Here is a 219,543-nt window from a genome sequence, read left to right as displayed (position 1 = left end):
ACCGACCGTCTCGACGGCCTCGGCCACGTTCTCGGGGGTCAGCCCGCCGGCAAGCACGATTGGCACGTCCAGCGAGTCGACGAGGTCGCGCGTGCGCTCCCAGTCGTGTGTCTCGCCCGTGCCGCCGCCGCCGTCGGCGTCGACCGAATCGACGAGCAGGGCGTCTGCGTGATCGGCGTAGTCCTCGATATCCGGCGCGTCCGCCTCGACGACGGCGACGGTTTTCTGGGTGATTCGACTGTCGAGGGCCCCGAGTTCCGCCGGCGAGAGCCCGTCGTGGACCTGTATTGCGTCCGGTTCGATTCTGTCGACGCGCCTGACGGCTTCCTGAACCGTCGTCGGCATCGTCACCAGCACGCTCGTTACGAACGGCGGGACGCCGGCGACGAGCGCCTCGGCGGTGGCCTCGTCGACTTCGCGGGGCGTGTCAACCGGAACGCCGTGGATGACGCCGACCGCGTCAGCGCCGGCCGCGACGACAGCGTCGCGGTCCTTACCGCCCGTCACGCCACAGATTTTCTCGCGCGTCATGCCCCGATCAGGTCTTCGAGTTTATCGGCCGCCTCGCCCGACTCGATGGCCTGCCGGGCCTGTTCGACTCCTTCCTCGTGCGTGTCGGCGACGCCAGCGACGTAGATTGCCGCGCCGGCGTTGGCGAGGATGATGTCCCGCTTCGCGCCGGTGACCTCGCCGGAGACGATGCCGCGGAGGTCAGCCGCGTTCTCATCCGGCGTGCCCCCGGCAATCGCCTCAATATCGTGTGTCTCCAGCCCCATGTCCTCCGGTGTAATGGTGTACTCCGCGATCCGGTCGCCGGTGACCTCCGCGACGGCCGTCTCGCCGTGGATGGCGATCTCGTCGAGGCCATCGCCGTGGACGACCAGCGCCCGCTCGACGTCCAGTCGGGCCAGCGCCTCTGCCATCACGGGCACGAGGTCCGGGTCGTAGACGCCAAGCACCTGCGCGTCCGCGTCGGCGGGGTTCGTCAGCGGCCCGAGAATGTTGAAGACGGTCCGCATCCCGAGTTCCTGGCGCGGGCCGATGACGGCTTTCATCGCCGGGTGGAACACGGGCGCGAGCATGAAGCCGATACCCTCGCGCTCGATGGTGTCCTCGACCTCCGGCGGTTCGGCCTCGATGTCGACGCCGACCTCTTCGAGCACGTCGGCACTCCCCGACGAGGAAGAGACGGAGTAGTTGCCGTGCTTCGCAATCGGGACGCCAGCGCCGGCCGCGACGATGGCGCTCGTCGTCGAGACGTTGATCGTGTTGTAGTCGTCGCCGCCGGTCCCGCAGGTGTCGACCAGCCCCTCCCGCTCGGGCCGGATAGTTCGTGCGGCGTCGCGCATCCCTTCGGCGAAGCCGGCGATCTCGGCCTCGGTCTCTCCCTTCGCCCGCAGTGCCGTCAGCAGCGCACCGATCTGTGCCTCGGTCGCATCTTCGAAGACAGTCGTCGCAACGGCCCGAGCCTCGGCCTGTGTCAGGTCCTCGCCGTCTGTGACGCGTTCGATGTACTCTTTCATTGTATTCACCAATGGACTTTTTCGTGTTGTGATGTACAAATCCGTACATTGACTTAAGCCTATCGGGACCCCCACTCGCCGACGAATATATGTGGGCAATCAACAGACAACGTGGCGATACGGAATCCGAAACCTTCAATTACACCCACCGGAAACAATGTGGTGTACCTCGCAGTGAGGGTTCGTGGTCTAGGTCGGTTATGACACCTCCTTGACATGGAGGAGGCCGGCGGTTCAAATCCGCCCGAACCCACTATTTTTGTCGCGACCAATTCGGGAGCAACGAAATCGTTCGTGAGGGCGATTTGAACCCTGAATGACGAACGAACTGAGTCTTTCTCTGGTTCACAAGCCGCCCGAACCCACTTCTACTGTCGCTACCCGGCGAGCGTAGCGAGTCGGCAGCGACAGGCGGATTTGAACTAGACGAGTCGGTCGCTTCTCCCCTCAACTTCATGTTATTGCAGAGACATTTAATTACTAGGCACGTGAAATGTCGTTATGACGCTTACTGACCGTATTCCGCTGATGCAGCCAGAGTCGACTACTCGAAACGTTGTTGTCGGGATTGGGTATCTTTTGACGAGTTGGATATGGTTAATATTCCTGCCATTCATCACGGCACTATTCGTCTGGCGCAACATGTACGGGTGGGCCGACGCTCTTGATGGGCTTCCAGGCATAAGCAGCGGCGGTGGACTCATCGCTGGGGGCGTAGCGTTCGTATATGTATTCGTCATAGTCAGCATCGTAGGTGCAGTTGCCGGAGGTGGCGGTGGGAATGAAGGCGGCGACACTCAGACTGTGACTGACGGCGGCGCAGCCACCACGCCAACACCAAACAACGATACTCCTGATCAGACGCGGGCACAGACAGCTACGCTAGATTCAACACAGACTGCAGTGTCAGAGACTACACCGACCGTAACACCAACGCTAACGTCTACACCAACAGCGACACTGACTCCGGAGCCGACACCAGTAGGCGTTAACCCTGATGCACGAACTCACCTCCCATCAATTACGACGGTTGACAATTATTACGATGAGGGCCGGACACCACTATCAGGTACCGGTCAATCCGTCACAGAACCTTTCGAATTCGAAGGGGGGCTGATGGTCTTGGATTATGAGCACAGTGGTGATTCGAACTTTCAGGTTGAAATTTATGATAGTGATGGTGAACGAGTGGATATCCCGGTCAATAAAATTGGCAGTGTAGATGGAACCACAGCTGTGGCGCTACCTGCAGGCGAGTATTCACTGGATGTCAATGCCGATGATGATTGGGAGATCGTGATCGCACAGCCGCTTGCTCCCGAGGAGGATATTCATGCACCTCCTGCAGCCTCGAATGGAAGTGAACCAACAGTAGTCGGTCCGATTCGGCTCGAGGGTTCCATTGTTGTAACCGCGAGTCACGATGGAGAGTCCAACTTCCAGGTCTTCTTTTATAATGAAGATGCAAACTCGGATTTTGAACGTACAACGGTGTTCAATGAAATCGGCACGATTGAGGACGCCCAAACACGTGAATCTCACACTGGTGTGGCCTGGGTTGTTGTCGAAGCGGATGGGGATTGGGAGTTGGAATTCGAAGAGTAGCTATTATCGGGACTATAGTAACGCATTTATCAGACACTTATTCGCGTTAGGGGGTGGATAGTCATACTGGAAGCGGACGTTCGTTCAACCCCCCGTTGGGATCTATGACTTCGCCAGTGTTCAAGCAACTGTACGAATCTGCGCTTTCTGACGCTCTCCATGAGGACGCTCTCCTTCTCGATATCGGGGCCAAAGACGGAAAGATCGCCTCCGAACTCGCCGATAGCATCGGCTGTCGGGCGCTCGCCCTCGATATCGACTTCGATGGCGAAGCGGCGACGCTTCCCTGTGACGCCGTACAGGCGGACGGGACGGCGATGCCGTTCCCTGACGGCAGTGTCGACGCGATAATCTCCAATATGGTGTTCGAGCACGTCCCTGACGAGGAGCGACTCATTGCCGAGACGGCTCGTGTCCTCGCTGACGACGGGATATTCGTCGCTATCTGTCCGAACCGTGCCTGGCCGGGCGACGGCCACGGCTATCCGGTCGGGATGCCCTGGTTGCCCGATGCAATCGGAAACCGAGTCGCAAAGCCATACGACAGACAGTACGACCGAGACGAGGAGTGGTATCAGGCGGCTTACCACCCCGTGTGGTCGATAACCGTCCGGAAAGAGCTAGCAACGTATTTCGACAGCGTCGAGTTCCGGTCGGCGAAACTACTCGACGCTGACCTCGACCGTTCGGACACGAAACAGCGCTTGCTCGATACGTTCGCCGAGCCGCTGGAACTGGCTTTTTCATCGCGCGTGGGAACACGACTCGTCGAGATGGTGTTTCCGACGCCGGTGTACGTTTCGACACGGCCGAAGTGAGGATATCGGTCTCGATTACGTCCAGTAGTTTCTTGCCCCAACCGCGTTAGAGTCATCTATATGAGAGATCAGGTCCAGTCGGCGGACGCGTTCGAACAGTTCGTGTTGCTGGCGGTCGTAGAACTCGAAACGGCCGGTGAAACGCCGGCGCACTCCTATCACGTCACACAGACGGCGAAGGCGCATCTCGCGGATATCGACCGACAGCCCTTCGGCGGCGTCGAGCGCCAGGAGGTCATCTCGGCGCTGGGCCGACTCGCCGACAAGGAGCTGTTGGTCAACGAGAAGTCGGAGTCACCGACCGGGAAAGGACGGCCGGGGTACGAACTGGCCGGAGACCCTGGAGAAGTGCTCGAAGTGCTGTCGGAGACAGACGAGTTCGAACCGTACGTCGAAACGGTCCGATCTTCGTAACCGGTTTTCCTCGTTAGACGACGCTCACGCTGCCGCGCTCCTGGTCGAGCGCGGGCGGCTGGCCCGCTTCGAGACGTTCGAGGCGATCCATGATCGTGTGGACGACGTCGTCTTTCGTACAGGGGGCGACGTGGACGAGTTCGCTGCCGTCGTACTCAGCAAGCCCCATGACGGGCAACACCTTGGCGTCGTACGCCGACGCTGTCGCTTCTGAATCAACGGTCGTGTCCTGGTAGAACGATTCCAGCGAGACGTTGTTGGTCAGTGCCCACTGCTTGAATTCGGCGACGCGGTTCAGGATGTACGTGCCCTCCGCCGTTCGTGCGGCGGCCGACCGTGGTGCGATCTGTTTGCCCCAGACGACGACGTTGAACCCGTCAATACGGTCGTTCTCGTCGAGTGTTTCGAGACGATCAATGACCGCTTCCTGTCGCTCGTGTGCGCCGTCGGGCAGCATCGACCGGACGTAAAGCTCGATGTGAGGTGTCGGGACAGTATCACTCATAGCTATCAGACAGCACACCCGGCTGACACATATAGATACTGTGAGAGATGTCTGCATAGTACAGATGCATGTATCAGGGCTGAATCGGCATGATATCAGCACTTCCTATCGGCTGGTCTACCTCCAGTTGTAACGCTGAAACAGAAGCAGTTGGCAGCTGAAACCAGTGTCGGTTTGCTAACTATTCAGCGTTTGACTCGGACGAAAGACCGTGCAAGTTTTCGTGGATGCCGAGGATGAGCGCGGGAACCACGATCATGAAGATGTGCTCTTCGATTGGAATCCCGAGCAGGTCGACACCGGTCCGGAGTTTGATCGCGAAGACACCGACAGTGAGCGTGTACCAGTCCCAGACGTAGGCAATCGGATAGAGCACGACGATTGTCTTGGCGGCCATCCGGAGGGCGTTCGCGCGCCAGAGTAGGGCGAGGGCAACAGTCCCCCAGACCACCTCTGTGACCAGATAGGTGTAGGGGCCGAAGACACCGATGTCGGGCAGCATACACGGCCCTTGGACCCACGGGCCTAAAGCTTAGTTCGTCTCCCGGTTCCCGGGGACGAAACCAACCTTGATAACCCCACACGTCGAATCTACGGATTGTGAAGAACGATGGATATTGCTGATATCGCCACCAGAGAGTTTGTCGAGGTTGACGCCAACAAGCGCCTGGGGAAAGTCCGGTCTATCTTCGAACGCGAGAACCCGAAGGGCATCATCGTCACGGAAGACGGTGACTACGCTGGCGTTATCACGCAGAAACAGCTGGTCCAGTCCCATGTCGAGGACAACGCGAAGGCGGGGGCGATGACGCGCTCGGCGCCGAAAGTCGAGCGCACCGACGACGTGCGGGAAGTCGCACGCGTCCTGGTCGAGGGTGGAGTCAAGCTCGCACCGGTGTTCGAGGCGGGCGAGCTCTGGGGTATCGTCACCGAGGACGATATCCTGGACGCGGTTCTCGACAACCTCGACGCGCTGCGCGTCGAGGATATCTACACGCGGGATGTCATCACGGTCTCGGAAGACACCAACGTCGGGCAAGTCGTCAATCTCCTCCGGAAACACGGCATCTCCCGGCTGCCGGTGCTCGATGACGACGATAACCTGACCGGCATGGTCACGCGCCACGACATCGTCGACGTCGTCGTCCGGGACATGAACAAGGCGACGCGGGGCGACCGCTCCGGCGAGATCGAGCGCGTGCTCGACATGCCCGTCTACGACGTGATGAGCAGTCCGGTGGAGACGGCGAAACTCGGCGACTCCGTCGAGGATGCCGTCGCGCGGATGCTCGAAAACGACTTCGCCGGGCTCGTCGTTACGCCGGAAGACGAGGACACCCACGTCGCCGGCATCCTCACGAAAACCGACGTGCTCCGCGCGCTGACCTACACGGAGGAGGAACACATGGACGTCCAGATCACGAACATCAAGCTGCTGGACACCATCTCCCGCGCGGACATCCGCTCTGACATCGAGCAAGTCGCGGACAAGTACGGCGCGATGCAGGTCCAGCACGCCCACGTCCGGTTCCACGAGCACAAGGAGAAGCTCCGTGGCACGCCGCTCATCCAGTGTCAGATCCGCCTGCGGACCAACAAGGGCCAGGCGGCCGGCTCCGGCGAGGGCTACGGCGCCGAAACCGCGTTCAACGTCGCGCTCGATAAGCTCGAACGGAACGTCCTCGAACTGAAAGGCGTCCAGGCTGACGAGGAGTACCGCGGCCAGCTCCTCCGCAAACTCGGCGAACTGTAACTGGGGACTCGTTTTTTCTCTACCGCTCGGCGACCTGCACGAGCTGCTTGCCGATGTTCTCGCCCTCGAACAGCCCGAGGAACGCGTCGGGCGCGTTCTCGATGCCTTCGGTGACGGTTTCGCGGTAGGAGAGCTCGCCCGAGGCGACCCACTGGCCGAGTTGCTTCGTCGCTTCCTCGAATCGGGGCTCGAAGTCGGAGACGAGGAGTCCCTGGACGGTCGCGCGGGACTGGATGACCTGGGTCAGCTTGCGCGGTCCCGTCGGAACGTCCTCGCTGTTGTACATGGATATCTGGCCGCAGACGGCGACGCGTGCGTCGGTGTTGAGTCGCGTGAACACCGCGTCGGTAATCGGGCCGCCGACGTTGTCGAAGTAGGCGTCGACGCCGTCCGGGGCGGCCTCGTCCAGCGCGGCCTGGTAGTCGTCGGTCGTCTTGTAGTTGATGCCCGCGTCGAAACCGAGGTCGTCTTCGAGGAACGAGACCTTCTCGTCGGAGCCGGCGAAGCCGACAACGTGTGCGCCCTGGAGCTTGGCGAGCTGCCCCGCGACGGAACCGACGGCCCCCGCAGCGCCGGTGACGACGAAGGTGTCGCCGGCCGCGGGCTGTGCTACCTCTCGGGTGCCGAAATACGCTGTCAGGCCAGGCATGCCCAGGACACCGAGTGCCGTCGAAACCGGTGCGAGTTCGGGGTTGACCTCGGTCAGGGCCGGCCCGGGCGCGGTGGCGTACTCCGCCCACTCAAGCTCGCCGGTCACAACGTCGCCCTCGTCGAAGCGCGCGCCGTTGGACTCGACGACCTCACCCACGACCGCACCCCGGAGTGCGTCGCCCACGTCCCACGGGTCCGCATACGATTCGCCCGTCCGCATCCGGTCGCGCATGTACGGGTCGACAGAGAGATACAGCGTCTTGACGAGCACCTCGCCAGGCCCCGGTTCGGGGACCGCTTCCTCGGAAAGGTCGAACGTATCGTGGTCGGGGGTCCCTTCGGGGCGCTTCGCTAGCCTGTAAACGCGGTTTGTGGTCGACATCACTCCACATTCACTTGGGCCCCGAAAGGGGGCTTCGAAAGGAGAAACAAACACCGGTTTTATAATTTATCTAATAATTATACAGGGGTGTTGTGTGGCCAGCGGGATGCATCGCTGATCGGGAGCGTCGAATCACACGGCACACAGAAAACGCGGTCGAATCACAGCGTGCGAACGGCAACCGAGAGCGCCGGCGTTACTGGAAGCCGATGCGGCCGCCGGTGCCGGCCTGACGCTGTGGACTGGAGCCGCCTCTGAACTCCTCTTCCATCTGCTCGTAGTACTCGCGGATGTCGTCGGTGATGGTCGGGCGCACGCTGTCCATCGCCTGTCGGAAGTGGCGCATCTCGACTTCCTCCGCGTCGTCGTCCTCGCGGAGCGCCTCGATGGCGGCTTCCCGGGCGATGGATTCCAGATCAGAGCCGACGAACCCGTCGCTGACCTCAGCCAGTTCGCGCAGGCTCACGTCGGGCGACAGCGGCGTGTCGTCCGTGTGGATCTTCAGGATCTGCTCGCGGCCCTCGACATCGGGCTCGCCGATCATCACCAGGCGGTCGAACCGGCCCGAGCGGATCAGCGCCGGGTCGATCATGTCCGGTCGGTTGGTCGCGCCGATGACCATCACGTCCTCCATCTCTTCGAGCCCGTCGAGTTCGGTCAACAGTTGGTTGACGACCCGTTCGGAGACGTTCGACCCCATCTCGCCGCCCCGACCCGGTGCCAGCGAGTCGAGTTCGTCGAAGAAGATGATGGTCGGGGCGACCTGGCGGGCCTTCCGGAACGTCTGGCGGATGGCCTTCTCGCTCTCGCCGACCCACTTGCTGAGCAGTTGCGGGCCACGGACCGAGATGAAGTTCGCGTCGGTCTCGTTGGCGACGGCTTTCGCCATGAGCGTCTTCCCGGTACCGGGCGGGCCGTACAGCAACACGCCCGAGGGCGGCGTCACGCCCATGCGTTCGAACTTCTCCGGGGAGTTCATCGGCCACTCGACGGCCTCCTGGACCTGCTCTTTGGGGCCGCTGAGGCCGCCGACGTTGTCCCAGGACATCTTCGGGAGCTCGACCAGCACCTCCCGCATCGCCGATGGACTCACCTCGTTGAGCGCCCCTTTGAAGTCGTCCCGTTTGATGATCATCCGGTCGATGAGGCTCGGCGGGATGTCTTCCTCGTCGAGGTCAATCTCGGGGAGGTACCGGCGCAGCGCCTTCATCGCGGCCTCCTTCGTGAGGCTCTCGATGTCGGCCCCGACGAAGCCGTGCGTGTCAGTCGCCAGCTTCGCCAGGTTCACGTCGTCGGACAGCGGCATGCCGCGGGTGTGGATCTGGAGGATCTCCTCGCGGCCGACCTCGTCCGGGACGCCGATCTCGATCTCGCGGTCGAAGCGGCCCGGGCGACGCAGCGCCGGGTCCACGCTGTCGACGCGGTTCGTCGCGGCGATGACGATGACCTGGCCACGGGATTCGAGGCCGTCCATCATCGTCAGCAACTGGGCGACGACGCGGCGCTCGACCTCGCCGGTCACGTCCTCGCGCTTGGGTGCGATGGAGTCCAGTTCGTCGATGAAGATGATCGAGGGCGACTCCTCGCTGGCGTCCTCGAAGATCTCGCGTAACTGCTGTTCGGACTCCCCGTAGTATTTCGAGATGATCTCCGGACCGGCGATAGAGAAGAAGCTGGCGGAGGTCTCGTTGGCGACGGCCTTCGCGAGCAGCGTCTTCCCGGTGCCGGGCGGCCCGTGGAGCAACACCCCCTGTGGCGGCTCGATGCCGAGTTTCTTGAAGATCTGGGGGTGTTTCATCGGCAGTTCGACCATCTCTCGCACCCGCTGGATCTCGTTCTGGAGGCCGCCGATGTCCTCGTAGGTGATGCCGCCGCCGGTCTTCTCGAAGCCGGAGATGGGCTCCTCGCGGAGCTCTACCTCAGTATCTTCGGTGATGAGACAGACGCCCTCGGGCTCGGTCTCGACGGCGATGAGCGGGATGGCCTGTCCGGGCGAGCGCATGAACGGGTGGTTCGTCGAGGACATCACCGGGACGATGTCGCGCTCGACGACCGGCCGTTTCAGTATCTGCCGTTTGACCATGCCGGCGGCGTCGGAGCCGAACTGGACCGACGCCTCTTCGGGCGGCGCGAGGACTAGCTTGTCGGCCTTCTCGGCCTCGGCCTTCCGAATGGTGACGCGCTCGCCGATCCCCACGTCGGCGTTCTGGCGCGTGAAGCCGTCGATGCGGACCGTGTCGGTGTTCCAGTCCTGCCGGTCGGCCCGCCACACCTTGGCCGCGGTGGTATCGCTCCCTTCGATCTCGATGATGTCGCCGGGGGAGAGCTTGAGGTGCAACAACGTATCGGGGTCGAGTCTGGCGATACCGCGTCCCGAGTCGTTCGGGTACGCCTTCGCCACTTCCAATTGGACTTCGTTCATAGTAGAGCCTGCTTACAACGAACTCGGGTAGCCCCGGAGATATGCTTTATGCTACCGGCGGGCAAGACGCACGGCGACGGGTTTATATGTTACCTAATAACACACCGCACAGCAGGGGCTAATATCCCCCGGCCTGGGTAGTGGTGACACAGGCTGCCGCCATCGCCGCGTTTCATAAGGCTGGACGCGATAGCGCCGATATGGTATTTCTCGTTCCCTTCGACGGATCACCGCTCGCAGACGCCGCACTCGACCGTGCCGTTTCCTACGCCGCGGCACTCGACGAGGACGTCGTCGCCGTCGCGTTCATCCCGACCGGGACTGACTACGCCGAGCGACGCCGCCGCGTCGACCCCACCGATGACTTCGCCGCCGAGACCGCCGCCGACGACCTCCGGCGCAAGATCGAGGAGGCGACCGACGACTCCGAACTCCGCTACGACGACGTGAGCGCCCACTCCACCAGCGAACTGTCGACGACGATCAGACAGACCGCCCGCGACGTCGACGCAAGCGTCGTGTTCCTCGGCAGCGACGACACCGAGGACATCGTCGTCCCCATCGGCGAAGTCACCGACGGCGAGGACTACGACGTGCACATCGTCCGCCGGACCTGACCCGTCTGGCGGCGCGACGCGCGCGATGGAACCGTAGTATGAGGGCTTTTACTCGCGGGGCGCGACGCCCCCTGTATGCGAACACTCGCTTTCGACGGCCGGATGGGCGCTGCCGGCGACATGCTTCTGGGGGCGCTGCTGGCTGCCGGGGCCGACCGCGAAGCCCTGTCGCCGGTCGAGGATGCGCTCGCTATCGAGTACGCCGTCGCCGAGGTGGACCGATGCGGCATCGCCGCCACGCGCGTCGAGGTACTGCTGACCGACGCCGATGGCGACAGCGATAGCTCCCACGACGAGGGACACGGCCACGCTGCGGACGACCACTCACAATCCCATTCCCACGACGGTCACGAGCATAGCCACGACGGGCACGATCACACCCACGCTGAGGGCCACGGCCCGAGCCGCACGTACGCCGAGGTCGTCGAACTCGTCGAGGAGATGGACCTGCCGACGGCGGTCAGATCAGACGCACTGGCGATCTTCGAGATACTCGGCGAGGCCGAGGCGTCGGTCCACGGAACAGACCTCGACGGGACACACTTCCACGAGGTCGGTGCCGACGACGCCATCGCCGACATCGTCGGCGCCTGTCTCCTGCTCGATGACCTCGACGTAGACCGGGTCGTGACGACACCGGTGTCAACGGGGGGCGGCACCGTAGAGATGAGCCACGGCACCTATCCGGTCCCGACTCCCGCAGTGGTCGAGATCGCCGAGCGGGCTGACTGGTCACTGCAGGGCGGTCCCATCGACAGGGAACTCGTAACACCGACTGGCGCGGCGATTCTCGCCCACATCGCCGAGGGGACCGAGTCGCTGCCCCCGCTCGACGTCGACGCGTCGGGGTACGGCGCTGGCGGGTGGGATCTCGACGACCGCCCCAACGTCCTGCGGGCGCTGGTCGGCGAGGGCGCAGGGCAGCTCCGTCGCGACGAAATCACGGTGCTCGAAACGAACGTCGACGACGTCCCGCCCGAGGTGCTCGGTGACCTCCAGCGCTCGCTTTCAGAGGTCGGTGCTCGCGACGTGTCGATAGTGCCGACGACGATGAAGAAGTCCCGGCCCGGCCACATCGTCAAGGTCATCTGCAAGCCGGAAGACGCCGAGCGGGTCGCGCGCTGTCTCGCTGAAGCGACCGGGACGCTTGGCGTACGCGAGTCCGGGGCCGGCCACCGCTGGGTCGCTGACCGGGAGTACGAGACGGTTGCGCTCTCCGTCGACGGCGAGCAGTTCGAGGTGACGGTCAAGATCGCGAGCGACACCGACGGCACGGTGTTCGACGTGAGCGCGGAGTACGACGATGCCGCGGCCGTCTCGGATGCGACCGGGCTCCCCGTCCGCGAAGTGATGCAGCGGGCCGAGCGGATGGTTTCGCGTTAGCCACTCCCGTCGGCTGTTTCGTCTTCTGAATGGGCCACTTCCTCGACGGCTTCCCCCTCGCTCTCGTCGGTCGAACTGTCGCTGTCGTGTTCGGCCAGCGCCTCCTCGACGGTGAGTGCGCCAGTCGCGACCTTCCGGGCCAGTCCTTCGCTGATCGCCCGGTTCGTGTCGCTTTCCTCCCGGGAGCGGTCCTTGATCTTCTGGAGTTCGCCGGCCGTGGGCTCGATAGTCCGGCTCTCGATCTCCTCGCCGTCGAGGCGGGCGATGTTGACCGCGGCCAGCACGTCGCCCATCCCGCGCGCGCCGGAGCCGAGGTACGGCGTCGTCCCCGTCTCGTCGACCAGCTCCACCGGCACAGACTGGATGTCGTCGATGATGCGCGCGCCGACGAGCCGCGCACCGTCGCCGATACGAACGACCGGGTTGACAGCGTCTTCGACCTCCTCGCGGACGATTTCACCGGCTTCCGCCGCGGGCACCTGAAACGCTGCAACGACCATGTCGCCGTGGAGAATTGCGACACCCGGACGCTCGCCGGGGTCGATGCCGATGACGGTGCGACCGTCGCCACCGCGAAGCGTTGAGATGACGGATTCGACGGCCCGACGCGGCGTATCCGGGTCCGCCTGCACGACGTCCACGCCGTCGGGGATTTCGACCGACTCCCCAGCGGCGATGACCGCGACGTCCGTTCCGTCGGGCCACTCGTCGCCGGGCTCGATGGTCGTGAACTCTACGCCGCGGTCGCGGAGCTCGTTGACGACGCCGTGGTACACTTCGAAGTTCTCGGTGGCGACGACGATCACTAGCCAGCGCTTGGTCCGGTATCCACTTACCGTTGTGGCCTCTGGCCCCGGAGAGTTTTGTCCGAGCGTTGGCATTGTGGCGATATGCCGCCCTCCACCGCCGAGACCGACACGGAGCCATCGGGTGACCCGCTCTTCGCACTCGTCGTCGGTCTCTACGTCGCGTTGCTGGCGATAGCGCCGACTGTCTTCGCCGTCGCCCGTCTCGTCTCCGGGGACGCGGCCGTGCTGTACGGAACGGTGATAACGACGGTCACTGTCGGGACTGGGCTCGGCTGGTGGGCGACTGCGCGGTTCGGGAGCCTCTCCTACCGTCTCGGAGCGACGCGTGCGCGCTGGGTCCCCGGCCTCGTCGGTCTGGGGTATGCCGTCGCAGGCCTGCTCTCGCTCGACCGGGTCGGTGTTGTCGGCGTCCTCGCCATGTTCTCGGGGCTGGGCGCGATGGCCCTGGGGAGCGTGTCAGGTGTGATGGGCCGCACGCGATACACCGACGCCCGCCTCGCGGACAGCGAGCGTCACTGTGTGTTCACCGCCGGCTGGCCCAGTGCGGCACGGAACCGCCTCTTGGCCCTGGTACTGCCGCTTTGGGCGGTCGGTGTCGCCGGATTCGCCTCAGTGTACGTCGCACCGGAGCTCTGGCCGCTGACGTTCGCACAGATACTGTTCCCGGTAGGGATAGGTATCTTCATGCTGAGCGAGCCCAGAGAGTACGCCGTCACGGCCGAGGGACTCGAACAGCGACTCCCCGTCGCCAGACGCCTGCTCCCGTGGACGCGGTACACGGGCTACACCCGCACTGCGGACGCGCTGGTCGTCCACCGGTCGTGGTGGTTCGACAGTCGGTTCGCCCTTGAGGACCTGGACGACCCCGATGTAGTCGAGGCCGCACTCGCCCGTTATCTCTCGGCGGCGTAGGTGCCAGCGTTCTTATCCGAATACATCCAACCTATACCCGTGAGCGAGTACGTCCTTCGCACCGTCGGCGGTGATGGAAGTCGCCGCTGCGGGTGATGCGGCGCTGGACATCGACACCGAGGGCCTCTCGGCCGACCGCATGGAACGAAACGACGAACAGACTGTTTCTCAAATCCCGTCAGTCCGCTGCTTCGGAAACCGCCAACGACTGGCTTAGCACCGTCGCACTCGTATACAAGCGCTTCTCTGAACACTCCGTCATTTCACGATATCTATCTTCCGGCGGTCCATCGACATCGCGACGGCGATGATGACGACGAACCCGAGGACGATGTCCTGGACGAACGACTGGATACCGACCAGGTTCATCCCGTTGGCGAGGACACCGATGACGAGAACGCCCAGAAGAGTCCGGTGTGGACCGCCGACACCGCCGGTCAGTGCGGTCCCGCCCATAACTATGGCCGCGATGGACTGGAGCAGGAGTCCCGACCCCATCCCGGGCGCAGCGGAGGCGGTCCGTGCGGTCAAAAGCGCCCCCGCGATGCCACAGAGCATCCCCGAGACGAGGAAGGAGCCGATCTTGTAGCGGTCGACGTCCACGCCCGAAAGGTCGGCGACAGTCTCGTTCTCGCCGAGTGCATAACAGTACCGGCCAAACGGCGTCTTGAACGCGACGAAGACGAACAGGACGTAAAAGAGGAGGCCCCAAACGACGAGGTTCGGGACACCGGGGATGATGTAGCCCGTTGCGATCCATCTGACACCGGGATCGCGGTAGGGAATCGAGGTCCCACCGGTCATCAGCAGCGCGGTACCCGAGAGGATCGACAGCGACCCCAGCGTCACCAGAAACGAGGGTATCTTGAACTTCGCGAAGACGATGCCGTTGAGCGCCCCGAACACTGTACCGGCTAGGACGGCGGCTAACAAGCCGAGCAGTCCCAACTGGAAGTCGGAGATGAGAATCGCGGCGATGACGCCGGTAATCCCGACCATCGACTCGATCGACAGGTCGATGCTCTGCTGGAGGATCGGGAAGGTGCCAGCCAGCGAGACCAGCAAGAGGATGGTACTGTTCCGGAGAACGTTGTCGACGAGGTTCGAGAAGGTGAGGAACACCGGACTGGTGAGGCTGAACACGATCATCAACAGGGCCAACAGCGCGAAGGGCCCGAGGTCGATCACCCAGTCCTGAAGCGTCCGGTCAGCGGCGAATTCGTCGAACCGATCCCGCAACGCGGACTGTGACGTACCCTCTGACATTCAGATCATCTCCGTTATGAGCTCCGATTCGGTCGGCTTCCCGCCGGGGGGAGCATCGACGATGTCGACGAGTCGGCCCTTCTTCATCACGCCGATGCGGTTCGACATCCCGATCACCTCGGGGAGTTCGTCGCCGATGAACACGAGCGAGACGCCGTTCTCGACGAGGTCACGACACACCCGGTAGACCTCCTCTTTCGCGGCGACGTCGATCCCGCGAGTGACGTTGTCCAGGATCAGGATGTCCGCCTCGCGCATGAGCCACTTCCCGAGAACGACCTTCTGTTGGTTCCCGCCGCTCAACTGGTGAACGAGGGTGTCGATACCCGGGATACGGATGTCGAGTTCTTCGACGGCGTCTCGGGCCATCGCCACCTCCTTATCGTGGTCGATGAGGTTGAGCGCCGATCCGACTCCATAGAGGGTATCAGTGACGCGGTCGGTTCCGATGCTCGGCAGTGAGATGTTCATCGGCAGGGATTGGTAGAGCAACAGCCCCTCTGATTTCCGGTCTTTGGGGACGTAGCCCAGACCGGCCTCGACCATCTCGGACATCGACCCCGGTTCGATTTGTTCTCCTCGGACCTCGACAACCCCCGCGTCGGGCGGGTCGGCGCCACAGAGAACGCGACCGAGGGCGCTTTTGCCACAGCCCTCGACCCCGACCACGCCGAAAATCTCGCCCTCGCGCAGGGTAAAGGACAGGTCCGAGAGGTCGCCCTCGCGCTCGATTCCCTCGGCCCGCAGGACGGTCTCGGCGGCGTCGCCGATCCGGCGCTGACGGTCCGTCCGGTAGTACTCGTCGGCCGTCTCGCGGCCGACCATCGCCTGCTGGAGGGACGACTCTGTCGCCTCGTCGGCCGCCTCCTCGCTGACGAGCGCGCCGTCTTTGAGGACGTAGATCCGGTCGCTGACCTCCAGCACCTCGTCGAGTTCGTGCGAGACGAAGACGAACGACGCCTGGTCGCGGAGTTCGTCGATCCGCTCGAAGAGGAGATCGCGACTGTCTTCTTCGAGGCCAGCCGTGGGTTCGTCCAGCAGGATCACCGGGTTGTCGGTGTGAATGGATTCGCTGAAGGCCTTCGCCACTTCGAGCATCTGGCGCTGATTGAAACTGTAGGACTTGACCGGTTTCGAGACGTCGAAGCTCATGCCCAGGTCGTCGACAATCTGTTGGGCGTCCGCCCGCATGCTGTCGCTGTCAATGATTCCCCTGCGGGCGTAGTCCGGGATGCGGCCGAGATAGAGGTTCTCGTAGCCGGTGAGGTTGGGCACCACGTCCTGTTCCTGCTTGACGATAGCGATGCCGCGTCTGGCGGCGTCGCGGGGGCCACTGATTTCGGCTGACTCACCGTCGATGATGATCCGGCCCGCAGTCGGTTCGTGGATACCCGTCAGTAGTTTCAACAGCGTGCTCTTACCGGCGCCGTTCTCACCCACGAGACCGACAACTTCGCCCGTCTGGATATGCAGCGAGACGTCCGTGAGCGCGTCGACGTTGCGGAAGGACTTCGAGAGCCCTTCGACCTGGAGACGGGCTGTGGAATCGGTGACCGATCCGCCGGTCGCGGCCGTGTCGTCTGTGGCCGTGTTAGCTACCATCGTCAGCTACGCGTAGGGGTTCTGGCCGTTCTCGAAACGGTCACGGTAGTCCTGCTCGACACGGTCGAACAGTTCGGTGTCGTCGTAGACATTCGGGACCTCGTAGTTCGAGGGCTTGTTCTCCTCGGTCCAGAGCAACTGGCTGAAGTCCTCCTGCCGTATCGGGACCAGCAGGTTCTGTGGGTCCCAGTCTTCGCCGCTCTCCTCGTAGGACATCGCCTCCCAGTCGTAGGGCGACTGGCCGTCGCTGAATGCGATGTCGAGGTACTGGGAGGGCTCGGTGAAGGAGACGTCCAGGTCGCTGAACGTGTCCTGTGAGAGGGAGTCGTTGAGGATCATGACGCCCCCGCCGAACATCATGCGCTCGGGGGCTTCCGGGCGCCAGCCATGGAGCCAGTCGTACCCCTTGACGACGGCGTAGCCGCCCTGCCAGAACGGCTGGGCGGCGAACGTCCCGGCCATGTACGGCTCGCCGGAGTCGGCCGACCGGTCGCGGACGAGTTCGGTCGTCTCCCGGAACCCGTCGTACCCGACCACCGGCACGGCCATGTCGTTCTCTTCGAGGACCGAGATGGCACCCAGGGCGACGCCGTCGTTTTGCCCGTAGACGCCGTCGATGTCCTCGCCGTACTGGGAGATGAAGTCGGACATCGCCTGTCGACCCGTCGAACGGGTCCACTCGCTCGGAATCGGATCGCCCAGTCGCTCAATGTCCGGGTAGTCTTCCATCGCCCGTTCCACCCCCGCGTTGCGGTGTGAGCCGACGTGCCCTGGCACCCCGGTGATGTGGACGAAGTTCCCAGAGCCACCCATCGCCTCGAACAGCACGCGTGCGGTGGCGGCGCCGGTCCGGATGACTTCCGGAATCTGGTACTGCAGGAACTCGGGGCCGCTGTCCATCGGCGTCCACCAGTTCGCCATCGTCCAGTAGGACGTGAAGGGGACGCCCCCTTCGGCGGCCGTCTCTGCGACCGACCGGACGCCGGAGTTCTGGTAGGCAGTCCCGGTCAAGATGTCCGCGCCGGCCGAGATGGCCGACTGCAACTGCGATATCTGCTGGGACTCCTGTCCGCCGTGACCCTGGTAATCCACTGTCAGCCCCAGCGCCGCTGCCGCCTCCTCGGCGCCGGCGAGAAACGTCTGCCAGATGTCGTTTTCCAGGTTGTCGGGCGAGACGAACGCCTGGTCGATCTCCCCGTCGTAGGACCAGTCTGCCGCGGTCGCCGCGCCGCCGCCATCGCCTCCATCACCACCATCTCCCCCGCCGCCGTCACCTGCACAACCGGCAAGTCCTGCGGCACCAAGCGTGCCCAGTGCCTTCAGATACGTCCGCCGATCCGCGCTTCCGTCACCAGTCTCGTCGACTGTCATACATGTTAGTTTGTTGCAAATATAATAATACTTTGGTGGTCGCGTTGAGTGAGAGAACTGATCATTCGATTGCTGAGTGGCTATATCCAATCTCGGATGCCGCAGCGATGATATCACCCGAGATCCGAGAGCGAGCCACAGGCTCGTAACGGCCGAAATTGACGACGTGTCGCGCGCCGAATGGACGCTGGCCGAGCGATCACCGGACGACTGACAGCAGTGCCGCCAGGTGCCAGTGTTTTTATCCGAACCTGACCAACCCCTTGTCGTGAGCGAGTACGTCCCGACCGGGTGTGACGCGATCGACGACCTCCTGGGTGGTGGGCTGGAGCGCGGCGCGGTCACGCAGGTGTACGGCCCGCCGGCGGCCGGCAAGACCAACTTCGCGCTGTCGGCGGTGATGGAAGTCGCCGCCGCCGGCGACGCGGCGCTGTACATCGACACCGAAGGCCTCTCGGCCGACCGGATGGAGCAGGTCGCCAGCGGCCGCGCACGCGGGACCGCCCAGACGGTGGACGATCTCGCCGGCCGCCTCATCATCACGGAGGCGCTGGACTACGACGAACAGGCCGAAGCCGTCCAGGACGCCGCCGAGTTCGCCGCCGAGGTCGAACTCATCGTGCTGGACAGCGCGACCGGGTTCTATCGGCTCCGCCGGGACGACGAGGACGGCGGCGAGACGCTGCGGGACGTGGCCCGCCAGATAACCCATCTGCTCTCGCTGGCCCGCAAACACGACGTTGCCGTCCTGTACACGAACCAGGTGTTCACCGACCCCGACAGTGACCGCTCGACGGCGCTTGGCGGTCACACGCTCAACCACTGGTCGGGCGCAATCGTCCGCCTGGATCGCTTTCGCGGCGGCAACCGCCGCGCGACGCTGGAGAAACACCGCGCTAAACCCGCGGGTGAAACGGCCCAGTTCCGTATCACCGACTCGGGACTCGTGGGCGACGACACGCCCGAAACCGCGTAGTAAACCGGTCAATAACAATCGTTGCTGTCAGGCGCGCGCCGTCGCGGCGACGGCCGCGTCGCAAGCGCGAGGGACGAGTCGCACAGGCGAGCGGAGCGAGCCGAGCAACGCAGTCGGTTGGGGAGGCGTGTGGCTGTGGTTCTGTCGTTGTTGTCGGTAACAGAACGCATACCGCGCGAGCGGAGCGAGCGCGGTTTCACTGGAATCGAGGCCTACGGCCGAGATCCCGGCCTTTTTCATGAACGTTTTTCGAGGAGTGGTCGCCTTCGGCGACCCGACGATGAAAAAGGTTCAGTAGATGAGGTCGTCGTCGTTCTCGACCATGTACAGCGTCCGCGCGGCGATGTTGACGGCGTGATCACCGACGCGCTCGATGTCCCGAATCGTCAGCAGGAGCCGCGAGACGTCGGCCATCAGCTGCTCGATCTCTTCCTCGCTGGAGTCGGCGTCGATCTGGCGCTCGATGAGGTCGCGCACGACCGTCTCGGAGGCGGCCTCACAGCGTTCGTCCACCTCGTCGTCGATATCGGCGATCGTGTAGCACTGGTCAGCGTCCTCGTCGCCGTAGGCCGCCATCGCGCTCTCGACCATCTCGATCGTCACGTCGGCGACGTCCTGGATGTCGACCTCGGGATACACGTCGCGTTCGGCCTCCAGCGAGTACTCGCCCAGGTTCGTGGCGAGGTCGCCGATCCGTTCGAGGTCGGTGATGATCTTGAACGACGCGGCGATAAAGCGGAGGTCCGATGCGACCGGCTGTTGCAGCGCCAGCAGGTCGATACAGTCCTGTTCGAGGTCGAGATACAACTGATTGATCTCGTGGTCACCCTCGATGACCTCCCGGGCCATCTCCTCGTCTTTCTGTTCGAGCGCATCCAGGCCAAGCCTGAGCCGTTCGAGGACGATCTCCGACATATAGAGGACGTCCTCGCGGAGCGAGTTCAGTCCCTCCTGATATGAATCGCGTGGCATAGTCCGGAATGTGCTGGTGGTATGTATCAGCCTTTCCCTTCTCCCAATATCTCCCGATACCGACCCGCGTGGCGAAGCTGGCAGGCACGCTATTCAGGGATTGCCACACTCGACAGCGAACACGGCTACTGTGACACCGTTTCGGCATCGTTTCGGGGCTGAATTATCAGGGCTGTCGCGTCGCCGAGGGCCGTCCCGCCCTCGACGCGTTCGACGCGCAACAGGACGTCCTGTGGCGTGGCACAGCCACAGCTCACGAACTCGTCCCACTCCTCGCCGACGGACACCGGACCGCCGTGGGCGCGACGGAGGTACTGTTGGTAGGTGTCCCCGCGCAGTTCGTCGGCTATCCACTCGGTATCGACGCCGGACCACGGGTCCTCGTCGGCGGCGCTGGGAGCAAACGAGAGGACGATACGGTCCGCAACGGAAGCCATACACTAGCTGAGGCGGGAGCCAGTCTTAGTCCCTTGGGCGCAACGTTGCTGCCTTGCTATAGTTTGTCGTTGACCGCTTCCAGACAGGTAGCGTCGACGAACACCACGACGTGATCGCCGGGTTCGATGACGGTGTCACCACGGGGGATGACCAGTTCGCCGCCGCGGCTGATGGCCCCGATAACCACACCGGTTGGCAGTTCCTGTACCGACTCCTGAATCGGCCGCCCCGCCAGAACGCTGTCGGTTGACACCTCGATTTCCAGCACCTCGGCGCGGTCAGATTCGATGATGGCAACCTTCGTCGCGTCGTACTCGCGGGTGAACCGCGTAATCTCCTCGGCGGTCGTCTCACGGGGGTTGACGGCCACGTCGACGCCGACAGCCTCGAACAGGTCGACGTACTCGCCGGAGTTGACGACGGCGACGGTTCGCTCCGCACCGAGTCGCTTGGCCAGCAGCGTCACCAGGAGGTTCTTCTCGTCGCTGTCGAGCGTCGCAACCACCGCGTCGGCGTCTTCGACGTGTTCTCGTTCGAGAAATTCGCTGTCGGTCGCGTCGCTTTCCAGCACGGTGGTTCCCTGCAGGTCTTCCGCGAGCTCGCGCGCCCTGTCGTGGTCCTTTTCGATAAGCCGGGGTTTGATCCCTCGGTCTTGGAGCAGTCGCGCAGTGTGATAGCCGACATCGCTCCCGCCGACGACGAGGACGTTCTGGGTCGTTTTTGACTCCGGTGCGATTTCGGTCGCGAACAGGCGGACACTCTCTTGGCTGCCGATGACGACGATATCGTCGCCTGCCTTGATGATCGTCTCCCCGCGAGGAATGATGACCTCGTCGTCGCGCAGTACGGCAGCGAAGGTCAGGGATTCGTAGCGGTCGGCCTCCGCGACAGTCTGGTTCGTGATCGGACTGGATTCGCGTACCTCGAACTCACCCATCTGGACCTGCCCGCCGACGAACGTTTCCACGTCACGCGCGCCGGGAAGCCCGATGACGCGGGCGATGTTTTCCGCGGTGAGCAGGTTCGTCGCGACCATGTGATCCACACCGAAGGCACCCACGGATTTCTCCCACGTCCGGAGGAACTTCGCGCTCTTGACGCGGGAGATCGTGAACGGGTCAGCGGCCGTTATCGCGGTCCCGCAGGTGACGATGTTCGTTTCGTCATTGTCGGTACTGGCGATGAGTACGTCGGCTTTCTCGATACCGGCCTCCGAGAGCGTATCGAGTTCCGCGCCATCCCCTTCGACACCGAGCACATCGGCCTCGTACATCAGCGCCTCCACACGATCAGGATCGATATCGACGACGGCGACCTCGTGGCTTTCCGCGAGGCTCTTGGCGATGTTTGAGCCGACCTCGCCTGCGCCGACGATTACGATATACACGGCTGTGCCTCCGCCTGATACATGTGCATCTGGTTTCCACCGACGGGTCAAGTGTATTTTCATCCAGTCAGCAAACTGCAGATCCGTCACGTCGTGGCAGACACGCTTCCGAACCTACCGGTGAACAAGTACCGATGTGGCAGTCGAGATCCAGTCTTCGGGCCCTCAGGTCTCGTCCCGGAGCGGCACGTCTAACCAGGGGCAGAGCGGTGACCGACGATGGAACCGCTCGACTGCATCGAACGATTCTTTCGTCTCTTCGATCGCCTTTCGCATACTGGCGTAGTCGGTCATACCACTCCGTCTGTCGCCCCACCGTTTGATTATGTGCTTATTTACTGCCGCTGTCCGGACAGTAGACGCCTACTTCTATCGGCCGTTTATCAGTGGTCTCTCCCGACCGAGACAGCCCTCGACACTGACACAGCTTCTCACCCGTTTCTCGCCTGTGGACGGTCCAATACGGAACGAGCGCTTGGGGGGCTCTCGCCGTAGTAGCAGGTGACTACTGCTTTCGCTCTTTCATCGTGCTGTCTGTCGCTACTAAGGGGCGGTTAGTACCTAACCGGAGACGTAGATGTGGACGCGAATGCGAAGACGAGAAGGTGAACCGCAACGAGGCCGAAAAGTAGTCCCGTTCTGGCCGCCGGCGGACTCACGACAGCGACTGCACCGACCGCGACCGTCAGGACACTCACGACGGGTCCGGCTCGAATCGTCTCATTCGACCGGTCCTCGGTTGTGCTGGCCGCTTCGAACTGCTGTCTGATAGCGTCGAATCCGGGGCCCTGCTCGACCCGCTTGCGGTCGCGGTCGTACTCCACCAGCCCAACGGCGTCGAGCTTGGGGAGGTGTGTCTGACAGAGTGAGACGTACACGCTGTCGTAGATCTCGTCGCTATCGGTCTCCTCGTCGGCGACCGCACGTGCCACCTGTCTGCCAAGGGTACTGACAGACAGACCTGTCTCGTGTTCGGCGAGACAGTGCAGACACGCTCGTCGCCGCTCGTTGCCGAGTACCTCGAATATCGTCGCGTCATCGAGGCTGTCCTGTTCTCGGGGGACAGTCGTTTCCTCGGCATCGAGGACGGCGTCGAGTCCGACTGTCGGCCGCATGTGGTTCATCGCCCTCCGGAATTGCGGCTGTGTGCACGCATCTGTCCAGTGTGTAGCTTATCCTTGATTGACAGCGGCCCGCAGGCGGTCAGCGAGCGGCTGCGGGGCCGACTGCGAGAGCCGATGGCTCAGCGCCAGCACGAGAAACACCGCGCTCACGACGAACGCGAGTGCGACGCCCGACACTGCGATCCCGCTGAGCGCGAGTCCACCGACCCCGATCAGCGTGGCACACGCTGTTCCGAGATACCGCGTTGACCACTGCTCGTCGGCTGACGCGCGAGCGACTGTCCGGTCCTGGTCTGTGACGGATTCGGTTCCCGGAGGTGACTCCGCAGCCGTCGTCGTCGACAGGAGCGACGGTTCCTCGTCGAGATACCCGTTGAAGGAGTCCGCGAGCGCGGTCGCCTCGACGAGTCCGCGGTCCTGGTTGTAGTTGATGACGCCCGCGTCGTCCATTTTCGGGAGATGGGACTGGTACAGCGCGATGTAGACGCGCTGGCGCTGTTTCGAGCGGAGCGAGTCGACCGTCGTGTCGTGTTCCAGCGCCGCGATATGCTCGGCGATATCGCTCATATCCGCCGGCTCATCGCCGGGATACTCGTGGAGGTACTTGAGGACCAGGCGGCGGCGACGACACTGGAGCACGTGGAAGAGGTCGTCGCGGGTGAGCTCGTCATCCGATTCGGACTCCTCGGACGGCGACTCGTCAGTCGCGGATTCCTCTGCTTCAGTTGTCGTGGGTTCGGAAGCCGTTTCAGCTATCGACATGTTCGCTCCTTCCTTTTCCAGCAACCGACATATACCGGGCCGACTGTTCCGCCGGTTGCGACTGTTTCACCGATTTAACGGGTCGATAATGGCTGACTTACCAGATCAGTATATCGTAAAACGACGCTCAGCGAGCCTGATAACGTAATTCAAGGGATTTCCGACCCGAAAATCATGTTCCACCACTGTTTCACAGAGCATACTGAATTGTTTCATGCCTACGATTGGTACTCGTGTCTACAAAGATACATGTATGTGCGTGGGGAAGAACCCTTTCTCCGGGTTAATTCTACCGTCTGTCGGCGGTAGAGTGCTCAAGGACCGGGAATTATCGATTCGGTGTGACTACTGGCCAATGTTGTGACTGCAGCCACAATCTGCAGTGACAGTGGTGAACTGTCTCGTTCGACGGAACCTCCCCCGCCGCTGAACAGTGATGTCACTATCGATCCGGCGTCCCGAGCCGTGAGCTGACTTATCCGCCAGGCGTCGGCGGCTTGATATCGTCCGCGTGGGGCGAGTTCGCGGCTGCGGGCTTTGCCCGCTCCAGACAGATGAGGTTCTCCCTGCCGAGACGGATCTTCACGACCTCGTCGTCGTCGACCATCTTCGAAAGGAGGCGGCTGACCTTCGCTTTCGACCAGTCCGTCGCCTCGACGATGTCGGTCTGGTGCATGCGGCCGCTCTCGACTCGCAGCATCAGCTTCACCAGCCGTTCGTCGGGTGTGAACTCCCGGTCGGCCTGCTCGAAGGCCTCTGCCGCGGTATCCGCGTCGATTTCTGTACCGTCAGCTCCGGTCCCCTCGTCCGTGGCCTGGATTTCACGGTTGACCTCGATTATCCCCTGATCCAGTTCGAGGCGGCGATAGACGAGCAGTCTGACCGCCGCGGAGAGTTCCGTGACCCAGCCACGCCTGATCGCTACGAACGTCAGTCCGATCCCGATGAGGAACCCGAGAAGCGAACTCGTGACCCAGGCGGGCGTCATCGCACTGTTCGGGTTCGTTCCCCAGGCCACTTCCTGCCGATCAGTCAGGAAGTCACCGTCCGAATCAGCCGCGAGCGGGTCGGTTCCGAGTTCCGAGACTTCCCGCCCGTCGTTGAGGCCGTCACCGTCCGTATCGCTCACGGTCGGGGACGTTCCGTTGTCCAACTCCTCGCGGTCGCTGAGACCATCGCCGTCGGTGTCTGCGACCGTCGGTTCAGTTCCCGCTTCGAGTTCCCTTCCGTCAACCACGCCATCGCCGTCCGTGTCTGCGACCGTCGGATTCGTGTCCAGGGAGATTTCTCTCCCGTCAGCGACACCGTCGTCGTCAGTGTCTTCCTGTACCGGGTCTGTGCCGATTTTTAGCTCCCGACCGTCGACAGCGCCGTCATTGTCAGTGTCCGCGTCCGTCGGGTCTGTCTTGCCCGACACCTCCCGCTGATCGGACAGCCCGTCGCCGTCGGTATCAGCGACAGTCGGGTTCGTTCCGACGGCTATCTCGCGTTCGTCCGACAGTCCATCACCGTCCGTGTCGGCGGTAGTCGGGTCGGTTCCCTCCCTGATCTCGGCTCTGTCGGCGAGGCCGTCTTCGTCAGTGTCCGCAATCGTCGGGTCCGTCCCGTGCTGGTGGAGCTCCGCACCGTCCGACAGCCCGTCGCCATCGGTGTCAGCGTCAGTGAGATCTGTTCCCCGGGCTATCTCGTTGCTGTTGTTGAGCCCGTCATCGTCGACATCCCCGGCGCGCTGAATCGGCTGTAGAGACACCGACTGCCGATCCACCGTGGAGTCGGTGGTCGTGTCGTAAAGAGAGATAGAGAGATCGTCGAGCCCAGCGGATCCGGGGGTTGTGACGGTCGCGGTCCCGTTCGCGTCGACCGGTGTACACGTCGTTGAGCCGTTCGCGTGCGCACAGACCGAGAGATCGTTCTGTGGCGAGCTGACGGTCACCGCGAGTCGATACTCGCTGGCGCGCTCGCCGTCTATTCGCTCCCAGACGAACGCGGTGCCGTTCGGCCCGGTTCCGATAGCCTGTGTGGGTTCAACCGTCTGTATCACTGGATCCGTTTCGTTAGCCGTCGGCGCGTACTCAGTCTGCTGTCCCGCGTCCGTTGCGGCGGCAACACCTACGGAGACAGACGCAACTGTCAAGAGGAGAAGTAAAGCGCATATCCCGCTCACGATTCGGTGTCTCATACAATACGAGTGTCAGAGTAGGGCAATATCCTTTTTGGCACGTAACCTCCCTGTCACGTCGACCCACACTTGAAAACTCAATGACACGGGGTCCGCCCCTGCTGGTTACTCTTCGGAGACGCCGAGTTCCGAGCCGATGACCTGATCCATCCCGCGTCGAATCCGCTGTGACACCGCCGACGGAGAGATGTCGAGTTTGTCCGCCAGTTCTGCCTGCGAGATGCCACGGGGCACGTCGAAGTACCCCGCTCTGTGTGCCGTTTCGAGCGCGATCTGCTGGTCCGCAGTCAGCCCGCAGGCGCCGGCGTTGGCGTCGCCGGTGGTCCAGTACAGTCGGTCAAGCCTGAAGGTTATGTCCCGATCCGAACACGCGGACCGAAACTGCGACAGCGCCGACCGCGACCGGAACTGTGCGTTCACCAGCCACTGGCCCCCCGTGCCCTCCATGTCCAGTACCCGGCCGCCGGCGCGGACCAGTGACGGCGCGACCCGAACCGCGCTGTCTTCGACTTCGACCCGATACACGCGGTTCGTCTCAGTCCAGTCCAATACGACGGGGTTACCCACTGTGCTGTCCTTCCCCAGTTCTGTCTCGAACCGGCTCAGCGTCTCTCCCTCGGCCGCTACGACCAGCAAACTCGACACGTCGTCGGCTACCATCTGCTCCGGACAGACGGTCACGTCCGGGCAACTCTTCAATGCGTCCGTTAGCATAAGTTCCGGATGGCTCAGACACAGGTCGACGCCGAGGCTCTTCTCCCGTGTCACCCCGTCCGTCTCCGAGGGACCTGTTGGCCCGTAGCCAGCGCCATCGACTGGCTGGTCTGCCTCGGTCGTCGACCCCTGGTCGCCGGTGTTGCGCATATGGACTCCAGACGAATCGCGCACAAGGTCATTACTACTATACGGATAGTGCCCGCGAATCGAGAAGCTATACTGATAGCCATTCCTGAGATAGAATGGTTCTCCCGACTGCATTATGCGACAATATTTTCTACTGGCACGTTTAGTTGGCAATCTTTGGAAAGCCTCCGATAGGAGGAGGAAATAAATGTCTTCGAGGGCCCTCCTTTCGGAGTTGTAGGGTTTCGGTTGTCACCGAATTTTTCGACAGGCAAGACGACATAGCCGTCATCGTCAAGGACGGCCACATTAAGACGGCCGTCGTCGTCTCGATAATAGGGTTCGACCCGCACGCCGGTTGGGACGGATCGGAGATGAACTGGCGGCGGAAGCCACATCACATCGCTTCGACGACCATGACGTGGAAGTTGGACTCGCTGAGGTCGCCCGCACCGCCGCCGTGGACGATGCCCTCCCGGTGGGCGACCTGTAGCGTCTCGCGTCCCTCAGCAGTGAGCGAATAGATGGGCTGTGGGTGGTCAGTGTCCTGGACGACCAGCCGATCCGTAGTCAGTTTCGCGAGTTCCTCATCGTCAAGGTGGTGTGTACCGACTGCGGCCTGGTCGTGACTGAGGATGCGCTGGATCGGAGCCCAGGGGTGAAAGCCCGTGGTCCGGACGGTGACAAGAAAACTAGTGAGTGGGCAGTTGAGACAACGAACGACTTCCAAGTGGACAAGGGGCTGCATACGACGTTCTTCCTCGCAACCGACGGGAAGGGCAATTCGCTGAGTGCGGAGCGCATGGACAAGATGGAGCGATTGCGGCAGCGACACAGACGCTTCACGATGCAATCGGATCGACACAAGCGGATGAACGAGGGCTTTCGCGATGTCGGGATGCTCGGCGCCAACCTGGAACTCCCCGAGCACGTCACGACCGATGCGGCGCGGTACTTGGAGGCGGCGAAGGACGAGCGGCTACCGGGCAGACGGATGGCCTGGGAGTCACTGGCGGCCGGTGCAGTGCTGTTAGCCGGGCGTGCAAGCGGTGTAGAACGAACGCCGGCCAGATCGCCCAGTTCGCAAAGAGCAGTCGTGAGAGGGTGTGTGCGGCCGCACGGAAGATCCGGCTGCAGACATCCGTGGACGCGCGGGTGGTTCCTGACCGAGCAGTCGACCAGGTCGTGACGGCCCTCGACGAGGCTGGCATCGACGTGGAAACAGGGATCGAGCTGGTTCGAGTCGGCGAGCGGTTGCTTGACGTGGCCGATACGGTCCCCATCGGGGCGGGCACGGCGCGGATGACTGTCGCTGGGGCGGCCGTCTACGCGGCTGACCGGCTCACACCAGGAAAAGCGTACACCCAGGCCGACGTGGTCAGGGCGGTTAGTGAGACCGTGCCGACCTCGAAACACAGAATCAAGCGCTACTCCGGAGAGGTCTACGAGGCAGGCGAAACCCACCTCGGACCAACTGACGCAGTCGCTGGGTTGGTCGCGGACGACTAGCGGGCTCTCCCCCCCGCTGTTTGCAACCACAGCCCCGCAACCCCGTCTCCCCTCCCACCGCTCCGTGCTCGCGACGCTGCGCGCGCAGCCACGACCGAATTTGATTGGAACAGGAGGGGGATTTGAGAGGGAGTACGCCGAGCCAGATTGGCCCGATAGCACTTTCATTCGCTGTTTCAAATCTATTAGAAGGGGTTAATACAAATAGAATTTTATAGAAATATATGGCTGCTACAGACACAACACCCAATATCGACGAACTCCAGCACGATATTCACGGAGAACGCGTCGCCGATGAACACCAGTGTGACTACTATCACCTACCTCGGCGTGAACGCCGGGTTTGTCGGTGAACTCCCGGTCTGTCCACTATACTGTGGAAGGCGAGTACTCGCCGTTCCCGTTCACTGTTTCCGACTTCAGGGCAAGGTGATAGGTTGCCCCTCCAGAACCAGACTTGCGCCGATTCTGGATGAATTTGTGTGCGATGTTTCGCGCCGCGTTGTAGTCGCTGTGTAGCTCTTTACTGCACTTCTGGCACACGAACACGTCACCGTCACGGTTGTCCTCATGCGTGAAGCCACACCCTGTTTCGGAACACCGTTGACTGGTGTAGACTGGATGGACTGTCTCAACAGAAATCCCTCGTTGTTTTGCCTTGTACGTGACTTGGCGTTTCAACTCGTTAAACGCCCACTGCTGGAACTTTGAAGCATCAGAGATTCGTTCACGGATGTTCTCCAAGTCCTCGAAGACGATAGTCGTACAATCCTGAGAAACGGCTTCCGTGACTATTTCCTTCGACGATTGGTGCAAGAAGTCCTCTGACCAGTTAGCGAAGGTGTCACCGATAGACTGGATGGTGAGGTGTGCGCTTCGTGTTCCCTGTTGTTGGAGACGTGCGCGGCGGCGTTCGTATTCGCGGCGTTTGTGATTCAGCAGATCGGCGTTTCCGATGAACGCGCCTGTGCTGGTGACTGCAAGATACCCGTCCACGTTCCGGTCTACGCCAAGAACTGTTTGGTTCTTGGAGCTTACGCGATTCCCGCCCGCCGTGAACGGCGGGACTCCCTAGCTGAATTAGGTGGGGCCGTTGTCGGGATCAACGGACCAGTTCAGTACGAAGTGCTCCGACTGACAGACATGCAATCTATCGAGCAGTTACCGAACGTTCCATCCGGCTGGGTTCCCGATGCGCTTCGCTGTGCGGCGTGTGAGTGTGACGAACTAGAACCAACCACGGACGGTGTCGACGAAGTACTCATCGAGGTCCGACTCGCGGACTCCGCAGACGTACTCAGTATCGACGCGTCGTCAATAACGGTTGTCGATTTCTCATCCGGTGGGGAAGGATACTACCCGCCGCTGGTGAATATGCAACTTCTCATGCGGTTTCGCGATCTGGGACTGACGCGGTGGATGCGTATCCAGCAGCTGCTTGAACTTGATGATGGCACGGGCGACGTTGGAGAGGCCCTTCGAACCTGTGTAAAGCACTCGCTAGAGGTGCCGCCGAGTCTCTCGGAGTCTGGGCAGATTTGACTATTGACTGGGCTACAATCGGTTGCGGGCAATGAACGAGAGTTCAGACAGCGTGTCGTTAGTTCCCGCTGAGTGGGAGGGACACACCGTGGTAAAATGGATCAGCGAAGCGGACTTGGATGAGTATTCGGAGTGCAGTAACTGCTACTGGCCTGTATACCAATAGGTGAAGATGTTCTCACTGACTGACGACAACCCCGATGACGTGAACGGGGGAGAACGCATCCTGACGGGACTGTCGCCATGTGTTCTGTCTGCGATAGACCGTGACGCGTAGCCGTCTGGGTGGGCCTCTAAGCTCCACTATGGCGTGGCGGAGCCGGATCCGCCCCGGACGTTTGATGCTGGGTCAAGCGCCGGTTCGGAAGTCGTGGGCGGGTAGAGGAGACAGAGTTTGTTTCGTCTGTCTTGGCGGTCGCTCAGACAGTGCGAATCCCACACAGTTCTTTTGTACGGTCACTGTCACAATCGAGTAGTGTGAAAGAACGAACCCGGGAATGAGAGAGGGCGTTTCGTCTGTCTTCACACTGTTGTCTCACGGGTCGCGCTCTGCTTCGATCTCGGCTCTGATGTCAAGGACGATTTCGGGATCAAGATCGAGACCGTACTCGTAGTACCGGCCGCCGCTCTCGCCACGATTCCGATCGGTCCGGTGGAGGAACCCGAGCATATGGAGATCCGAGAGGTGGTTCTGAATACTCTTGAGCGTCGTAAGCGGGTCCACAGCGTGTGAGTCCGCGACGCGTTCGTATCGAGTCTTAATTGTCTTCGAACGGGCCAGCGTCTCCTGCTGCTGCTCGAGATACGCGAGCGTTTCGAGAAGGAGTTGTGCGTGCTGGGTCTGATCGCGGATCCGATTCCGCAACCGACCGCGTTGAACGAGTTCCTGTGCTTCAATGATGTGGGAATCGTCGACGCTATCAGCGTCCTGCTTTTTCGCTACCTCGCCACCGACCCTGAGGAGATCTATCGCTTGACGGGCATTTCCCCGGTCTTTCGCTGCGATCGCTGCTGCCCTCGCGACTGCCGAGTCATTACAGACGCCGTCGACAAACGCGCGATCGGCGCGGTCGGCGAGTATTGTCCGGAGTTCGCTGGCGTCGTAGGGGCTGAACGAGATCTCGGCTTCCATCAGGGTATCCTTGACCTTTGGCGAGAGGCCCTGTCGAAACCTGTAGTTGTTGCTGATCCCGATAACACCGATCTTCGAGTCCGTAATGTGACCGATGGAGCGGGCCCGCGGGAGTTCGTACAGGAGCGTGTCGGCATCCCCGAGGTGATCGATCTCATCGAACACGACAAGATGGGTCCCCCCTCGCCGGTCAAGTTGCGCGTACAGTTCCTCGAACGCATCGGCCGTACTGAGTCCACGTTTTGGGAAATCGCTCGAGGTTTCCGGGAGCAGTTCGTTGACGAGCGTTCGGACGACCGAGTAGACCGTCTTTCCGTTACAGTTCAGTTCATGGACGAACAGGTCGTCAGCATCGGGGCGCTCTGTGGCTTCATTTTGAAGCGCCTCCATCATGTATATCGTCACCGCAGTTTTGCCGAGTCCGGCCCTCCCGTACAACATGATGTTCTGTGGCGTCCGGCCGAAGAGGACGTCCTCAAGCGCGTGGCGATACTCGTCGATTTCCTCGTCTCGCTCAAGAATCTCATCAGGTTGGTAGTCTTCGGAGAGGACCTCCTTGGCGGCGAAGATAGAACGTTCGACATCGCTAAACGGCCCGGGCATGAGTCTATTCATAATGAGATGTCGCTTGGATATAAAATCTGCTTTTGTCTGTCTCGTTTGTCTTGGTCTATTACCTGCCATTAGTCTCCCCTCAGCCATCGAACTGCTGCCCATAGTCGGACGTCAAGAGACAAACGAAATCTACTCTCTGAAGGAAAGGCTGAGTGTCCGCCGTGGAATACCCAGCGTCACAGTCAAAGACAGACGAAACGTACTCTCTCCCATTCCGAAAGGGGTCCTCTACAGGCGGAGCAGGTCGATTACCTCAAGGTAATCCGAAGAACGGAATCCCTCTTGATGATTAGACACAGAGAGCATGTTGAAGCACGTGACTCCAAGACGATTTATGATGATCAGCACGCTATGACGGAGTCCACAGGAAACTGGCTGTGGACTTACTCCGAGAGCCATACCGGAAGAGTCTAGACAGACGAAACGTACTCTCTCCCACCTTGGATCAGATCGTATCATCAATGTCTTCGTCGATAGATTCAGATGTTCGGTGACCGCCTTTGACAGGGATACAGTTGTCCCCCCTCGGGACAAAAGAACTGACTCGGCGACCGCATCGATAACCGACTGAAGGGGCGCATAAATGTCGAGTTTGTGGAGAACTTGCACAGCAGTGGACTGGAGACGCTCTTGACGAGTTGTACCGACAGTTCGACCAGATCAGTGAGAGTCACATCGTCGTGTTCGATGAGATCGACCACCTGGAGGAGGCGAACACACTCCTGTACGAACTGCCTCGTGCACGAGCGAACGTTCACGTCTCGGACGCGAAGGTCGGGGTGATCGGAATCAGCAACGATTACACCTTTCGGCGGACGCTATCGCCGAAGGTCAAGGATACGTTGATGGAAACCGAGATTTCCTTCAGCCCGTACGATGCTGGGGAACTGCGGACGATCTTAGAGCACCGAGCGGAACGTGCCTTCGTGGACGAGGCATGTGACCCATCGGCGATCGCAAATGCGGCCGCGCTGGCCGCACAAGATATGGGGAATGCACAGCAGGCGCTCGATCTGCTCCGTGTCGGAGCGGAGCTAGCCGAACGGAACGGCGAGACTCCTGTCACGGACGATCATATTGAGGCCGCACGGGAGCAAGTACAGCGCGGTCGGCTGGAGAACAAGATCCGAGACCAGACCGAGCACGCACAGGATATCCTGGAGGCAATCGCGAACCTACAGACACAGAATGAGGTCCCCGCACGGTCAAAAGAGATCCAACAAACGTACGAACAAGTCGCCGACTCACACGCCGCCTCGCTGCTGTCTACCCTGAAGAGCATTCAGGATCACCTCTCAGACCTCCACATGCTTGGGTTTCTCCGACGCTACGAGCAGAACAAAGGACTGAGTGGCGGACAGTACTACGAGTATGAACTTGATCTTGACCCGGAAATCGTCTTGGAGACTCGGACAAACATCGCCAGACATAACGAGTGAAAGCACACGAAACGTACTCTCTATCTCATCGAACTGCTCCCAAGTGGATACAAGTCGAAAGGCACACGAAATCCACTCTCTTTCTGGGCGAGTTCATTGGAGTCGGCAGCATAGAGACTATTCCGACAGAGCATCGAAATATTCGTCCTTCGCGAGAAGGGCAGGATTCTCCCGCTGAATCAAAATAGCACAACGAAACACCAAACCACACCAAAAAATGCTTACAGCATGGCAGATAGACGGTCGTCGCCCCTCCTGACGACGAAGGGAACCTATTCGGCCTCGTTAATATCATCGATACACTGGTTGTCCTGCTCGTCATTTCGGTCATCGTAGCAGGCGCCACACTTATCTTCCAGCCAGGGCCGAACCCAAGTCACCAGATCTGACCGCATCCAATGTCACCCTCAACCTCGGACACAGCCGTCATATATCGTCTCAGCGACCTCTGAAGGCGACACGTACAGCCCATACATCAGCTCAGAATCACCATCACAGATGTCTATCCAACGCCACAGGACAAGCAGATGCGTGTCATCCTGCGTGCCACACTCCAGGTGACTCCCGACGGTGACAGCCTCATTTACGCGAATGCACCCCTCGCCTCGGTCTGTCACTGATGATTGCGACGAGTCGATACGAGGTGAGCGGCCAGATACGTGCTGTGGGTAGTGACAACAGCCTTACTCAAGAGGACACGACTGTGGTACTCAGAGACACCATGACCACCGCCGATGCTCAAGACGTCACTCCCGGTGATGAGATCCGAGTCGCTGGACGCACTGTCGAGACTATTGAAGACGTGGCTGCGTAGGCAACTGAAGACTTAACTCAGCAGACCGTCTTCGTCGAAGCCGAGCTCGACACCTATCGCCAGCAGTCCGACCGTCGGTTTGGCGACACGCAAGTCCGTCGCGGCTAAACGGTTACGCTCCCAGGCGAGGACTACACGTTCGATGGTCGCATCGAACAGGTCGGTAGCAGCCTTCAGCCAACGACTACCGACGTTCTCCTTGAGACAACCATTGATGCTGAAACAGCCGATCGTCTCGCCGCCGGCGACGTCACTACCGTTGCCGGCTACGAGGCAGCCCAAGTGAAAACTGTCACCACGTACGCGACACAGAACCCCGATCGCAAACGTGCACCCGTCGGTCTCTCGCTGGTAACCCTGGAAAACGGTGGCCGTCAGCAGTTCGGCAGCGCTACTGTCCAGCCGTGGGAACAATATCACCACCTTGACTGACAGCTACGAACTCTGGGGCAGCATCGAACGCGTCAGAACACTCGAACCGTGCGGGGTGATCACCAACCGGACCGTGACCTTGCGAATAGACCAACCGGGTTGTTGGGACCGCTATTCTCGCTCGTTTCGGGAGCGGAAGGTAACAACAGCATAGCCAGTTAGCAGCGCAAACGACGGACCGAGTGGGGCTCTGAATCGCCAGCCAGTACTAACGAGCGTAATAGCCACGACACCGGTTACGACAACGATCGGAGTAAGCAAGAGGATAAGCACATGTACGTCGCCCAGCTGCCAGCCACGGACCGTGCCGATTCCACTCCCGATCAAAAGGGGTCCAAGAACGACGATATTCACGATATTCCAGAATGGACTCACGAACGCGTCAATAAGAGGGATGAAAAACACCAGAGTGCGCAGGATCATCATGATAACGACGTGGTCGAGATTCGCAAGTACGAAGCCAATAAGTCCATCAGCGGGACGAGCCGTGTAGTTGTATTCAGCTAAGAAAAACTCAGTTTGGCCCTTAAATAGAATCCAGCCACCTCGGAATCCCTGCTCAACCTGCGTTAATTTAGTGGGGGCACTTGAAGTACCGAGTACCACAATCGGCAGAAGAACGACACCGGCGACGGCGATCCAACGGGGAATCAGGCCGATCCGGTATTTATTTCCTCGCGGAAACAGGTCGAAAAGTAACCATCCGAACACGATTGGCATGCCGAACGGGCGAGTTATCACCAGCCATCCGAGGCTTCCTATCGCGAGCGCTCTTGTCGCTCCCGATGGGTCCTCCCAGTGGCGGGTGATCGCCCACAGGCAGAGGACGAAAACAAAAATGAACATCGTCTCAGATAGTAAGAACACCGTGTACCGGACGACATCGAAGAGGAGCGCAAATGATAGTCCCGCTATCAGTCCGGCCATCGGATTCACGAGGCGTCGACCGATAAAGTAAATAAGGGCCGCTGTGCCTGCTGACAACACAATTTGGACGAGGACCCAGGCGAGCCCAGAGCCGCCAGTTACTCTCTGAACGATGCAGAATGGAATCGTGAATCCGAGGTACTGAAGCCCCTTGATCGCGGATAGAGAGCCGATCGGATCAGTAACGAGTAGTTCACAACTCCGCTTAAATGCAGGCGTATCCGTAGCTACACGAACGCCATCCCAGATTTGCAGTGCTCGTATGAAATAGAGGAGCCGAAAGACGAGCGCAATCGAAAATATCAAAACGGCTGCATACAGTCGGTTTTCCTTGATTTGATCGATCCCACGCTTGATTCGCAAATGCATCGTACAAGTTGGTTTTGACGGAATCATAAGTATGTCACGTAATTCAAGAGAACAGACCCCTCATATTTGATTCAGACTACAAAGTGAGCCTCCCAACACTCGCTTGACGACGCGGAACGTGTACTTTTGCTCACGTTCCAGTTGTACCACACTCTCAGAACTACCTGTCGAGTGTCACGCCACCAGCAGGGTGGTCTTTCCGGACAGATTCATACCATTCGATAGTGCGACTGAGACCATCTTCGAAATCAGTCGACGCTTCCCAACCAAAGTATTCCGCGGCACGACGTGTATTTAATTTGCGCCGAGGTTGTCCATCCGGTTTCGATGTATCCCACTCGACGTCAGCGTCGAACTCTGTGAGGCTGGCAATCGTCTCAACCAGATCCCGGATACTGATCTCCATTCCGCTGCCGAGATTGACTGGGTCACTTTGATTATATTCCTCGGTAGCGTCGAGGATGCCACGCGCGGCATCCTTTACGTAGAGAAATTCCCGAGTCGGTTCACCAGTACCCCATGCAGTTATCGAGTCGTCGCCTCGGTCGCGTGCCTCCAGACACTTGCGGATAATAGCTGGGATGACGTGGGCAGAATCTAGGTCGAAATCATCGCGTGGCCCGTACAGATTCACTGGCATCAGGTAGATGCTGTTGAAGTCGTACTGCTTTCGGTAGGCCTTTGATTGTGTGAGCAGCGCTTTCTTCGCGATACCGTAGGGCGCGTTCGTCTCTTCCGGGTAGCCATCGAAGAGGTCGTCCTCTTTGAACGGGACCTCGGTGTGGTTGGGGTACGAACAGATCGTCCCCAGAATAGTGAATTTCTCGACACCGAACTGGCGAGCCAGCTCGATAAGCTCGATACCCATCACGGCGTTATCGTAGAAGTATCGGCCTGGGTTCTTTCGGTTCGCACCAATGCCCCCGACAGTCGCCGCCAGATGGATGACGGTATCAGCGCCAGATTCGACGAACGCCTGCCGAATGGCGGCCCGCTCGCGGAGGTCGTACTCGCTGCTCCGGGGAACGAACACCTCGACATCGTCGGAGCGAGAGCGCAACTCTTCGACCAGATGACTCCCGAGAAAGCCGCTTCCGCCGGTTACCATCACCGTCCGTCCGTCCCAGAATTCGTGACTCATCGCCAATCCACCCGCCCGTACCACGCCGGTTTGTTGTTCGCATACCAGTCAATGGTCTCGCGGATGCCTTCACGCCAGGATACCTGCGGTTCCCAGCCCGTCTCTTCGTTCAGCTTCTCGTACCCGACTAACAGCTCTTCTACGTCGCTATCGCCGGGGCGATACCGGTCATCGTCCTGCACGATATCTGGACGCTCCCAGTAGCCGTGTTCGGCGCCCACGTCGAGGATGGTTTCTGTCCACTCCTGCATCGAGATGTTCTCGCCGTAGCCGTAGACGTACTGCTCACCTGGGTTGCCACCAAGTGCGACGTGAAGGTGGCCACGAACACCGTCACTCACGTAACACATGTCCCGCTTTGGCTGGAGATTTCCAAGTTCGACGATGTCGCGTTCGAGTGCCTGCGTGATGATGGTGCCTGTGATGTAGCGGGGGTTCTGCCTGGGGCCGTAGTTGTTGAACATCCGCGTTGTGACCGTCGGGAGGCCGTACGCATCGTTGTAGTTCATCGTCAGGAAGTCGGCAGCGAGCTTGGTGGTGGCGTAGATACTCGTTGGGTTAACCGGCGAGCGCTCGCTGAGGAGGACGCGACCGTCGTCTTCGTAGTCGTGTTTCTCGACCATCTCCTCTTTCACGTTGCCGTACTCCTCGCTTGTCCCCGCAGTGTCGAACTTCGCGATGTCGAGATCCAAGTCCACGATAGTCTGGAGGAGATTGAGGGTCCCCGTGACGTTCGTATCGACGGTCTCGTAGGGCCGGTCCCAGGACTCGCCGACGTGGGCCTGTGCTGCAAGATGGAAGATCAGCGTTTCGCTGTGGTCGGTAAACGTAGACAGAGCCTGCCGTACAGAGTGGGCATCACGGAGATCACCCCGATGGACCGTTATCGAATCGCGTAAGTGCCGTATATTGTTCAACTCACCGCTTGAGGTTGCGCGAGCGAATACGTGGACGTTTGCCCCGAGATCAACGAGTTTGTCAGCAAGATGTGAGCCAACGAAACCGTCAGCCCCCGTGACGAAGACAGGGCGCTCGGCGAGTCTCGGTTCAAGATTCATACCAGTATCCTTGTCTTGGTAGGCTTAGGATTTTTCTTTCTGTTTTTAATATGGCCGCGGAAAGACGGTGGTGGTTAGTTTAGCACTGACGACCGCACAGAGCCAGAAAGCCCCGGCTAGCTGAACTCGGGGGCCTCGCAACGGTCCTCACTGCGTTGCGGTCCTTGCGTCGTCCGCCATCGTTCAGCTAGCCGCCCCTTTCAATCCCACCCATAGTCGGTTGGGAAAGCTATGCTGGATTGGATTGAAAGGGGCCGCGTTCTCAGCGAACCCCGGCGTCCGCGGCTCTGTCGCGGGCTTGGAAGAGCTGTACTCTCTCGGTGAAGCAAGCACGCGAAGCGCGCACAGCGAGCCGCGGAGGCTTTCTGGCTGTTCATTACTTCTATCCACTAACTAAACACTGCCGCAAAGACAGCTCTGACCGCGAGTACTCAGGGCCAGTTCGAAGAGCTGTCACACTAAACACTCGACATAAATTCCATTCTCGTCCACATCGAAGCACCCTCTCTGTTGTTGAACTGGGTACGTGGACAACCCACCGCGACCGAACTGGAGAAATATCTTCCAGTGGAATGTCAGGCGGACGACTCATCGCTAGTGAGTGCAGATTTGGTAGTGAACGAAGGACAGGAGGGGGGAGCCGTCAGCTATACAGTCAGCAGCTTGCTGAAGGTATTTTACGGTGTGAGCCGAAATGAAAGGACACTCGTGATCTTTCATTTGGGTGAAACTCAATTAACGGATCGGACGTCAAGCCCAGAACGTCTGGGTATCTCGTGAGTAGAGAGCAGATGCGGCGACGAGGACAAAGACGAACAGAAACATCAGACGAGGTACGCGAGCGTGGGCACCACCGATACCAGCTGCGAGCATACCGACCAGCCAGCCAGCGCCAGCGATGGGTACAGTCAGAGAATGGTCCGTGATACGAACGACAAACGCACGGACAACTAGTAAATAGAATCCGATCGCGAGTACGAATCCGATTGCTCCGAGATCGACTAGCAATTGTGAGTACAACACGTCGAGATAGCCGACCCGGGGGTTTTCCGGCGAGGCAAACCAACCGTAGCCGAATATCGGTTGCTGGATCCACAGATCAATCGCCTCTTGTGTGAGGCGGAATCGGCTCTCTAGCCCGCCAAAGAACACCGGGTTGAGCATGAGCTCGCCGTTAATGAGATTAACCGGTAAGTATCGATAAAGAAGCCAAGGTCTCGTCGCTAACAGGAGGGTGAAGACAATCGAGACGGCCCCAATTATTCCAGGGACGAACACACGGATGGGTAATTGCCTCCGTAGTAACAGAAGACCTATGCTGCCACCGACCACCAATGTGATCATGCCTGACCGCGAGCCTGCGGTAAGGACACCGATCAGACACAGCAACCCGGCGAGAGAACTGATCCAGGCACGGCGAGGGCGGTCCTGAAGCCAAAGGGCGCCGTTTAACAGACCGAGTAATGCGGTGAGAGACAGAAAGACAGCCATGGTGTTTGGATTCCGCCAGAGTACCGTCGATTGTGTGAACGTGGACGTAGCAGTGAGGTTCTGTACTGTGGCAATAACAGCGATCAGGGCCCCGCCACCGAGAAGTAATTTAAGTGCCTGGTCCCAGTTGATATCCGCGGCGAAAGACTGTGTGAGAACGAGGAACACGGAAATTTCGATCCACTTCAGGGCCCAGAGAACATTAATCAGAACGGACACGGGTTCGCGGACGGAAGCGATAGCAACCGTGAGTAGAATCCAGAAGCCGAGCAGACAGAACCCTGCAGTGACCTTCGGGACCGTCAACTTGACTCGCCAATCGTTGGCCCAGATTCGCTGACAGACAAACAATCCCCCAATAGCCAACACGACAAAGTCTGAGGCGTTTATTGAAGCGTACTTGGAGCCAACACCCGGAAGCGGGAGTTGAAGCGAAAAGAGTACGCTGACCAGAAACAGCATAAACAACAGATTCGCCCAGCGAGTGCCACTCATTAGCGTATGTACCGGAGTGCTTCTGGCCGACCGTTGAGAACGTGATAGGCCCCTTGAACACCCATCGCGATAGCGGCCAAGAGCCTATCCGGGAGAGCCCGTTCAACCAGAGAAAGGTCATACCTAGATTGTAATTCCCGTATCTCCGCCTTACGTTCCGGTGGTGGGTCTCCCGTCGTCTTTGCGGCCTCGTGTAGGCGTCTCGCGCCGATGAACGCCTGGACCTGGACCATCTCAAGGTTCGCATTTAGCAGTTGCCAGAGAAAATCCGTGTCCATCACGTAATCAAGACTCTCGTCGACACCGCCTAGCGAACGCACAGTGTCTCGCCTGATCGCCATGCTGTGATTGCCGGTGAACTGATAGTAGTGTTTGTGGACGAACCGGGAGGGTGGCGTGCTGTACTTCCGGCCGATCTCGTTACCGTCCGCGTCGACAAAGAGGTAGTCGCCGTATACGACGTCGGCACGCTGTCGATGTTCGATAGCTTCGGCCAAAGTTTCGATGGCGCCGGGTAACAGGTAATCGTCGGAGTTCACCCAGCAGATCCACTCCCCGGACGCCATTTCGATGCCCTTGTTGATAGCATCGGATTGGCCGTCGTCCAGTTCGGATACCCACCGGAGGTTATACTGATCCTCGTAGGCCTCCAGAAGGTCAACCGTCCCATCGGTCGAACCACCGTCGACAACGACGTGTTCGATCTCGGCTCCCGACTGAGTCTTTACGGACTGAAGATTGTCCTCAAGGAATTCCGCCTGCTCGAAGGAGGGCGTCACCACGCTCACCGAGACCTCGGGCATAGGCGGGCATTGGTCGATAGAATATAAATACCGTTTGGTACGCTATCGGATACCGGCGGTCGCTAGGCGTTGCCTTCGAAATAGGGGGACAGACGGCACTGCGAGAGCACTCGATCGTGCTCAGGGCCCGTGTTGATTCGCACGGGGAGACTCCTCTGACTCGAGTGGATCCCGGGCGACAGCCGCGTAAACGAAGTTTCGGACCCGATTGGGTACGAACCGCAGTGAGACACGACTGAGAATATTGAACAGGAACACTGGGGCCGAAATGAATCCGCGCTCGTAAAACTCCACCTGCCGGCGGACCTCGGCGCGGGCATACTCGATACCGCCGCGGCGGTCAGCCAGTTCCTCACCCGCCCGGACCAGTACGAGCGTCTTGGATACATTCGCGAACCGTGCGCCGTCACACAACAGACGCACCCACAGGTCGTAGTCCTCAATCCGCGAGACCGGCCGATAGTTGCCTGCAGCGAGGATAGCCGACCGGCGGAATATGACGGTCCCGTGGTTCATCGGGTTCCGAAACCGAGCCATCCGCTCGATATCGTCATGGCTCTGCGGGACTTTCCGTCGCCGTATTGGTTCGTTGGGATTGTCGTTGAACTCGTCGATGTATCCGCCGAGGACATCGATTTCGGGATGGGTTTCGAGATATTGGCACTGGGTCTCGAAGCGTGTCTCGACATTGATATCGTCGGCGTCGAGCCGAGCAACCAGTGGGGTGGTACACTCTCGAACACCGACCCGGAGTGCGTTTCCAAGCCCTTTATTTTTCGGAATCGCGTGCCTGCGGAGCCGGTCCGGATACTGACGTTGCCACTTTGCGAGTGTCCGCTCGAGGGATTGCGTTAGCGGTCCATCCTCGACGACGAGAAGTTCGTCGGGCTTGCGAGTTTGATGAAAACAACTCTCGATGGCCGTATCTAGATGCGCTGGCTCATCTCCCTGATAGGTAGGCAACAGGACGGTGAACGGCGTCGACACATTCGTACCTCTCGATTTCGATAATTAAGAGTATCGCTGTACACTCCAACTTCCTCTTCACGAGCTAAACAGGTTGGGAATGTCCCCGCGGTCGTGTTTAGTTTGGAGCATTGTGCCAGCGAGCGAAACTCTGTAACCAATTTTCGGCTGTTTCCGGTTTGACGTGACTGAAGCAGTTCGAAAACGACGAGGTTCGGCGCTTCAGTTCTCGAAAAATCCGTTCGATGGCGTTCCGATTTCCGTGGCGACGCATCTGAAATCGGAGGCCAACTCGTTGCAGTGCAGTTTGGAGGTGTTGAGCACCATCGACAAGAAACTCGGAGGTTTCGACATCGTGTTTTTGCCGCAGTTCGCGCAGGAAAATTTCCGTGAGAGCGGTCGTGGTCGTTGAAAACAACCGGACGTGAAGCAGTTCGTTAGTTTGGGGATCAGCGGCGGCGTACAGCCAGAATTGCTGGTCGTTGATCCGAATCACGGTTTCGTCGAGCGCGATCTGATTCGGAGCTTTTCCCGACTCGGGCTGTAGATCGGCTTTCTGCACCCAATCGTGGATGGCTTTTCGACTGCGTTGGACACCCAAACAATCGAGTAATTCGACGGTATTCGACAGCGACAACCCTGCAACGTGCGATTGAATACCCAACGCCATCGCCTGCTCGGGTGTCCGCTCACGCTCCACAAAATCCAAATCAATCCAGTCTCTATTCCCGCTGAGGCGGCTGATTTCTGGCATAGGCACCAAGAAATCCGTCCGCCTCACTTTTCACGCTTAACTAAACACGACCGTCCCCGCACTACAACAGGTGATGGAAGCCGTTTTTGTGGTCCGCGGCACAACTCCGTGCAGATGGCTTCCGTTCAAGTCCTGTTTCATCGGTCGCATCTCAATCCCCGGATAGAGCTGTTTTCGGAGGCGCTGACCGCTGAGGGGCATGACGTGGCGGCACTGTGCTGGGATAGGGGCGGTAGTTCCAACGCCGCCGGTGAGACGGTTCCCGTGACTCGAATCTCAGGACCGAGCGTCGGCGTGTCGATGCTCAATACACTGTTTCTCCCGCTGGTCTATCTCAGATTTCTCCGCGCGCTTCGACGCGAGGAGACCGACCTATTTCTCTGTGCGCACGTTTCGTTGCTTCCATTCGCCGTCTTTCTCGGCGCTATCTCCAAGACTGCTGTCGTCTACGACGTCGTCGACCCACGCGTCGAGGACTATGCGGAACGGGACTCGCCGCTTGCCCCGCTGTTTTCGTGGAGCGTCAAGACCCTCGAACGTGCATGTCTCCATGCCGTCCAGGGTATTACTGTCATCGATACTGCCGATGACGTTGTGAAGACACGATACGAAGGGTTCACTCAGAACATATCGGTCATCTATAACCTCCCCAATCTGAAGCCCCGACCCGATCGTGATGACACACACGAGACAGTAGTCTATGTTGGGGTCCTCGACGACCGAAAGGGTGTGACGGCCCTCCTTGAGGCGTTTGCGCTCTCCCACCGGGATCGCCCGGAGACGCAACTCTTGTTTGTCGGCGATTCGGTCGACGACACTGCAAACCGATTGCGGACTCGGGCCGAGGAACTCGGCGTTCGCGACGCCGTCGAGTTCGCTGGTCGGGTAGACTATGCGGAGGTCCACGGTATTCTCAGTCAGGGTGACATAGCTGCCGCACCCTATCAGCCGGTCCCGATGAATCGAATTGTTCGGTGGAATGCTCGCAAGATCCCCGATTATATGAACGCTGCACTCCCCGTTGTCATGCCCGATTTTGGTGGCTTCCCGGAAATCGCCACGGCGACAGAGTGTGGCGTTACTGTCGACACGACCGACATCGAGGCGCTCGGAGACACGATCGGTGACCTCCTCGACAATCCCGATAAGGCCCGTACACTCGGTTCGAACGGCCGCCGCGCCGTCGAAGAACGGTACAACTGGGAGACCGAACAATCGAAGGTCGTCGACGTTGTTGAGACAGCGCTTGCCGAAGGAGTACCGGGAGAACGCCATGATGGATGAGGCTGGTGAGATCGCTGAGGAGGTTCGCGTCCTAAACACGAACTTTTCTTCGTTCAGAGTGGCTCAACTGCTACCGTCGACTCATCAAGACAAAACAAGCGACTAAGATCAGGCTATATAGCAATGATTTGGAAGGTACAGAGTATGGAGATAATCACATCAACGGCCAGACGTTGCCTTCATAACACTCGAATATTACGATATGTTTATGGGAAAAGTTCGAATGGGCCCACCAAGAGAACTAATGAGAAATTTGAGTGAAGAATTCAATATTGACTACTTTATTGAAACAGGAACATTCTATGGAAGCACGGCCAGCTGGGCAAGTAATGAATTTAAGAATATTAAAACAATAGAATTGAGTGACAAACTCTACAATGATGCACTGAGCGAATACGGACATGTGCAAAATATTGAGTTTATAAAAGGAAAGTCACAAGAAGAGCTGGGAAATATAATACAAAAATTGGATTCTCCTGCCATATTTTGGTTGGATGCACACTATTCTGGTGAGGGAACCGCTGGCAAAGATTACGAGTGTCCTCTGTTAAAGGAACTAGAAGCAATTGGCAAATCTAGTGTGGAAAATTATATATTTATTGATGATGCTCGGTTATTTTGCTCACCGCCTCCCAGACCCCATTCCGCTGAAGATTGGCCTACCATCTCCGATATAATATTGAAAATGAAGAGTGAATTGAATGATGATTACTATATTACTATTACTGAAGATGTGATTGTAGCGGTACCCCCCTCTGCTAAAAATATAGTAAGAAACTATGCTCAAGATGTTGCTACTAAAAGATGGAACGAATCGAACATTGAGAAAGGGACGAGGTTGATAATTCAAGATCTATTTGATTATTTAAATACAGAAAGTAACAGACAAGCTCTAAAAAAAGTAGGACTATATTCTGTAGCCCGTAAAATATACAACAGATTTTCTACAGGGTAACTGAGATCGCTCAATTTGCCTGATATCCGGAATGGTTTGACGAGATATACCGTATGTAGAAATATCTCTTGCATATGGGTAATGGCTAACAAGATAACACAGACGGTGTGACAGAACCAATTCCCTCAAGCACGGACCTAACTCTGCGTATCTCCCAACCCTGTTAATTCGATGGATTTTCTATATCACTCATGGGTAAGCAATTGTTTGTGGCGTCATAGGACGGTTTCAAGAATAGGTTTGAGTGTTTTCTCACTGGATTTTCGGCGGGCACGTTGTCGAAGATGAAACGCTCTAGAGTAGGGTATGAGTCGGCCTTTGGAGACGCCTCATTGTTTCGCGAGCCCCTGTTACGCCAACTAACCTATCGGAGCAGGTCCGCGGCGCCACGTTCCAAGACGAACGTCTTGAGTGGAATCGTGCTTCCTGGATCGGCCCATTCGCGTCGCCCTTGCCCGCTGCGACTTTCAGCTATTGATACGATCTGTCGAGAATCATCTACCTAAGATAGTTCTTTATGTTCATATAGACGTAGGTCGGACCACTGAGTTGTCCTCCTCTTCGGACGAATCCGATTGAAGGGACAGAATACCCTTCATTAATTGATTGTCACTTTTGAACTAATATTAGACCGCTTCAGAAGGGCATATCGTCTTCCATGGAAAGTGTCATCCTTTGTCGTCCCTCGTCACGAGCGTAACACTTCTAGGTTAACGTCGTTGCTGTTGGTTTTGACGTATGCAGATATCGTTCGATGAACTTGTTCAGGAGTCGTACCACTTCTGAAACCCGGAGTCGATTCAAATCGCACTCTGTCAGCATTTGCGGGTCAACAGCAGGCATGATCCCGGTGTGTTTTTCAACCAACATAATTTAGATTAATGACTTATATAATCCGATCAGCTCTTGATTCAGGACTTTCATTGAATAGTTTTCTTCGACATATCTTCTACCATTTTTCGCCAGTTTAATCGCAAGATCCGGTGAGTCAATAATCGCTGACAGATGATCTGACATAGAGTCTATATCTCTCTTGGGGCCTAGTAAAGCGGACCTGTTCTCATCTACTGCTTCTGGTATCCCCCCAACATCTGTAGCAACGATAGGTAATTCCATCGCTTGTGCCTCTAACAGTACCATTCCGAACCCTTCGGCACGACTTGGATGAAAGAAAATATCGGCATTTTCCATCTCTTTGATTACTCCTTCATGCCTCCGTGGACCACATAGAGTCACAGTATCTGTGATATTCAGACGTTCTATTTCTTCCTCCAGTTGGTTTTCCAATTTGCCACCACCTACAATTCGATACTCAATTCGAATGTCTTTATAATCTGATAGTATTCTATTGACCGCTTCTAATCCATCAAAGTGTCCTTTTTCTTCAGTTAATCTACCTACTGATAATATTGTGATATTCTCTGGGTTATCGCTAATATTTTGATTCGCTGGAGTGAATTTTTGAGTGTCAATCCCGTGATAGTGTATTTTTACTTTTTCCCTATTCGCCCCCAACCTAATCAAGTCATTTCTGACGGATTTTGAATTTGCTAAAAGTAGATCTGATTGTTGAAACAAACTCTGGTAAACATCATTGTCAACGTTCTTTGCATGGCGCACTCCTACACCGTGAAATGAAGCTACTAGTGGGGAAGTTATCACTCCACTTTGCTTTAGATCAGCACAGTATTCACTAATTGAACCAAAGTGGCTGTGTATAATATCTGAGTCTCTTTCTAGAAATGGTTTTGAACGTGATAATAATCGAACACCATTCTTGGGTGACTTCCACTCGTTTTGAATGAGTGATTTCAATCTTATCGGATAATGGTGGGTAACAATAGCGGCTTGTATTGCCGCATTGTAGATCTCTCCAATTGGTCGGGAAGGAATATTGTGGTAATATATATCGTCTTTTAAACTATACTCTTGGATGATTGATTGTTCCTTATTTTCTCCACCAGGGTGATCTGCGATAATTGATACTTCATGTCCTGAATCTATGACACCTCTAATTTGATTCAGTATAAAGGTCTCTGTCAATTTCGGAAAATTCCTGACAACAAATTCTACCTTCATGGTGTTCAGTTCATGATCTCAGATTGGTTACTGACAATGTAGCCTTGATTAGTCATATAATATCAGATAAAATGCTGTGCAATTTCATAAGTATTGGTCTCTTTTCCCAAACTGTAGCCCTTTTTTCAAAATATTTCTTAGAATACTCAATGTCTGGCATGACATGATTATGGCTCTGCAGTGGGAACTCAATCTCATACCTGTCTATCTCTGAAAACGGGGATGATTCGTCTGTAGTGTGAGTTCCTTCTCGATTAAAACCAATATTGCTCACTAAATTTCTTGCAGGAACGATGTGGTATGATGATTGAATAGCTCCCAAGAATCCCCACTGATAATGCCACGTCTCAATCTCGCCTTTATATGTCATTTCATATAACCGCTTTGCTTGAGAAGATATACGCTCATCAACATAGTAATTATTAAGTTCATCGCGAATTTCCCTGTGCTTCCAAAGACTCATCTGAGGATCGTATTTTTCCCACATATCTTTCCATGTTGCCCAACCCCAACTGCTTCCAATAGTGGAAAAATGATAATCCTGGACATCATTCTTCCATGATTCCAAATAGTTGGTTCCCACAATGTCTAATACTCTTTCATCACCTCTATACTCAGATAGCAATGCCTGGCAAAAATAGAAAAATGATTCAGAGGGAACAATATCATCCTCTAAAATAATTGCCTCTTCTTCCCGGCTAAATACAGTATTTAAACCAGATATCAGTCTTTTTTGTAGTCCCAAGTTCTTATCTGCATAATCTCTCCTGACTTCCGCAGGCCAATCGATCCCTTCTGTAATTTCCCTTGTTTCGATACATTTCCGTATATCTTTTTCATCGCTGGTTACCGGTCCATCTGCAATAATGTACAGTTTCGATGGTTCTACATCCTTTATTTTCTCAAATGTCTCTTTTGTCTCATTTGGACGATTATATATGAACAGTACAACTGGTGTTTTAATAGCGTCCGGTTTATTTAATGTACTCGTATAATTCATAGCTGTTCCAAACTGCATTAATATTTTAACAAATTTATCAATCTATACTATTGTTTTGGTATCCTTTGATATAGTCTTAATTCATTATTTAAGCCTCAATGTTATACACTTTCTCCTTCTTATAGGAATTAGCAGACTAAATCATATTCTAAGGATATGTAGAGAATATCATGACGAAGGTAGTAAGTTGGATAGAGTCAATGAGGGGCATTTGCGTCAGCAAAGGCGTACGGAGACAGATGCAAAGGCCGTCCCTCATGAGCGATCTGGCATATCGAAAGGGAAATCACCGTCCGGGATTGAGAAGTTCCTCAATTTCCCGAATAACCAGTGTATGATTGGCTCACCACCGTCACCAAGCTCAATTTCACCGGGCGCGGCGACCTCCTCCACCCGGTCCACCGCCATGTCTCATCAAGGATCAGTGGACAGAGATGGCGACGCTAGTGACGCTGCCGACGGAGACGGGCAAACAGAGCATTATGGGCGACCAGAACACGCAAGTAATCTAATTAAGACTACTACACTAACCCTATACGCTTGTTGTATGGAAATATCTTTAATGTGAGGTATGTCTGAATACATAAAAATCGGACCAAGAAGTATTTTCTGGATCTGCGGGATCATAAGGATACTTATTATCAATAACCTCGTCAAGCTTCCAGTCAGTAGCATTGTTTTTTACCCAATCAGTGAATTTTCTATGTTTAACATGTTTGTCATCGACATACTCCTTAGTAGTATTTGATGAATAAATCATCACGTATTTTTTAGAACTGGAAAATAAATCCTCCATGTATTTTTCATATATATCGTCCTCCGTCAAATGATATATAACATCTAATGAAAGAGCTAAATCAGATTGAAATATTCCGTGATTGTCGACAAAGGATTCAGAATCATATAGAAAGAAACTTTTCGATTTGTCACTTCCAAATCTGTTTATACATAATTGGATTGCAGTTGGTGATACATCTAGTCCGATATAGGAGGGGTATTCAATCATAGACAATTGATTTCCGTCCCCACAACCGAACTCAATTACTTGTGTAATTTCGTGTTGGTTTATGAAATCCTCAATAATATTTGACTTGAATTTAGCTAGTCTATTATATGAACCAGCACCAGAGCTTTCACCTTCTTTATATCTATTCTCCCAGTACTGGCGAGAGCCCGGATATTTTTGATGATATGCTTTTGAGATATATTGGTGTGCAATATCTGTTGTGACGATCTTTTTCGCTATGGTTTTTATCGGGTTCATTATTCTGTCTTGATAACGATCTCATTAGGTTGTTTCCTTTTTATCTGCTCTATTGAATCTACGGAAGGGGGTAGGAATCACTATGGTGGGTTTTGTTCAAGATTGTAAATGTTGGCAGTGAGCAATAGTTCATGAAACCCGCGGTACTATGTGCTTGGCTTGACATCGGATCTATATAGGTATTTGAGAGCCGAAAACGTATCTCAACCATCCAGTGTTGCCAGTAAACTCACTGTCCAACAGTGAGTTGTGGGCATAATCATACCGAATGAACACACGTGTCTGATATGTGGACGGACTCTGCTCGGATGCATCCCGGAAATATTAGTCGTCCCCGCCCTAGTTACCAGCGAGATTCTCGCTCTTGACAGTATCTCGAAGCCCTATCCGACGTTCACCTATGTGTCATAGAACTAGTGTGCCGATACGCGAAAATCAAGAACAGGGCCCGACTCAATGTCAAAAAGGCCCATCGTTTTCAGCAACTGCATGTGTCGATCAGACCGCTTTACGTAATAAATGCGGCCTCATCGTTGCAGGATGTGGTATCTAACTCACCGTGTTCAGCCGGATCACAGGTCGCTGGAGTGCGGCCATGCACTTGGTGCTAAATGCGGGTGAGAACACTTTCGAACGGCTGCCGCAGCATTGATGGTGTCAAGAATCCGGTGCAGGCCAATTGTAAGACAGCACGAACGCAATCTATCCCATATCTAATCAACGATCTCCTCCCGACTCGCGTCCATGTGAATGCGAAGAAAAAGCAACCTGAAATGCTTCCAGCCAACTAATCCATTGTTAGTTGGGTTGCTAACTAACCCCGTGACCTTGCAGGACAGGTTTTTGAGCCAGGATTTATATTATTTAACGAGCCGAAAGAAGAGCCAGTTACGTTCCTTACTTGTACTTCGCTTTAACTATTGTAACGATGTTATTCTGCTACTGGCTTTGAATGCAATAGAATAGTCTTTTTAATGATTTTCACACAAGGGAACGATCAATAGTATGTATAGGTACTGAAATTATTTTCAATTTATCAGTAGTGTACGATCCCTTGTAAATTGGAATCTGATAACAGTTATAACAACTTATATAATCTGTTCCCTTCTAATCATCATAATGACTGAGCGCATACTTGTCACTGGCGGGGCTGGTTTAGTCGGATCTGCTTGTTGTCGAAACTTGGCATCGAACGGGTACGAAGTAATCAGCGTCGATAACTATGGACGTGGTGATATCTTTGGAGATGAAGGCGACACGGAACAAAACGTCGAGGCTCACTTAGATCATGATCTAATCAGGCATCAAGAACTGGACATCCGCGACGAGGAACTCGAGTCTATCGTTGCGAACGTCGATGGCGTCGTTCACACGGCCGCCCAACCTTCACATCCGAAGTCGATCGATGTTCCGATTACCGACTTCGAGATCAACGTCAAACCGACGCTTCGTATCCTTGAAACACTCCGAACGGAGAACGACGACGCTCCGATGGTCTTCACTTCGACGAATAAGGTCTATGGAGAGGTTCCGAACTACTTTTCTTACGAGAAAGAAGGCGATCGATTCGAGCCTGTCGACGAGTCCCTTCGCTCTGGTTTCGACGAATCGCTTCGCATCGACCAGAACATGCACACCCCGTTCGGTGTCTCGAAGACAGCCGCTGACCTTTACGTTCAGGAGTACGGCCGGCTCTACGATCTGAAGGTTGCCAGTTTCCGGATGGGCTGTATCACTGGTGGGGCCGCGCGTGCCGTCGAACTTCACAACTGGGAGCCCTATTTCGTGAAGCTCGCTCTAACAGGTGAGCAACTAACCGTCTACGGATATGAGGGTTATCAGGTCCGAGATGTCATCCACGCCGAGGACCTCGCTGACCTGTTCCGTCGGTATTTAGCGAACCCCCGGTCCGGTGAAGTATACAACGTCGGTGGCGGTCGTGAAAATTCCATTTCGCTTCGCGAATCATTCGATCTTATTGAGGCCGTGACCGGGAAGGAACTCGATTACGTTCACGGCGAGCAACGAAAAGCCGACCATCAGTGGTGGATCTCCGACCTCTCTAAGGTCAGATCCCATTATCCCGACTGGGAACTAACCTACGGATTACGAGACATCTTCCAAGAAATTTCGGAGTCGTTGAAGCGAGAACTGTCAGTCTGAACGTTGAGATGCCGATCTCGTTTTTCTAACTAATGACTAAACACGTAATCTTCACGCATGGTGGTGGACGGTTAGGTAACCAACTCCTCAACTATGCGAACTTGCTCGCATTCGAACTCGAGCATCCAGAATTCGAGGTACTAGATCTCGCAATCCGTCCGTATGCAGAGTTGTATGGATCTCCGGTAGAACCCCTCTCTGACATCGCTGAGAACAGTCCCGATGGACTGTGGCGTCCCCTCATGAGATATGGGTGGGGTGGAGGAATAACCGAACGGATCCTTCACCACCGTCCGTTCGATGGACTCCGATATCAAACAATACATCGGTTGGCTGATTCGCGCAATGACGCACAAAGCATAATCGGAGGAAGCACTCACGCCCCGTTTGCGGTCGCGGGTGAGACATTCGATCATGTTGATCTTGCGGCCCCGAAAATAGTCAGTAAGCTCAACTCGAAACGTGTTTCTGTACTAGCTGGCTGGGGAATTCGCAGTTGGTCGCTCGTCGAAAAATATCGGGACCAAATCCGGACACATCTTCAACCATCTCGGAAATATCTCGATATCGCGTGTAGGTACATCGAATCGCACCGGTCATCGTATGACCTTGTTGTAGGGGTACTCATTCGACAGGACGACTACAGGACGTGGAAAGATGGCGATTACTTCTTCACATCAACAGAATATAAGACAATGATCGAAGAATTTGAGAACTCATATCCTGCGGATAATATTTGTTATGTACTAGCTTCTGACGAATCTCAAGATCCATCTGTCTTTCACGAGGATTCATATCACTTCGCAACTGGAGAGGCTGTCGGGCCAGGTCATTATCTCGAAAATTTTGCTGAACTATCGCGCTGTGATATCGTTCTAACTCCACCAAGCACGTTCAGCACTTTCGCTGCATTCCTCGGTGATTGTTCTCTGGTCCCATTATACCAGTCCGTTCTTGAGGATGGATTTGAACAGTTGGATCGGCCGTTACTAGACTCTCTATCTCATAAACATATGAGCCAGTCGATAAAATAAGGGAAAGATTGGCAGATATGATCTAGATCTGGTCTATTAAATCGGTTGTGTTTAGTTTGAAGAGACGAGTAAATCAAGAGTTGGCAGAAGAGATGTGATATACTTTTATTTAACCCTCTGGTGATATGGGTATGGCTCCTATTCGCCCGCTGTTGCTTACTGCCCGTGACTCAGGAGGTGCAGGCAATGCGACGCGGCGAATTCACGAGGGACTGCGAGCAATCGATGTCCCATCTCGGATGCTTGTCCGTCGGAAGTCAACCGATGACTCGACGATACTTGGGCCCGATAGCAAAGTTGGGACAGTTCTTTCCCACATCCGGCCCATACTCGACAGGCTTCCCCTCGCACCGTATGATGCGGCCAGCGAATTCTCAATTGACTGGCTCCCCGACCGAATCGACCGTCGCGTTAACCAGCTCAACCCGGATCTTGTCCATCTGAACTGGGTCGCTGGCGGCTATATGAGTGCCGCAGCTGCCGATGATTTCAACCGTCCAATAGTCTGGCGGCTGCCGGATATGTGGCCGCTCACAGGGGGGTGTCATTATGCTGATGAGTGTACGCGATATCATGATAACTGTGGGAACTGTCCGAAACTAGATAGTAGCCATAGTATAGATCCCTCATGGGCTACCCTCCGACGCAAACGGCAAGCAGTCAAACGTGCCGATGTCACCGTCGTGGCTACAAGTTCGTGGCTGGCTTCGTGTGCCAAGGAGAGCTCGGTGTTTCGGGATTGCAATATCGAAATCATACCCAATGGACTTGACACGAGTACATTTCGGCCTGTGAACCCGACGGTAGGCCGCGAACTTTTCGGACTCCCGAACGACGTACCGCTCGTATTGTTCGGGTCAGTTGGACCACTCAGTAATTCGCGGAAGGGGTTTGACCTCCTACGGGACGCACTTGACCAGTTCGGTCCCATCGACGGGCCGGAGCCGGAACTGGTTGTCTTCGGGACGAGTGAACCGGAGTCCTCCCCGGATTTCGGACGGCCGACGCACTACACAGGATATCTTAGGGACGAAGAAAGCCTGGCAGCACTGTACGCCGCGGCCGATGTGATGGTGGTCCCCTCACAATACGAGGGATTCGGCCAAACCGTTAGTGAGGCGATGGCGTGTGGTACCCCTGTCGTCGCATTCAATGCAACGGGCCCGTCAGATACGGTCATTGATCGGGAGACGGGCTATTTGGCCGACCCGTACGACCCAGAGGATCTCGCCAACGGTATTGAGTGGATACTCGCCGATGAGGAACGGCTGCAACGACTAGGCGAGCAGGCTCGTGACCGGGCGGTCGCCGAGTACCACTTTACCGACGTGGCGAGACAGTATCGGGACCTCTATGAATCAATGGTTTGAGCTGCTGGATCTCATTCAACGATCCTCGGCTATTGTTTACTCCTCTGTGGCTAATACACGCCTTCTGAGCTTCCACTAGTATTGAGGAACTGGAATAAGAGCATTTGCACGCCGAACTGTTCCAGACCTTGGGTAGGACTTTTGTCCTGTATCGTAGTTACACCTGTGGACGCCGAGAGATAGTCCTTCGACCAGCTCTAGCAAACGGCGGTTATGTACCGTAATAGGCTGTCAGCAATGTCGACGGCTTCGTCGGCCGCTATCACCCCGGTCGCCTTCAGTCTCCACCGTTAACGACGTGTACGAAAACTGCACCCGACTCTTCGAGCGCTGAGAGAAGTGTTTCTTTTAGGAATCCTGACTTTTCGTAGGTAATATTACTTCTTTGATAAGCGGGGTGACATTAGCCCTTATTCGGAGGACTCTTTCGCTCAGCTACCCGTCAACTTAGAAGTACTATATTAGCGTGTTATGAAAGAATACCCCCTATTAGTGAATCATGGTTACACGATGAGTGGTGGACGGCAATCCAACCAGAAGATACTAACGTCGAAATTGTGTTCCACTGGACAGATGGGTATGAAATCTGAGTCTACCGAGCGTTTGGTGTTCGCCACTGCTGCAGACAAGTTTGTGGGTTCACACCTGACTGAACGCCTCGTCGAGATCGGTTCGAAGGTCCAGGTGTTTGTCCTGACGACGTTGGGTGGAAAACCTTGAAGCAGGACAGTCTTCAGCACCGCCGACTTGATGAATTAGGCGCCAGGAAACTGTTTGGCTGGGGGGCAGCAACTGAACTGGAAGGGGTTCTGCAATGGACTACCGAGTGGTTCGCGGAGGTTCGGACCAATTAGGGCAGCTGTTGATGTCACCAACTATCATTCGAAAAGAGGAAGAGACTCTGCCTGAAAGAGTGAGTGGCAACGATACTGTACGACTCCCGCCGTCAGAAATTCTTAGCAGAGATCTATGAGAGAGAAATTAACACGTCGAGAACGGTTCACAGCGGTACTGCGAGCAGTGAAGTATCGACCTAAGTTAGCGGCTACTGCTATCACACTGAGTGTTTTTTCAGCCGCCTTTGAGGGCGTTGGGCTCGGATTTATATTACCGATTATCGAACTTGCGAGAGGTGATATCGACCCCGAAGCAACAAGCGGGGTTTTGGGTATCTTCGCGGAGATCTATCGCACTATCGGACTCCCGTTTACGCTGGGATACCTTGTTGTGGGAGTCGCCGCGATACTATGCATTCGGTACCTTCTAAGTTTCCTCGTCGGGTGGTTACGTGGATCAATCCGGGCACACTATACGGCGTATCTCCAAGAACAGGCCTTCACTCGCGCAACGACTGCCGATACCTCGTATTTCGACCAGGAGGGATCTGACGACATACTGAACGCCATCGTCACACAGGCGGAGTACGCGGGCCAAAGTTTGAACGTATTGATAAGGATCATCCAGGAAGCGCTGCTCTCGTTGATGTACTTTTCAATTGCTCTGTATGTCGCCCCACAGCTAACCCTTGTGACCACAGTACTGTTCGGAGCGATTAGCTACATCTTTAACAACGTTCTCGAATCCGGCTACAATCTTGGCGGAAAAGTCGCGGACGCCAACGAACGAATCCAACAGGCTGCACAGGCTGGAACGCAGGGTATCCGCGACGTGAAACTGTTTAGGCTCCGCTCTGAGTTACTTGATTCGTTCACGGAGGCGGTTAATCAATTTCGTACGTCCGCAGTCAAGTCAGACCGTAACGCTGCCGCGATCCAGAATTTCTATCAACTCCTGACCGCCATCGCGATATTCGCCCTCATCTATGTGGGACTGACGTACTCCTCTTTATCTCTGAGCTCTCTTGGAGTGTTCCTCTTCGCACTCTTCAGGCTCGGCCCGCGAGTGAGTACACTCAATCACCTTTTCTATAAGCTCGATACTAGATTACCTCATCTCGTTCGCACACAGGAGTTCATCGACGACCTCGAACAGAACCAAGAAATCCAAGTAGGAGACTCACCGGTTCCAGACCGTATCCAATCCATTCGTTTTGACGACATCACATTCACCTACAGTAATGGGGGCGAGAAAGTACTCAAAGGAGTGAATTGTAGGGTCGAACAGGGAGAGTTCGTCGCCTTCGTCGGCCCGTCAGGTGCGGGGAAATCGACAATTGTCTCGTTGCTCGCTCGTCTTTACACCCCGGATTCGGGACAAATTGTGGCGAACGAGACCGACATTTCCCAGTTCGAGGTCGACGAGTGGCGGTCGAAAGTAGCCGTAGTTCGGCAGGACCCGTACATCTTCAACGAATCCCTCCGAAGGAACTTGACGATCGGGAATCGAGATGCTTCACAGTTCGAAATCGACCGCGCTTGTGAAATTGCCCAAGTAGTGGAATTCTTTGACTCGCTCCCGAACGGATACGACACCCAACTCGGTGACGACGGCGTCCGACTCTCGGGAGGACAACGACAACGAGTGGCACTGGCCCGAGCCTTACTCGTGGATGCAGACGTGCTCGTGCTCGACGAAGCGACGAGTGACCTCGACATCGGAATCGAGCGGAAAGTTCAGGAAGCGATCGAGTCGATGGATCGGGACTACGCGTTGCTCACTGTCGCACACAGGCTATCGACTGTCCTCAACGCGGACCGGATCTACAGTATGGACGACGGCCAGATCACGGAAGTGGGACAGCACGAGGAACTTATCGACGCCGACGGGACGTACGCGAAACTCTACTCGTCACAGCGAGAAAGCTTCTAGAATAGGAAACCGCAAGCCCAGCGAGTTGGCTCAGTCTCACCGACGTGAGGAAGTAATACAGGATGTACTGGAACATGCTGAAGAAGAGTGCGGTGTATTGCCCGTACTCGAAAACGAGCGGAACCGAAGCAATTAATCCCGCGAAGACAGTGTGAGTAAACTACGATGCCACGGGTACTCGTCACCGGCGGAGCCGGATTTCTGGGCTCACATCTCTGTGAATCTCTTCTCGAAGACGGCTACGAAGTCATCGCCATGGACAACCAGATTAGCGGGCAGACAGAAAACCTCGAGTCGATTTTCTACCACGACAACTTTACGTACTATGAACATGATGTAACCAACTTCATCCATTCGACGGGAGATCTGGACTGGGTTCTGCATCTTGCCAGCCTCGCTTCGCCCGTGTTCTATCAGGAGAACCCCATAAAGACGCTGAAGGTCGGAGCGCTCGGAACACACAAGACGCTCGGGCTGGCGAAAGAGAAGAACGCGAAGTATCTCTTTACTTCGACGAGCGAAGTGTACGGCGATCCAGAGGTCAATCCACAGCCCGAGAGCTATCGCGGGAACGTCGACCCATTCGGCCCACGGTCGTGCTACGACGAATCTAAGCGGTACGGCGAGGCGCTAGTCAGAGCGTACCGGGATAAACACGACATCGACGTCCGAATTGCGAGACTGTTCAACACCTACGGACCTCGAATGCGTCTTGACGACGGTCGCGTGATACCGACCTTCATGAGACAAGCCCTTCAGGGCGAACCACTGACAGTTCATGGGGAGGGTGAACAGACCCGGAGTTTCTGTTACGTCAGCGATCTCATTGACGGACTGCGAGAGCTCATGAAGGCAGAAATCCAGTCGCCCGTCAATCTCGGTAACCCCGACGAGTGGTCGATCAAAGAACTCGCAGAACTCATCATTGACGTCACCGATAGTTCGAGCGAAATCGTGTACGAAGAGCGACCGAAACAAGATCCACAGGTTCGGAAGCCAGATATGACAAAGGCGAAGAGCCATTTTGACTGGGAACCAACAGTTTCGCTTCGAGAGGGTATAGAGCAACTACCGGAGTATTTCCGAGCGCAAATTAAGAAACAGTACTAAACTACGCTCTTGTGAAGCACGTTGTTGATTTTCAGAGGGCGACGTCGGAAGCATGTTTGAGCGCTTCGTCACCTGGTTTTCTGTAGAGTTCTCGGCGGAGCTGAAAGGCTCTGAGATAGGGTGTTAGCTTGTCTTTTGACACTCCTTGGTGGGGCGAGAGCCATCGTCGCGTCAGCGACGCGTGGCTCTCACAAGTGTTGACGTGGATGTCGCTGTCAGCGTATTCTCCGTCGCCGTGGACGACGTATTTGCGGGTGAATGCGTCATCTTCTTCGAGCGGATCGTACGCTCGAAATCCGTCAGTGTAGACGGTGAGCGACTCCTGCTGGCGGTCAGCCAGCAGGAGTCGCACGGTCGATTCGTCAGCGGATTTCGCTGGCACGACGTATCGTTGACCGCTGCCACGATCAACGAGTGTGAACACCGGTGGTTTGTCCTCAACGTAGCTTCCACGACCACGCTTCGAGAGACCACACGAGCGCGACTCCTGGTCGCGCTCGCGGCCTTTCAGTCCCGCAGTTACGTAGACCTCGTCGATTTCGACCGGGCCAACAAGATCGATGGCTGGCGCGTCGAGCGTTCTGGCGAACTGCTCGACGCGCCGCCGGAGCGACCGATAGGAGACGTCGATTTCAGCGTCTAGCTGGCGGATACTCGTGTTGAATCGGAGTAACGTGTAGAACGCGAACAAGAGCTTGTCAAGGCCGATCTTCGCGTGCGCGAAGATCGTGCGTGTCAGAAAAGTCGGCTGAGGCAGGGAACTTATCCTTGAGGCCCTCATACTCAGATTTGGGCAGCGTGCCCCGTAATCGGACGATGTCTTCATCATCATCTATGCCCGTCCGTTTACTGGCGGTCTGAAATAAGCGTGCGGGGACTTCTCCGATCGGGGCCGAGAAGTAGCATACCGCAAGCGGTATTAGATGGTAGTAAACATAACGCGTATGAGATTCGGTAATAATGGTATATCTCGCCGATGGGTTCGTTTGTGCCTGCTTATTTACACTATTCTTGTTTTAACTGCGGCCACAACTCTATTGGATTGGGGAGCGTCGCAAAATACCGACACGGCGATTCGGATTTGGCTACTCCAATCTCCATGGGAGTACTTCATCTACAACATCTCCGTCATAGAACTCGCACCCGCGTTCTGGCACTTCCTCGCCAAGATCGCTCTTGCACTCTCACCAGCTGGCCCCATCGTGACACTGCGGGCGTTCAACGTCCTCTTGTTCGCCTCGCTAGTCCCACTGGGATATGTCGCAGGTCGTGAAGTGGACGGAGAGGCGGCCGGACTCATCGTTGCAGGTATTATGCCGGTTAATCTGACGTTGTTTCACTATGTGCTCCGGACAGACCATTACCTGCTGTACGCTGTTCTGGCGCTCGCCTACACGGTTGCTGTAATTTCGTTATCGAAGAGCCTCACGCCGCGGAAAGGGATAGCATATGCGGTTGTCGCGGCGTGTTTTGGATTCACCCACTATTACGCGATGGCCTACATTGGTGGTTCTGCAATAGCACTCCTGATCGTTTGGTCGATTGATACAGGTCCGGAAACAGTAGTAGCTGATACCAAGGCGGATATCAAACAGTTGGTGGGTCAACATACGATCCCTCGAAACAGCCAGTCGGTCATTTCGATTACGTTGCTTCATCTCCCGCTTGTGCTGGTGTATGCAGCCTGGACGCCGGCACTCCTGGCACAATACCGAGATTACGCTGGGCGCGGATCAAGTGCCCGCCCGGATATCTTCGACCTGGTCTGGCGATTTGCCCGGAATGCAGTTCAGATTGTTCCTGGCACCGAGTTCACGAACATCGTCGTATACGGCGCTGCGATTTTGCTCGTTCCTCTCTGCATCATCGGAGTGGTGAAACGGGCAGACTCCCGGCTTTGGGTCGTGATTATAGCGTGTATCATCACCTCCTTGGTCCTGATACCGATGCGGAAGATTGTGACACGCCACTTGATCTGGCTAATCCCAATCATACATCTCGCGATCGGCGTGGCCATTACATACTATGCATCCCAGGCTTTGGCGGCAATTCGCTCGACGGAGTGGTCTCGGTCCGTCGCCATTGGAATGGTGCTTCTCGTGATAACTGTCCCATTCGGCGCAACGACCGTCACAGCTGACTCACCCAGTCTGGGAACGGATCTAAACACTAGCACCGAGATAGTCACACAGACCATCGAAGCGGAAGAGAACGCAACTATCCTGTCAGTGACACCGTGGGGTGAATTTATCCTCAGCGCATACGGCGTCGAACAACCAATTCACGGGCTCCCGGTTGATGCGGTTGGGGAACCATATATTGCGAGACAGACTCGCGGTAATTACGATCCAGAAAACCACCCCGAAGACAGGGAACGGCTTCATCAACTGGTTGCTGACAACGACGTTGTCATCGTTTACGTCAGTCACGCGTTTGGGAACGGGCGAATGGAGCCGCTCGGCTCCGATCTTGAAGCGCTTGGTTTCAACGAATCCAAGCGTTTTCGATCCGGTGGCAACGGCGTGATCGTCTATCGTCAGTAGGCCGGACCTCCAAGCTCGCTCCTTATTATCTCACGGGATATATGCGAATGGCGTTAGCAGTCCTCGGTAATTCTCCTGAATTTCGTAACTGTCTCTCCTCGTAGAAATCTTCCAACAAAGAGTGAAATTCGCAAAAACACGAGGGGTTTGATTTGACCAGCTGAAACGGGAGCCACGAGCTACAAAAATTTACGGAAACCCGCAAGATTACCGAGGACTGTTATAGATATCCTAGGTGCTCTAATTGTTCGGTTACCACGTCTTTATCCACCTCATTCGAGTTGATCGGTTGGCTTCTTGTTACGTTCTTGCGTGTTTCATACTCCAATTCAACCCAGGGTACTTCCCGGACCTCAGGGGAATAGCCGCCGTGACCGTAGTCGGGTGAAAAATGTGTGCTTGGGTCACCAAGGGCTTCGCCGTGATCCGCCGAAATTGCCGTTTTCCCCTCCAGTAACTCCCCTAATTGGAGTGCGTATTGTAAAACCAGTCTGAGATTCTCTTCATAGACCTGTTTAACATCATCAGAAGAGAGATATCCATATGATGCCGCATACATAAGGTCAGGATATTCTTTGTCCGGATTGCTTGGGCTATCTTCTAAACAAATGAATCCGATATTTTCCTCTTCCATCAATTTCTGCCTGAGTTTTTCTGCCGTTTCTCCAAAGTACGGCCCGTGGGGTTGCATAAAATGGACAACAATTCGTTTGTCATCAAAATCACCAATATGGCTTTTGGCAATGTTATAAACGTTCTCAGGATGATATTTCGTGTGGTCGTTGTATGCCCCCATTTCCCATGTTCCATCGTAGGTTTTGATTACACGGTGGAAGACGCCGTTATTCAGTGTTATGTCCGTGTAGGGATTTGACGAAATATATACCGTGTCGTAGAGCTCCTTCCCGTTCATCGCTTTGCGCATAAAATTCGCGGAATTGCCAGCCACGGATGTTATTTTTTCAATATTTCCGTCATAAAAACGTTCTAAATAGTCGAATCGACAGGCGTCAAGGATTATGAGGTTATCCCAGTCTTTGTCGATAATATCAACCTCTTCATCCTCATATCGGTTAGAATATAATGCTGCCTCCGCCTTTCTGTTGAGCAGTTTACCGAGGTCGTTCCGAATTTCCTCTAAAGCAGGCCGAATATACGTCGGATTTCGTAAAATCCTGACAAAATTATCAAGATTATATCGTCCAGTCATGCTGAGTACCAACTTGAGCACAGCAATAAATCCAACGGGTGATTATCAACTTAGTATATTTTGCATTTAAGTGGGGAATACAGTTCTAATGCGTTCCCGTTGTAAGTAGCAGTTGTGAAAATACTAAGCGGCGTTGGCCGCTGCCGGCTCGAGCTCGAAATATTCGGATATGAGACGGAACACACCAATCTTAGAAGTAGATAAGTCACCGTGTACAATCTAGTCCCAATCTGTCCTGAATCCTAGCAGCGACTCGCTGCACCCGATAATCTGTTCCAACGGCATATCCCGTAAGCATGGCGAGCATCGGCCCAATCGGCGCCCGGTACCGCCAAGAGAGACTGACAAACGTGACAGCGACGATGCCAACCACGACGACAACAGGCACTGCAAACAGCGCGGCCACCTCAGGGTCAGACCTGACCGCTTTGACAGTGCCATAGAGGGCGCCCAGCGTGAGTGGACCCAGAACGACCACGTTGAGAGTCGTCCAGAACGGACTGAATCCAGCGCCGCCGATTAGTGGGACAAAAAGCACCACTGTTCGTAACAGGCCCATGAGAACGATATGATCGATATTGAACACAATGAACTCCAAGAGGGAATCGCTCGATCGGGCAGTGTAGACGTATTCGGTCAGGAAGAAATCAGACTTCCCTTTGTACATTATCCATCCCTCTCGCCAGCCACGTTCTATCTGGACGAGCTTTTCCGGAGCACTCGAGAACAACAGCATCACAATCGGAAGTATGACCACGGCGGCGATCGCGCCCCATCGAGGAACGAACCCGGTCCGAAAGTCGCTGTCGCGTGGTAGCGTCTCGAGAAGGAACCACCCACCGACGATAGGGGCACCGAATGGTCTTGTAGTCACAACCAGCGCGAAGCTCGCAAACACGAGAAGTCGTGCACGGTTTGTCGGTCTCGAGCGGAACCGTGCCAGTGCCCAAATAGCGAACACGAGCGCGAACGTAAACATCGTTTCAGAGAGCAAGAACACACTGAAACGGAGGGTGTCGAAAAGAACGGCAAACGCGAGGCCAGCGACGAGTCCAGCGATTCGGTTGACCAGCCGGGTTGTGGTGTAGTAGACCAACACAGCGGTTAGCGCTGATAGGACAATCTGAACCAGAACCCACCCCAGCCCTCCCGCAAACCGGTCGACAGTGCAAAATGGGATAGTGAAGCTGAGATATTGCAATCCTTTCGTCTGTGTGAAAATCGCTGTCGGGTCGCTCCAGAGTACGGTACAACTCTGACGGAACGTTTGGGTATCCGGGGGTGTTCTGATCCCGTAGGACCCCTGCATGATTCTAGCAAAGTAGCCAAAACGGAGAAGTAACGCTGTGAGAAAGACAGCGGGTGGATACACCTCCGGTCTATCTATAACCTTGGTGATCGACGAAGGGACGATGTCGGACACGGTATAGTCACCTCATAAGATCATAACGACATTATAGTATCTTTCTATTACCGCTGATGAGAGACACATTGTTGGTGAGCTAGAGACCGGTTCGGACGTTTTCTTTGAGAGCTTCTCAATCAGGTTTACGTAATATTCGACGGCAAAACCGGAAAGTTCTGAAAGACGGCATGAGTTAGTCTTCTGCAGTCACGTAAATCTCATCTATTTCGACCGGGCCAACAAGGTTGATAGCTGGCATGTCTAACGCTCTGACGACCTGCTCAACGCACCACTGAAGCGACCAGTACGAAACGTTGAGTTCAGTGTCCAACTGGTGAATACTCGGATTGAACCGAACTATCACAGAGACGCGAATGGAAACTTGTCACTGTTGATTTACTCGTCACTTTGGAACGAGATTCTGTGTGTAGCTACGGGTGGACAAGAGTATTCAGATATTGAAGCGTCGAACCGGCCTGGAAAGGCCGAATTAGGAACTGAGTACCGTTCTATGCTTGTTCGACAGTTTACCCGAACATCTGGCGCATCATCGGATGCATCTCCATGAGCTGCTCTTCGGCGATCTCCTCGTACAGCTTGTACGTAATGGAGACCGTCAGCAGCAGCCCGGTACCGGAGACGCCCCCAATAGTGCCCAGCATGTTGGCCATCACTGCGAGCAGGCCCACAAGCGCGCCACCAATAACGGTCACTTGCGGAATGTACCGTTCAAGGACTTTCTCGATGACGCCGACGTTCTGGCGGAAGCCGGGGATCTGCATCCCGGAGTTGTGGATCTGCTTGGCGGTCGCTTCCGGACCCATGTCGGTGGTCTCGACCCAGAAGACGGCGAAGATGCCGCCGCCGACGATCATGATGAACAGGTCGATCCCGACGCGGGTCAGGATCTGCCAGACCGGCTGGGCCGTCCCTTCGAGCCACCACATCCAGTCGCCACGGCTCTGGATGGGGGCGAGGAAGTAGAACAGGCCGCCGGTGGGCTGGCCGTTCGAGTAGGTCCCGAGGAACGCCGGCATCGACGCCAGCTGGGCGTCGAGAATGCGGCCCAGGAACTGGATGTTCGCCTGCAGCGCCCGGACGAGGATCATCGGCAGGACGCTCGCGTAGATGAGCTTGACCGGGAACCGGCCGCGGGCTCCTTTCACGCGGGCGTTCGACAGCGGGATCTCGACGCGGACCGACTCGGCGTAGACGACCACCGAGAAGATGAGGATCGTCGTGAACAGCCCCAGTAGTTCGCCCTGGAGCAACACGGTCTGGAGGCCATCAGCCGCCAGCACTGGCCCGGTGCCGCGCTGGCCGGTGATGAAGAGGTACCAGGTGTAGATAATTCCCTCACTGTTGCCGATAAACGGCGTCGTCAGGATACCGCCCACCAGTCGCTGGCTCACGCCGGCAACAATGAACAGGCCGATACCGGAGCCGACGCCCCACTTGGAGATGACCTCGTCCATGAACAGGATGAGGACACCGCCGACGAACATCTGGCCGAAGATGAGCCACTGGACACCGGCCGTCCCGATACCCAGTGAGTTCGCGACCGCCGTGTCAGCCGGGAGGAAGCCGCCGGCAAACACCATCGGAAGCCCGGTCAGACAGATCATCACGAGCACCAGCAGCTTCTGGAGCCCCTGATAGAGGATCTGGTCCCGCGGGTCGTCTTGGGTGTTCAGTCCGAGCAGATCCGCCCCACCGAGGAGCTGTAACACGATGGACGCTGTGACGATCGGACCGATACCCAGCTGCATGATGCTCCCCTGGCCCGAGGCCAGAATCGAGGAGAAGCGTCCGAACACCTGTTGGCTGGCGTCGATGTCCAGCCCGAACAGCTTCACGTTCGTCAGGAAGAAATACAGCAAGAGCACGCCTCCTGTCCAGGTGAGCTTGCGCTTGAACGGGACGTGTCCTTCTGGCCGCTGGACTGCGGGCATCCGGACAAGCAGTGGTTCGGCGGTGTCCTTCCAGCTCATCGTTCGTTATTCCTCGTCCGCGTCCGCGTTGTCGTCTGTCTCGGCCTCGGCCTGGCGCTCCTGGCCGAGGTCGGTCAGTTCGACGCTCCCGCCTGCGGCTTCGACCTTCTCGCGAGCGCCCTCGGAGAAGTCGTCGGCGATGAGCGTGAGTTCGTGGCGAACCTGGCCGGCACCGAGGACCTTCACGTAGTCGGCGTCGTCGGCGTCCTCGACGATGTCGCGGACGTCGACGCGGAAGCCACCGTCTTCGACTTCGGCGACATCGTCGGCGGCCAGCAGGGTGATGTCCTCGTCGATTTCGCGGACATCGATAGTCGCGGCCTCTTCCTGCACCTTCTGCGGGCGCTTGAAGCCGCTCTTGCCGAGCGGTTCGTAGTTGTGGAACTCGTGTTTGTCACGGCCTGCGGCACCGCGACCACCGCGGTGGCCGGCACCACGTCGGTTCTTGTGCGAGCCGCCGCCGTGCGTGCGCGAGCCGCGCTGTCGTTTCTTTTTACTCGTCATTATCGCATCGCCTCCAGGAGGTCGTCGATTCCCTCGGTGTCGTGTTTCCCGAGCTGCCCGCCCTCCTTGACGGGGTGTTTGACGCCGTCGTGGCCGCCGCGTGGCGGGTGGAGACGGAGCGTCGGGGACAGCCCCTGCTCGCGCAGCGTCGTCTCCTCGGAGAGGAGCGCGAAGGCGAGCCCGGAGATGTCGTCGTAGTCCGTGTTCTCGTCGACCCACTCGTCGTCCACGTCGGCGTCACCTTCGAGCGGCTCGGCGCGCGTCGCCAGGATCGTTTCGAGCGTCTCCTGGCTCGGCTCGCCGAAGGCGACGAAGTCGTTGACCTTCGTCACCATACCGCGGTAGGCGTCCGTCTCGGGGACGAGCGTGCAGTGGTTCACGTGGTGGATGTTGAGCATCTCCAGCGTGTCCTGGATGTCGGTGTGCATGTTCACTTCGCCACGGAGCTGGACGAGCGCGTGCATCACTCGATCACCTCTCGTTTCTCGAAGGTCCGTTCGGGGACCCGCGCCTCGGCCGTGTTCTGCAGGGCGTTGAACGTCGCCTTCGCGAAGTTGACCGTGGTGCGCGTGTTCCCGCTACTGCGTGTCCAGATGTCCTCGATACCGGCGAGTTCGAGCACCTTGCGGACGGTCTCTCCGCCCGCCAGACCCAGCCCGCGCGGGGCCGGCTGGAGCTCGACCTCGACGCTCCCGGCCTTACCCTTAGTGCGCAGCGCGACCGTGTGCGGACGGCCACAGCCACACTCCCAGGACCCGCAGCCGCGGGAGACGTCGATGATGTTCAGCTTCGCGATGTCGATTGCTTTCTGGATGGCACCGCCGACCTGGTCGTCACGCCCCTCGGCGTAGCCGATGAGGCCGTCTCGGTTGCCAACGGCGACCACGCAGCGGAACTTCACGCGGCGGCCGGAGTCTGTCATCCGCTGGACCATGTTGATGTCCAGCACTTCGTCTTCCAGGTCGGGAACGAGCTGGTCGACGACTTCCGATTCTTTCAGCGGGAGCCCGGAATTCAGCGCCTCCTGCATGGAGTCGATTTCGCCCTCGACGACCTGCTTGCCGAGGCGTGTCCGTGGCTCCCATCCGTTGTTAGCACTCATAGTTCGATGTCACCGTCCAGTAGGGTCTCGCGGAGCTCGTCGAAGTGCTCCGGGAGGTCTGCAGCGTCGAAGTCGCCGCTGTACAGCGGCTCGTCGAGCTGCTCGTCGTACTCGGCGATGTGGGCACCGCGCGTGCGCTGCCAGTCGGCGAGTACGTCGTCGTTGTGCGGAATGTCCAGGCCGGCGTCGATTGCGCCTTCCTGTATTGCGAATACTTTACTACCTGGTGTCGGGCTGTTGAGTCCGATGTCGAGCACTGCTTCCTCGATGCCCGCTTCCTTCGCGCGAAGCCCGGCGAGCAGACCGGTGAGGTACGCCGAGGGCATGTTGCCCGTCGGAGCCTCCCAGCCGTACTCGGCGAGGTCGCTCGAATGAGCGGACGCGAGGGTGTCGTCGCCGTTGGGGCCAAGCGTCACCAGCTGCGCCCTGACGTGTTTATTGCTCTTTCGAGCAACGAGACGTGGCTTGCCGGATTTCAACAGGCGCAACCGCTGATGGTAATCGGTTCTGGCCTCGCGGCGTCGCCGCATCGGTACTTTGTATCGTGGTCCTGTCGCCATTATGCGTCACCGTGATTTGCGTCGATATACCGTTCGAGATCGGCAACGCTGTCGAACTCGCCACCGCCGGCCTTGTCGTACAGGTCGCGGTACTGCGAACTCGAAAGCGTTCCCTCGTCACGCAGTTCGCGCAGCTTCGTCCGCTGTGCGCGGATGCGTGACTCCCAGTCCTCCTTGGAGTTCTGCCGTGCGCCCGCCTTGCCCTTCCGGGAACCGGCTCCCTTCTGGTGGCCGTACGCACGCTTCTTCTGGCGCTCCCGGGCGCGTCCACGGGAATTGCCTTTCTTGTCTTTCGCCTGAATGGCGCCCTCATCGACCAGTTCGCGAACGTCCTCGCGGGTGATCGCGTCGGCGATGTCGCCCTGTCGCTCGGGGTTGAACCAGACGCGGTTCTTCCCGACGTCGAGGACGTCAGCCGCGAGTCGCTTCTGTGCGGAGAGATCAGTCATCACTCACTCACCTCGACTTCGACGTAGGTGGGGTTGAGCACGCGGATGCCCGCGTCCTCGGCTTCCTCTTCGATTCGCTCGCGCTTGCGAGCGCCGACCTTCGAGGCGATACGGACTGCTTCCGTGTCCCCGTCGACGCCTTCGAGGTCGTCCACGTTGTGCACGCGGACCTCCTCGAAGCCGGAGGGGTGCTTGCCTCGCACCGCTGTCGGCGAGCGGAAGCCCGCCTCGACCGTGTCGCCCTTGCCCTTGATGCCGCGGCGCTGCTTCGAGAGCTGGCCGCGGGGCTTGCGCCACGAGGTCGAGACGCGCTTTTTCTTGTGGTGGTCCTGGCGGTTGAACTGCGGCTTGCCGACCCGGTGTCGCTGGGTCAACAGTCGCGCCTCCTCGTCGGAGAGGTCCGGCGTCTTCTCGGAGAGCCCGCGGGCCTGGAGTTCCGTCTCCACGTCCTCGGCAGGCTCTTCTGCGCCGTCTTCCTCCTCGACTTCGGCCTCGGTCTCGGACTCGACTTCGAGTCCACCGACGTCGGCCTTGATGCGGGCCGCCAGCGCGTTCCCGATACCGCTGACATCGGCGAGTGCGGACTGGTCAGCGCCACGGACGGCGTCGACGTCCTCGAAGCCGGCCTCGCGGAGCGATTCCGCCTTGGACGGGCCGACACCGCTGATGTCAGTCAGTTCGGTGTACTCGTCTTCAGCTTCGTCTTCTTCAGCCTCGTCTTCTTCGGCTTCCTCGGCCACCTGGTCGGGGTCCTCGGCGGGCTCGCCAGCCGACGGGGTTTCCGACTCGATGTCCTCGTCCGGGGTCTCGTCCTGGGGAAGCGCCTCTTCGTCGGCGTTTGCGTCAGTGCTTCTGTTGTCGGGGTTGTCCGCCATCAGGCGTCACCTCGGTTCGGTTTGCGGGTGATGTACACCCCGTCCTGGAACACGCGCACGTCCTTGTCGTTGATGCGCGTGAGCTGTTCGATGTCCGCGGCGGTCTGGCCGACGGCCTCGATGTCGGGGCCGCTGATGGTCAGCTCCTCGCCGTCGATCTCGACGTCCGTGTCGCCGTGGATCGTCGTGCGGCGGGGGGCCTTCTCGCCCAGGAAGTTCTCGATGACGACTTCGTCACCCTCGACGTTGACCTGCATCGGGAAGTGGGAGTAGAAGACTTCCATCCCGTACTCCCAGCCCTCGGTCACGCCGTGGAACATGTTCTCGATGTGGCTCTGGAAGGTACCGATCGTCGACATCGTCTTGGCGTTGTCCTCATCGGATTCGATGACGACCGTGTCGCCGTCGACGGACACGTCGATGTCAGGGTACCAGAGCCGACGTGTGACGCTGCCGTTGTCCCCCTCGACAGTGATGTCGAGATGGTCCTGCTCGGCGTCTACGTCCTCCGGAATCTCCAGTTCTACTCGTGGCATTGTTAGTATACGTACGCGATGACTTGGCCACCGACGCCCTGCTCACGAGCCTCGTAGTGGCTCATGATGCCGTGGCTGGTCGTGACGACGAGGGTCCCGTAGTCACGGGCCGGGAGGAACCGCTTCTCCCACTTCTCGAACTCGTCTGCGCCCGCGGAGTAGCGGGGCTTGACCGGGCCACACTCGTTGATGGCTCCTTTCAGTTCGACTTCGAACTCGCCGGCTTTGCCGTCGTCGACGAAACTGAATCCGTCGATGTACCCGCGGTCGTAGAAGACCTCGAGGACGCTGCCGATCTCGTTCGAAGCGGGCGATACTGTCTGCTCTAAGTGCCCGACGCTTTCGGCGTTGTTAAGCGCCGACAGTGCGTTGGCAAATGGGTCGTTCCCTGTCATTGTTAGCTGTACTTCTTGAAGCCCATGCCCCGCGAGATCTCGCGGAAGCACTGGCGGCACAGCCAGATGTCGTACTTGCCGACGAGTCCCTGTTCGCGACCGCAGCGCTGACAGGACTCGAGCTGGCCAGTCCGCTCACTGGATGCCGTCTCGGAATCGGGCTCTTCTGTGGTTTCACTTTCGCTCATTCGCTCACCTCCACGTCGTAGGTCGACTCGATGAAGGCGACCGCGTCCGCCGGGTTGAGTCGATGCTTCGTCGGAATCGAGCGCGACGCCTTGTCGCGCTTTGCGACGCGGTAGCCGGGGCGGACGAGGTTGACCGTCACGTCCAGCCCGTAGATTCCGATGCTCGGGTCGTACTCCTGGCTCGGGAACTCGGTGTGTTCCTCGACGCCGAAGCTGAAGTTGCCGGTGTCGTCGAACTGACTCGTCGCCAGTTCGGCCAGCGGCAGCGCAGTGTCGAGGAACTCCTCGGCCATCTCGTCGCGAAGGGTGACCTTCGCACCGATGGGGTCGCCCTCGCGGATGTCGAACTCGCCGACGGTCCGCTTGGCCTTCGTTCGCACCGGCGTCTGCCCGGTGATCTCCCCGAGAATGTCCTCCGCGTTAGCGAGGTCGCGGCCACCGTGGCCGATACCCATGTGGACGACGACCTTCTCGACGCGCGGTTCGCGCATCTCGTGGAAGTCGCCGCCGGACTCACTCTCGGAGCTCATTCGTCATCACCCGTGAAGTTCTCGTCGATGACGACGACGTACTCTTCGACCGTCTCGAAGCCTTCACCGTCGTCTTGCGAGACGATCACGTTGTTCTGGGCCGAGCCCGGCGTCACCTGAATCTCCTCGATCTCGCCGACTTCGCCCGCGTGGGCGCCGTCGACGGCGGTGACGAGCGCGCCCTCTTCGTACTCGAAGTGGGCGACGATTTCGCCGTCCTCGTTGCCGACGACGATGGAGTCGCCAGCGTCGTAGGTCTGGTCGTCCTCGACGATGAGCGTCTCGCCGTCGTGGAGACCAAGCTGGACGTCGCCACCGGAGACGTGGGTCTTGGTGACGATCTTCCCGAGCTTGGACTCGGCCGCGTCCGGGTCGATTGCGGTCAGTGCCAGCCGACCGCCTTCGCCGGGGAACACGCGGTAGTACTCCTCGCGCTCGGTGAAGGCCAGGATGTCGAACATCCCGACGGGGCGCTCCTCGTCGGAGACGGCCTTCCCGTTGATGAGGACGTTGTCCTCGTTGAGGGCGTAGCGGGCTTCTTTGCGGTTGTCGGCGTAGCCGAGCACGTCCCGAAGGACGATGAGCAGGGGAACCCCGTCCTCACCGTGCGGGCCGGCACCGGCTTTCACCGTAAACGTCGCGGTCTTGCGCTCTACGGGCCAACTGTTTGGCACCGAGAGTCGCTTCTGGTGGTTACTCATGCGGAATCATCCTCCGATTCGAGACGGGCCTCGCGCTTCTCGTCTTCGAGGTCCAGGTCCGTCACGCGGACGTTCGAGGTATCCAGCGGTCGCGGGACTTCCTCGCCGTCCGTCTTCTCGAGCGTGACGTCTTCGACGTGGATGACGGCCTTGTCGAGATTGACTTCGAGGACTTCGCCTTCCTCGCCGGCGTAGTCGCCACGGAGCACCTCGACGGTGTCACCAGCGTTGACGCGGACGTTGCGCTGGCCGTACTCCTCGCGGAGGTCGGCGCTAAGCGTCGCCCGGACCTGCTTGTGCCGCTCGTGAAGCGGGGCACGTCGTTGACTCTTGCGTTGTTTGTCTGGTTGCTTGCTCATGGTTCTATACGATCATCGTCGCTGCTGATGCCACACTTCCGAATCGCTGTGCGACTTCCCGTGCGATGGGACCTTTCAGCTCGGTCCCGCGCGGGTCCTCGTTCTCGTCGACAATGACGGCCGCGTTGTCTTCGAACTTGACGCGGGTGCCGTCGGGTCGACGGATCGGCTTTCGCTGGCGGACGACGACGGCTTCGAGCACCTGGCGACGCATTTCGGGCGTCCCCTTGGTGACCGAGACCGTGATCTTGTCGCCCAGCCCAGCCTTGGGGTGGCGGTTCTTCGTTCCCGAGTAGCCGTGGACGGAAATGACCTTGAGTTCGCGCGCTCCCGTGTTGTCCGCACACGTGATGAGCGAGCCCTTCTCCAGGCCTTGCGTGACGTCAGCACCGAGTGCTTCCATCAGGCATCACCGTCCTGTTCGTCGGCGACCACGCCGACGACGACGTGGCTTTTCGTTTTCGAGAGCGGTCGACACTCTGCTATCGTGACCGTGTCACCGACCGCGAGGTCGAGACAGTCGGGTGCGTGAGCCGGAACGCGGCTCCGCCGCTTCATGAAGCGGTCGTATTTCGGCACCTTCACGTCGTACTCGCGCTCGACGACAACGGTCTTCTCCATGTCAGTGGAGGCTACCTCGCCGTTCAGTGTCTGTCCGCGCACGGAGAGCTCTCCGTGGAACGGGCAGTTCTGATCGGCACAGGTTTCCTCCGGTTCCTGTACGTTCAGTCCTAGCGCCATAGTGAATCTCCTGTGTTCTCTGTGCGACGAGCGGGACGCGCGACGAGTCGGTCGCCGTCGACCCGGACTCGCTGTCCGTCGATGGCGAACGAAAAGGTCGCGCTGTCCTTCGGCACGTGCCACACCCGGTCGGCCCCCTGGATTGTCAGCATCTGTGTCGTCTCCATGACGACAGTACCGCTGATACCGACGGCGTCCGGATTGGACGCCGCGACGACCTCACAGTCGAGGCCGACGAGTTCGTGTCGTGGGAGCGTCTCGGGTGTCAGTGGCATTATTCGTTCTCCTGCAGGTCGCCTTCTTCGCCCTGAATCGTCTTGATGCGGGCGATGGCCTTCCGCAGCTCCTTGATGCGACCGGGGTTCTCCGGCGCACCACCCGCGGCCTGGACGGCCCGGGCGTTCAGCAGTTCGGTCTTCAGGTCGTCGAGTTCCGCCTCGCGTTCGGCGGGCGTCATGTCCCGAATCTCCTGGACGTGGAGGACGGTCATTCGTCGTCACCCTCCTCGTCGTCGGACGCCTCGTCCGCGTCGTCCATCTCGTCCATCAGCTCTTCGGCTTCCGCCTCGACGTCCTCGTCGAGTTCCTCGTCGACAGCGTCTTCGAGTTCGTCGACGTCGACGTCCTCGACATCGTCGTCAGTCGGGACTTCGACATCTTCCTCGACGATCTCCTCGTCGACGAACTCCTCGTCACCCTCGGAGTCGTCGGCCCCGGCGGCCACGTCCTCGTCGAGTTCCTCGGCCGTCTCGCTGTCTTCGGGCTCGCCTTCGAGGAGTTCCTCGACGGACTCCCCGTCGGTGTCGGCCACGTAGTCCTCGACGTCGACATCCTCGTAGATCTCGAAGTCGTCGGGGAGCTCCGCGTCCGGCGGGATGATCTTGACCCGGACCCCGATGGTACCGAGCTTCATCACGGCGACGCCGACACCGCTGTCGACGATCTCCTCCGCGGGCTCGCCGTTGTGCTTGACGTAGCCGCGGTTGAACTTCTCCACGCGTGAGCGTGCACCCGTGACCTTCCCGGAGAGGACGATCTCTGCGCCGAGCGCGCCCGACTCCATGATGCGGTCGATGGTGGTGTGGCCCGCTTTGCGGAAGTACCAGCCACGCTCGAGGGCGTTGGCCAGTCGGTCCGCGACGATGCGGGCGTTGAGGTCCGGCTCGTCGACTTCCTGCACGTCGACCTGCGGGTCGTCGAGGTTGAACCGGTCCTCGAGTTCCGTCGTGATCTTCCGGATGTTCTTCCCGCCCTTGCCGATGACCATCCCTGGCTTCTCGGCTTTCAGGACTATCTGGGTCCCCATCGGTGTCTTGGCGACGTCCATGCCGCCGTAGCCGGCGCGACCGAGTTCCTCTGCGAAGAACTCGTCGATCTGGGTCCGCTGGAGGCCGTCCTCGATGAACTGTTGTTCGTCGGCCATTATTCTTCGGCCTCCGGTTCTTCGAGGATGAGTTCGACGTCGACCTGCGGGCTGTTCCACGCCGAGGCACGCCCCATCGCGCGGGGCTTGCGACCCTGCTGCTCGCCGACCTTGTGGGCGGCGACGTGCTTGATCGTCATGGCTTCACCGTCGAAGCCCTGGTGGTCGGCGTTGCCGACTGCGTTTTCCAGCAGGTCGAGGAAGGCCTTGCTGGCCTTCTCCGGGTAGCGCCCGGCGTCCCAGCCGTCGACCTTGCTTTTGTGGCCGACGCCCGAGTTGTGCTGTTTGAACGGAACGGGCTGGTCGCCCTCGATAACCGCATCGAGGTAGTCGACAGCCTCGCCGGCCGTCTTGCCCTTGATCTCGCGGGCGATGGCCTTGCTGTGCTTGAAGCTCATCTGCCGCTCCCGGAGCATCGCTTTGGCCGTCGTGTCCGGGTCGGCTTCGACTGAGTAACTGATTCCCATGATTATTTGAGCGGTACGAACTTCGAGGAGCGTGTCGCTCCGATACCGGCCTGACCGTGTTCGACGCTACTCCGTGTGAGCTGGAACTCACCGAGGTAGTGGCCGAGCATCTCGGGCTCGACTTTGACACGCTCGAAGTTCTGGCCGTCGTGGACAGCGAAGGTCAGCCCGACCATCTCCGGGACCACCGGCATATCGCGCAGGTGGGTCCGGATCGGGTCGTTGGCTGTCTCCTCTTCGCCGGCCTCGCGGGCCTTTTCGAGAAGCTTGTGTTTCTCCTCGGTCAGGCCGCGTACGATACTTCGCCGCTGTCGAGCGGGGAGCAGTTCCGCGACTTCCTCGAGCTCCATCTCCTGCAGCTCGTCGAGCGTGTGGCCGCGGAAGGAGAACTCTCCTTCGTGGCCGATTTGGTATTCTGAACTCATTCGTTGCCACCTCGACCAGTCCGCTTCGAGGCGATGTCCCCGACCTTACGGCCAGGCGGGGCGTTCCGCGAAATGGACTTCGGCTTCCCGGGGTGCTGGCGGCCACCGCCACCGAACGGGTGGTCGACGGCGTTCATCGCCACACCACGGACACGCGGGTACTTCGTCCCGCGCGCTTTCATCTTGTGATGCTTGTTGCCAGCCTTCACGAACGGCTTGTCAGTTCGGCCGCCACCGGCGACGACGCCGATGGTGGCGCGACACTGCGGGTCGAGCCGCTTCATCTCCCCGGAGGGGAGCTTGACGACCGCGACGTTGCGGTCGTGGGTGAGCAGCTGGGCGTTGACACCCGACGCACGGGCGAACTTCCCACCGTCACCGGGGCTGGATTCGACGTTGCACACCGGGACCCCCTCTGGGATCTCCGCCAGCGGGAGCGTGTTCCCGGGTGCGATCTCGGCGCTGACGCCGACCTGCAGCTCGTCACCCACCCCGACGCCTTCCGGCGCGAGGATGAGTCGACGGTCGCCGTCTTCGAACTCGACGGCGGCGACCGGAGCCGAGCGGGCAGGGTCGTGCTCGATGTCGACGACCGTGCCGGCGATGACGTCGCCGTCCTCGACCTTGCGGTGCTCCAGATCTGCCTTGTAACGGTGCGACGGAGCGCGGAACGTGGAGGTCCCGCGGCCGCGCCGTTGTCCTTGGATTCGTCGTCCCATCGTTAGAACACCCCAATTCTGGAGGCGACTTCCTGGGCGTCGTCGTCCTCGGAGAGGCGAACGACGGCCTTCTTCTCGCCGTCCATCGTGTTCTGCGTGTTGACCTTGACGACCGTCACGTCGTACTGCTCCTCGACGGCGTCGATGACCTCGCCCTTGGAGGCGCGGTCGTCGACGGCGAACTGGAGCTTGTTCTGGAAGTCCATGTCGTTCATGGCTTTCTCGGTGACGTGCGGGTGCTTGATGACGTCCCAGCTCATCGCTCGGCCACCTCCGCGAGTGCGGATTCGGTGAAGACGGTGAGTCGACCGGGCGCGCCGCCGGGCGCGAGGTCTTCCGTGTTGACCTCGCTGGCGGTCGCCACGTCGGCCCCCGCGAGGTTGCGGGCGGCCGTCGACGGCTCGTCGCTGGTCACGAAGAGGATGGAGGCGGGGCGGCGGTACTTCCGTCCGCGGGCCGACCCCTGTCCAGCCTTGATCTTCGTCTCGTCGGCGCGGTCGATGTCAGCGTAGATATCGAGCGCCTCCAGCAGCGAGACGACTTCCTGCGTCTTGACGAGGTCCTCGAAGTCGTCGGAGACGACGACGGGCACTTCGTCGCGGTCGAACTCGTGGCCGCGGTCGGCGACGAGGTCGGCGTCGGCCGTCGCGGCCAGCGCCGAGCGAACGGCCAGCTGCCGTTCCTTGTCGTTGAGGTCGAGCGAGCGGTCCTTCTCGGCTTTCGGCGGGTGGGCGCGTCGCCCCTTGACCGCCTGCGGGACGCGGCGGGCACGGCCGTCCTGCTTCGGGACGTGTGCCTGCCCGCGGCCGCTACCGAAGGACTCGGCCGGCGTTCGGAGGCCGGCGTACTCGTCGGACCCGTAGTCCTGCTTTCGGTTGGCCTGAGCGGCACGTACAGCCTTACTGATGAGGTCGGACCGAACCGGCGTCTCGAAGACGTCCGGAAGGTCGACCTCGCCGTCTGTGTTGCCGTCCAGGTCGTGGATTGTTGCCTGCATAGGTTATCCCTGGTTCGATTCGTTGGAGACGTAGCGCACCTCGGGGTCGAGGCGCGGCTGGTCGTTCGGACGCACCGCGGGCCGGAAGCGCACCAGGCGCTTGTCCGGACCGGGCACGGAGCCCTTCACGAGCGTGTACGGCCCATCGACCTCGCCGTAGTTGACGAAGCCACCGTCGACGGTCGCGTCGTCGCCGTCGGCGATGTCGATGAGGCGCTTGTTGAGCTCGGTGCGCTGGTGGTAGCCGGTCTGCCCCTGCTGGGGGACCGTCGAGCGCACGCGGGACGGGTTCCATGGACCGAGGTTGCCGATCCGTCGGCGCCATCCCTGGCGGGCGTGCTTGCCTTTCCGCTTTTGGACGCCCCATCGCTTGACGGGACCCTGCGTCCCTTTGCCCTTCGTGACACCGGCCACGTCGGCGTACTCGCCGGCGCGGAAGATGTCGTTCATGGCGTGTTCGCCACCGTCCTCGACGAGGTCGAGGGCGTGGTCGAGGCGGTCCGAAACGGACCCACCGCCGACGCGAGTCTCCATCACGTCGGGCTTTTTCTTCGGGACGCTCGGGACGGCGTCGGGGACGGTGTGCGTAATGAGTCGCACGTCCCCGAGGTCACCGGCCTCGAGTGCGTCGCGTACCTGTTCCTCAGCAGCGTCCGGGTCGTGGTCCTCCGGAACGTCCAGAGTCCGGTCGAGTTCCGAGTGGAACTCGTCGGTCCAGACTTCCGTCAGCGGACGCTGACCGTACGGCGTGTCTTCGTACGCTCGCAGGGCGACGGCGCGCATCGGCGGCGTCTCGATGACTGTCACGGGGACAGTCTCCTCCATCCCCTCGCGGGGGGAGTTGGGTTCGTCGTTGACGAGCACGACGTGTGTCATGCCTGCCTTGTAGCCGGCGAACCCTTGGACGCCCGGCTGCCCGTCGTCAGACGGCCAGCTGTTGAAGCGAGGCGTCTCGCTCGTCGAGCGCTTGCGCGGGCCGAAGCCCAGCGAGCCTTTGCGTGGTCTGCTTGGTTGTGGCATTCGTTTACTCCGTGAGGGTTAGACAGGTGAGGGAGGCGAACAGAGCTTCTTCCGTTCGCACGACCTCACTGCCCTGGTTCGGAACCGTATTCAGCCAGAGGTCGAACCCTTCTGGTTCGTCGCTCGTCTGGTCTCCCCCGACGGCGTCCGGGGCAACGTCGAGTATCGACGGTAACCCGCGCTCGGGTGCCCCGAAGGCGACGGTCATGCCGCCCTCGGCGTCGCGCCGCTCGGCCAGCTGGCCGAGACGGGTCGACGTTACCGGCTCGCCGTATCGCGAGGACGCGATAGTGAGCCCGGCATCGTCGCGCGAGAGTGCCGCATCGAGGTCCGCGGCGACAACGTCGAATCCCGCTGTGGGGGCGTCGACGAGTTTCGCCCGGACCGGCCGTCGCGAAGAGACCCTGACGGTCACGCGCTCCCCCTGTTCCACGTCCATATCCGCTGGGACGGGAAGGGAGATCGGGTGTTGCATGCCGCAATTGACCCGGACGCGCCCATCAGCTCCGACCTCGGTCACGATTCCCTGTCTTAACGACCCCGAACCCTCAGATCCGGAGCCGGTCTGTGAACGCACGCGGAGCGGCGGCAGGACGCCGACGTACTCCAGTTCGTCCCGCTTACCCCACATCTCTTTTCGGAGGTGCGGGGGCGTCGCGGCGTACCGCAGCACGGTTTCGACGAACCCGTCTTCCCACTTGCCCGCCCCGTCAGGGTCGGGGTACACTGTCAGCCGATCAACCCGGTAGACCGCGGCCGCGCGGGCCACGTAACCGAGCTTGCGAGTTGCCTCGCGTCTGTCTTCGGCTTCCCGTGCGAGGGAAGACGGCACGAGTACGCTGGTCGTCATGCCGTGACGCTTCCACGTCGCGCCACTAGACTGTGCCGATATCTCCCCTTCCCGGCCTTAAAAAGACCCCGTTTCGTGCTCGCGATGCGTCGCGTTCACATGGTCCGTCATGCCGGTTCGGAACCGATGCAACCGTTCGCTGGATTGCCGCTTCCGAAAGTCCATGTCCCGTGACGCCATCACATGATCCGGCTCTCAGGCGGGGCGGCTATTGCCCTCACTTCCCATGGTTTTCCCCCGGAAAACGGAAGGCTTTTTACTCTCACCCCCGCCAGATTTGATTGCAACGAGGCGTGATGCGCGCTGGTACTGAGCGACCCATGGTCGCGAGGGTCAGGGCGAAGAAGTGAGCGCTGGTAGTGTAGTTGGTATCACGTGACCTTGCCATGGTCACAACCTGGGTTCAAATCCCAGCCAGCGCATTTCTCTTCATCCAAACTCCCGAGCGGCGCGTTTTATCGCGCCGCGTACTGGATGCTGTGTAATCGCACTGGATTTGAGCCCTGCCAGTCGCAGCGCCCGCAACGAGCGTAGCGAGTGAGGGCGACCGTCTGGCTCCGGTTCAAACACCGACGGACTTCGTCCGTCGAGGCTCGCAATCGCGTCGCGATTGCTCACTCCCAGCCAGCGCATTTCTCTGATTCCAAATCGACAAGCGACGCGTTTCATCGCGTCGCTCGGTAGTATGGCACCGGTGTTGGGTGATCGTCTGAGTAATCGTAGCGTCGGCCGGCGACTGGGGAGTACCATTATTTGTTACCCCATCGACAGTGTGATTGCATGACAGACGAGACGGTCCACGTGTCACAGGAAAAGCGGAGTCGAAGAGGGATTGCGTCGTACTTCCAGCGGTTGGCGAACCGTCTCAGCCGTGGTGAGCCAGCCCCGGCGGATGAGGAACAAACTGTGACGATCACGCCGCCAGCCGAATCCGAGTTCGAGGTCGAGGTTGAGCGCGGAGACGGTACCGTCACCCTCGAAATCGATATGGAATGGGCGGAATCAGATGGCGAGGTCGAGACCGATGTCGTCGCGAGCAAAGCCACGTTCGAGGTGTACGAGGACAACGCCGAGCAGTACCGCTGGCGGCTCGTCCACAACAACGGGAACATCATCGCCGACGGCGGCGAGGGCTACGCCACCAAGCAGAAGGCCAAACAGGGCCTCCAGAGCGTCAAAAACAACGCACCGGGTGCGTACGTCGTCGACGAGTCCAAGGACGAGAACGCGCCCGACGATGACGGCGGCAGCAAAGCGACGTTCGAACTGTTCAAAGACAGCGAGGGGAAAGCGCGCTGGCGGCTCCGCCACGACAACGGGGAGATAATCGCCGACTGCGGGCAGGGCTACGCGTCCAAGCAGAAGGCCAAACAGGGCCTCCAGAGCGTGAAGACGAACGCTCGCGGGGCACCGGTCGAAGAAGGCGAGTAACCGTTCCGAACAGCGGCGGCTTCTTTCGTCCAGTCCGACAGCGGTAGCAGCACGCGAGCACCACAGCGGTTAGGTCGCGGGCGCGCGTGGGAACCGATATGACCTGCATAGGGTTTCTCTCGGTCGCACCGGTCATCGAAGGCAGCATGTCCTCGTACGTCGCCGACGCCGTCGCGGCGCTGGAGGCGTTCGACGTCGAGTACGAGACGACGCCGATGGGGACCGTCATCGAAGCGGAGGACAGCGAGGAACTGTTCGCGGCCACCCACGCCGCTCACGAGGCCGTCGGCGAGCAGGCCGACCGCGTGAGCACGTTCCTGAAAATCGACGACAAGCGGACCGTCGACCAGCAGGCGCGGGACAAGGTCGACGCCGTCGAGGAGCATCTGGGGCGGGCGGCCAGAAGCGACGCGGCCGAAGGCGGAGACTAAAGGGGAGGCTGCCAAAGACGGCGTATGGATAGTCTCAATCGGATGGCCACAGAACTCGTAGACGAGGCCATCGACTTCGCCGACGAGCTCACGATAGACGTACACGCGCTGGAGGGCGATGCCGCGGTGCTGGATTTCGGTGTCGAGGTACCGGGCGCTGTCGAGGCCGGCATGTTGCTCGCGGAGATCCAGACGGCTGGCCTGGCGACGGTCCAGTCGACGATGGACACCGTCGACGGCGCGCCGCTGAACCACGTCGAACTGTCGACGGACCACCCGGCGCTTGCCCTGCTGTGTTCGCAGAAGGGCGGCTGGGAGTTGGCGGTCGACGACTTCGAAGCGCTGGGTAGCGGGCCCGCACGCGCGCTCGTCGCTGAGGAGGAGGCCTTCCAGCGCATCGGCTACCGCGAGGACGCCGACTTCGCCGTGCTGGCCCTGGAGACCGACGAACTGCCGGACGAAGCCGTCGCCAGCCAGATCGCCGAGCGCACCGGCGTTCCCGAGACGGGCGTGTTCCTGCCATCCTTTGCGACGGCGAGTGTCACCGGTAGCGTCGTCGCCGCGGCACGAGCCGCCGAACTGGCCGTCTTCAGACTGGCCGAACTCGGCTTCGACCCGGTGTCGGTGCTGTCGGCCAGCGGCCGCGCGCCGGTCGCGCCGGTCGCCGGGGACGAGGCCACGGCGATGGCCCGGACGACGGACGCGCTCGCCTACGGCAGCGAGGTCCACCTTACCGTCGACGAGTCCTTCGACCGCTTCGACGAGGTCCCGTCCGTCGCGGCCGAAGGGTACGGCGAGCCGCTGGAAGGCGTCTTCGAGGACGTGGACTGGGACTTCGCGGAACTCCCCGTCGAACTGTTCGGCCCCGCCGCGGTCACCATCGACGTCGTCGGTGGCGACACGCACGTGGTGGGTGAGACGAGCGAGGACGTGCTGGCCGAGAGCTTCGGCCTCTGACTGTGCGCTACAAGGTCGCGCCGCCGGCCCGCTCGCGCTCGTTTCTCCGGACCGCCCGCGAGGCGATTCCGCTCGTCCCCGACAGCGAGGCCGACTGCTGTCGAGCTATTCAGACGGCGACCGACGTGTCCGACCGCGAAACGGCCCGTAACTACCTCGTGTTCCTGCAGGCGCTGGGACTGGTCGCCGAGAGCGACCGCGGGTACTACCGGACGCGGACCAACCACGACCGGGCGGCCCTCGCAACAGCGTTCGAGAAATCAGTCTTCGGCGTCGACGTGCTCCTCGCCACGCTCGATTCGGAGCCGGTAGACACCGACGCCGCGTTCGACGCGCTCCGGGACGAGATACCTCGCTGGGAGCGTGAACGTCACACCGACTGGGAAGCCGTCTGGCGAGCGCGTGTCACGAACCTGCTGGAGTGGGCCGCGACGTTCGGCCTCGCAGAGAAAACAGCTGATGGCTACCGGCAGACCACCGGAGACGGGACGGACCGGTGAAACGGCGGACCGCTACTCCGCCAAGTCGATATCAGTGACGGTGCCCACGCCCTTGGAACTCCCCTCGCGGAAGACGAACTTCTGGCCCTCCTCGACGAGGTAGGAGCGGAACTTGAACCGGACCCGGGCCGTGCCGGCGTCGCCCGGGAGCAACTGCCCGCCCTCCGGGTGGAACGCGGCGGCCTCGCTGACCGTTTCGAGGTGGACCACGGGTTCGTAGCCGTCACCGATGCGGGTCGGATGGTTCAACACCATGACCTCGGCCTCGAACTCACGGACCGGCGACGGGTCGGCGTCGGCCGGGAGCAGGACCATCCCGCGCTCGATGTCCTGCTCGCGGACGCCTTTCAGCGCGATACCGACGATGCGGCCGGCCTTGGCCTCGTCGACCCGGTGGTAGTGCATCTCGATAGACCGGACCTCGACCTCGCGGAAGCTCCCGTCCTGCATCGGTCCCAGCAGGAGTTCGTCGCCGGCTTCGACCTCGCCAGACTTGATAGTGCCCGATGCGACCGCACCGACCCCCTGGACGTTGTACGTCCGGTCGACGTACATGCGGAAGTCGCCCACCTCGCCGGCGGTCTTGGGCAGCGCCTCGAACATCTCGTCTAAGTCGTCCAGCCCCGCCTTGGTGACGGCGCTGGTGGTTACGACGGGGACGACGGTCTCGGAGATCTCGTCGATGGCCGTGTCGACGCCGTGGCGCTCGACCCGGAGCGGCGTCTTGTCGACCTCCCGCAGTGCCTGCTCGACGTCGCGTTCGACCTCGGCGACGCGCTCCTCGTCGACCAGATCGGTCTTGGTAATGGCGACAATCGTCGGGAGGTCCGTCGCCAGCAGGATACCGAGGTGCTCCCGCGTCGTCTCGGTCACGCCGTCGTCGGCCGCGACCGTCAGTAGTCCGTAGTCGAGTTTCTGCCCGACGAGGCCGCGAATCGTCGTCCGGAGCCACGGCTCGTGTCCGACGGTGTCGACGAAGGAGACGAGCCGGTCAGATGCTTCGACGACCCGCGCTCGGTCGTCCTTCCGATGCGGGTTGTCCATACGGATCGGCTCACCCTCTTCGTCGAAGCCGTAGACGCCGTAGGAGAGGTCCGCGGATAGCCCCCGTTCGACCTCGTGAGGCTGGACATCCAGAAAGCCACGGGTCCCACCCTCGCCGTCGTCGGCGTCGCCGGTGACCAGCGACCCCACGAGCGTGGATTTGCCGTGGTCGACGTGGCCGGCGGTTCCCACGACAATGTGGTCATCATCAGCGAGGACCGATCCCTCCGAGACCGTCGCGACGCCCACGATACCGTCTTTCGCCGCCGATCCGTTCTCGGATACGCCGTCGACGCCCCACGTTTTCACCTCCTCGATGTGTGCGCCAGCCTCCTCGGCCAGCAGGCTCAGTACGTCCATCGACTCGGAGAACTCCGCCGGAGAGATGCCGGCGAGACCGCCATCGTCGGTCACACCGACGACGTACGTCGCCTCCCCGTCCCCGGAGAGTACGCGATGGCGGAGTTGTGCTGCGAGGGATTCGAGTCGCCCCTCGGACAGGTGGAGCTCTTCGGTGAGCCGTTCTTTGAACTCGACGCTGCCGCCCTCCCGCTCGCCGCGGTCAAGCGCGCGCCGGAGGACAGCCCGGTCGGGGCTCATATCCCCTCGTTACCGTGGGGCAGACATAAGCCTTCCCCGGATTTACGGCTCCAGAGGGCTCCTGAATCCGGTGGCTGAGTGTGTCTCTCACAGTAGTACTCGGACGGATATTTATACGTGAAGGCGCAGCCAGACCGGCTCGTGGACTGAACTGCCACGCGGAGTTTGCGATTGTGTGGCGCCGCTCCGCGTGCCAACTCGGTCATGGCGCCGCCTGTTTGCCACTCCGCTCAGCGACTGGTCTGAACGTCGGTCACACGACTGTCAGTCCCGGTACGGTGCGACCGCTTCGAGAAAGCCGTCGCCGTAGGTCGCGTCGGTCACCCGGTCGGCCCGTTCCAGTGCCGTCTCGTCGGCGTTAGCGACGGCCACGGCCTCTCCAGCCAGATCGAACATCTGGGCGTCGTTCACCGAGTCGCCGACCGCCAGAAACGCTTCCGGCTCCAGACCCAGTTCCGCACACACCGCTTCGAGACCAGTTCCCTTGTCGACCACCGGGTCCGTCACGTGGTAGGCGAAGCCAGTGTCGAGGACGACAAGCCCCTGCTCGGCGGCCAGTTCCTCCAGTGGTTCGAGCGGCTGGTCGAGCGACACGACGAGCTCGGTCTCGCGCCACCGGTTCGCCAGGTCGATCTGTCCGAAGCCGAGGTCGTGACCTAGGTCCCGATATGCCTCGCCGACCGCCAGCGCCGCCTCGTGGTCGCCTTCCAGTCTGAGTTCGTCGGTCGCTTCGACGAACACCACGCCGCCGTTCTCGGCAACGACCGTCCGTTCGATACCCAGGAACTCACACAGCGCAATCGGGAACGGCATCGCCTTGCCAGTCGCGATGACGACGCGTGCGGGCCACTCACGGAGGACCGGCATGACGCGGGGGTCCAGTGCCCGGCTCTCGTCTGTCAGTGTCCCGTCGATGTCGACGATAAGGGGCGGCGTGTCGCTGTCCATACATCCGGGTTCGGAGCGGCGGATATGTGGATTGCGGTCAGTCGTCGGTCAGCGTCTCGTAGGCCGCTTGCACCTGCTTGAACTCCGCCTCGCTCCCGCTGTCGGTGTCGGGATGGACTTCCTTGACCTTCTCCCGGTAGGCGCGCTTGATCGTACGCTGGTCAGCATCCGGATCGAGGCCTAGCTGCCTGTAGGCCTCCGCCGGAGTCGGTCCCGATGACTGAACGCGCTGTCGGCGCTGCCGGCTGTCCGTTGTCTGGCGGCGCTGTTGGCCCGATGCTCGTCGGCGGCGCCGTTGGCCGCCCTGGGTCGCTCGCGAGCGACGCGCTCGGCGACCGTCCCGCGGCGGTTCCCACTCCTCCCGCGGACCGGCCCCGAACCCACCCCGACGAGCGCTCCCCGTGTTCTGTGCGGCCTGTCGCTCCACACGCTCGTAGAGGCTCGCGGCCATCTTCCCGCTGAGATGGTAGTACATGAAATACGTCGACGCGCCGAACATGAGCGCCAGAAAGAGCACCGCGGGATTGATCAAGAGCCCCACCGCTGTCAGGACGACTGTCAGGCCTCCGAACACCACTGCGATTCCCTTGGTGAGCCCGTCGTACTGCACGTACACGTCTTCGGTCCACAGGCCTGTAAGCGTCCCGCCTCTCACTCCCGACTCGTCCGTGTATCGGGCCCGATAGCGGGCGATCTCACCGGGGCTAGAACGGCGCACCGACACACTGAATCGACACCGCACGGACTGATAGACAAGTTCTGCCAAAACCGCACCATGACAGTACGTCTGACACGGCCTTACTCCCTCCCTACAGACTGTTAGTGAGCGTGTATTGCCGCCCCTGAACCCCCGCTGGTTTCCACTGGATATTTCGCTCACGTCTGGTGGTTCACGGGGCGGGGTTTTCACTTTCACCTCGGTCTGGACAGTATTAAGGAGAATCGACGGCATCTATTCCGTTGTACGCGACTATCGTTTCACGCGTCACCAGCACAGTTCGTCGAGCACCGTAGCCGCGACTCCGGGAACCGCTACGGCCGCCGCCGAATCGCAGACAAGAAGGATTAAACGCTATCGATGAATACGTATTCGCCGCCAGAAATGACAGGATCACGGGTAGCTACGACGAGGGGTATCGACCGACAGACGGCCGCTGTCGGGAGGAGGAGCGGGCGATGAGTAACAGCGACCTTTCCGCCGACGAGATCACGCTCCCGATCAAACGTACCGAGGGTGACACTATCGAAGAGCGACTCACAGGCAACGCCTACCACAACATTCTCCCGGCTCGCTACCTCCGGAAGGATGCCAACGGCGACCTCATCGAGGAGCCCGAAGACCTCTTCGACCGCGTTGCGAAGAACATCGCGCTCGCCGAGGCCGTTTTCGAGGCCGACAAGCAGGGTGTCGACGTACACGTCTCGCCCGACCAGCTAAAGCCCGACCACCCGCGCCGCGACGAACTCGCCGATGAAGTGTTCGGCAAGGGAACGTCCGTCGACGACGATGTCGAGACCGAACTCTCTGTCTACAACGTCAACAAATTCGCCTACGAGACGGTCGTGCCGGAACTGCCAGAGGGCGTCCGCGAACACGTCGAATCGACCGCCGACGCCTTCCAGGAGCAGATGGAGCAGCTTTCGTTCATGCCGAACTCGCCGACACTGATGAACGCCGGCGACGAGCTCCAGCAGCTCTCGGCCTGTTTCGTCGACTCGCCCGGCGACGACATCGACGACATCCACCAGACCGCAAAGGAGGCTGCACAGGTCTTCCAGTCCGGCGGCGGCATGGGCTATGCGTTCTGGAAACTCCGCCCGTACGGCGACCCCGTCGGCTCGACCGGCGGTATCGCCTCCGGTCCCATCACGTTCATGCGAACGTACGACCAGATGTGCGAGACCATCGCCCAGGGTGGTGCCCGCCGCGGGGCCCAGATGGGCGTCATGCGCGTCTCCCATCCGGATGTCATCCAGTTCATCCACGCAAAGAACAAGGACGTCTCGCTGGCCGAGACGCTGCGCCTGAACGACCCGGACGACTTCACGCACAACTCCTTCGCCGAAGCGCTGGAGGAGGCCCGGGAACTCATCGACGACGACGGCAAGGTGCCAAAGCACCTTCGCAACGCCGTCGAGGGCCACCTGTCGAACTTCAACATCTCCGTCGGCGTCACCGACGACTTCATGGAGGCGCTGAAGGCCGGTGAGGAGTTCACCTTCACGAACCCGCGAACCGGCGAGGCCCACATCGTCACCGAGGAGACGAAGGAACTGTACGACATGTTCGGCCTCGGCGAGCACGTTGAGGTCGGCGAGGAACTCTCGATTCCGGCCGAGGAACTCTGGGACGATATCGTCGAGGGCGCACACGAGAACGGCGAGCCCGGCGTCATCTACCTCGAACGGGTGAACAAGCAGCACTCCTTCGACGTCGAGGAACACCCCGACCACGAGATTCTCGCCACGAACCCGTGTGGCGAACAGCCCCTCGAGGAGTACGAGGCCTGCAACCTCGGGCACATCAACCTCTCGACGCTGGCCGCCACGGACGCGCCGGACTGGCGCGTCTGGTCGGAGGCCCACGCCGACGAGTACGACTCGACCGAGGCGGCCATCGACGCGTTCCTCGAAGAAGCGATCGACTGGGACGAGTTCGACCGACGCATCGAGCTCGGTACCCGCTTCCTCGAAAACGTCGTCACGATGTCGGACTTCCCGGTCGAGAAGATCGAAGAGAAGGTCCGTGAGATGCGCAAGATCGGCCTCGGTATCATGGGGCTGGCCCAGCTGTACATCCAACTGGGCGTCGCCTACGGCACCGACGAGGCCAACGAGATCGCCCGGCAGACGATGCGGCACATCAACCACGGGTCCAAGGCCGCGAGCCACGAACTCGCCGAGGAACGGGGCGTCTTCACCGAGTGGGAGAACTCCAAGTACGCGAACCCGACCGAGTACCCCGACTGGTTCGAGAAGCAGACCGGCGAGGACGCCGAGGACTGGGAAGACGGCTACCCAATCCGGAACCACAACACGACGACTATCGCGCCCACCGGCACCACGTCGATGATCGGCAACACGACGGGTGGGTGTGAGCCGATCTACAACGTCGCCTACTACAAGAACGTCTCCGACGACGTGCAGGGCGACGAGATGCTCGTGGAGTTCGACGACTACTTCCTCCGCGCGCTGGAGGACAACGACATCGACGTCGACGCCGTCAAGCAGGAGGCCCAGGAGCAGATGGCCAACAACGAGTTCGACGGCGTGGACGGGCTCACGACCGTTCCGGACGCTATCGGAGAGCTATTCGTCACCACGGGCGACCTGTCGGCCCAGCAACACGCCGGCATTCAGGTGGCCTGCCAGGAAGGCGTGGACTCCGCCATCTCGAAGACGGTCAACGCGCCAAACGACTCGACCGTCGACGATGCCGCCGAAGTGTTCGAGTACATCTACGACCACGGCGGCAAGGGCGTCACCTACTACCGCGACGGCACCCGCAGCAAGCAGGTGCTGACGACGCGCGCCCAGAACACCGAGTTCTCCGATATGGACGCCGACGAGATCGTCGCCCAGATCGAGGAGGTCTTCGGCGGTATCGAAGGGTTCCTCGAAGACGACGCCGTCCAGGCTGCCATCGACGACTCCATCGAACAGGTGCTCGGCGTCGCCGACGGGGACGCCGAGTACGCCGAGAAGCAGACCCGGCCGGACGTGCTCCACGGTGTGACCCAGCGCATCGACACCGGCTACGGGAAGCTCTACGTCAACATCAACGAGGACCCCGAGGCCGACCGGCCGTTCGAACTGTTCGCCAACATCGGCAACTCCGGTGGCTTCACCGCCTCCTTCACCGAGGCGCTGGCGAAGACTATCTCGACGGCGCTGCGCTCGGGCGTCGACCCCGAGGAGATCGCCGACGAACTCCAGGGCATCCGGTCGCCGAAGGTCGCCTGGGACAAGGGCGAGCAGATCCAGTCCATCCCGGACGCCATCGGTACGGCCCTGCGTCGCTACCTCGACGGCGACGTCGACAAGGCCTACCCCGACCAGACCACGCTTGAGGAGACCGCCGAGAAAGCTGAAGGTGCGACCGAACGAGAGGCCGAGGCCAACACGAAGACCCAGACCGACGGCGGCGCGGCAGCCGCATCCGACGCGAACGACGACCAGCAGGACATCATCGACGCCGGCGAGAGTCCGGAGTGTCCTGACTGTGGCTCGCTGTCGCTGTACTACTCGGAGGGGTGCAAGACCTGCGAGTCCTGTGGCTGGTCCGAGTGCTGAACGCCCTAGCCTGAAACGCGGACAAGGATTTCGCCGCAACTGAGACCTTTCGTTTTTCCTTCGTGCTGTACCGCCGTGTGTTGCTACCGGAACTCCGTGACGTTGTACACGCCGGCTATCGTCGTTTCCTCGACAATCGCCGTGATTTCCGCGCCCTCCTCGGCCGCCGAGTCCGCGACGAGTGTCACTGGCTCGATGGGCTGGCGGCGGAGAAAGGCTGCTATCCGTTCAAGCCACGACGGCTTCCCGCCCTTGCGGCAGACGATGACGTAGCGTGAGTCCGCAAGCGACGCCATCTCGGGCTCGAAGTCGTAGTCCTCGTGCTCGGCCGGTTCCACGACGTGGATGACCTCGCCCGCGATCGTCTCGTCCATATCTGCGATAGGGACCAGAGCGGTATGTGCCGCTCGCTTCTATGGCAGGTGCCACTACCACAAGATGTGTGCAAACAGCGGTCAGTACAGTTCGACCGGAAGACCATCGACAGTCTCGAAATCGGTATCGTTCGTCACAACCGGTTCGTTGTGGACGAGCCCGGTCGCTGCAACAATCGCGTCGCCGGGGCCGAGCGTTGGCTTCGAGTCGCTCGTGAGGTGCTCCCCTTCGAGGACGCCCGCCCGGCGAGCAATGTTCTCGTCGAGCGGAACGACCGGTTTGTTGGCGACCAGTGCGTCGTACGCACGGGCGTTTTCGTTCGGGTCCCCGCCAGCACCGACACTGACGTACAGTTCCTGAATGACGACTGTCGGAATGCGGGTCGGCACCCCGTCGGCTTCGAGTTCCGCCGCCCGTTCGACTGCCCCAGGCTCCTCGGCCTGCAACGAGATGAGAAACTCCGTGTCGAGAATCATTCAGTGTCGAGTCCCAGCCGTTCGAGCCGGTCCTGTCGATCCGCCGTCGCCTGCTCGTTGGCCTGGTCGAGCAATGCACGGTGGTGGTCGGCGTCGTCGGCCGAGTAGCCGCCCGCGAAATCCAGCAGCGAGTACTCGCTCGTGAGCCGGTCAATAGCCTCGGAAAACGTCTCTCCCTCCCGCTTGTGAGCTTTGATTCGCTCGTAGACGTCTTCATCGAGCCGAACAGATTTTGTCCCCATGTGTATACGTTCGTATACAGCTCGCTTGAATCTTTTCCTGAACGCCGTCTCACAGACGACGCCCAAATGATCGGTACATCACTGCTGTTCTGCGAACAACAAGCCCGTCTATACGATTGGTTCCGGTCCAATGTGAGGGAACCGCATGGCTACGAGTACTGCTTGGAGACCCAGCCCGAAGCACCGCTGGGATAGGAATCGGTCTCCTCCTCAGGCTGCACCTCGCCGCGCTGGTCGACCATCCGGACGACAACGGTGTGGCCGCCGGACGGCGGGTCGTAGGTGTGTTCCCACTGTCGCCAGGCGTCCTCTGCGGGGCCGTCACCGCTGGCGGCTGGCAGTTGGTCCGAGAGCGTTGCGTCCGCCCACGTCTCGCCGCCGTCAGTGGAGACTTCGACGCGCTGGACGCCGTGCAGGCCGGCGTAGGCGTGGCCGCCGATGCGCCGGCGGCCGTCGGAAAGCATCGATTCGTGGTGGAGTTTGGCGACTGGATTGACGGGGCCGGTCCCCTGCCAGCCGCGTTTCTCCCAGTAGCCGTCGGCTTCCTCGTCGAGCACTTCGATCTCAGAGAGCCACTTGACGTTGACCTCGCCCCAGTGGCCGGGAACCAGCGCCCGGACGGGGTAGCCGTGACCGCGCGGGAGGACCTTCCCGTTCATGCCGTAGGCGAGCATCCCGCCCCGTAGCGCGTCGATGGGGAACTCCTCGTAGTAGTCGTCCGCGGCCCGGAGCATGACACATTCACAGCCGCTCTGAATGCCAGCCTCGTCGAGGAGAGTATCGACGGGAACGCCGGTCCACAGCGCCGTGTCGGTCTTGTAGCCGTTGAGACTCTCGCCGACACAACGGAGCGTGACGAACCGGTTTTCGGCGTCCATCTCCAAGATGTCCTCGTAGGTGAGTGTGACCTCCTCCTCGACAGCGCCGGTGATCGACAGCGACCAGTCCGCGGTCGAGAGCTCCGGGTCGATGGAGTTGATATCGACCTCGTAGAAGCTCTCGCTGACCAGCGGATCGATGTCGTCGAAGCCGAGGGAGGCGTCCGCTGCGACAGCGAGCTTTTCGTCGACGTCGTCGAGATCAGCCCCCGGTGCATTGAGTGCGGGCGCATCGTCACCCGTCGCGGCGACCGTCCGTTGGTTGCCAACTGCGTAGCCGACCGTCGCCGCGCCGACGGCCGCGCCGACCGTCGAGAGCGCTCGCCGCCGTTTCGAGGAAATAGGGGACGTCGGACCATCGAGTCCGTCAAGTGCCTGTGCGAGTCCGACGACGGCGGCGGCGGGAACCGCCGGGCCGGCGGCGAGGACGACTTCACCGGTGAGAACGACCGCGACGGCCCAGGTCACGACAGCCGTCCCGACGACCGGAAGGGCGCGGTTGTTCGCCAGTTGCCCGGTGAGGATGGCTGCTCTGGCTGCCAGCGCGATGAACAGCCCCGCAATGACGATAGCGAGCAGGAGGTTGAGCTGCTGGCCGAGGCTGCCGAGCGTCGAGATAGCTGTCGAGACCACGACGCCGGGCATCGACCGCGCGAGCGTCCGCTCAATCGGCGAGGCGACGAACGTTGGGGCGTAGCCGGTCACTGCGTATGAGCCGGCCAGGCCCGCGACGGCCGCAGCCACGCTGACAAGCAACCGACCGCCGGGCGAGTCGAGAATGTCGTCAGTCATGCTCGGATTGAATGGCTACCCAGCAAAAGGGATTGTTCCAATTTCGTCCGGATTCCGTTCCGAAACTCCGGAAGACACAAGCGAACGGCGATGTTCTACGGAACCATGGACGAGCAGCCCGGCGGTCGGCCCTGCCCGCTCTGTGAACGGGCAATGTACCACCGCCACTGCAAGTACGTCTGTCCGGAGCACGGCGTCGTGTATGACTGCGCTGACACGTTCTACTGACGATACGCTCGCTGGTTTAATATCCGAGAACAACTAGATAGGTGGTATGAGTGGTCACGGGGACGAGATTTCGGTGCTGCATGTCGACGATGACCCCGATCTTGGCGATCTCGTTGCGGTCCACCTGGAGCAAACACACGGCGATATCTCCGTCTGTACCGAGCAAAGCGCGACCGATGGGTTAGACCGGTTGTCCGAGCACGCGTTCGACTGTGTCGTCAGCGATCACGACATGTCGGGTATGGACGGGCTCGAATTTCTGAAGGTCGTCCGCGAGGAGTACGCGGAGCTACCGTTTATCCTCTTTACGGGCAAGGGAAACGAGGAGATCGCGAGTGACGCCATCTCTGCCGGTGTCACCGAATACCTCCAGAAAGGGGTCGGGACGGACCAGTACACCGTGCTTGCCAACCGTATCGAGCGGGCTGTGGAGGAGCGGCGGGCAAAGACCGCGCTCGAAGAGTCAGAGCGGATGCTGTCGACGCTCATCTCGAACCTGCCGGGGATGGTGTATCGCGCACGGAACGAATCCGACTGGCCGATGCAGTTCGTCAGCGACGGCGCAGCGGAGCTCGTGGGCTACAGTTCGGAGGCGTTCGAGCGCGGCGACGTGTCCTGGGGGACGCTAATCAAAGATTCGGAGAAAGAGCGCCTCTGGGAGACGGTCCAGACCTGTATCGCGGCCGGCGAGCCGTTCGAAGTCTCCTACCAGATCGAGACGGCCGACGGGGAAACCCGCTGGATGTGGGAGCGCGGGCGTGTCGTCGGCACTGACGACGACGGCGTCGAGATCCTCGAAGGGTTCATCACCGACGTAACCGCACGCGAGGAGCGCGAACGGGAACTCGCGAACCAACGCGCGTTCACGGAGAAGCTCATCGACTCTATCGACGATGTGTTCTATGTGGTCGGTGCCGACGGCAGCCTGATCCGGTGGAACGACACCGTCTCGTCAGTGACCGGCTACACCAACGAGAAATTGGCGTCAATCGGTATCGAGGAGCTCATCGTGGATGCAGACCACGAGAAATTATGGAGCGTATTCGAGGAAACCATAGAGACCGGGTACGGCACCGTCGAGGCCGGAATCGAGACGGCTGACGGCGAGCGCCTCCAATACGAGTTCAGAGGGTCGCGCATCGAAGACGGGCGTGGCGACCTGTTCGGGATCGCCGGCATCGGCCGGGACATCACCGAACGGAAACGCCGAGAGCGGGAGCTCAGGGAGTACCGCACGCTGGTCGAGAACGTCGGGGACCCGATGTACGTCCTCGATACCGACGGGAGGATAGAGATGGTAAACGAGGCGATGGCCGCTCATCTCGGGTACGACCGCTCGGAGATCATCGGCTCGGAGCCGGGCCGGTTCATGCCTGAATCGGATGTCGAGCGAGGGACAGCACTCATCCGAGACCTGCTTGACGACGACGAGCGGACGTGGGCGGCCTACGAGATGCGGACGATATCCGCCGACGGGACGGTCCGAATCAACGAGGACAGGATCGCACCGCTGTTCGACGAGGACGGTGCCTTCGACGGCTCGGTCGGCGTGATGCGCGAGACAACGGAGCGCAAGCAACGCGAGCGGGAACTCGAACGCTACGAGACGATCATCGAGGCCGTCGGCGACCCGGTGTACACGCTCGACGACGAGGGCGTGTTCACCTACGTGAACGAAGCGATAGAGCGGCTGGCGGGGTTCGAACCGGACGAGCTCATCGGCGAACACATCTCCACGATCATGGCGGGCGAGGACATCAACCGCGGCAGCGAGCTCATCCGGACCATGCTGTCTGATCCGACCCTGCGGAACATGACCTTCGAGACGGATATCGTCGACGAGGCCGGGGACCACACGCCTATCGAGATCCATATCGCCCTGCTGCCGGCAGCGGACGGGGAGTTCAACGGCACAGCGGGCGTCATCCGCGATATCAGCGAGCGGAAAGACAGGGAACGACAGCTCTCGGAGTTCGCGTCCGTCGTCAGCCACGACCTCCGGAACCCGCTGAACGTGGTCAAAGGGCGGATATCGGTCGCCCGGACGTCGGGCGACGTATCGCACCTCGAGGCGGCGGAGTCCGCGGCCGACCGGATGGACGAACTCATCAACGACCTGCTGACACTCGCCAGGCAGGGCGATACGGTCGGCGAAACGGCGATGGTGGACATCGCCGCCCTCGCAGGCCAGGCCTGGGTCGATGTCGAAACCGGCGATGCCACGCTCGAAAAGCTCGGGACGGCGACGATCGAAGCCGACGCGGCACGGCTCCGAGCGGTGTTCGAGAACCTGTTTTGCAACGCTGTGAAACACGGGCGTCGCGCGGACGGCGCCCCGATCACCGTCTCCGTCGGCACGACTGACACCGGGTTTTACGTCGCCGACGACGGCGTCGGAATCCCGCCCGAAGAGCGAACTGACGTGTTCGAGCGCGGCTACACCACGAGCGACGCGGGGACCGGGTTCGGGCTGGCTATCGTCGCCGAGGTCGCACAGGCCCACGGCTGGTCAGTGTCGGTGACGGAGAGCGAGAGCGGCGGCGCGCGGTTCGAGTTCACGACGAGTTCGGCGCGCTGACGTGCCGGTAGGCCGGGCCGGCGAGCACCAGCACGGCCAGCGCCGCGGAGAACAGCAGGACGTGCGGGAGCGCGTCGATAGTGAGGCCAGTGAGCGTCAGCGACCGCAACGACGCGCCCGCGGCGACCTCGACGGCGACCCACGGAATCTCGCCGAGAAACGTCCCGACGGCAAAGGAGCGTGGCGAGACGCGGGCGAACCCGGCCCCGTAGGAGACGGGGTCCGCAGGAACCGGTGAGAGCCGCGCCGCGAGGACGCCACGCGTCTCGCCGGTCACCTCGATGATCCGCCGGCCGGAGTCCCCGAGCCAGCCGAACATCCCGCCTTGCTCGCCGGCCCGCAAGGCGAACCGGTAGGGGATGAGGCAGGTGACGAGCGCGCCCATCAGCGCGACCGGGAAGCCGTACTTGATGCCGAGCGTGAACCCGACGAACGCGGACAGCGGCATCGTCGGCCACGCGAAAAAGGGCCGGACCAGATACAGCCCGACGATGACGCCGGCGAGGTAGACGGGATGGTCGGCGAGATGCATGGTCTGGGCCACCACCCGCTCGGGTGTGAGCAGCGTCGTCGCAACGGCGACGACTACCACCAGCCCGGCGGTCCCGACCAGCTGTCGCTTCGCGAGGCGGTCCATCTACCCAATTCAGCGGTAGCAATCGACAAACGCTTTGTGGTATCTTTTACGTTGCTCGGGGTTGAAACGCCGATTGTGTCCGAGACGCGTGACCCGGTCGAACTCGGCGTCGAACTGCTCGCCCATCTGGAACACGGGGAGCTGTCCGTCGCCGACGCCCTCGACCGTATCGAGACGGTGACGACCAATCCCCAGGTCCAGCGTGAGATACTCGACACCGCAGTGATGCGCGGCCTCATCGAACGCGAGAACGGCGTCGTCCGCCCGCGGTCACAGGGGTCGTACGTGAACTTCGACAGCGATGTGGTCGTCCGTGAGGGCGAGTTCTCGTGTCAGCGCTGTGGAGCGGCTATCAGCACGGGTCATTTTGTCCAGTTCGATGATGGCGAACTGGGACCGTTCGGGTCGACGTGTATTCGGAAAGTGTTAGGGCGGGAATAGCGAGGGGCGCGACCGCAGGGAGCGGCCCTCGATTATGCGAGCGGTGAACGACGTGAGCCGCGAGCAGCGAGACCGTGGCCGCGACAGAGGCCACGGCCTCGGTTAGGCGAACGGCGACGTACGGAGCCGTGTGCAGCCAAAGTATCGTAGCGGCACTAATAAGCCAGAAACAGCAGTCTCAGCGGCCCTGACGGAGTTCCTTGATGAGCTGTTTGATGGTGCGCTCTTGCTTCTGGAGCTGTTCGTTCTGGGCTTCGACGGCGGCGGTCAGTTCAGCGACCTGCGCTTCGAGTTTGGCGATATCGGGGTCGGCGGTGGTGTCCGGGTCGACCGAGTCGGTGTCTATGCCGGCTGTGTCGCTGGATTGGGTCCCCGCTCGTGCTTCGGCGGTGGTCCCCTGCTCGCTGGTCGATGCGGTCGTGGCCTGCGTGCTGGCGCTCGCGGATTCGGCTTCGGATCCGTCACCGGCCTCCTCGTCGTTGCTCACAAGCGGGTCGATACCGGATTCGAGACCGAGGCCGTTGCCGGCGTCACTAGCACTCTCCTCGGGGTCGGCCCCGACCTTGGCGTTGAGTTCAGCCAGCGAACCGACTTCGTGGTACGCGAACAGGGCCTCTTCGAGTGTCTTCCGGACCATCGGTGCCTGCTCGGACGGCGCTTTGATGCGCTCCGGGCGTTCATTGAACGAGAGCACGACAGCCGTCGCGACACTGCCCTCCTCGAACTCCAGGCCGGTCACGTCGTCGAAGGAGAACGCCTCGTAGTCGGCGTCCCAGGTGACGTTGCCGATGTGTTTGAGCAGTTGGCGGTCGGTAACGACCAGCGTGAGTTCGCTGAACCGGAACACGCCGGCGATAGTCTCGTCGGCCTCGATGCCGCCGGAGACGGTGAGCTTGCCTTCGAGCAGCCGTTCGAGGACGGCGTCGCCGCGGCTGCCAGGGACGGACAGTTCGAGCTTCTCACTGGTGTAGACGAGCGAGAACTTGGTCTTGCGCCGGCCTTCCGAGACGGTGAGCCGTTCGAAGTCGTGTGGATAGCTGGCGACCTTCTCGTCGCTGAGAAGGCCCTCGCCGCGGTAGACGAGCGTCCGGGTGGGTGTGAAACAGGCCGCGTCTTCGTCGCCGAGGTTGACACCGCCCCGGATCTCCTCGTCCCCGAGTTCCTGCTGGACGAGGTCTGGTATCTCCATACTGCCTGCATACCTGCGTGGTGGCTTAAATCCGCGGGTCGATTATCAGCGCCGACTAGAGGCGCACAGCGTGGGACTGCACCACAGTCCCGGCGGAGATGAGAACCTTCAAGACGGCTAACGGCCAACGGCTGAATGCACCCGCGCCCGGGTGGCTTAGCTGGACATAGCGCCGCACTCATAGGGTCTCTCGACTCATGCGGTAGTACACCCGTCATGACCCCGGGGCGCTCGTCACGCCCCAGACCTGGGCCATGCGGAGATCGAGGGTTCGGAGCCCTCCCCGGGCATTTTCCGGATCACACCGACCAGCAGCCAGCAGTATCACCGGCCCGTGTCCGGCAAACAGCACGCGACCAGCCAGAAGAAGGGCACGTTGAACGAGCGGAGCGCGTCTTCGCCGTGTCGCTCCCGAACACGGTCGCGGTTGTCAACGACTGTTCAGAGGATCAAACAATAGTTCCACGGGAGAGAGATCGCAGGCAGTTAGTCCGACGTGAGGCCGCCGCCGGGGAACTGCTGAAACACGGCTTCGAAGTCATCGATCTCCGCGGCGATGGCGTCGGCGCTTTCGCGGAGTTCTTCGAACTGCTCGCTGACGGTCTGGTACTCGTCGCTGGCTTCGAGTTGCGAGGTGTTCTTCTGGGTTTCCAGGGCCGCCTTCTTTGATGCCACCGCGAAGTACTCCTGAACCTGGTCGTCGTACGTGGTCCGGAGGAGCATCTCCGAGACGGTGTCGAGGAGGTCTTCGCGGCTGACCGGCTTTGTCAGGTACTCGTCGAAGGGCATCTCGACGATGTCGAAATCCGGATCGACGGCCGTCACCATCACTACTGCCGGATCGATGCCCTGATCGGCGATTGAATCGAGGACCTCGTCGCCGCTCATGTCGGGCATCTGGCGGTCCAGAAAGACGACGTCGACGGACTCGTCGACCAACTGGAGCGCCTCCGGACCGCTGTGTGCGGTCCGAACGTCGTGCGCGGCCAGCAGCCACGTCGAATACAGGTCCGCGATATCTCGCTCATCGTCGACTACGAGAACCGTTGCCTCCTCCGGCTCGACGCGCTTTTGCATTTATTGTCCCTCCTGTCGGCACACGTACTGCTCTCATGGCGAATTTTCGAAACACCAATATAAATCTAGCCAGTGGATTATCGACTCTGAGAACGCCATAGTTGGATAGTTGACTGCTCCACTGTGCGTACGGCCTGTCACTATCCAGTGACTCATCCCAGAGATGTTAACACAGCGGCGACCCTACACTGTGTGTATGGTGACCGTCTCCGGACCGTGGACGCGCGAGGAGATGGAACAGTTTCTCGACGCCGAAACTGTGCCGCTCCGTCTCGGGTGCCGAACGCCCGCAGACAAGCCCTGGATGCTCTCGCTGTGGTACCGGTTCGTAGACGGTGCCTTCGAGTGCGCGACTGGGGCGGACGCGGCAGTTGTCGATTACCTCGATCACGACCCCACCGTCTCGTTCGAAGTCTCGACGAACGAGCCGCCGTACCGCGGCGTCAGAGGCAACGGGACAGCCACGATGACGGCGGACGACGACAAGACAGTGCTCACCGAGTTGTTGCACCGCTACCTCGGCGGGACCGACTCGCCGCTAGCCGACCGACTGCTCGCACCCGACCGCCGCGAGATACAGATCACCATCACGCCCGACCGTCTCTACACCTGGGACTACAGCAACCGGATGTAACAGCCTGCACCAATGGGACCCACAGACTCAGCCATGGACACCGACCCGACAGATATCAAATCACTCGCGATAAGCGCGACCGATCTCGTCTCAGCCGTCGAAGCGACTGCGGACGGATCAGAGACCGTGTTACGCGTCACGCCGCCGTTCAGCGGCCGGATGCGGGCCCGGCTTCACGTCGTCCAGCCCGATGACGCCGACGATGCAACGATTCATATCGAACCCGATTCGCTACTGACCGCGGACGCACCGCCGTACCCGACGCCCGACGACACCGCCGACGAACTCCGAGCCGCGGACGACGAGACGTACTCGGTGGACCGCCATCGGACCTACCACGAGCAACGGCTCGCCGAGTGGCGGGAGTCGCTTCCGGACCACGTCGTCGATAGCACGACACTAACCGAGACAGAACACGACGTAACCGTGTCACTACTCGGCCCGTAGACGCTTTGGTGCGACTGACAGAATAGTCACCGAGAACAGAAGTGAGACAACATCTCACGCTACAGCTGCATCGTCGATGAAACGTCTAAACGCTGCTTAGCCGGTAGTAAAATGAACGAGTAGAGAGCTGCTGTGCGTGAAACGAAGCGAAACGGGCAGAAACCTCTACAGGTTATAAGATATCTCCAGTAGAAGCCGTGGGTAGGTCCCCTCTATGTCAAGTTCGTCCGCATACGAATTACTCGCCCAGTTCGATGAGTCCTTACCGGAGTTCGACGAATCACTTGTCCCCGCCGTTCGAGGCATCGCGTTCTGGACAGCAATCGCGCTCCCGTTTCTGTATCTCCCCCTACTGATTACTGGCCTGAACTCCGGGGCGACGCGGGTCGCGTTCGTGGCGCTCGTCGTCTGTAACGCCGTGGCACTATTCATCGGCCACTCACACAGAGGCGACGACTGAGAGGGAACTCCAGCCCGTTCGGATTGTGGGCCTCCATTTCCGTTGGCGCTGTGACCATACCTTCATCCACCCGCCAGTCGTTCGTGTGTGTATGTCACGGACGGCAGTCATCGCAGGTGTCGGCCCCGGTCTCGGCGAATCGCTTGCCAGAACGTTCATCGGTGAAGGCTGTCGGGTCGGGCTGTTCGCCCGGTCGTCGTCGTATCTGGAGTCACTATCGGCGGAGCTCGGCGACGATGCGCTTGCAGTACAGACTGATATTACCAGTCCGGAACAAGTAACGGCAGGCTTCGAGCGGGTTCGGGACGAGTTCGGCCCCGTCGACGTGCTCGTGAACCACGCAAGCGGCGGTGCATGGAAGGGGACACGGGATATCACACACGAGGAGTTCCAGCACGCGCTCGCCGTCGGCCCGATGGGCGGGCTGGCCTGTTCACAGGAGGCCATCGACGATATGCTGGCCGGCGACGGCGGGACGATCATCTTCACCGGTGCGACATCCGCCGTCCGGGGCCGCGACGGGGCAATCGGATTCAGCGCCGCCAAGTTCGCCGTCCGGGGACTGGCCGAATCGATGGCGCGGGAACTCGGTCCCGACGGCATCCACGTCGCCCACGTCGTCATCGACGGACAGATTCTCCCGCCGAACGCCGCGGACACGGCCGACCGCGACGCGCAGTCGTATCTCGACCCCGACGAGATCGCCCGGTCATATTGGCATCTCGTCGAACAGGACCGCTCGGCGTGGACGCTGGAACTCGACCTCCGGCCCCACGTCGAGGCGTTCTGAGCGCCTCGGCTCCGATGCCGGTTACTCTTCGAGGAGGTCGACCCATTCCCTGAGCGGCCCCCGAACGCCGTCGACTGAGATCGTCACGTCGCCGTCGAACCGCCACGTCGCCTGTGGGGAATCCGAACCGAACCGCACCGGAACGGAGACCGACATGTCGTCGGCCGTGAGGTGGAACGCCTCGTCGCGGTCGACTGTCTCGTCGAGCAGCCGTTCGACGGCCAGGCGGAGCTGTTCCGGGTCCGGATCCGGGAGGTCCGTGGATTGACTCATACTTGTGTCTTGGAACCGAAGGTACCTCCGTGTTACGTCGGACACGCCGCGTTGACCCCGTCATTTAGGGGTGTGTAGTCCACAGACAGGTTCGATGGAGCTGGAAACGCCGTACGCTCTCGGAGGGACCTACTACGTCGAGACGGTGTCCGTGGGGAAACTGACGGACGACGAGACGGTGCGCGATTGCGTGGTCTGTGGCGGCCACGTGTACGCCGACGACTGGCACCTCGTCGTCGGAGTGTTGGACACGGACGGCGAACGACAGCGCCACCACCACTGTAGCGACCGCTGCCTGACAGACTGGCTCCGGCTGATGACGGCCGGCTGACCGGCGGCGAGTCCGCGGAGTCTTGACGATGGAACCCGTCGGGGAAGTATGGACGAGCGTACGGGCGTGTTCAGGGTCTATCGCGTCGTCGACGCGGTCCCGCACATCAATCTGTTCGACACCGACGCGACGCGGCTCTACACCGTCTACCAGTCCGGCTACGGCGAGCGACAGCCAGCAGTCGACGACCTCCGAACGGGCGATCTCGTCGAGGCGACGCTGGGCGGTGACCCCGATGACTCGGAGGAGGCCTGGTCGCTGCTTTCGTTCGAGCGCCGCGACTGTGTCACGATGGACTTTGCCGTGGATGCCGCGGTTCCCGACGTAGCGGCGGACCTCTGGGAACCGGGGTTAGAACGCCCGGCGAGCACCGTGCTCGAAGAAGACGGCGAACCGGTCGCGGAGTGTTTCGTGCAACCGCGTGCGCCGCTGCCCGGCGGCGCGTTCGTCCCGAGCGTGCTCACCGGCCTCGTGCCGATGGAATCACTGCTGACCGAACTCCCCGGTATCGGCGAACCGCCGACGGACGCGCTCTTCATCGACCCCGACGCGCCCGATGCCGACACGTACTCCCGCCCCTACGGCGTCGCCGTGTTGTTCACCGCCAGCGCTGAGGAGTTACGTACCGAGTTCCGGGACCGATATGCGCTCCCCGCCGACGCCGACAACAGACCGGAATACGATCCGTACGGGCTGTGAGTCGTCGGTGGGCGGTCGGACAGCGAGAAACCGCTACATCGTGATGACGAGCGGCACCGGAACGAAACAGAGCATCCCCAGAACGAACGTCACCAGGCCGATAGCCCAGCGGCCCGGCCCCAGCGGCGACTCGTCCAGCGGCGTCGCCGAGCCGAGCCGACCGAACACCAGCGCCAGGATACCCCAGAACGCCCACAGTCCGGCCGCGCGGCCCCCCTCGAAGACGACGAGGTAGCCCGCGAGGCCGAACAGGGCGACGGGGACGGCTAGCTGGACCAGCGACAGGCGGTCGCCGAACAGCGACCGGGCGACGTGTGCGCCGTCGAGCTGTCCGACCGGCAGGAGGTTCAGGAAGGTCACGAACGCGCCCACCCAGCCGCCGATGACCACCGGGTTCGGGAGGAGGCGGGGGTTCGCGTACTCCAGTTGTTCACCCATCGCTGCGGCGATGCCCTGTAGCAACAGCGGGTAGCCGAGTTCGATGTTCGTGACAATGCCGCGGGTCACCTCCACCGGCGGGAGCGTCACGCCGATGGCGGTCACGACGACGGTCGCGACGAGGCCCGCCAGCGGCCCGGCGACGCCGATATCGAACAGCGCCTTGCGGTCGGGGATATGGTCGTTCATGCTGATGACCGCGCCCAGCGTCCCGAGCACGTTCGGGAACGGGAGGAAGTACGGCAGGCTCGCCTCCACCTCGTGGTAGCGGCTCATGACGTAGTGGCCGAACTCGTGGACGGCGAGGATGCCCAGCGCCGCCGCGGCGAAGGGCCACGCCTTGAGCATGGCTGTCGGGTCTTCGAGGACCGACAGCCCGTACCAGCGGGTCCCGGCGTACAGCGTCGACACCAGCGTCAGGACGGCGAGCCCGACGTTCAGCCACGGGATCCCGTCGACGCCGAGCGACCGCTCCCGCGCGATCAGCACCCACTCGCCCATCTCTCGCTTGAGCGCCACGCGGTACCCGCGCTGGCGGAACGCCGGCGCGATGCGGTGGATGACCTGTTCGGACTCGGTCATTGGCTCGCCGTAATACCGGACGCCGTCTTCGGCGGTCCTGTCGATCTCGTACACGTGGAACGTGTCAGCGAGCGCTTCCGGGTCCGGTAGCTCCGGCGGCGAGGACTGGGTCGCCATTACTTACGTTTAGGGTTCGATGCGTTTGAACCTGTTTGCTGGCCCACTGCGTGTACGGTGAGCCGTAGTCACGGCTGACTCGGTCAGTCCGCGACAGCCTCGTCTGACCCGGTCGCGGCGCTGGGGTCCTGAATCCAGAGGTCGCCGAAAAGGTCGTCCTGCTGGAGCCGGACCTGGCCGCGGTGGGCGAGAAAGAGCAGCCCGAGGAACGTCTCGACGCGGGTCCCGCCAGCCGTGTCGACCTCGCGGTACAGCACCTCCTCGCGGCCCTGGTCGTACTGCTCGCGGACGGCGTCGTGGACGTCGGCGATGATGTCGTCGATGTTCTCGGCGTGGGCCGTCCCGGTCACGTCGGCCGCCGACGGCTCCTCGTCCAGGCGCATGTCGTCGGCCCCGCGGTAGTCCAGCTCCTGCGTCCCGCGGTCGTACCCGCTCGGAGAGTCGCTGGTGTCGTACTCGCGGGACTCCTTCCACCACGATTCGCGCTCGGCGTCGCGGAGGTCCCGGACGAGTTCGTCCAGCGTCTGTGGCATTCCGCGGGCACGGCGGCGTTCGAGCCGCCGGTCCATCTCCGACTCCAGCGCGGCGAAGGGGTCCGGCTCCTCGATGGGCGCGTCCTCGTGCATCGCCTGTTCCCACGGCTCGACGGGGTCCTCCTCGTCGTCATCCTCGCCGAGCATCGCGTCGCTTTTCATCCGGATGAGGACGCTCGCGTAGAACAACGCCCGCCCCGACGTGCGCAGGTCCGCGTCGTCGATGCGCTGGAGGAACTTGTCGGTGACCCGCACCACGTCGATGTCCCAGGGGTCGATTTCACCGTCATCCGCCAGTTGGACCAGTACCTCGACCGGTTCGACGTCCTCCTCATCGCTGCCGTCGTCAGAGTCGTGCTCGGAACTGTCCTGCGCCGTATCGTCGTCTGCATCGGCGGACTCACCCAGCAGTGCCGCGGCGTCGCCCGATTCACCGGGCGGCTCGCGGTCCTCGTGGCCGGTGATGTTCAGGGGGATGTCATCCGCCTGATCTCCCGTGTCTTCATCGCCTCGCGGGTCACTACGTTCCCCGCTCGACTGTTCCGAGCCGCGTGGCGGCTCGCTAGTCATCGGCTGGCACCTCCTCGTCACCGTCGCCCTCGCCCGAGAGGTCGATACCGGTCACGGCGCTCACGTTGTCGCCCTGCATCATCACGCCAATGGCCCGCTCGGACCGTTCGAGCATGGCCGAGCGGTGCGAGACGACGACGAACTGGGCGTCGCCCGCGAGTTCATCGACCAGTTCGCCGACGAGGTCGGCGTTGGCCGCGTCGAGGAAGGCGTCCACCTCGTCAAGCGCGTAGAACGGCGCGGGGTTGTGCCGCTGGATGGCGAAGATGAACGCCAGCGCCGTCAGCGACTTCTCGCCGCCGGACATCGCGTTCAGCCGCTGGATCGGCTTGTCGCCTGGTTGGGCCTTCATCGTCAGCCCGCCCTCGAAGGGGTCGTCCTCGTCTTCGAGGTGGAGATGCCCGGTGCCGTTCGAGAGCCGCTCGAAGATGTTCTGGAACTGGTCGTTGATCTCCGTGAACGACTCCATGAACGTCTCCTTCTTGCGCGCCTCGTAGGTGTCGATGCGCTCGCGGATACCGTCGGCCTCTTCGACCAGCGTCGCCTTCTTGTCTTCGAGTTCCTGCAGGTCGTCGTCGACGCGGTCGTACTCCTCGATGGCGCGCATGTTGACCGGCTCTAACTTCTCCATCTCCGTCTCCAGTCGGCTGATTTCCCGCTCGACTGTGTCGTGGTCGGGCACGTCCTCCGGGTCGTAGTCGCCGACCTGCGCTTCGAGTTCGTCTATCTCCCACTCCAGGCGCTCCTCGGTTTCCTGTTCGGATTCGAGGTCCCGCTCGATCTCGGAGACGGCGGCCTGTTGCTCGTCGCGGGCCTCCTTCGCCTCCCCTAGGTCGTCTTTCAGAGCCTCGCGTTCGGACTTGAGCTCCGAAAGTTCCTCTTCCAAATCGGCGACAGCCTGCTCCTTCTCGGCCTGCAACTCCTCCTTTTCGGCAACCTTCGCTTCGAGGTCCTCGATGCGCTCCTCGTGTTCGGCCTTGCGGTTCTGTGCCGCTTCGATGTCGTCGTGGAGGTCCTCGATAGCGTCCTCGGCGTACTGCTTTTCGAGTTCGTACTCGTTGAGTTCGGCGTCGAGTTCGCTCTGGCGGTCCTCCAGCGCGTCGATGTCGTCCTTGATGGATTCGCGCTGGTCGGTCAGGTCGGGCAGTTCGGAGTCTTCGACCTCGGCTTCGAGGTCGTCGATATCACTCTGGAGCGCGTCGATTTCCTCGGTCTTTTCCTCGATGTCGGCCTCCAGCTCGTCCATCTGGTCGGCCACGTCTTCGCGTTCCGCGGCGATTTCTTCGAGATCGGCTTCCAACTGGTCGATGCGGTCACGCGTATCTTCCAGTGCGCTCTGCTTGCGCTCGATGCTCGTCTCGATGTCCCGAACCTGCTCGGTCGCGTCGGACTCGCGGTCGCGGGCGTCGTCGAGGCGCTCCTCCACGTCCCGGAGGTCCTCACGCACGTCCGCCCGCTCGTCTTCGAGTTCGTTGATGCGCGTGGCGACCCGTTCGAGCTTGCCAGCGCCGCCGGAGAAGGAGTATCGCGTGCCCGAGGAGGAACCGCCGGTCATCGCGCCGGACTTCTCGACGAGGTCGCCGTCGAGCGTGACCATCCGGTAGTTGCCCATTAGTTCGCGGGCGGTGTCCATGCTGTCGACGACGACGGTGTCACCGAGGACGTACGAGAAGATGCCCGCGTACTCGCGGTCGAAGTCCACGAGGTTGTACGCGAAGTCGATGACGCCGTCGGCGCTGGGCAGCGAGCCCAGCGAGCGGTTCTGCATCTGCGTGATCGGCAGGAACGTCGCCCGGCCGGCGCTGCGTGATTTGAGGTACTCGATGCAGCGCTGGCCGACGCTGTCGTCGTCGACGACGACGTGAGCGAGTCGCCCGCCGGCGGCCGTCTCACAGGCCGTGGCGTACTCGGGGTCGACCCCGCCCAGTTGCCCGACGGTGCCGTGGACGCCGTCCTGACCGGCGTTCAGAATCGCCGTCACCGCGCGGCCGTACGAGGAGTCGCCGTCCTCGCCGGCTTTCGCCTCTAGCTGGGCGTACTCCTGCTGTTTCGCGCTGATTTCGTCTTCTAACTCGTCTAAGTCCGACTGGAGTTCGCGCTTCTCGGCCCGCAGGTCGTCGACGACCTCGCCGATGGTCGCCTTGTTCTGCTCGGCCTTCTCCAGTTCCGTCTCTAAGTCCTCGATATCGGCTTCGAGGTCCGGAATCTCGGCCTCGGCGTCTTCGATGGCTTCGCGCTTCTCGTCCTCTGCGTTCGAGCGCCGCCGGGCCTCGTCGAGCAATCGGTCCTGCTCGCGCTGGAGGTCGTTCTTCTCGCTTTTGAGCGTCTCCAGCCGCGAGCGTTTCTCCTCCAGTTCGTCCTTGACCTCCTGGAACTCCTCGCCGACCTCGTCGATGCGCTGCTGGACTTCGGCGAGTTCGGACTCCTTCTCGGCGATGTCGGCCTTGACGTTGGATTTTGCGACCTTCGTCTCGCGGATGTCGCTTTCCAGGTCGTCGATGGTCTCCTGCTTACGGTCGATCTGGACGAACGCCTGCCGGCGCTCGTTCTCGGCCGCCTCGACGGTCTCCTCGGCGGACTCGATCTTGTCCTCCAGCCGGGAGATGTCGCCTTTGATCTCCTCGATCTCGCGTTTGATGGCGAGCTGTTCGTCCTCGCCCTTGCGCTCGATTTCCCCGTTGAGTTCGTGGAGTTCGTCCTCCAGTCGGATGACCGCGCCCTGGCGCTCGTCGAGTTCGGTCTGCAGTTCTTGGAGTTCCGCTTCCAGCTCGGCGATAGTTTCCTCGACGGCTGCCAGTTCCTCACGCTTGTCTTCGAGTTCGGCAGCTTTGCGGTACCCTTCGTACTCCTCTTTCTCGTCGCGGAGGTCCTGGTACTTGAGCGCCGTCTCGCGCTCGTCTTCGAGTTGGTCGAGTCGTTCCTGTTTCTCTTCGATACGGAGCTCGGCCTCGTCGATTCGCTCCTGGACGACTTCCAGTTCGTCGAAGGCGTCAGCCTTCTTCGCGTCGAACTGGGCGACGCCGGCGATTTCGTCGATGATCTCCCGGCGGGAGCCCGCGGTCATGTTGATGATCTCGGTCACGTCGCCCTGCATCACGACGTTGTACCCCTCCGGCGTCACGCCGGCCTGGGCGAGCAGGTCCTGGATGTCTGAGAGGTTGACCGAGCGGCCGTTGATGTAGTAGTAGGAGTAGTAGTTGTCCTCGGTCTCTTTGACCCGGCGTTTGATGGCGATCTCGTCAACGTCGCCCACGTCTTCCGTGCCGGCGGCGTTGACGACCTGTGACCGTGACAGCGTCCGGTCGTCGTTGGCCAGAATCACCTCGACGCTGGCCTGCCGTTCGCCGTCGTACTCGGCGTCTTCGTCGGCGTGACCGGGGTTGTAAATGAGGTCAGTCAGCTTCTCGGCGCGGATGCCCGAGGTGCGGGCGAGTCCGAGCGCGAACAGAATCGCGTCGATGATGTTGGACTTGCCCGAGCCGTTCGGGCCGCTGATAGTGGTAAAGTCTTCGTAGAACGGGATTCGGGTCTTACGCCCGAAGCTCTTGAAATTGTCGAGGACGAGCTCTTTGATATGCATGCGGTGGTGTGGCCGACAGCCCTACGCGACGATGATGTCGGACTCCGAGTCCTCTTCGGTCTCGGTCTCCGACGCGGCCTCGGCTTCCTCCCTGTTATCAACCTCGTCGGTATCCTCGGTGTTAGGTGTGTCGGCCTCTGCTGGGGTGGCGGCCGATTCCTCCGAGCCGGACTCGTCGGCGCTGAACCCGTTGTCCTCGTCGACGGTGGCTTCGAGTTCCCGGATACGGACCTTGCATTCGACGAGTTCGTCGGTCAGTCCCTCGACCGACGCTTCCAGTTCTCTGACGCGCGTTTCGAGTTCCTCGACTCGGTTGCCGCACATACCCGTTACCCAGCCATTCTGGACACTTATACCTACGTCAGACATTGGAAGTCCGATTGATACATCGCGTGGACCGCCAGGGAGAACGAAGCGCGGACCGCGCGGGACGGTCATGGCAAGTAGCGGTTCTGCAGGTACGTCGAAATTTCGTCGACGCGGTCGGCGTCGAAGGTCCAGCAGCCCCGCCACTCGCTCGGGCCGGTTCGCTCGGCGAGGAGGGCGCCTTTCATATCGGCCCCACAGTCCGTGTTGACGACGAACCAGGACTCCCGCAGTTCGTCACTCGGTTCGGTATGGGCAGTCGCGGCCCCGGGCAATTCGGAGTCATGGTTCGGGATGCCGTACAGGTGAACGTCGGTGTCACCGTCGGCCAGTCGGTCGTACACGCGCCGGGTCCCGTGCTCATCGTCAATACGGGAGAGGTACTGAAACCCGGCATGGAGTGTGTTACGTTCCGCTTGCCACCCGAGCGACTCGACGTAGCGGGAGAGTTCGATGAGCAGCATCTTCTGCTTGCCCGTCACCGTGAAGGGGACCTCATCGAGATGCCGCAGCACCGCCGGCGTATCCACTTCGTCGAGAGATCGGGTTCCAGTGACGTAAAGGTCAGAGTTGACGAGCAACACGGACGCACCGACCTCGCTGATCGACGATACAGCCAGCTCCGTGCCGTCCGCGTCCTCGACGACGACGGCGTTCTCCGGATTTTCTGCCGACGGCTCGCCCTCGCGAACCTCGACCGCCGGCGAATCCACCATCCGTCCGAGCATCCGCACCAGCGGTTCGGGTTCGTCGTCGTTGAACACCGTGAGCGTCTTCTGACGCACCGGAACCGTCTCAATGAACGCCGAGAGCGCCACACTGGCTCTCATTCGGTTATCCGTATTGAAACTGACGGGGCGTTATCGGGGCTGAATATCGGACTGGCCGGGCAAGTAGCCGCGGATGGGGTCGTTAGCCTTTAGCCACGCGCCACCGAACCCCGGACAATGACTGCGCAAGCGTCCGAGTCCCGCGAACTCGCGGCCGTTATCGGGCTGGAGGTCCACGTCCAGCTCGAGACGGAGACGAAGATCTTCTGTGGCTGTTCGACCGACGTGGCCGACGCCGAGCCCAACACACACACCTGTCCGGTGTGTCTCGGCCTACCCGGCGCGCTCCCGGTAGTCAACGAGGGCGCGGTCGAGGCCGCCGTGAAGGTCGGCAAGGCCATCGACGCCGACATCCCCGAGGAAACCACGTTCCACCGGAAGAACTACTACTACCCCGACCTCCCGAAGAACTTCCAGATCACCCAGTACGACTCGCCCATCTGCCAGGACGGGGAACTGGAATTCTCCGTCGAGAGCGAGCGTCGCAGCGTCGACATCCGCCGGGCGCACCTCGAAGAGGACCCCGGCTCGATCAAGCACGTCCGCGAAGGGTCCGGTCCGCTTGAGTCTCGGACCTGCTCCATCGAGCGCGCGGACTACACGCTCATCGACTACAACCGCGCCGGGACGCCGCTGATGGAGATCGTCACGGAGCCGGACTTCCGCGCGCCGGGCGAGGTCCGGTCGTTCCTCGAAAAGCTCGAAGAGGTGCTGGAATACCTGGGCGTGTTCGACGCGACGCGGGACGGCAGCCTCCGCATCGACGCGAACCTCTCGATGGTCGAGGCCAGCGAGGTGGACGACGACGGCGACATAGACGAGTCCGTACTCGAAGACGCCAACCGCACCGAGGTCAAGAACATCTCCAGCCACAAGGGCGCGGAGCAGGCCCTCTCCTTCGAGGCTTCCCGCCAGCGGAAGCTCATCCAGTCGGGTCGCGCCGTCGAGCAGGAGACGCGCCACTTCAACGAGACGCACGGCAACACGGTGTCGATGCGCTCGAAAGAAGAGGAGAAAGACTACCGCTACTTCCGGGAGGCCGACCTGCCGCCGCTGCGGGTCAGCCACTGGAAGGACGAGGTCCCGATTCCGGAACTGCCCGACGCCCGCCGCGAGCGGTTCGTCGCGGAGTACGGTCTCAGCGAGGAGGCCGCTTCGAAGCTCACGAGCACCAAGCAGGTCGCGGACTTCTTCGAGGACGTGGCCGAACGCTTCGACGCCGACCTGGCCGCGACGTGGGTCGCCGACAACCTGCTGGGCGAACTGAACTACCGCGATATGGAAATTACGGACATCGACGACCGCTTCGACGAGGTGTCCCGGCTCGTCGAACTCGTCGCCGAGGACGAGATCACGGCGAAAAACGCCCGCGAGACCGTGCTTCGTGAGATGCTCGACACTGGCGACGACCCCGACACCATCGTCGACCGCGAGGGGCTGGGCAAGACCTCCGGCGACGAGGTCCAGCAGGCCGTTGTGGACGCCATCGACGAGAACCCTGACGCCGTCGAGGACTACCACAGCGGCGAGGACGGCGCGCTCAACTTCCTGGTGGGACAGGTCATGCAAAAGACTGGCGGGAGCGCCGACCCCGGCGACGTGAACGGGTTGTTGCGTGAAGAGCTAAACTGACCGCGAACGACCGTTGGGAGCGAGCGACATTTTCGCCCACGTTTTTCGAGGCGTGGTTCGCAAGCGCAGCGAGCGAACCCAACGAGTAAAAAGGTGACAGCGAGACCGGCGGGAGCGCCGGCCCCGGCGACGTGAACGGACTGCTGCGCGAGGAACTGGAGAGCTAGAGGAGCGAGGGCGAGTCTGCTCCGCTGCCGTCGGCGCTACGGCCAGTCGTCCGGCAGTTCGTCAGCGTGGTTTTCGAGCAGTTCGAGCACGGGTTCGATCTCGTCGAACCGTTCGCCCCGTGACACTTCGTCGGCATCTCTGTCCCAGTCGATGTACGCTAAACTGGCCAGGCGTGGCAAGTCGTCGTGGCGGAGTTCGGTTTCAGTACTCCTGGCCTGAGCACTTCTGGGCAGAAAGTCCACAATAGGCCGTGGACTCCGTTGTTTCAACATGAATAGAATCATTCGACGGCGACGGGTAAACAACGCCTCAAACACCCGGTCCATCCCTGTGTCCCATATCACGTCCGGGATAGATGTTTCCATCCTGTAACAAGAGACATACTACTGATAATAAATGTCACGATACCGCCGCTTCCTTGCCGACTCGGTCCTGAATTCTACGGGAGTGGTTAACGCGAGAGGCCGTCCCACGCTACGTGCTACGAATCGGTCGACGCGTTCGACTCGACGTTCTCATGCCGTTCGTCCGGGATAATCGCGGGGTCTTTCCACAGTAGCGTCACAAAGATCGCAGCAGCGAGTGTTTCGAGCGTTTTGATAGCGGATTCGGTCGGTTCGGTGTTGAAATGATCCAGTATCAGCAGGACGGTACTCCCGCCGTGGTGTCCGCTGCCGCCCGAGGATGGCGCGGAGAACCCCTCGACGAGGAAGGCTCCGTGCCCGGTGGCGTGCCAGAACACCCAGCCGGCGATGGAGGCGATCATGAGGACAGTCCCGGCAATATAGGCGTTACGCAGGCCAATGACGCCCCGAGTGACGAGGTATGGCCCGGCGAGCAACAGCGCGGCGAAGCCGACAAACAGGAACGGACGCGGATCCGGCGGAAGCCCCTGACCTAACAGTCCGCTCATGGCCTGTGCGTAGATGATGCTTCGCGGGAGGCCCCACCAGAGGTGAAACGCCGCCGTCGCGAACACGAGCGCGGCAACGACGCCGCGGAGTATCTTTGTCGTCCGGCGGTCCATACTGACAGTCGGAGTGTCACCGGCAAGAGTGCGTCGAAGTGATACGTGCCGCCGGGACACGGGGCGGAACTGATATCAGAGTGGTAAAACTGGTACCGGAGTTGTAAGGGGCTACTTCCGCGCGAGCGCGAGCGGCCCCGCAAGCGCCCGCACACCCGCGCTGTCGCCTGATTTTCCCGAAAGCCTTTAGAACAGTTGACTCCGTACCGACGGGTAATGACAGCAACAGGTGGTGTCCGATGCGGCTGATTATCACCGAGAAGGACAACGCCGCTCGCCGCATCGCGGAGATCCTCTCCGAGGGGAGCGCCTCCGCGAACCGGCAGAACGGCGTCAACGTCTATCGGTGGGGGAACACCCGCGTCGTCGGCCTCTCCGGGCACGTCGTCGGCGTCGATTTCCCCGAGGAGTACAACGACTGGCGGGACGTCGAGCCGGTCGAACTCATCGACGCCGACGTGACGAAGGAGCCGACCCAGGAGAACATCGTCACGACGCTGAAGCAACTGGCCCGTGAGGCCGACGAGGCCACTATCGCGACGGACTACGACCGCGAGGGGGAACTCATCGGCAAGGAGGCCTACGAACTCATCCGCGAGGAGACAGACGCGCCCGTCGACCGCGTCCGCTTCTCCTCGATCACCGAACGGGAGGTCCGGGACGCCTTCGCCAACCCGGACGACATCGACTTCGACCTCGCGGCCGCCGGCGAGGCTCGCCAGATTATCGATCTGGTGTGGGGCGCGGCACTCACTCGCTTCCTCTCGCTGTCGGCCCGCCAGCTCGGTGACGACTTCATCTCCGTGGGCCGGGTCCAGTCGCCGACGCTGAAACTCATCGTCGACCGCGAGCGCGAGATCCAGGCCTTCGACCCCGAGGACTACTGGGAGATCTTCGCCGACCTCCAGAAGAACGGCTCGGGCTTCGAGGCCCAGTACTTCTACGACGATGACGGGAAAGAGGCCGAACGGGTGTGGGTCGAAGACGACGCTGACGACGCGTACGCCGACCTGACGAGCGTCGACGCGGCGACGGTGACGAGCGTCCGCCGTCGGACCCGCACCGATAGCCCGCCGACGCCGTTCAACACCACCGCTTTCATTTCCGCCGCGAGTTCGCTGGGCTATTCCGCCCAACAGGCGATGTCAATCGCCGAGGAGCTGTACACCACCGGTTACATCACCTACCCGCGAACGGACAACACGGTCTATCCGGACGATCTCGAAGAGGACGCGCTGCTCGATGAGTTCGTTGGGGCCGGCCATTTCGGGGAGGACGCCGAGGCGCTGCTGGAGCAAGAGGACATCACCGCCACCGAAGGCGACGAGGAGACCACCGACCACCCGCCGATCCACCCGACGGGTGAGATTCCGCCGAAGGTCGATCTCTCCGACGACGAGTGGGAGATCTACGAACTGGTCGTCCGGCGGTTCTTCGCGACGGTCGCCGAGGCCGCCACGTGGGAGCACCTCCGCGTCGTCGCCGACGCCGGCGGCCGCTCGCTGAAGGCCAACGGCAAGCGCCTGGTCGAACCAGGCTACCACGAGGTGTACCCCTACTCCAGCGCCAGCGAGAACCACGTCCCCGACGTCGAAGAGGGCGAGGAGCTGGCTATCTCCGAGGTGCGGATGGAGGCCAAACAGACCCAGCCGCCTCGCCGCTACGGCCAGTCCCGGCTCATCCAGACGATGGAGGACAAAGGGCTGGGGACGAAATGCCTCACAGCGGACAGTGACGTACTTGTCAGGTCTGAAAACGGAGATATCGAGCGACAGACAGTCGACTCGCTCTTTAGCGACGGACAGGTAGTCCTCGCTGACGGAGACACAGATATTGCGGTCAGTAAGGAGACACCGACGGTCCTTTCGCTTGACGAAGCGACTGAACGTGTCTCCGAACAGGCATCAACGCTCGTCAGTGAGCGGCCGTTGAGAGACGATGAGAGCGTTCGAACAATCGAAACCAGTCGCGGAGCGGTTACAGTTACCGACGACCATCCGATGTACATCCGGCAGGACGGCGAAGTCACAGTCCGTCCAGCGTCGGATATCGAGGCGGGAACCGACCTCGTCGCGGCTCGTAGACCGCCGGACACGATGGTCGAACCATCCGACGAAACGGTGCTTTCGTGGGAGACGTTCGCTGCGGACTGCGACAAGCACTCGAAGCTCTACGGCGTCGATTGCGGAGCAGAACTCGCGGCACAACGAGCGGCGCGTGACGAGAGCCAGACTGCGTTTGCCGAGCGATACGGTTCCTACGGCTCTGCGGTTGGCAAATACGAACGCGGTGAAAAGGATGTCCCCGTCTGGTTGCTCGGCGAGTTGGATATCAGGCCGGACAGAATTCACGGGCTGAATTACGAGACGAGCTTCGAGAATCCATTCCCCTTGGAGTGGTCACCGGAACTGGCGCGGGTCATTGGCTGCCTCTTGGGTGACGGCTCGATACACCGCAACGACGACGAGAACGTCGTCGACGTGCGGTATCACAACACGGATGAGGCATTGATAGAGCGATTCGCTCGGGATATTGAACGACTATTCGATATCGAGCCGACTGTCACCGACCGTCCGGGACGAGAGTCACATCACAAGCGAAAGTATCAGGTCGATGTTCCATCAGCGGTCGGGCGTGTCCTCGTGTTCGTGTTGGAGGCCGTAACTGAGAACGGAACGCCGGTGCTTCCGGACGCAGTTCGGCCAGCGTTCGTTGGTGCACTGTTCGACGATGAGGGTCACATTTCCCGAGAAGGGAAGGCCTTTATTTCAAACACGGACCACGCGCTTCTGACAGGCGTTGGAGAAATGCTCGCGGAGATGGGTATTGAAACGAAACTGGCCCCCGACCAACACAAACTCCACATTCGGGGGCGGCGGAACCTCGAGCAGTTCCTCGATAGAATACCCATTGCGTCTGACGAGAAGTTCTATCGAGGACTTGACGCGCTCGACGTGTACGACGTAACTACGAGGAAAGCGGAGCTACTGGAAGCGATTCGGCAGGAGCCGAAGACGAGTGCCGCGCTCGCCCAGACTCTCGGCGTCACCCGGGGCAGCGTAAACAAGTATCTCCGCGAACTGCGCGAGAGCGGTCACGTCGAAAAACAAATTGAGGGGAGCAATCGAAGTCTAGACGAGAACAGAACTGTTCAGTATGTTGCAGCCGATTTCGAAGGGTCCGTATACGCGACACTCCGCGGCGAACCGTCGTCGGTCACCGTTGAAGATGTCGAGCGCCGCGAGTACGACGGTCCGGTGTACGACCTCACTGTCAGCGAGAACGCGCCAAACTTCGCCGTCAATGGCGGTGCAGTAGTTCACAACTCAACCCGCCACAACTCCATCGAGAAGCTGTACGACCGCGGCTACATCGAGGGCGACCCGCCCCGGCCGACGACGCTGGCGATGGCCGTGGTCGAAGCCGCCGAGGAGTTCGCCGACCACGTCGTCAGCGACGAGATGACCGCCCAGCTAGAAGCCGATATGACCGCCATCGCCAACGGCGAGGCGACGCTCGACGAGGTGGCCGACGAGTCCCGCGAGATGCTCAAGCGGGTGTTCGACGAACTACGCGATTCCCGCGAGGAGATCGGCGAGCACCTCCAGGAGTCGCTGAAAGCCGACAAGACGCTCGGTCCCTGTCCCAAGTGCGGCGAGGACATGCTGGTCCGGCGCTCGCGCCAGGGGTCGTACTTCGTCGGCTGTGACGGCTTCCCCGAGTGCCGCAACACGCTCCCGCTGCCCTCGACGGGCGAGCCGCAGGTGCTCGAAGACCACTGCGAGGAACACGACATGCACCACGTGAAGATGCTCGCCGGCCGGGACACCTTCGTCCACGGCTGTCCCCGCTGTGAGGCCGAGAAGGCCGACGAGAGCGAGGACGAGGTCATCGGGCCGTGTCCGGAGTGTGGCGTTGCTCCGGAGGAGCAACGAGGCGACGGCGGCGAAGCAGCGGGTGGCGAACTGGCCATCAAACACCTCCGCTCGGGCTCCCGGCTCGTCGGCTGTACGCGCTACCCCGAGTGTGACTACTCGTTGCCGCTACCCCGCAACGGCGACATCTCGGTCACCGAGGCCTTTTGCGAGGAACACGACCTGCCGGAGCTGGTCATCGACGCCGACAGCGACGACCCCTGGGAACTGGGCTGTCCCATCTGCAACTACGAGGAGTACCAGGCCCGTACCGCCGTCGAGGACCTCGAAGACCTGAGCGGCATCGGCTCGGCGACCGCGGAAAAGCTCGGCGACGCTGGCGTCGACTCGCTGACGGCGCTCCGTGAGGCCGACCCCGACATCGTCGCCACCGAGGTGCAGGGCGTCAGCGCCACGCAGGTCCGGGAGTGGCAGGACGAACTGGAAGCCTGAGCAGTCACCGCCGGTTTTCGATGGTCGGAACGGTGAGGCGAACGCGGTCCGCTGGCGTCGACCCGCCGAATTCGAGTCGCCCGTTCATGCTCTGGACGGTCCACTGGGCGACCCACAATCGGAGAGTGCTCGCGTGTGCCAGCGAGCGCTCACTATCGTTGTCAAACGCGGTTTTGGTCGCCTCTGAGACGAACCCTTCGTCGGCAACAACTTCGACGGTGGCCGTCTCGTACTGGTCGTCAGCCCCGATCCGGACATCGACTGTCGGGCCGGAGAGATTGGTCGCAGCGCACGCAAGGACTTCCCGGACGCTCGTTTGGATGGTCGCATCGGCGGCAGTGGCATCCGGTGGCCCAGCGTCGATAGCGACGGAGAGGTCAGCGTATTCGCGGACGGCATCGGTGACGCCAGCCTCGACGACGGCGTTCAGGTTTGCCGGCTCCGGTTCGCGGTCACCGAGCGTCCGGTCGACGTGTCTTGCGTTCTCGGAAAGCGTAGACAGGCGTTCCGCCGCCGAAGCGATGGCGTCGAGGTGATCTGTCGCCGCTTCATCGAACAGACCCTGTTCTTCGAGCCACTCTAACCGGCCGCTGATGACGTTAACTTCGTTCCGGAGATTGTGCCGGAGGACGCGATTGACGACGGAGAGCCGTTCTTCCCGACGCTCTACGTCATCGCGGAATTGGTGGATATCGCGGGTTTGCTCCAGGAGAAGCGCCGCGTTCGAAAGCGGCGCACCGCTCTCGATTGCCTCCTCTGGCGGAGTGTAGTACGGGTTTGTACAGAGCGTTTCGCGGTAAATGACGGCCTCGTGTGTCTGCAGCGCCTGGCCCAGATTCTCGTCGGCAAACTGTTCCAGGCTGTACTGGCACAGCGCCGTGACTGGCAGTTCCGGGCAGGTCTCATCAAAGCGGTGTTCGAACTCGATAACATCGTCGAAACTGCAGTCGAGACCGAATGACCAACTGTTCTCACCGGCCACGTGGAGTCCGGCGTATCCGTCGGCGACAGCATCAGCCGCCAGACTGCGGAACTCGTCGACGGTTTCCTTGGGATCGAACAGCCCGCTCGAATAGATTCCGTCAGCGTCCATCAGAACCAGCTGTCCGTCGGCTCGTAGCGCATCAACGTCGAGTCCGGCGTCGGCGAGTGCGACCGCAATCGTCTCCGTATCGTTGTCATCGGCGATGTAAACCACCCGTTCATTCCGCTGGAGACCGCGGGCGACGTACGTTGTGATGACGCGCAGCTGCTCGGCGTGGGTCCGGTAAAACAGAGCGAGGTGGCGAGGCAGCTCAGTCGTAGCAAGCTGAGTCCGGAGCTGCTGACGCCTGTCAGCCGGGGCCGAGTCCGAGGCGTCAGGTTCGCTCGCCGTAGACTCTGACATACCTGTCACTACGCAGTGAAGCGGCCTTATTCTTCGGGATTAGAGATACCCTCTAAGGCGCTTGCTATATCGGCCGTACTCATTCGATTTGCGGAACTCACTTCGGCAGTAACTGTCAGATTTCTATGTTTTCTATCAGATCCCACGCAGCGACAGCAGTGTAGTCACCCGATAAACGTGACACCACCACACACCGGACATTCAACCGCTTCGGCAGTTTCAGCGGTTATCTCGTCGACTCGACCGTAGACGACTGCGTGTGTGACCGGCTCAGGAATCTGGCGCTCACAGAGCGGGCACTCGACGACGCCGGCCCGCAGTCGGTCCCGGTCGATGCTGTGGCCAGTGGTCACAGCTGGAGGTGAGACGTGGAGCTTGGCCCGTCATCGTCATCGATACCGCCCTCGTGGGCGAACGTGTAGTCGTCGTCCGTAAGGAACACGTCGCCGTGGGTCTCGGATATTTCGACGCCGGGGAGCGTCGTTCCGGCGGCGTCGCCGTTGTCGCAGCCGCCGTCGCAGGCGTCGAACAGGGAGCCGTGTCGGGGGCAGATGAGTTGGTCGCCACGCATCGGGACGCCCCGCCCGGTGTCGAACCGCTGTGCCTCGTGCGTACATCGGTTCACCCATGCCTCGACGCCGTCCTCGCAGGGAACGAGAACGATCTCTTCTAGGTCGCCGTAGGCGTCTTCGGCGGTGAAGAGCCACGACCCGTCCCCGTGGACCGTCTCGACTGTCGTAAGTCGCTGCACGGCGGCGTATTGGGCTGCCCCCGGTATCAGCGTTATCGTGTGGCGCATCGAACAGCGACCGTGAACGTCACTCGCCGGTCTCCGCGGCGATGAGGCGGACCAGCGCCGTGACGAACACCTCGAACAGTCGCCAGACAACCACGCAACTGACGACGAACACGGCCAGGACGATGGCGACGAGCCACAGGAGGAGGCCGAGTTGCAACTCCGTGAGCAGTCCCGTCACCAGGCCGACGACGAACCCGCCGACGAAGAGGCCGCCAGCGCCCTTGAGACAGCGGCGTTGCCAGCGGTCGAACGCTAGCGTGTCCTCAGCCCCCAGCAGCGATGGCAAGGCGATGCCGAGTCCGGCACCGCCCAGAGCGAGGACGAAGAAGACGCTGCCGAACAGATACGAGAGTCCGCGGACGAAGCCGTCGCCGGACGGTGACGCTGTCGGCATCGTCGAAAAGGAGTACAGCACGGCCACCGTCACGACAACGCCCGTGAGGACGAGCACGGCCCGGATGGCGGTGACAACGTACCGGCGCTTGTCCGCGGTCATTGTCTGACGGTTGTAACATAGCCATCATAAATCTTCGGAGATGTATATACCCGGAGCCGGCGCCAGCCGGGGGTGGGCAGGAGTACCAGCGTGGTCCGCTGTCATCGGCGTATCCGAAGCGGTTATACGGCCACGCGAAAGTCTGGCAGGTATGAGCGACTGGGCGGACTGGGACCACATCGTGAAGATAGACCCCGACAAGACGCTGGTCGACGGAGAGACGTTCGAAGACGTCGCGGCGACGGGGACCGACGCCATCGAAGTCGGCGGGACGACAGGCATGACAGAGGAGAAGATGAAGCGGGTCGTCGACGCCTGCGGGAAACACGACATCCCCGTGTATATCGAGCCGTCCAACCCCGCGTCCGTCGTCCACAGCGACCGCCACGACGGCTATCTCATCCCGGTCGTGATGAACGCCGGCGACGTGGCCTGGATCACCGGCGCGCACAAGGAGTGGATACGCATGGACGACGATATCGACTGGTCGCGGACCTTCACCGAGGCCTACATCGTGATGAACCCCGAGGCGTCGGTGGCGTCCTACACGCAGGCCAACTGTGACCTCGATGCGGACGACGTGGCCGCCTACGCCGAGGCCGCCGAACACCTGCTGGGCCAGGAGATCGTCTACGTGGAGTACTCGGGGATGCTCGGCGACACCGACATCGTCGCCGCCGCAGCGGACATCCTCGACGAGGCCACGCTGTTTTACGGCGGCGGCATCCACGACTACGAGTCCGCCCGAACCATGGCGCAGTACGCGGACACCATCGTCGTCGGCGACCTCGTCCACGACGAGGGCGTCGACGCGGTGCGGGAGACGGTGAAAGGCGCGAAAGACGCGACGGCGACAGTCAAGTAGTTAGAACGCCAGCCGTTCGAGCAGTCGACCGACCACGCCGCCGGGATGCGTTTTTGTGTCCACTTCCATCGACGCGTGATCGCTGTCCTCGATTGCCGACTGTGCGGTCCCAGCGTCGTCTGACGTGCGGGCCGAAAGCCCGCCGTCGTTCGCGTGTATCAGGAGGCTGCTGTCGCTGTCAGCCGCGTCTATCGCAGCCGAAAGGTCGGCTCGGGCGACAAACGTTTGCTCCGTCGGCACGTCACAGAGGTCCAGCAGGTCGTCGTGGTACGCTTCGAGCTGCGTCCGTTCCTCGGACGACTGCCGGTCGTCAAGCGGGTAGAGGAACTGGAGGTCGGCCCCGGTCTCCGTCGCAACGGCGTTGCCGACGCGGACTTTCAGCGGGTCGTACGGGCCGCGGGTCGTGACGAGGGTGATAGTTTCCAGCGCTTCGAGGGGCTGTGCATCGACGGCGATGGTGTCACAGTCGGTCTGCTTTCGGATGCGGTCGATGCTGTCGCCCAGCAGCGAGTCTTCGAACGACGCACCCCGTTCCACCAGGAGCACGTCGATGTCCCGCTCCTCGACGGCATTGGCGACGGCCCGCTCTGGATGGTGGCTGACGAGTTCGCCGTACTCGACGGGGACGTCGAACTCGGCCGCCAGCGTATCGGTCCGGGACTCGAATTCGAGGTCGTCGGGCGACTGCACGCCGGAGGCGTAATCGAGTGGCTGCTGATCGGGGACTTCGTCGAACTGGACGACGGAGAGACGGCTGTCGTCAGGCGAGAGCGCGGCTCCGACTTCCAGCAGTGTCGCTTCGCTCTGTCGCGAGGAGCCTTCAGGGAGCGCGACAAGCACGGAGGCCTCTGCCGTCTTGTCGAGACACTCTTCGGTCTGGTCGAGGGCGCGGTCGCCGATGCTCCGGCGGACGGACTCTTTGATCGCTCCTTCCCTGGTGACCCGCGGTCGGACGTACCCCAGATACCAGAGGAGGCTGGCAACGACGATGCCGACGGCTCCGACCATCGCGATCAGCCCCATCTGCGTCAGCAGGGCGAATCCAGTTATGGTACCGAATATCGGCGTCCAGGGGTACAGCGGCACCTCGAAGGAGGGGTCGTAATCCGGGGCGTCGCTCTCCCGGAAGCCGATGAGCGCGACGTTGATGAGCGCGAACACGAGTATCTTGAACGCGCTCGCGAGCTTCGCGATCTCCAGAATCGGAACGAAGAGGATGAGCAGCAGCATGACGCCGCCGGTCAGCGTGATCGCGGTCACCGGCGTCCCGAACCGGTCGCTGACCGTGCTGAACAGTTCGGGTGCGAGCCCGTCGCGGCTCATCGCGAACGGGTAGCGAGACGAGGAGAGGATGCCGGCGTTGGCCGTGCTGACCAGCGCCAGAATCGCCGCGAGAACGACGGCCGCGACGCCGGCGGTACCGAGCGTCGCCTCGGCCGCATCCGCAATCGGCGTCGTGCTCCCGGCGAGCTGGTCGAGCGGGATGACGCCGACGACGACGGCGACGACGAGGACGTACAGCAGCGTCGTGAACGCGAGCGAACCGAGCATCCCGAGCGGGATGACCCGATCCGGGTCTTCGACCTCCTCGGCGATAGAGGCGATCTTCGTCACGCCGGCGAAGGAGACGAACACGAGGCCGGTCGCGGCGAAGATGCCGCTCGCCCCGTACTCCCACATCCCGCCGTAGCTCGCGGTGTCGACTGCCGGGCCGCCGCCGGCGACGAACCAGCCGATTGCCACGAGCATCACCGCGACGATGCCGATCTGGAGCCGGCCGGTCTGTTCCGCGCCGAGGATGTTGACGAGGATGAGGACGGCCGCAAGCGTGATCGCAACCGGGCGAATCGGCAGATCGAACAGAAGGACGAGATACGGCACGCCGCCGACGAGCGCGAGCGCACCCTTGAACGAGAGGGAGAACCACGTTCCGAGTCCCGAAACGGTGCCCAGCAGCGGCCCCATCGACCGCTCGATGTAGACGTACGTGCCGCCGGCCTCCGGCATGGCGGTCGCCATCTCGGCCTTGCTGAGCGCGGCCGGGAGCACGAGCACGCCCGCGAGGAGGTAGGCGGCGATGATACCGGCCCCGGCGTCTTTCACCGCCAGCGCCGGCAAAATGAAGATGCCGCTGCCGACCATCGCACCGATGGATATCGCTACCACTGACAGCAGTCCGAGGTCGCGTTCCAGGTCCTTGGCCATAGTTACGCGGTTTCGGGCATCTGGAGTGTCGTTTCGACAGCGCGTTCCAGTTCCGTCGCCAGGACCTGCGAACTACAGATCACTTCCGTGGCGACTGACTCGAACGCCGACCGATGCTGTGGGTCGTTGAGCACGACGACCACGGTTTCGACATCGAACTGCGTCCGAAGCAGCTGTGTCACAAGGAAGGCACCGTGGTCCGTCTGCATCGAAACCAGGGCGATGTCGGTCGTTTCGGCCCCGGCGTCTCGGAGAACAGCACGTTTTCGCCCGTCACCGACTACCACGCGGGTGTCGTCGGGTACTTGCCCGGCAACGCCGTCGTGGTCGGTGACGAGACAGGCATCGGCGTCTCGACTGAACGTCGTTACTACCGCAGACCCGACGTGGCGGTCGCTGATGACCAGTACCGACGGCGGGTCCACGTCGTCGTCCACCCGTTCGCGGAGTCCTGTAAGAGAGATCATATGGTTCGTGGAAGCCGGACGTATCCGGCCGATACGAACCAATTGATTCCGGTAACCGATAAATGTCTAGGCTACAGTTCCGATTCCGGATCTATATACATATATAATCAATATCCGGAAATTTAATTACTTAGTCTCTGCATCGGGATCGGTATGCCCGAACTGGTGGAACGGCCGGGTGTACTCGTTGCGGATGAGGTCTTCATCGACGACCTCCAGTCCGACGTCGTTGAGGTCCCTGCCGATGCGGCTCAGATCGTTTCCGTCGGTACCGACCACCTCGACGTGGACGTTATCAGCCCCGGTCATGACCTCCCGGATGGCGACGACGCCGGACACGTCGAGCGCCCGCTGTGCGATCTCCTCACGCTCGTGGATGGGTGCGGTACAGACGATGAGTGTGTGTAGCTGATAGCCCGCGGCCTCGTAATCCACGTCGACATCGTAGCCGGCGATGACGCCGGCCTCTTCGAGCTTGTTGATTCGATTCCGGACGGTCCGCGCGGAGACGTCCAGCGATTCGGCGATCTCACTCGCCGAGGTGTGTCTCGCGTCCTGCTGGAGCGCATAGATGATGTTCCTGTCCAGGTCGTCGATGGGGTACTCCGGATCGGCCATACCGAGTGTTTTGACGGCAGTCAGTACAAAGGTTCAGGATGTGGGATTCGGTCCGGATGTCTATTCGTCGCGTTCCCCGCTCACTGGTCGTGCCCCTCGCGGCTCACGGCTCACTTCGTTCGCCGTTCGCCACATCGAGGTGACTCGCTACGCTCGCCACTTCGCTGCTCACGGCCCATTTCGTTCACCGTTCGCCACATCGAGGTGACTCGCTACGCTCGCCACCTCGCTGCTCACGGCTCATTTCGTTCACCATTCGCGATACCGAGGGCCACTCACTACGTTCGCGCCCCTCGCTTCGAAAGAATGTCCTTAAGTTACGCCCACAAGAACCAACCCCCATGGAAAACCGAACATACACGGCGGACGCGACGCCGGGTGACACGGTCACCGTCGCCGGCTGGGTCCACGAGATTCGAGACCTCGGTGGCATCGCCTTCCTCATTCTTCGAGATACCACCGGAAAGATACAGGTCAAGTTCGAGAAAGACGAGATGGACGACGACCTCGTGGAAACGGGGCTGAACGTCCAGCGCGAATCGGTCATCTCCGTCACGGGCGATGTCGAGGAAGAGCCCCGCGCACCGACGGGCGTCGAAGTCACGCCCGAATCTGTCGACGTGATTTCGGAAGCCGACCCCGAACTGCCGCTTGACCCGTCGGGCAAGGTCGACGCCGAACTGCCGACCCGCCTCGACAACCGCACGCTCGACCTCCGCAAGGACGAGGTGAAGGCAATCTTCGAGATCCGCGCGGAAGTCCTCCGCTCGGTCCGCGAGGCGTTCCGCGAGCTCAACTGCACGGAGATCAACACGCCGAAGATCGTCGCCACGGGGACCGAGGGCGGCACTGAGCTGTTCCCCATCACCTACTTCGGACAGGAAGCGTTCATGAACCAGAGCCCGCAGCTGTTCAAGCAGCTGATGGTCGGTTCCGGCCTCGAACGCGTCTTCGAGATCGGGCCGATCTTCCGCGCCGAGGAACACAACACGCCGCGGCACCTCAACGAAGCCACCTCCATCGACTTCGAGTCGGCCTTCTACGACCACACCGAGGCGATGGACGCCTGCGAGCACGTCGTCAAGTCCGCCTACGAGGGCGTCGCCGAGAACTGCGGTGACCAGCTCGAAGCGCTCGGTCTCGAAGACGAGTTCGCCGCTCCGGAGGGCGACTTCCCGCGGCTCACCTACGAGGAAGCCCTGGACCGCATCAACGCCACCGGCGAACTCGACGAGCCGCTGGTGTGGGGCGACGACCTCTCGACGGAGGCCGAGCACGTCCTCGGGCAGGAAGTCGGCGAGCACTACTTCATCACCGACTGGCCGAGTGAGATTAAGCCGTTCTACATCAAGGACCACGACGACGACGCGGAGGTCTCGACCGGCTTCGACATGATGCACCCGTCGATGGAACTGGTTTCTGGCGGCCAGCGTGAACACCGCTTCGACCACCTCGTCGAAGGGTTCGAACAGCAGGGCCTGGACCCGGAGGCCTTCGAGTACTATACCAAGATGTTCAAGTACGGTATGCCGCCCCACGCCGGCTGGGGACTGGGCGGCGAGCGCCTCATCATGACGATGCTCGGGCTGGAGAACATCCGCGAGGCGGTGCTGTTCCCGCGAGACCGACAGCGCCTGTCGCCATAGGCGACGGCGCAACCGTCGAGCGGGAGCTCGTCACGAACGGAGCGAAGTGACGGTGTTCCCGCAAGATCGGCAGCGACTTTCTCCGTAGGAAGCGAGGCTCTGACCCCAGCGAAGAACCTCGGTGAAGCGAGCGGGGAGAAACGCCCCGCGAGCGGCGAAGACCTGAGAGCCAGCGGGACGAAATGAGTGAGTCCCGCTGGACAGGAAGCGGCTCTCCCCGTCGCGCCGTCAGTCGTGTGGGTGGAACCGTTGCACCGCTTCCGTGACCGCCGTCGCGTCGCCGATGAACGTGACGTGGTCTCCCTGCCGGAGTTTGTCGTCGGCGTGGGGAACGTTGGAGTCACCGTTTCGGCCGACGGTGGCGACGATGCAGCCGTCCGGGAGGACGGTGTTGAGCTCCTCTATCGACTTCCCGACGAGGTCGCCGGCCGTCACCTCGATCTCCTGGACATCGTGGCCGTCGCCGAGTTCGTTCATCCAGTGGGCGAGCGCCGGTCGCTCGATTTCGTTGTCGATAGTCACGGCCGTCGCCATCGGTGCGTCGATGGCGGTCACGTCGAGCGATTCGAACGCGGCGACGTTCTCCGGCTTGTTGACGCGGGCGTAGATGTTCTCGACGCCGAACTTCGAATCGGCCAGCTGGCAGACGAGCAGATTGTCGTTGTCGTCTGCTGTCGCCGCCACGACCGTCTTGGCGTCGTCGGCACCGGCCTCGCGGAGAACCGATACTTCGGTTCCGTCACCGGCGTGGACGGTGAACCCGGCGTCGCGGGCCTGTGCTAACCGGTCGTCGTGGTCTTCGATAATGATGACGTGCTCGCCTCTGTTCTCCAGTCGTTGCGCGAGCGACCGGCCGACCCGGCCGCCCCCGACGATGATAGTCGGCATTGGTATCACTCCGAGTCTATCCGCAATCTGTCTCGCCAGCCCGGCCTCGACGACGACGGTCGCGAAGATAACAACAAAGACGGCACCGATCAGTGTCTGTGCCGCCATCGGGTCGCCCTCGACCGTCAGCTCGATGGCGAACAGCGTCGCCACGCTGGCCGGGACAATTCCTCTGGGCGCGACTGCAGACATGAACAGGCGTTCGCCGGTTGTCACGCGCTCGTTGCCGGCCGTCGCGATCGCGACCACGACCGGCCGGATGACCAGCGCGACAACGAGGACGACGAGAAAGCCCCGCACGCCGAGCGCGAGGATGGCCTCGATATCGATGAGCGCCGCCAGCGAGATGAAGACGAACGACAGGACGATGAGCGTCGCGTCCCTGCCGAACTCCTCCATCGTTTCGCGGTGTGGCAGGTCCGCGTTCCCGAGGAGGATGCCGGCCGTCGCGGCGGCGGCGATGCCGGCCTCGGCGGCCACCAGCTCCGCCAGGGCGAACGAGCCGATGGCCCCGCTCAGCGTCAGAAACCGCGAGGTCTGCGGCGCGTCGCCCGGTGCGACGTCACTCGTCACCAGCAGGTAGATGACAACCGCCGCCAGCAGGCCGGCGCCGACGCCGGTGCTGAACCGAACCACGAACGCCGTGAGGCCCGAGGCGATGTTCTCGTCGCCGAGCACCAACGTCTCGTAGATGACGACGGCGGCGATAGCGGCGGTCACGTCGTTGATAATCCCCTCGCCTTCGAGCGCCGTCGCGACGTGTTCGCGGACCGGGACAACTTCGAGGATCGGCGTTACCACGGTCGGCCCGGTAGCGACGAGCAGCGCACCGACGAGCGCCGAGAGGGGCCAGCTCGCACCCAGGAGGCCACGGACTGCGAGCATCGTCCCGAGGAACGTGATGACCGCTCCGACAGTCACCAGTCGAAGCGTCGTCGAGGAGGCATCCAGCAGCCGCTTTGTCCGGAGCGCGAACGCGCCGTCGAAGACGATAATCGCGACGCTAAGCCCGACGACTGTCGACAGCCCGTCGCCGAACGTCTCCAGTGTAACCAGTCCCAGTCCCTCGCCGCCCAGCAGAAGGCCGATCAGTATCAGAAACAGGACGCTGGGGACTCTGAGGCGGCGCGCTAACAGCTGTGCGCCGATCCCCAGCAGCAATATTCCGGCAATCGTCGGGAGGAGTGGTGCCGACACGGTAAAGTGGAAAGTGGTGGTTTGGCCGTATGGCGGTTCTCAGTCGTCTGCGGGCGTAGCGCCGCCGGAGCCGAGGCTCATTCCGGCCTGGGAGACAGTGCCTTCGTTGGCGGCTACCCAGCGCAGGAGCAGGAACGCGAAGACGTACTTCGCGAGGATGTCGAGGCCGGAGTAGCCCCACGAGGTGACGCCGACACTCAGGAGCGCGACGCCTTCCGAGCCCAGTGCCCACAGAATCGGGTAGCCGAGCCACAGCACCACGGTCAGCAGCTTGAGCGTCCCGAATATCTCGCTCGTCCCGGCGGCTTCAGCGTCGGCCGGCCACTCGACGAGCAGGACGTACAGCACTGCGACGAAGAACGCGCAGCTGATGCCGTAGAACACCCAGCGCAGCAGGTGCGAGGAGGTGATGAGCGCGGCGGCGAGGCCGGTCACGCACATCCCGATATCCATCGTGATGGCGGTGAACAGCGACGCCATATCGGTGTCAGCCAGCAGCCCCAATGCTAGGAGAATCATCGGTGTCGAGAACGTCCACGTCAGGTAGCGACCCCACGGTGACAGGACCTCCTGGCCTGCAAGGGCGTGGCCCGGCGGCATCTGCAGGAAGCCGACGGTGAGGCCAGAGGCCAGTCCGGCGTAGCTGGAAATCGATACCAGCGGAACGAGCATCGTCGCGACCCAGATGAGCTTCGCCCGTGACGACTCCAGTTCCCGACCCATCGCGACGAACAGCAGTATCACGACTCCCGCGAGCGCGATGTTCACCCAAAGCGAGGAATTCAGGAGGAAGTTCGACTGAATCTCCTGAAGCACCTCGGACTGTGACGCCTGAAGTAGTGTCGTTGCGGCGGTACTGGCAGCTGACATACATTCTATATAGGAAAGGCCCACTTAAGACCGCATAGCCAAACGGTATCGGTATTCGGTTTATTTTCGAATTTCGGAAACCAGCACCCGCTCTCGGACAGTAACGGGGTAGCGGGCGACAGCCGCCTGCTCCAGGGTGAACTCACTCCGGGAACAGTTCTTCCTCACGGTCGATAGCTTCGATGCGCGCGATCTCGGCGTCGGTCAACTGGAGGTCAGCGGCGGCGAGGTTCGCTTCGAGATGTGCCCGGGAGGACGCCTTCGGAATCGTGACGACGTTGTCGTAGCTGGTCACCCAGGCGATGCTGACCGTAGCGGGGGACGTGTCGTGCTGGTCTGCGATCTCAACGATGGTCGGTTCCTCGAACACGCGACCGCCGGCCAGAGGTGAGTACGCGATCAGCGGGTAGCCATGCGTCTGGGCGTCTGTGAGCAGGGATTCGCGCCAGAACAGCGGGTGGAACTCGACCTGATGTGCGGCAATCGAGTCGAGGTACTCGCGCGCGAGGGCCAACTGGTCCGGTTCGAAGTTCGAAAGGCCGACGTGCTCGGTCAGTCCCGCCTCGCGGACAGCCTCGACAGCAGGCAGCGTCGTTTCGGGGTCGTAGTCCCCGCGCGGGCGATGGACGTACAGCAGATCGACGGCATCGAGGCCGAGCCGGTCAAGACTCGCTTCTGTCGCCGGTCGGACGTCAGTCGCCCCGAGCGCGTCGATCCAGAGTTTCGTCGCGACGGTCAGATCGGCCCGGTCGATGTCGGCACCGGCGATGCCTGCACCTACGACGCTCTCGTTGTCGTATATCTGTGCGGTGTCGAGGTGGCGGTAGCCACAGTCGATCGCTGTCCGAACGACAGCCTCGTCCTCGATACCCATCGTGCCGAGTCCGACCGGTGGGAGATCCATGGTCCGGAGTTCGGATCCCCATTAAAAAGCAGTACTGACTCCGATGGCCCGCACCCCCCAGGTGTGGCCCGTCGGTCGGTTAGAAGTCAGTACGTCGCGTGACCGCCTGGGCGTGATCAGCCCACTTCTCGACGGTGGGCGACCCCCAGTACTTCACCGCGCCGCTTCGCTCGTCGTAGTCGATGAGTCCAATCCGGTGGAGCACCGGCAAGTGCTCCTCTTCGAGCTGTGTTCGGATAGTCGACAGTGAGGTGTCTGTGACACCGTCCGTGCTCGCGCCACCCTGATCCGAGATCACTGTTGCCAGCGTCTCGACATCGGCGGTAGTCCGGTCATCGCTCGCGAAATAGCGACAGACCGCACGCCGTCGCCAATCGGACAGAACCTCGAACACATCGTCTACGTCCGCTGTAGACAGTGTCCTGTCCGACGGCGTCATCCCACACCACTGGTCACTTCGAGGCCCGCCATTCCCTTGATTGCTCATTGATGCGCATGAGATTAACCAACCCCAGTGCTATTAGTAGCGTACCTAGACGGCTAGGTGGGTGCAGAAACGTCAGGTGTACGCATCGATAAGACACTGAATTCAGACTACTGAATATCAAAAACAGCGTCGATGAGATTCCGTTGCGCTCGCCGGAGGTGCTGATGGAGCGTCGGCGAGGCGATGCCCAGCGTCTCGGCGAGTTGCTCGGCGTTTGTGTCCCGAGGCCAGGCGTAGTAGCCTGTCAAGAACGCCGTGCGAAGGACCTCCTCCTGCCGATCCGTCAAGTGGTCACGCGGGTCTGTGTTAGCGGCGACCGCGCCGTCTGCCGGGTTACGCTCCTGCTTTGCCGTCAGTGTGAGGTCAGGTATCCACGTAGTGAGCGCGTCCTGTATCGTTCGGGAGTCGGCGCCCAGCGGAGCCTCGACAGTTATCGAGAGCGTCCCGCCGTCGACGACCACCGTCCGGCGGCGAGCACCGACGTCCAGCAGGAGCGACTGAACTGTTTCCGGGACCTGCAGTTCGAGGACGCCGCCGTCGTCGTCCGTGCGGACGATCCGGGAATCGAGAATCGCGGAATGAGAGCGGAGTTGCTCCGAGATCTCGTCAGCCGGTCCGTCGCGAGCAGAGACGTACAGGAGGCGGGTCGGTTCGATATCGACGGAGCCGACGGTCTCGATTCGGCAGCCGTGTGCGTTCGCCACTCGGACGAGCGGGATATCAGGGTTCCGCGATTCAAACGTCAGTTCGAGTACCCTGTCGTGGGAGAGCAGTCGTCGGTTCTGGACGGCCGTGAACGCGAACCCGATCATCTCGCCGAGAACGGCGAAGCTCTCGACGACGCGTTCGGTGAAGGCGTCCGGCTGATCGGCACAGACGCACAGAACGCCGTGAACCACGTCGCCGTGAACCAGGGGAATCGCCACGAGAGACCGAAGCCCCTGTTCACCCCCAACAGATTCCACCGATTCCGCTTCGGATCCGCTCCCGGCTGTCGTCGTCTGGACCGTCCCCGTCCGAAGCGCTGTTTCAGCCGGTCCGGACCCCGTCCACCCATGGCTGGTACTGGTATCGAGGCACCCGTCGGCGTCGCCGGCTATCGTCTGCGGGACGAGACTATCGCTGGCCCCGGTTCGCTCACCGATCCACGCCAGATCCCAGAGCTCGGAGTCGACGATGCGGTCACACACCGTCTCGGCGATCTCGTCCCGGGTTGCCGTCGTTCCCAGCGCACGGATGAGATCCTGAATCAGGACGTTGACCCGATCAAGCGTCAGTAGTTCGTCCCGCTGTCGTTCGACTGCGTCCTGGCGTTTCCGCTCGTCGTGGATATCCTGATGGATGCCGACTGCCCGAACCGCTTCGCCGTCGTCGTCCCACTCGAACACCTTGCCGATGTCCCGAATCCACCGCCAGTCCCCGTCTTTCGTCCGCATTCTGAACTCGCACTGGTACAGTTCTGTCTCCCCGGATACCAGTTCCCTGAGCGCCCGTTCCGCCCGGTGGAGGTCGTCCGGGTGGACGAGGTCGGCCCACGTCTCGTAGCGGTGCTCCAGTTCGTCCGTAGTGTAGCCGAGCATCCCGGTCCAGCGCTCATCGAAGGTGACGTCGTTGGTTTTGGGGTTCCAGTCCCAGACACCGATCTCCGCACCTTCGAGCGCGAAGTTCAACCGCTCCGTCAACTCCTGGTACTCCCGCTCGCGTTCACAGCGCTCCGTGATGTCCCGGGCGACGCCGAGCAGCCCGCTGTAGTTGCCGGCTTCGTCGTGAAGCAGCGTGTAGTTGATTGACACCTCCCGTTCGGTGCCGTCTCTCCGACAAAACGTCAGGTCGACAGTCGTACTCGCTCCCGCAGGCGCTTCGAGCAGCCGTTCGACGGTCGCCTGCCCCTTCGAGAGTTCGCCGGGTGCAAGGACTGTCGAGGCGTGTTCGCCGCACAGCTCGGATGGCTCGTAGCCGAGATTCGTCGCAAACGACTCGTTACAGAAGTCGATGACGCCACGTTCGTCGAGCGTGTAGAGCCCGTCCTGTGCCTGCTCGACGAGGAGATCCAGCAGCGCCGTGCGGGCATCGCGCCGGGCGGTTTCGGTGACATCTCGCAGCAGGACCAGCGTGAGCCCCCCAGCGGCATCCGGTAGCTGGTACCCGTGTCGAAGGAGGTACTGATCGCGTTCGTTACCGGGTACCCGGACGGCAACCGGTTCGGTCGGGGACTCCCGGAGCCGCTGTAGCTGCCGGCGGCCGTCGGGCGTGTCGGGAAGCGCCGTTCCCATAGCGTCGTAGAAGCGCTCGACCCGGCAGGTATCGTCGAGGCCGTCGACGAACGCCGATACCGCTTCGCTCGACCAGTGTACCGTCCCGTCCGCTGCCAACAGAACGGCGATCTCGTCCGCTTCGGCGCTTGACTCGATTCCGGATAGCGCATCCCGCAGCGCGGACTCGCCTCTGTCGACCGATGCCGATACGACGCTGACGATCTTCTCCGCCAGAAACGTCACCTGTTCGTCACCCTGTTTCCTGACGACGGTCTCCGCATCGTCGAAGACAGTAGCAGCGCCGTCCGGCGCTGTGGTGTCGGTGTAGAGGACGACCGGATAGCGGTCGTTCGACACCAGCGACTCCGGGATATCGCCCAGACCAGTGGGGTCGAGGACGAGACAGGCGACCTCCGTCGACGCGGCGGCCGCTAACGCGTCGTCGACCGTTGCTGCACTCGTCACCGTTATGTCGGCGCTGTGGTCCGAAAGGACTTCCCGTGCCTGCTGTCGTGCTGTCGCGTCGGAATCGAGATACACCACTTCGATTTCTCGACTGGCGGCGTCGGTCCGTCTCGCTCCCGCAACCGTGACATCGTCGAGGTAGTTCCCAACCATCACCCTGGTATGCTGTTCAACCACTTTACCGAGAGGTAATAACTGTTCGGCGGTGTCCGGTTCGCGAATCCAGGCGTTCGACGAACTATCGCATCAGTCGACGACGAACAGCCGCTCTCGGAGGGTCTCCGCGACATCGGTAAGGTGGGCCTGTCCGAACGCCGCGACCAGCAGCGCCCCGACCGAATTGAACATCGTATCCCGAACTGTGTCGTCGAGGCCGTGTTGTGCCAGCGGCATCGTGACGCCTGTTTCGGTGGCGACGATGTCGAGCGCGAACTCGAACAGTTCCCAGATCACCCCGAAGGAGAGGACGACGACGAAGATGTACACGAAAAAGACGCGCTTGGGGATGTGAATCGAATCGTTGTGAAGGTCGACGGTCCGGGCCGTCGTGTACCCGAACGCGGCGATGAGCGAGGCCGACATCGCGTGGGTGAGGTGGTCCCACCAGCCGATCTGCGCGTAGAGACCGGCCGAACCGAGCGTGTGCAGGAACACTGCGGTCGTGATCCAGAGGGCGAGCCACGGGTCGAGGGCGAGATTGTAGTTCCGCCGCATCACCGCGGGGAGGAAGGTGACGAGCAGGCCGATACCCCCGTTCGTGATCGGCTTGGGCTGGCCGGCGACGATACCGTAGCCGACGAGGCCGAGCAAGACGAGTTGCATCGTGCGGGTAATCCGCCGCTGGTTCCGCATCGACGGTCGTGGCAGTCTCATCGTCCTACCGTCCGTCGGATAGCGCGCCAGAGGCGGCGGTCCCGCCGTCGGAAGTAGCCATCGAACAGTACTCCTGCTGCGATTCCGGCAAGCGTGACGTACAGCCATTCCGTCATCAGCGCCTCGTTGTCCGTGAGGTACGCGGTCCCGAGGAACTGGTCGGCGTTCCACCGGAACACGGTCCAGGCTGCTGCTGCAGCGAGCGTCGTCAGAACGACGAGACAGACCGCGAACCAGTGGGTGACCGTGAGTTCGGTGAACATATGCAGTTCAACGATAACGAGCAACGCCAGTGCAGCCAGTGAGAGGTAGCTCGCGAAGGTTCCGACGGTGCCGCCGACGAGCCCGCGGACGAGGATCGGCAGGGAAGCAAGCAGGAGCAGCTCCCAGGGGAGCATCACACGCCACTCACTGAAGGCTACCGGCGGCACGAGAACGACAGCGGCCACAACGGCGACGAACAACATCCACTGGTAGTCGATATCGAGGACGCTGTCGATGAACACGACCGGGAGAACCGCGACGAGTACCCACGCGATGATCGCGTTGGTTCGCCCGTCACGAAAGAGACTCTCGAACGTATCCTCGAAGCCTATCGTCCCGATACTACTGTCGGGACGCCCGGACCCATCACTCATTGCTTCGTACTGCGGTGTGACGAAGAATAAACCCAGCGACGTGTTTATACCTGCTACAGTCCCTTGTACGGGTATATGATGCTGCCGACGCACGCGATAGTGGGGCTTGCCATCGCGACGCCGCTACTCGTCCTTGCACCGGACCACGCAACAGTAGCGCTCGTTAGTGGCTTCGTCGGTGGTATCTTCCCCGATCTGGATCTGTATTCGGGCCATCGTCGGACCCTCCACTATCCGAGCGGGTACGCGCTCGCGGTCGTCCCGGCTGCCGGTTTCGCTGCGGTCCTCCAGACGCCGCTGTTGATCGCACTCACGTTCGTACTGATGGGGGCTGCAGTCCACTGTCGGATGGACCGGTACGGTGGCGGCCTCGAACTCCGCCCGTGGGAAGCTACCTCCGAGCGCGGCGTGTACGATCACGTCCGCGGGCGATGGCGGTCGCCGAAGCGGTGGATCCAGTACGACGGGTCGCCTTCGGATGCGGGGCTGATGGTGCTCGTGGGTGCGCCGCTGCTCATTGTTCTAGACGGCCCGTTCCGGTGGATCGTCGCCGCGGCCCTCGTCACCGGCGTGACGTACGCGCTCCTGCGTCGTCGGCTGGCGAAGCTGGCGCCGGTCGTGTTCGGCAACGTTCCCGAGTCGATTGCAGCCCACGTCCCGGATCGCTACCGGCAGTGACCCGCTGATACGTCGCTGAAACCGGGTTCAGCCAGCCAGAGCGTCTTCAGCGACGCCACGCAGCGTCAGCCACGTGTTGATGCCGGCCCGCAGTGCGACGAGGTCGGCGGCCTCGACGGTGAGTTCGACCCGCCGTCCGTCCCGGGTGAGACGCGCCGTCGTCCGGTCGCCCTCGATGTCGTCGATCTCGGGTCGGATGCTCCGCCCGATGGCGCGGGCCCGGGCGGCGCTGCCGTACTCGGCAGTGAGGTGAGTCTGGTGTGGAGCAGTCATACTGTGCTGGCGGCAGTGTGGTGTGTCTCGACGGTCAGCGGATCGGAAAGAATCCGCAGCCCCAGGCCGTGTCCCGGGCGTCAGTTGACGTTGATCTCTTTGACGTCGGGCGACCGCTCCTTCAGCAGGACGCGGTGTCCGCAGTACGGGCAGCGAACGCCGCCGTACTCGTCCAGCGTCACGTCGCGCTTACAGCGTGAACACTTGTAGCTCATAACTGAAAGATAGGGATGGAGGTCCTTTACTCCTCGTCTTCGGCCAGTGCGGCCCGAATGGAGCGGCGGACGGTCTTGCCGCCGGGCGTCTCCGGCTTGTAGCTGCCGCCGGTGTACTTGTAGTCACAGTAGCTGCACTGCCAGATGCCCGTCCCCTTGCGGTCGACGCGGTCCTCGCCGCAGTTCGGACAGGTGTGGTCTTCGTTCATCTCCGATTCGATCTCCGCGACGCGGCGTCGGGACACGCGACCGTAGCGAGCGCCGAAACGGCCCGAGCTACCGGTCTTTCCGCTCTTGCTAGCCATAGTGGTCTGTTGTCCGCCGAGCGGCCACATAAGGCCTTCGAGATTCGGTTCCGCGGCGGCACCACTCAAGGGGGAGGCGGGCAAACCGTCGGTCGATGGCAGCGTTCGACGGGCTCCGCGGTCACCTCCAACGGCTCGCACCGGCCACGAGCGGGCGGCTCACGGCTTCGGAGTTCCTGCTTTCGGGCGCGGCGGCCGGGCTGGTCGGCTGGGGCAGTACACAGGCGATAGCCTGGCTGGGTCACGCCAGCGGCGCGCTATTCGCCACGGCACTGTGGGTCGTCCTGATCGGGGGCTTCGTCGCCCTCACGCTCTTTCACGCACCCGAGTCCGTCCGCTTCTCCGACGCGATGTTCGCCTGGGGAGCGGTCAACACGACCGCGGCGGCGCTGACGGTCGGTGGCCTCCTCGGTGTCGTCCCCGAGCAAGTGGCGTTCTGGCACGCGTGGGTCGGCGCGACGGCCGTCGGCTACTGCTGGACCGGCGGCGTCCTCGAAGGAGCGGGCCAGCCCGCACGCGGACGCGGCTACCTCGGTGCAGGTGTCGTCGGCCTCTGTCTGCTCGCTGTCGGGGCCGTGGCGTTCCCGCTGGTCGCCCCGACGGGCTATCTGGCGCTCGCCGCACTCCATGCGCTCCCAATGTTTCTCGACGTGCGAACGGCGTTGCCAGCTATCTACCGGACTACTGTCGTCGGAGTCGCGGTCGCCGCCGTGCTCGTTGTCGGTGTCATCGTGGCGTGAATAGCGCACAGCGAGCCTTACTCCTGCAGTTCGGCTTCTCTGAGCGCCTCGTTCAGATCCGCCCGGACGTGTTCGCCGAGTTCGCGGTCGCCGGCCGTCGTGACGACGCGGTTCTCCTGGACGCTTGAGCCGTCGCGGATGAGCACCCGGACGTTTCCGTTGGCGTCGGCGCGGGTGGCCTTCGCTCGGACGCCCGTCGGCGAACTCGCGCCGCCGGCATCGATAGGGCCGGGGATGACCTTCTTGACGTGTGGGTGGCCGGCGACGGTCTGGATGACCCGCTGGCCCGACCGGCCGCCGATGAGCGTCGAGTGGCTCCCGCCGAGTTTCTCCGCCGGCGCGGCGTCGACCACTTCGAGTGCGGGGTCGCCCTGGCGGTCGATGACCCGCTGGACGGGGTCGTCGCCCTCGACGCGGAAGAACTCGTAGTGCAACTGCGGGCGGACGGCGGCGATGACGTCGCGGTCGCCCGTGACGTACACCTCCTCCGGTCGTTTGCGCCGCACCTCGTCCGCGACGAGGCCGGCGAAGTTACGGAGTTCGACGACGACCGTCTCGTCGCTCCCCTCCCCCTCCGGCGTCGTCGTCACCGTGCGCTGGCCCACAATCGACCCGTCCAGCAGCGATGTCACCGTCGCCCGCTCGCGGTCGAGTTCGAGGACGACGGCGTCCGTGTTGGCAGTGTGACAGACCAAGCAGTAATCGCCCGGTCGGTCGAGCGGCGTGGCACACTGCCGACAGTCCATAGCTGTGGCTACGGGTCCGCGCGGATAAGGAAGCCGGTTCTCGGTTTCGCGGCGCGTGGCGTCAGCCCTCGTCCTCAATGGTCGCGCCGGGTGGGTAAATAGCAGAGACGGTGGCGTCGTACCCCGCATCGGAGAGGCCGGTCCCGAGCGCGAACACCGTCTCGCCGAGCATCGCCATCGCAGCGTCCCCGCCTGCCTCGGCCACGTCGTCGATGACCCCCTTGATCGCTGGTGTCAACAGGTCCGCCTCGCGTGAGAACTGCCGCGAGGCCTGCATGAACGTCGGCAGCGTCGGCTCTTTCACCACGTCCGAGAGCGCGCCCTCGCCGGCAGCCGTTAGGGTATCCGTGTCGCCGCCGACCACGTCCGCCGTCGACAGTTCGCCGAGCGTGATATACTCGATGCGGCTCCGGGCAGGGATAGCGTCGAGGTAGTTGAACTCCGGGCCGCCGGGTTCGAGTCGGAGCGGGACGCCCCCGCGGGCCTGCGCGACGACGTCACCGAGGCCGGAGCCGGCCTGGACCTCCGCGCCGTGGGCGATGGTCACCAGTTCGTTGTACGAGAGCCCGTGGCCGAAGACGGCGTTTGCCGCCAGCGCGGTCCCGAGCGCCAGACCGCCGGAGACGCCAAAGCCCGACCCGAGCGGGAGCGGCGTCTCGGCGGTGACGGTCGCCGTCGTCCGCAGCGCGTCGAGCACCCGCTCGACGGCCTCGACCTGAATCGTTTCGCCGTTTAGCGTTACCGCCGTCTCCGCGCCGCGGCTGACGGTGACGGCGACGCCGTCAGACAGGGCCAGCCCGCCGCCGCGAGAACCGGTCCGGATTGGGTCCTCGCCCCGGTCGACCGTAAAAAAGCCCGTGATGTGGCCGGGAACGAACGCGTGTGCTTCGTTGCTCATTGCCTGCCCGTGGGACTCGGCGGCGTTAAGGATTGCTGGTCGTCCGCTCCCGGACTGTGCAGCCGTCAGCCGGTCCACCGCGGCAGAGTTTCAGGATGACCGACAGGCCGTTCTCCAACCCGTAGTTTGATGTGTGTTTACGGCGGATGACTGTGCAAACATGCCGACAATCAGCGCGCGGCTCCCGAGCGAAGAGAAAGACGAACTGGACGACGTCGCAGAGTTGCTCTCCGAGGACCGGTCGACCACGATTCGGAAAGCCCTCCGGGAGGGACTGGAGACGCTCAGGCTCCGTGTCGCCGTCGAGCAGTACCAGTCCGGCGACGTGTCGGCGGCCGAAGCCGCACAGCTTGCGGACCTCTCCATCGCGGAGTGGCTCGACGTGGCCCGCGAGCGTAATCTGACGACACAGCTCGAACTGTCCGACCTGGAGCTCGACGCCGACACGGCCGCGGAGCTATGACTCGCATCTACGTCGGGCCGACGGCGCTGTACTCGCTGGGTCAGGTGGGGGAGCTGTCGTTGCTGGACGCGTTCGACGGCGACATCGTCATCCCGGAGCCCGTCATCGACGAGGTCCAGGTCGAACCGACCGCGACGAACCTGGCGGAGTACCGCGAGAGCGACATCGACACCGGCGTCGACGAGGACCACGTCGACCAGGCCGAGAACCTGCTCGGTGACTCGGACCTCGGCGCCGCTGTGACGGTACTCGCCGGCGTGCTGGCCCACCGCGACAGCGACGACCGCTCCGCCGTCGCCGTTGTCTCCGAGGACCGGACCGTTCGCCGGATGGCACAGGGGCTGGGGGCGGAGGTGACGAGTAGCTTCGGCGTCGTGGTCCGGGCCGCTATCGAGGACAAGTACCTCAAACCGACCCAGGCAAAGCGGATCGTCAGGCGCATCGATCAACACGGAATGCACCTGACCGGAGAGTTGCGGGAGCGGGCAGTCGGTGAGGTCGCGTAGACCTGTGGTAATTTGGCGCGGTAGTGGCTTTGAACACTGAGTTTTCGACGGGATGGCCCATGGAGCAGCGCCCAGCTGTGCCGCTGCTGGAGTTGAAAGCGTGGGTTTAACAGTGCGGCCCCCAACTCTGGAGGTATGCAGGGTAATCTTCCGCCTGAAGCACAGGAGAAGCTCGAGGAACTGCAGGACCTTCAGCAGACAGCACAGCAGGTCGCCGCACAGAAACAGCAGGCCGAGACGGAACTCCAGGAGTCCCAGACGGCCCTGGACGAACTCGACGACATCGACGAGGATTCGACCATGTACCGCGAGGTCGGCGAACTCCTCGTGAAGACCGAGTTCGACGAGGCCCAGGACGACCTCGAAGAGAAGGTCAACAGCCTCGAAGTCCGCGTCGAGACGCTGGAAAAGCAGGAACAGCGCGTGCAAGAGCAGTTCGAAGAGCTCCAGAGCGAGCTCCAGCAGATGCTCGGCGGCGCGGGCGGCGCGGGTCCGGCCGGCGGCCCCGGCGCCGGCGGCGCATAAGGCGATGCCGACAGACGATGAGGTCGTCGAAACAGCCTCGACCGCGGCCGAAGACGTTGTCTTCTCTCGATACGACGTCAGCGCAGTCGAGGACCTCGACGTGACTGTCACGTTCGAAGACGGCGTCCTTGACGTCGACGTGTACGTCAACGCGCCCGACAGTCGGCAGGACGAGGCACAGGTGGCCGACGACGCTGCCCTCGCCGCCCGGGCCGCTGTCGACGACCTGTTCGAGGAATAGGAACCCGCAACGGAGCGGGCAGTCACTCGGTGTTTTATCGACAGTTACGGACCCGAAAGCGGGGCGTCAGTCGTGTTTCTCGACGGCCGGGTCCCCGGTCCGGTCGCTCGCGAACCCGGTCCGGAACGCGATCCAGCCAAGCACTGAAACGAACAGTATCGGCGGGAGAATCATGAACCCCCACAGCGGATCCAGTCCCCAGCCGAGGAGCAGCGCCAGGTCGAACAACCCGATAGCGAGAAACGGGGCAACGAACAGCAGGGCTCGCTTGCGGTTCATCCCGCTCGGCGAATCCGACGCCGACGAGTCCTCGTCACCCGCGAGGAGGTCTGCCGTCGTGCGGTCACGGGTTCCGTCGTCAGCGTGGACGCTGGACTCGGCGGTGTCATCCATACCCGTTCCTCGGAGTTCAGCAAGCAAAAAAACCGCGCTTGGTGGGCCGTCGCGTAGTGGCGTCGGGAGAGTCGCGAGTCCGGGGCGTCCACGGCCAGTCGAGCCCCGAGAGGTGATCCTCAGTCGGGCTGATTTCGCTCGCCGATTGCGGTGACCACCTGCAGGGCTTTTCGGGACGCGTCGTCTTTGCTGTCGACACCGTCGTGCGGGATCAGTACGCTCTGGACGAGCCAGTCGTCAGAGTCGTCTTCCCCCATCCGGACATCTGACCCTGAAACTTCCGCCTCGGCGAGTTCCTGTGCCCACTCGGGTGAGGTGAGTTCGTTGAACGTCTCGTCGTCTCGGAAGTTCACAATGTACTGCCGGTCCTGCCGGTCGACTGACTCAACCGTTAGCTGTGAGACCATGCCCGAACAACGGCGCCGAGACACATGACCGGTCGGCTTGCCGTTGCAAGTATCGGGGAATAAATCGTCCAACCACGACCGCCCGGTTCTGTCACGAGGGCCGTCGACAGCGTGGCCGCTTGACTCGGCAGTATCGTATAGCGCCGTCCATCGGCGTTCGGCATGCGAAAAAACGCGCGTGTCAGTTGTCGGTGGAGAGCCGGTCAGTCAGGGGGTTATGCGTCACTGTCGTCGTCCGCATCCTCGGTCGCGTCGTCGTCCACAGTGGACTGATCGTCGTCCGCATCAGCGTCGTCTGAACCAGCGTCCTCGGACGCCGATTCGTCGTTAGCATCGTCGCCAGGGGTCAGGTCGCTGATCTGTGCGCCCAGGTCGCCCGCGAGGTCACCGTTCTGGTGCTGCCCGATGAGGGTGTGGATCTCGCTGACGAAGTCGGGGACCTGTCCGGGGAGGTCCGACGGCGGGCCGCGCTGATCGCCTGCCTCGCCGGCGTCAGCGGGCGGGCCGCGACGGTCAGCCGCCTCGGCAGCGCCGCCTGATTCGTTCTCGTCCGCTGTTTCGTTCGCTGCTTGCTCGGCTGCGGTGTCCGCCTGTGCGTTGTCCGCGTGGTCATCGGCCTGTGCGCCTGCTGCGCCGGGGAGCGCTGCCGCCGAGCCCGTGATGACGAGCACGGCAAGCAGACCGCCGGCAATCGTAGTGAGTTTCATTGTGGTCGTTGCCTCCGCTCCAGTCTCTTGCCCGGTGGCATATGAAGGGGGCAAGCCGGAAAGACGGATTAAGCCGAATTTATCCGAATTGATCGCTCTATTGCCCGTTTTAATTCGGTTTAATCCCGCTTAGCCGCCCCACACGCCACTCCGTCGCGTCGGGACCGGCCTGCCGGGGAGGATAGCTTGCGGGCGCGGCACCGGCCGGCAAGGCGGCGGGTCCACGATGGGACCGTAAATCGGGACGGGCTCCACAGTGGTGTACGAGAGAGCCCCGAAACCGCCGGCGGGGTAGCTTTTCATACCCGCGAACCCAACAGTTGCCCATGGAACACGATGCCACGGTCGAAGGGGTCGGCGTCGGCGTCAACGAGGAGGGCGGTGGCACGCCGGTCGTCCTGCTCCGTGCGCGTGAGGAGATCGTCCCTATCTTCGTCAGCAAGGACCAGGCCCAGTCGATGCAGTTGGCAATCGCCGGCGAGCCGTTCGAGCGCCCGCTCACACACGATCTGCTGGTCGAGATGGTGACGGAGTTCGGGGCCGCCATCGACCGGGTCCGCATCGACGACCTGGCCGACGGGACCTTCTACGGGAAGATCGATGCGGAACAGTACACCGAGGACCGGCGCAAGGACATGGTGTTCGACGCCCGTCCCTCGGATGCCATCGCAATCGCCCTCCGGGTTGACTGTCCGGTCGTCGTCACTGACGAGGTCATCGACGAGGCCGGGCGACCACCGGACCAGTTCGATCAGGGAGGGGGCGGCAGCGAGGATCTCGGGCTGTGAGAACGCGAAACCTTTCTGCATCTGTCTGCCCTTACTGCCGTTGATGGGGTACGAATCGGTCATCTTCGACAACGACGGCGTCTTGCTGACGCTGACAGACATGGATGCACACTACGTCGGTGCACGCCGGGCCTTCGAGGAACTCGGCGTGGTTTCGCCGTCGACCGCCCACGTCGAGGCGATGAGCATCGGCGTGACGGTGCCCGAACTCACAGAGATCTGTACCCAGTACGATATCGACCCCGAACGGTTCTTCCGGGCTCGCGACGAGGCACTGACCGCGGTGCAGCGGGCGCTTATCCGCGCCGGCAAGAAACGGCCCTACGCCGACGTGTCGGTACTCGACCGACTGGACTGTCCGCTCGGCGTGGTCTCGTCGAATCAACGGGACACCGTGGCGTTCGCGTTCGAGCATTTCGACATCGGCCACTACTTCGATAGCATCTGGGCCCGGGAACCGACCGTTGAGAGCCTCCGCCGGAAGAAACCACAGCCGTACTACATCGAGCGAGCGATGGAAGACCTCGGGGTCAGTGATGCGCTGTTCGTCGGCGACAACGAATCCGACATCGCGGCGGCACACCGGGCCGGCATCGACTCGGCGTTCATCCGGCGGCCACACCGGGTCGACACCCAGCTCGACGTGACGCCGGACTACGACGTGTCCGGCCTCGAAGACGTGGTTCGGCTCGTCGGACCGTCCAGTGGGAGCGACTGAGCGGTATCCACACCTAACGGATACGCAGTTATCCGGTTCTGGTACGTATGCTGAAAGCAACCTTTCCCATGGCAAGTGCCGTGAAACGGTATGGAGAAGCCGGTCGGTGGAACGGACGAGAACGAACAAGCGGCGCGTGACACACCGGCACAGCAGTCCCCCCCTGTGCTGTTGGAGACGCTCGCCGCGCGAATGCCCGAGCCAGTGGTCGTCACCGCCGCGGACGGGGAGATACGGACCGGGAACGACCACCTCTGTGACCTCCTCGACGCGGACCCGTCGGACGTGTTCGGGCGTCCGATAGGCGAGTTCTTCCCGGGTTTGCGTGACGCCGATCTCGCAGCCCACTGCGACCAGTCGTCGGGAACACCGCTGACGTCGTCGTGTTCCGTCGGCGAGGCGGAGCGGTGGGTCGAAATCGCCTTCGAACCCCAGCAGTGGGACGGCGAGGAATTGTATCTGGGCATCGTCCACGATGTCACCGAGCGCCACGAGCGGACGGAGATGCTCGAACAGTACGAGCGCATCGTCGAGACCATCGAGGACGGCATCTACACGCTCGATGAGTCGTTCACGATGCAGACGGTCAACAGCGCCGTCGAGTCGATGACCGGCTACGACAAGGAGGCGTTGGTCGGATCGAACGCGACGCTGCTGGCGGACGAGTCAGTCATCGAGGAGGCCGCCGAGATGTCGCGGCAGTTCATCGAGGGCGAGCGCGACGTGGGGACGCTGACGACGGACCTCAGAACCGCTGACGGGGACACGCTCCCGATAGAGACCAAGTTCACGACGTACGACCGCAAAGACGGGAGCTACCGGCAGGTGGGCGTCGTTCGGGATATCTCGGACCGGAAGCGGTTCGAGGAGACGCTCGCGGCGCTGCACGAGTCGACCAGAAAGCTGCTACACACGGAGACCAAGACGGCCGTGGCCGAGCAGATACTCGAGACGGCCGCCGACGTACTGGAGCTCCCCGACGTGGAGATCTACCTGTTCGACCGAAGCGACAACACCCTTCACAGCGTCGGCGAGGCAGAGGCTGCCAGGCCCGCCTCGATCGGGCCGGGCGAGAGTACCGTGTGGGAGGTGTTCGTGCAGGACAGCGCCGTCGAGGCGGCCCCCGGCGAGCCTATCGACCTCGGGGCTGGTCCGGTCACGGCGGACGCGAAGCGTCTCTGTCTGCCGCTCGAAGACCACGGCGTGTTCTACATCGAACTGGGCGAGCAACACAGCGACGCCAGAACCCGAGAGATGGTCGACCTGCTCGCGGCCAGCGCGGAGGCCGCACTCGCGCGCGTCGACCGCGAGACGACGCTCCGTGAACGCGAGGCCGAACGCCGCGAACAGAACCGCGAACTGCGGCGGCTCAAGCAGGTCAACGCGATCATCCGCCGGATCGATCAGGTGCTCGTCGACGCGGAGACCACCGAGGAGATCGAGCAGGCGGTGTGTGACCAGCTTGCCGAGTCACAGTGGTTCTCCTTCGCCTGGCTCGGCCGGCAGGACGCGACGGAACTCGTCCCCAGAGCGTGGGCGGGCGACACCGCCAGCTATCTGGACGCCATCTCACTGTCACTGGAGCGGGAGGGGGGGCCACCGGCCGTCCAGACGGCCCAGTCCGAAGCGATGACTGTCGTTCCGTCTGTGGCTGACAACCTCCGGGGCGACCACTGGCGGACGGAGGCGCTCTCCCGCGAGTTCCAGTCGGCGCTCAGCATCCCGCTCGAATACGACGACTTCGTCTACGGCGTCCTGACAGTGTACGCCCAGCAGGAAGACGGGTTCGGCGAGATGCTCCAGGAGGTGTTCGCCGAACTGGGTGAGACTATCGCGAACGCGATACGGGAGGTCGAATCCCGACAGCGACGGGCGGGCGACGGCACTGTCGAACTCGAACTGTCGCTGTCGGCCCCCCAGTCGTTCCTGACCCACCTCTCAGACCGCGTCGGTGTCCCGGTCGTCTGTGAGGGAGCCGTACCGCGCAGCGACGGGGCGATCCGTCTCTTCCTCGCGATCTCGGACTGTGATCCGGCGGTTGTTGAGGAGCAGATCGCGTCGATGGCCCGGGTCGATACAATGCGAGCGATCTCGACTGATCAACTGGACGGGCTCTACGAGGTCGTCGTGACCGGCAGGACCGTCGCGGAGACGCTGCTGGAGCAAGGCGGGCGGTTGAAGTCGATCCGAACGTCGACGGGCGGACTCACGGTGACAGTTGCCGTCTCGGGAGAAACCGATGTCAGGCAGTTCGTCGAACAGCTCGACGAGCGCTACGCGAACGTCAAGCTGATCGCCCGCCGTGACGGCGCACAGTCCGACGGGCAGCGGGACGGAACCGTCCGGTCGACACTGGAGGAGCAACTCACCGACAGACAGCTCGAAGTACTACAGACGGCGTATCTGAGCGGCTTTTTCGACTGGCCACGGGAGACGACCGGCCAGGAGATCGCATCCAGCCTGGACGTGTCACAGCCGACGGTCAACCGCCACCTCCGCGTCAGCGAGCGAAAGCTCCTCGAACTCGTGTTCGGCGATAGCTGATACTGTCGGACAGGGCAGTTCACACGCAACGTCCGGTGAGAATCTTTAGCCGGTTGACTCTCGCCAAAGCTTGTATCCACGGTTTACGTACGTCTATCCGACAGCATGGGCCGTCGCTATACTGTTAGTGGCCGATCGGGCGGGCCGTATCTGTATAGCCACAATCACCTTTTCAATCACCCGACAAGGGATAAACAGCGACGAACGATGTCACAGGCAAAACTGGTCTACAGACCATCACCCAACGAACCGCTGAGCGAAACCGTCGTACACGCCGTGGCCGACACCCTGGGTGTCGACCCCGTTGATCTCGATGATCGAATCAGTGACTGTATCGACCCTGATGCGCTTGACCGACTGTTCCGTCCAGAGACGGACGGCGCTCCCAGTCCCGACGGGCTGGTCGTGTTCAGTATGGCCGGCTGTCGTATCGAAGTCGAGGGGAACCGCTCAGTGCTGGTAACGCCGTCCCGGGACGTCTCGGTGGCACCTGGACTCGAAGCGTAGTCCGACTGCGGCTGTTCTGCTGTGTGGCCTTACCTGCAAGGGGTACTGCTGTCGATGGGTCGGTTATTGTCACCTTATTTTCCTCTCTCGTTTAGATGTGGCCCGGAATTTTCAGTAAGTAGATATTTCTTTTCCGGTAGTACTTGAAAAACTGGTACGTAACCTGGAGTAAAACCGACCAAACCCCTTGTTAACAGTATATTACCAGCAGCCTACGCGTCAGTACCACTATAAGTGCAACTTCGCCTTTCGATTGTATGGACCGCGGACAACAACTGATCGGAATCTGCTCGCAGGGCACGGGCACCGAGGCGGTAATCGTTCAACCGGCGACAAAACCAGTGGACAAAGTCCAGTTAATCGGACATTATTCGGGAGGGAAGTCCAATGAGTGTTGAATCACCTGCGGCCGATGCACAGGATTTCCTCGAAGAGGTTCGGGCAACCAGTCTCCCCGACCGGGTTGCAGAACTGGCAGACGAGTACGAGCGGATCTGTGGCGAGCGTGACCGGTTCCTCTGGCAGTGGATCTACTCGCTGTTCCCGGAGTTTACACTCTCTTCTGTCCACCCGGACCACGCCGACCACGTCCGGACGCAGAAGACGATTCTCACGATGTACGTCACCATTCTGGACGATATCGTCGAGAACGATGGGGACCGGGACACCTTCGAAGAGGCACGACGACTCGTCCAGGACCCGTCGGCCGTGGAGCCAAGCCGTGCAGCGGTAAGCGACGACTTCTTCTCCTTTATCGAGCGTGTGTGGCGGGAGTTCGAGGGCGGACTGGCTGACGCGCCACGGGTCGACGAGTTCTACGACGTGTTCACCTACGATATGCGACAGACGCTGAACGCGATGGACTACAGCGCGGTCGTCAACGAGAACCCCCGGATTGCGAACCTCAGCGGGGCGGAAACTTATGGGGCACATAACATGGTAATGTTCCCCTACGCGGCCGTTGACCTCATGTACTCGCCGGAGTTCGAGCTTGCCGACTACGGCACGGTTCGGGATCTCATCTGGGATCTCCAGGAGATGGCCCGGATCGGCAACTGGCTCACAACCTGGGAACGGGAAGTCAAAGAAGGGGACTACACTGCGGGGATCGTCGTGCTGGCCCTTCAAGAAGGGTTCGTCACCCCCGAAGAGCTGGAAAACCCCGACGGGAAGGCCGAACTCATCGACAAAATCAAAGCCGAGCAGTTCGAGGCCAGATTCCGTGACCGGTGGGCCGACATCTACCAGTCCGTGCGTGACCGCGAGTTCGACACGGACAGCGTCGACCTCGACGCGCTGGTGCAAGGCATGGAAACCGTGTTCCAGTACCACGAAGCCAGCCGCGGACACAAGTAACAGGCGCTTCCCGTGGTCCGCGGAGCGGACTGATTCTACGCACCTAAGAGATAGCAGTCAGTCGTCGGCGACGAGCGGTTCCTCGTCGTCGGCGACGAGGCGGTCCATCGCGTCGACCATCGCACGCACGGACGCCCGGGTGATATCGGAGTCGCTGGCGGAGACGACGACGTGGTCGTCGCCGCGTGACATTTCGATTTCGACCGTGACGAGCGCGTCCGTCCCGCCAGTGATCGCGTCGACGTGGTAGTCTTCGAGCGTCGCGTCGGCGGTGTGGGACAGCGCCGTCTCGGCGGCGTTCATCGCGGCGTCGACCGGCCCGGAGCCGACCGCTGCCTCCTTGCGTTCCTCGCCGTCGACCGCGAGTCGAACGCTCGCTGTCGGCGTGTCGGAGCCGGAGACGGCGGTCAGCCCGAGCAGTTCGACCCGGCGGTCGCGCGCGTCGCCGGTCACTTCGTCGGCGATAGTCAGCAGGTCCGCGTCGGTGACGCGCTTGCCGCGGTCACCGATCTCTTTGACGCGGCTGACGATCTCCGAGAGTTGGTCTTCGGTGACCTCGACGTCGTGCTCGTCGAGGGCGGCCTGGACGCCGGCCCGGCCCGCGTGCTTGCCGAGCGCGAGGCGGCGCTCGCGGCCCACCTTCTCCGGCGGGTACGGCTCGTACATCGAGTCGTCCTTGAGCGTGCCGTCGGTGTGGATGCCGGACTCGTGGGTGAAGGCGTTCTCGCCGACCACCGCCTTGTTTGGGGCCAGCGGGATGCCGGTCCGGTTGGCGATGAGCTGTGCGAGATCGTACACCTCGGTCAGCTCCATCGACTCGACGCCGTAGCCGTGGTCGAGCGCGATGGCGACCTCTTCGAGGGCGACGTTGCCGGCGCGCTCGCCGATACCGTTTATCGTCCCGTGGACGAGGTCCGCACCCGCCGCGATGGAGACCAGGGCGTTGGTCACCGCGAGCCCCAGGTCGTCGTGGGTGTGGGTGCTGACCGGCCCCAGGTCCGAGAGCCGGGAGACGCATTCGAGCGCGCGGTCCGGCGTCGCGTGGCCGACGGTGTCGGCCCAACAAATGCGGTCCGCGCCGGCCTCGACCGCGGCCCCGAGTAGCTCTTCGAGGTAGTCCAGGTCGGCCCGCGAGCCGTCCTCGCCGATGACCTCGACCCACAGGCCGTGGTCGGTGGCGTACTCCACCAGTTCGACCGTCGTGTCGACGTTCTCGGCCTTGGAAGTGCCGACCTTCTGCTCGACGTGCTTGTCGCTCGCCGGGACGACGAGGTTGATACCGTCGACACCACACTCGAGCGCGAGGTCGATGTCGTTCTGGATACCGCGACAGAAGCTGGTGACGGTGCTGTCGAGGTCAAGTCCCGCGACGCGGGAGATCGTCTCGCGCTCGCCGGGGCCAGTACAGGCGCTGCCGGCTTCAATGACGTCGATACGCGCCGCGTCGAGCGAGCGGGCGATATCGGCCTTGTCGTCCGGCGTCAGCGAGACGCCTGGGGCCTGCTCACCGTCGCGCAGTGTCGTGTCGAGAAACTGTACCTCACCGACGTCTGAGAGCGCACGCATCGCTGGGTGCCCCTCGAATAGTGTGTTCTGGCTCACAGAAGATGCTCCATCACGCGCCACGAATTTCGCGGCCAGCCGCCTCGCGGCGACTTCCTCTATCCTCCGTCGGGTGTTCCGACATAGTGGTGTCTACTCTAATCTTCATGGTCTAAAAGGTGACGGAACCGACTACCACACGTGTCGCGCTACGACTCAAGACGGACCGTATCACCCTCGGAAACGCCCGAAGCCGCGCCAGCGGGCAGTTCGACGACGGTGTCCGCGTTCGCGTAGCCGACCGACCGCCAGGGCTGGAGGGTTTCGACGGCCTGAACCTCCTCGTCGACGAGCCAGAGCACGTCCAGCGGGAACCGCACGAACAGCATGTGGATGAACTGTCGGCTCGCGCGGTCGAAGGGGAACACGAGCGCGTAGTCGTCGGGAATCGACGACCGGAACATCAGCCCCCGGCCCTGTTCGAGCATCGACTCGGCGTACTCCACCTCCGTCGCGAGGGGGCGAGCCGCGCCGTCGGGGTCGTGGACGAGCCGCATACCACCGGGGAAGTCGTAGGTAGGGAAAAAGTCTTCCGTCGGAGCGGAGGGTTTGAGGGGACACGGCCACTCACTATGTCGCATGGAGAAGGCTCCCGGGGGAACGTCCGTCGGCGTCGACGACCCGTACGACCACGTCCGGCGGTGTGACTTCGTCACCGGCGAGGGGAAATGTCGCTGGGCGCGTGAGCACGGCCACCACGACCCCGAGTTCGCCAACGCTCGGAGTGCCGACGACTTCCGCTGTCCGGCAGCGGTTGCGCCGGGCGACGCGGACCCAGAGGCCGAGCCCGAGTGGGACTGGGCCGACTGCCCGCATTTCCGTTCCCGGAACCACGACCGGGAGTGCGTTCGCTGCGGGCTCGAAGAGCGGCGGATGGCCCACTCCGAGGACCGGCCGCTGCTGGAGGAACACCACCTCTCGTACCGCGATGACGGCGACGAGCTATCACACGAGATAACGGTCTTTCTCTGTCGGTGGTGTCACGCGAAGATTCACCAGTCGTGGGCGCGGCTCGACGACGACGCGAATCCGGACCCCGAAGCCATCGCAAAGCGGGAACAGCGCCGCTCTAAGGAGCAGTCGGAACTGGGATTCGAATCGGCCGCCGACAGATACGACAGTTCGTAGCCACTCTTAATATCAAAATTGATATCTGGTGGCAGACGGATAAGTAGGATCACAGTAACCGACAAGTATAGTGACCTCTTCGGCGATCACGAAACAATCGTTGGGGACGGGATACGTGGTCTCGACGGGCGTGGTGCTTTCCCTCGGATTACTCGCCCACGCGGTGGCCACCGCCAGCCCGTCTTTTATTACTGTGGTCGTCCTCGGCGTGGGGTTTACCCCGGCGTTAGCCCTGGCTGCGGCGAACTACTGGCTGCCGATGAGCGGAATCTCGGGCGACCAGGTATGGACCACCGCGGAATGGTGCGGGTTCGGCGTCGCGCTGTTTACGCTCATCAACATCGTCGTGTTGCTCGCCCCGATACCACAGACCTCAATGGTCCCATCGATACTCGCGAGCGGGGTCGCAGTCGGTGGGTTCGGCGGCATTTTGTTCGGGTGGCTGCTCGAACTGCGGCGGTCCCGACGCCGGCTCGCCCAGAGCAACGAGGTGTTGTTTCGGGTGCTCCGACACGACCTCCGGAACGACCTCAACGTCGCGCTCGGCCACCTCGGCGAACTGCAGCGGGAAACGGCAGCGCGTGGCAACCCCAAGTCGCGTGCGCACGTCGAAGAGTTAAACGACACCATCGACGATATCATCGGCACGACGGAGAAGGCGAGACAGATAGAGTTCGCGTTCGACGCGGACCGTCGCGCACGGGAACCGGTAGACCTCGTCCCACGCATTAGAGACCAGGCGGAGAAGATCACACAGTCGCATCCGGAGACGACTGTCGACCTCGACCTCCCGGACCGGTCGCAGGTGTACGCCGACTGGATGCTCGACATCGTGTTGCAGAACGTCATGGAGAACGCGGTCGTCCACTGCGAGGCAACCCCGACGCTGTATATCTCTGTCGAGGAGCACGGCCGAACCGTGTTCGTCCATATCGGCGATAACTGTCCGTCGATCCCACAGCACGAACGTGATGTCCTCGACAGCGGCGCGGAGACACAGCTTCGCCATTCAAAGGGAGTCGGGCTGTGGCTGACGACGTGGATCATCGAGAGTTACGGCGGGGCGGTACACCTCACGACGTCGGACGACGGCAACATCGTGACGCTGGAACTGTGCGGGCCGACAGTTCTCGACGGGATCCGTCAAACCCTCCGAGAGTGGCCCTGACGGCGGACGTGAGCGGAACCGTCGACCGCATCAGGAGATATATACGCCTTCGCAGCCTTCGCGTCAGTAATGACCCGAATCGACGTTATCGACAACCACGGACAGTTCACACATCTGGAGCAGCGCGCGCTCCGGGACATGGGCGTCGACGTCTCGCTCAGGGACAACACGACCCCGCCGGAAGAGATCGACGCCGACGGCATCGTCCTCTCGGGCGGCCCGGACATGGACGATATCGGGAACTGCCCCGCGTATCTCGACCTCGACATCCCGGTGCTGGGCATCTGTCTGGGGATGCAACTCATCGCCGACGAACTCGGTGGCCGGGTCGGCGGCGGCGAGTACGGCGGCTACGCCGACGTAACGGTCGAGATCCTCGACGAAGACGACCCGCTTCTGGGCTCGCTGTATCCCGAAACGCGCGTGTGGGCCAGCCACGCCGACGAGGTGAAGGAGGTCCCGCCCGGATTCGAGCGAACCGCGACCTCCGACGTCTGTGGCGTCGAAGCGATGAGCAACACGGACGAGGCGATATTCGGCGTCCAGTGGCACCCGGAGGTCGCTCACACTGAAGAGGGCGAGGAAGTGTTCGAGAACTTCCTGTCGGTCTGTGACCAGCAGTCCGTCGCCCGCCAGTAGTCGTCGACGGGTAATGTAACTGGGTTTATAATCGCTCGTCGGGTGTGATACATAAATGACGGCGACACAGGGCAATCTCGCTAGCCTCTCGCGGTTCATATTCCGGGCTCCGACCTGGTACACGAGCCTAGCCTTTGCGCTGGTTATCGCCGCGATGACGGGCATCGTTGCCTTCGACTCACGGTTCATCCTCGACGACGCCTGGCAGGGCGTGTTTCTCATCGGCCTGCCGACCTCAATCGCCAGTGCCGTGACGCCGTGGGTCGACCGCCAGCTCGGCGGGCAGCTAACCCCGAACCGGGCCACTCTGCTTGCGGTCATCTGTGAGCTCATCACGATCGCGATGCTGACCGTCGCCGGTCTTATCGCCATCTTCACCGTTCGGCTCGGACAGAACTTCGTCTTCGACGTATTGCTGGTCGCGCTGGCGTCGATATTCGCCTTCCGGCTGCTGATACTGATGGCCGTCTCGCGGCACTCGCTGCTGAAAGCGGCGATTCCGGCGAGCGTCCAGACGGTCACTGCTGCCGTGTTGCTGGCGATTTACAGCGGGGCGACCGCGTTCATCCTCGAAGATCCGATGCTCCGGGAGTACCTCTCCCGCCCGGAAGAGGTCCCGCCGCAGGTACAGGGGTTCATCCCGGAGGATTTCATCATTCTCGCGGTTATCTGTATCATCTACGCGCTGGCAGTCTGGCTGTTTCTGGTCGTCATTGACCAGCCGTGGCGCTCCTCTCTCGGCGTTTCCGCGCTGGATTTCCTCCGGGGCTTCATCGGCCACATCGCCGAGGGCACGCGTGAACTGGAGGAGTTCTTCGAGGAAATCGGCGAGGAAGCCGTCGTCCCGGTCACCGTGCTGTCGGTCCGTCGACCGGGCGGCGAGGAGAAAGCCCGGTTCGTCCTGCCGATGATTCACCCCGGACCGATGGGGGAAATCGGCGGTGGCAACCTTCCCAGACGCGTCGCCGAATCCGCCGACGGCCTGGCCTTCCCGCCACACGCGACCGCCGGCCACGACTTCAACCTCGTCACCGAGCGGGAGGTCGACAAGATCCTGTCGACGGCCGAGACAGCGTATCAGAACCTCGACTACGACGACCAGGCGACAGCGGGCTATCGGGTCACCGAGGGCGAGGCCACGCTGACGGGGCAGGCGTTTGGTTCTGACGCGCTCGCCGTGAACACGTACGCGCCGGGCTGTGCCGACGACGTTGAGTACGCCGTGGGCCTCTCGGCCATGTCGGAAGCGCGGGTCGACGGGCTGGACGACGTGCTCCTGGTCGACGCCCACAACTGCAACGACGGCCTGGAAGGTGAGGACCTCGGCCACGTCGTCCCCGGCAGTCAGCGCTCGTTCGACATGCTCCATGGGGCCGGACAGCTCGGAAATCTGCTCACAGACGCCGAAACCGGCCGGCTCCGCTGTGGGGTCGCCTGGGACGAAACCCCCTGGGAACCCGAGGAGGGCATCGGCCCGCTCGGTATCCGGGTCTGTGTCTTCGAAGTCAACGGACAGCGGACGGCGTATGTCCTCATCGACGGCAACAACATGGAACCGGGCCTCCGCGAGCGTATCATCGACGCCGCCGAGGGCGTCGACATAATGGAAGTGATGACCAGCGACACGCACATCGTCAACACCGTCGAGGCCGAAAACCAGGTCGGGCAGGCTATTCCCGAGCGGGAAATCGTCGCGCTCATCGGGGACCTCGTCGACAGAGCCATCGCCGACCTCGAACCCGTCGAGGCCGGGATGGCGAGCGAACGGGCGACCGTGACGGTGTTCGGCAACGACCGGACCGAGACGCTGGCCTCGACCGCCAACGCGATGGTGTCAATGGGCGGCGCGCTGGCCGCGGCGTTCATCCTCGTCGTCATGACGGTCAGCGTGCTGATCTTCCTGCTGACCTGAGCGGTGCGGATGGATGGGGTCACCCTACGAGCACATCGCTGTCGCTCGTCGGTTCGGTTGCAGAGAACGCCGAGGAGGAGAGTTGAACCACGCTCAGACGGTCCGGGCGTGCGGCGCGGTGCGCCGTTCCGGGCTGCGACTGGTCTACTTCAAAGCTCCACGTATCACGTTCCTGCAGCACTGCCAACTCGCTACGCTCGTTGGTTCTGCTGCAGAGAACGCCGAGGAGGAGATTTGAACTCCTGAGTCCGTGAGGACAGTTGCTCTCGAAGCAACCGCCTTGGCCAGGCTAGGCTACCTCGGCTCACTCGATAGTTCCGCTGTTTGCTCTTTAGGGGTTTCGATTTCGGTCTCGACATCCCTTTACCGGACCCGTAACATGACAGCCTATGGACGCAACTGAGGCAAGCGAGGTGTCGAGTCGGATCCTCGATGAGATCGGAAGTGCCGTCATCGCTGACCGCGGGTTCTTCGAAACGGTGCTGCTGGGAGTCGTCGCGAAAGGCCACGTCCTGCTTGAGGACGTTCCCGGCACGGGGAAGACGCTGACCGCCCAGTCGTTCGCGACCGCGTTAGGGCTGTCCTTCTCCCGAATCCAGTTCACGCCGGACCTCCTGCCGGCCGATATCACGGGGACACACATTTTCAACGAGGAGTCCCGGAGTTTCGAATTCACCGAGGGGCCGGTGTTCGCCAACGTCGTGCTGGCCGACGAGATCAACCGCGCCCCGCCCAAGACCCAGTCCGCGCTGCTGGAAGCGATGGAAGAGGGACAGGTCACTGTCGACGGCGACACCTACGACCTGCCGTCGCCGTTTTTCGTCATCGCCACGCAGAACCCCGTCGACATGGAGGGGACCTTCGAGTTGCCGGAGGCCCAGGTCGACCGGTTCCTGGCAAAGACCTCGCTTGGCTACCCTGACGACGAGGGGGAGGTCGAACTGCTCCGGCGTCGCGCCGGCCGGACGACCCAGAGCCCGACCGTGGAACCGATACTCGATGCGGCGTCCGTCGAGGAACTCCGTGGCGTTCCGGAGTCGGTCACCGTCGACGACGACCTGCTGCAGTACATGGCCGACCTCGTTCGGGCGACCAGAGACGACTACCGCGTGGACGTCGGGGTCTCGCCGCGTGGGACCCAGCGGCTGTTCGAGGCGACGCGGGCGATGGCGACTATCGCCGGCCGGGAGTACGTCGCCCCGGACGACATCAAGCGGGTCGCACAGCCGGTGCTGGCCCACAGACTGGTGTTGACGCCGGACGCCCGCGTCGAGCAGGTCGACAAGGGAACGGTCATTCAGAACGTTCTCGACGAGGTTCCGGTCCCGACAGTTTAACCCCACGTCCAGTGGGCGTCAAGCGCGTACCGGTACAGGCCTGTGATGACGATGGCCCCAGCGTTGCCGATGAGGTAGTCGACGCCACCCCAGGTGACGAATGCGTAGAGAAGGCCTAACTGGAGGGGGATCGCGGTCCCGCGAACGAGATTGGTCTTCCCAAGCCCCCGAATGTACTCACGCATCGTCGAGTGTTGGGACCGGTGGAACGTCCAGGCGTTGTTGAGAACGTACTGCAGCAGGATCGTACACTCGATAGCGATAGCGGCCGCGAGGATGTAGTTCAGCCCCCCAACGTCGGTGAACGTCCACAGCAAGGCTTGCTGGACCGACGCCGCAAACACGCCAACGAGGAAAAACCGGACGAGCTGCTGCCGCCGGGCCGGTGTGACGACAGCGGACGCCATACAGCCTTACTGATAACCGAGCGCTTTTAGTCGTGCTGTTATCTCCTCGGAGGCCTCTGTCTCACCGGTACCGGACCCGTCGCTGTCGAGAGTAGCGAGGTGATCGGCGACAGCCTCGGACAGTCGGTCAAGCACTGTTGCCGGCGGGTCGGCGTCCGACGAGTCCGCACAGAGATCGACCTGCTCCTCGGGGTCGTTCGTCCGGTCGTACAGTTCCCGGCGGCCCGACTCCGTGAACTCGATGTACGTGTACCGCTCGTCGCGTGCGCTGAGCATGAGTTCGCCGTCGGCGCGACTCCGCGGGATCGGCTGACTGGTGACGCTCTCGCCCCGGACCGCGGTGGAGACGATGGGGCCGCGGTCCTCGATGTCCTCGCCGTGGATCGCCGGGGCGACAGAGGCCCCGTCCCACTCGGCCGCCGGCGAGAGCGACAGGAGGTCACACACCGTCGGCGCGATGGTGTCGAGGCCGACCGGCGTCTCGACCGACTGTGACTCGCTTTCCGGCGTCGAGACGATGTAGGGGACGTCGATGAGTTCCCGGTAGAGCTTGGGGTAGTGGGCGAGATGGCCGTGTTCGAGAAACTCCTCGCCGTGGTCGCCGGCGACGACGACAGCCGTGTCGTCGCGATGGCCCTCGGTTTCGAGCGTGTCGAGCAGCCGCCCGATGCTGGCGTCGACTTGCCGGACCGTGGCGTCGTATAGCGTCTGAAGCGTCTCCAGCGTCCGGTCGTCGACCTCCCAGCCCAGCCCGGTTTTGAGGTGGGAACTCAGCATTCGAAGGACGCCGAAGTGGTTGTCCGACACCTCGCGGATGTGCCGCGGGGCCGGGACGTACGGCGTGTGCGTGTCCATGTAGTGGACCCACAGGAAGAACGGGCCGTCGGTCGTCTCCAGGAACTCGGTGGCGTGGTCTTCGAGGTCACCCATCCGTGACACGTCGGCGAAGGGGCGTTCGTCGGACCCGCCGCTGAGAACGGTTGCGGCGCGCCGGAACGGCGAGGTTCCCAGCTGGACCCACGCCTGAACGGTCGGATGGGCCGCCAGGTACTTGCTGTAGCCGCCGCTGTCGACGAAGGGCTCGAACGCGTCGAACCCGCGGTCGTACCCCCAGTGGTCCGTGAGGAAGCCGTTCGCGGCGTTGAACCCCGCCGTTTCGAGGCCGGCGTCCGATACCTGCTCGGCCAGCGTCGGCGTCGACGCCACGCCGATGTCGTCGCTCTCGGCGAACACCGGCCGCGACCCGTGAATGCTGGGGAAGGAAAACGGCGTCCAGTTGCCCTGGGCGGCGGCGTTCTCGAAAACGACGCCCGACTCGGCGAGCGAGTCCATCACCGGCGAGACGCTGTCAGCGCCACCCAGTGCGTCCGCCCGCAGCGAATCAACCGTGACCAGCACCACGTTGTTCGTTGCTGGGGCTGTCATTGTCGACCCACACTCCCCCTGAAACGTAATAGTACCGACGTATCGCGTCCGCAAGCCGGGGTTCGTACCCAGCACGTGCCACCGAGTTCTCTCATACCCCTCATACTGGACACTGGATACTGAACGTTCCGGATAAATTCAGGCAGGTATAATAGAACCATACTCTTATAGGGTAGAACTAAAGCCGCTCCGCGACCATGGACCGTGCAGAACGTATTCGATGTCCGGCCCGATCCAGTTTCGGTCCTACGACGACCGGGACGCCGACGCTGTCTGGCGTCTCCACGAGTGGGCGATGCGAGCGACCGGAAACGACCCCAGTGATATCCCCGGAACGTCGGACCTGAAGAATATCGGGACACGATATTTCGACACTGGCGGCGCGTTTCTCGTCGGCGTCGTTCCGGCTGTCGACGACCAACTCCCGGAGACGTGCGACGGTGGCCTCGCAGCGATGGGTGGCTTCCTCCCGAACGAGGTCGGCCACGCGGACGAGCGGACCGTCCCCGGCGCGGCCGAACTCCATCGGATGCGGGTCGCCCCGTCACACCAACGGCGTGGCTACGGTCGCAGCCTCCTCCACAAGCTTGAACAGTCCGTTACCGAGCAGGGGTACGATGTTCTGCTCGCCACGACATCGCACAGCCAGCCCGCCGCGGTCGCGTTCTACCGCGACGAGGGCTACCGAGAGGTCGGCCGGTCGACACAGGGAGAGTACGAACTCGTCCACTTCGAAAAACGGTTCTGACTGTTTCGGGCGAACACGGCGAAGAGGCGTTCAGTCGCCGCTGTAGGCGTCGTCGGTGTCCTCGCCGAAGGAGGTGTTGAGTCCGCCCGGACTCTCCCGGTCTTGCTCGCGCATGCTCTGTCGCGTGAACTGGGGTTTGGCGCGGACGGCCTTCTTCGAGCGGAACGACCACCACAGCGCCAGGGACAGGCCGACGGTCCCGACGATGCCGACGCCGGTGGCCGGAAGCGACGCCTGCGTGTAGAGAAACGCCGTCGAGAACAGCGTGCTCGCGAGCAACATCCCGAGAATGAGTCGCTTTGTCATCGTCGCAAGCAGGCCGTCGGAGTCCTCGATGTCGGCCTGCACGCGGAAGTCCTCCCGCTCGACCCTGTCGAGGGCGGACTCCAGTTTCGGCGGAATTCGGACGGCCGACCGAGCGGCGTCTGACACCTCGGTCGCTCTGTCCTCGACGAAGTTGCGGACGCCCTCGGCGATGTACCCCTCTTCGCGGAGGTAGTCTGTGGCGACACCGATGAAGTCGAAGTCCTCGTCAAGCGTGACACAGACGCCTTCGACGACCGTGGCGACACGCAATACGAGCGCCAGGTTCGCCGGCAGCCGGAGCGGGAACTCGTAGATGGTGTCCTCGACCTGCTGGATGATCTGCTGGACGCGGTACTGCTCGATGTCCTCGCCGCGGGCGTCGGCGATGGCCAGTTCCATCACGTCGCCCATCACCTGCCGGTCGGCCTCCGGCGAGAGCGTCCCCATCTCGATGAGGGCATCGAGGATGGCGTCGATGTCCTGGTCGGCGACGGCGGCGTAGAAGTCGATGATCTTGTCCTGCACGAACGGGTCGACCCGGCCGGACATCCCGAAGTCGTAGAAGACGAGTGTCCCGTCGTCCTGTACGGCGAGGTTCCCGGGATGTGGGTCGGCGTGGAACACGCCGTCGTCGATGATCATCTGGAGGTACGCCCGCTGGAGCGTTTCGGCCAGTTCCGTCCGGTTGATACCGCCCGCGTCGAGGCTATCGATGTCGTTGATCTTCGTGCCGGGGACGTACTCCATCGTCAGGACGCGCCGCGTGGAGTGGGACTCCTTGACCTTGGGAATGCAGATGCGGTCGTTGTCCCTGAAGTTCTCCCGGATTTCGGTGAGCATACGGCCCTCTCGCTGGTAGTCCATCTCCTCGCGGATGGTCTTCGAGAACTCGTCGGCCAGCGTCTCCAGCGAGAACGACCGCGAGTCGTCGATGAAATACATCAGCAGCGGGAGCGACCACCGGACGACCCGCAGGTCGGCCTCGACGAGCGTCTCGATACCGGGCCGGCGAATCTTGACGGCGACCTTCTCGCCGTCGACCTCCGCCAGATACACCTGACCGAGCGACGCGCCGCTTATCGCGTCTGTCTCGAATTCGTCGAACCGGTCGTCGACAGAGCCCAGTTCGTCCTCGATGACGACCTGTGCCTCGTCCCAGTCCGCCGGTGGCACGCGGTCCTGCAACTTGGAGAACTCCTCGATGTACTCCGGTGGCAGGACGTCGGGCCGCGTCGAGAGGATCTGTCCGAGTTTGATGAACGTCGGGCCAAGCGTCAGCAACGAATCGAGCAGCTGCTGTGCACGTTTGCGACGCTGTTCGGACGTGACGCGGCGCGATGAGCCGACCACGAAGAACCGCTTCCGGTCTCGTGCGTACGCGACCAACAGGGGCAGGAAGTGGCGAGCGACGACGAGGAACCGCCAGTACGCGCGAATGTTCACCGGCTTGCCACCTCTGAGTCAGTCCCCGTCGATCGGGATTGTCGTGCTCGGTGCGGCTGTCGCCTTCGGCAGGCGGAGTTCGAGGACGCCGTTTTCGACGGTCCCCTCCCCGCCCTGCCCGGTCGTATCCGGCGGGAGCGGGAGCTCGGCGTCGAGGAACACGGAGCGGTCCTCGCGAACGAACGTGAACTCCCCGGGCACGTCCTTGGTCCGTTGCCCGTCGATACGGAGGCGGCCCCCCTCAACGGTCACGTCGATTGTCTCCGCGGTCACGCCCGGCAGATCGAGCACGAGCAGGTATTCGTCCTCGGATTCGAGCACGTCCGCGAACACGGCGTCGGGGAGGTCCCGAAGCGCTTCACGCAGGGCTGGCATACGCCTGTCTAAGTGGTACGCAGTGGTAAACCCGACGGTCTCTGCTACTCTACAGGGGTACGGAGAGGAGGACGGCAGCACCGATGAGGACAGCCGCTAGTCCGAACACAGTTTCGGCGATAGCGCCGCGAACAATCCGTCGGGCCGTGCCACGCTCGCTGGTGTCGGAGATGACGAACACCGGTGTCCCGTCGCCGTCCCCGACGATAGCGTCGACCAGATTGCTTCCCCACTCCGTTGCGGGGCCGCGCATCGCCTGGCCGTAGACGTACACGTCCTCGCCAACGTCCAGCCGGCGCTCGGTAAAGCGCTGCTTGTTCCCCAGGCTGATCTCCGTCACGAGCAGGTTCACGGATCCGTCCTGTGCCTCGACGCCCTCCGTCCGCTCGACGTAGTCAGCCAGGCGCTCGGGGAGTTCAGTTCCGGGGGATACCGTCACCGACTGTGATTCGAACCGCACGTCTGCGCCGTCTGGGTTCACGCGGACGCGAGCGCCCCCGTCGTCGACAACGAAGTCGACGCCGGCCTGCCCCTCGTCCAGCGTTTCCCAACTGGAGTGTTTCCCCGACGACCGATACTCCTCGACCTCGTAGGTGTAGGCCAGACACTCGCTGCCGGTGAAGGGAGCCGTGACGGTTCCGGCGTCCTCGTCGGCAACAGCTGTGCCGGTGATTTCGACGGGACCGGAGTGCCCGTCGAGCGAGCGCACCGGGACTGGATCGTTACGGAGGATGTGAAACACCGTTCGGAGTTCCCGGCCACCGCGGAGGAGGACGAAGCCGCCGATGACCAGGAACACGATGGCGACCAGTTGCGGGAGGACCATACGGCCACTCCGATCCGGACCGAACAAAAGCGTTCCCAGTCCATGTGGACAAGTGACGGCCGGGCTGTGGCCACTCGGGGCGTTTTTGCCACAGTACCCACTAGCAAGGGTATGGCTGGCTCCCCGCCATCGGAGGCCGAGTCGCTCGCGCTTGAGACTGCCCGCAGACAGCTCGGTAGCTTCGCCGTCCCCGTCGACCGGACAGACAGGATTCCGCTGTCCGTCGCTGTCGGACGAGTGCTGGCAGCAGATGCGACGGCGAACAACCCCGTTGAGGCGGCAGGCATCTCAGTCGACGACACCGTCTTCGATCAGGGGCATCAGGTACGGCCCGGCGACGTGGGACTGTTGCGGGCAAGCGGCGTCTCCGAACTGCTCGTCCGCCAGCGACCGCAGGTCGGAATCGTACCGACTGGCGACGAACTCCGAGCGGCTGCCAGCGCGGCCCGCGAGGTCGAGACAGCGGGGTTCACGCTGGCGCAGTACGCCGACCGGTGGGGCGGGAAGGTTACCTACCGGGACCCCGTCGCCGACGACGCACCGGCGCTCCGGATGGCCGTCCAGCGCGACCTCACCCGTGATGCGCTCGTCATCACCGGGACCGAGCCGGGGGACACGCTTCGAGAGGTCGTTGCGGACCTCGGGGAGGTGTTCACCGACTCCGTCGATATCGACCCGGGCCAGCGGACGGGAGTCGCCGTCGTCGAGGACCGCCCAGTCCTGCTGTTGCCGGAGTCGCCGAGTGCAGCCCGCGTCGGCGCGGTGCAACTCCTTCGTCCGCTCCTGAAGGCGTTTGCCGATGCACCGCTGTCGGATCACCCCCACCAGTCAGCTTCACTGGGCGACGGGGTAGACAGCCCTGCATCCGTCCGTTCGTTCGTGCCGGTCACCGTGACCGACGGGACAGCGACACCACTGCCGGGGACTGACCTCGCTACGGCGACCCGGGCCGACGGCTGGATATCTGTGCCTGCAGACGAGACTGGTCTCGATGCTGGAGCGTCCGTCACGGTGGAAAACTGGGACTACCTGCCCTGAGACGACGCCAAATCGAGCAGCGAGGCGACGCGCCTGTCGCCGCGCACGCACCGACCCATCTCTGCCGGCGACCGCCGACCGACGTGGACGCCGTCCAGGCCCGCGTTCCACGCGGCACCGATGTCTGACGGATTGTCCCCAGCCAGCACGCCGCGGTGGCCGTTGTATCGGACACCCATCTCCCGCATCGCCAACTCTACGGGCTTCGGGTCGGGCTTCCAGCCGATGTCGTCGTCACAGCAGACGACCGTCTCGAACCAGTCGGCGATGTCCAGATGGTCGAGGACTGGCTCGGTGAGATACTGCTGGCAGTGCGTGACCAGTCCGACCGGTGTATCGAGGGTGGCGAGAAACGCCTCGGCGTCGTCGTAGAGATACGTCGCCTCGGCCCGGGCGACGGGGTCTTCCTCCTCGTGGAACAGCCGCCAGAACTCCTGCTGGTCGATGTCGCGTTCTCGAAGGGTCCGCGACCGTGCCCCACCGAACCCGTACCAGAGTCCGTCCCGCTCCCGGTCGGTGAACTCGACGCCGAGGCGGTCGCCGACGGCACCCATCACCTTCCGGGGGTAGGCTGGCTCGATATCGACGAGCGTTCCGTCGAGGTCGAACAGCCAGAAGTCGTAGTCGGTGGTCATTAGGGGTAGGTTTGTTGGGGACTTTCGAATATAGTCTTTCGGGCCCTACGACTAGTTTTACTGCGTATAACGCCGCTATAGACACTGACTACGAAGCGACAGGTCGTTTCACGCCACACGAACTGAACTGCCGAGGTACTTGGTGAGCACCTCGCTGACCGAGTCCGCGTTGAACAGGGCCAGGTCGTCGCCGATTTCGGCTTTCAGCGCGTCGAAATACCCCTCGTCGGTCCGGAGTTCGCTGAACGACGCCGAGACGACCGGACGGCCGAGTTCGTCCGCGACGAGCCGACGGAAGTGCGGTTCGTCAGCGAGTTCGCCACGCCAGAGCGTGTCCCGGAAGAACAGCCACCCGCTGGTCCCCGGCTCGTCAGCCGCCCGGTACAGCGTCGTCTCGAACCGGTCGGGGTCGGTCCACAGTCCGTCCGCGTCCGGTACCAGCCCGACCTCGATACGGAAGACGTACCGTGCGGTCGCGCTGTCGGGGTCGGTCGGCCGGAGCGGCGTGAGTCCGTCGGTCGTGTCCACGGTCACACTGTCAGTCGTGGATGCCGTTGAGCCGCTCGGCGAGGTCGATGTCGTTCTCGGTGATGCCGCCGGCGTCGTGGGTCGTGAGTCGGACTTCGACTTCGCCCCAGCGGATGGTCATCTCTGGGTGATGCCACGCGTCCTCTGCGAGGCCGGCTGCGGCGCTCAGAAAGCCCGACGCGTCCAGGTAGCCGTCGAACTCGAAGACGCGAACGATTTCGTCGTCCTCACGGGTCCATTCCTCGGGTAGCTGGTCACTAATCTCTCCGTCAGAGAGCAGGTCTGCCATATCTGCTACGTCGGGCGGCCCGGGCAAAAAGGTGGGCGTGGTCAGTCGTCGGAGAGCCGGTCGAGCATCGCGTTCGGGATCTCGTCGCGCATGCCGTCGGGGATGTCCTCGACCGACATGCCCTGGGTGAACTCGGGCGGAGTGGCCTGGTCGGGGCCGCCGAAGTCCGGGTCGAACAGCTGGAGCGCCGTATGAATCGTCGACCAGTCGTCCTCTTCCGCGGCGTCGCGCAGGCTCTTGGTCGGCGCGGCGAGGATCTGCGAGACGATGGCGTCGGCCATCGCCTCGATGACTTCCGCCTGGTCGTCGTCGAAATCAGCCGCCGAGAGCGCGCTGTTTATCTCTGCCGCCTTGACCTGTTCGGCGCTCTCGTACATCGTCGAGATGACCCTGTCTGCGCGTTTGCGTTTGTACTGCGTGAGCAGCCGGTCGAACTCCTCGTCGACGATGCGCTCGACCGCTTCAGCGGCTCGCTGTCGCTTGTTCCGCGTTTCGGCGGTCACCGACTCCAGCGCGTCGAGGTCGTACACCGTCACCGACGGGAGTCGATCCGCGCCGGCCGGAACGTCACGCGGCTGTGCGATGTCGACGATAGACACCTCGCCGGCGTCGCTGAACGTCCCGATTTCGAACACCTGGTCGCCGCTCCCCGTCGCCGAAATGACGGCACTGGCCTCGGAGACGGCCGCTTCGATGCCGTCGAGCGCAACCGCACTGGCGTCGATATCGACCGATTCGGCGACGTGCTCGGCGTGTGGCACTGTCCGGTTAGCTACGAGCAACTGGTCTACTTCCTCGCTGAGCGCCTTCGCGGCGAGCTGGCCCATCTCGCCAGCCCCGACGACGAGCGCTGTCCCGTCCGCCAGCGAACTCTCCTGTTTGAGAAGACGAACCGCGGCGGAGGCAATCGAGACGACACCTTCGTTGATTTTCGTCTCCGTTCGGGCGCGCTCGCCGACGTGAATCGCTTTCGTGACGCCGTCTTCCAGCATCGGTCCGATACCGCCGACGCCGCGGGCGGTCTCGTAGGCGGTTCGCAGCTGGCCGAGGATCTGATCCTCGCCCAGCACGATCGATTCGAGCCCGGCAGCCACCCGGAGCAAGTGACGGAGACTCTCCTCGTGACCCATCTCGACGACGACATCGTCGGGCACGGCGCGGGTGAACAGTTCGAGCGCGTCGAGCCCGTCCTCGTAATCTGAGACGACGACGTACCCCTCAGTACGGTTGCACGTCTGCAGCGCAATCGCCTCTTCGACCGCGGGGTTCGCGAGCAGGGATTCGACGGCGTGGCGCTCGCTGTCCGCCGCAGCGGTCTCTAATTGGTCGACGCTCGCGCGCTCATGGGATATACAGACCCCAACGATTGCACCAGTGTCCCCTCTCACGTTTGATCACCAGGTAACTCTCCGATCACGTCTCTAGCTACTTGCTCCCCATTGGACCTGCCACTATCTAAAGCCTTCCAAACTTCCCGTGACCTGACAACGATCCTAACGGCGTCACGCCGTTCGGCCGGCGGGACGCCCCGGTCGCGGAACTCCTCACGGAGGTCGCCGACGAGATCCGCCATCAGTCCAGCGTTATCGAACTCGTCTTCGAGATGCTCCCGGAGGTGTTTGGACAGCGCCGGCGCGCGCCCGCCGGTCGCAATCGCCAGCGTCACGGGGCCGTCCCGGACCGTCGCCGGAACGACGACGTTACCAAACGACTGGTCGCCGTGGTCGTCGGCGCGGTTGACGAGCGCGCCGTGATCCTCGGCGGCCGCGGTGAAGGCGTCGTTCAGGTCCGGATCGTCCGTCGCGGCGACGACTAGCGCCGGGTCAGTCCGCCCGACCCAGTCTGTGGCGTCCCCGGGACTCGGTGCTGCTCGGACCCTCTCTGCGTCCGCGAACGACCGGTCGGCGAACTCGGGACTGAGGACGACGACCGTGGCCTCCGCCGCGAACGTTCGGGCCTTACGCGCACCGACCGGACCGCCGCCGACGACGAGGACCGTCTCGCCCTCGAAGTCGTGCATGAGTGGGATCACCGGTGACACCTGCCCGTTGGGGGACGCTGCATCGGTTCGGTCACGCCGTCTCTGCGTTCTGCCGCGCCCGTTCGTCCAGCCTGATCCCTGTCTTCTTCAGGATGCGCGTCGAGAACAGCGTGTCCCAGTCCTCTTCGGCTACGTCCCAGTGGTCTGCCATCCGGTCGCGGACCTGCTGGATGCGCTCTTGGCTCTCCGCTTCGCTTCGCCCGTGTGTCATCGCGAAGAAGTTGTACGGCCAGACGCCGTCGTGGCGGGGCCGCTCGTAGCAGTGGGTAACGAAGTCGAACTCGGCGATGGCCGGGCCGACCTCGTCGATGACCTCGTCGGGCACGTCCCAGACGGTCATCCCGTTCTCGCTGTAGCCAAGCGCGTAGTGGTTCGGGATGACGCCGACGCGGCGGACCTTTCCCTCCATGTTGAACCGCTGTATCGTCTCCAGTACCCACTCGACATCAGCGTCGATTTCCTCAGCCACATCGGCGTACGGCGTGGCGGTAATCGGTAGGCCGTCCTGAATCTCTAGCACCAGGTCCAGTTCGTCGGCGGTGAGCGACCGCTGCTCGGTCGGTGTCACGTCCGGCCCCAGGTCCGAGCAGTCGATGTCCTGGGTCTGTGGCCCCTCGACGGGGAACTTCGCGCCGACGTGGAACTCCTGCTGTTTCGGGAGGTTGTACGTCTCCTCGCCGGTTTCGGCCTCGATCTCGGCTAGGACTTCCTCGACCCGCCCTTCTTCGGCCACCGAAACCACGAACCACATGTTCAGATGCGGATGCTCGCGCTCGTAGTTGTGCGCGACCTCCGGGTGGGCGTTTATCAGCTCGGCGTGTTCGTCGTAGCTATCCTCGGGGGCGTGGGTCGCGACAAGTGTTGCTGTTCCGCCGATAGCTTCGGCGTTGATGAGTGCCCCGAACCGCGTGAGCACGCCCGCGTCGTCGAGGTCCTGTACGCGTGCTAACAGCTCGTCCGCGTCGATGTCGACGCCGTGGTCGGCCAGAGCCGCCGCGGCCGGTTCGAACGGCCGTTCGACGACCGGGAAGCCGCCCTGGAAGGCGTTCAACACAGCCCGGTCTACTGTCCCGAGGTCTTCGCTCATGCCCGAATCTGGGGGGCCTGCGGATAAAAACAGTCCGGGACAACCGGTACCAGTGTCCGGGTCGCCGGAGCGTTTTACCCCTTTGCGCCCCTAACCCGCGCGTGGCTATCACGACAGCCGAACTGGCGGTCCGGCTGCTGGTCTACCTGTTCGTCCTGATAGGGGTCCCGCTGTGGTTCGTACTGATGTTTCGGCTCATGGACTACGCCGCACACGACACACTGGTCGAGCAGTTCAGCGGCCGACGCAACGGCCGCGACACGGGCCAGCTCAACGCCTACTTCGAACAGGCCGCCGTCGAGGCACGGACCTGTCGTATCTGTGGCGCAGCGAACGGCCCCGACTACACCTACTGTCACAACTGTCAGGAGCGGCTGGCGACCGGCGACTGATACTGTTGGACGTATCTTCGTACAGCTATCCGCCACCCCCGGGTGGCGAAATTCTTGAAGGGCTTCCGTCCGACAGGATGACGCGGTTACTCGCCTTCGACGCCGGTGACCGCGTAGCCGGCGTCCTCGATAGCTTCGAGAATGCCGTCGTGGTCGGCGCTGGCCTCGTAGTAGAACACCAGATCAAAGGAGCCGTTGCGCAGGAGTTGCTGGCACTCCCAGACGAACTCCTCGCCGTCGAGCGTGAGGCCCTGGTGCTGGTTCGACGCGAATTCGGGGTCGTCGCTGCCCGAGTAGACGTACGTGTCCGTCGGATCAAGGCCCGCACCCTCGGCGATGAGTTCGCCGACCTCGATGGTGGCCTGCATCATCTCGATCTCGTCGCTGCCGTCGTACTCCGTGTGGACGACAGCGCCGTTGAGCTGAATCTCGCCCGGCTCAAGCAGCTGTTTGGTCCGCCGGTAGAGCTCCTCGTCGAGTGCGTCGGCCTCGCTCATACCATCCGGTCGGTGTCGCTGTCCCTAAGACGCTTCGGATTCGGAGCGCTGATCGGTCTATCCGAAGATATTCGGTTCGAGAGACGGCGCGGTGACAGCGGTGGGAACCCACGCGCTGCCGGGTAGCGCCGCTCGGTCCGAGCAACGGAACCCGTCGAAAAGCGAGCCGGACTCGCTTACAGTCGCGTGAGGTTCTTCGCTCGCGGGCCTTTGTCTGCCTGTTCGATGTCGAATTCGACTTCTTGCCCTTCTTCTAAGTCCGGGCCGCCGACGTCTTCCATGTGGAAGAACACGTCTTCGTCGGCATCGTCGGTTTCGATGAAACCGTAGCCACCCGTGTCGTTGAAGAAGTCTACAGTGCCTGTCGCCATGGTTACAGCCGCGTGAGGTTTTTCGCGCGCGGGCCTTTATCGGCCTGCTCGATCTCGAATTCCACTTCTTGCCCCTCCTCGAGGTCAGGACCTTCGATGTCCTCCATGTGGAAGAAGACGTCCTCGTCGGAGTCTTCGGTATCGATGAAACCGTAACCGCCTGTGTCGTTGAAGAAGTCTACCGTACCGGTCGCCATTGCAGTTCGAACGTTAAGCCGGGGTGTATTAAAACTATGCGCATATATTTCGACAGATTAGGTGGGAAATAACTGTACCCGGCCCCTTCCACAAAGCCCTTATTGAGTGGTTGAAATGTATTCAATGATGCTATCGAGGGGGAAGCGATTGGGCTATGCGGCCTACGAGCGACTGCTCCAGTGGGAACTGTCGGGAACGCCCGACCACGTCGCCGTCATTCAGGACGGCAACCGGCGCTACGCCGAGAAACAGGGGGCCGAGACGCAGGAGGGACATACGGAAGGGGCCGAAACGACGGAGGCCCTCCTGAACTGGTGTGACGAACTCGACATCCGCGAGGTGACGCTGTACGCGTTCTCGACGGAGAACTTCGACCGCGACCCCGAGGAACGCGAGCACATCTTCGATCTGGTCGAGCAGAAGCTCCGGACGTTCGCCGACGCCGACCGGGTCCACGAGGCCGGCGTCTGCATCCGTGCTATCGGAGAGCGAGAAATGCTCCCCGAGCGGGTCCTGGATGCCATCGACTACGCCGAGGGGCGCACGGCGCAGTACGACCAGCTCAACCTCAACGTCGCGCTGGCCTACGGCGGCCGGGCGGAACTGCTCGGCGCGGCCCGCGACGTCGCCACTGCTGTCGAGGACGGGGCCCTCGACCCGACGGACGTCTCCGCAGAAACCATCGAGGAACGGCTCTACGAGGGGCCGACCCGCGATGTCGACCTTATCGTCCGGACCGGCGGCGACGAGCGCACCTCGAACTTCCTGCCGTGGCACGCCAACGGCAACGAGGCCGCCACGTTCTTCTGTACCCCCTACTGGCCGGAGTTCCGAAAAGTCGACTTCCTGCGAGCGATCCGGACGTACCAGAACCGCGAGCAGTCCTGGCGCACCACGCGCGCGGAGCGGTCGCTCGCACTGGTCCGTGCCATCGAGCAATCGGAACTCCCGACGGCCAAACGGATGCTCGGCCGGTTCCGCGACGCGCTCCCGAGCGCCGAGCGCGAACAACTCGAGGAAGAGTACGACATCGCGGACTGATTACCGTCCAAAGCGGCGCTGCCGCTCCTGATAATCCCGCAACGCCCGCAGGTAATCCCGCAACCGGAAGTTCTGCCAGTTCACGTCAGTGAAGTACAGCTCCGAGTACACGGACTGCCAGATCATGAAATCGGAGAGCCGCTCGGCCCCGGTCTTGATGACCAGATCCGGGTCGGTCGGGAAGACGAGATGCTCCTCGACCGCGGCCTCGTCGATATCGTCCGGGTCGAGGGTGCCCTCGTCGACGTCTTCTGCGAGTTTCTGGACGGCCGTCGCGAACTCCGATTGCCCGCCGAGACCGATAGAGATCTGGATCGGAGCGTCGGCCGTCGTCTCGTCGTCCGGTACTCTGACCGCTATCTCCCGCGGCGCAGTGACGCTTTCGAGTTCACGCTGTAGCGTCGGAATCGCCTCCTCGTCGAGGACGCTCACGTAGACGACGACGGTGTCGGTACCGTACTGGACCGTCCAGTCGAAGAAGCGCTCTAACGTCCTGTACGCGCCGTCGCCGAGCAGATCCCGCTCCGTGATTACCAGTGCGACCGTCTCGGGCAGGTCGGCGTCGCTGCGCCGAACGCGCGCTGCGAGATACCGGTCGTATAGTCCCACGCCCGCCGGTATGCTGACAGCCCCAGTAAATCCCACGGTCCCATCCTCCGCAGTTCGGAAAGGGTAAGTGCCTCTCGGGGATACCGGTGGGACGTGACTGGCACAGTCCGTCGGGCAGGCGCGTTCGCCGCCGTGGGGACCCTCGCGGTCGTCGTCCCGGCCGCAACGGGCTTTGGCTCGCTCGAACTCGCGACTGTCGCCGCTATCGCACCCTTCGCCCTCGTCGCCGCGCTCGCAGTGACGGTTATCGGACAGGACTCGCCGCTGTTCGAACTGTTCGCGCGCCCCGGTGACTACGAGGACGGGAAGCTGTACGGGCTGGCGGCCTTCTCGCTTGCCGCCGCCGGGCTCGCGCTGCTCGCGGTCCGGTTCAGCCTCCCGGTGCCCGTGTTCGTCGGCGTCGTCGTCGTCGTCGCCTACGGCAACCTCGGCCAGCGCCTCGCCTACACCGTCCGCGCTGACGAGGTCGTCGCGACCGCGGGCTTCGTCCTCGTCGGCTTCGTCGCCGGCGTCGTGGGGCAGGTCGTCGGCACGCAGATCCAGGCCGCCGTCGGCGAGGGCGCGGCCGCTGTGGATCTCCCGCTCGTGCTGTTTCTCGCCGCCAGCGGTGCCTTTGTCGCCGCACTGCTTCGCTCGGTGCTGTTCGAGCGGGACGACCCGCTGGTGATGCTCACCGTTGGACTGCTGCTGTGGCTGTTTTTCGAACTCGACCCGTCGGTGACGACACAGCGTGTCGTGATCGCGCTGGCCGTGACAGTACTGCTTGGCTATCTCTCCTACGCGCTCGACACCGCGTCGCTCCCGGGAATGCTCACCGGCGTCCTCCTCTCCTTTTTGACCATCGTGCTCGGCGGCTTCGGCTGGTTCGCCATGCTGATAACCTTCTTCGGGCTCGGTGGTCTCTCGACGAAGTACCGCTACGAGGAGAAACTGGACCGCGGCATCGCCGAGGAAAACGAGGGCGCACGCGGGAGCGGGAACGTGCTCGCGAACTCTATCGTCGCGCTGTTCGCCGTCGTCGCTGCGGCGGCGAGCCCGAGCCACATCGCCGTCGACCCGCTTTTGTTCTTCTATGCTTTCGCCGGAGCAGTCGCCGCGGCGATGACCGACACGTTCTCCAGTGAGTTCGGCGGGCTCTACGACAATCCGCGGCTCATCACGACGCTCAGGCCCGTCGAACCGGGCACCGACGGCGGCGTCACCTGGCAGGGCGTGGCCGCCGGGGCCGTCGGCGCGGGCATCATCGCCGGCATCGCTGCACTCACCCAGGACATCGGCACGGTCGGCGGCGGCGTCATCCTCGTGTGTGGGCTGGTCGGCATGACCGTCGACAGCCTGCTGGGCGCGACCGTCGAGGGCTCGGTCGTCGGCAACCAGGGCGTCAACATGCTCGCGACCCTGGCGGCCGCGCTGACCGGAGCCGGCGTCGTGCTGGCCGTCGGGCTCCTATGATCCGCGAGGCTCGCCCCGAAGACGAGGTTCGTCTCCGAGCTATCCAGACGGATGCGCTGGACGAACCGTGGCCGGAACTCCTCGGCGTCGGAATCGACGGCCCGCCGCTCGTGCTGGTACTCGACATCGGGGAGCCGCTCGGCTACGCGCTTGTGGTTCCGGACCACCCGGTCGCGTACCTTGCGGAGTTCGCCATCGCACCCGGAAAACAGGGGCAGGGACTCGGCACGACACTGATGGACGGGCTGCTCGACCGGCTCCGGGCCGGCGGGTTCGAGACGGTCAGGCTCACGGCCCGGGCGGACGACGAACGGGCGCGCTCCTTCTACGATAGGTTCGGGTTCTCGGTGGCCGACGAACTACCCGATCACTACGACGACGGCGACGGCGTGTTGCTCGCTCGGGACCTTTAGCCCTCGATGCGGACCTGCACGGCCGTCGGCTGTTTGACGTACTCGCCGTGGCCGGCGGCGACGACGACACCGACGCCGCGCTGGGCGGCGACGTCGAGGAGCTTCTGCGTGCAGTCGGCATCGATGACGACAGTTCGGGGGACCTCCTCGGCCGATTCAAGCAGCGAGACGACATTCTCGGCGTCGCCCTCCGCGAGCAGTGCTGCATCCTCGTCTACCAGTCTGGCCGTCCCGCTGTGTTGCTCGATGACGGCTTCGATGTGGTCCGAGAGCGATGGGATGGTCGGTTCGTCGCCGCCCTCAGTCGCGCCCTCGTCTATCGCGGTCTCCGCGACGGCCGCGTCCGAAGTGTCGTCCACAGCCGTCGCTCCATCGGTCGTCTCGGTCCGGGACGGCTCTGCTCGCCCACCGGGAGCGGACTGGCCGTCGGCGGTGTCCTCCGATACCGCGGCCGCCACAGCGCCGCCGTCGGCGGTCGTCGACTCCTCGGGATGGGCCATCTCCTCGCGGATGTTGTCGAGGCTCTTCGCGTTCGCAACCGTTTCGTAGGGAACCTTATCGCGTAGCGCCGACATCACCTCGCTCCGGGAGAGGTCCTCGACGGACTTGCCGCCGGGAGTGACGGCGACGTAGTCCACGTCGCCGACCTGGGTGAGCTCCTTCAGGATGAGGTCGCCGCCGCGGTCACCGTCGAGGAACGAGGTCACCGTCCGCCCGGCCGTCAGGTCCGCAATGGCGTCGGGAACGTCAGTGCCCTCGACCGCGACGGCGTTCTTGATCCCGTATTTGAGTAGCTGCAACACGTCCGAGCGGCCTTCGACGACGACAATCGCGTCCGAATCGGCCACCCGCGGGCCGGCCGGCAGCCCCTCGTAGTCGGTCACGTCGGCGACCCGGACCTGCTGTCTGACCGTCTCGACGATGTCTTCGGTCCGGATCGACTTCTCCTCGAAGTCGTTCAGGAGTTCCGTCGCGCGCTCGACGACTTCGCGGCGCTTGGCGCTCCGGACGTCCTCGATCTCGGAGACTTCGATCTCGGCGCGACAGGGTCCCACCTGTTCGATGGTCTCCAGTGCCGCGGCGAGAATCGCCGTTTCGACTCTGTCGAGACCGCTCGCGACCGTGATCTCGCCGAACGATTGCCCGCTTTCGGAGCGTATTTCCACGTCGATGCGACCGACCTTCTTCGAGTCCTGCAGATCTCGCAGGTCCAGTTCGTCGCCGAGTAGCCCTTCCGTCTGGCCGAACACCGCGCCGACGACGTCGCTACGTTCGACAACTCCCGCCGCCGTGATGTCGGCATGTATCAGATATTTCGCCGTGTCTTGCATGATTGTCCTGTTTTCCAGCCCGTCGAACGCTGTTTCGACGGACTGCTGTCACTATACTGATGTTGGGAAGTACAGCGGAATAACCTTGCGCACGCGAGTCGGCAGACGAACAAACCCTACTGTAGTTGAACTGTATGCAACACAGCTGCTGTGAAGTGCTGTCAGCCGGCGGGGCGGCCACTCACTCCAGTAGCGGGTGCATGCCGTCGATACCCGCCTCGATAGCATCGAGTGGGTCGTCGGGGTTGTCGTGTTCGAAAACGAGCCATTCAGTCCCGGCCTCGCGGGCCGCGTCGACCACGGCCTGAAGCGGGACGACGCCGTCACCGAGAGCGGTCGGCTCCCCGTCGGCTGTCATGTCTTTGAGGTGGACGACGGGCACGCGCCCGTCGAGTCGCTGGAGCAGCGCAACGGGGTCCTGGCCCGCCGCGTGCGCCCACCCGGCGTCGAACTCGAAGCCTATCGAGGTCTGGTCGACAAGCGCGTCGAAGGCGGTGCCGCCGCCGAGCGGGACGAACTCGTGGTCGTGGTTGTGATACAACAGCGGTCGGTCCACGTCTTCGGCGAGCATCCCAAGCAGCGTCGCCGTCGACTCGAACGCGCTCTCGGTCGCGAAGTGATCGTCGTCGAGATACGGGAGAACGACGAACGGGGCGTCGAGTATTCTGACCTGATTGCCAACGGTGCGGGGATCGGACTGCAGGTCTTCCAGTTGGACGTGGACGCCGGCGATGCCGAGCCCCGTCTCGTCGAGCGTGTGCCGGGACGCCCCCGGGTCGCCGATGCCGGCGAACTCCACGCCGTCGTAGCCAGCGGCCGCGACACGGTCGAGGACTTCGGAAAGCGGCTGTTGAAGGTCCCGGAGCGTCCAGAGCTGAATCGCCGTTTGCATACTCCCGCTCCGAACGCTGCGATAAAATAAGTGGACGTACTACCGGGGGGCATGGGATTCACTGAGACGGAGATCGACCCCGCGCGGTTCCTCGAAGACGTAGAGATGCGTATCGGCGAGATCGTCGACGTCGAACCGTTCCCCGAAGCCCGCAAGGACGTGTACAAACTGGACGTGGATTTCGGCGACGAGACGCGCCAGTCCGCCGCGGGACTGACAGACGTGTACGACCCCGAGGACCTGCTCGGGTCGCAGGTCGTCGCCGTCGTCAACCTCGGCACGGTCTCTATCGCCGGCTTCGAGAGCGAATGTCTGGTCACCGGCGTCGACAGCGAGGAGGGCGTCGTCCACTTGACGCCCGAGCGCGACGTCGAACCCGGGACACGAGTGTATTGAAGACGATTCTGTGACGCGGACGTATTGAAGACGATTGTTCTTCAACGAGACACAGTGAAGGTTCGTTACCCATTAGTACCCGCAGCGGCTAGCCTGTCGTAATATGAGTACGGGCAGGGCCGTCGGATGGGCAGTCGTCGCGCTCGTGTTGATGGCACTGGCGGTGCCGTGGTTCCTCTGGGACAGCAGCGCAATCGCTGCGGGGCTTCCGGTGTGGTTGTGGTGGCACATCGGGTGGATGGCGCTCGCGAGCGTCGTCTTCGCCGTCTTCGCGCGCACTGACTGGGGCCTCGGCGTCGAGGAGGTGGGCTGAGATGGCCGACACCGCGCTCCAACTGGGTATCGTCGGCGCGTACATGGTCGTCGCGCTCGCGGTCGGTGTGGTCGCGTATCGGCTGACCGACCGGACCGCCGAGGACTACTACCTCGCGAGTCGGACGCTCGGGACGGTCGTCCTGCTGTTCACGACGTTTGCGACGCTGCTGTCTGCCTTCACGTTCTTCGGCGGCCCGAACCTCGCGTTCAGCGCCGGCCCCGAGTGGATTCTCGTGATGGGGCTGATGGACGGTATCATCTTTGCTGTCCTCTGGTACGTGCTGGGGTACAAGCAGTGGCTGGTCGGCAAGCGCCACGGCTACGTCACGCTGGGCGAGATGCTGGGCGACCGGTTCGGGTCGACGGCGCTACGGGTCGTCGTCGCCGCCGTGAGCCTCTTCTGGCTGTTCCCGTACGTGATGCTCCAGCAGAAAGGGGCCGGCCAGGCCATCGTCGGCCTCACGAACGGCGCAGTTCCGTTCTGGGTCGGGGCCGGCGGTATCACGCTGTTCATGATCGCCTACGTCACGCTCTCGGGGATGCGCGGCGTCGCCTGGACGGACACGCTCCAGGGACTCTTCATGCTCTCGCTCATCTGGGTCGCCGTCGCGTGGGTCCTCTCGGCGGTCGGCGGCGCGGGCGAAGCGACGGCGCTACTGGCGTCCGAAGAGCCCGCTTTCGTCGGCCTCGGCGGCGGCCTCTACACGCCGCAGTACATCATCTCGACCGCGGTCAGCATCGCCTTCGGCGTGACGATGTTCCCGCAGATCAATCAGCGCTTCTTCGCCGCCGGCTCCAAAAAAGTGCTCAAGCGGACGTTCGCGCTCTGGCCGGTGCTGGTCCTCCTCCTGTTCGTCCCGGCGTTCATGCTGGGCGCGTGGGCGGCCGGCCTCGGCATCACGGTTCCGGAGGGCGGCAACGTCATCCCCGCGCTGCTGGGCGAGTACACGCCGACGTGGTTCACCGCGCTGGTCATCGCCGGCGCGATGGCCGCGATGATGTCCTCCAGCGACTCGATGCTGCTGTCGGGGTCGTCGTACCTCACGCGGGACCTCTACCGGCCCCTGACCGGCCGCGGCGACGCCAGCGACCAGCAGACCGACCGCCGCGAGGCGCTCGTCGCCCGCGTCGGCGTCGTCGCCTTCGCCACCCTCTCGTTCGTCGCGAGCCTCTACACGCCGGGAACGCTGGTCCAGATCGGCGACACCGCCTTTAGCGGCTTCGCCCAGCTGACCGTTCCGGTCGCGCTGGCACTGTACTGGCAAGGGACCACGCGCACGGGGATGTACGCCGGCGTGATCGGCAGCCAGGTGTTCTACGGCCTGCACGTCTTCCCTGTCATTGGGACACTAGCGGGGCTGCTCGGCCTCGACGTTGCTCTTCCGGCGACGTACATCGGCTGGACGCCCGGCGTCGTGGGCATCCTCGTCGGTCTCGTTCTGACGGTCGCCGTCTCGCTGGTGACCGCCCCCGGCACGACCGAGAACCGCACGGCCTACGCCGTCTCCGGGGTCGAAAGCGACTGAGACGCGTCGTCTCGCATGCCGCCCTTTCAGCGCGGCAACCACCGGAGGGCCACCGGTGGACATGTAAACCTACAAAAGCATCCAGGCCCATGTACCGATATGGACTCCGACAAAAACGTCGGCGGTCGCGACCGCCTGATCCGAGCGGTGCTTGCAGTCGTCCTGACAATCGTCTCCCTGCGCTGGCTTCGTAGCGGGAAGCGTAAGCGCGGCCTACTGGCCGGTGTCGGCGCGCTCTCCCTGGGATTCAACGCCTCGACGGGCTACTGTGGGTTCAACGACACGCTCGATATCGACACGACGGCCGATGACGACGACGTGTTTGCCCCGAGCGACGCGGACGACGAGCCGACGACCGACGAGTCGGCGGACGTGAGTGTGGACTTTACCTCGTCTGACGACACCGAGGCCTCCACCGTCCACGCCAACGGCAAACTGACCTGCGCCGTCTGTGAGAACCCCATCGTTCCCGGGGAACGCCGCGGACCGAACGACGAGGGCGCTATCGTCCACGAAAGCTGCGAGTAACGCCCTCCGGTGGGGCACACCCGGCGGACCGAGTCTGGTTCTTTTTATAACCGCCGCCCCACCCCTCAGGTATGCAGACCCACATCGTCCCGGTCGGGTTCGACTACGACCGGCTGATCGCGCCGCTCGTGCGCGAGCAACTCGACGTGGACCGCGTCATCCTGCTCGAGGGCGCGGTCGGCAGCGAGGCCAACGTCGAGTACTCGCGCAACCTCGCCGAGAAACTCGAAAAGGACTACCAGAACCTGCTCGGGGCTGAGACCGAGCGGTTCGTCGTCGCCGACGTGTACGATTACGACGAGGCCTTCGAGCAGGCCTTCGAGCTCATCAACGCCGAACTCGACGCGGGCAGCGAGGTGTGGGTCAACGTCTCCGCGATGCCCCGGACCGTCTCCTTTGCCTTTGCGACCGCGGCCCACTCGATCATGGTCGAACGCGAGGGCGACCGGGACCGCATCCACACCTACTACACGGTTCCCGAGAAGTACCTCGAAACCGAACTCGCGGAGGAACTGCGCAGGCAGATCGACATGCTGGAGGACATGCGTACTGGCGAAGAAGTCGACGAGCGCGTCGACGAGCGGCTCGAAACCGCCCGGGACCTGCTGGCGGAGTTCGACGAGCGCGGGACGACCATCGGCGCGAAGGAGATCGACGGCTCCCACATCGTCGAACTCCCGGTCGCCTCCTTCTCGAACGTCAAGCCCTTCGAGGAGGTCATCCTCTTCACCCTGGGCGAACACGGCGAGTTCGAGTCCGTCTCCGAACTGGCCCAGCAGCTGGCCCGGGACATGGGCGAGGAGTACACCGACTCGTTCCGCTCGAAGGTCATCTACAACGTCGACCGGCTCGGCCCCGGCGGGAAGGGGTACATCGAGCAGGAGGAACACGGGAAATCCTACCGGACGACCCTCTCCCGCATCGGACAGCTGTGGGTTCGTGCCCACAGCGCCGAGGACCGCGAGCACCGCGAACCGGACCTGCCGTAGCGCGTGGGACGGTGCCACCGACGGTCGGCGAAAACCGAAGTCGTTAATCCTGCCGTTGGCAGACTACTACACAGATGGTGCGTCGACTCTCCCGAACGCTGGTTCTCGCCCCCGTCGGTGTAGGGGCCCCCACGCCCCACACCACCCCTACCCCTCGACGCACGCACCGCTGATGACCGCGCGACACCCCGACGCGATCCGGGCGCGACGCCCACAGTTTGAATATGAGTGACACACAGGACCCACCGCAGGACGAATCGACCGCAGACGAATCGGAGAACGCCCTCGACGGGGAGTACGACCCCCGCGAGGTAGAGCCGGAGTGGCAGGACCGCTGGGTCGCGGACAAGACCTACGCCTACGACGGGGACGCCGACACCCGCTTTACCATCGACACGCCGCCGCCGACGGTGTCGGGCAACCTCCACATGGGCCACCTCTACCAGTTCACGCTGCAGGACTTCGTCGCCCGCTACCACCGTATGGCCGACGACACGGTGTATTTCCCCTTCGGCTACGACGACAACGGTATCGCCTCGGAGCGCCTCACCGAGCGCGAACTCGGTATCCGCCACCAGGATTTCTCCCGGCGGGAGTTCCAGGAAAAATGTCGTACAGTCTGTACCGAGTACGAGGACGAGTTCACCGAGGACGTCCAGTCGCTCGCGATCTCGATCGACTGGGACAATACCTACAAGACCATCGCGCCGGACGTCCAGCGGGTCTCACAGTTGTCCTTCCTCGACCTCTACGAGCAGGGCCGGGAGTACCGCCAGCGCGCGCCGACCATCTGGTGTCCGGACTGCGAAACCGCGATTTCGCAGGTCGAGCAGGAGGACAAGGACAAGCACACGAAGTTCAACGACATCGCCTTCGACCTCGTCGAGACGGGTGAGGGAGCGGCCGACGAAGGCGCGACGTTCACCATCTCGACGACCCGACCCGAACTGCTGCCGGCGTGTGTCGCCGTCTTCGTCCACCCCGACGACGACGAGAACCAGCACCTCGTCGGCGGCTCCGCGCGGGTACCGATCTTCGAGCAGGAGGTCCCCATCATCGCAGACGAGCGCGTCGACATGGAGACCGGCAGCGGTATCGTCATGTGCTGTACGTTCGGCGACCAGAACGACATCGAGTGGTACCAGGCCCACGACCTGCCGCTCCGGCTCGCTATCGACGAGTCCGCGACGATGACCGACCTCGCCGGCGACTACGAGGGGATGCACACCACCGAGGCCCGCGAGGCAATCATCGAGGACCTCGACGAGGAAGGGTCGTTGCTGGAGAGCCGCGACCACGACCACACCGTGCAAGTTCACGAGCGCTGTGAGGAAGAAGTCGAGTACCTCGTCACCGAGCAGTGGTACATCGAGCTGCTGGACAAGAAGGAGGAGTACATCGAGGCCGGGCGCGAGATGGAGTGGTACCCCGAGAAGATGTTCACCCGCTACGAGCACTGGATCGAGGGGCTGGAGTGGGACTGGTGTATCTCCCGCCAGCGCGATTCGGGCATCCCGATTCCGGTGTGGTACTGCGACGACTGCGGCGAGCCGGTGCTGGCCGAGCCCGAGCAGTGTCCGGTCGACCCGCTGGCCGACGACCCGCCGGTCGACGGCTGTCCGGACTGTGGCCACGACACGTTCACGCCCGAGGAGGACGTCTTCGACACGTGGGCGACCTCGTCGCTGACGCCGCTCGTGAATGCCGGGTGGGACTGGGACAGCGATGCCGAGGAGTTTGCGTGGGACAACCCCGAACTGTACCCCTTCGACCTGCGCCCGCAGGGCCACGACATCATCTCCTTCTGGCTGTTCCACACCGTCGTCAAGTGCTACGAGCACACCGGCGAGGTGCCCTTCGAGAACGTGATGATAAACGGGATGGTGTTAGACGAGAACCGCGAGGCGATGTCCAAGTCCAAGGGCAACGTCATCCCGCCCAGCGAGGTGCTCGAAGAGTTCCCAGTCGACGCCACGCGCTACTGGGCCGCCGGCACCTCAATTGGCGACGACTTCCCGTACAAGGAAGGCGATCTGGAGGCCGGCGAACGGCTGCTCCAGAAGCTCTGGAACGCCTCGCGGCTGGTCGACCAGCTCACGCCCGGGGAGCAGCCTGACGAGCCAGCGGAGTTGGCGGCGGTCGACGAGTGGTTGCTGGCCGAACTGGACGCGACCGTCGAATCGGTCACGGCGAAGTTCGAGGACTACGAGTTCTCGAAGGCCCGGAACGAACTCCGCTCGTTCTTCTGGAACACGTTCTGTGACGACTACCTCGAAATCGCCAAGCAGCGACTCAGCGACGGTGGCGATGCCTCGACGGAGTTCACGCTTCTGCAGGCGCATCGGACCTTCCTCCAGCTGTTCGCGCCGTTCCTCCCGCACATCACGGAGGAGCTGTGGGAGCGGTGCTACAGCGAGGATAGCTCCATCCACACGACGGACTGGCCGACCGCGGGCGGATACGACGCCGACCTCGAAGCGGGCGAGACGGCGATGGAGGTCGTCTCCGCGCTCCGACGGTACAAGACCGAGAACGGCCTGCCGCTGAACGCCGACCTCGACCACGTCGAGGTGTTCGGCCACATCGCCGGCTTCGAGGACGCCGTCGCAGAGGCGATGCACGTCGCCCAGCTGGACACCTACGACGAGGCCCCGGACATCACAACCGAGGTCAGCGGCATCGACCTCGACTACTCCATCGTCGGTCCCGAGTTCGGCAGCGAAGTCGGCGCTATCGACGCCGCTATCGAAGAGGGCGACTACGAGATCGACGGCGACACGCTACGGGTCGCCGGCGTCGAACTCGGCGACGAGATGTTCACCGTCGAGGAGTCCCGGACCTACTCCGGCGAGGGCGAGATGACCGAAACCGAAAGCGCCGTCGTCGTCGTTCGGTAAGCTCGCCGCGTTTGTCCGACATCCGGCAGTCCTATCGGGTCGCACCCATCGCCGCGACCAGTAGCATCAAGACCTGCGGGGCCGGTGGTTTGAACCATGCGAACGGAGGAGGCCATTCGGGACCGTATCGAGGCGCTGCAAGCGGAGTACGACAAACACGACCCGCCGTCGACCGAGATGGAAGACGAAGCCGAGGTCGCCATCTTGCGCGCTATCGAGGAATTGGAGTGGGTCCTCAAAGAGCGCGAGGCCGAGGACGGATTCACGACCTGAACGCGAACGGTGGAGTAACCGAGTTCGGGGTTCACGCTTGCCGCTTCACTTTCTCTATGCGCGTGGCCAGTGCGAGAAACGTCGCCATGAGCGTCAACACGACCGCCCAGCCCGCCGCGAGGTCGTGGGCCAGCACCGTGTGGTCGAACCCGCCGGCGACAATCGGTTCGGCCCGCAGCCAGGTGTGGTGTGGCCCGTCGAGAACCGGGACGAAGTAGTCTACCACGTCGTTGAAGCCGTACCAACCGACGGCGACAGCGACGGACGCGACCGAAAAGCTCGCGTAGCGGTGGATGAGAAACGCCTCCAGCGCCATCGCGAGGTGGCTCAGGACCAGGAACCAGTAGAGCCACAGCGGTATCCCGCCGGGGCCGTTGAGGACGAGCTGGACGTACGGCGTCCACAGGCCGAGCTTGATGCAGCCGAAGAAGCCGAGCATGTGGAGCCACTCGGCGTTCCAGTCGAGCCGCCAGGCCACCAGCGAGAGCCCGATGAACATCGTCGCGACGGGCGAGTCCGGAATCAACGGGTAGGCGGCAAGCGGGGCCGCGCCAAGCTGGCCCTCTACGAGCGGCGGGGCAGCGTTCAGCGGCCGGCCGGCGTAGTACCAGAAGCCGAACAGCGTCCCGACCAGATTGACGAGCGCGATGGGCCAGGCCAGTCGGAGCCCGACGTTCTCAAGCCACTCGGGCAGCGGTGCGACGTAGCGTGGCAGCCCCTCGGCGTCGGGGAGCCGCCGGCCGAACACCCGTGCGACAGCCGCGTCGATGCGCCCGCCGACGCCCTCGTCAGTAGCCATGTCGATGGCGTGGGGCGACGCGATGAAAACGGTAGTGGTTACGGGCGCTACAGGGCGGTTCTGTCCCCCGAAAGGACACGCGTTAAGTGAATCCAGCACTAAGTCTGGACAATGACTGAAGAGACCGACCTAGAGGACCTCCGCCGCGGGACTGACCTCGTCAAGCGCGGCTTCGCGAAGATGCAGAAGGGCGGCGTCATCATGGACGTCGTCACCCGCGAGCAGGCCCGCATCGCCGAGGACGCCGGCGCGGTCGCCGTGATGCACCTGGAGTCGGTGCCGGCCGACATCCGCAAGCGGGGCGGTGTCGCCCGCATGGCCGACCCCGGTAAGCTCGAAGAGATCATCGAGGAAGTGTCGATCCCGGTGATGGGGAAGGCCCGCATCGGCCACACCGCCGAGGCCCAGATTCTGGAAGCCGCCGGCGCGGACATGGTCGACGAAAGCGAGGTCCTGACCCAGGCAGACGACCGCTACCACATCGACAAGCGCGAGTTCACCGCGCCATTCGTCTGCGGGGCGCGGAACCTGGCCGAGGCCCTGCGCCGTATCGACGAGGGCGCGGCGATGATTCGGACGAAAGGCGAAGCGGGCACTGGCGACGTGAACCAGGCCGTCACCCACCAGCGGAACATCCAGCGCTCCATCGGGATGCTCGAAGGGATGGCTTACGAAGAGCGCGACGAGTGGGCCCGCGAGCACGGCGCACCCCGGCGGCTCGTCCACGAGACGGCGGACCGCGGTCGACTCCCGGTCGTCAACTTCGCGGCCGGCGGCATCGCGACGCCCGCCGACGCCGCGCTCATGATGCAACACGGTTGTGACGGTATCTTCGTCGGCTCGGGCATCTTCGGCGCGGAGAACCCCCAGGCGATGGGCGAATCCATCGTCGCAGCGGTCAACAACTACGACGACCCCGAACAGCTCAAAGAGATCGCGAAGAACCCCGGCAAAGGCATGAAGGGGCAGGCCAACGCGGACTTAGACGAGGAAGAGCAGCTGCAGGGCCGCGGCGTCTAACCGGGACCGCGACCAGTCGTTTTTTCGCTTCGCTGTCAGGTACCGTACAGCCGCGCAAAGACGAAGACACAAGTTCCTACGGCGGCGATAGGTGGCTGTGCAGGGGACGGCCACGCCCACGCCAGCGGCCAACGACACCGGTGAGGGACTTTTGGAACTCTTTACTGCGTTACAGCGGTCGCTCGAACAACTGGCCGCGGCGCAGGGGCGACTCGTCGCGACACTCGTCCTGCTTGTCGTGCTCCTTCTCAGCGTCGTCGTGATTCCGGCGGCGCTCTCCCGGCTCCGGGCCGCCACGTCGAGCCGAACCGGCGACTGGCTGCAGGTCATGGCCGACTACACGCCGACGACGATACGGGGCGTGTTCCTCCGGATCGCCCAGTTCTCGATGGTCGTCCTCGTCGTCATCTCGTTTCTCATCGTCTGGGGGGTGGTCGATATCGTCCAGACGGTCGGCCCGTACCTCGACGGGAGCGATCAGTCGGTGCTGGCGACGATACAGACGGTCGTTCTCGTTATGCTGGCGTTCGTCCTGTCCGACCAGATGCAGCGGTGGATCGGCCGGTTCAGCCAGGCCGTCACCGGTTTCACCGAACACCAGGAGGAGATCCTCCTTCGACTTGGCCAGGTCACCGTATTCGTCACTATCGGCGCGACGATCTTCGCCGTCTGGGGCATCGACCTCAGCGGCCTGCTCGTCGGGGCTGGGTTTCTCGGTATCGTCGTCGGTCTGGCCGCCCGACAGACGCTCGGGTCGCTCATCGCCGGCTTCGTGTTGATGTTCTCCCGGCCGTTCACCATCGGCGACTGGGTGCTCATCGGCGAGGAGGAGGGCATCGTGACTGACATCACCATCTTCAACACGCGCCTGGAGAACTTCGACGGCGAGTTCGTCATCATTCCCAACGACAGCGTGAGCGACCGGGCAGTGACCAACCGTAGCCGGAAGGGACTGTTGCGGCTCACCGTCGACGTCGGCGTGGACTACGACGCCGACCTGGAACGAGCGATGGAACTCGCCCGCGAGGCAATGACCGACATCGAACACGTCGTCGATTCGCCGACACCGGACGTCGTCCCGAAGGACTTCGGGGACTCCGCCGTGGTGATGGAACTCCGGTTCTGGATCGACCACCCGACGCCGCCACGGAAGTGGCGCGCCGTCTCGGCGGTCGTCCGGGGCGTGAAAGCCACCTTCGACGAGGAGGACATCTCGATCCCGTTCCCCCAGCGGACCCTCTCGAATCGGGTGGACGCGGCGGACGAACAGCCGCCGGAACACGTGGAGATGCGCCCGGACGGCGACGGCTGACCTACAGATCGAGGCCGTCGAGCAGGAGGCCCAGTCCGAGGAGCCAGCAGCCAACCGCCGTTGCGAGCGTGCTGACGTGGAACAGCCAGGCCAGCCCCCACCCCGTGGTCAGTGGCCCGCTCATCGCGGCGGCCGCGACGTCAATCGCGGCCAGCAACGAACCGGCATCGAGGGCCAGCCCGGCGAACGCGCCGACGGCGACCGGCAGCGTCACGGCGACCAGCGCTGCACCGACACGTTCGGCCAGCGCGGCGACTGCGGCCGGGTCGAGCGGTCCGCCGACAATCGCCGTCGGCTGTCGCTGTGACATGCTATTACATAACATGTTCGTCTGACATAAAAATGCGTTCCTCGACGGAGACTATGATACGTGTTTGGAGTGCGTAGACGTTCCGAGAATCCGACGAAACAGTCGCTTCCAGCGCTGAGGGCGTGCTTCTCCGGGTGCGCTGAACGACAGCGGCTCCGCGGCGGAGCGGTCGCCGGTCGAAACTACTATCCCCAACGGCACGAACGGAGTGGTATGAGCACTCCGCCGGGGGAGTATTACACCGAAGAACGCTGGCAGAACTGGCTAGACCGCATCGAGGAAGAAGACGTCGACCCTGAAGACGAGGATTCGGCGCGGCTCCTGTTGAACCTACAAGACGACGCCGCGATCGCGGTCGCGAAGATCCTCACGGACTACGAGGACGGGCCGCTCGACGAAGAGGCGACGCTCGACGAGCTTACCGGCGTCCGGGAGATCGTTCTCGACGACATCGATATCGACGACGAGGAGACCGTAATGCTGATTGACGGCGTCCAGACCTCGCTGCTGTGCGTGTTCTACGCCGCAGAGGAGTTCGTCGCTCAGGGTGCCGCGGACGACGCGACCATCGTGGACTACATCGAGGCCGCCGCGGACGCGGAGGCCGACGAGGACCTCGACGCGGCGCTGGGCTACTGTGTCCAGGCCGGCACGCAGATCATCGGCGGGTCGGAGCTCCCGATGGAGGTCGCTGAGGACCTCGAATACGGGCTCGTCTCCGAGTGGGTCAACGGACTCGACAGTCTCCAGACGGCGATGAGCGACCCCGAAGTCGTCGAAGAAGACGAGAGTTGATAATTCGGCAGTCAGGTTTTTACCGCCGTCTCCGCAACTCATCGCCATGACTTTCACGGGCGATGAGCGCGCGCAGTCAGTCCAGATCGGGGCTGTACTGCTGTTCGGCGTGCTGATCATCGCCTTCTCCTCGTACCAGGCGTTTGCCGTGCCGGAGCAAAACCGGGAAGTGGAGTTCAACCACAACCAGCAGGTCCAGACGCAGCTGCAGGACTTGCGCAACGCCATCGTCTCTGTCCCGGGACAGCCCAGTCAGCAAGCCGTCTCGATCCAGTTGGGGACGCGGTACCCGAGTCGGCTGGTGGCGACGAATCCCGGGCCGCCGTCGGGGCTGCTGTACACGGATGGGACTACCAACGAGTCGCGGAACCTGACGGTTCGCAACGCCGAAGCGATCACTCCCGAGACGGCGGATTACTGGACCGGAACCGCACCGCGGCACTACAACACGGGCGCTATCGCCTACAAGCCGGAGTACAACGTCTACGGTGGAGCCCCGGAGACCGTCTACGAGCACTCGGTGGTCTACAACCAGTTCCGTGAAGCGAACGTCACACGCTCGGAGCAGGCGATGGTTGACGGCCGTGACATCACGCTCGTCGCGCTCAACGGGTCGGTGAGTCGTTCGGCGAGCGATTCGGTTACGGTCGACGTGCAACCGAAGTCCCAGTCGTCCCGAACGGTCCGCGTGACGAACGCGACAGCCACGTCGAACGTCTCAGTGTCGTTTCTCTCCCGGCTCCCGGCGTCAGAGTGGGAGACACTTCTCGACGAGGAAATCGACCCGAATCCAGGCGACGAGTCCAACGAGAAGTACGTCGCGAGCGTTACCGAAACCGAGGGACCGGGCTCGCTCAACAGGGTTACAATCGTCTTCGAGCGCGGGGCTACGTACCGCCTAAAAATGGCGAAAGCGGGCGTCGGAACACGCGTTACCGACGAGAGCGAAGCGTATCTCACGACTGTCGACAGTGACAGTATCAGCGTTTCAAGGGGCTCCAGCGAGGAAATCGTCCTGGAGGTCCGGGACGCGTACAACAACCCAGTAAGCGACGTTGATGTCAACGGGTCGGTTGAGGGGAGCAACACCGGGTCACTAACGACGGACACGGAGCCCTCCGATAGCGACGGTCGCGTCGAGTTCGTCTACGAGGCAAGCCAATCGACGGCGACCGGAACACACAGCATTCAGTTCAGTCTCGATGAGATCAACGGTTCGTTCGACGGCGAGACCCCCGAAGACGTCTCAGTGCCGGTTACCGTAACCGAGGCGAGCCAGGGATCTGGTGGCGGGTCCGGCAGCAGTGGGCTCATTTACAACGAGGACGCAGTTGCTGTAAATAAAGATGGTGTCGCCGACAGTGGCGTCCGATTTACTGTCACCAACGAGTTAGGCGAGGACATCATCATGACGACTGTTGCGATAGACCCCGTCAACGACGAGATAGACTATCTCAGTGATACCGTCAGCAACTACTACTCGCCGGCCCCTCAACGGAACGAGCTGTACATCGAAGCGGATACTGACGGCTACACCGACTTCGGGGGAGGTGCGAACATCCCACGAACAGTAGATATCGACGCTGACGGTGACCTGAACGGCCCGAACCCGGAACTATTCGATACATCGATCGCGACGTTCCACTTGTTCGAGTTTGAACGGTCTGGAAGCCGTACAGACATGAACGGCGAGAGTGTCACGATAACGGTGACCTATGAGCGGTCCAACGGCGACACCGGCTCAAAGATGTTCACCGTCACCCCTGATGGCGCAAACACGAACGAGCAACCGAACGCCGACTTCATCATAACCTCCAATGGACCGGAATCGAACGGCAAGTGGGACTTCGATGCCAGCCCGTCCAGTGACCCGCAAGGAGACATCGTGGCGTACGAGTGGGATCTCAACGGAAACGGTATCTTTGATGATGCAACCGGCCAGACGGTACAGAACAGAAAGGTTGACTCCGGCACAATGGTGGCGCTCCGTGTCGTAGACTCGGAAGGGAACGCCGACACCATCCGCAAAGAGGTTCCGTAGCGTCCACTTTGTACGGTATCAGCAGAGATTCACCGTAATGTAGACGACGCCGTCGGCGGTCGCCGCACCGACGCCGATGTGGTTCGCGTTCGCCAGATACAGCGTATCGCGGGGCCCGGAGAGGTCGAACCAGTGGTCGGCCACGGCATTGGCCGTCCGGGTGGCGTTCGCGCCGTTGGGGTCGACGCTCGTGACCAGTTCGAGGTCGGTCACCGGCCGGAAGTACGCGTTGCCCTCGTGGCGGAGGCGACACTGCTCGGACAGCCCGGCGGCCGCGTAGCGGTCCGTCGTGTCTGACCCGTTCGCAATCGGGGAGGCCGACCCCTGTGCGGCCATTCGCTCGCTGTGGGTGCCGGCCATGGCTGACAGTTTCTGTCCGGTTTTCGTCTCGTTCGAGAGCGAGCCGTCGAAGGCGTCGTTGGCGACCGGGTTGCCGCGTCGGTCGTTGATCGCCGCCACAAGCCGGGCTTCAAGGCGGGCCGTATCGATAGCTGTCGCCGGGTCAGCCGGCGTGGTCTGTGTTGCCTCCGGCGTCGCGATGGCTTTCGCTGGCTCCGTTTCGTCGGTGGTACTATCCGCAGCATCCGGCGTCGTCGGCGATACACTCTCAGCGCCTGGTGTCGCTGCCGGCGACGCGTCCGTGGTCGCCGCCGGCGTTGACTCGGTCGCGGAGGCTCCAAGCGTCTCCTGGACCGCCGCTCCGGAGAGTGCCGAGACACTGACCGCCGCCAGAACCACCAGTCCGACTGTGATGACCGACCTGTTCATGTGAAGTGTCCATGTGCCGTTCCGAGATATGATACCTGGATAACAGTTTCTCTCGGAACTGGCTCGAACGGCGTAGAATCGGCTCTCTCTCCACAAATATGTTTGGACAGAATCGGCGCTCCGATTACCAGCGGCGAAAACCTGCCCGTAAACATCTTTACTGTGGATGAGTGTGCTGAGGTATGGGTGACCTGTCGCGGCGCGGCTTCGGGGTCTCGGTGCTCGTCGCGCTCTCTGCCGGCTGTCTCGGGAACCGACCTGAACGGGAGTCCGAGACGACGCCCGTCCCGGAACCGACAGCGTCACAGCGGCCCGCCACAGCTGACGGTGTCAGCACCGCTTCGACGCCGGCAGCGGACAGCGCTGCCGCTCCGGCGAACACTCCGACGACACAGCGCGCCGAGGCAGCACAGACGAACAGCTCCGGGGAAACCTCGGCACGCCTCCAGGTCGAAACTGAGACAGCGACGCCGACGCCCGAGCCGAACCGGCGGTCGGTCGATACGACGTTCCGATTGGAAGAAAACGAGTACGAGGATTACACGATAGAGGCGACCGGCCAGACGACGCTTACCTACGACCTCATCGTTCGCCGTGGCCCGGCCGTCGATGTCATTCTGTTCACCGAAGAAGAGTACCGTGCGTTCCAGAGCCGCCACCGCGCCCGGCACGCCGGGGAAGTGTCGCGGTTCCACGAGACGAACATTCGCGACAACCGGATCACTATTGCGCCGGGGACGTACCGACTCGTAGTCAACAACACGGACTGGGGACGTGCTGTCCCGTCACCGGATGAACCGTACGATGCTATCGAGGGCGAGTGCATGGTCGATTTCTCGTTCAGTACGGCGCCGACAACCAGCGAATAGCTGTCTCACAAAATGCCCGCGTCCCGTCGGCACAGTACTAGTCAATCGTCGAAAGACCAGTCGACAAACCCATATACATCCGTGCTGACGTTAGACCCATGACTGCAGTCGGTATCGACGCCATGGAGATCTGGACCGGGAAGCTCAAACTCGACCTCGCGGAGACGTTCGCGCCGGCCCAGGGGGACGATCCGGGCAAGTACACGAAGGGGCTCGGCCTGCGCGCGTCGTCGTTCCCGGACGTGTACGAGGACATCGTCACGATGGGGGCAAACGCCGCCCACCGGCTGATGGAGCGCAAGGGGCTGACGCCCGAGGACATCGGCCGCATCGACGTGGCGACCGAGAGCGCCTTCGACAACTCAAAGCCCGTCTCGACGTACATCGCGGGCTGTCTCGAACAGGTGTACGACGAGAACTTCCACCACGCCAACAAGGGCGAGCGGAAGTTCGCCTGTATCTCCGGCACCCAGAGCCTCGACGACGCGTACAACTGGATCCGCGCCGGGCGAAACCGCGGTCGAGCGGCGCTGGTCATCGCAACCGACACCGCGCTGTACGCCCGCGACGACCCCGGCGAGGCGACACAGGGCGCCGGGGCGGTGGCGATGCTCGTCGACGAGGACCCGAACCTGGTCGAACTCTCGACCGAGCAGGGGTACGGCAGCGCCGACGAGACTGACTTCCTCAAGCCCAATCAGCAGTTCCCGTCCGTCGACGGGAAGCGCTCGGTGAACGTCTACCTCGCTCGCATGCGCGAAGCGCTGGAAGACTTCGCCGAGGTGGCCGGCGACATCCACCCGGGCGACTACGAGATGATTCCGTTCCACACGCCGTTCCCGGGGATGGTCCGGAAGGCCGCCGCGCTTGGCTACCGTCACATCATCCGCGGCACCGACGTGGGCGACCTGATGGCCGAGGAAATCGGCCACCAGCCCATGCGCTCGGACTTCGAGACCGACGACGAGTTCCACGCAGCCATCAAGGAGTACACGGACGCACTTACCGAAACCGAACGCTACCAGGACTGGTACGCCAGCGCCATCGAACCGACGCTGGAAATCTCTCGCGAGGTCGGCAACTGGTACACCGGCTCCGTCCACATCGCACGCGCCGCCGGGCTGAAACACGCCCGCGAGAACGGTCTGGATCTGGACGAGGCCCGATTGTTAGTTGCCTCCTACGGTTCCGGCGCGCAGGCAGAGGTCCACGCAGAGACTATCGTGCCCGGCTGGGAGGAGGAGATCGCGGCACTGGACATCGACGAACAGATCCGGAACCGCTACGACCTCTCTTTCGAGGAGTACGAACAGGTTCACGACGTGCACAACCATGAGACGGAGACCGACGTCGAGGAGTTCACCGCCCCCGAGGCGGAGTTCGCCTTCGACGGCTGGGGCCGGATGGGTGAGCGGAAGTATCGGTACGTGGAGTAAGCGAGGACTCGACCGGGGGAGAGTCCTCGAACAGCGAACGGGGAACGCAGTGACCCGTGAGCAGCGCGGGGCGCGAACGTGGTGAGCGGCCCTCGAACCGAAGCGGCGACCGCAGGGAGCCGTGGAGAATAGCGAGAGCCCGAGCGAAGCGAGGGGTCTCGTACACGACGAGCGGCGCAGCCGCGAGAATAGCGAGGTCCGGAACGAGCAACGCGAGTGGGAACCTCGAACCGAAGCGGCGACCGCAGGGAGCCGTAGAGGAGTAGCGAGGGGCGCGAACGAAGCGAGGGCTCTCGAACCGAAGCGGCGGGCGCGTTACTTTTGATACAGGCGTCAATACGACCGTGCACTCGACAGTCAGGGAAGACTCCGAAGCCCGCCCAGCAGGTCCTCCAGGTCGATATCGGTAATCGCCAGCGAGAAGTCGTCGATACGGGCGAGGTCCTGGGCGTGCTCCCAGACGGCCTCGTCGTCGAGTCCGTGGAGGATGACAGCGTTAGGTGTCGGCGAGACGACCCGGAGCGCGACCAACGGCGACTCCCCGCGGGTCACGTTGGTGAACACGAGCGCGCGGTTGGTCGATTGGCCGTATAGCTGGTAGAACTCGTCCGAGGAGAGGCGCGTGATGGCGGCGATGGAGTTGATGACGGTGTGGCCCGCTACGGTGTCCTGGCTGCCGCGGAACAGTTCCTCGGCATCGATGGCGTCGTAGACGCGCTCGACGCCGACGTTGGCCGAGTACTCCCGGAGGTCGTGGACAACGTCGCTGTCGAACCCGGCCGAGAGGACGCGGGCGTGCTGGCGGATGTGGTCGCCGCCGCGGTCCTCGTCGATGTCGAGCAAGGCGACGACGAGTCGCCTGACGACGCCGATACCGGGGTTGTCACGCCGGCCGCTCTCGTAATCCGAGACCACGGACGGGGAGACGTCGAGTTCGTCCGCGAGTTCGGTCTGTGCGACATCGAAGTCAGTGCGCCACTTCCGCAGGGTCGCCCCTGGCTCGTCGCTCAGTGCCACCTCACCCGCCATTTTTTCCGCGAGATCGTCGCGTGCGCCCCCTGTCATTAGTTCACACGCTGGAGGGTCGCGAATAAAAGGGTATCGGAACCACAGGCGCTTACCGGCGAGCGGTCAGTTCGACCGCAGCAAGGACGCCGTTCGAGGGGGTGTGAACGACGCGTACCTCGATGCTATCGCCCGGTTCGACGGTGCCGCCGCCGGCGTTGAGCTGGAAGGTGATAGCTCGACCCGCAGACCACCGCTGGCCGCCGTTGGCGATGATACCGCCGACACAGTAGTCATAGACGACGTTGTCCGGATCGTCGGTATTGCTCGCCGACAGAGCCGTCCCGGAAACTGGCAGATCGACGAGGCGGGCATCGGTGTCAGGGAGGTCGACAGCGATCGCCAGTTCGTCGGCCGGCACCGGGTCACCGCCAGCGTGTCGAATCCGGACCGTGTTGTCGCCGCATCCCCCGGAGGGACCAGTCACGAAATCGCCTGTCGAGCGGGCGACGGTTGGCGTCGGTTCGTGTCTCTCGGTGGCAGCCCCTATCACGATGCTGCCGACGACGGCGGCAAGGAAGACGGTGACGGCGAGCATGAGTACCACACCGATAACTGGGGAGACGCCGCGGCGGTCGCCACTGAAGACTGGAGGAGCCACTGCTGTCTCGCTCTATGTTCCGCCTTCTGTCAAAAACCTCAGCAGCCCCCGGCCGTTACGAGTTCCCGAGTTTGGTTGCCACTGCAGCCCCAACGGTTCCGAAAATAGCCGGGTAGACGATGCCGGCGAGGACAACTGCCGTCAGCAGCGTCGGCGCACCCTGTCCCGACTCACCGGCGCTGACAGTAAACAGCACCGCCCCGAGCGCCGCAAGCGGGAGGTAGCCCAGGACGACAGCGGGACCGACACGGACCGCGCGGCTGATATCGGTCGTCCCGTCGATACGAGCCGTCGCGATTCCTGCGGCCGTCAGCACTGCCGGTGGGAGCAGGTACAAGACCGGCGACAGCGACTCGTTCTCGGCGATGAAGTTGACCGCTGACGTACCACCGAGGAAGGGGATGTTGACGGTAATCGTCGTCGTCACGAACTGGGCGTTGAAAAACACCCAGCCGACGATTTTCCAGGCCGCTCGGTCGTCGCCGAACGACTCGGCGATGTTCGTCAGCAGGGCGTCCTGCACGGTGGAGATGCTCAGAGCGTAGACGAGGACGTACGTCAGAACGAACGCCGCGACACCGGCGAGGGCACCGACGGCGTAGCTCTGACGGGCTGTGTCACTCATGACGGTTAGCCCGCGGCCAGTAACGGGGATATGTCTTCTGGCTGTCGCAGGGGTATCACCAGATATTGACGACAGTAGCGGCGGAGACTTCGGGATGAGGATGGGTTTTACACCATTATAGGGGAATTTTCTTTGGTATACCCACCGTCAGTTGATATATGTCCGAAACGACGCTCGACGACCGTGGTCGCTTGACGCTCCCGAAAGAGTTGCGCGAGCGCTACGGCGACCGCTACCACATCGTCGATCTCCACGATGGGATCAAACTGGTTCCAGTTGCGGCGGACCCGCTTGCTGCCCTCCGAGACGAGTTCGGGAATAGTGAAAAGACAGCAGACGAACTCCGTGCGGAAGGTCGAGACGCGGCACTCGACGAGGCCGGTCGCTGAATGTACGTCGAGACTGATTTCCTGCTCGCGCTTATCAAGGACGAGGACTGGTTAGGCGATGCCGCCGAGGCGGTGTACCGAGACCACCGAGACGAACTCTGGACATCACAGTTCACGCTCATCGAACTCCTCATGGTGGCCTATCGTGAGGAGCGCGATACCGAGCGGGTCGTCACGAACGCTGCGGCGCTGGTGGAGGTGCGCGGCGACGTCGACACAGTGGTAGCAGCGGCGACGTACGTCGAGGACCACGGCTTCACACCCTTCGACGCGCTCCATCTCGTGGAATCCGACGGCGATACAACCGTCTCCAGCGACGAGACGTACGAGTCTGTTTCGCCGCATCTCGACCTGAAGACCGTGGACGAGGAATAGCGCTCCGCAATCCCTAAACGCTGGTCGCGCCAACCACGAGCCAATGGATTGGACGGAGAAGTACCGCCCGACGACGCTGTCGGAGGTGCGGGGCAACGACAAGGCCCGCGACGCACTCAAGGAGTGGGCGGAGACGTGGGACGACCACCGCGAGGCGGTCATCCTCCACGGGTCCCCAGGCATCGGGAAGACCTCGGCTGCCCACGCGCTGGCAAACGACATGGGCTGGCCGACCATCGAACTCAACGCCAGCGACTCCCGGACGAAAGACGTCATCAACCGGGTGGCCGGCGAGGCCGCCAAGTCCGGGACCCTGACCGCCGGCGGTGGCGGCCGCCGACTCGTCATCATGGACGAGGCGGACAACATCCACGGCAACGCCGACCGGGGCGGGGCGCGGGCCATCACCGCCCTCGTGAAGGAGGCCAGCCAGCCGATGATTCTCATCGCCAACGAGTACTACGAGATGTCGAACGGCCTGCGGAACAACTGCCAGGACATCGAGTTCCGGGACGTCTCGCCCCGCTCCATCGTCCCCGTCCTCCGCGACCTCTGTCGCCAAGAGGGCGTCGAGTACGAGTCCGACGCGCTGCAGGAACTCGCCGAACAGAACAGCGGCGACCTCCGCGGTGCGGTCAAGGACCTCCAGGCCATCGCCGAGACGACGGAGCGGCTGACCGCCGACGACGTCGTGACCGGCGAGCGCGACACGACCGAGGGCATCTTCGAGTACCTCGACGTGGTACTCAAGGAAGCCGGCGCGCAGGAGGCCCTGGAGGCCAGCTACGACGTGGACGAGACGCCGGACGACCTCATCAACTGGATCGAGGACAACATGCCCAAGGATTACGAGGGGACCGAACTGGTGCGTGCCTACGAGTTCCTTTCAAACGCTGACCAGTGGCTCGGCCGCGTGCGAGAGACCCAGAACTACTCCTTCTGGCGCTACGCCGGCGACAACATGACCGCCGGCGTCGCTGCTGCGCGGGACGGGACCAAGGGCGGCTGGACCCGCTATGGCCCGCCGAGCTACTGGTCGAAGCTCGGGCGGTCCAAGGGGACTCGAAACACCCGGGACTACGTCGCCCAGCAGATCGCCGCAATCGACGGCGTCTCGATGCGGACCGCCCGCCGGGAGATCATGCCGTTCCTCTCGACGATGACTCACCACTGCCGGAACCGCGAGCTAACGGTCGCGATGGCAGCGACCTACGACCTGGAGGCCGAGCACGTTTCCTTCGTCACCGGATCGGGCAAGGACACGAACAAGGTCCAGGACATCGTCGCCGACGCCGAGGCACTCAAGGAGGAAGCCGCCGTCGAACACTCCGGTGGGGCGTTCGAGGGGGCAAGTGTCGAAGGCGGTGACGGCGCGGCTGGGGCAGACGGCGGTGCCGACAGCGAGGCTGGTGGCGACGCTGGCGACGAGAGCGGCGAGCAGCAGGTGACCCTGGCGGCCGACGACGGTGCTGAATCCGACGCCGCCGGTGACGGCACCACTACCGACGACGGGACGGCATCAGCGAGCGAGGCGGCCGAGGACGACGACCAGCAGTCCGGCCTCTCGGATTTCATGTAGTCACCGGCCGGTCGTGCCGAGGCCGGGAATCGCGACCCGGCTTTCGACGTACTCCATCAGGAGCGACGCCGAGATGACCAGCGCCAGGTACAGCAGGCCGGCGAGGACGAACAGCTCCGTGTAGCGGTAGGTCTCGCTGGCGATGGCGTCGGTCCGCTCGAACAGCTCGCGGACAGTGATGAAACTCGCCAGCGACGAGTACTTGATGAGATACACCAGCTCGTTCGACCAGCCCGGAATCGCGTAGCGCAGGCCCTGGGGCAGGACGACGTGGCGGATGCCATCGACCTTCGAGAGGCCGATGGCCCGCGCGGCGGTGAGTTGCCCCTCCGGGACGGAGTTCAGCGCCGACCGGATGTACTCAGACTGGTAGGCCGCGCTGTTGAGCGTGAACGCGATGACAGCCACCCAGAACGCCTGAGCGGGGATGAATCCAGACCCGACGGTAGGCAGTTCACGGATGTACTGCGTCAGCGGCGTCGCGAAGTAGAGGACGAACAGCTGGGCCAAAAGCGGCGTTCCACGGAACAGTTCGGTGTATCCCAGTGCGACCGAGCGGGTGGCACCCCCGCCGTACACGCGGGCCACGCTGAGCGGGACGGCGATAACGAACCCGAACGCGATGCCCAGCACCGTCAGCAGTATCGTCGCCCACACGCCGGTCGCCAGCACCGGAAGGGAGGGAATCGACGCCGCCAGGAACTCGAAGAAGCCGGCGACCCAGCCGACGGGGAACCCGACCGGACCGAGACTCGCCGCGAGACTGCCAAGCGCCGCTGCGGCTGCCTCGAACGGTGCCGTCGGGAAAAACGACGTGCCGCGCTCGATGAGCGCACCGTCAAGCAGGAAGTCGTTCGTCCACCGTACGACGAGCCACGTCCAGAAGGCGGCGACAGTAAGCAGCGTCACCGGCTGGTCGGTCAGCCCGGCAGCGCGGGCCCGGATTGTCCGTCCGGCAGTCGTTGACTCCGGCGTCCCCATCGGTCACTCCCCCTCGTGAGTCAGACGGCTGAGGAACTCGCCGGTGCGAGCCGCCTGCGGGTTCTCGAACAGCTGTTCCGGCGGGCCGTGCTCGACGATGCGCCCGTCGTCGAGGAAGATGATATCCGACGCGGCCGACTGTGCGAACCCCATCTCGTGGCTGACGACGAGCATCGTGATGCCCTCGGCTGCGAGATCGCGCATCACCTCGACGACTTCGCCGACGAGTTCGGGGTCGAGCGCGCTGGTCGGCTCGTCGAACAGCAGGAGCTTCGGGTCCATCGCGAGCGCGCGGGCGATGCCGACCCGCTGCTTCTGGCCGCCGGAGAGTTCGGCCGGGTAGGAGTCGGCCTGGTCCGACAGTCCGACCTGTTCGAGGTGTTCATAGCCTCTCTCCCGAGCCGCTGCTTTGTCCATCCCGCGGACTTTCCGCAGGCCGAGCGTGACGTTCCCGAGCGCCGTGAGATGGGCGAAGAGGTTGAAGTCCTGAAACACCATGCCGACCTGCTTGCGGAGTTCGTTCACGTCGGTGTCGGCGTCGGTGACGCAGTCGCCGTCGAGGTAGATGTCGCCGCCGTCGATCTCGGTGAGGCGGTTGACACAGCGCAGCATCGTCGACTTTCCGGAGCCGCTGGGACCGATGACCACGTCGACGTCGCCGGCATCCATCTCGAAGCTGACGCCGGAGAGCACCTGTTCCTCGCCGTAGGACTTGTACACGTCGTCGAGTTCGAGCAGCGGGTCACTCACGCTCGCTCACCTCCAGGGATGCTGAAGCGGTCGTCGAGGCGGTCGAGCGAGCGGTTCGTCACGAACGTGAGGACGAAGTAAATGAGGCTCACAGTCAGGAAAATCTCCAGCGCGGCGGTGCTCTGACCGCCCTGGTAGAGGTTCTGGCCGACAGTCAGGAGTTCACCGAGGCCGATGACGATGGCGATGCTCGTATCTTTCAGGACGATGGTGAACTCGTTTTGGAAGCCGGGAACGCTCCGGCGGAGCGCCTGCGGGACAACCACGTGTCGGATCGCCTGGAGCCGTCCCATGCCGACGGCGCGAGCGGCCTCCAGTTGCCCCTCGTCGACGCTCTGGAGCGCGCCGCGGAAGATCTGTGACTGGTAGGCGGCGCTCCGGAGTCCCAGTGCGATAGTCGCGGTCACGAAGGCGCTACTCGACACTGAGAGCCCGAAGAACAGCAGGATGATGATGACCAACAGCGGCGTTCCGCGGAGCACGACGCCGGCCGTCTCGACGGCGCGTTTGAGCGGGCCGCGGCCGTACACCTCGACGGCTCCCGCCGGGAACCCGAGCAGGAAACCCAACAGGATGCTCGCCACTGTCAGGCCGACCGTGACACCCGTGCCGGCAAGCAGCAGGTCGAGGTTCCCGACGACGAACGCCCAGTCACTCTGCAGCGGGAGGGGTGGCATCGGTTACTGCTGGCCGAACCACTTGTTCGTCAGGTCCTGGTAGGTGCTCCCGTCCTGCACCGTGGCAAGGCCGTCGTTGAGCGCCTGTGTGAACTCGTCGTCGCCCTCTCGGACGCCGAAGCCGAAGTTCTCGCCCGTCTCGTAGACGAAGGCGATGGTGACCGGGCGCTGGGCGGCAAAGGTCTGGGCGACCGGCTCGTCGATGACCACGGCGTCGATGTTGCCGTTCTGGAGGTCCTCGACCGCCAGCACGTAGTTGCCGTAGGAGTTGTAGTTCGACTCGTCGAGGTTGCCCGGTTCGATGAGTTCGTCCTGCACCGTCGTCTCGCCGGTCGTCCCCTTCTGTGCGCCGATTGGACGGCCGGAGAGGTCCGACAGCGATTCCGGCGAGAAGTCGCCGTCTTCGCGAACGACAATGGCCTGGTTCGAGCTGTAGTACGGGTCGGTGAAATCGATGGTCTCGTCGCGCTCGTCGTTGATGGTCATCCCGGCGGCGACCACGTCGATGTTCTCGTTGGTCAGCGCCGGAATCAGGGACTTGAACTCGTACTCCTCCCAGCCAGCCAGTGTGTAGTCGGTTTCGTCGACGACCGCCTCCAGCAGGTCGATGTCGAACCCGACGAGTTCGCCGTCCTGCTTCATCTCGAACGGGGGGAACCCGGGCGCGGTGCCGGCAGTGATTTCGGTCGTGCCGTCGTCACCGTCACCGCCACCGCCGCCGAAACAGCCGGCGAGCGAGACGGTTACTGCGGTTCCACCGACGGTGGAGAGATACTGGCGTCGTGAAAGGCCGTCGTCTGACATAATCTCGACCACACGACAGACCGGAATATATCTTACGTGTTAACCACAGGGGTGGTACTCGTGTTCAATCGTCAGCGCGTGCCGTGCGCTGGCTGTCGGCCGATTGCACCGACGGCGACTCCGCCGTGTCGGTGTAGGCCCACGCCGTCGCTGCGACCATCGCCCCGAAGATGAGCTGTGCAGCGCCGTGGTGGAGCACCTGCGCCGTGGCACCGAAGTTGAAGATGGTGTTCGCCCCGAGGAGGATCTGCACCGGGAGCACGACCGTGGCGATGGCGGTTGCGAACTTGATCCGCCGGCTGTACTCACCGCGCCACGCGGCGAGTGTCGAACCGAGGATAGCGAAGCCGGTAATCATCGCGACGAGCCGGTGGAACCACTCGACGAAACTCGCCCAGTTCGCCGGGAACAGCCCCATCCAGCCGTCACAGAACGGCCAGCGTGCCTCACAGGTAAGTCCAGCACCGATAGCACCGGTGTACACGCCGAGCAGGATGAGTGCGAACGTCAGCACCGTCGTCGTCGCCACCAGTCGGCGGAAACGGGTGGTCATACCTAGAGCTTCGGTTGCACGTACTTATGCTCTCTTTTCGCACTTGGCCGACGAGTACAATTATCTTTACTGATATTCTTGGAGTCATCTTTATCTGCAGGTGTTATGGAATGTAACATAGCTATCCTATGTTCGAACAGATCCGCACCTACATCTACGGCCAGGGGTCCCGATCTTCGGACGCTGCGGCCAGACGGGCGGACGGAGGACTCGTCGCGAGTGACGGGCAGGCACGCTTTCTGACCGATGCCATCGACCCGGACTCGCCGCGGCTCGAAGACCTCTTCGACGACCCCGAGAGCGCCACAATCGGGACTCAGCACGTCGAACGACAGTTCGAGCTCGGTCCCGACGAACTGCGGGCGCTGATCGGCGAGTACGAGGCCGCCGGAATCAGCCGGAGCGAGTTCGTCGCAACCCAGGGGTTCGTCACCGAATCGCTTGTGAAAGGTGCGTTCGACCAGCTCCGGGACGAACTCGGGCCGGAGGCACAGGCCGCCATCGATTCTGTCGAGGCAGACCTCCACGAGGGACTGGAAACGACACAGTACGTTACCCGGACCGGCGTCGATGCTTTTGACGAGTCCGACCCGGGCTCCGGCTCAGGCGAGGGATTGAACTACCACGACGTGTTGCATCACATCGGGACGCCGCTCTTTATTCTGGATGCGAACGGCGACATTCTCACCTGGAACAGTTCGCTGGAGGACCTCACCGGCGTCTCCGAATCCGAGGCACAGGAGATGGAGATGGCGAGCATGGCGTTCTATCCGGACGGCCGACGCGGAAAGACGCTCGCCGACAAAGTCCTCGACGCACCGGAGACCACCCACACGGAGTACGACGTGCCGAAGGTCGAAGACGAGGACTTCACGCTGTATCGGGATACGAGCGTGATGGCCGACCAGCACGGGAACGAACGCAATATCTCGTTCAGTGCCGCACCGATCTACGACGACGACGGTGAACTCATCGCCGTGGTCGAGATGGTCCAGGACCGGACCGACGAAGCGAACCGCCACGAAGCCGTGACGAGTCTGGTCGAAGAGGTGAAATCGACGATGGCCGCGCTCAAGAACGGCCGACTCGACGCTCGGGCGTCGTTCGACCGAACCGACGGCGGCGAGTACGTCGACGACCAGCTCTACGAGGTCGTCGGCTCGCTCAACGACATGGCCGAACAGGTCGAGGGGTTGGCGGACCAAGTGGACGAACAAGCCCAGCAGCTCGCGGCGACCATCGAGCAGGCGAACTCCTCCGCCGAGACCGTCGAGAACCGGGTGGCCGAACAGACCGATTCGCTCTCGACGGCGGCCGACAACATCCAGAACATCGGGGCCGGGATGGAGGAAGTCGCCGCGACATCGAGCGAAGTAGCGTCGGCGGCGAAACGGGCGAAGGATGCCGCCGAAGACGGGTCAGACGCCGGCGAGACAGTCATGGAGGTCACCGACGGCCTCACCGAGACGAGCGAAGACCTCGTCGACACCGTCACCGACCTCGACGACCAGATGGACGAAGTCAGCGAGATCGTCGAGATCATCGCCGACGTGGCAGAGCAGACAAACATGCTTGCGCTGAACGCCAACATCGAGGCGGCCCGGGCAGGCGAAAGCGGGAGCGGGTTCGCCGTCGTGGCCGACGAGGTGAAGACGCTCGCCAACGAGACGAGCGAGTACGCCTCCGAGATATCGACGAGTATCAACACCATTCAGGACCAGGCGACCGAGACGGCCGAGATGGTCGAGACGTCCCACGAGCAGGTCGAGCACGCGGAATCCGAGATCGCGGACGCGCTGGATGCGCTGGACGAGATTTCCGACGCCGTCGAGGAAGCGACGAGGGGCATCCAGGAAGTCGCCGACGCCAACGACGATCAGGCGAGCGCTATCGAGGACGTGACTTCGATGGTCGAGGACGCACAGGACCACGCCCGGGAGGCCGAGACGGCGACCAAGGAGATCGTCGAAGCGACCGACAGACAGGAGGACGCGGTCACCGAGTTGACCGACCGTGTCGGCGAACTCACGAACTCCAACTGACTCACGGACACCAGTTTCCACGGTCGCGTCCGGGCGGTCCGATTTTCCAATTGATGGGACACAGACGGGTCAAAACCCACCGCGATCCGTCGGTATTCGACATCTGTCGTTGTACCGCTCGTCCGTTGACGGTAAACTTGTCTTTTTTACAGTTGGGTTCGACTTCCGTGTATGGGACTTGACGAGGACGCACTGGAGTACCACCGGAGCGAGCCGCCAGGGAAGATAGAGATCGCGACGACGAAGCCGACCAACACCCAGCGAGACCTCTCACTGGCGTACTCGCCCGGCGTGGCCGCACCGTGCAAGGAGATCGACAAAGACCCCGAGCGAGCCTTCGAGTACACCGCGAAGGGGAACCTCGTCGGCGTCGTCTCCGACGGGTCCGCCGTGCTCGGCCTGGGCGACATCGGCCCGGAGGCCGGGAAACCGGTCATGGAAGGGAAAGGCGTGCTGTTCAAGCGCTTCGCCGACATCGACGTGTTCGACGTGGAACTGGACACGGACGACGCCGAGGCGATGATACAGACGGTGCAGGCGATGGAGCCGACCTTCGGGGGGATCAACCTCGAAGACATCGCCGCCCCGGAATGTTTCGAGGTCGAGCGCCGACTCAGCGAGAAGCTCGACATCCCGGTGTTCCACGACGACCAGCACGGGACCGCGATCATCTCCGGCGCGGCAATGGTCAACGCAGCCGACATCGCCGACAAGGAACTGGACGAACTGGACGTCGTCTTTTCGGGTGCCGGCGCCTCCGCTATCGCCTCGGCGAAGTTCTACGTCTCGCTCGGCGTCTCGAAGGACAACATCACGATGTGTGATTCCTCGGGAATCATCACCGAGGAACGAGCGACCCACGAGGACCTCAACCGGTTCAAACAGGAGTTCGCCCGCGACATCCCCGAGGGGGACCTCGCCGACGCGATGGCGGGAGCCGACGTGTTCGTTGGCCTCTCCGTCGGCGGAATCGTCGACCAGGAGATGGTGCGGTCGATGGCCAGCGACCCCATCATCTTCGCGATGGCGAACCCGGACCCCGAGATCGCCTACGAGGACGCCAAATCGGCCCGCGACGACACGGTCATCATGGCGACCGGCCGGTCGGACTACCCGAACCAGGTCAACAACGTGCTGGGGTTCCCGTTCATCTTCCGCGGGGCGCTGGACGTGCGGGCGACCGAAATCAACGAGGACATGAAGGTGGCGGCGGCTCGCGCACTGGCCGACCTCGCCAAGCAGGACGTGCCCGACGAGGTCGTCAAGGCTTACGGCGACCAGCCGCTGCAGTTCGGCCCGGACTACATCATCCCGAAACCGCTCGACCCGCGGGTCCTGTTCGAGGTGACCCCCGCAGTCGCGGAGGCCGCTATCGAGAGCGGCGCGGCGCGAAAGGAGATCGACACGACGGACTACGTCGAGAAGCTCGAAGCGCGGCTGGGCAAGTCCCGCGAGATGATGCGGGTCGTCCTCAACAAGGCAAAGAGCGACCCGAAGCGGGTCGTCCTCGCGGAGGGCCACGACGAGAAGATGATTCGCGCGGCCTACCAGCTCGTCGAACAGGGCATCGCCGAACCAGTCCTCATCGGTGACGCCGACCGCATCGAGTCCACGCGCCGGAAGTTCGGCCTGGAGTTCGACCCCGTCGTCGTCGATCCCGAGACGGCCGACGTGGCCGACTACGCCGACCGGCTGTACGAACTCCGGCAGCGGAAAGGTATCACGCGCCGCGAGGCCGACGAACTCATTCGGGACGGGAACTACCTCGGCAGCGTGATGGTCGAGATGGGTGACGCCGACGCGATGCTGACCGGGCTGACCCACCACTACCCCTCGGCCCTGCGCCCGCCGCTGCAGGTCATCGGCACTGCCGACGACGCCGACTACGCGGCCGGCGTGTACATGCTGACGTTCAAGAACCGCGTCATCTTCTGTGCGGACACCACGGTCAATCAGGACCCCGATACGGACGTGCTGGAGGAGGTCACCCGCCACACCGGGGAACTGGCCCGCCGGTTCAACGTCGAGCCGCGAGCGGCGATGCTGTCGTACTCGAACTTCGGCAGCGTCGACAACCCCGGGACCAAAAAGATCCGCCGGGCGGTGTCCCGGCTACAGGACGACGACCGCGTTGACTTCCCGGTCGACGGCGAGATGCAGGCCGACACCGCCGTCGTCGAGGACATCCTCACCGACACCTACGATTTCTCCGAACTCGACGACCCCGCAAACGTCCTCGTGTTCCCCAACCTCGAAGCCGGGAACATCGGCTACAAACTCCTCCAGCGACTGGGCGGCGCTGAGGCTATCGGACCGATGCTCGTCGGCATGGACAAGCCGGTCCACGTCCTCCAGCGCGGCGACGAGGTCAAAGATATCGTGAACCTCGCGGGCGTCGCCGTCGTCGACGCTCAACAGGAGTAACGAGCGCCGCTCGATCTGAACGTACCGACGACTGCTTTTTTCGAACTGAGACGGAGTTACCCGTCAGAAAAACTCAGCGTTCAGGCCTGTCGCCGGAACGCGATGTCACGTATCGCCTCGCCGTCGACCGCGGGTCGGTGGGTGGACGAAGAGCGCATCGATGACGGCCACTGCGCCGACAAGTGATGCGCCGGCGATTGCCGCCTGAATTGAGAGGCCCAGAACGACCGCGGCGACGAGCGTGAGGGCGAACACCGCGGGGATGACGGCGAGGACGAGGTCGTGACGCGTCGGCGACTGACGCGGCAACAGTTGCTCGGCGTACTGTCCGCTGAAACCGTCCGGTCCGTTAGTTCTGGTACTCAACGTAACTCACCTCCCACTGTATACTATCCGGTTTCTAATACATAAAATTTGGTCTGTGTGACGTTCCCAGAACGTACGTGGTGACAGAACTCATCATCTCTATAAGTTATAGCGATTATCTACTGTGAAACGCGACCGTAGGAGCGCCTCGAAGCCACCAGTTCCGATAGTTTCTACCCGTGGTTGCTGTCTTGTACAGATCCGCGGCTGCATGTAACTATCTAAACTGCTGCAGCCCCGTCCCGAGCGGGGGTTCGATGCGTCTACGCGGTGCTATCGACGGCGATATGAAAGAATGCGGTACTGTGGTCGGCGCGACTGCCGATTCCAGTCAATCAGTCCGACGCGCCGCCACGCTCCGCGCGTGACGGCGGCGGGACGCGTTCGTTGACGGTCGGCGCGTCAGGGAGGACACACCGGTCCGGCTCGCCGTTGACGTGTGCGTACTGGTCGGGTGCGTTCGCCAGCGGATGAGCGGGGTTGCGGTCGCCGGAGATCCGCGCGGCACGGACCTCGCCGAACCCGTTGATGCGTGCCTGGATGCCGCGCCAGTGCAGTCCTGTCGCCGGCGGGACCGACACGGAGTGTGGCGGGTCGTAGGCGGAGCCGTGAGAGGCCAGCACCTCCGCGTTCACGTTCTCGGCGAGCTGGTCGTGATCGATGAGTAGCCCGACGCGGGCGTTGGGCGGAGCCCGCCGAGCTAATACGTCGAGCCCGAGATGGAGTGCCCGGTATTCCGCGACGTTGTTGTCCGGGCAGGTGTCGGGGACCGACAGCCTGACGACGCGCTCACCGTCGAGGGTTTCGACGACGACACCCAGCCCGCCTGTCGGGCCGTTCGACTCGCTGCCGGGTGATGTCGTGCCGTTGTGGGGTCTGAACGACCCGTCTGTGGCGATGTAGAAGTCTCGATGGTGACTCCGCGGCGGATGCGCGATGTGCGGCGTCGGTGATTCATCGAACAGGTCTCGAAGTGACGGCCGGCCGTAAGCGGCCATAGTTTCCGTTGGGTAAGCAGGATAATAAATATGTTCCCTCGACGGGGGGTCGTCCCGGTACGGCGGTTTGGACGGCCTCCCGGACGATCCACTTCCATTTCAGCCCTGTGTCCCACGCCGGATCTGTTAGCGGGTGAGAAAGAGTTATATCGACGTAGTTCCATGTTATCAATACACATGACTCCAACGAAAATTCGTGAACGACTCGAAGAGTCAGAAGGTCGGGTCGACAAAGAGCTGTTCGTCAGCGCGCTAGAGTACGTCCGGGACGACGGCCGCACCCGTCGATAACCGTATTTTTATTGTGGCTAGCGGAGGAGCACAGGGATCGCGAGCGGTGAGACTAGCGATTCAAGCAGCACCTGCCGGGCTACTCGTCTGCTCTGCTCAATCGTCGGCGAGTCGCCAGCCGTCGCCGGCCGACTCGACGACGCCGCGTCGCTCCATCTCGGTCGTGACCTCACCCAGTCGGTTCGGCTGTGCGATCTCTAAATCCGTCCGGCTGACACCGTGATACTCCCGCAGTAGCTGGCGGATGTCGTCTTCGGTGTGGGTCCGCTGGTCGCTCTTTTCCATGACGCCCGCGATGAGTTCGACCATGTCTTCCACGAAGTTCCATGGGTAAACGACCCAGGTCCACTCGTCGAGGCGCTCGCCGACGAACTCCGGTTCGTGGTCGCTGGTCTGGAGCAACTGGAGCGTCGCCGTCCGGACGCTACTCGGGTTTCGGTCGCGAACGCATTCGGCGGCCGTCTCGATAGACTGGCCGGTGTCGGCGATGTCGTCGACGACCAGTACGTCCTTGCCCTCGACCGCGCCGTCGGCCAGCGGGTATTTGATCTGTGCTTCCTCGCCTTTCGCCGCCGTCCCGACGTAGTGCTCGACTTTCAGACTCGCCAGGTCGTCCAGCCCGAGGAAGTCACAGAGACAGCGCCCGCCGAACCAGCCGCCCCGTGCCAGCGCGACGACCACGTCGGGCTCGAACTCCGCGGCTTTCACGTCGTCGGCCACGTCTCGACAGAGGCCGTAGATGTACTCCCAGTCGGTGATGGTACACGAGAACTCGTCCGGTAGCTCGCCCATACGAGATGGCGTGTGTGGCCGGACTTAACCGTTGCATATTCCGCGGCGGTTACCGAACCCGGAGCGGCACGCTACGCGTCCGGGTCGCCCTTCCGGAACTCCCGGAGCAGGACCGTCGCGTAGCTCCCTTTCGGCAGCGAGAAGGAGAACGTCAGGTCCGCGTCGTCGCGCTGGACGCCGAGGGCCGTCCGGAGCAGGACGGCCCGCCGCGTCCCGTCGCTGTCGAACGCGCCGGGGAGGTCGAAATCACTCTGTTCGAGCCCGACGTCGTCGAGGACTTCGCGGGCGATAGCGCCCGGCTCACCGCTGCCGAGGTCGGTGTCGGTCCCGATCAGCGGCGCAGTGACGAAGGCCCGGCCGCGCTCGCAGTGACGCTCGACGGTCGGCAGCCGCTTTTCCGTGACCTGCTGGGTCCGGTCGGCGTCCGGAATCGGGAAGTCCTCGGGCGCGTCGCTGTCCCGGAAACAGACCACGTCGCCCTCGACGGGTCGGTCGAACGGCAACCCCCGTTCCAGCCGCTCCGAGAGGATGCGGTTGAAGACGTACGATTGGGCGGCGTTGACGAACAGCGACTGGAGGTTCGACGGCAGCGCTTCCAGCGCCTCGCGGAAATCGTCTGGCTCGTTGGCCCCGTTCTCGACCAGCCGGTGACAGATAGAGCGTTCGTAGCCTAGCGCGCCGGGCAACTTGTCCAGCGCGCCGGCCCAGTCGTGGGTCTCGTCGACGTACGCCCGCGCCTCCTGTGTCGATTCCGGTTCGCGTTCGTGGGGGTTCCCGACGTAGGCGAGGACCGCCTCTCGCCAGTCGCCGCGGGCAATCGCCAGCCCGACCTCGTGGGTGACCGGCCGGCGCGACCCGAACCGCTGCTGGCCGAAGTAGTTCGGGACGCCGACCGTCGTCTCGCCGTCCGGCAGTGTAGGATCGTCTTCCCTGTCGTTCATCGCGTTGGCCCCGTTGGCGAACGCCTGGAGGTCCGCTACAACGCTGGCAGCGCTGTCGGTGTTCTCGGTGTCCCGAACGACGATCTCAAAAGCGTTGCCCGCCAGATCGCCGAAGAGAATCGGGCGACCGGCGCGACCGATGACCTCGATGTCCGTGCCGCCGATCTCCGGCAGATCCTCGGCCGCGACCCCCTTCACCGAGAACAGCTGGGTCGTGACCGCGCGCTTGTCCTTCGTCCCCGCCCACGACACCCGCTCGCGGGAGATGCCCAGCCGGTCGGAGAGTTTGCTGGCGAAGTCGTTGGTCTCCCAGTTGCGTAGCTCCGCCCGGAAGACCAGATGCGGATACGCGCCGGTGTCGGCGTCGACCGGTTCAGTGTCGAACGCCTCCAGTTCCCGGACGCGAAAGTCTGCGGGCGAGGCGCGGAGGCGGCCGCCCACCCCGTCGGCGTCGCTGACGTAGTACTCCATGCCGACCGCCCGCTCGATTGGGTGGGCCGCTTGCATTGACTGGATGTTCGTGGGTCGGCGCTTATGGTTGGCGTTTGCGGGCTCGCTATCTTCCACATCGAACCCGGCACCTAGTGTTATCACGGCACACATACTATCTCCGAGTAGGTCGTGGCTGTGTTGGCGACCGGAGACCACCACGATGCCAAAGCTAGCATGTAAGAGCTGCGGACGAGAGATCACGTTCGACAGGGAGGGCCAGGAAGGCCGCGCACCGATGCGATACTGCCCGCGCTGTGGCGAGGAGTTCCCGCCGCGAGACGAGTGGTAGGCACAGTGTGGCGGATTTATTGGTAGGCCTCGAACTCGCGGCCGAAGGCGATGAAGTACCCGACGCCGACGAGGCCGACGACCGTAGCGACGCCGAAGGCCAGTTCCGGACCGGCCTGTATGGCGACATCGCCGACGGCCACCGCCCACTCGCTACCGTAGAGCCACCCGCCCAGCGCGGCGCTGGGGATGACCAGCGTGTTCCGAATCAGGTAGTACGTTCCGGTGACGCGGCCGCCGGCGTCCCGCTCCGCTGGCCCGACGATGAGCGCCTTGTGGGCGGGCAGACCGGCAAAGCGAAGGCCGGAGAACGCGAACAACAGCACCAGCACCCACTGGTCCGCCGGCGCGAAGATGAGCAACAGCGGGAACGCAGCGTACACCAGAAACCCCAGCGCGACGGCGGGCTTGAGGCCGGCCCACTCCGAGAGTTTCGCGACGGGGGCCATCGAAATGATGGCGATGACCATCTCGACGCCGAGCAGGACGCCGAAGAAGGCATCGGGGCGTAGCTGGACGCCAAAGCCGGTGAATCCCACCGACAGGAACTCGGTGACGACGATGACGAAGAAGACGTACACCATGCCGTTGGCGAAGCGGACGAGCGTATCTGCGACCAGCAGCGGGCGGAGCGTCGCCGGCATCATTCGCAGGTCGTCGAGAACCTGGTCGATGCCCTCGAAGGATTTTCCGAGCGTGTCCTCGCTGGCGTCGTAGAGGACGTGCTGGGCGACGGTCGCGACGATACCACAGGCCAGTGCGAGCAGCAGCACGCGCCCGAAGCCGTCGACGAACGTCCCGGTCGTCGCGAGCAGCGCCGCGGCGGCCAGTGGCCCGAGCAGGAAGCCGATGCGGCGGAACATCTCCGTGCTGGCAAACCCCATCGCTAGCCGCCCCGGCGGGACGCTCTGTTTGACGATGGCGAAGGTCGCACCCAGCCCGAAGGACTTCCAGGCCTGTGCGAGAAAGAGCCCGACGAACACGAACGTCCAGGCCGGCAGTGTCGTCCCGCCGAGCGTGATGTCACCGACGACCGAGGCGAGATACCAGATGCCGAAGCCGACCGTCGCCAGCGTCGCGAAGGCAGTCAGCGCCAGTCGCGAGCCGATGCGGTCCGACACCGCGCCGCCGGGGTAGGGGTACACCGCGCTGATGAAGTTCCCGACGCTGCCGTACAGGCCGATGACGCCGGCGCTGGCCCCCAGAATCCGCATGTACTCGGGGATGTACCGGCTGGTCATCTGGAACGCGAGGCTGAACGCCAGCATCGACAGCGACAGGACGAGCACGTCCCGCTCCAGCGCGAAGAACTGCCGGAAGGAGTCGAGCAGGTCCACGTCCTCGTCGGTCCCTGTCTCAGTTGCCATTGTCGGATACAGTTTCCCCGGGGTCTTAATGCTGGAAAAAGGGGCAATCGGTCGGTTCGCCCGGAGTACACCCTGCTCAGTACGGGAGCACGAACAGGACGACCGCCAGGAACGGCGTGAGCGCGAGCAGCATCGCGATGGCGTAGCCGAACATCTCCCGGGCCTTGATGCGGGTGATGGCGAGCAGCGGGAGCGCCCAGAAGGGGTTGAGGAGGTTCGTGTGGGCGTCGCCGACGGCGTAGGCCATCGTCGCCTGGCCGACCGGGACGCCGAGGTTCTGGGCGGCTTCGAGAATCGGCGGCCCGAGAATGATCCACTCGCCGCCGCCGGAGGGGGCGAAGATGTTGACTGTCGCACCGGCGAGCCAGGCGATGACCGGGAACGTCTGGGGGGTGGACAGCGAGATGAGCCCGCCGGCCATCAACTGCGCCAGCCCGGAGGACGCCATCATGCCCTGGATACCGGCGAAGAAGGGAAAGAGCAACACGATGCCCGACGCGGCGGTCGCGGCCTCGCCGAACTTCTCCCGGTAGGTCTGTGGGTCCATGTAGATGAAGATGCCGACCGTCAGGAAGCCGAAGTTGACGATGTTCAGCCCGAGCGCGTCGATGCCGGACTGGACGAACTGTGAGACGACCAGGGCGATGCCGGTCAGACCGATAATCCCGCCCAGCACGCGACTGTGGTTGATGCGTTCGGCCGGGACCTGTTGCTGCGGTGCCGCCGTCTCCTCCACGCCGCCGTCACTCGCCGCCTCGAACAGGTCTTCCTCGGGAATGTAGTGCGTGATACCACGCGCCCGGTCGCCGGTCGGCGTGATGACGTAGAGGACGACGAGCGCGTAGGCTATCGACAGGCCGGTCAGGATGAGACCGTAGGGATGGAAGATGGTCTCCGACGCGGAGACGACGACGTCGATGACGCCCTGCTGGATGAACTCGTTGCCCTCCGTCGCGAGCAGGAGCGGCGCGGACCCGGACAGCCCCCAGTGCCAGGTGAGGCCGAGTCCGAGATAGCCGGCCACACAGAGGACCGGATAGTGGACGTCGATGTTGTTTTCGTGGGCGGTCTTGCCCATCTCCCGGGCGAAGATAGCGCCGAGAATGAGGCTCAGCCCCCAGTGAACCCAGCCAAGCAGCATCGTCAACAGGCCGACGAGGACGACCGCCTGTTTCCCGGTGTTGGGAATCTCCGTCAACCGGCGGATACCGACGTTGATGCGGGGGTGGTACGCCACGACGAAGCCCGTCATCAGGATGAGGACCATCTGCATCGAGAACGTCAGGAAGGCCCAGAAGCCGTCGTACCAGAACCCGACCATGTCGACGGGGCCGGAGCCGGTGAGGCCGATACCAGCCAGGAACACGACGTAGCTGAGGATGAGCGCGAACAGGAACGGGCTGGGCATCCACCGTTCCACCCACGCGGAGAGTCGGTAGCCGATACGTTCGAGGACTGTCTCTCCTGTGTCATTGGTCGACATGCGCTTGCCACGTCCTCCCGAATATGTCATAAAAGTTTGCTGCTATTTCGCCGGTGGCCCCCCGCTCGTCGCTGTACAGACAGTCCCGTGGCACGACACAGGTGACTGAAACCGGCCGTGGCGGGTGATTTTATTTCGCGTCCGCGGCAAGCCGGCGTATGTCATACCGAGTCGTCGTCTCCGACACCAAGGTGATGGACAGGGAGACACGAACGGCGGTACTGAACGGGGTCGACGCGACGGTCGAAACGACGGAAGCGAAAGAGCCGGCAGCGGTCGCACGCGCAGTGGACGGCGCGGACGCGCTGATCGTCGACGCCGGCACACAGGTCACGGCCGAGGTCGTCGACACCGCCGACTCGCTCCAAGTCGTGGGCCGGGCCGGCATCGGCGTTGACAACATCGACGTGCGGGCGGCGGTCGACGCCGGCGTGACCGTAGTCAACGTCCCCGACTACTCCGTCGAGGAGGTGTCGACCCACGCGTTCGCGCTCGTGCTCGCCTGCCTGCGGAAGATACCGACGTTCGACCGGTCGGTCAAGAACGGCGAGTGGGAGTGGTCGGTCGGCCAGCCGATACATCGCCTCGCCGGCAGCACCGTCGGCCTCGTCGCCTTCGGCAAACTCGCCAGGCGGTTCGCCGCGAAGCTCCAGGGCTTCGACGTGGACGTCGTCGCCTACGACCCGTACGTGCCCGACTACCGGATGGGCGACCTCGGCGTCGAGTCGGTCACGTTCGAGACGCTGCTGGCCGACTCGGACATCGTCTCCTTGCACGCGCCGCTGACCGACGAGACGCGGGGGCTGATCGACGCGGACGCGCTCGACCGGATGCGCAAGGACGCGTTGCTCGTGAACACGGCCAGGGGCGGGCTCGTCGACGAAACGGCGCTGTACGACGCGCTCGTCAGCGGTGACCTCGGCGGGGCCGGACTGGACGTGCGCGAGTCGGAACCGCCCGGAGAATCGTCGCTGCACGACCTCGACAGCGTCGTCTGTAGCCCCCACGTCGCGTGGTACTCCGAGGAGTCCCGGGTCGAACTGACACAGACGGTGGCCGAAGACGTCGTCCGGGTGTTGCGTGGCGAAGCGCCGGAGAACCCCATCGACCCCGAGACCGGGTGGTTCTGACGGTCTCGGCGACGGAGACGGTTCACGCGGCGGCCGCGTCGAGGAGTTCGACCGCGAGTTCGGCGGCCTCAACGGCCGACTCACCAAAAATGTAGGTTATCGGCTCGATACCGAACGCGCCGTTGTGATAGATGACGCGGGGGACTTCGCCCCGGTCGCGGAAGGCCGCTTCGAGGCGGTCGTCTCTGTCCTCGTAGTCGGCGTCGAACGCCAGCGGCTCGATGTCTCGTTCGCGAGCGGCGTCGAGGACCGTCTCGTCAGTACTCAGATTGAGCGCCGCCCGGCGCGAGGGGTCGACGGCCATCGCGGTCAGTATCGTCCGCGCGACGTGTTCCGACGCCCCGAACTCGGGGTTCGACGGGACGTTGACCCGCCCTCGCAGGTCGTGGATCCGGCCGGGGACCGCCGCCACGTCGAGCGCGTCCTCGGCGTCGGGCAGCGCCATCCCGACGTTCATCCCCACGTTCGGAATCGCGGCGACGACGGCGGCGCTGTCCGCCAGCAGCCGCGTGGCTCGCCGGACCGACGACAGCACGGCCCGTTCCGCTTTCACGGCGGTATCCGTCCCCCGAACACAGAGGTCACAGCCCATCCCCTGCAGTGCCGGCATCTCCTCCTCGTGGACCGCACAGATGGGGCCGCGGTCCTCGAACTCCCGGACCAGGGCGAGCAGTTCGCCAAGCACCGCGTACTCGTCCATCTCACCCGCGGCCAGCCCGTCGGCGATTCGTTCGATGGTCTGTCGCATCCGGGCGTCCTCGCGAAAGCGCTCCTCGACGGTGACCGAGCCGCTGGCGTACTTGCTCACCGCGGCCTGTGTCACCCCGAGCTGGTCGGCGATCTCCTGTTGGGTCCACCCCTTCTCGTCGAGTTCCGTGGCGAGCATCGCCCGGGCCGTCGGGAGGAACCGCTCGACCACGATCTCGCTCGGCAACTGCAGTGTCATTGCTATGCGTGAAACGCCCCAGCCTCAAGTACCCTGCCGGCCGAATGCGTCTCGTTTCTCGGGATATAACTTGGTTGTATGAGTAGGATATAATACGGTGGGCCGTGTTGTGTCGACTACCAATGGCGTTCAGCGACCACCTGCTCGACATCGGCGACGACATCTGGGCGGCACAGAAAGGGCATCCGTTCGTCACGGAACTGGCAGCGGGGACGCTCGACGAGGCGGCGTTCGAGCACTGGGTGAAACAGGACTACCGGTATCTACAGGACTACGCGCGGCTGTTCGCCCTCGCCGGCGCGACGGCCCGCGAGGAGTCGACGATGACGCACCTGCTCGGCGTCGCCCACCAGGTACTCGACACCGAGATGGACCTCCACCGGGAGTTCGCGGCGGAGTACGGCATCTCCCGGTCGGAGCTGGAGTCGACCGAGAAGGCCCCGACCTGCCTGGCGTACACGAACTTCCTCGTCCGGACGGCCTACGAGGGCCACGAGGCGGAGATCGCCGCCGCGCTGTACCCCTGTATGCAGGGCTATCTCGACGTCGCCGAGCACATGGACGACCTGGCCGACGGCGAGCACCGGTACACGCCGTTCATCGAGATGTACACCGGCGACGACTTCCGGGAGGCGACTGGCTGGTGTCGGGCCTATGTCGACCGCTGCGGCGAGCGGTATCCCGGGCAACACGACGCCATGGAGGACGCATTTCTGACGAGCGCGAAACTGGAACACCGGTTCTGGGACATGGCCTACACGCAGGAGGGGTGGGAGCTATGACGGCCGAGACGTACGAAGCCTACGCCGACCGCGTCACCGACCCCCGATTCACCGAGTGGCTCCGCGAGCGGAGTCAGCCGGACTGGGACGGGGCCGTCGAGCACCCCTTCGTCGAGGAACTCGGGGCCGGCACGCTCGATGAAGACGCCTTCGCCGCGTATCTGGTGCAGGACTACGCCTTCGTCGACGAACTCGTGGGGACGTTCGGCCACGCAGTCGGGCAAGCCCCGGACATGGCCGCCAAGCGTCGCCTCGTCGAGTTCCTCGATACCGTGACCGACGAGGAGGACGACTACTTCGAACGCTCCTTCGCCGCGCTGGGCGTCGACGAGTCGCGCTGGCAGGCCCCGGAGCCGTCGTCGACGACGGCGGCGTTCGTCGACCTCCTGGGCCGGGCCGCCAGAGAGGGCGGCTACGCCGAGACGCTGGCCGTACTCGTCCCCGCCGAGTGGATCTACGAGTCCTGGGCGACGGCGGTCGCCGAGCGCCACGGCGACGCGGACGGCGACGACCTGCCCAGCGCCGGGATGGGACTGCCGTTCTACTTCGGCGAATGGGTGGACCTCCACGCCGTCGACTCCTTCGTCGCGTTCGTCGACTGGCTGCGGCGCGAACTCGACGCCGTCGGGCCGGCGCTTTCGCCCCGCCGGGAGGCGCGTGTCGCGTCGCTGTTCGACCGTACGGTCACACTCGAACGGCAGTTCTTCGAGACGGCCTACGAGGGGGCTCGGGCTACAGCCGACCACGGGGTGAGCCCGTAGATGGTCTCCTCGGCTGTCGTCCTCGGCTTGACTGCGGCGACCGTCCTCGTGTTCACCGGCGTCGGTCTCTTCGCCGCGCGCGGTCGCATCGACTCGGTGGAGACGTACGTCTCGGCCCGCGACTCGGCCGGCAGCGGGACTCTCGCTGCGACGGTCATCGCGTCGATGATGGGCGTCTGGATACTGCTGAGCCCCGCCGAGGCCGGGGCCGCTTTCGGCGGCTTGCCCGCCGTGCTGGGCTACGCTATCGGCAGCGCGATTCCGCTCCTCCTCTTTATTCCGGTCGGCGCTCGCATCCGCGAGGTGATGCCGGCGGGGCACTCGCTGACGGAGTTCGCCTACGCCCGCTTCGGGTCGGGGATGTACGTGCTCGTCCTGCTCGTCTCGGTGTTTTACATGTTCATTTTCCTCGCCGCGGAGATGACCGGCATCGCCGGCGCGCTCGCGCTCGTCGCGGACGTGCCGCTCTGGCAGACCTCGCTGCTCATCGGCGGGTTCGTCCTCGTCTACACGACCTACGGCGGCCTGCTCGCCAGTATCGTCACCGACACCGTCCAGACGCTGGTCATCCTGCCGCTGCTGGCCGTCGGTTTCGGCGGCGCGCTGCTCTCGCTGGGCGGCGCGAACGAACTCCACGCGACAGTGGTGTCGGCCGACCCGACGCTGCTGGACCCGGGGTTCGGCCCCGGCCTGGAGTTCGGGCTGTACGTCGCCTTCGCTCTCCTCGGGGCGAATATGCTGAACCAGGGCGTCTGGCAGCGGGTGTACGCCGCCGACGGCGAGGGTGCCCTGCGGCGCGGCATGGGTATCGCCGCCGTCGTCGTCGTGCCGATGCTCCTGCTGTCCGGACTGTTCGGCATCGCCGCTGCGGGGCTGGGACTCACCGAATCCGGCTCCGCGAGCATCGCCTTCTTCCTCGTGCTGGCGGAGGCGTTCCCGACATGGGTGACCCTCGCCGTCGTCGTCCTCGCCGTCCTGCTGGTGATGAGTTCGGCCGACACGATGTTCAACGCCATCGCCAGCGTCGTCACCGCCGACCTTGCCCGACTGCTCGACGACCCTGACCAGCGGACCCTCTGGCTCGGCGGCCGCGGGCTGACTGTCGCCGTCGCCCTCGGCGCGATATTCATCGGCGCACAGGGGTACAGCGTCCTCCAGTTGTTCCTGACGGCAGACCTGCTCGCCGCTGGCGTCTTCGTGCCGTTCCTGGCCGGCCTCTACACCGAGCGACTCACCGGGCCGGGCGCGATGGTTTCGGGCATCGCGGGGCTGCTCGTCGGATTCGCCTACTTCCCGTCGCTCCGCGGTCTCGTCGCCACGATACCGGGCGTCGGGAGCGCCCTGCCAGCGCCGTCGTTCCTGCTCGCCTTCGCCGGTGCGACGCTCGTCTCGGCAGCCCTCACCGTGGTTGCGACGCTGCTGGGCGGGGCCGATGCCGATCTCGACAGCCTCGGCCGGGAGGTCCGTGCGCTTGACGACCCGGTGGCTGACGGGGGGACTGAGCAATGACTCCGCCAGCCATCCTCCCTCTCGCGGCACTCGGGTCGACAGCGTTCGCGGCGCTGGCCTGGGGATCGATTCTGCTCGTCATCGCCGTGTTCCTCGCCGTCGGCTGGCTGGTCCTGACCGAGTAGTCCGCCACGGTAAGAGCCTGAAAACGAGAGTCATTCATGGTAACAAGACACATACTTATCATGATGGGGTGCGGAATATCGCACATGCAGACCTTCGTGCTCGCGACGAACTCCGAGACAGTCAGCGAAACGCTGTGTTCGTACCTCGAAGGAGTCCTCGACCCGGACGACAGCGTCTACGCGGTCAACTCACAGCCGGGTGGCGACAGCACGGAACCGGAAGCGGTCGCCGACGGGAAGGCCGCGCTCGAAGTCGTCTCGGACCGTCTGGGCGACCAGGTATCCGTCGAAACCTACCAGATAATCCGGGGGAACAGCCCGGCGACGGACATCTTCGACATCGCCGAGGAGGTCGACGCCGACGAACTCGTCATCGGCGTCCGCAAGCGCAGCCAGACCGACCGGCTCATCTTCGGCAGCGTCGCACAGGACATCATGCGGCAATCTGACTACCCGATGCGGGTCGTGCCGCGGGAGTGAGCAGCGGCTGGCCGGTCACTGCTGAGAAAACGAAGAGCCGCGTCGGCCACGGGTATGGCCGGGTTTTATTCGGCCGACTCGTAGTCGTCGAAGGCGTCGATCTCGACGCCCTCGTCGGTGATTTCGGCGAGGACGACGCCGTTGCCGGAGCCGGTGTCACGCTCGGCCGCCGCGTTGACGGCACGAATCGCCAGACTACGGGCCTCTTCGAGACTCATCTCGGGGTCGTACTGCCCTTCGATGGTCCCCGTTGCGACCATCGTCCCGGAGCCGGTGACGGTGTAGTCGTCTTCGAGCACGCCGCCAGCGGGGTCGACGCTGTAGACGTGGCTGCCCGCTTCGTCGACGCCGCCGACGATGGGGTTGATGGCGAAGTACGGGCCACCGCGGGCGAAATTGCCCGCCAGCGTCGCCAGCGCGTGAATCGAGAGCGGTTCGTCCCGGCGGACCTCGTAGAGGTCGGCCTCCGCGCGAAGCGAGCGGATGAACGACTGGGCCCCGCCGACGCTGCCGACCAGCGTCATCGCGGCCGTCGGGTGGATCTGCTCGACCTTCTGGACCTGCTTGTTCGAGACGAAGCGGCCACCGAGGGAGGCACGCCGGTCCGTCGCGATGATGACGCCGTTCTCCGTCGAGATGCCGACGGTGGTCGTCCCGGTCTTGACGACGTTCTCCTCGTCACGGCCGCCGTCTTCGTTCGGCAGATTGCCGACTTCCGGTTCGTAGGCGTCGGTCAGACGGTTCTCAGGGTCGTACATCAGTTCTCACCTCCGAGCTCGAACTCTTCAAGCCGTTCCGCGATGTCGTCTTCAGCGAGCTTTTCGAACTGCTCGCTTTCCACGTCGATGGTGGCGATGTCGACGCCGGTCGCGTCGAGGCCCTCCTCGTTGACCGAGGCCAGCGCCCGGAGCGCGAGTTCGATGCCGCCTTCGAGGTCCATCTCCTCGGCGTACTCGTCTTCGAGGAACGACTGGATGTCCTCGCGGGAGCCGCCGATGGCGACTGCCTGCCACTCGTAGGGCGTCCCCGAGGGGTCAGTCTCGAAGAGGCGCGGTTCGCCGTCCTCGATACCGGCCACGAGCAGCGCCACACCGAACGGGCGTGCGCCGCCGGTCTGGGTGTACTGCTGGATGTAGTCGGTGATCTCCTTCGTCAGCGACTCGACGGAGGCCGGCTCGTCGTAGCGCAGGCGGTTGACCTGCGCCTGGCGGCGCGCCACGTCGATGAGCTGGCGGGCGTCAGCGACGTGGCCCGCGCTGGCGACGCCGACGTGGGAGTCGATCTCGTGGATCTTCTCGATGCTGTCGCGCTCGATGAGCGGCGACCGGGCGTGGCGGTCCGCGGCGATGACCACGCCGTCCTCTGTGCGGACCCCGACGCTCGCGGTTCCGCGCTTGACGGCTTCTCGTGCGTACTCGACCTGATAGAGGCGTCCGTCCGGGGAGAAGATGGTGATCCCGCGGTCGTAGGCCTGTTGTTCGTTTCCTTGCATGATGTGTGGTGTTGTTGTTCACCTGAGGTTAGGGCTGCTCTTATATAACCGTATCGCGCACCGCTGCCCTCAGAACAGCGGCAGGTCGCCGGTGACGCGGTCCACCAGCTCGTCCTCGGCGGGGCCGACGGCGAGGGCCGTCACCGTCCCCGGGTCGAGCTGTGTGTGGCCGGCGTCCCGGACGACCGCATGCGGCAGGCCTTCGCGCTCGGCCACGTCGGCGAGTTCGAACAGCTCGGCCTCGCTGGTGGCCTTCAGGACGACTTTCTTCTGCCCCGCGCCCTTCCAGGCTTTGCGGGGCTTCGGGCCGGCGTCCTCGTAGGCCGACAGCGAGGCGTGGGCAACCTGGGCGGCGAGCTTGCCCTCGCCCATGCCGATATCGGCCCGCGCGACGATAGCCTGCTTCATACGAGTATATGGCCACCCGTACTTAAACTCCCGTCGGACTCCCTCCACGGTTGCACATACCACAGAGTACATACGCCGTGGCCGAGCACACCCCGGAGATGCCCTCCACCATCCGAACGTACCTCCTGCGACCGGGCGCGTTCTTCGAACAGCGCCGCGACAGGCTGAGCGGCGTCCGTGGCGGCGGTCTCGCCCTCGGTATCGCCGTCGCCGTAACAGTCGTTCTCGGCGTCGCGCTCCGGCTGTTCGCGGCCCAGTTCACCGGGACTACAGAGGTAGACAACCCCGCACGGCCGCCGGACCAGATGTGCGATGACGGCGGTATCGGCGAGATAACCGTGTCTGGCTGTGACGAACCGGCGACGAGAACTGTCGAAGTCGGGTCCCTCATCTGGGACCAGGCGACCGAGGTCCTGCCGGGGTTGTTCATCGGCCTCATCGTCGTCTGGATCGGACTAGTTGTCCTCCTGTACGTCGGCGCAAAGATGGCCGGCGGCTCCGGGCAGTTCGGTGAGACGGCTGAGATAACCGCGTGGGGGCTGCTCCCGTCCGTCGTCGGCGTTGCCGTCGGCGGTGCTGCACTCGTCTTGTTTGCTGCCAGCACCGACCTCTCCGGGTCTTCGCCGGAGATGCTGCTCGAACAGGTGCGGAGCCTGCAGAACGGCCTCTCCGGGCTCGTGTTCCTCGCGATACAGGTGGGGACCGCAGCCTGGCAAGCGTACGTCTGGGCCGGCGGCCTCCGAGCCGTCCACGAGATCAGCAGGTACGCCGCAGTCGCCGTCGCTGTCGTCGCCGCGACGCTGCCCGTGGTCCTCTCCTGAGAATCGGGGAGTTTAGGCTTCCGGCCGCACACGCCACTCTCATGATACTCTCAGATGCGGATATTCTCCGGCGGCTGGAACAGGGTGACCTCGTCGTCGAACCGCTCGACGACCCGGACATCCAGATCCAGCCGGCCAGCGTGGACCTCCGACTCGGTCGGGAGTTCCTGGAGTTCCAGCACGCCAACATCCCCTGTATCCACCCGAACTCCGAGGACGAAGTCGCTGACTACGTGGAGGAGACCGTCGTCGAGGAGGGCGGAGAGTTCATTCTCCACCCCGGCGACTTCGTGCTTGGGACGACCCACGAGCGCGTCGCTATCCCCGACGACCTCATCGCCCACGTCGAAGGGCGGTCGTCGCTCGGCCGGCTTGCGATTGTAGTACATGCAACCGCGGGACTATGCGACCCCGGATACGAGGGTCAGATAACGCTCGAACTGTCGAATCTCGGCACTGCACCGGTCGCGCTCACGCCCGGGATGCGAATCTCGCAGCTCACGTTCACGGAACTCAAGACGCCTGCTGACCGCCCGTACGGGGCCGAGCGCGGCTCGAAATATCAGGGCCAGTCCGGGCCGCAGGCGAGCAAGATACAGGGAGACAGAGAATTCGGGGGCGACCAATGAGTACGACACCACACAGTGGAGGGCAGCGATAGATGCGGTTCATCGAGGAGATCGTCGTCGACGACTTCCTGCCGACGTTTCGCTCGCTGCTGGCCGACGCCCTCAGGGAGCGCGGGCTGACACAATCCGAAGTCGCGGACCTGCTGGGAATCAGCCAGAGCGCGGTTTCGAAGTACGTTCACGGCGACGTGGCGCGCCACGACGACCTGCTGGCCCACCGCGGGCTGGAGGAGCTGGTCGAGCGGCTGGCCGACGGGCTGGCAGACGGCGATATGAGTCCCGTCCAGGCGCTGGTCGAAACGGAGGTGTTCATCCGCGAACTCGAACAGGGCGGCGTGCTCGCGCAGTTACACGAGGACGCGGTCCCGGAACTCGGCGCGTACGACGACGAGTTCGCCGTCCACGACCCCGACTCGCAGCTGCGGTCGGCCGAGCGGACGCTCGCGTCGGTGCGGCGCGGACTCAGCGTGCTGGAAAACACCAGCGGGTTCGCGACGCTCATCCCGGCGGTCGGATCGAACCTCGTCCAGTGTCTTCCCGAGGCCGACAGCATCGAAGATGTGGCCGCCGTTCCGGGGCGGATTCTCGACGTGAAAGGGCGGGCGACCATCCCGGCAGACCCGGAGTTCGGCGTCAGCGAGCACGTCGCGACGCTGTTGCTGGCAGCGCGGGCCGCCGGGAGCGACGCCCGCGCCGTGTTGAACGTCCGGTACGACGACGGCGTCGTGAATGCGTTGCGGGACGCGGGTCGGACCGTCGTCGAGTTCGACGCCGAGGAGAGCGTCGAGCCGGCCGTCGCGGCCGCGCTGGCCGACGACTCTGGGGCCGACGTGCTGTATCACACCGGCGCGATGGGGATCGAACCGGTGGTGTACCTGCTCGGGGACGACGCCGTGTCGGTCGCCGAGACGGCACGCGAAATCTTGTGACCGACGCGCAGTCGTTTTACGGCCGGTGGGCGCGGGTGTACGACTGGATAGCGACTGCCCCCGGTGTGGCGGCCTGGCGCGACCGGACAGCGGACTCGCTGGCGCTCGTACCCGGCGACGCCGTCGTCGAGATGGGCTGTGGCACGGGCGCGAACGTGCCGGCGCTCCGCGAGCGCGTCGGCCCGGCGGGTCGGGTCGTCGGTATCGATGTGACGCGGGCGATGCTCGACCGCGCACGCGACCGCTCCGCGCGGACGGGTGAGACCGTCCACTACGTACAGGCCGACGCCGCCCGACCGCCTGTTCGAGAGGCGGACGCCGTGCTAGCGACCTTCGTCGCCGGCATGTTCGAGGACCCTGCAGCGGCCGTCAACGCGTGGTGTGACAGCGTCGTCCCCGGCGGCCGCGTCGCCCTGCTGAACTTCCAGCGGAGTCCCAGCGCCCCCGCCGCGCCGCTGAATCTCGCCTTCGAAGGGTTCGTCAGGCTGTCCGCGCCGGGAGCGCGGCTATCGAGGCGGTCACACGCCAGCGCGTTCGAGCGGCGAGTACGGGAAGCCCGCGAGTGCCTGACGGCGCGGACGGTGGACCGACGATACGAGACCTTCGCTGGGGGGTACCTCGGTCTGTTGAGCGGGACCGTCCAGTAACGGTGCCGCTGAGGCGACCCGTTACGGCCGATACCGTTCAGCGTGCGCCGGACAGAATTCAGGGTCCCGTAGCTGCGCGGCGACGACGCCGGGCTGGCGATGTGGGTTGTGGAGCCGGCAGGTCTCCTCGTCACAGAACGCCTCCCCGGTGTCGAGGTAGTGGTACGCCTGCAGGACGTACCCCTTGATCGCCTCGGTGGTCCGCGGGTCGTCGTCGACGAGAAACTCCCCCTCGACTTCGTTTTCAAGCACTTCCCGGGGCGGTGCCCCGCCGGACAGCAGCGCGTGTTTCTGCTGTTCCTTGTAGTACTGTTCGGGCTTGGCCGGAGCCTCGTAGAGACCCGGCACCGAGACAATCGCGGGCTGGCCGAGGACGTTCACGCGCTTGTGCCAGCGGCCGTCGTGATCGCCCCAGGTCCCCACGACGCGGTCCAACAGCGGCACGTGGAGGTGGTCCAGCGACCGCTCGGACTCGGGGAGTCGCTCGTGGAGCGCTCGTTGGACAGCCTGCCCGTCGTAGATGACGCCGCCGGCTCGCTCGGGGGACTCCAGTGCTCGCTCTTCGTAGCGAACGATTCCAAGCATCGTGTTCCCGGTCTCGCGGTCGTACGGCGAGAGCACCCGCGCCTGTGCGAACGACTCCGCCAGCTCCGAGTCGCCGTGTAGCGAGAGAAACCGGTCCCGGACGGAGACGGTGGCCTCGACCCGCGAACCGAGCCAGTCGGCGATAGCGTCGGCGTCAGCGGCCGTCGTCGGGGCACGGTACAGCGTGACAGACTCCATTGTATTTGTCAGTGGTATTGGCAAGTAATACCACTTATGTCTCGGCGATTCACAGCCGATGAGGGACGGGTATCGAACCGGTGAACTAATTTGGTCTGCTCAGATATCGCCGGTGATGATGTCGGCGACTCGCTGCCGGTCGAACAGTTCGTCTTCGGTGAATATGTCCGGATAGATACGCTGGGCGGCCAGTTCGGTCTGGAACAGGTTGATAATCGGTCCCTGGTCCAGGTAGCCGCCGCGATGTATGGCGTCCTCCTGAACCGCCGTGATCTCGCTCGCGACCGAGTCGTTCCGCAGCGTTTCGACGACCGATTCCTGGAACTCCGCGTCGGTTTTCTGTTCCTGGCCCCGCACGATGAGGGCGTCAGGGTCGATTTCAAGTAGCGTTTCGAGATCCATCGTCGACCCGTCGCCCGAGTAGTTGGCTACGTCTGAGCCCGCGAAGGCGTCTCGCAGACCCAGGTCACGGAACTGCTTCTTACTGACGCCGCCCTCGTAGAGTCGATACGGGTAGAACGCAGTGACGGATTCGTCAGCGGGGTACACAAGGAGCGACCGCGGGCGCTCCGACTCCGGGGGAAGCCGCTCGGTAATGTTGCCGATGAACTCGTCGTGGAGGCTGTCGAACGCCGCGAACCGGTCAGTCGCCCGGAACACCTGCGCGACCCTCTCGAAGGCCTCGTAGAGGGTGTAATACCGGTAGTTTTGGTGCCACTCGTCACTACGCCGGCGGATGAAATTCCCGAAAAACGGGGCGACGTTTTCGGCGATCTCCTTGACGTCCGCCTCGTCCCAGCCGTACCAGTGAATGAGTTGGTTCGGCTCCATGAGATGGAGGTCCGCGTCCATCTCGTAGAACCGTTCCTTGTCGACGCTGTCACTTTGATACAGCGTCGTGACCGCGTCAGGGTCGTAGGTGATACCGGGGAGTTCCTCGTAGAAGTGCGTCGCGTATCGGTAGGGGAGTTGCGTCCCGAGTGTCTGGCCCGCGCCGAGCGCGAATCCCATGTCGGCGTAACTTCCCAGCAGTGCGACCCAGGTCTCCGGCGGGCCATCGAACTGGACCTCTCCCATGGGTTCCATAGAAACGGCGTACGTGTCGCCCGTCACCGTTCCGGGAGTCGATCCCGTGCTCGATTCAGTGGCTGTCCTGGATTCGGTCGCTTGAGTGTCAGCCGTCGTATCATCCGAACTGGCGGAACAGCCGGCCAGTACACCAGCGAGAACTGCTGCCCCACCCCCTTCGAGATACGTCCGTCGTGTCAGTCGTTGTTTATCCGTCATGGACTGTGCTTTTTAGGCCAGTCTAAAACTATATAACCGTTATTATTTAGGACAGCCTAAAATAGATGGTTTCAGGGAAGCCGGATACTGTGGACCGATTCGTGGGCGGATTCCGAAGCACCCGGCCTTTACTACCTGTAGAAATTCCAGCGGGCGTGTTATGTCCCGGATTCGTGCGGGAGTTCGGTCGGCTCCGCCGCGAGCGCGTCGATACAATCAGTGACAGACCATGTGGTCCCGTCGTCGGTACACGGGTACACACCAACGAGGTCGTCGTC

Annotated in this window: 231 protein-coding genes, 4 tRNA genes and 5 pseudogenes (2 of these 240 running past the window's edge); 95 read left to right on the top strand and 145 right to left on the bottom strand. The window is 62.4% G+C overall.

What is annotated here, in order from left to right:
- Window positions 1-531, bottom strand: the 5' portion of a protein-coding gene (locus ACY9XZ_RS18380) for a phosphoribosylanthranilate isomerase (protein ID WP_463458449.1). Its footprint begins 114 nt before the window's first position; the window shows 531 of its 645 coding nt (coding positions 1-531); its start codon is at window positions 529-531; its stop codon lies beyond the left edge, outside the window.
- Window positions 528-1,523, bottom strand: coding sequence for an anthranilate phosphoribosyltransferase (gene trpD / locus ACY9XZ_RS18375; RefSeq protein WP_463458448.1), 996 nt, complete (start codon window positions 1,521-1,523; stop codon window positions 528-530). The genes ACY9XZ_RS18380 and trpD overlap by 4 nt, the downstream gene beginning before the upstream one ends.
- Window positions 1,524-1,701: 178 nt before the next feature.
- Between trpD and ACY9XZ_RS18370 the strand changes: the two genes are divergently transcribed.
- The 4 genes from ACY9XZ_RS18370 to ACY9XZ_RS18355 all read left to right on the top strand — a co-directional run bounded on the left by ACY9XZ_RS18370 (window position 1,702) and on the right by ACY9XZ_RS18355 (window position 4,360).
- A tRNA-Val gene (locus tag ACY9XZ_RS18370) sits at window positions 1,702-1,776 on the top strand.
- Window positions 1,777-2,024: 248 nt separating this feature from the next.
- A complete protein-coding gene (locus tag ACY9XZ_RS18365; RefSeq protein WP_463458447.1) occupies window positions 2,025-3,128 on the top strand; it encodes a hypothetical protein in 1,104 nt (367 codons plus the stop codon).
- A gap of 104 nt (window positions 3,129-3,232) precedes the next feature.
- The gene (locus ACY9XZ_RS18360; protein WP_463458446.1) at window positions 3,233-3,946 is read left to right on the top strand and encodes a class I SAM-dependent methyltransferase; all 714 of its coding nucleotides are present in this window, start codon (window positions 3,233-3,235) and stop codon (window positions 3,944-3,946) included.
- Window positions 3,947-4,006: 60 nt separating this feature from the next.
- Window positions 4,007-4,360 carry a hypothetical protein gene (locus ACY9XZ_RS18355; protein ID WP_463458445.1) on the top strand — a complete coding sequence of 118 codons (354 nt, stop codon included), beginning with the start codon at window positions 4,007-4,009 and terminating at the stop codon, window positions 4,358-4,360.
- 13 nt (window positions 4,361-4,373) lie between these two features.
- Here the strand turns inward: ACY9XZ_RS18355 and ACY9XZ_RS18350 are convergent, their stop codons facing one another.
- On the bottom strand, window positions 4,374-4,865 hold the full coding sequence (locus ACY9XZ_RS18350) for an HTH domain-containing protein (RefSeq protein ID WP_463458444.1): 492 nt from the start codon (window positions 4,863-4,865) through the stop codon (window positions 4,374-4,376).
- A 181-nt stretch (window positions 4,866-5,046) separates the two neighbouring features.
- Window positions 5,047-5,367, bottom strand: coding sequence for a lycopene cyclase domain-containing protein (locus ACY9XZ_RS18345; protein ID WP_463458443.1), 321 nt, complete (start codon window positions 5,365-5,367; stop codon window positions 5,047-5,049).
- 108 nt (window positions 5,368-5,475) lie between these two features.
- Between ACY9XZ_RS18345 and ACY9XZ_RS18340 the strand changes: the two genes are divergently transcribed.
- On the top strand, window positions 5,476-6,618 hold the full coding sequence (locus tag ACY9XZ_RS18340) for a CBS domain-containing protein (RefSeq protein ID WP_463458442.1): 1,143 nt from the start codon (window positions 5,476-5,478) through the stop codon (window positions 6,616-6,618).
- Between the two features lie 19 nt (window positions 6,619-6,637).
- Here the strand turns inward: ACY9XZ_RS18340 and ACY9XZ_RS18335 are convergent, their stop codons facing one another.
- Both ACY9XZ_RS18335 and ACY9XZ_RS18330 read right to left on the bottom strand, forming a co-directional pair.
- Window positions 6,638-7,651 (bottom strand): NADP-dependent oxidoreductase, encoded by a 1,014-nt coding sequence (locus tag ACY9XZ_RS18335; RefSeq protein WP_463458441.1) that lies wholly within the window; start codon window positions 7,649-7,651, stop codon window positions 6,638-6,640.
- A gap of 196 nt (window positions 7,652-7,847) precedes the next feature.
- Entirely contained in the window at window positions 7,848-10,073 is a 2,226-nt protein-coding gene (locus ACY9XZ_RS18330) for a CDC48 family AAA ATPase (protein WP_008311543.1), read from the bottom strand.
- 200 nt (window positions 10,074-10,273) lie between these two features.
- On the opposite strand from ACY9XZ_RS18330, the gene ACY9XZ_RS18325 reads away from it, so the two are divergent.
- Together ACY9XZ_RS18325 and larC are read left to right on the top strand one after the other, a co-directional pair.
- Window positions 10,274-10,690 carry a universal stress protein gene (locus tag ACY9XZ_RS18325; RefSeq protein ID WP_463458440.1) on the top strand — a complete coding sequence of 139 codons (417 nt, stop codon included), beginning with the start codon at window positions 10,274-10,276 and terminating at the stop codon, window positions 10,688-10,690.
- 75 nt (window positions 10,691-10,765) lie between these two features.
- Window positions 10,766-12,073, top strand: coding sequence for a nickel pincer cofactor biosynthesis protein LarC (larC, locus tag ACY9XZ_RS18320; protein ID WP_463458439.1), 1,308 nt, complete (start codon window positions 10,766-10,768; stop codon window positions 12,071-12,073).
- Here the strand turns inward: larC and ACY9XZ_RS18315 are convergent.
- Entirely contained in the window at window positions 12,070-12,879 is an 810-nt protein-coding gene (locus ACY9XZ_RS18315) for a hypothetical protein (RefSeq protein WP_463458438.1), read from the bottom strand. The two genes, larC and ACY9XZ_RS18315, sit on opposite strands and share 4 nt — an antisense overlap.
- 84 nt (window positions 12,880-12,963) lie before the next feature.
- Here ACY9XZ_RS18315 and ACY9XZ_RS18310 point away from each other — a divergent pair, with 84 nt between their 5' ends.
- Together ACY9XZ_RS18310 and ACY9XZ_RS18305 are read left to right on the top strand one after the other, a co-directional pair.
- Window positions 12,964-13,794, top strand: coding sequence for a hypothetical protein (locus ACY9XZ_RS18310; RefSeq protein WP_463458437.1), 831 nt, complete (start codon window positions 12,964-12,966; stop codon window positions 13,792-13,794).
- Between the two features lie 73 nt (window positions 13,795-13,867).
- A complete protein-coding gene (locus ACY9XZ_RS18305; protein ID WP_463458436.1) occupies window positions 13,868-14,011 on the top strand; it encodes a hypothetical protein in 144 nt (47 codons plus the stop codon).
- Between the two features lie 41 nt (window positions 14,012-14,052).
- On the opposite strand, the gene ACY9XZ_RS18300 is transcribed toward ACY9XZ_RS18305, so the two are convergent.
- Genes ACY9XZ_RS18300 through ACY9XZ_RS18290 form a run of 3 tightly spaced genes read right to left on the bottom strand, consistent with a single transcriptional unit; the run spans window position 14,053 to window position 18,033 of the window.
- Complete coding sequence (locus tag ACY9XZ_RS18300) at window positions 14,053-15,060, bottom strand: ABC transporter permease (RefSeq protein ID WP_463458435.1); 1,008 nt, start codon at window positions 15,058-15,060, stop codon at window positions 14,053-14,055.
- Window positions 15,061-16,662, bottom strand: a complete 1,602-nt coding sequence (locus ACY9XZ_RS18295) for a sugar ABC transporter ATP-binding protein (protein ID WP_463458434.1) — start codon at window positions 16,660-16,662, stop codon at window positions 15,061-15,063.
- A gap of 6 nt (window positions 16,663-16,668) precedes the next feature.
- Window positions 16,669-18,033: a sugar ABC transporter substrate-binding protein gene (locus ACY9XZ_RS18290; RefSeq protein WP_463458433.1), complete on the bottom strand. Its 1,365-nt coding sequence runs from the start codon at window positions 18,031-18,033 to the stop codon at window positions 16,669-16,671.
- Window positions 18,034-18,301: 268 nt separating this feature from the next.
- On the opposite strand from ACY9XZ_RS18290, the gene radB reads away from it, so the two are divergent.
- The gene (gene radB, locus ACY9XZ_RS18285; protein WP_463458432.1) at window positions 18,302-19,009 is read left to right on the top strand and encodes a DNA repair and recombination protein RadB; all 708 of its coding nucleotides are present in this window, start codon (window positions 18,302-18,304) and stop codon (window positions 19,007-19,009) included.
- Window positions 19,010-19,300: 291 nt separating this feature from the next.
- Here the strand turns inward: radB and phoU are convergent, their stop codons facing one another.
- The 9 genes from phoU to ACY9XZ_RS18240 all read right to left on the bottom strand — a co-directional run bounded on the left by phoU (window position 19,301) and on the right by ACY9XZ_RS18240 (window position 27,462).
- Window positions 19,301-19,981 (bottom strand): phosphate signaling complex protein PhoU, encoded by a 681-nt coding sequence (phoU, locus tag ACY9XZ_RS18280; protein ID WP_463458431.1) that lies wholly within the window; start codon window positions 19,979-19,981, stop codon window positions 19,301-19,303.
- Between the two features lie 125 nt (window positions 19,982-20,106).
- A complete protein-coding gene (locus tag ACY9XZ_RS18275) occupies window positions 20,107-20,418 on the bottom strand; it encodes a hypothetical protein (RefSeq protein WP_463458430.1) in 312 nt (103 codons plus the stop codon).
- A gap of 56 nt (window positions 20,419-20,474) precedes the next feature.
- Window positions 20,475-21,806, bottom strand: a complete 1,332-nt coding sequence (gene trkA, locus ACY9XZ_RS18270; protein ID WP_463458429.1) for a Trk system potassium transporter TrkA — start codon at window positions 21,804-21,806, stop codon at window positions 20,475-20,477.
- Between the two features lie 165 nt (window positions 21,807-21,971).
- Window positions 21,972-22,100 carry a hypothetical protein gene (locus ACY9XZ_RS18265; RefSeq protein WP_463458428.1) on the bottom strand — a complete coding sequence of 43 codons (129 nt, stop codon included), beginning with the start codon at window positions 22,098-22,100 and terminating at the stop codon, window positions 21,972-21,974.
- 260 nt (window positions 22,101-22,360) lie between these two features.
- Complete coding sequence (locus ACY9XZ_RS18260; RefSeq protein WP_463458427.1) at window positions 22,361-22,921, bottom strand: DUF7344 domain-containing protein; 561 nt, start codon at window positions 22,919-22,921, stop codon at window positions 22,361-22,363.
- Window positions 22,922-22,978: 57 nt separating this feature from the next.
- Window positions 22,979-23,692 (bottom strand): DUF7344 domain-containing protein, encoded by a 714-nt coding sequence (locus ACY9XZ_RS18255; RefSeq protein ID WP_463458426.1) that lies wholly within the window; start codon window positions 23,690-23,692, stop codon window positions 22,979-22,981.
- 475 nt (window positions 23,693-24,167) lie between these two features.
- Window positions 24,168-25,871, bottom strand: coding sequence for a helix-turn-helix transcriptional regulator (locus ACY9XZ_RS18250; RefSeq protein ID WP_463458425.1), 1,704 nt, complete (start codon window positions 25,869-25,871; stop codon window positions 24,168-24,170).
- Window positions 25,872-25,976: 105 nt separating this feature from the next.
- Complete coding sequence (locus ACY9XZ_RS18245; protein WP_463458424.1) at window positions 25,977-26,735, bottom strand: helix-turn-helix domain-containing protein; 759 nt, start codon at window positions 26,733-26,735, stop codon at window positions 25,977-25,979.
- Window positions 26,736-27,111: 376 nt separating this feature from the next.
- Window positions 27,112-27,462: an RIO2 family protein gene (locus ACY9XZ_RS18240; protein WP_463458423.1), complete on the bottom strand. Its 351-nt coding sequence runs from the start codon at window positions 27,460-27,462 to the stop codon at window positions 27,112-27,114.
- Between the two features lie 54 nt (window positions 27,463-27,516).
- Between ACY9XZ_RS18240 and ACY9XZ_RS18235 the strand changes: the two genes are divergently transcribed.
- A complete protein-coding gene (locus ACY9XZ_RS18235; protein WP_463458652.1) occupies window positions 27,517-27,903 on the top strand; it encodes a hypothetical protein in 387 nt (128 codons plus the stop codon).
- The gene (locus ACY9XZ_RS18230; protein ID WP_463458422.1) at window positions 27,870-28,223 is read left to right on the top strand and encodes a hypothetical protein; all 354 of its coding nucleotides are present in this window, start codon (window positions 27,870-27,872) and stop codon (window positions 28,221-28,223) included. The genes ACY9XZ_RS18235 and ACY9XZ_RS18230 overlap by 34 nt, the downstream gene beginning before the upstream one ends.
- Before the next feature lie 369 nt (window positions 28,224-28,592).
- Here the strand turns inward: ACY9XZ_RS18230 and ACY9XZ_RS18225 are convergent.
- Window positions 28,593-29,255: pseudogene (locus tag ACY9XZ_RS18225) on the bottom strand (RNA-guided endonuclease InsQ/TnpB family protein); the annotation flags it as partial.
- Window positions 29,256-29,366: 111 nt separating this feature from the next.
- On the opposite strand from ACY9XZ_RS18225, the gene ACY9XZ_RS18220 reads away from it, so the two are divergent.
- The gene (locus tag ACY9XZ_RS18220) at window positions 29,367-29,765 is read left to right on the top strand and encodes a hypothetical protein (RefSeq protein ID WP_463458421.1); all 399 of its coding nucleotides are present in this window, start codon (window positions 29,367-29,369) and stop codon (window positions 29,763-29,765) included.
- A 535-nt stretch (window positions 29,766-30,300) separates the two neighbouring features.
- Here the strand turns inward: ACY9XZ_RS18220 and ACY9XZ_RS18215 are convergent.
- Entirely contained in the window at window positions 30,301-31,500 is a 1,200-nt protein-coding gene (locus tag ACY9XZ_RS18215) for an orc1/cdc6 family replication initiation protein (protein ID WP_463458651.1), read from the bottom strand.
- 629 nt (window positions 31,501-32,129) lie between these two features.
- On the opposite strand from ACY9XZ_RS18215, the pseudogene ACY9XZ_RS18210 reads away from it, so the two are divergent.
- The 3 genes and pseudogenes from ACY9XZ_RS18210 to ACY9XZ_RS18200 form a co-directional block, all read left to right on the top strand.
- A pseudogene (locus tag ACY9XZ_RS18210) lies at window positions 32,130-32,951 on the top strand (cell division control protein Cdc6); the annotation flags it as partial.
- A gap of 290 nt (window positions 32,952-33,241) precedes the next feature.
- Window positions 33,242-33,340 carry a hypothetical protein gene (locus tag ACY9XZ_RS18205; protein ID WP_463458650.1) on the top strand — a complete coding sequence of 33 codons (99 nt, stop codon included), beginning with the start codon at window positions 33,242-33,244 and terminating at the stop codon, window positions 33,338-33,340.
- Between the two features lie 230 nt (window positions 33,341-33,570).
- On the top strand, window positions 33,571-33,765 hold the full coding sequence (locus ACY9XZ_RS18200; RefSeq protein WP_463458420.1) for a hypothetical protein: 195 nt from the start codon (window positions 33,571-33,573) through the stop codon (window positions 33,763-33,765).
- A 12-nt stretch (window positions 33,766-33,777) separates the two neighbouring features.
- Here ACY9XZ_RS18200 and ACY9XZ_RS18195 read toward each other — a convergent pair whose 3' ends face one another.
- From ACY9XZ_RS18195 to ACY9XZ_RS18160, 8 genes are all read right to left on the bottom strand, one after another.
- Complete coding sequence (locus ACY9XZ_RS18195) at window positions 33,778-34,047, bottom strand: hypothetical protein (protein ID WP_463458419.1); 270 nt, start codon at window positions 34,045-34,047, stop codon at window positions 33,778-33,780.
- A 261-nt stretch (window positions 34,048-34,308) separates the two neighbouring features.
- A complete protein-coding gene (locus ACY9XZ_RS18190; protein ID WP_463458418.1) occupies window positions 34,309-35,493 on the bottom strand; it encodes an ArnT family glycosyltransferase in 1,185 nt (394 codons plus the stop codon).
- Between the two features lie 160 nt (window positions 35,494-35,653).
- Window positions 35,654-36,634: a GDP-L-fucose synthase family protein gene (locus tag ACY9XZ_RS18185; protein ID WP_463458417.1), complete on the bottom strand. Its 981-nt coding sequence runs from the start codon at window positions 36,632-36,634 to the stop codon at window positions 35,654-35,656.
- The gene (locus tag ACY9XZ_RS18180) at window positions 36,631-37,692 is read right to left on the bottom strand and encodes a GDP-mannose 4,6-dehydratase (RefSeq protein WP_463458416.1); all 1,062 of its coding nucleotides are present in this window, start codon (window positions 37,690-37,692) and stop codon (window positions 36,631-36,633) included. Before ACY9XZ_RS18180 ends, ACY9XZ_RS18185 begins: the two co-directional genes overlap by 4 nt.
- Window positions 37,693-38,442: 750 nt before the next feature.
- Entirely contained in the window at window positions 38,443-39,678 is a 1,236-nt protein-coding gene (locus tag ACY9XZ_RS18175; RefSeq protein ID WP_463458415.1) for an O-antigen ligase family protein, read from the bottom strand.
- The gene (locus ACY9XZ_RS18170; protein WP_463458414.1) at window positions 39,678-40,481 is read right to left on the bottom strand and encodes a glycosyltransferase family 2 protein; all 804 of its coding nucleotides are present in this window, start codon (window positions 40,479-40,481) and stop codon (window positions 39,678-39,680) included. The genes ACY9XZ_RS18175 and ACY9XZ_RS18170 overlap by 1 nt, the downstream gene beginning before the upstream one ends.
- A gap of 120 nt (window positions 40,482-40,601) precedes the next feature.
- Complete coding sequence (locus ACY9XZ_RS18165; RefSeq protein ID WP_463458413.1) at window positions 40,602-41,468, bottom strand: glycosyltransferase; 867 nt, start codon at window positions 41,466-41,468, stop codon at window positions 40,602-40,604.
- Between the two features lie 97 nt (window positions 41,469-41,565).
- Window positions 41,566-42,201: an IS6 family transposase gene (locus tag ACY9XZ_RS18160; protein WP_463458412.1), complete on the bottom strand. Its 636-nt coding sequence runs from the start codon at window positions 42,199-42,201 to the stop codon at window positions 41,566-41,568.
- Between the two features lie 114 nt (window positions 42,202-42,315).
- Between ACY9XZ_RS18160 and ACY9XZ_RS18155 the strand changes: the two genes are divergently transcribed.
- Together ACY9XZ_RS18155 and ACY9XZ_RS18150 are read left to right on the top strand one after the other, a co-directional pair.
- The gene (locus ACY9XZ_RS18155) at window positions 42,316-43,485 is read left to right on the top strand and encodes a glycosyltransferase family 4 protein (RefSeq protein ID WP_463458411.1); all 1,170 of its coding nucleotides are present in this window, start codon (window positions 42,316-42,318) and stop codon (window positions 43,483-43,485) included.
- Window positions 43,486-43,693: 208 nt separating this feature from the next.
- Entirely contained in the window at window positions 43,694-44,440 is a 747-nt protein-coding gene (locus ACY9XZ_RS18150; protein WP_463458410.1) for a hypothetical protein, read from the top strand.
- 873 nt (window positions 44,441-45,313) lie between these two features.
- On the opposite strand, the gene ACY9XZ_RS18145 is transcribed toward ACY9XZ_RS18150, so the two are convergent.
- The 3 genes from ACY9XZ_RS18145 to ACY9XZ_RS18135 all read right to left on the bottom strand — a co-directional run bounded on the left by ACY9XZ_RS18145 (window position 45,314) and on the right by ACY9XZ_RS18135 (window position 48,783).
- A complete protein-coding gene (locus tag ACY9XZ_RS18145) occupies window positions 45,314-46,519 on the bottom strand; it encodes a glycosyltransferase (protein WP_463458409.1) in 1,206 nt (401 codons plus the stop codon).
- Between the two features lie 52 nt (window positions 46,520-46,571).
- The gene (locus ACY9XZ_RS18140) at window positions 46,572-47,537 is read right to left on the bottom strand and encodes a glycosyltransferase family 2 protein (RefSeq protein WP_463458408.1); all 966 of its coding nucleotides are present in this window, start codon (window positions 47,535-47,537) and stop codon (window positions 46,572-46,574) included.
- Between the two features lie 541 nt (window positions 47,538-48,078).
- A complete protein-coding gene (locus tag ACY9XZ_RS18135; protein ID WP_463458407.1) occupies window positions 48,079-48,783 on the bottom strand; it encodes a class I SAM-dependent methyltransferase in 705 nt (234 codons plus the stop codon).
- Window positions 48,784-49,902: 1,119 nt separating this feature from the next.
- On the opposite strand from ACY9XZ_RS18135, the gene ACY9XZ_RS18130 reads away from it, so the two are divergent.
- The 5 genes and pseudogenes from ACY9XZ_RS18130 to ACY9XZ_RS18110 all read left to right on the top strand — a co-directional run bounded on the left by ACY9XZ_RS18130 (window position 49,903) and on the right by ACY9XZ_RS18110 (window position 57,229).
- Entirely contained in the window at window positions 49,903-50,946 is a 1,044-nt protein-coding gene (locus ACY9XZ_RS18130) for an NAD-dependent epimerase/dehydratase family protein (protein ID WP_463458406.1), read from the top strand.
- 1,159 nt (window positions 50,947-52,105) lie between these two features.
- Window positions 52,106-52,747, top strand: a pseudogene (locus ACY9XZ_RS18125) (glycosyltransferase); the annotation flags it as partial.
- A 24-nt stretch (window positions 52,748-52,771) separates the two neighbouring features.
- Window positions 52,772-53,350 carry a glycosyltransferase gene (locus tag ACY9XZ_RS18120; protein WP_463458649.1) on the top strand — a complete coding sequence of 193 codons (579 nt, stop codon included), beginning with the start codon at window positions 52,772-52,774 and terminating at the stop codon, window positions 53,348-53,350.
- Between the two features lie 969 nt (window positions 53,351-54,319).
- The gene (locus ACY9XZ_RS18115) at window positions 54,320-56,119 is read left to right on the top strand and encodes an ABC transporter ATP-binding protein (RefSeq protein WP_463458405.1); all 1,800 of its coding nucleotides are present in this window, start codon (window positions 54,320-54,322) and stop codon (window positions 56,117-56,119) included.
- A 165-nt stretch (window positions 56,120-56,284) separates the two neighbouring features.
- The gene (locus tag ACY9XZ_RS18110; RefSeq protein WP_463458404.1) at window positions 56,285-57,229 is read left to right on the top strand and encodes a UDP-glucuronic acid decarboxylase family protein; all 945 of its coding nucleotides are present in this window, start codon (window positions 56,285-56,287) and stop codon (window positions 57,227-57,229) included.
- Between the two features lie 31 nt (window positions 57,230-57,260).
- Here the strand turns inward: ACY9XZ_RS18110 and ACY9XZ_RS18105 are convergent.
- Window positions 57,261-57,965 (bottom strand): annotated as a pseudogene (locus ACY9XZ_RS18105) (IS1595 family transposase); the annotation flags it as partial.
- Window positions 57,966-58,266: 301 nt separating this feature from the next.
- On the opposite strand from ACY9XZ_RS18105, the gene ACY9XZ_RS18100 reads away from it, so the two are divergent.
- Window positions 58,267-59,772: a hypothetical protein gene (locus ACY9XZ_RS18100; protein WP_463458403.1), complete on the top strand. Its 1,506-nt coding sequence runs from the start codon at window positions 58,267-58,269 to the stop codon at window positions 59,770-59,772.
- Window positions 59,773-59,992: 220 nt separating this feature from the next.
- On the opposite strand, the gene ACY9XZ_RS18095 is transcribed toward ACY9XZ_RS18100, so the two are convergent.
- The 28 genes and pseudogenes from ACY9XZ_RS18095 to ACY9XZ_RS17960 form a co-directional block, all read right to left on the bottom strand.
- Window positions 59,993-60,982, bottom strand: coding sequence for an alkaline phosphatase family protein (locus ACY9XZ_RS18095; RefSeq protein ID WP_463458402.1), 990 nt, complete (start codon window positions 60,980-60,982; stop codon window positions 59,993-59,995).
- Between the two features lie 205 nt (window positions 60,983-61,187).
- A complete protein-coding gene (locus tag ACY9XZ_RS18090) occupies window positions 61,188-62,405 on the bottom strand; it encodes an ArnT family glycosyltransferase (RefSeq protein ID WP_463458401.1) in 1,218 nt (405 codons plus the stop codon).
- A gap of 184 nt (window positions 62,406-62,589) precedes the next feature.
- A pseudogene (locus tag ACY9XZ_RS18085) lies at window positions 62,590-62,748 on the bottom strand (IS1595 family transposase); the annotation flags it as partial.
- Between the two features lie 166 nt (window positions 62,749-62,914).
- Window positions 62,915-64,378: a preprotein translocase subunit SecY gene (secY, locus tag ACY9XZ_RS18080; protein WP_463458400.1), complete on the bottom strand. Its 1,464-nt coding sequence runs from the start codon at window positions 64,376-64,378 to the stop codon at window positions 62,915-62,917.
- Window positions 64,379-64,384: 6 nt separating this feature from the next.
- Window positions 64,385-64,882, bottom strand: coding sequence for an uL15m family ribosomal protein (locus ACY9XZ_RS18075; RefSeq protein ID WP_463458399.1), 498 nt, complete (start codon window positions 64,880-64,882; stop codon window positions 64,385-64,387).
- Window positions 64,882-65,346, bottom strand: a complete 465-nt coding sequence (rpmD, locus tag ACY9XZ_RS18070) for a 50S ribosomal protein L30 (RefSeq protein ID WP_463458398.1) — start codon at window positions 65,344-65,346, stop codon at window positions 64,882-64,884. Before rpmD ends, ACY9XZ_RS18075 begins: the two co-directional genes overlap by 1 nt.
- Window positions 65,346-65,984, bottom strand: a complete 639-nt coding sequence (locus tag ACY9XZ_RS18065; protein WP_463458397.1) for a 30S ribosomal protein S5 — start codon at window positions 65,982-65,984, stop codon at window positions 65,346-65,348. The genes rpmD and ACY9XZ_RS18065 overlap by 1 nt, the downstream gene beginning before the upstream one ends.
- The gene (locus ACY9XZ_RS18060) at window positions 65,981-66,544 is read right to left on the bottom strand and encodes a 50S ribosomal protein L18 (RefSeq protein ID WP_463458396.1); all 564 of its coding nucleotides are present in this window, start codon (window positions 66,542-66,544) and stop codon (window positions 65,981-65,983) included. Before ACY9XZ_RS18060 ends, ACY9XZ_RS18065 begins: the two co-directional genes overlap by 4 nt.
- A complete protein-coding gene (locus ACY9XZ_RS18055) occupies window positions 66,544-66,993 on the bottom strand; it encodes a 50S ribosomal protein L19e (RefSeq protein WP_004516953.1) in 450 nt (149 codons plus the stop codon). Before ACY9XZ_RS18055 ends, ACY9XZ_RS18060 begins: the two co-directional genes overlap by 1 nt.
- A complete protein-coding gene (locus ACY9XZ_RS18050) occupies window positions 66,993-67,868 on the bottom strand; it encodes a 50S ribosomal protein L32e (protein ID WP_463458395.1) in 876 nt (291 codons plus the stop codon). The genes ACY9XZ_RS18055 and ACY9XZ_RS18050 overlap by 1 nt, the downstream gene beginning before the upstream one ends.
- Window positions 67,868-68,404, bottom strand: a complete 537-nt coding sequence (locus tag ACY9XZ_RS18045) for a 50S ribosomal protein L6 (protein WP_127014423.1) — start codon at window positions 68,402-68,404, stop codon at window positions 67,868-67,870. The genes ACY9XZ_RS18050 and ACY9XZ_RS18045 overlap by 1 nt, the downstream gene beginning before the upstream one ends.
- Window positions 68,405-68,406: 2 nt before the next feature.
- Window positions 68,407-68,799 (bottom strand): 30S ribosomal protein S8, encoded by a 393-nt coding sequence (locus ACY9XZ_RS18040; protein ID WP_004516956.1) that lies wholly within the window; start codon window positions 68,797-68,799, stop codon window positions 68,407-68,409.
- 2 nt (window positions 68,800-68,801) lie between these two features.
- Window positions 68,802-68,987, bottom strand: coding sequence for a 30S ribosomal protein S14 (locus ACY9XZ_RS18035; RefSeq protein ID WP_424328578.1), 186 nt, complete (start codon window positions 68,985-68,987; stop codon window positions 68,802-68,804).
- Window positions 68,984-69,517 (bottom strand): 50S ribosomal protein L5, encoded by a 534-nt coding sequence (locus tag ACY9XZ_RS18030; protein WP_312620137.1) that lies wholly within the window; start codon window positions 69,515-69,517, stop codon window positions 68,984-68,986. The genes ACY9XZ_RS18035 and ACY9XZ_RS18030 overlap by 4 nt, the downstream gene beginning before the upstream one ends.
- A complete protein-coding gene (locus tag ACY9XZ_RS18025) occupies window positions 69,514-70,218 on the bottom strand; it encodes a 30S ribosomal protein S4e (protein ID WP_463458394.1) in 705 nt (234 codons plus the stop codon). Before ACY9XZ_RS18025 ends, ACY9XZ_RS18030 begins: the two co-directional genes overlap by 4 nt.
- Window positions 70,215-70,577, bottom strand: a complete 363-nt coding sequence (gene rplX / locus ACY9XZ_RS18020) for a 50S ribosomal protein L24 (RefSeq protein ID WP_463458393.1) — start codon at window positions 70,575-70,577, stop codon at window positions 70,215-70,217. The genes ACY9XZ_RS18025 and rplX overlap by 4 nt, the downstream gene beginning before the upstream one ends.
- Before the next feature lie 4 nt (window positions 70,578-70,581).
- A complete protein-coding gene (locus ACY9XZ_RS18015; RefSeq protein ID WP_004516961.1) occupies window positions 70,582-70,980 on the bottom strand; it encodes a 50S ribosomal protein L14 in 399 nt (132 codons plus the stop codon).
- Entirely contained in the window at window positions 70,980-71,318 is a 339-nt protein-coding gene (locus tag ACY9XZ_RS18010; protein WP_004591559.1) for a 30S ribosomal protein S17, read from the bottom strand. Before ACY9XZ_RS18010 ends, ACY9XZ_RS18015 begins: the two co-directional genes overlap by 1 nt.
- Window positions 71,309-71,593 (bottom strand): ribonuclease P protein component 1, encoded by a 285-nt coding sequence (locus tag ACY9XZ_RS18005; protein ID WP_463458392.1) that lies wholly within the window; start codon window positions 71,591-71,593, stop codon window positions 71,309-71,311. The genes ACY9XZ_RS18010 and ACY9XZ_RS18005 overlap by 10 nt, the downstream gene beginning before the upstream one ends.
- The gene (gene rpmC / locus ACY9XZ_RS18000; RefSeq protein WP_004516964.1) at window positions 71,593-71,808 is read right to left on the bottom strand and encodes a 50S ribosomal protein L29; all 216 of its coding nucleotides are present in this window, start codon (window positions 71,806-71,808) and stop codon (window positions 71,593-71,595) included. Before rpmC ends, ACY9XZ_RS18005 begins: the two co-directional genes overlap by 1 nt.
- Window positions 71,805-72,740, bottom strand: a complete 936-nt coding sequence (locus ACY9XZ_RS17995; RefSeq protein ID WP_463458391.1) for a 30S ribosomal protein S3 — start codon at window positions 72,738-72,740, stop codon at window positions 71,805-71,807. The genes rpmC and ACY9XZ_RS17995 overlap by 4 nt, the downstream gene beginning before the upstream one ends.
- Window positions 72,740-73,207: a 50S ribosomal protein L22 gene (locus ACY9XZ_RS17990; RefSeq protein WP_463458390.1), complete on the bottom strand. Its 468-nt coding sequence runs from the start codon at window positions 73,205-73,207 to the stop codon at window positions 72,740-72,742. Before ACY9XZ_RS17990 ends, ACY9XZ_RS17995 begins: the two co-directional genes overlap by 1 nt.
- 2 nt (window positions 73,208-73,209) lie before the next feature.
- On the bottom strand, window positions 73,210-73,632 hold the full coding sequence (locus ACY9XZ_RS17985) for a 30S ribosomal protein S19 (RefSeq protein ID WP_004516967.1): 423 nt from the start codon (window positions 73,630-73,632) through the stop codon (window positions 73,210-73,212).
- A complete protein-coding gene (locus ACY9XZ_RS17980) occupies window positions 73,629-74,351 on the bottom strand; it encodes a 50S ribosomal protein L2 (RefSeq protein ID WP_137684365.1) in 723 nt (240 codons plus the stop codon). Before ACY9XZ_RS17980 ends, ACY9XZ_RS17985 begins: the two co-directional genes overlap by 4 nt.
- Window positions 74,352-74,353: 2 nt before the next feature.
- On the bottom strand, window positions 74,354-74,611 hold the full coding sequence (locus ACY9XZ_RS17975; protein WP_004516969.1) for a 50S ribosomal protein L23: 258 nt from the start codon (window positions 74,609-74,611) through the stop codon (window positions 74,354-74,356).
- Window positions 74,608-75,348 (bottom strand): 50S ribosomal protein L4, encoded by a 741-nt coding sequence (rpl4p, locus tag ACY9XZ_RS17970; RefSeq protein ID WP_463458389.1) that lies wholly within the window; start codon window positions 75,346-75,348, stop codon window positions 74,608-74,610. Before rpl4p ends, ACY9XZ_RS17975 begins: the two co-directional genes overlap by 4 nt.
- Window positions 75,349-75,351: 3 nt before the next feature.
- Window positions 75,352-76,368 carry a 50S ribosomal protein L3 gene (rpl3p, locus tag ACY9XZ_RS17965; protein WP_310895578.1) on the bottom strand — a complete coding sequence of 339 codons (1,017 nt, stop codon included), beginning with the start codon at window positions 76,366-76,368 and terminating at the stop codon, window positions 75,352-75,354.
- A gap of 4 nt (window positions 76,369-76,372) precedes the next feature.
- Entirely contained in the window at window positions 76,373-77,218 is an 846-nt protein-coding gene (locus ACY9XZ_RS17960; protein WP_463458388.1) for a putative RNA uridine N3 methyltransferase, read from the bottom strand.
- A gap of 350 nt (window positions 77,219-77,568) precedes the next feature.
- Here ACY9XZ_RS17960 and ACY9XZ_RS17955 point away from each other — a divergent pair.
- The 5 genes from ACY9XZ_RS17955 to ACY9XZ_RS17935 all read left to right on the top strand — a co-directional run bounded on the left by ACY9XZ_RS17955 (window position 77,569) and on the right by ACY9XZ_RS17935 (window position 80,537).
- A tRNA-Gly gene (locus tag ACY9XZ_RS17955) sits at window positions 77,569-77,640 on the top strand.
- A gap of 358 nt (window positions 77,641-77,998) precedes the next feature.
- Window positions 77,999-78,649, top strand: a complete 651-nt coding sequence (locus ACY9XZ_RS17950; protein ID WP_463458387.1) for an HVO_2922 family protein — start codon at window positions 77,999-78,001, stop codon at window positions 78,647-78,649.
- 98 nt (window positions 78,650-78,747) lie between these two features.
- Window positions 78,748-79,080, top strand: coding sequence for an MTH1187 family thiamine-binding protein (locus tag ACY9XZ_RS17945; RefSeq protein ID WP_463458386.1), 333 nt, complete (start codon window positions 78,748-78,750; stop codon window positions 79,078-79,080).
- Window positions 79,081-79,104: 24 nt separating this feature from the next.
- Window positions 79,105-80,037, top strand: a complete 933-nt coding sequence (gene mch / locus ACY9XZ_RS17940; RefSeq protein WP_463458385.1) for a methenyltetrahydromethanopterin cyclohydrolase — start codon at window positions 79,105-79,107, stop codon at window positions 80,035-80,037.
- 2 nt (window positions 80,038-80,039) lie between these two features.
- On the top strand, window positions 80,040-80,537 hold the full coding sequence (locus ACY9XZ_RS17935) for a hypothetical protein (RefSeq protein WP_463458384.1): 498 nt from the start codon (window positions 80,040-80,042) through the stop codon (window positions 80,535-80,537).
- A 12-nt stretch (window positions 80,538-80,549) separates the two neighbouring features.
- Here the strand turns inward: ACY9XZ_RS17935 and ACY9XZ_RS17930 are convergent, their stop codons facing one another.
- The 3 genes from ACY9XZ_RS17930 to ACY9XZ_RS17920 form a co-directional block, all read right to left on the bottom strand.
- Entirely contained in the window at window positions 80,550-82,181 is a 1,632-nt protein-coding gene (locus ACY9XZ_RS17930) for a GTPBP1 family GTP-binding protein (protein ID WP_463458383.1), read from the bottom strand.
- 264 nt (window positions 82,182-82,445) lie between these two features.
- Window positions 82,446-83,129: a phosphoglycolate phosphatase gene (locus ACY9XZ_RS17925; protein WP_463458382.1), complete on the bottom strand. Its 684-nt coding sequence runs from the start codon at window positions 83,127-83,129 to the stop codon at window positions 82,446-82,448.
- 37 nt (window positions 83,130-83,166) lie between these two features.
- Window positions 83,167-83,739, bottom strand: a complete 573-nt coding sequence (locus tag ACY9XZ_RS17920) for a J domain-containing protein (protein WP_463458648.1) — start codon at window positions 83,737-83,739, stop codon at window positions 83,167-83,169.
- 566 nt (window positions 83,740-84,305) lie between these two features.
- Here ACY9XZ_RS17920 and ACY9XZ_RS17915 point away from each other — a divergent pair.
- Window positions 84,306-87,422 carry an adenosylcobalamin-dependent ribonucleoside-diphosphate reductase gene (locus ACY9XZ_RS17915; RefSeq protein WP_463458381.1) on the top strand — a complete coding sequence of 1,039 codons (3,117 nt, stop codon included), beginning with the start codon at window positions 84,306-84,308 and terminating at the stop codon, window positions 87,420-87,422.
- A gap of 83 nt (window positions 87,423-87,505) precedes the next feature.
- On the opposite strand, the gene ACY9XZ_RS17910 is transcribed toward ACY9XZ_RS17915, so the two are convergent.
- From ACY9XZ_RS17910 to ACY9XZ_RS17895, 4 genes are all read right to left on the bottom strand, one after another.
- Window positions 87,506-87,796, bottom strand: coding sequence for a DUF7526 family protein (locus ACY9XZ_RS17910; protein ID WP_463458380.1), 291 nt, complete (start codon window positions 87,794-87,796; stop codon window positions 87,506-87,508).
- Between the two features lie 81 nt (window positions 87,797-87,877).
- Entirely contained in the window at window positions 87,878-88,273 is a 396-nt protein-coding gene (locus tag ACY9XZ_RS17905; protein ID WP_463458379.1) for a PIN domain-containing protein, read from the bottom strand.
- Window positions 88,270-88,515, bottom strand: coding sequence for an antitoxin VapB family protein (locus ACY9XZ_RS17900; protein ID WP_463458378.1), 246 nt, complete (start codon window positions 88,513-88,515; stop codon window positions 88,270-88,272). The genes ACY9XZ_RS17905 and ACY9XZ_RS17900 overlap by 4 nt, the downstream gene beginning before the upstream one ends.
- Window positions 88,516-88,664: 149 nt before the next feature.
- Window positions 88,665-90,185, bottom strand: a complete 1,521-nt coding sequence (locus ACY9XZ_RS17895) for a sulfite oxidase (RefSeq protein ID WP_463458377.1) — start codon at window positions 90,183-90,185, stop codon at window positions 88,665-88,667.
- A 105-nt stretch (window positions 90,186-90,290) separates the two neighbouring features.
- On the opposite strand from ACY9XZ_RS17895, the gene ACY9XZ_RS17890 reads away from it, so the two are divergent.
- Together ACY9XZ_RS17890 and ACY9XZ_RS17885 are read left to right on the top strand one after the other, a co-directional pair.
- Window positions 90,291-90,413 carry an HVO_2523 family zinc finger protein gene (locus ACY9XZ_RS17890; RefSeq protein ID WP_004591539.1) on the top strand — a complete coding sequence of 41 codons (123 nt, stop codon included), beginning with the start codon at window positions 90,291-90,293 and terminating at the stop codon, window positions 90,411-90,413.
- Window positions 90,414-90,459: 46 nt separating this feature from the next.
- Complete coding sequence (locus ACY9XZ_RS17885; protein ID WP_463458376.1) at window positions 90,460-92,991, top strand: PAS domain S-box protein; 2,532 nt, start codon at window positions 90,460-90,462, stop codon at window positions 92,989-92,991.
- On the opposite strand, the gene ACY9XZ_RS17880 is transcribed toward ACY9XZ_RS17885, so the two are convergent.
- Window positions 92,969-93,628, bottom strand: a complete 660-nt coding sequence (locus ACY9XZ_RS17880) for a TVP38/TMEM64 family protein (RefSeq protein WP_463458375.1) — start codon at window positions 93,626-93,628, stop codon at window positions 92,969-92,971. The genes ACY9XZ_RS17885 and ACY9XZ_RS17880 overlap by 23 nt on opposite strands.
- 51 nt (window positions 93,629-93,679) lie before the next feature.
- Here ACY9XZ_RS17880 and ACY9XZ_RS17875 point away from each other — a divergent pair, with 51 nt between their 5' ends.
- Window positions 93,680-94,069: a DUF5830 family protein gene (locus tag ACY9XZ_RS17875; protein WP_463458374.1), complete on the top strand. Its 390-nt coding sequence runs from the start codon at window positions 93,680-93,682 to the stop codon at window positions 94,067-94,069.
- A gap of 178 nt (window positions 94,070-94,247) precedes the next feature.
- On the opposite strand, the gene ACY9XZ_RS17870 is transcribed toward ACY9XZ_RS17875, so the two are convergent.
- Entirely contained in the window at window positions 94,248-95,258 is a 1,011-nt protein-coding gene (locus ACY9XZ_RS17870; protein WP_463458373.1) for a DUF7115 domain-containing protein, read from the bottom strand.
- 145 nt (window positions 95,259-95,403) lie between these two features.
- Here ACY9XZ_RS17870 and ACY9XZ_RS17865 point away from each other — a divergent pair.
- A tRNA-Met gene (locus tag ACY9XZ_RS17865) sits at window positions 95,404-95,548 on the top strand.
- Between the two features lie 196 nt (window positions 95,549-95,744).
- Here the strand turns inward: ACY9XZ_RS17865 and ACY9XZ_RS17860 are convergent.
- The gene (locus ACY9XZ_RS17860) at window positions 95,745-96,335 is read right to left on the bottom strand and encodes a HalX domain-containing protein (RefSeq protein WP_463458372.1); all 591 of its coding nucleotides are present in this window, start codon (window positions 96,333-96,335) and stop codon (window positions 95,745-95,747) included.
- A 196-nt stretch (window positions 96,336-96,531) separates the two neighbouring features.
- Between ACY9XZ_RS17860 and ACY9XZ_RS17855 the strand changes: the two genes are divergently transcribed.
- The 4 genes from ACY9XZ_RS17855 (at window position 96,532) to ACY9XZ_RS17840 (ending at window position 98,666) form a co-directional block, all read left to right on the top strand.
- Entirely contained in the window at window positions 96,532-96,969 is a 438-nt protein-coding gene (locus ACY9XZ_RS17855) for a pyridoxamine 5'-phosphate oxidase family protein (RefSeq protein WP_463458371.1), read from the top strand.
- Between the two features lie 12 nt (window positions 96,970-96,981).
- The gene (locus ACY9XZ_RS17850; protein WP_463458370.1) at window positions 96,982-97,416 is read left to right on the top strand and encodes a hypothetical protein; all 435 of its coding nucleotides are present in this window, start codon (window positions 96,982-96,984) and stop codon (window positions 97,414-97,416) included.
- Window positions 97,417-97,630: 214 nt separating this feature from the next.
- The gene (locus ACY9XZ_RS17845) at window positions 97,631-97,876 is read left to right on the top strand and encodes a hypothetical protein (RefSeq protein ID WP_463458369.1); all 246 of its coding nucleotides are present in this window, start codon (window positions 97,631-97,633) and stop codon (window positions 97,874-97,876) included.
- Between the two features lie 91 nt (window positions 97,877-97,967).
- A complete protein-coding gene (locus ACY9XZ_RS17840) occupies window positions 97,968-98,666 on the top strand; it encodes an SDR family NAD(P)-dependent oxidoreductase (protein ID WP_463458368.1) in 699 nt (232 codons plus the stop codon).
- 21 nt (window positions 98,667-98,687) lie between these two features.
- Here the strand turns inward: ACY9XZ_RS17840 and ACY9XZ_RS17835 are convergent, their stop codons facing one another.
- Complete coding sequence (locus ACY9XZ_RS17835; RefSeq protein WP_463458367.1) at window positions 98,688-98,939, bottom strand: hypothetical protein; 252 nt, start codon at window positions 98,937-98,939, stop codon at window positions 98,688-98,690.
- Between the two features lie 94 nt (window positions 98,940-99,033).
- Between ACY9XZ_RS17835 and ACY9XZ_RS17830 the strand changes: the two genes are divergently transcribed.
- Both ACY9XZ_RS17830 and ACY9XZ_RS17825 read left to right on the top strand, forming a co-directional pair.
- Window positions 99,034-99,270, top strand: coding sequence for a DUF7576 family protein (locus ACY9XZ_RS17830; RefSeq protein WP_463458366.1), 237 nt, complete (start codon window positions 99,034-99,036; stop codon window positions 99,268-99,270).
- Between the two features lie 48 nt (window positions 99,271-99,318).
- Window positions 99,319-99,969: a hypothetical protein gene (locus ACY9XZ_RS17825; RefSeq protein ID WP_463458365.1), complete on the top strand. Its 651-nt coding sequence runs from the start codon at window positions 99,319-99,321 to the stop codon at window positions 99,967-99,969.
- A gap of 33 nt (window positions 99,970-100,002) precedes the next feature.
- Here the strand turns inward: ACY9XZ_RS17825 and ACY9XZ_RS17820 are convergent, their stop codons facing one another.
- From ACY9XZ_RS17820 to ACY9XZ_RS17800, 5 genes are all read right to left on the bottom strand, one after another.
- Entirely contained in the window at window positions 100,003-101,106 is a 1,104-nt protein-coding gene (locus ACY9XZ_RS17820; protein WP_463458364.1) for a site-2 protease family protein, read from the bottom strand.
- Between the two features lie 83 nt (window positions 101,107-101,189).
- The gene (locus ACY9XZ_RS17815) at window positions 101,190-102,209 is read right to left on the bottom strand and encodes a segregation/condensation protein A (RefSeq protein ID WP_463458363.1); all 1,020 of its coding nucleotides are present in this window, start codon (window positions 102,207-102,209) and stop codon (window positions 101,190-101,192) included.
- On the bottom strand, window positions 102,202-105,789 hold the full coding sequence (smc, locus tag ACY9XZ_RS17810) for a chromosome segregation protein SMC (protein WP_463458362.1): 3,588 nt from the start codon (window positions 105,787-105,789) through the stop codon (window positions 102,202-102,204). Before smc ends, ACY9XZ_RS17815 begins: the two co-directional genes overlap by 8 nt.
- A gap of 21 nt (window positions 105,790-105,810) precedes the next feature.
- A complete protein-coding gene (locus ACY9XZ_RS17805; RefSeq protein WP_463458361.1) occupies window positions 105,811-106,113 on the bottom strand; it encodes a DUF7518 family protein in 303 nt (100 codons plus the stop codon).
- A 110-nt stretch (window positions 106,114-106,223) separates the two neighbouring features.
- A complete protein-coding gene (locus tag ACY9XZ_RS17800; RefSeq protein WP_463458360.1) occupies window positions 106,224-106,973 on the bottom strand; it encodes a DICT sensory domain-containing protein in 750 nt (249 codons plus the stop codon).
- 129 nt (window positions 106,974-107,102) lie between these two features.
- Here ACY9XZ_RS17800 and gatB point away from each other — a divergent pair, with 129 nt between their 5' ends.
- Window positions 107,103-108,617 carry an Asp-tRNA(Asn)/Glu-tRNA(Gln) amidotransferase subunit GatB gene (gene gatB / locus ACY9XZ_RS17795; protein WP_463458359.1) on the top strand — a complete coding sequence of 505 codons (1,515 nt, stop codon included), beginning with the start codon at window positions 107,103-107,105 and terminating at the stop codon, window positions 108,615-108,617.
- A 203-nt stretch (window positions 108,618-108,820) separates the two neighbouring features.
- Here gatB and ACY9XZ_RS17790 read toward each other — a convergent pair whose 3' ends face one another.
- The gene (locus ACY9XZ_RS17790; protein WP_463458358.1) at window positions 108,821-109,027 is read right to left on the bottom strand and encodes a hypothetical protein; all 207 of its coding nucleotides are present in this window, start codon (window positions 109,025-109,027) and stop codon (window positions 108,821-108,823) included.
- Between the two features lie 239 nt (window positions 109,028-109,266).
- Window positions 109,267-109,812 carry a hypothetical protein gene (locus tag ACY9XZ_RS17785; protein WP_463458357.1) on the bottom strand — a complete coding sequence of 182 codons (546 nt, stop codon included), beginning with the start codon at window positions 109,810-109,812 and terminating at the stop codon, window positions 109,267-109,269.
- Between the two features lie 239 nt (window positions 109,813-110,051).
- On the opposite strand from ACY9XZ_RS17785, the gene ACY9XZ_RS17780 reads away from it, so the two are divergent.
- The gene (locus tag ACY9XZ_RS17780) at window positions 110,052-114,179 is read left to right on the top strand and encodes a DNA topoisomerase I (RefSeq protein WP_463458356.1); all 4,128 of its coding nucleotides are present in this window, start codon (window positions 110,052-110,054) and stop codon (window positions 114,177-114,179) included.
- Window positions 114,180-114,183: 4 nt separating this feature from the next.
- On the opposite strand, the gene ACY9XZ_RS17775 is transcribed toward ACY9XZ_RS17780, so the two are convergent.
- The 4 genes from ACY9XZ_RS17775 to ACY9XZ_RS17760 all read right to left on the bottom strand — a co-directional run bounded on the left by ACY9XZ_RS17775 (window position 114,184) and on the right by ACY9XZ_RS17760 (window position 116,861).
- Complete coding sequence (locus tag ACY9XZ_RS17775) at window positions 114,184-115,566, bottom strand: MEDS domain-containing protein (protein WP_463458355.1); 1,383 nt, start codon at window positions 115,564-115,566, stop codon at window positions 114,184-114,186.
- Window positions 115,567-115,730: 164 nt separating this feature from the next.
- Window positions 115,731-115,919, bottom strand: a complete 189-nt coding sequence (locus ACY9XZ_RS17770; protein WP_463458354.1) for a hypothetical protein — start codon at window positions 115,917-115,919, stop codon at window positions 115,731-115,733.
- On the bottom strand, window positions 115,916-116,317 hold the full coding sequence (locus tag ACY9XZ_RS17765; RefSeq protein ID WP_463458647.1) for a Rieske (2Fe-2S) protein: 402 nt from the start codon (window positions 116,315-116,317) through the stop codon (window positions 115,916-115,918). The genes ACY9XZ_RS17770 and ACY9XZ_RS17765 overlap by 4 nt, the downstream gene beginning before the upstream one ends.
- 67 nt (window positions 116,318-116,384) lie before the next feature.
- Window positions 116,385-116,861, bottom strand: a complete 477-nt coding sequence (locus ACY9XZ_RS17760; protein WP_463458353.1) for a hypothetical protein — start codon at window positions 116,859-116,861, stop codon at window positions 116,385-116,387.
- Between the two features lie 151 nt (window positions 116,862-117,012).
- Here ACY9XZ_RS17760 and ACY9XZ_RS17755 point away from each other — a divergent pair, with 151 nt between their 5' ends.
- Entirely contained in the window at window positions 117,013-117,726 is a 714-nt protein-coding gene (locus ACY9XZ_RS17755; protein ID WP_463458352.1) for a phosphoglycerol geranylgeranyltransferase, read from the top strand.
- Here the strand turns inward: ACY9XZ_RS17755 and ACY9XZ_RS17750 are convergent, their stop codons facing one another.
- From ACY9XZ_RS17750 to ACY9XZ_RS17740, 3 genes are all read right to left on the bottom strand, one after another.
- Window positions 117,727-119,931, bottom strand: coding sequence for an amino acid permease (locus ACY9XZ_RS17750; RefSeq protein WP_463458351.1), 2,205 nt, complete (start codon window positions 119,929-119,931; stop codon window positions 117,727-117,729).
- Window positions 119,932-119,933: 2 nt separating this feature from the next.
- Window positions 119,934-120,398 (bottom strand): NAD-binding protein, encoded by a 465-nt coding sequence (locus tag ACY9XZ_RS17745; protein WP_463458350.1) that lies wholly within the window; start codon window positions 120,396-120,398, stop codon window positions 119,934-119,936.
- Between the two features lie 126 nt (window positions 120,399-120,524).
- Complete coding sequence (locus tag ACY9XZ_RS17740; protein WP_463458349.1) at window positions 120,525-121,016, bottom strand: Lrp/AsnC family transcriptional regulator; 492 nt, start codon at window positions 121,014-121,016, stop codon at window positions 120,525-120,527.
- Window positions 121,017-121,357: 341 nt separating this feature from the next.
- Between ACY9XZ_RS17740 and aspS the strand changes: the two genes are divergently transcribed.
- On the top strand, window positions 121,358-122,662 hold the full coding sequence (gene aspS / locus ACY9XZ_RS17735) for an aspartate--tRNA(Asn) ligase (RefSeq protein ID WP_463458348.1): 1,305 nt from the start codon (window positions 121,358-121,360) through the stop codon (window positions 122,660-122,662).
- A 228-nt stretch (window positions 122,663-122,890) separates the two neighbouring features.
- Here aspS and ACY9XZ_RS17730 read toward each other — a convergent pair whose 3' ends face one another.
- The 7 genes from ACY9XZ_RS17730 to ACY9XZ_RS17700 form a co-directional block, all read right to left on the bottom strand.
- Entirely contained in the window at window positions 122,891-124,747 is a 1,857-nt protein-coding gene (locus ACY9XZ_RS17730) for a cation:proton antiporter domain-containing protein (protein WP_463458347.1), read from the bottom strand.
- A gap of 39 nt (window positions 124,748-124,786) precedes the next feature.
- The gene (choP3, locus tag ACY9XZ_RS17725) at window positions 124,787-125,617 is read right to left on the bottom strand and encodes a cruxhalorhodopsin Chop3 (protein ID WP_463458346.1); all 831 of its coding nucleotides are present in this window, start codon (window positions 125,615-125,617) and stop codon (window positions 124,787-124,789) included.
- 142 nt (window positions 125,618-125,759) lie between these two features.
- Window positions 125,760-126,521 (bottom strand): aldo/keto reductase, encoded by a 762-nt coding sequence (locus ACY9XZ_RS17720; protein ID WP_463458345.1) that lies wholly within the window; start codon window positions 126,519-126,521, stop codon window positions 125,760-125,762.
- Window positions 126,522-126,600: 79 nt separating this feature from the next.
- On the bottom strand, window positions 126,601-126,960 hold the full coding sequence (locus ACY9XZ_RS17715) for a DUF7344 domain-containing protein (RefSeq protein WP_463458646.1): 360 nt from the start codon (window positions 126,958-126,960) through the stop codon (window positions 126,601-126,603).
- Between the two features lie 155 nt (window positions 126,961-127,115).
- Window positions 127,116-129,881, bottom strand: a complete 2,766-nt coding sequence (locus tag ACY9XZ_RS17710; protein ID WP_463458344.1) for a PAS domain-containing protein — start codon at window positions 129,879-129,881, stop codon at window positions 127,116-127,118.
- 93 nt (window positions 129,882-129,974) lie between these two features.
- On the bottom strand, window positions 129,975-130,580 hold the full coding sequence (locus tag ACY9XZ_RS17705) for a hypothetical protein (protein ID WP_463458645.1): 606 nt from the start codon (window positions 130,578-130,580) through the stop codon (window positions 129,975-129,977).
- Window positions 130,581-130,597: 17 nt separating this feature from the next.
- Entirely contained in the window at window positions 130,598-131,239 is a 642-nt protein-coding gene (locus tag ACY9XZ_RS17700) for a hypothetical protein (protein WP_463458343.1), read from the bottom strand.
- 75 nt (window positions 131,240-131,314) lie between these two features.
- Between ACY9XZ_RS17700 and ACY9XZ_RS17695 the strand changes: the two genes are divergently transcribed.
- On the top strand, window positions 131,315-131,917 hold the full coding sequence (locus ACY9XZ_RS17695; RefSeq protein ID WP_463458342.1) for a metal-dependent hydrolase: 603 nt from the start codon (window positions 131,315-131,317) through the stop codon (window positions 131,915-131,917).
- A gap of 27 nt (window positions 131,918-131,944) precedes the next feature.
- On the opposite strand, the gene ACY9XZ_RS17690 is transcribed toward ACY9XZ_RS17695, so the two are convergent.
- The 3 genes from ACY9XZ_RS17690 to ACY9XZ_RS17680 all read right to left on the bottom strand — a co-directional run bounded on the left by ACY9XZ_RS17690 (window position 131,945) and on the right by ACY9XZ_RS17680 (window position 132,740).
- The gene (locus ACY9XZ_RS17690) at window positions 131,945-132,190 is read right to left on the bottom strand and encodes a KEOPS complex subunit Pcc1 (RefSeq protein ID WP_463458341.1); all 246 of its coding nucleotides are present in this window, start codon (window positions 132,188-132,190) and stop codon (window positions 131,945-131,947) included.
- Window positions 132,191-132,270: 80 nt separating this feature from the next.
- Window positions 132,271-132,405: a DNA-directed RNA polymerase subunit P gene (locus tag ACY9XZ_RS17685; protein ID WP_004517024.1), complete on the bottom strand. Its 135-nt coding sequence runs from the start codon at window positions 132,403-132,405 to the stop codon at window positions 132,271-132,273.
- Window positions 132,406-132,431: 26 nt separating this feature from the next.
- Complete coding sequence (locus ACY9XZ_RS17680; RefSeq protein ID WP_463458340.1) at window positions 132,432-132,740, bottom strand: 50S ribosomal protein L37ae; 309 nt, start codon at window positions 132,738-132,740, stop codon at window positions 132,432-132,434.
- 65 nt (window positions 132,741-132,805) lie between these two features.
- On the opposite strand from ACY9XZ_RS17680, the gene ACY9XZ_RS17675 reads away from it, so the two are divergent.
- A complete protein-coding gene (locus tag ACY9XZ_RS17675; protein WP_463458339.1) occupies window positions 132,806-133,450 on the top strand; it encodes a hypothetical protein in 645 nt (214 codons plus the stop codon).
- 17 nt (window positions 133,451-133,467) lie between these two features.
- Here ACY9XZ_RS17675 and ACY9XZ_RS17670 read toward each other — a convergent pair whose 3' ends face one another.
- Both ACY9XZ_RS17670 and ACY9XZ_RS17665 read right to left on the bottom strand, forming a co-directional pair.
- Window positions 133,468-134,196 carry a DUF2103 domain-containing protein gene (locus ACY9XZ_RS17670; RefSeq protein WP_463458338.1) on the bottom strand — a complete coding sequence of 243 codons (729 nt, stop codon included), beginning with the start codon at window positions 134,194-134,196 and terminating at the stop codon, window positions 133,468-133,470.
- A gap of 61 nt (window positions 134,197-134,257) precedes the next feature.
- On the bottom strand, window positions 134,258-135,094 hold the full coding sequence (locus ACY9XZ_RS17665) for a pantoate kinase (RefSeq protein WP_463458337.1): 837 nt from the start codon (window positions 135,092-135,094) through the stop codon (window positions 134,258-134,260).
- A 160-nt stretch (window positions 135,095-135,254) separates the two neighbouring features.
- Here ACY9XZ_RS17665 and ACY9XZ_RS17660 point away from each other — a divergent pair, with 160 nt between their 5' ends.
- The 4 genes from ACY9XZ_RS17660 (at window position 135,255) to ACY9XZ_RS17645 (ending at window position 136,829) form a co-directional block, all read left to right on the top strand.
- Window positions 135,255-135,557, top strand: a complete 303-nt coding sequence (locus ACY9XZ_RS17660; protein ID WP_004517029.1) for a UPF0175 family protein — start codon at window positions 135,255-135,257, stop codon at window positions 135,555-135,557.
- Window positions 135,554-136,063 carry a hypothetical protein gene (locus ACY9XZ_RS17655; protein ID WP_463458336.1) on the top strand — a complete coding sequence of 170 codons (510 nt, stop codon included), beginning with the start codon at window positions 135,554-135,556 and terminating at the stop codon, window positions 136,061-136,063. The genes ACY9XZ_RS17660 and ACY9XZ_RS17655 overlap by 4 nt, the downstream gene beginning before the upstream one ends.
- Before the next feature lie 135 nt (window positions 136,064-136,198).
- Window positions 136,199-136,588 carry a prefoldin subunit beta gene (locus ACY9XZ_RS17650; RefSeq protein ID WP_312620045.1) on the top strand — a complete coding sequence of 130 codons (390 nt, stop codon included), beginning with the start codon at window positions 136,199-136,201 and terminating at the stop codon, window positions 136,586-136,588.
- Between the two features lie 4 nt (window positions 136,589-136,592).
- Window positions 136,593-136,829, top strand: coding sequence for a hypothetical protein (locus ACY9XZ_RS17645; RefSeq protein ID WP_005537965.1), 237 nt, complete (start codon window positions 136,593-136,595; stop codon window positions 136,827-136,829).
- 66 nt (window positions 136,830-136,895) lie between these two features.
- On the opposite strand, the gene ACY9XZ_RS17640 is transcribed toward ACY9XZ_RS17645, so the two are convergent.
- The 3 genes from ACY9XZ_RS17640 to ACY9XZ_RS17630 all read right to left on the bottom strand — a co-directional run bounded on the left by ACY9XZ_RS17640 (window position 136,896) and on the right by ACY9XZ_RS17630 (window position 138,336).
- Complete coding sequence (locus ACY9XZ_RS17640) at window positions 136,896-137,222, bottom strand: hypothetical protein (RefSeq protein WP_463458335.1); 327 nt, start codon at window positions 137,220-137,222, stop codon at window positions 136,896-136,898.
- Window positions 137,223-137,341: 119 nt separating this feature from the next.
- Window positions 137,342-137,629, bottom strand: a complete 288-nt coding sequence (locus tag ACY9XZ_RS17635; RefSeq protein WP_463458334.1) for a hypothetical protein — start codon at window positions 137,627-137,629, stop codon at window positions 137,342-137,344.
- A 215-nt stretch (window positions 137,630-137,844) separates the two neighbouring features.
- Window positions 137,845-138,336, bottom strand: coding sequence for a hypothetical protein (locus ACY9XZ_RS17630; protein WP_463458333.1), 492 nt, complete (start codon window positions 138,334-138,336; stop codon window positions 137,845-137,847).
- A 326-nt stretch (window positions 138,337-138,662) separates the two neighbouring features.
- Between ACY9XZ_RS17630 and ACY9XZ_RS17625 the strand changes: the two genes are divergently transcribed.
- The 5 genes from ACY9XZ_RS17625 (at window position 138,663) to ACY9XZ_RS17605 (ending at window position 144,249) form a co-directional block, all read left to right on the top strand.
- A complete protein-coding gene (locus ACY9XZ_RS17625) occupies window positions 138,663-139,124 on the top strand; it encodes a bifunctional nuclease family protein (protein WP_463458332.1) in 462 nt (153 codons plus the stop codon).
- Window positions 139,125-139,167: 43 nt separating this feature from the next.
- Window positions 139,168-139,842, top strand: coding sequence for an HAD family hydrolase (locus ACY9XZ_RS17620; protein WP_463458331.1), 675 nt, complete (start codon window positions 139,168-139,170; stop codon window positions 139,840-139,842).
- Between the two features lie 90 nt (window positions 139,843-139,932).
- Window positions 139,933-142,386, top strand: coding sequence for a bacterio-opsin activator domain-containing protein (locus ACY9XZ_RS17615; RefSeq protein ID WP_463458330.1), 2,454 nt, complete (start codon window positions 139,933-139,935; stop codon window positions 142,384-142,386).
- 207 nt (window positions 142,387-142,593) lie between these two features.
- Window positions 142,594-142,893, top strand: coding sequence for a HalOD1 output domain-containing protein (locus tag ACY9XZ_RS17610; protein ID WP_463458329.1), 300 nt, complete (start codon window positions 142,594-142,596; stop codon window positions 142,891-142,893).
- Window positions 142,894-143,280: 387 nt separating this feature from the next.
- Window positions 143,281-144,249, top strand: a complete 969-nt coding sequence (locus ACY9XZ_RS17605) for a terpene synthase family protein (protein ID WP_463458328.1) — start codon at window positions 143,281-143,283, stop codon at window positions 144,247-144,249.
- A 57-nt stretch (window positions 144,250-144,306) separates the two neighbouring features.
- Here ACY9XZ_RS17605 and ACY9XZ_RS17600 read toward each other — a convergent pair whose 3' ends face one another.
- Together ACY9XZ_RS17600 and ACY9XZ_RS17595 are read right to left on the bottom strand one after the other, a co-directional pair.
- Window positions 144,307-145,815, bottom strand: a complete 1,509-nt coding sequence (locus ACY9XZ_RS17600; protein ID WP_463458644.1) for a (R)-citramalate synthase — start codon at window positions 145,813-145,815, stop codon at window positions 144,307-144,309.
- 185 nt (window positions 145,816-146,000) lie between these two features.
- Window positions 146,001-146,348 carry a DUF192 domain-containing protein gene (locus tag ACY9XZ_RS17595; RefSeq protein ID WP_463458327.1) on the bottom strand — a complete coding sequence of 116 codons (348 nt, stop codon included), beginning with the start codon at window positions 146,346-146,348 and terminating at the stop codon, window positions 146,001-146,003.
- An 82-nt stretch (window positions 146,349-146,430) separates the two neighbouring features.
- Here ACY9XZ_RS17595 and ACY9XZ_RS17590 point away from each other — a divergent pair, with 82 nt between their 5' ends.
- The 4 genes from ACY9XZ_RS17590 to ACY9XZ_RS17575 all read left to right on the top strand — a co-directional run bounded on the left by ACY9XZ_RS17590 (window position 146,431) and on the right by ACY9XZ_RS17575 (window position 150,698).
- Window positions 146,431-146,979 carry a DUF7097 family protein gene (locus ACY9XZ_RS17590; RefSeq protein ID WP_463458326.1) on the top strand — a complete coding sequence of 183 codons (549 nt, stop codon included), beginning with the start codon at window positions 146,431-146,433 and terminating at the stop codon, window positions 146,977-146,979.
- A gap of 70 nt (window positions 146,980-147,049) precedes the next feature.
- Window positions 147,050-148,147 carry a sensor histidine kinase gene (locus ACY9XZ_RS17585; protein ID WP_463458325.1) on the top strand — a complete coding sequence of 366 codons (1,098 nt, stop codon included), beginning with the start codon at window positions 147,050-147,052 and terminating at the stop codon, window positions 148,145-148,147.
- 69 nt (window positions 148,148-148,216) lie between these two features.
- Entirely contained in the window at window positions 148,217-148,786 is a 570-nt protein-coding gene (locus ACY9XZ_RS17580) for a GMP synthase subunit A (protein WP_463458324.1), read from the top strand.
- Between the two features lie 55 nt (window positions 148,787-148,841).
- Window positions 148,842-150,698 carry a DUF2070 family protein gene (locus ACY9XZ_RS17575; protein ID WP_463458323.1) on the top strand — a complete coding sequence of 619 codons (1,857 nt, stop codon included), beginning with the start codon at window positions 148,842-148,844 and terminating at the stop codon, window positions 150,696-150,698.
- A gap of 219 nt (window positions 150,699-150,917) precedes the next feature.
- On the opposite strand, the gene ACY9XZ_RS17570 is transcribed toward ACY9XZ_RS17575, so the two are convergent.
- Window positions 150,918-151,002 (bottom strand) — tRNA-Ser (locus ACY9XZ_RS17570).
- Between the two features lie 85 nt (window positions 151,003-151,087).
- On the opposite strand from ACY9XZ_RS17570, the gene ACY9XZ_RS17565 reads away from it, so the two are divergent.
- On the top strand, window positions 151,088-152,035 hold the full coding sequence (locus ACY9XZ_RS17565) for an AAA family ATPase (protein WP_463458322.1): 948 nt from the start codon (window positions 151,088-151,090) through the stop codon (window positions 152,033-152,035).
- Here the strand turns inward: ACY9XZ_RS17565 and ACY9XZ_RS17560 are convergent.
- Window positions 152,032-152,442: a GtrA family protein gene (locus ACY9XZ_RS17560; RefSeq protein ID WP_463458321.1), complete on the bottom strand. Its 411-nt coding sequence runs from the start codon at window positions 152,440-152,442 to the stop codon at window positions 152,032-152,034. The two genes, ACY9XZ_RS17565 and ACY9XZ_RS17560, sit on opposite strands and share 4 nt — an antisense overlap.
- A 6-nt stretch (window positions 152,443-152,448) precedes the next feature.
- On the bottom strand, window positions 152,449-153,867 hold the full coding sequence (locus ACY9XZ_RS17555) for a sulfatase-like hydrolase/transferase (RefSeq protein ID WP_463458320.1): 1,419 nt from the start codon (window positions 153,865-153,867) through the stop codon (window positions 152,449-152,451).
- A 220-nt stretch (window positions 153,868-154,087) separates the two neighbouring features.
- Between ACY9XZ_RS17555 and ACY9XZ_RS17550 the strand changes: the two genes are divergently transcribed.
- On the top strand, window positions 154,088-154,615 hold the full coding sequence (locus tag ACY9XZ_RS17550) for a GNAT family N-acetyltransferase (RefSeq protein WP_463458319.1): 528 nt from the start codon (window positions 154,088-154,090) through the stop codon (window positions 154,613-154,615).
- Window positions 154,616-154,645: 30 nt separating this feature from the next.
- On the opposite strand, the gene ACY9XZ_RS17545 is transcribed toward ACY9XZ_RS17550, so the two are convergent.
- From ACY9XZ_RS17545 to ACY9XZ_RS17535, 3 genes are read right to left on the bottom strand one after another with little or no spacing between them, the layout of a single operon-like run.
- A complete protein-coding gene (locus ACY9XZ_RS17545; protein ID WP_463458318.1) occupies window positions 154,646-156,364 on the bottom strand; it encodes an ABC1 kinase family protein in 1,719 nt (572 codons plus the stop codon).
- Window positions 156,365-156,382: 18 nt separating this feature from the next.
- Window positions 156,383-156,739: an Hsp20/alpha crystallin family protein gene (locus ACY9XZ_RS17540; RefSeq protein ID WP_008312668.1), complete on the bottom strand. Its 357-nt coding sequence runs from the start codon at window positions 156,737-156,739 to the stop codon at window positions 156,383-156,385.
- 49 nt (window positions 156,740-156,788) lie between these two features.
- Window positions 156,789-157,565, bottom strand: coding sequence for a GIDE domain-containing protein (locus ACY9XZ_RS17535; protein ID WP_463458317.1), 777 nt, complete (start codon window positions 157,563-157,565; stop codon window positions 156,789-156,791).
- Between the two features lie 111 nt (window positions 157,566-157,676).
- Here ACY9XZ_RS17535 and ACY9XZ_RS17530 point away from each other — a divergent pair, with 111 nt between their 5' ends.
- Window positions 157,677-158,603, top strand: a complete 927-nt coding sequence (locus ACY9XZ_RS17530; RefSeq protein WP_463458316.1) for a molybdopterin-binding protein — start codon at window positions 157,677-157,679, stop codon at window positions 158,601-158,603.
- Here the strand turns inward: ACY9XZ_RS17530 and ACY9XZ_RS17525 are convergent.
- From ACY9XZ_RS17525 to ahbB, 6 genes are all read right to left on the bottom strand, one after another.
- Window positions 158,591-159,238, bottom strand: coding sequence for an HAD family hydrolase (locus tag ACY9XZ_RS17525; protein WP_463458315.1), 648 nt, complete (start codon window positions 159,236-159,238; stop codon window positions 158,591-158,593). The two genes, ACY9XZ_RS17530 and ACY9XZ_RS17525, sit on opposite strands and share 13 nt — an antisense overlap.
- Window positions 159,239-159,346: 108 nt before the next feature.
- A complete protein-coding gene (gene lwrS / locus ACY9XZ_RS17520) occupies window positions 159,347-159,766 on the bottom strand; it encodes an LWR-salt protein (protein ID WP_463458643.1) in 420 nt (139 codons plus the stop codon).
- Between the two features lie 10 nt (window positions 159,767-159,776).
- Window positions 159,777-160,055: a 4a-hydroxytetrahydrobiopterin dehydratase gene (locus ACY9XZ_RS17515; protein WP_463458314.1), complete on the bottom strand. Its 279-nt coding sequence runs from the start codon at window positions 160,053-160,055 to the stop codon at window positions 159,777-159,779.
- 41 nt (window positions 160,056-160,096) lie between these two features.
- Entirely contained in the window at window positions 160,097-161,443 is a 1,347-nt protein-coding gene (gene hemA, locus ACY9XZ_RS17510; RefSeq protein WP_463458313.1) for a glutamyl-tRNA reductase, read from the bottom strand.
- Window positions 161,440-162,087, bottom strand: a complete 648-nt coding sequence (locus tag ACY9XZ_RS17505) for a precorrin-2 dehydrogenase/sirohydrochlorin ferrochelatase family protein (RefSeq protein WP_463458312.1) — start codon at window positions 162,085-162,087, stop codon at window positions 161,440-161,442. The genes hemA and ACY9XZ_RS17505 overlap by 4 nt, the downstream gene beginning before the upstream one ends.
- A 40-nt stretch (window positions 162,088-162,127) precedes the next feature.
- Window positions 162,128-163,183, bottom strand: coding sequence for a siroheme decarboxylase subunit beta (gene ahbB / locus ACY9XZ_RS17500; RefSeq protein ID WP_463458311.1), 1,056 nt, complete (start codon window positions 163,181-163,183; stop codon window positions 162,128-162,130).
- A gap of 101 nt (window positions 163,184-163,284) precedes the next feature.
- Between ahbB and ACY9XZ_RS17495 the strand changes: the two genes are divergently transcribed.
- On the top strand, window positions 163,285-163,575 hold the full coding sequence (locus ACY9XZ_RS17495; RefSeq protein WP_463458310.1) for a DUF7577 domain-containing protein: 291 nt from the start codon (window positions 163,285-163,287) through the stop codon (window positions 163,573-163,575).
- A gap of 86 nt (window positions 163,576-163,661) precedes the next feature.
- On the opposite strand, the gene ACY9XZ_RS17490 is transcribed toward ACY9XZ_RS17495, so the two are convergent.
- From ACY9XZ_RS17490 to ACY9XZ_RS17480, 3 genes are all read right to left on the bottom strand, one after another.
- A complete protein-coding gene (locus ACY9XZ_RS17490) occupies window positions 163,662-164,072 on the bottom strand; it encodes a DUF5778 family protein (RefSeq protein ID WP_463458309.1) in 411 nt (136 codons plus the stop codon).
- A 176-nt stretch (window positions 164,073-164,248) separates the two neighbouring features.
- On the bottom strand, window positions 164,249-164,443 hold the full coding sequence (locus ACY9XZ_RS17485) for a cold-shock protein (RefSeq protein ID WP_004591449.1): 195 nt from the start codon (window positions 164,441-164,443) through the stop codon (window positions 164,249-164,251).
- 2 nt (window positions 164,444-164,445) lie between these two features.
- On the bottom strand, window positions 164,446-164,640 hold the full coding sequence (locus ACY9XZ_RS17480) for a cold-shock protein (protein ID WP_008312646.1): 195 nt from the start codon (window positions 164,638-164,640) through the stop codon (window positions 164,446-164,448).
- A gap of 115 nt (window positions 164,641-164,755) precedes the next feature.
- Here ACY9XZ_RS17480 and uppS point away from each other — a divergent pair, with 115 nt between their 5' ends.
- A complete protein-coding gene (gene uppS / locus ACY9XZ_RS17475) occupies window positions 164,756-165,682 on the top strand; it encodes a polyprenyl diphosphate synthase (RefSeq protein WP_463458308.1) in 927 nt (308 codons plus the stop codon).
- Here the strand turns inward: uppS and ACY9XZ_RS17470 are convergent, their stop codons facing one another.
- Complete coding sequence (locus tag ACY9XZ_RS17470; RefSeq protein ID WP_463458307.1) at window positions 165,683-166,291, bottom strand: undecaprenyl diphosphate synthase family protein; 609 nt, start codon at window positions 166,289-166,291, stop codon at window positions 165,683-165,685.
- A gap of 93 nt (window positions 166,292-166,384) precedes the next feature.
- On the opposite strand from ACY9XZ_RS17470, the gene ACY9XZ_RS17465 reads away from it, so the two are divergent.
- The gene (locus tag ACY9XZ_RS17465; RefSeq protein ID WP_463458306.1) at window positions 166,385-167,743 is read left to right on the top strand and encodes a DUF92 domain-containing protein; all 1,359 of its coding nucleotides are present in this window, start codon (window positions 166,385-166,387) and stop codon (window positions 167,741-167,743) included.
- Window positions 167,740-168,156, top strand: coding sequence for a GNAT family N-acetyltransferase (locus ACY9XZ_RS17460; protein WP_463458305.1), 417 nt, complete (start codon window positions 167,740-167,742; stop codon window positions 168,154-168,156). The genes ACY9XZ_RS17465 and ACY9XZ_RS17460 overlap by 4 nt, the downstream gene beginning before the upstream one ends.
- Here the strand turns inward: ACY9XZ_RS17460 and dnaG are convergent.
- Together dnaG and ACY9XZ_RS17450 are read right to left on the bottom strand one after the other, a co-directional pair.
- Window positions 168,153-169,487, bottom strand: coding sequence for a DNA primase DnaG (dnaG, locus tag ACY9XZ_RS17455; protein ID WP_463458304.1), 1,335 nt, complete (start codon window positions 169,485-169,487; stop codon window positions 168,153-168,155). The two genes, ACY9XZ_RS17460 and dnaG, sit on opposite strands and share 4 nt — an antisense overlap.
- Window positions 169,488-169,668: 181 nt before the next feature.
- Window positions 169,669-170,379 (bottom strand): sugar phosphate isomerase/epimerase family protein, encoded by a 711-nt coding sequence (locus ACY9XZ_RS17450; protein WP_463458303.1) that lies wholly within the window; start codon window positions 170,377-170,379, stop codon window positions 169,669-169,671.
- Window positions 170,380-170,430: 51 nt separating this feature from the next.
- Between ACY9XZ_RS17450 and ACY9XZ_RS17445 the strand changes: the two genes are divergently transcribed.
- From ACY9XZ_RS17445 to ACY9XZ_RS17415, 7 genes are all read left to right on the top strand, one after another.
- Window positions 170,431-170,775: a tRNA-binding protein gene (locus ACY9XZ_RS17445; RefSeq protein ID WP_463458302.1), complete on the top strand. Its 345-nt coding sequence runs from the start codon at window positions 170,431-170,433 to the stop codon at window positions 170,773-170,775.
- 103 nt (window positions 170,776-170,878) lie between these two features.
- Window positions 170,879-171,088: a DUF3311 domain-containing protein gene (locus ACY9XZ_RS17440; protein ID WP_463458301.1), complete on the top strand. Its 210-nt coding sequence runs from the start codon at window positions 170,879-170,881 to the stop codon at window positions 171,086-171,088.
- Between the two features lies 1 nt (window position 171,089).
- Window positions 171,090-172,616 (top strand): sodium:solute symporter family protein, encoded by a 1,527-nt coding sequence (locus tag ACY9XZ_RS17435; protein ID WP_463458300.1) that lies wholly within the window; start codon window positions 171,090-171,092, stop codon window positions 172,614-172,616.
- Between the two features lie 99 nt (window positions 172,617-172,715).
- Window positions 172,716-173,144: a YgaP family membrane protein gene (locus ACY9XZ_RS17430; protein WP_463458299.1), complete on the top strand. Its 429-nt coding sequence runs from the start codon at window positions 172,716-172,718 to the stop codon at window positions 173,142-173,144.
- Between the two features lie 71 nt (window positions 173,145-173,215).
- Window positions 173,216-174,133, top strand: a complete 918-nt coding sequence (locus tag ACY9XZ_RS17425; protein WP_463458298.1) for an HFX_2341 family transcriptional regulator — start codon at window positions 173,216-173,218, stop codon at window positions 174,131-174,133.
- 224 nt (window positions 174,134-174,357) lie between these two features.
- On the top strand, window positions 174,358-177,030 hold the full coding sequence (locus tag ACY9XZ_RS17420; RefSeq protein WP_463458297.1) for a valine--tRNA ligase: 2,673 nt from the start codon (window positions 174,358-174,360) through the stop codon (window positions 177,028-177,030).
- A gap of 96 nt (window positions 177,031-177,126) precedes the next feature.
- Window positions 177,127-177,303, top strand: a complete 177-nt coding sequence (locus ACY9XZ_RS17415) for a hypothetical protein (protein WP_463458296.1) — start codon at window positions 177,127-177,129, stop codon at window positions 177,301-177,303.
- Between the two features lie 31 nt (window positions 177,304-177,334).
- On the opposite strand, the gene ACY9XZ_RS17410 is transcribed toward ACY9XZ_RS17415, so the two are convergent.
- The gene (locus tag ACY9XZ_RS17410) at window positions 177,335-178,102 is read right to left on the bottom strand and encodes a DUF1405 domain-containing protein (RefSeq protein WP_463458295.1); all 768 of its coding nucleotides are present in this window, start codon (window positions 178,100-178,102) and stop codon (window positions 177,335-177,337) included.
- A 111-nt stretch (window positions 178,103-178,213) separates the two neighbouring features.
- Between ACY9XZ_RS17410 and pdxS the strand changes: the two genes are divergently transcribed.
- Both pdxS and ACY9XZ_RS17400 read left to right on the top strand, forming a co-directional pair.
- A complete protein-coding gene (gene pdxS / locus ACY9XZ_RS17405; protein WP_463458294.1) occupies window positions 178,214-179,122 on the top strand; it encodes a pyridoxal 5'-phosphate synthase lyase subunit PdxS in 909 nt (302 codons plus the stop codon).
- Between the two features lie 91 nt (window positions 179,123-179,213).
- Window positions 179,214-180,434, top strand: a complete 1,221-nt coding sequence (locus tag ACY9XZ_RS17400; protein WP_463458293.1) for a mechanosensitive ion channel family protein — start codon at window positions 179,214-179,216, stop codon at window positions 180,432-180,434.
- A gap of 1 nt (window position 180,435) precedes the next feature.
- Here the strand turns inward: ACY9XZ_RS17400 and ACY9XZ_RS17395 are convergent, their stop codons facing one another.
- Complete coding sequence (locus ACY9XZ_RS17395; RefSeq protein ID WP_463458292.1) at window positions 180,436-180,744, bottom strand: hypothetical protein; 309 nt, start codon at window positions 180,742-180,744, stop codon at window positions 180,436-180,438.
- A gap of 213 nt (window positions 180,745-180,957) precedes the next feature.
- Between ACY9XZ_RS17395 and ACY9XZ_RS17390 the strand changes: the two genes are divergently transcribed.
- Window positions 180,958-181,539 (top strand): DUF2150 family protein, encoded by a 582-nt coding sequence (locus ACY9XZ_RS17390; RefSeq protein WP_463458291.1) that lies wholly within the window; start codon window positions 180,958-180,960, stop codon window positions 181,537-181,539.
- A 46-nt stretch (window positions 181,540-181,585) separates the two neighbouring features.
- On the top strand, window positions 181,586-183,580 hold the full coding sequence (locus tag ACY9XZ_RS17385) for a COG1361 family protein (RefSeq protein ID WP_463458290.1): 1,995 nt from the start codon (window positions 181,586-181,588) through the stop codon (window positions 183,578-183,580).
- A gap of 18 nt (window positions 183,581-183,598) precedes the next feature.
- Here the strand turns inward: ACY9XZ_RS17385 and ACY9XZ_RS17380 are convergent, their stop codons facing one another.
- Window positions 183,599-184,348, bottom strand: a complete 750-nt coding sequence (locus ACY9XZ_RS17380) for a CAP domain-containing protein (protein ID WP_463458289.1) — start codon at window positions 184,346-184,348, stop codon at window positions 183,599-183,601.
- Between the two features lie 182 nt (window positions 184,349-184,530).
- Here ACY9XZ_RS17380 and ACY9XZ_RS17375 point away from each other — a divergent pair, with 182 nt between their 5' ends.
- Window positions 184,531-185,217, top strand: coding sequence for a hypothetical protein (locus ACY9XZ_RS17375; RefSeq protein WP_463458288.1), 687 nt, complete (start codon window positions 184,531-184,533; stop codon window positions 185,215-185,217).
- A gap of 98 nt (window positions 185,218-185,315) precedes the next feature.
- Window positions 185,316-186,653 (top strand): hydroxymethylglutaryl-CoA synthase, encoded by a 1,338-nt coding sequence (gene hmgB / locus ACY9XZ_RS17370; protein ID WP_463458287.1) that lies wholly within the window; start codon window positions 185,316-185,318, stop codon window positions 186,651-186,653.
- A 357-nt stretch (window positions 186,654-187,010) separates the two neighbouring features.
- Here hmgB and ACY9XZ_RS17365 read toward each other — a convergent pair whose 3' ends face one another.
- Genes ACY9XZ_RS17365 through ACY9XZ_RS17355 form a run of 3 tightly spaced genes read right to left on the bottom strand, consistent with a single transcriptional unit; the run spans window position 187,011 to window position 188,944 of the window.
- Window positions 187,011-187,718, bottom strand: a complete 708-nt coding sequence (locus ACY9XZ_RS17365; RefSeq protein WP_463458286.1) for a helix-turn-helix domain-containing protein — start codon at window positions 187,716-187,718, stop codon at window positions 187,011-187,013.
- A 52-nt stretch (window positions 187,719-187,770) separates the two neighbouring features.
- The gene (locus ACY9XZ_RS17360; RefSeq protein WP_463458285.1) at window positions 187,771-188,319 is read right to left on the bottom strand and encodes a type IV pilin domain-containing protein; all 549 of its coding nucleotides are present in this window, start codon (window positions 188,317-188,319) and stop codon (window positions 187,771-187,773) included.
- 55 nt (window positions 188,320-188,374) lie between these two features.
- On the bottom strand, window positions 188,375-188,944 hold the full coding sequence (locus tag ACY9XZ_RS17355) for a hypothetical protein (protein ID WP_463458284.1): 570 nt from the start codon (window positions 188,942-188,944) through the stop codon (window positions 188,375-188,377).
- A 158-nt stretch (window positions 188,945-189,102) separates the two neighbouring features.
- Between ACY9XZ_RS17355 and ACY9XZ_RS17350 the strand changes: the two genes are divergently transcribed.
- The 3 genes from ACY9XZ_RS17350 to ACY9XZ_RS17340 are packed head-to-tail and all read left to right on the top strand — an operon-like array spanning window position 189,103 to window position 191,287.
- Entirely contained in the window at window positions 189,103-189,333 is a 231-nt protein-coding gene (locus ACY9XZ_RS17350; RefSeq protein WP_463458283.1) for an AbrB/MazE/SpoVT family DNA-binding domain-containing protein, read from the top strand.
- Entirely contained in the window at window positions 189,334-189,708 is a 375-nt protein-coding gene (locus ACY9XZ_RS17345) for a PIN domain-containing protein (RefSeq protein WP_463458282.1), read from the top strand.
- Between the two features lie 43 nt (window positions 189,709-189,751).
- Complete coding sequence (locus ACY9XZ_RS17340) at window positions 189,752-191,287, top strand: replication factor C large subunit (protein WP_463458281.1); 1,536 nt, start codon at window positions 189,752-189,754, stop codon at window positions 191,285-191,287.
- Here the strand turns inward: ACY9XZ_RS17340 and ACY9XZ_RS17335 are convergent, their stop codons facing one another.
- The 5 genes from ACY9XZ_RS17335 to ACY9XZ_RS17315 form a co-directional block, all read right to left on the bottom strand.
- Complete coding sequence (locus ACY9XZ_RS17335) at window positions 191,288-192,268, bottom strand: amino acid ABC transporter permease (RefSeq protein WP_463458280.1); 981 nt, start codon at window positions 192,266-192,268, stop codon at window positions 191,288-191,290.
- A 3-nt stretch (window positions 192,269-192,271) separates the two neighbouring features.
- Window positions 192,272-193,018 carry an amino acid ABC transporter ATP-binding protein gene (locus ACY9XZ_RS17330; protein WP_463458279.1) on the bottom strand — a complete coding sequence of 249 codons (747 nt, stop codon included), beginning with the start codon at window positions 193,016-193,018 and terminating at the stop codon, window positions 192,272-192,274.
- Window positions 193,015-193,695, bottom strand: a complete 681-nt coding sequence (locus ACY9XZ_RS17325) for an amino acid ABC transporter permease (RefSeq protein ID WP_463458278.1) — start codon at window positions 193,693-193,695, stop codon at window positions 193,015-193,017. The genes ACY9XZ_RS17330 and ACY9XZ_RS17325 overlap by 4 nt, the downstream gene beginning before the upstream one ends.
- A gap of 3 nt (window positions 193,696-193,698) precedes the next feature.
- Window positions 193,699-194,499 carry a basic amino acid ABC transporter substrate-binding protein gene (locus ACY9XZ_RS17320; RefSeq protein ID WP_463458277.1) on the bottom strand — a complete coding sequence of 267 codons (801 nt, stop codon included), beginning with the start codon at window positions 194,497-194,499 and terminating at the stop codon, window positions 193,699-193,701.
- A gap of 64 nt (window positions 194,500-194,563) precedes the next feature.
- Window positions 194,564-195,052, bottom strand: coding sequence for a COX15/CtaA family protein (locus tag ACY9XZ_RS17315; RefSeq protein WP_463458276.1), 489 nt, complete (start codon window positions 195,050-195,052; stop codon window positions 194,564-194,566).
- 128 nt (window positions 195,053-195,180) lie between these two features.
- Here ACY9XZ_RS17315 and ACY9XZ_RS17310 point away from each other — a divergent pair, with 128 nt between their 5' ends.
- Both ACY9XZ_RS17310 and ACY9XZ_RS17305 read left to right on the top strand, forming a co-directional pair.
- Window positions 195,181-197,094: a methyl-accepting chemotaxis protein gene (locus tag ACY9XZ_RS17310; RefSeq protein WP_463458275.1), complete on the top strand. Its 1,914-nt coding sequence runs from the start codon at window positions 195,181-195,183 to the stop codon at window positions 197,092-197,094.
- 171 nt (window positions 197,095-197,265) lie between these two features.
- Entirely contained in the window at window positions 197,266-199,518 is a 2,253-nt protein-coding gene (locus tag ACY9XZ_RS17305) for an NADP-dependent malic enzyme (protein WP_463458274.1), read from the top strand.
- A gap of 105 nt (window positions 199,519-199,623) precedes the next feature.
- Here the strand turns inward: ACY9XZ_RS17305 and ACY9XZ_RS17300 are convergent, their stop codons facing one another.
- From ACY9XZ_RS17300 to truD, 4 genes are all read right to left on the bottom strand, one after another.
- Complete coding sequence (locus tag ACY9XZ_RS17300; protein WP_463458273.1) at window positions 199,624-199,884, bottom strand: hypothetical protein; 261 nt, start codon at window positions 199,882-199,884, stop codon at window positions 199,624-199,626.
- A 335-nt stretch (window positions 199,885-200,219) separates the two neighbouring features.
- Window positions 200,220-200,882, bottom strand: coding sequence for a ribonuclease H (locus ACY9XZ_RS17295; protein ID WP_463458272.1), 663 nt, complete (start codon window positions 200,880-200,882; stop codon window positions 200,220-200,222).
- Between the two features lie 387 nt (window positions 200,883-201,269).
- The gene (locus ACY9XZ_RS17290) at window positions 201,270-201,965 is read right to left on the bottom strand and encodes a phosphoribosyltransferase (protein WP_463458271.1); all 696 of its coding nucleotides are present in this window, start codon (window positions 201,963-201,965) and stop codon (window positions 201,270-201,272) included.
- A gap of 71 nt (window positions 201,966-202,036) precedes the next feature.
- On the bottom strand, window positions 202,037-203,413 hold the full coding sequence (gene truD / locus ACY9XZ_RS17285; RefSeq protein ID WP_463458270.1) for a tRNA pseudouridine(13) synthase TruD: 1,377 nt from the start codon (window positions 203,411-203,413) through the stop codon (window positions 202,037-202,039).
- A 145-nt stretch (window positions 203,414-203,558) separates the two neighbouring features.
- Between truD and ACY9XZ_RS17280 the strand changes: the two genes are divergently transcribed.
- Window positions 203,559-203,687, top strand: a complete 129-nt coding sequence (locus tag ACY9XZ_RS17280; protein WP_268812806.1) for a hypothetical protein — start codon at window positions 203,559-203,561, stop codon at window positions 203,685-203,687.
- Window positions 203,688-203,703: 16 nt separating this feature from the next.
- Here the strand turns inward: ACY9XZ_RS17280 and ACY9XZ_RS17275 are convergent, their stop codons facing one another.
- The gene (locus ACY9XZ_RS17275) at window positions 203,704-205,053 is read right to left on the bottom strand and encodes an MFS transporter (protein ID WP_463458269.1); all 1,350 of its coding nucleotides are present in this window, start codon (window positions 205,051-205,053) and stop codon (window positions 203,704-203,706) included.
- A 76-nt stretch (window positions 205,054-205,129) separates the two neighbouring features.
- The gene (locus tag ACY9XZ_RS17270; protein ID WP_463458268.1) at window positions 205,130-206,536 is read right to left on the bottom strand and encodes a short-chain fatty acid transporter; all 1,407 of its coding nucleotides are present in this window, start codon (window positions 206,534-206,536) and stop codon (window positions 205,130-205,132) included.
- Between the two features lie 158 nt (window positions 206,537-206,694).
- On the opposite strand from ACY9XZ_RS17270, the gene ACY9XZ_RS17265 reads away from it, so the two are divergent.
- A complete protein-coding gene (locus tag ACY9XZ_RS17265) occupies window positions 206,695-207,666 on the top strand; it encodes a C-terminal binding protein (RefSeq protein ID WP_463458267.1) in 972 nt (323 codons plus the stop codon).
- A gap of 22 nt (window positions 207,667-207,688) precedes the next feature.
- Here the strand turns inward: ACY9XZ_RS17265 and ACY9XZ_RS17260 are convergent, their stop codons facing one another.
- Complete coding sequence (locus tag ACY9XZ_RS17260; protein ID WP_463458266.1) at window positions 207,689-208,612, bottom strand: thiamine-phosphate synthase family protein; 924 nt, start codon at window positions 208,610-208,612, stop codon at window positions 207,689-207,691.
- 122 nt (window positions 208,613-208,734) lie between these two features.
- Here ACY9XZ_RS17260 and tenA point away from each other — a divergent pair, with 122 nt between their 5' ends.
- From tenA to ACY9XZ_RS17235, 5 genes are all read left to right on the top strand, one after another.
- Window positions 208,735-209,394, top strand: coding sequence for a thiaminase II (tenA, locus tag ACY9XZ_RS17255; protein ID WP_463458265.1), 660 nt, complete (start codon window positions 208,735-208,737; stop codon window positions 209,392-209,394).
- Entirely contained in the window at window positions 209,391-210,155 is a 765-nt protein-coding gene (locus tag ACY9XZ_RS17250) for a TenA family protein (protein ID WP_463458264.1), read from the top strand. Before tenA ends, ACY9XZ_RS17250 begins: the two co-directional genes overlap by 4 nt.
- A complete protein-coding gene (locus ACY9XZ_RS17245; protein WP_463458263.1) occupies window positions 210,156-211,664 on the top strand; it encodes a sodium:solute symporter family transporter in 1,509 nt (502 codons plus the stop codon).
- A complete protein-coding gene (locus tag ACY9XZ_RS17240) occupies window positions 211,661-211,789 on the top strand; it encodes a hypothetical protein (RefSeq protein ID WP_463458262.1) in 129 nt (42 codons plus the stop codon). The genes ACY9XZ_RS17245 and ACY9XZ_RS17240 overlap by 4 nt, the downstream gene beginning before the upstream one ends.
- An 84-nt stretch (window positions 211,790-211,873) precedes the next feature.
- Complete coding sequence (locus ACY9XZ_RS17235; protein WP_463458261.1) at window positions 211,874-212,269, top strand: universal stress protein; 396 nt, start codon at window positions 211,874-211,876, stop codon at window positions 212,267-212,269.
- A 65-nt stretch (window positions 212,270-212,334) separates the two neighbouring features.
- Here ACY9XZ_RS17235 and psmB read toward each other — a convergent pair whose 3' ends face one another.
- The 3 genes from psmB to pth2 form a co-directional block, all read right to left on the bottom strand.
- Window positions 212,335-213,027 (bottom strand): archaeal proteasome endopeptidase complex subunit beta, encoded by a 693-nt coding sequence (gene psmB / locus ACY9XZ_RS17230; RefSeq protein ID WP_463458260.1) that lies wholly within the window; start codon window positions 213,025-213,027, stop codon window positions 212,335-212,337.
- Window positions 213,027-213,761 (bottom strand): archaeal proteasome endopeptidase complex subunit alpha, encoded by a 735-nt coding sequence (gene psmA, locus ACY9XZ_RS17225; protein WP_463458259.1) that lies wholly within the window; start codon window positions 213,759-213,761, stop codon window positions 213,027-213,029. The genes psmB and psmA overlap by 1 nt, the downstream gene beginning before the upstream one ends.
- Before the next feature lie 69 nt (window positions 213,762-213,830).
- Window positions 213,831-214,169: a peptidyl-tRNA hydrolase Pth2 gene (gene pth2 / locus ACY9XZ_RS17220; RefSeq protein ID WP_463458258.1), complete on the bottom strand. Its 339-nt coding sequence runs from the start codon at window positions 214,167-214,169 to the stop codon at window positions 213,831-213,833.
- Between the two features lie 98 nt (window positions 214,170-214,267).
- Here pth2 and ACY9XZ_RS17215 point away from each other — a divergent pair, with 98 nt between their 5' ends.
- Genes ACY9XZ_RS17215 through ACY9XZ_RS17200 form a run of 4 tightly spaced genes read left to right on the top strand, consistent with a single transcriptional unit; the run spans window position 214,268 to window position 217,195 of the window.
- Window positions 214,268-214,990: a Yip1 family protein gene (locus tag ACY9XZ_RS17215; RefSeq protein WP_463458257.1), complete on the top strand. Its 723-nt coding sequence runs from the start codon at window positions 214,268-214,270 to the stop codon at window positions 214,988-214,990.
- 41 nt (window positions 214,991-215,031) lie between these two features.
- Entirely contained in the window at window positions 215,032-215,619 is a 588-nt protein-coding gene (gene dcd / locus ACY9XZ_RS17210; protein ID WP_137684497.1) for a dCTP deaminase, read from the top strand.
- 32 nt (window positions 215,620-215,651) lie between these two features.
- On the top strand, window positions 215,652-216,548 hold the full coding sequence (locus ACY9XZ_RS17205) for a thiamine-phosphate synthase family protein (RefSeq protein ID WP_463458256.1): 897 nt from the start codon (window positions 215,652-215,654) through the stop codon (window positions 216,546-216,548).
- Window positions 216,545-217,195, top strand: a complete 651-nt coding sequence (locus ACY9XZ_RS17200; protein ID WP_463458255.1) for a class I SAM-dependent methyltransferase — start codon at window positions 216,545-216,547, stop codon at window positions 217,193-217,195. Before ACY9XZ_RS17205 ends, ACY9XZ_RS17200 begins: the two co-directional genes overlap by 4 nt.
- A gap of 21 nt (window positions 217,196-217,216) precedes the next feature.
- On the opposite strand, the gene ACY9XZ_RS17195 is transcribed toward ACY9XZ_RS17200, so the two are convergent.
- The 3 genes from ACY9XZ_RS17195 to ACY9XZ_RS17185 all read right to left on the bottom strand — a co-directional run.
- On the bottom strand, window positions 217,217-217,978 hold the full coding sequence (locus ACY9XZ_RS17195) for a DUF7001 family protein (protein WP_463458254.1): 762 nt from the start codon (window positions 217,976-217,978) through the stop codon (window positions 217,217-217,219).
- A 99-nt stretch (window positions 217,979-218,077) separates the two neighbouring features.
- Window positions 218,078-219,265 carry an ABC transporter substrate-binding protein gene (locus ACY9XZ_RS17190; protein WP_463458253.1) on the bottom strand — a complete coding sequence of 396 codons (1,188 nt, stop codon included), beginning with the start codon at window positions 219,263-219,265 and terminating at the stop codon, window positions 218,078-218,080.
- A gap of 158 nt (window positions 219,266-219,423) precedes the next feature.
- On the bottom strand, window positions 219,424-219,543 hold the 3' end of the coding sequence (locus ACY9XZ_RS17185; RefSeq protein WP_463458252.1) for an HTH domain-containing protein. It continues 369 nt past the right edge of the window; only the last 120 of its 489 coding nucleotides appear in the window; the start codon falls outside the window, past its right edge; the stop codon is at window positions 219,424-219,426.

This window comes from Haloarcula sp. HT12, from assembly GCF_055271655.1.
Note: the sequence above shows the minus strand (reverse complement) of the source record. Positions and strands in the feature narration are given on the sequence as shown.

Excerpts from the sequence above, each read along its gene's own strand:
- ACY9XZ_RS17385 (WP_463458290.1), top strand. The coding sequence starts at position 181,586 with ATGACTTTCACGGGCGATGAGCGCGCGCAGTCAGTCCAGATCGGGGCT.
- ACY9XZ_RS17340 (WP_463458281.1), top strand. The coding sequence starts at position 189,752 with ATGGATTGGACGGAGAAGTACCGCCCGACGACGCTGTCGGAGGTGCGG.
- ACY9XZ_RS17310 (WP_463458275.1), top strand. The coding sequence starts at position 195,181 with ATGTTCGAACAGATCCGCACCTACATCTACGGCCAGGGGTCCCGATCT.
- gatB (WP_463458359.1), top strand. The coding sequence starts at position 107,103 with ATGACTGCGCAAGCGTCCGAGTCCCGCGAACTCGCGGCCGTTATCGGG.
- ACY9XZ_RS17680 (WP_463458340.1), bottom strand. The coding sequence starts at position 132,740 with ATGTGGCCGCTCGGCGGACAACAGACCACTATGGCTAGCAAGAGCGGA.
- ACY9XZ_RS17580 (WP_463458324.1), top strand. The coding sequence starts at position 148,217 with ATGACCCGAATCGACGTTATCGACAACCACGGACAGTTCACACATCTG.
- tenA (WP_463458265.1), top strand. The coding sequence starts at position 208,735 with ATGGCGTTCAGCGACCACCTGCTCGACATCGGCGACGACATCTGGGCG.
- ACY9XZ_RS17325 (WP_463458278.1), bottom strand. The coding sequence starts at position 193,695 with ATGCCACCCCTCCCGCTGCAGAGTGACTGGGCGTTCGTCGTCGGGAAC.
- ACY9XZ_RS18015 (WP_004516961.1), bottom strand. The coding sequence starts at position 70,980 with ATGGAAGCACTCGGTGCTGACGTCACGCAAGGCCTGGAGAAGGGCTCG.
- ACY9XZ_RS18025 (WP_463458394.1), bottom strand. The coding sequence starts at position 70,218 with ATGAGTAACCACCAGAAGCGACTCTCGGTGCCAAACAGTTGGCCCGTA.
- ACY9XZ_RS17365 (WP_463458286.1), bottom strand. The coding sequence starts at position 187,718 with ATGACAGGGGGCGCACGCGACGATCTCGCGGAAAAAATGGCGGGTGAG.
- ACY9XZ_RS18055 (WP_004516953.1), bottom strand. The coding sequence starts at position 66,993 with ATGACTGATCTCTCCGCACAGAAGCGACTCGCGGCTGACGTCCTCGAC.
- ACY9XZ_RS17355 (WP_463458284.1), bottom strand. The coding sequence starts at position 188,944 with ATGAGTGACACAGCCCGTCAGAGCTACGCCGTCGGTGCCCTCGCCGGT.
- ACY9XZ_RS17705 (WP_463458645.1), bottom strand. The coding sequence starts at position 130,580 with ATGCGGAACCAGCGGCGGATTACCCGCACGATGCAACTCGTCTTGCTC.
- ACY9XZ_RS18010 (WP_004591559.1), bottom strand. The coding sequence starts at position 71,318 with ATGGCGCTAGGACTGAACGTACAGGAACCGGAGGAAACCTGTGCCGAT.
- ACY9XZ_RS17480 (WP_008312646.1), bottom strand. The coding sequence starts at position 164,640 with ATGGCGACCGGTACGGTAGACTTCTTCAACGACACAGGCGGTTACGGT.
- ACY9XZ_RS18255 (WP_463458426.1), bottom strand. The coding sequence starts at position 23,692 with ATGTCGATAGCTGAAACGGCTTCCGAACCCACGACAACTGAAGCAGAG.
- ACY9XZ_RS17980 (WP_137684365.1), bottom strand. The coding sequence starts at position 74,351 with ATGGGACGACGAATCCAAGGACAACGGCGCGGCCGCGGGACCTCCACG.
- ACY9XZ_RS17645 (WP_005537965.1), top strand. The coding sequence starts at position 136,593 with ATGCCGACAGACGATGAGGTCGTCGAAACAGCCTCGACCGCGGCCGAA.
- ACY9XZ_RS17625 (WP_463458332.1), top strand. The coding sequence starts at position 138,663 with ATGGAACACGATGCCACGGTCGAAGGGGTCGGCGTCGGCGTCAACGAG.
- ACY9XZ_RS17240 (WP_463458262.1), top strand. The coding sequence starts at position 211,661 with ATGACTCCGCCAGCCATCCTCCCTCTCGCGGCACTCGGGTCGACAGCG.
- pth2 (WP_463458258.1), bottom strand. The coding sequence starts at position 214,169 with ATGAAGCAGGCTATCGTCGCGCGGGCCGATATCGGCATGGGCGAGGGC.
- ACY9XZ_RS17775 (WP_463458355.1), bottom strand. The coding sequence starts at position 115,566 with ATGTCAGAGTCTACGGCGAGCGAACCTGACGCCTCGGACTCGGCCCCG.
- phoU (WP_463458431.1), bottom strand. The coding sequence starts at position 19,981 with ATGCCACGCGATTCATATCAGGAGGGACTGAACTCGCTCCGCGAGGAC.
- ACY9XZ_RS17575 (WP_463458323.1), top strand. The coding sequence starts at position 148,842 with ATGACGGCGACACAGGGCAATCTCGCTAGCCTCTCGCGGTTCATATTC.
- ACY9XZ_RS17460 (WP_463458305.1), top strand. The coding sequence starts at position 167,740 with ATGATCCGCGAGGCTCGCCCCGAAGACGAGGTTCGTCTCCGAGCTATC.
- ACY9XZ_RS17485 (WP_004591449.1), bottom strand. The coding sequence starts at position 164,443 with ATGGCGACAGGCACTGTAGACTTCTTCAACGACACGGGTGGCTACGGT.
- ACY9XZ_RS17565 (WP_463458322.1), top strand. The coding sequence starts at position 151,088 with ATGGACGCAACTGAGGCAAGCGAGGTGTCGAGTCGGATCCTCGATGAG.
- ACY9XZ_RS17710 (WP_463458344.1), bottom strand. The coding sequence starts at position 129,881 with ATGGTTGGGAACTACCTCGACGATGTCACGGTTGCGGGAGCGAGACGG.
- ACY9XZ_RS17805 (WP_463458361.1), bottom strand. The coding sequence starts at position 106,113 with ATGTGCGGCAACCGAGTCGAGGAACTCGAAACGCGCGTCAGAGAACTG.
- rpmD (WP_463458398.1), bottom strand. The coding sequence starts at position 65,346 with ATGCACGCGCTCGTCCAGCTCCGTGGCGAAGTGAACATGCACACCGAC.
- ACY9XZ_RS17305 (WP_463458274.1), top strand. The coding sequence starts at position 197,266 with ATGGGACTTGACGAGGACGCACTGGAGTACCACCGGAGCGAGCCGCCA.
- ACY9XZ_RS17895 (WP_463458377.1), bottom strand. The coding sequence starts at position 90,185 with ATGACTGACGACATTCTCGACTCGCCCGGCGGTCGGTTGCTTGTCAGC.
- ACY9XZ_RS17620 (WP_463458331.1), top strand. The coding sequence starts at position 139,168 with ATGGGGTACGAATCGGTCATCTTCGACAACGACGGCGTCTTGCTGACG.
- ACY9XZ_RS17595 (WP_463458327.1), bottom strand. The coding sequence starts at position 146,348 with ATGCGGCTCGTCCACGACCCCGACGGCGCGGCTCGCCCCCTCGCGACG.
- ACY9XZ_RS17945 (WP_463458386.1), top strand. The coding sequence starts at position 78,748 with ATGACCTGCATAGGGTTTCTCTCGGTCGCACCGGTCATCGAAGGCAGC.
- ACY9XZ_RS18290 (WP_463458433.1), bottom strand. The coding sequence starts at position 18,033 with ATGACAGTCGACGAGACTGGTGACGGAAGCGCGGATCGGCGGACGTAT.
- ACY9XZ_RS17350 (WP_463458283.1), top strand. The coding sequence starts at position 189,103 with ATGTCCGAAACGACGCTCGACGACCGTGGTCGCTTGACGCTCCCGAAA.
- ACY9XZ_RS17840 (WP_463458368.1), top strand. The coding sequence starts at position 97,968 with ATGTCACGGACGGCAGTCATCGCAGGTGTCGGCCCCGGTCTCGGCGAA.
- ACY9XZ_RS18340 (WP_463458442.1), top strand. The coding sequence starts at position 5,476 with ATGGATATTGCTGATATCGCCACCAGAGAGTTTGTCGAGGTTGACGCC.
- dcd (WP_137684497.1), top strand. The coding sequence starts at position 215,032 with ATGATACTCTCAGATGCGGATATTCTCCGGCGGCTGGAACAGGGTGAC.
- ACY9XZ_RS18060 (WP_463458396.1), bottom strand. The coding sequence starts at position 66,544 with ATGGCGACAGGACCACGATACAAAGTACCGATGCGGCGACGCCGCGAG.
- ACY9XZ_RS17215 (WP_463458257.1), top strand. The coding sequence starts at position 214,268 with ATGCCCTCCACCATCCGAACGTACCTCCTGCGACCGGGCGCGTTCTTC.
- ACY9XZ_RS18220 (WP_463458421.1), top strand. The coding sequence starts at position 29,367 with ATGCAATCTATCGAGCAGTTACCGAACGTTCCATCCGGCTGGGTTCCC.
- ACY9XZ_RS17890 (WP_004591539.1), top strand. The coding sequence starts at position 90,291 with ATGGACGAGCAGCCCGGCGGTCGGCCCTGCCCGCTCTGTGAACGGGCA.
- ACY9XZ_RS17785 (WP_463458357.1), bottom strand. The coding sequence starts at position 109,812 with ATGGACCGCCGGACGACAAAGATACTCCGCGGCGTCGTTGCCGCGCTC.
- ACY9XZ_RS17915 (WP_463458381.1), top strand. The coding sequence starts at position 84,306 with ATGAGTAACAGCGACCTTTCCGCCGACGAGATCACGCTCCCGATCAAA.
- ACY9XZ_RS18365 (WP_463458447.1), top strand. The coding sequence starts at position 2,025 with ATGACGCTTACTGACCGTATTCCGCTGATGCAGCCAGAGTCGACTACT.
- ACY9XZ_RS17750 (WP_463458351.1), bottom strand. The coding sequence starts at position 119,931 with ATGGCCAAGGACCTGGAACGCGACCTCGGACTGCTGTCAGTGGTAGCG.
- ACY9XZ_RS17835 (WP_463458367.1), bottom strand. The coding sequence starts at position 98,939 with ATGAGTCAATCCACGGACCTCCCGGATCCGGACCCGGAACAGCTCCGC.
- ACY9XZ_RS17380 (WP_463458289.1), bottom strand. The coding sequence starts at position 184,348 with ATGAACAGGTCGGTCATCACAGTCGGACTGGTGGTTCTGGCGGCGGTC.
- ACY9XZ_RS17660 (WP_004517029.1), top strand. The coding sequence starts at position 135,255 with ATGCCGACAATCAGCGCGCGGCTCCCGAGCGAAGAGAAAGACGAACTG.
- ACY9XZ_RS17490 (WP_463458309.1), bottom strand. The coding sequence starts at position 164,072 with ATGAGCGAGGCCGACGCACTCGACGAGGAGCTCTACCGGCGGACCAAA.
- larC (WP_463458439.1), top strand. The coding sequence starts at position 10,766 with ATGCGAACACTCGCTTTCGACGGCCGGATGGGCGCTGCCGGCGACATG.
- ACY9XZ_RS17375 (WP_463458288.1), top strand. The coding sequence starts at position 184,531 with ATGGGTGACCTGTCGCGGCGCGGCTTCGGGGTCTCGGTGCTCGTCGCG.
- ACY9XZ_RS17880 (WP_463458375.1), bottom strand. The coding sequence starts at position 93,628 with ATGGACCGCCTCGCGAAGCGACAGCTGGTCGGGACCGCCGGGCTGGTG.
- ACY9XZ_RS17715 (WP_463458646.1), bottom strand. The coding sequence starts at position 126,960 with ATGACGCCGTCGGACAGGACACTGTCTACAGCGGACGTAGACGATGTG.
- ACY9XZ_RS17535 (WP_463458317.1), bottom strand. The coding sequence starts at position 157,565 with ATGGTCCTCCCGCAACTGGTCGCCATCGTGTTCCTGGTCATCGGCGGC.
- ACY9XZ_RS18135 (WP_463458407.1), bottom strand. The coding sequence starts at position 48,783 with ATGAACCCGATAAAAACCATAGCGAAAAAGATCGTCACAACAGATATT.
- choP3 (WP_463458346.1), bottom strand. The coding sequence starts at position 125,617 with ATGTCAGCTGCCAGTACCGCCGCAACGACACTACTTCAGGCGTCACAG.
- ACY9XZ_RS17600 (WP_463458644.1), bottom strand. The coding sequence starts at position 145,815 with ATGCGTGCGCTCTCAGACGTCGGTGAGGTACAGTTTCTCGACACGACA.
- ACY9XZ_RS18185 (WP_463458417.1), bottom strand. The coding sequence starts at position 36,634 with ATGAGTCACGAATTCTGGGACGGACGGACGGTGATGGTAACCGGCGGA.
- ACY9XZ_RS17685 (WP_004517024.1), bottom strand. The coding sequence starts at position 132,405 with ATGAGCTACAAGTGTTCACGCTGTAAGCGCGACGTGACGCTGGACGAG.
- ACY9XZ_RS17610 (WP_463458329.1), top strand. The coding sequence starts at position 142,594 with ATGTCACAGGCAAAACTGGTCTACAGACCATCACCCAACGAACCGCTG.
- ACY9XZ_RS18140 (WP_463458408.1), bottom strand. The coding sequence starts at position 47,537 with ATGCAGTTTGGAACAGCTATGAATTATACGAGTACATTAAATAAACCG.
- rpl4p (WP_463458389.1), bottom strand. The coding sequence starts at position 75,348 with ATGCAGGCAACAATCCACGACCTGGACGGCAACACAGACGGCGAGGTC.
- ACY9XZ_RS17250 (WP_463458264.1), top strand. The coding sequence starts at position 209,391 with ATGACGGCCGAGACGTACGAAGCCTACGCCGACCGCGTCACCGACCCC.
- ACY9XZ_RS17615 (WP_463458330.1), top strand. The coding sequence starts at position 139,933 with ATGGAGAAGCCGGTCGGTGGAACGGACGAGAACGAACAAGCGGCGCGT.
- ACY9XZ_RS18200 (WP_463458420.1), top strand. The coding sequence starts at position 33,571 with ATGATTGCGACGAGTCGATACGAGGTGAGCGGCCAGATACGTGCTGTG.
- ACY9XZ_RS17435 (WP_463458300.1), top strand. The coding sequence starts at position 171,090 with ATGGCCGACACCGCGCTCCAACTGGGTATCGTCGGCGCGTACATGGTC.
- ACY9XZ_RS17695 (WP_463458342.1), top strand. The coding sequence starts at position 131,315 with ATGATGCTGCCGACGCACGCGATAGTGGGGCTTGCCATCGCGACGCCG.
- ACY9XZ_RS18115 (WP_463458405.1), top strand. The coding sequence starts at position 54,320 with ATGAGAGAGAAATTAACACGTCGAGAACGGTTCACAGCGGTACTGCGA.
- rpmC (WP_004516964.1), bottom strand. The coding sequence starts at position 71,808 with ATGACCGTCCTCCACGTCCAGGAGATTCGGGACATGACGCCCGCCGAA.
- ACY9XZ_RS17515 (WP_463458314.1), bottom strand. The coding sequence starts at position 160,055 with ATGGCAGACCTGCTCTCTGACGGAGAGATTAGTGACCAGCTACCCGAG.
- ACY9XZ_RS17650 (WP_312620045.1), top strand. The coding sequence starts at position 136,199 with ATGCAGGGTAATCTTCCGCCTGAAGCACAGGAGAAGCTCGAGGAACTG.
- ACY9XZ_RS17640 (WP_463458335.1), bottom strand. The coding sequence starts at position 137,222 with ATGGATGACACCGCCGAGTCCAGCGTCCACGCTGACGACGGAACCCGT.
- ACY9XZ_RS18040 (WP_004516956.1), bottom strand. The coding sequence starts at position 68,799 with ATGACAGGGAACGACCCATTTGCCAACGCACTGTCGGCGCTTAACAAC.
- ACY9XZ_RS17560 (WP_463458321.1), bottom strand. The coding sequence starts at position 152,442 with ATGGCGTCCGCTGTCGTCACACCGGCCCGGCGGCAGCAGCTCGTCCGG.
- ACY9XZ_RS17280 (WP_268812806.1), top strand. The coding sequence starts at position 203,559 with ATGCCAAAGCTAGCATGTAAGAGCTGCGGACGAGAGATCACGTTCGAC.
- ACY9XZ_RS18050 (WP_463458395.1), bottom strand. The coding sequence starts at position 67,868 with ATGGCGGACAACCCCGACAACAGAAGCACTGACGCAAACGCCGACGAA.
- ACY9XZ_RS18345 (WP_463458443.1), bottom strand. The coding sequence starts at position 5,367 with ATGCTGCCCGACATCGGTGTCTTCGGCCCCTACACCTATCTGGTCACA.
- ACY9XZ_RS17320 (WP_463458277.1), bottom strand. The coding sequence starts at position 194,499 with ATGTCAGACGACGGCCTTTCACGACGCCAGTATCTCTCCACCGTCGGT.
- ACY9XZ_RS17530 (WP_463458316.1), top strand. The coding sequence starts at position 157,677 with ATGGCTGGCTCCCCGCCATCGGAGGCCGAGTCGCTCGCGCTTGAGACT.
- ACY9XZ_RS17960 (WP_463458388.1), bottom strand. The coding sequence starts at position 77,218 with ATGACGACCAGCGTACTCGTGCCGTCTTCCCTCGCACGGGAAGCCGAA.
- ACY9XZ_RS18260 (WP_463458427.1), bottom strand. The coding sequence starts at position 22,921 with ATGCGGCCGACAGTCGGACTCGACGCCGTCCTCGATGCCGAGGAAACG.
- ACY9XZ_RS17690 (WP_463458341.1), bottom strand. The coding sequence starts at position 132,190 with ATGACTGCTCCACACCAGACTCACCTCACTGCCGAGTACGGCAGCGCC.
- ACY9XZ_RS17335 (WP_463458280.1), bottom strand. The coding sequence starts at position 192,268 with ATGGGGACGCCGGAGTCAACGACTGCCGGACGGACAATCCGGGCCCGC.
- ACY9XZ_RS18335 (WP_463458441.1), bottom strand. The coding sequence starts at position 7,651 with ATGTCGACCACAAACCGCGTTTACAGGCTAGCGAAGCGCCCCGAAGGG.
- ACY9XZ_RS17275 (WP_463458269.1), bottom strand. The coding sequence starts at position 205,053 with ATGGCAACTGAGACAGGGACCGACGAGGACGTGGACCTGCTCGACTCC.
- ACY9XZ_RS17540 (WP_008312668.1), bottom strand. The coding sequence starts at position 156,739 with ATGCCAGCCCTGCGTGAAGCGCTTCGGGACCTCCCCGACGCCGTGTTC.
- ACY9XZ_RS17265 (WP_463458267.1), top strand. The coding sequence starts at position 206,695 with ATGTCATACCGAGTCGTCGTCTCCGACACCAAGGTGATGGACAGGGAG.
- ACY9XZ_RS17975 (WP_004516969.1), bottom strand. The coding sequence starts at position 74,611 with ATGAGCTGGGACGTCATCAAGCACCCGCACGTCACCGAGAAAGCCATG.
- dnaG (WP_463458304.1), bottom strand. The coding sequence starts at position 169,487 with ATGCAAGACACGGCGAAATATCTGATACATGCCGACATCACGGCGGCG.
- ACY9XZ_RS18030 (WP_312620137.1), bottom strand. The coding sequence starts at position 69,517 with ATGAGCTCCGAGAGTGAGTCCGGCGGCGACTTCCACGAGATGCGCGAA.
- hmgB (WP_463458287.1), top strand. The coding sequence starts at position 185,316 with ATGACTGCAGTCGGTATCGACGCCATGGAGATCTGGACCGGGAAGCTC.
- ACY9XZ_RS18330 (WP_008311543.1), bottom strand. The coding sequence starts at position 10,073 with ATGAACGAAGTCCAATTGGAAGTGGCGAAGGCGTACCCGAACGACTCG.
- ACY9XZ_RS18110 (WP_463458404.1), top strand. The coding sequence starts at position 56,285 with ATGCCACGGGTACTCGTCACCGGCGGAGCCGGATTTCTGGGCTCACAT.
- ACY9XZ_RS17910 (WP_463458380.1), bottom strand. The coding sequence starts at position 87,796 with ATGGACGAGACGATCGCGGGCGAGGTCATCCACGTCGTGGAACCGGCC.
- ACY9XZ_RS17420 (WP_463458297.1), top strand. The coding sequence starts at position 174,358 with ATGAGTGACACACAGGACCCACCGCAGGACGAATCGACCGCAGACGAA.
- ACY9XZ_RS17760 (WP_463458353.1), bottom strand. The coding sequence starts at position 116,861 with ATGACCGCGGACAAGCGCCGGTACGTTGTCACCGCCATCCGGGCCGTG.
- ACY9XZ_RS17885 (WP_463458376.1), top strand. The coding sequence starts at position 90,460 with ATGAGTGGTCACGGGGACGAGATTTCGGTGCTGCATGTCGACGATGAC.
- ACY9XZ_RS17190 (WP_463458253.1), bottom strand. The coding sequence starts at position 219,265 with ATGACGGATAAACAACGACTGACACGACGGACGTATCTCGAAGGGGGT.
- ACY9XZ_RS17990 (WP_463458390.1), bottom strand. The coding sequence starts at position 73,207 with ATGGGAATCAGTTACTCAGTCGAAGCCGACCCGGACACGACGGCCAAA.
- ACY9XZ_RS17855 (WP_463458371.1), top strand. The coding sequence starts at position 96,532 with ATGGTGACCGTCTCCGGACCGTGGACGCGCGAGGAGATGGAACAGTTT.
- ACY9XZ_RS17820 (WP_463458364.1), bottom strand. The coding sequence starts at position 101,106 with ATGGCGACCCAGTCCTCGCCGCCGGAGCTACCGGACCCGGAAGCGCTC.
- ACY9XZ_RS18295 (WP_463458434.1), bottom strand. The coding sequence starts at position 16,662 with ATGGTAGCTAACACGGCCACAGACGACACGGCCGCGACCGGCGGATCG.
- ACY9XZ_RS18190 (WP_463458418.1), bottom strand. The coding sequence starts at position 35,493 with ATGCATTTGCGAATCAAGCGTGGGATCGATCAAATCAAGGAAAACCGA.
- ACY9XZ_RS18145 (WP_463458409.1), bottom strand. The coding sequence starts at position 46,519 with ATGAAGGTAGAATTTGTTGTCAGGAATTTTCCGAAATTGACAGAGACC.
- ACY9XZ_RS18235 (WP_463458652.1), top strand. The coding sequence starts at position 27,517 with ATGGACAAGATGGAGCGATTGCGGCAGCGACACAGACGCTTCACGATG.
- ACY9XZ_RS17550 (WP_463458319.1), top strand. The coding sequence starts at position 154,088 with ATGTCCGGCCCGATCCAGTTTCGGTCCTACGACGACCGGGACGCCGAC.
- ACY9XZ_RS17345 (WP_463458282.1), top strand. The coding sequence starts at position 189,334 with ATGTACGTCGAGACTGATTTCCTGCTCGCGCTTATCAAGGACGAGGAC.
- ACY9XZ_RS17555 (WP_463458320.1), bottom strand. The coding sequence starts at position 153,867 with ATGACAGCCCCAGCAACGAACAACGTGGTGCTGGTCACGGTTGATTCG.
- secY (WP_463458400.1), bottom strand. The coding sequence starts at position 64,378 with ATGAGCTGGAAGGACACCGCCGAACCACTGCTTGTCCGGATGCCCGCA.
- ACY9XZ_RS18275 (WP_463458430.1), bottom strand. The coding sequence starts at position 20,418 with ATGGCTTCCGTTGCGGACCGTATCGTCCTCTCGTTTGCTCCCAGCGCC.
- ACY9XZ_RS17655 (WP_463458336.1), top strand. The coding sequence starts at position 135,554 with ATGACTCGCATCTACGTCGGGCCGACGGCGCTGTACTCGCTGGGTCAG.
- ACY9XZ_RS17315 (WP_463458276.1), bottom strand. The coding sequence starts at position 195,052 with ATGACCACCCGTTTCCGCCGACTGGTGGCGACGACGACGGTGCTGACG.
- ACY9XZ_RS17430 (WP_463458299.1), top strand. The coding sequence starts at position 172,716 with ATGGACTCCGACAAAAACGTCGGCGGTCGCGACCGCCTGATCCGAGCG.
- ACY9XZ_RS18045 (WP_127014423.1), bottom strand. The coding sequence starts at position 68,404 with ATGCCACGAGTAGAACTGGAGATTCCGGAGGACGTAGACGCCGAGCAG.
- ACY9XZ_RS18130 (WP_463458406.1), top strand. The coding sequence starts at position 49,903 with ATGACTGAGCGCATACTTGTCACTGGCGGGGCTGGTTTAGTCGGATCT.
- ACY9XZ_RS18310 (WP_463458437.1), top strand. The coding sequence starts at position 12,964 with ATGCCGCCCTCCACCGCCGAGACCGACACGGAGCCATCGGGTGACCCG.
- ACY9XZ_RS17925 (WP_463458382.1), bottom strand. The coding sequence starts at position 83,129 with ATGGACAGCGACACGCCGCCCCTTATCGTCGACATCGACGGGACACTG.
- ACY9XZ_RS17905 (WP_463458379.1), bottom strand. The coding sequence starts at position 88,273 with ATGATTCTCGACACGGAGTTTCTCATCTCGTTGCAGGCCGAGGAGCCT.
- ACY9XZ_RS17860 (WP_463458372.1), bottom strand. The coding sequence starts at position 96,335 with ATGCAAAAGCGCGTCGAGCCGGAGGAGGCAACGGTTCTCGTAGTCGAC.
- ACY9XZ_RS18350 (WP_463458444.1), bottom strand. The coding sequence starts at position 4,865 with ATGAGTGATACTGTCCCGACACCTCACATCGAGCTTTACGTCCGGTCG.
- ACY9XZ_RS17830 (WP_463458366.1), top strand. The coding sequence starts at position 99,034 with ATGGAGCTGGAAACGCCGTACGCTCTCGGAGGGACCTACTACGTCGAG.
- ACY9XZ_RS18325 (WP_463458440.1), top strand. The coding sequence starts at position 10,274 with ATGGTATTTCTCGTTCCCTTCGACGGATCACCGCTCGCAGACGCCGCA.
- ACY9XZ_RS17290 (WP_463458271.1), bottom strand. The coding sequence starts at position 201,965 with ATGGGCGAGCTACCGGACGAGTTCTCGTGTACCATCACCGACTGGGAG.
- ACY9XZ_RS17720 (WP_463458345.1), bottom strand. The coding sequence starts at position 126,521 with ATGGATCTCCCACCGGTCGGACTCGGCACGATGGGTATCGAGGACGAG.
- ACY9XZ_RS17745 (WP_463458350.1), bottom strand. The coding sequence starts at position 120,398 with ATGATCTCTCTTACAGGACTCCGCGAACGGGTGGACGACGACGTGGAC.
- psmB (WP_463458260.1), bottom strand. The coding sequence starts at position 213,027 with ATGTACGACCCTGAGAACCGTCTGACCGACGCCTACGAACCGGAAGTC.
- ACY9XZ_RS18155 (WP_463458411.1), top strand. The coding sequence starts at position 42,316 with ATGGCTTCCGTTCAAGTCCTGTTTCATCGGTCGCATCTCAATCCCCGG.
- ACY9XZ_RS17780 (WP_463458356.1), top strand. The coding sequence starts at position 110,052 with ATGCGGCTGATTATCACCGAGAAGGACAACGCCGCTCGCCGCATCGCG.
- uppS (WP_463458308.1), top strand. The coding sequence starts at position 164,756 with ATGTATTCAATGATGCTATCGAGGGGGAAGCGATTGGGCTATGCGGCC.
- rplX (WP_463458393.1), bottom strand. The coding sequence starts at position 70,577 with ATGAGCAAGCAACCAGACAAACAACGCAAGAGTCAACGACGTGCCCCG.
- ACY9XZ_RS17870 (WP_463458373.1), bottom strand. The coding sequence starts at position 95,258 with ATGGAGATACCAGACCTCGTCCAGCAGGAACTCGGGGACGAGGAGATC.
- ACY9XZ_RS17395 (WP_463458292.1), bottom strand. The coding sequence starts at position 180,744 with ATGTCACAGCGACAGCCGACGGCGATTGTCGGCGGACCGCTCGACCCG.
- ACY9XZ_RS17445 (WP_463458302.1), top strand. The coding sequence starts at position 170,431 with ATGGGATTCACTGAGACGGAGATCGACCCCGCGCGGTTCCTCGAAGAC.
- ACY9XZ_RS17845 (WP_463458369.1), top strand. The coding sequence starts at position 97,631 with ATGTCAAGTTCGTCCGCATACGAATTACTCGCCCAGTTCGATGAGTCC.
- ACY9XZ_RS17900 (WP_463458378.1), bottom strand. The coding sequence starts at position 88,515 with ATGGGGACAAAATCTGTTCGGCTCGATGAAGACGTCTACGAGCGAATC.
- ACY9XZ_RS17390 (WP_463458291.1), top strand. The coding sequence starts at position 180,958 with ATGAGCACTCCGCCGGGGGAGTATTACACCGAAGAACGCTGGCAGAAC.
- ACY9XZ_RS17235 (WP_463458261.1), top strand. The coding sequence starts at position 211,874 with ATGCAGACCTTCGTGCTCGCGACGAACTCCGAGACAGTCAGCGAAACG.
- ACY9XZ_RS17630 (WP_463458333.1), bottom strand. The coding sequence starts at position 138,336 with ATGAAACTCACTACGATTGCCGGCGGTCTGCTTGCCGTGCTCGTCATC.
- ACY9XZ_RS17605 (WP_463458328.1), top strand. The coding sequence starts at position 143,281 with ATGAGTGTTGAATCACCTGCGGCCGATGCACAGGATTTCCTCGAAGAG.
- ACY9XZ_RS17270 (WP_463458268.1), bottom strand. The coding sequence starts at position 206,536 with ATGTCGACCAATGACACAGGAGAGACAGTCCTCGAACGTATCGGCTAC.
- ACY9XZ_RS18095 (WP_463458402.1), bottom strand. The coding sequence starts at position 60,982 with ATGACTGGACGATATAATCTTGATAATTTTGTCAGGATTTTACGAAAT.
- ACY9XZ_RS17670 (WP_463458338.1), bottom strand. The coding sequence starts at position 134,196 with ATGGACTGTCGGCAGTGTGCCACGCCGCTCGACCGACCGGGCGATTAC.
- ACY9XZ_RS17425 (WP_463458298.1), top strand. The coding sequence starts at position 173,216 with ATGCAGACCCACATCGTCCCGGTCGGGTTCGACTACGACCGGCTGATC.
- ACY9XZ_RS17930 (WP_463458383.1), bottom strand. The coding sequence starts at position 82,181 with ATGAGCCCCGACCGGGCTGTCCTCCGGCGCGCGCTTGACCGCGGCGAG.
- ACY9XZ_RS17850 (WP_463458370.1), top strand. The coding sequence starts at position 96,982 with ATGGGACCCACAGACTCAGCCATGGACACCGACCCGACAGATATCAAA.
- ACY9XZ_RS17195 (WP_463458254.1), bottom strand. The coding sequence starts at position 217,978 with ATGGAGTCTGTCACGCTGTACCGTGCCCCGACGACGGCCGCTGACGCC.
- ACY9XZ_RS18250 (WP_463458425.1), bottom strand. The coding sequence starts at position 25,871 with ATGAGACACCGAATCGTGAGCGGGATATGCGCTTTACTTCTCCTCTTG.
- truD (WP_463458270.1), bottom strand. The coding sequence starts at position 203,413 with ATGCAAGCGGCCCACCCAATCGAGCGGGCGGTCGGCATGGAGTACTAC.
- ACY9XZ_RS17740 (WP_463458349.1), bottom strand. The coding sequence starts at position 121,016 with ATGGCCGATCCGGAGTACCCCATCGACGACCTGGACAGGAACATCATC.
- ACY9XZ_RS18160 (WP_463458412.1), bottom strand. The coding sequence starts at position 42,201 with ATGCCAGAAATCAGCCGCCTCAGCGGGAATAGAGACTGGATTGATTTG.
- pdxS (WP_463458294.1), top strand. The coding sequence starts at position 178,214 with ATGACTGAAGAGACCGACCTAGAGGACCTCCGCCGCGGGACTGACCTC.
- ACY9XZ_RS18170 (WP_463458414.1), bottom strand. The coding sequence starts at position 40,481 with ATGCCCGAGGTCTCGGTGAGCGTGGTGACGCCCTCCTTCGAGCAGGCG.
- ACY9XZ_RS17950 (WP_463458387.1), top strand. The coding sequence starts at position 77,999 with ATGACAGACGAGACGGTCCACGTGTCACAGGAAAAGCGGAGTCGAAGA.
- ACY9XZ_RS17985 (WP_004516967.1), bottom strand. The coding sequence starts at position 73,632 with ATGAGTTCAGAATACCAAATCGGCCACGAAGGAGAGTTCTCCTTCCGC.
- ACY9XZ_RS17995 (WP_463458391.1), bottom strand. The coding sequence starts at position 72,740 with ATGGCCGACGAACAACAGTTCATCGAGGACGGCCTCCAGCGGACCCAG.
- ACY9XZ_RS17755 (WP_463458352.1), top strand. The coding sequence starts at position 117,013 with ATGAGCGACTGGGCGGACTGGGACCACATCGTGAAGATAGACCCCGAC.
- ACY9XZ_RS17675 (WP_463458339.1), top strand. The coding sequence starts at position 132,806 with ATGGCAGCGTTCGACGGGCTCCGCGGTCACCTCCAACGGCTCGCACCG.
- ACY9XZ_RS18075 (WP_463458399.1), bottom strand. The coding sequence starts at position 64,882 with ATGACGAGTAAAAAGAAACGACAGCGCGGCTCGCGCACGCACGGCGGC.
- aspS (WP_463458348.1), top strand. The coding sequence starts at position 121,358 with ATGGAAAACCGAACATACACGGCGGACGCGACGCCGGGTGACACGGTC.
- ACY9XZ_RS18005 (WP_463458392.1), bottom strand. The coding sequence starts at position 71,593 with ATGCCACTGACACCCGAGACGCTCCCACGACACGAACTCGTCGGCCTC.
- ACY9XZ_RS17260 (WP_463458266.1), bottom strand. The coding sequence starts at position 208,612 with ATGACACTGCAGTTGCCGAGCGAGATCGTGGTCGAGCGGTTCCTCCCG.
- ACY9XZ_RS18360 (WP_463458446.1), top strand. The coding sequence starts at position 3,233 with ATGACTTCGCCAGTGTTCAAGCAACTGTACGAATCTGCGCTTTCTGAC.
- ACY9XZ_RS18300 (WP_463458435.1), bottom strand. The coding sequence starts at position 15,060 with ATGTCAGAGGGTACGTCACAGTCCGCGTTGCGGGATCGGTTCGACGAA.
- ACY9XZ_RS18215 (WP_463458651.1), bottom strand. The coding sequence starts at position 31,500 with ATGCCCGGGCCGTTTAGCGATGTCGAACGTTCTATCTTCGCCGCCAAG.
- ACY9XZ_RS17295 (WP_463458272.1), bottom strand. The coding sequence starts at position 200,882 with ATGGCCGCTTACGGCCGGCCGTCACTTCGAGACCTGTTCGATGAATCA.
- ACY9XZ_RS17665 (WP_463458337.1), bottom strand. The coding sequence starts at position 135,094 with ATGAGCAACGAAGCACACGCGTTCGTTCCCGGCCACATCACGGGCTTT.
- mch (WP_463458385.1), top strand. The coding sequence starts at position 79,105 with ATGGATAGTCTCAATCGGATGGCCACAGAACTCGTAGACGAGGCCATC.
- ACY9XZ_RS18305 (WP_463458436.1), top strand. The coding sequence starts at position 13,868 with ATGGAAGTCGCCGCTGCGGGTGATGCGGCGCTGGACATCGACACCGAG.
- ACY9XZ_RS17415 (WP_463458296.1), top strand. The coding sequence starts at position 177,127 with ATGCGAACGGAGGAGGCCATTCGGGACCGTATCGAGGCGCTGCAAGCG.
- ACY9XZ_RS18175 (WP_463458415.1), bottom strand. The coding sequence starts at position 39,678 with ATGAGTGGCACTCGCTGGGCGAATCTGTTGTTTATGCTGTTTCTGGTC.
- ahbB (WP_463458311.1), bottom strand. The coding sequence starts at position 163,183 with ATGAGCGAAGACCTCGGGACAGTAGACCGGGCTGTGTTGAACGCCTTC.
- ACY9XZ_RS18035 (WP_424328578.1), bottom strand. The coding sequence starts at position 68,987 with ATGAGCGAAAGTGAAACCACAGAAGAGCCCGATTCCGAGACGGCATCC.
- ACY9XZ_RS18240 (WP_463458423.1), bottom strand. The coding sequence starts at position 27,462 with ATGCAGCCCCTTGTCCACTTGGAAGTCGTTCGTTGTCTCAACTGCCCA.
- ACY9XZ_RS17525 (WP_463458315.1), bottom strand. The coding sequence starts at position 159,238 with ATGACCACCGACTACGACTTCTGGCTGTTCGACCTCGACGGAACGCTC.
- ACY9XZ_RS17440 (WP_463458301.1), top strand. The coding sequence starts at position 170,879 with ATGAGTACGGGCAGGGCCGTCGGATGGGCAGTCGTCGCGCTCGTGTTG.
- smc (WP_463458362.1), bottom strand. The coding sequence starts at position 105,789 with ATGCATATCAAAGAGCTCGTCCTCGACAATTTCAAGAGCTTCGGGCGT.
- ACY9XZ_RS17410 (WP_463458295.1), bottom strand. The coding sequence starts at position 178,102 with ATGGCTACTGACGAGGGCGTCGGCGGGCGCATCGACGCGGCTGTCGCA.
- ACY9XZ_RS17815 (WP_463458363.1), bottom strand. The coding sequence starts at position 102,209 with ATGACTAGCGAGCCGCCACGCGGCTCGGAACAGTCGAGCGGGGAACGT.
- ACY9XZ_RS18180 (WP_463458416.1), bottom strand. The coding sequence starts at position 37,692 with ATGAATCTTGAACCGAGACTCGCCGAGCGCCCTGTCTTCGTCACGGGG.
- ACY9XZ_RS17205 (WP_463458256.1), top strand. The coding sequence starts at position 215,652 with ATGCGGTTCATCGAGGAGATCGTCGTCGACGACTTCCTGCCGACGTTT.
- ACY9XZ_RS18355 (WP_463458445.1), top strand. The coding sequence starts at position 4,007 with ATGAGAGATCAGGTCCAGTCGGCGGACGCGTTCGAACAGTTCGTGTTG.
- ACY9XZ_RS17450 (WP_463458303.1), bottom strand. The coding sequence starts at position 170,379 with ATGCAAACGGCGATTCAGCTCTGGACGCTCCGGGACCTTCAACAGCCG.
- ACY9XZ_RS18065 (WP_463458397.1), bottom strand. The coding sequence starts at position 65,984 with ATGAGTGCTAACAACGGATGGGAGCCACGGACACGCCTCGGCAAGCAG.
- rpl3p (WP_310895578.1), bottom strand. The coding sequence starts at position 76,368 with ATGCCACAACCAAGCAGACCACGCAAAGGCTCGCTGGGCTTCGGCCCG.
- ACY9XZ_RS18265 (WP_463458428.1), bottom strand. The coding sequence starts at position 22,100 with ATGACCGACTACGCCAGTATGCGAAAGGCGATCGAAGAGACGAAAGAA.
- ACY9XZ_RS17700 (WP_463458343.1), bottom strand. The coding sequence starts at position 131,239 with ATGAGTGATGGGTCCGGGCGTCCCGACAGTAGTATCGGGACGATAGGC.
- ACY9XZ_RS17825 (WP_463458365.1), top strand. The coding sequence starts at position 99,319 with ATGGACGAGCGTACGGGCGTGTTCAGGGTCTATCGCGTCGTCGACGCG.
- ACY9XZ_RS18150 (WP_463458410.1), top strand. The coding sequence starts at position 43,694 with ATGGGAAAAGTTCGAATGGGCCCACCAAGAGAACTAATGAGAAATTTG.
- trpD (WP_463458448.1), bottom strand. The coding sequence starts at position 1,523 with ATGAAAGAGTACATCGAACGCGTCACAGACGGCGAGGACCTGACACAG.
- ACY9XZ_RS17635 (WP_463458334.1), bottom strand. The coding sequence starts at position 137,629 with ATGGTCTCACAGCTAACGGTTGAGTCAGTCGACCGGCAGGACCGGCAG.
- ACY9XZ_RS18245 (WP_463458424.1), bottom strand. The coding sequence starts at position 26,735 with ATGCGCAACACCGGCGACCAGGGGTCGACGACCGAGGCAGACCAGCCA.
- ACY9XZ_RS17245 (WP_463458263.1), top strand. The coding sequence starts at position 210,156 with ATGGTCTCCTCGGCTGTCGTCCTCGGCTTGACTGCGGCGACCGTCCTC.
- psmA (WP_463458259.1), bottom strand. The coding sequence starts at position 213,761 with ATGCAAGGAAACGAACAACAGGCCTACGACCGCGGGATCACCATCTTC.
- ACY9XZ_RS17590 (WP_463458326.1), top strand. The coding sequence starts at position 146,431 with ATGGAGAAGGCTCCCGGGGGAACGTCCGTCGGCGTCGACGACCCGTAC.